Source organism: Mycobacterium sp. NGS66 (assembly GCF_059812225.1).
Map to the genome: position 1 here is coordinate 57,672 of NZ_JCALCG010000004.1, position 230,686 is coordinate 288,357.

Consider the following 230,686-nt stretch of genomic DNA (forward strand, 5'->3'; position numbering starts at 1 on the left):
CATCAGCCCCATCACGCCGTGCTTGGCGGCGATGTAGTGGCCGGTGTAGGCCAGGGCCTTGTGCGACCCGACCGATCCGGTGAGCACGACGGATCCGCCTCGCTCGCCGGCGATCAGGTGCGGCACACCGGCTTTCACCGTCTTCCACACACCCGACAGGTTGACGTCGATCATGTCCTGCCAGATGTTTTCCGGGATCTTGTGCAGTTTCTTGCCGATAGTCCCGATGCCCGCGTTCGCGACGATGATGTCGAGTCGGCCCAGCTGCTCCACCCCGCTGTCCACCACGGCCTTGAGCGAATCGTAGTCGCGCACGTCGACCTCCGCGGTCACGATGCGCCGGTCTTGGGCCTTGACCAACTCGGCGGTCTCGGCGAGGTCAGCCGGTGTTGAAGGCGGGTAGCTCAGGTTCTCGATCGGCGCACAGATGTCGATCGCGATGATGTCGGCGCCCTCTTGAGCCAGCCGCACCGCGTGACTGCGGCCCTGTCCCCGGGCGGCACCGGTGATGAACGCAACCTTGCCCTCGACCCGGCCGGTCATGACGCCACCAACGCGGGCATGCTTTCCCAGCCCCGCACGGTCGACGTCGGGCTCAGCTTGGCCCGAGACAGATCGACCTCCCATTCGGGGAACCGTTTGAGGATTTCCTCCAGCGCGACCCGGCCTTCCAGGCGGGCGAGCGCCGAGCCCAGACAGAAGTGCGTTCCGACGCTGAAGGTCAGGTGTGGCCGAGGGACGCGATGGATGTCGAACTCGCCGGCGTCGGGACCGAACTGGCGCTCGTCGCGGCACGCCGAGCCGATGAGATTGATCATCACGCTGCCCTCGGGGACGGTCTGGTCGTAAAAGGTGACATCGCGCGTGACATAGCGCGCCGTGTGCGGTGCGGGCGGCTCGTAGCGCAGCAGCTCTTCGATCGCCTGCGGGATGAGGCCGGGATTCGCGACGAGCTCGCGACGCTGATCGGGGTGCTCGGCGAGAACCTTTCCGGCCCAACCGATCAGCCGCGTCGTCGTCTCGTTGCCCGCTCCGGCGACGACGTTGACGTAGACCAGGATCTCGTCGCGGGTCAGCTGTCGGGTGGTGCCGGTTTCGTCGACGAACTCCACGTTGAGCAACTCGGTCATGATGTCGTCGGACGGATTCTCCGCCCGCCAATCGATGTACGCGGCGAACTGTTCGCCCACCGAAAGGCCTTTTTCGGCCGCCTGCATGGGCTTACCCGCCTCGGTGCGCAACTGTGCATTGGCGCGATCGCGGATGTACTCCTGATCATCTTCGGGGATGCCGAGCAGCGCACTGATGACTTTCATCGGCATCTGCGCGCCCAGGTCGGTGACGAAGTCGAACCGTCCCGATCCCACCAGTGGATCCAGCGCCTGCGCACAGAACTGCCGGATCATCGGCTCCAGCGCGCTGATCTTGCGTGGTGTGAACATGCGGGACAGCAGCTTGCGGTGCACGTCGTGGATCGGCGGGTCTTCGAAGATGAGCATCCCCGACGGGATCTCCAGGTTGGCCTTGATCAACTCCAGGATCGCGCCGCGAGCGGAGCTGAAGGTGGCATGGTCGACCAGCGCCTTGTTGACGTCGACGAATCTGCTCACCGCGAAAAAGTCGTATTCGGCGTTGTAATACAGCGGCGCCTCGTCGCGCAGCCGTGCGAACATCGGATACGGGTCGGCAATGAGCTCGACATCGTATGGATCGAACCGAACGTGGCTCTCGGTGCTTGTCGACACGAAATCTCTCCTACCGCTGGTATTTTCCGCTACCGGTTCGCTCCGGCTCGCTGACGGTTCTTCTCTATGTGCGTAGAGAACCATACCGCCGACGCGCTGGCAATAGGCCCGTGAAACCCGTATCCCTGTGCGGACCGAGCATTTCAGGTCCGCCGGCGCCTGGCCGTGCGGCGCCCGCGGGCTCCGGTAAGTCGTCCCTTGTCCGGGCTCTTCAGGATGCCGGTGGCAATCGCGGCCAAGATTCCGTCGAGTTGTTCGGCACTCTGGACAATCCGGTCGCCGTGGGCGACCCGCTGCAACAGGCCGTTGATGAATGTCAGCGTGACGTTGCTCAGATCCTCGATCACGGCCGATTCCAACTGGGCGCCGTCAGGCATCAGCTGTACCAGAATCTCGCGATGCAGCTTGGTGAAACCATCGGTGGCCTGTTGCAAGATCGCGGCGAGCGCCGGGTCGCGAGTCGCCTGCATCGTCAGCTCGTATCGGGCTTTGGTGCGGGACAACTGCGGCTCGCTGCCGGCTTGGATTACCACCTGCGACAACCGCGACGGTGAGGGATTGTCGCCCCGGCCGTCGGTGCTGTCGACCACCGAGTGCAGGCTGGCGAGGTCCAACTCGGCCAGCCGCTCCGCGACCGCGCGCAGCAGCGCCGATCGGGTGCGGAAGTAGAACGAGGTGGTGCCGTCGGGAACCCCCGCCTTGCGGTCCACCTTCAGGTGGCTCAACCCCTTGGCACCGTCGTCGGCCAAGAGCTGAATCGCCGCATCGCAAAGATCCCGCCGGCGCTCCGCGGGATTGGGCTTTCGCCGCTGCGATGCGGGATCGGCACGTTGAGCCATGGCGCGGGAGCTTTCCTCAGGCAGGAGACCGGTATCTGGATCGGAAGCGTACTCTATGTTCGTAGTGTGGGCAAAGGGCTGTTCGATGCTGCGTGTTTCAGTGACACGCCGCTTGGCGCCTCTTGATCGACAGCAACGGTCGTCTACCTTGCTGAGTGTGACGACGCAAGGCACGGCTCACCGTGCGGGCATAGCAGCGGTCGTCATCCTGCTGGGCGCGCTGTTGTGCGGCTGTCACTCGGGGCACCACGCCGCCTCGTCGAACACCCCTAAGACCACCGCGCCACCACAGCCGATGTCAACGACGATAGTGACCCCATCGATGGCGCCGGCGCCGCGGATTCGGCCATTGCCGGTTCGGCCGGTGCAGGGGTCGAAGATGACGACGGCCGACAAGTGCCCCGCGACAAATCCGGACGCTCCCGTCGCACCGGCGGACGTCCTGGTCACCTGCGACCTCGCCCGGACCAACGTCTACACGCTGGGCCCGGAGACGATGCAACTGGTGCTGACCAGGGTGGACCCACCGAGGCCATTGACCGCGGACTACTTCGAGGTGAACCTGACCCTGGATCCGTCCTCGGCGGCCGCGTGGGCGTCGTTCACCGCCGGCCACACGCACGCCCATATCGCCTTCGTCCGTGACGATCTCGTGCTGGAGGCGCCGACCATCCAAGAACAGGTGACATCTGGACAGATTGCGCTGACCACCCAAACGGCACCGGCCGCCGACGAATTGGCCCGATTGGCGGGCCAGCCGGAATGAGCGTTGTGCGCTGATTCAGCTGGGCTCGCGCAGCGGGAGGCCGGCCGCGCGATAGATCGCGTCGATCACGGTCATGTTCTCGACCGCGTCCTGCGGCGCCGTCCGCACCGGCTCGCCGCGCAGGACGGCGGCGACAAACGCGTCGAGTTGATAGGCATACGACGGGCGACGCCCGAAATGCGCCACCCGCTTGCCATTTGGCGATCGAACTGCGAGCCGATGGTAGACCTGCGGCAAAACGGGGTTGAAGACGCGTAGCTCACCGCGTTCGCCAACGACTTTCGCGCTGACCTGCAGCAGGTGCTTGGACCACATCGAGCAACGGACCCGGCCGGTGTGCCCGTCGGCGAACCTCAACTCGGCCGTCATCGCCCGGTCGACCTGGGCATCGCGCAACTTCGCCTGCGCGGAAACGACTTCCGGTGTGGAACCGCCGAACGTGCGGGCCATGTGGACCGCATAGCAGCCCGCATCCATCGTCGCGCCACCGGCGAGCGAATAGTTGTAGCGGATGTCGGAAAAACGCGGAAGCGGAAAGCATAAGGCCGCCTCCACGCGGCGCAGCTTACCCAGCTCGCCCGAGGCAATGATCTCCTCGACGCGCAGGGCCAGCGGATGGTAGCGGTAGTGGAAAGCCTCCATCACAACGCGACCCGAAGCCGTGGCCAGGTCTGCGATCTCGCGTGCTTCGGCAGCATTTGCGGTGAACGGTTTTTCACACAGCACGTGTTTCCCGGCGGCCAGTGCGGCTCGAGTCCACTTGCCGTGCAAGCCATTCGGCAGCGGGATGTACACCGCATCCAGTTCGGGATCGGCGATCAGGGCGTCGTAGCTGTCATGCACCCGGGCAATGCCGTGTTTTGCGGCGAAGGCTCGGGCGCGTGCCACATCGCGGGCAGCGACCGCGGCCACGACGGTTTCGGCATTTGCTTTGGCCGGGTTGACGAGGGCCATCGGCGCAATGCGTGCGGCACCCAGGATGCCGATCCGCAGCGGGGTCGCTTCTCCTGACACGACGTGAACGCTAGCAGCCGCGGGGTCAGCGACGCGCAAACGTGGGGGCGCGCTCCGGCCGAACGCCGACGCCGATGAAATAGGCCGGCACAAAGGACAGCCAGGGCAGCCGTTGCACCAGGCCGAGGAGGGCTGTCGGAGGAGTCGGGTCCGCTCCCTGCAACAGCGGGCCGACCAGCGTTCGCTGCAGCATTCGCTGCACCGTTTGGGTTACCGCGGTCGGAAATAGCCGGCGGCGGCGGACCGCCGCCAGATCGCGTTCCGTGACGTGGTGCCGGCGCAGCGGTTCGGCCAGTACGGTTGCCGCGGCGACGGCATCCTGGACGGCCAGGTTGATGCCGACGCCGCCGAGCGGAGACATCGCATGCGCGGCGTCGCCGATGCACAGCAGCCCGTCGGTGTGCCAGCGATGCAGCCGATCGACCCGGACATCGAGATGCTTGACTTCGTCCATGGACGTCAGCGCGGCCACCGAGTGGGTCATATCCGGTAGCAACGCGTTGACGTCGCGCCGGAACGCCTCGATGCCCCGGGCGCGCAGTTCGCCGTCCGTCCCTTTCGGGCCGATATAGGCGATCTGGTAATAGCCTTCGCGCGGAATCACGCCCAGCGCCTTGCCGGGGCCGACCCGCGGCAGGAAGGAGAACTCGGTATCTTCCTCGTGCGGCAGCCTGAACCACCACACGTCGAAGTTGACCGGGTATTCGTGTCTCTTCAAACCGGCTTCGTCAGGAGCGATCGACGACCGGCCGTCGCACGCAACGGTCAGTTCGGCTTTCAATTCGCCGGGGCCGTCGGGTCCCGTGTAGCGCACCCCGGCGACCCGGCCGGCGTCCCACAACAGGCTGGTGGCTTCGGTGTTCATCCGCAACGTGAAAGTGGGCTCGGCTCCGGCGGCCGCGGCCAGTAGCTTGAGCAAGTCCCATTGCGGCACCATCGCGACATACGGATGAGGTTGGCCGAACCGGCCGAGCCGTCCGAAATCGACGTAGGTCACCGAGCGGCCGTCGGCCTCAAATGTCGCCTTGTGCACCTGGGTGTGCGGTAGCGCCGCGAAACGCTCCCACAGGCCGAGTTCGTCGAGCAGGCGCATCGTCGTCGGGTGCACCGTGTCGCCGCGGAAGTCGCGCAGGAAGTCGCCGTGCTTCTCCAGCAGGGTGACGTCGACACCTGCCCGGGCCAACAACAACCCGAGGACCATTCCGGCCGGGCCGCCGCCGATTATCGCGCATGTCGTCGTGTCAACCATCAGCGCCCAAGCATACGGGGCGGCGAGGTCAGGAAAATTCCGGCAGCTCGACCTCGAAAACCGAGATGGGATCCAGGATCACGCCGGTGTCCGCCACGTAGCGCTCCCACAGCGCGAGCAGCTCGGCCAGCTTGTCGGGTTGCGCGTCCGCCAGATCGTGGATCTCGCCCGGGTCGCGGGCGAGGTCGTAGAGCTGCCAGGTGCCCGGGCCATACGGGGGCGGCAGGCACAGCGCCTTCCATTCGCCTTGCCGGATGGCGCGCCGCCCGAACAACTCCCAACCCGTGCCGGTGTCGGCGTCGTGGACCGTATCGGCGGTTCCGGACAGGTAGGGCAGCAATGAGCGGCCGCGCATGGGCACCACTTCCCGGCCGCCGTAGGTCGTGGGGTGTGCGGTGCCCGCAAGTTCCAGCACGGTAGGGGCGATGTCCATGACGGTCGTGAACGCGGTGCCGATCTGACGCTGCCGGGCGAAGCCGGGCCAGGTGACGAAGCCGACCACCCGGATCCCGCCTTCGCTGGTGAACGCCTTGTGCAGGCGTGACGGTGCGGTGGCGGCTTGGGCCCAGCGCGGGCCGTACCAGATGTACGACGTGGGCCCGCCGAGGTTGTCGAGGCTGTTGTCACAATACTTTTCGATCTGCGCGGCGATCTGTGGGCCGCGCAACGGCATCGCCTCGACGATCGCGCCTTCAGCGCCGTTGTCGGACAAGAAGATTACGACCGTGTCGGACAGTTCACCCGTCTCGGCCAGGTAGTCGACCACCCGCCCGACATTCCAGTCCATCCGCTCGACCATGGCCGCGTAGACCTCCATGCTTCGTGCCGAACGTGCGCGCTCGTCGGCCGTCATGTCGGCCCATTCGGGAGCACCGTCGGCGACGACGGGATGCGGAATGACATCGGGCTCACACAGGCCCAGCCGTTTGAGTGCGGCCAAGCGTGCGTCGCGTAAGGCGTCCGGCCCGGTGTCGTAGCGGCCGCGATACTTCGCGATGTAATCCCGGGGTGCTTGCAGGGGCCAGTGCGGCGCCTGGAAGGGCAAGTAGGCGAAGAATGGTCGGTCGTCCTCGCGTTCCCGCAAGTAGCGCAGCAATGTGTCGGTGTAGGAGTCCGACGAGTAGAAGTTGTCACCGACCGTGACGAACCGGTCGTCTTCGGTGTAAAGCGTTGGCGCCGGGGAAAATCCGGCGCCCTTGGCACCGCCGTAGTGGCTGGCGCCGGCTGGCAGCAGGGCAAACGATCGCTCGAATCCCCTTGCCCATGGCGAGGTCTCGATCGTGTCGCCGAGGTGCCATTTGCCCGACATCAACGTCAGGTAGCCGGCGTCGCGCAACAATTCGGGCAACGTCACCACTCGGTCGTTCAAATAGCCTTCATATCCTGGCGCACCGGCGAATTCGGGGATGGCGACCTCGAGCATGGTACCGATGCCGGCGATGTGATGGTCGGTTCCGGTCAGCAGCATCGCCCGCGTAGGAGAACACGCCGGCGCTGAATGAAAATCGGTGAAGCGGCATCCCGCATGGGCCAGCCGGTCCAGGTTCGGTGTATTGATCTCGCCGCCGAACGCGCCGATGTCGGAAAACCCGAGATCGTCTGCGACTATCACCAGGAAGTTCGGACGCTTCATGTCGACGACAATAACCAGCGCCTGCTTGGTAGCATGAGCTACCATCCGCGTCTCGGACAGCCCTGATCAGGATCGTTCAATGCCGCTAGCTGTGGGAACGGTGATCGCCGGCTACCGGATCGAGGGTGTGCTGGGTTCCGGGGGCATGGGCACGGTTTATCTGGCGCGCCATCCGACACTGCCGCGCAACGATGCCCTGAAGATCCTGTCCACCGAACTGTCACTGGACGACAAGTTCCGCGCCCGATTCGTCCGCGAAGCCGACCTGGCCGCCACGTTGAGCCATCCCAATATCGTCACCGTGTTCGACCGCGGAGAAACCGCAGACGGTCAGCTGTGGATAGCCATGGAATACGTCAAAGGCACTGCGGCCAATGGCCTTTCGAGGTCAGACCTGACGCTGCAGCGGATTATTCGCATCACCACCGACGTCGCCAAAGCGCTCGATTACGCCCATTCCCGACGGGTGCTGCACCGCGACGTCAAACCCGGCAATTTCTTGGTCTCGGGTCCCGGGGCCGATCAGGAACGAGTTCTGCTCGCCGACTTCGGGATCGCCCGCGCGCTTGACGACGCGACATCGCTTACCGCGACCGGCTCGCTGGTTTTCACCGCGGCGTATGCGGCTCCGGAGGCGATCGAAGGGGAAGCCGTCGACCATCGGGCAGACATCTATTCGCTGGGCTGCTCGCTGTTTCGGCTGCTGACCGGGCGAACGCCGTATGGCGAAACCGGTTCGCTTGCTGCGATGTTGATGGCCCATTTGATGCGGCCGATCCCTCGCCCAAGCGAGGTGTCCCCGGGACTGCCACCCGCGATCGACGCCGTGATCGCCCGCGCAATGGCCAAGGATCCCGACGATCGGTTCAGCACCGCGGGCGAGCTGGCCGGCGCGACCGCGGAGGCGTTGACCCGTCGTCCCGCGATGCCGTCATCTGCGACCGAAACACGGACGTGGAGCACCCGGCCGGTGTCGCATCCCAGTGCGCCGCCGGCGCCCAGCAGGGTTGCGCGACCCACGCCGATGCCCCCGCCGTCCACGCCGCCTTACCCGCCCGAAGGCGTCAGGCAGCCACCACCGCGGCGGCGTGGGCGGCGCGGCCTGGCCCTGACTGCTCTGACACTTTTTGTGGTCGCGGTGGCTACCGCCGTGACGGTGCTTCTGGTCGGCCACCACCGTCCCGGCGGATCGGCGCAGTACCAGGCGCAGACGCTCACCGGAGTGTATGGAGCCGTTCACCTCGATAAGCGACCGCTGGCCATCGCGGCACTGGGACCAGGTGATCCCGATGCGGTGCTGTCCTTGGGGGTCCAACCTGTGGTGATCGGCGGCATGGCCGGAAACTTGCCCAATTGGCTTCAGGCCCTGATACATTCGTCTCCCGCAGTGGTCGCCACCGGCTATCCGGCAGCGGTGGCCGCAACGAAGCCCGACCTGATCATCGACACCGGCGAAATCGACAAATCCACCTACGACAAGCTGGCCGCCATCGCGCCGACGTTGACCCGTCCGGCCGACAGCACACAAGATTGGACCTGGCAGGCGCAGCTGACGTGGATCGCCCAAGCGGTTGGCCGATCCGATACCGCGAAAACACTGATCGGCGATGCGGCGTCGCGACTCGGCACGATCAAATCGCAGCATCCGGGTTTCGGCGGCAAGTCGATCACCGTGGTCAACTACTCCGGTGCCGCCACCACCGCCGCAGCGCGCGTATCACGTCCGACGAGCTACCTGGAAGCCTTGGGATTCACCTACAATGCCCGGTTTCGACGCGGGGCCACCGATCCTCCCGAGGTGCCGCTGGACACCGAGAGCGCATTCTCCGAAGCCCGGTCGACCGCCGTCATGGTGCTGTGCCGAACCGACCCGGCCGCCGGCGGCGGCGGATACAACGGGCTGCCAGCAGGTTTCACCGCCTACACCGGTATCTTGGTCATCGTCGACGACCCGGCCACCATCGCCGCGCTCAGCACCGGCGGCCCGGCCGCCAATGCCTATCTCGACCAAGCGCTGGTCAACAAACTGGCCAACCAGATCCATTGAGCTGCGTCGGCTCGCCGAACGTGTTCTGAGGGCGGCAATTTGGCGATTTTTTCGCCATGAGAGCACGCTCGGTGCAAAAGGTGGCGGAACGGTCAGAAAGCGTCCGGATCCTGTTGGATTTCCACCGGCACCGGATGGCGATACAACCGGGAGGCGTTCTCCCACGTGAACTTGCGGATCACGTCCGGCGGCAGGCCGCCGATCTGTTCGTGGATCGTTTCCTGGGTGTGCGGCCAGGTCGAATCGCAGTGCGGGTAGTCAGCTTCCAGCATGATGTTGTCCACGCCGATCCGGTCGTGCTGGACAAACGACGACTTGTCCTCCACCGCGCAGAACCAGAAGTTACGTGTGAAAACCTCTGCGGGAGTCAAGCTCTCACCCAGCGCCCGCCAGGTGCCATACATCTCGTGATAGCTCAGCATGTGGTCGAGCCGGTCCAGCAGCCCGGCGACCCAGCCGATTCCGCCTTCCGACAGGCAGATCTTCAGATCGGGGAATCTGCTGGGCAGACCGGAGTACAACCAGTCGACCGCCGCCGAAATGGCGTAGGCGAAAAACAGCACGCCCTGCACATCGGGCGGCGCATCCTCGGTGGTCGACGGCGACGAACCCGAAGACCCGATGTGCAGATTCACCACGGTGCCGGTCTCCGCGCACGCTGCCATCATTGGATCCCAATGACCTGAATGAATACTCGGCAGGCCCAGCATTGCCGGGTTCTCACTGAAAGTGATTGCGTGGAAGCCCCTCTCGGCGTTTTCGTAGACCATGTTCGCGCCAACTTCGGGATCCAGCAGCCACGGCAACTGGCACGGAATGATCCGGTCCGGATAGGAACCTGCCCACACCTCGAGGTGCCAATCGTTCCACGCCCGTACCGAAGCCAGCGCCAGGTCGCGATCCTTGGTCACCTGCTGCAGCCGCTGGCCGGCGAAGCCCGGCAGAAACGACGGGAAGTTGAGGGAAGCGTAGATGCCGTTGAGGTCCATATCTTTGATGCGGGCATGGATATCCCAAGCGCCCCTGCGCATTTCGTTGAACCGAACCGGCTCGAATCCGTACTCCTCGACCGGTCGCCCGACCACGGCGTTGAAGCCGACGTTGGGCAATTCTTGGCCGTCGTAGACCCACGTTTGTCCGCCCCGCTCGGTGTCCACGACTTTGGGCGCGCGGTCGGCGAACCTGCGCGGCAGGCGTCCGGTGAAGGTGTCCGGAGGTTCGACGATGTGGTCGTCCACCGAGATCACCGTGTACCGGCGCCGCGCCCGGGGTGGATCGGGCAGAAAGGTGACCGAACGTTCCGCGCCGGTCTTGGCGGTGGTGAAGCTCAGGTCGGCGGCCAGTTCGTCAATGGATTTCACGGTGGGCAGTCTCCTCGGGGGCTATATCGGCGTGAGCGGCCGCAAATGCACGCGATTCATGCCGAAAAGGCGTACTTTTGCGGTCCCTCGTGAGCGCGAAGTCCCATGCTCGCGGTTCAGGTGAGCACATCGGGATCGGCTTTGATGGTGTTCCGCGCGGCCCCGGCCCAGTAGACGTCGGCGGCCCGTTCGATCAGCGATCGTTGCATGCCGGCCATATCTGACCAGTTCATCGCCACCGGCTCCTTACCGGTCAGCATGACGTCATAAGCGAGCTTGCAGACCCGTTCGATCGACGCCGCCCGGTAGACGGCTTCGGGCAGATTGCGTCCGGTCGCGATGACGCCGTGGTTGGCCAAGATCGTCAGGTTGGCACCACCGATCCGGGCGGCGAGTTCGGCTGCGCGAGAAGCGCTGTCGATTTCCCCGTCATAGGTGTCGACCAGGCACAGGTCGTCCAGGAACAGTGAACCGGTCTGATGCACCAGTTCGGGTAGCCGGCCCAGCGCGGCGAGCACGCAGACGTAGTACGGGTGGTTGTGAATGACCACGCGCGCGTCGTCGCGGACCCGGTGTAGTTCGGTGTGGATATGGATGGCCGGTGTCACGTCCCAACGACCGCGGACGACCCGCGCGTCGCCGTCCACCACGCAGATGTCCGATGCGGTCAGCTCGGCCCACCACAGTCCCCATGGATTGACGAACATGTCGGTTTGCCCGTCCGGTTGCCAGGTGATGTGCCCGGCCATGTTCTCCGCGAACCCGATCGCGGCGAGATGCCGGAAGGCCACGGCGAGCGCCTGTTCGTGTGACAGCTCGACTCCGATCGGGGGAACCACCGACGGCGCCCATACCTCGAGGCCGCCGCGCCGCGGGTCAGGACCGTTCATGATTGGCCTCCATCCTGTTTCGGATGTCTGCGCGCAGCGCGCTTTTGGCGATCTTGCCGCCGGACGAACGGGGTAGCTCGTCGACCACGATGAGTCGCTCGGGGAGCAGTTCCTTGGAAGTTCCCAACGCCAGCAGATGCTCGACGAGCCCGGGCAGGTCGAGCGGGTGCGAATCGACGAGTTCTGTATACACACAGACCTTTTCGCCGAACACCGGATCGGGCATCGCGACCGCGGCGGCCAGTGCGACCGCGGGATGGGTCATGACGGCGTCCTCCACCTGTGCCGCGCTGATGTTCTTGCCGCCGCGCAGAATGAAATCCGACGTTCGGCCGGTGACGGTCAGGTAGCCCTCGGCATCGATCTGGCAGATGTCGCCCATGCGCATCCACCCGTCTGAGGTGAACAGCTTGTCATGGTCGGTACCGCCGAGATACCCCAGGCTGGTCGCGGGGCCCCGGCACGCGGGCTGACCTCGCCCGGTCGCGGTGACGTCGCGGTCACCGTCGAAGAGCCGGACCGACATCTCGGGCACGATCCGGCCGCTCGTGCGCAGCCGGCGCTCGCGCGAGTCGTCCAGTGTGGTCGCGCTGAGCAATCCGGTCTCGTTCGAGCCATAGAACTGCAGGATCTTGGCGCCGGTGAGTTCTTCGAACTCGGCGGCCGGCCGGTACGGCAATGCCTCGCCACCGGCGAAGACCACGCGCAACGAACTGAGGTCGTGCTCGCGGGACGCATTGTCGGCCATCAGCATCGTCAACTGCGTACTGACGCAACATAATACGCTGACTCGATGCCGCGCGATCGCCTCGCAGGCCGCCCTGGTGGTGAACCGGTCCAGGATCACCGCGGTGGCGCCAAGGTAGATGGGCGTGGTGTGGCTGGTCCAGATTCCGAAGCCGAACGGCATGGGTATCACGGGCAAGAATGTGTCGTCGGCGGTCAATCGCCCGTTGGCGACAGCTTTCTGGTGGAAATAGAACCAACGGTTCTGGGTATGCACGACGCACTTGGGCAGGCCCGTCGTGCCCGAGGTGGAGTTGATCAGGAAGACGTCGTCGGCGTCCAGTCGGGACTCGAGCGCTGATACCCGGGGCTCCGCGTCGGTGTTCAGTCGCAGATCGCCCGCACCCAAGACGAGCGATGCCAATCCGTCGGCGACCTGGCTTGCGGACACCCTGCGCTGCTCGTCGCTGATCAGTATCTTGGGCTGCGAACTGCGCAGTATCGCCGCGGCCTCGCGGGTGCCGGCGCGAGCACCGATGCCTACGACGACAGCGCCGCAGCGTTCGACAGCAACGAAAAGCACATGGAGGGCAGCCGAGTCACCGTGCCAGACTGCTACCCGGTCACCGTGGGCGACGCCTAAACTGGCCAGCTGCTGTGCCAGATTTCCTGCGGCACAATCGAATTCACGCCATGTCAACGACATTTCGGGGTGGTCGATGTAGGCGGCCCGATCCGGTGAGCGCATCGCGTTGGCAGCTACCGCGTCGGACAGCGTCAGGTCGGACCACCAGCCCTGCGCTCGATACCGGGTCGCGTCCTCGGCGGTGAAAGCCGGCGATCCCAGCGTCACCGGCCCGCTCACGCTCATGAGCAAATGATAGGGCCACGGCGGCAAGGCGCCATCCGGGTTGTCACCGCATATTGTCGTTGTGTGCTAATCGGTTTCCTGCTGGCCCTGGGCTGCTCGGTGTGCTATGGCACGGCTTCGGTGTTGCAAGCCATCGCGACGCGGTCGGTCGAGAGCGACAGCAAATCGGGTGTGGACGCGATGTTGTTGTTGCGCGCGGCGCGGCAATGGCGCTATCTCGCCGGCATCGGCCTCGACGGCCTGGGCTTTCTGCTGCAGGTGATAGCGCTGCGCTTGGTGCCCATCTACGTCGTCGCCGCCGCGCTGGCCGCCTCGATCGCGGTCACCGGCATGGTGTCCGCGTGGGCGTTGTCGGCGAGATTGTCGACGGCAGAGTGGACAGCCGTGGGCGTTGTCTGCATTAGCCTCGCCGTGCTGGCTTGCGCCGCCGGGCCCGGACACTTTCGGCGCGCTCCGGCCGGCCTGGGCTGGGCTTTGTTGGGCGTGTTGGTCGCCATTTTGGTAGCCGGGGCGATTGCCGGCCGGCTCAGTGAGCGGGAGCGTGCGCTTGCCCTGGGCTTCGGCGCGGGTAGCGGCTTCGGTGTGGTGGAGGTCGGCGTGCGACTGATGGACGTGATCGATCCGACCAAAGGTGCCTTCTATGTCAACCCGGCCCTGTACGCCGTGATCGGAGGCGGCGCCGCTGGCATGTTGTTGTTCACGTCCGCGTTGCAACGCGGATCCGTGACCACAACCGTCGCCGCGATGGTTGTCGGTGAAACCATCGCGCCGGCACTCGTCGGGGCGGTGTGGCTGGGTGACCGCGCCCGCGAGGGGTTGGGCTGGCTGGTTGTGTTGGGCTTCGCGATAGCAGTCGCCGCCACACTCGCGCTGGCCAGATTCGGCGAGGTACCTGCACCTGCGGAATGAAATCGGGCGTGGCGGTAGAACGCTAATCGTTACCGCGTGGCGGCGGCTGGACCTCCACACCGCCCGACTCATGCTCCGGACCCGCGGCCGGATGTTCGGCAGGGACACGCTCGCGGAACCGAGTCGCTTCGCCGATATCCTTCGGCCCGGGACGGCGGTCGCCACTGTGGTAGGGACCGGGCTTCGGCCGGGGCTTCCCGCCCGGGAAGGCCAATCGAAATATGCTGCGGTGCACCGAGAACCATTGCTTGGAAAACCGTCCGGTGTTGTACGGGAGCTCGTAGCGTTCGCAGATGTCTTTGATCTTCGGCGCGATCTCGGCGTACCGACTGCTGGGCATGTCGGGATACAGGTGGTGCTCGACTTGGTAACCCAGATTGCCGCTGACGACGTGGAACAGCGGGCTGCCCTCGATGTTGGCCGCGCCGACCAGTTGGCGCAGATACCAATCGCCACGCGTCTCGTTCTCGACCTCTTGTTCGGTGAACGTGTAGGTCTGGTCGGGAAAATGACCGCAAAAGATGATGGCATGTGCCCACACGTTGCGGATGACGTTGGCCAGCGCGTCGGCGCTCAGGGTGCGCAGGTAGGTGCTTTCCACGCCGGGTAACACCCGGTCGAGGAAGGACGCCGTTGCGCCCAGCCGTCCGTTGCTCGAAATCCTCCGCAGCCGCCTGCCGATACGCGACTCCGCTGGTTGCTCGAGGCGGCCGCGCAACGCCAGCTGCACCAGCGCGAATGCGCCGGCACTGATCAGCGGCCAGCCCAGGTAGTCCTTGAAGAGCTGCGAACGTGCCTTGCCGCCAATGCCTTTCAGATCCTTACGCACTTCTGACCATGGCTTCTCGCCGGCTCGGATGGCCTCGATGTCCATATCGTGCACCGCCACGCCCCACTCGAAGAGCACCGTGAGAAGCAGGTTGTACAACGGCTGGAACAGGTAGCGCGGATGCCATTTCTGATTGGGATCGATCCGCATGATCTCGTAGCCGAGGTCTTTGTCCTTGCCCAAGATGTTCGTATAAGTGTGGTGAATGTAATTGTGGGAGTGCTTCCACGCCTCCTTGGTCGAGGCTGTGTCCCAATCCCACACCGACGAGTGAATGTCGGGATCATTCATCCAATCCCATTGGCCGTGCATCACGTTATGGCCGATCTCCATGTTCTCCAGGATCTTGGCCATACCCAGGCACGCCGTGCCCAGCACCCATGCCGTTTTGGATCGTGAGCCAAGCAGCAGCACACGACCGGCCACCACGATCTGCCGCTGTACCGAAATGACCGTCTTGATGTAGCGACGGTCCCGCTCGCCGAGATCGGCGAACACCTCGTCGTGAATCGCATCGAGTTCCTTAGCCAGCTTTTCCCGCTCTTGCTCACTCAAATGAGCGAACGGGGCTTGTGGGCGTTGCAATGTGGAGGTCACCCAAACTCCTTTCGTCACAGTTCTAGTTCGACGTCGCCTTCGGCGGTATTGATACAGATCCGCACGTCCTGCCCGGTGGGTTCGATGACGTCGCCGGAGCGCAAATCTCGCAGCTTGCCGGACTTCAGCGTGCCGACGCAGGTATGGCAGATTCCGATGCGGCACCCGAAGGCAAGGTTGAGACCGGCCTTTTCGCCGGCCTCCAAAATCGATGTGCCGCCGTCACATTCGGTGGTCTTCTCACTGTCGAGAAAGCAAACTTGACCACCCTCACCGGTGGCGCCGTCACCGCCGATCTTGGGCTGAAACCGTTCCATGTGCAGGCGATCGCAATCCCCGTTGTTCTTCCAGTGCTCGATCAGCGCGTCGAGCATCTCCCCCGGACCCGAACAAAAGGCCTCACGGTCGCGCCAATCTGGGCAGACCTCGTCGAGGTCGCCCGGCTCAAGTCGGCCACGCTCGGACGTCAAGCGCAGATCCAGCCGCATTCCGTCATGGCGCCGATCGAGGTCTTCGAGGACGGATAAAAACATGACCTGTTCACGGGTGCGCGCTGAATGAATGACCACGACGTCACCCAGTTGGTCACGGTGGTCGAGGCTGCGCAGCATGCTCATGATCGGCGTGATACCGCTCCCGGCGCTGATGAACAGCATCTTGGGCGGCAGCGGCTCCGGCAGCGTAAAGACGCCCTCTATCTCGCCGAGCCGCACCAAGTCACCGGGCTGAATCTTCTGCACGAGGTACGGCGAAACCACGCCGCCGTCCACCTTCTTGGGTGTAACGCTGATCAGACCGTCTTCCGGCGATGGATCCGATGTCAGCGAATACGCCCGCCAGTGATACACACCGTCGATAACGACGCCCAGGCGCACGTACTGACCCGGCTTGTGACCGGGCCATTCATACCCTGGCCGAATGAGAACGCTCGCCGCTTCCGAGCCTTGGGGCTCGACGCGGTCGACTTTGCCGCGCAGCTCCTTGGTGGTCCAGAGCGGGTTGATCATCTCCAGGTAGTCGTCGGGCTGCAACGGACTGAACAACCGCCGTACGGCCCGCAGGAATAACCTGCGACCGCGTGGGACTTCCGGCTGCGCACCTCGCTCCGCCATATCCACATAGTACACAGCTGTTCACTGAACTCAACTTCGACGACGAAGAATGTTGTCTTGCAACATATGTAAGGATGCCGTTGGCAAGTACTGCTAAACGCAGGCGTTCACTAAGTCAAGCTTGAGGGTGACCCCGTTGAGCATTGAGGTGAGCGCACCATCAACGCCAACAAGTTTCACCTGCCCACCAGCCGCGCAGCGCAAACATAAGCAGGGCGATTAAACCGCTGGTAGTCGCGCAGACCGAGGTGACCGGTGGTCACTGTTGACGGCTGTACGTCCGGCCGCGAGCCGGCCGTGTCCACAACTCGCCGCCATCGGCGCTCGCCCCGGCCTCGATCAGCCGACGTTTGAGGATCTTGTTGGTCGCGGTGACCGGCAGGTCGTCGTTGATGCGGACATAGCGCGGCCAGGCCTTCGGCGACAGGTCGGGCTGAGCAGCAAGAAAGTCGCCGAAGTCGGCCGGTTCCAGCCGCGTGCCCTCCCGCAGCACCAGCGCAGCCATCACCTGGTCTCCCACGGTGTCATCGGGCACGGCATACACGGCGACCTGGCTGACCTGCGGCAGCCGCTGCAGAATCCGCTCGACCGGGGCCGCCGCCAGGTTCTCGCCGTCGACTCGCATCCAGTCGGCGGTGCGACCCGCAAGGTAGATCCAGCCGTCCGCGTCGCGGTAGGCCAGGTCGCCGGACCAGTACATGCCATGCCGCATGCGCTGGGCCGTTGCCGAAGGATCGTTGTAGTAGCCGGTGAACGGTCCGGGCCCCGCAGTGTTGACGAGTTCGCCCACGGCTTCATCGAAATTCGTCAGGGCGCCATGTTCGTCGAACCGCGCGACCGCGCACTCGGTCACCGTGTCCGGGTTGTAGACGCTCACTCCCGGGTATGGCTTGCCGATCGAGCCCGGGGGCGCGCCGTCCTCCCGCACCACGATCACCGCGAACTCGCTGGAGCCGAAACTGTCCTCCACGCGGCAGCCGAAACGTCTTGCGAATTCGGCGATATCGCGATCGGTCGCCTCGTTGCCGAACGCAATCCGCAGCGTGGTGTCGGCGTCGTCGGGACGTTCGGGAGTGTCAAGGATCAACGCGAGCGGTTTGCCGACATAGTTCATGTAGGTGACGCGGTAGCGGCGCACGTCGTCGAGAAAACGCGACGGCGAAAAGCGAGCCGGGACCATCGTCGCGCCGCTGACCACGGCGACTGCCCAGCCCGCCGCAACGCCGTTGGAATGAAACAACGGCATCGACAGGTAGCACACGTCGTCGGCGGTGACGTCGTATTGATAGACCAGGCTGGCGCCGCACATGACGGCCATCCCGTGCGCGAAACGCACGGCCTTCGGGTCACCACTGGTGCCGGAGGTGAAGATCATCATCAACGTGTCGGGGCCGGCGACCTCGCGGTGCGCAACCAGCGGTGGTGCCGCGGCCAGCGCCTCGGCGTAACGCGTCCCGTCCACGTCGAGCACCTGAATCCCGTTGAGCTCCAAGCCGTTCAACAGCGCCCGGTGTTCGGTGTCGACGAGCAGCAGTTGGCAGTCGGAGCGCCGGATGTCGGTGAGCAGGGCCGCTCCGCGCCGGGTCGTGTTGATGCCGCACAGCACATAGCCGCCCAGCGCGGCTGCGGCCATGGCGCGAAGCATCGCCGGCGAATTGGAGAGCAGGGCACCGACGTGCAGCGGTCGGCTCGTGTCGGCGAGTCGGATCAGGGCAGCCGCTTCGGCTTCCGCCTCGGCCAGGTGCTCACGCCAAGTCCAGGTCCGGTCGCCGTAAAGGATTGCGGGCGTGTCGTCGTGCCTGCGCTGGCGCAGTAGCTGCTGAACTGTCTCCGGCACGGTCTGGCCCTCGTCACCGGGCCGTGAGCACCAAGCCGGCGTAGCCGCGCCGGGCGACGTCGTCGCAGTGCCGGCGGTAGGTGCCGAAGCCTCCGGCGTAGGGCATGAAGACCCGTTTCTTCCCTTCGATATTCGCGCCCAGGTACCACGACGACGCCGCTTTCGGAAACAGGGTGCGATCGGCGGCCGCGGCCACCTGGTCGGTCCATTCTTGGGCGGCATCCAGGCGTGGTTCGACTTGGCTCAGCCCGAGCCGGCCGGCGGTCAGAACGAGGTCCATGACCCAGTCCACCTGAACTTCGGCGTGTAGCACCATGTTCGCCAGCACCGAAGGGGCGCCGGGTCCGCTGATGCTGAACAGGTTCGGCAGCCCGGGCACCATCAGCCCCAGGAAGGTCAGCGGGCCGTCGGCCCAGATGTCGCGCAATCGTTTTCCGCCGGGGCCGCTCGGGTCGATGCGGGTCAGCGCACCGGTCATCGCGTCGAACCCGGTGGCGAAGATCAACACGTCGCACGGGTAGGTGGTGACGCTGGTTCTCACCCCCTCGGCGGTGATCGTGTCGATGGGCTCGCGGCGCAGGTTCACCAGTCGGACGTTGTCGCGGTTGAAAGTGGCGTAGTACCCGGCGTCCGTGCAGATCCGCTTGGTCCCGATGGGGTGGTCGACCGGGATCAGATCGGCCGCCACCGCGGGATCGTTGACGATCTCGCGGATCCGCTGCTCGGCGAACTCACGAGCGATGTCGTTGGCGGCCAGGTCGCTGGTCTGGTCGGGGAAGGTCTTGGCGAAGAGCACGCCGCCTTCGCGCCAGCGTCGCCACAACGCCGCCGCACGCTCGGCCGGTTCGGTGTCGACGGCGTTCTTGTGGTATGTGCCGTGCGGCGTGCCGGACGTAGCGTATGCCGAAATCCGCCGGCGCTCAGGGTATTCCGCCTGGATCTGCCGCTGCTCCTCGGCCGACCACGGTCGGTTGGGCATCGGAATGCTGTAGTTCGCCGACCGCTGGAACACCACCAGCGTATGGGCTTGTCCGGCGATGATCGGAATCGCTTGGATGCCAGACGAACCCGTGCCGATCACGCCGACGCGCTTGCCGCGCAGCTCGGGATCCTGGCGCGGCCACGCGGCGGTGAAGTACACGTCGCCGGTGAAATCGTCGACCCCTGGAATATCGGGGCGATTCAGGGCCGACAGGCAACCCGTCGCACACAACAGGAATTGTGCGTCATGTGTCTCACCAGCGGCGGTGCGAACATGCCAGCGCGCAGAGCCCCGGTTGAACTCGGCGGCCACCACGTCGCAACCGAACCGGTAGTGGCGGCGCAGGTCGTAGCGCTCGGCCACGTGGCGCAGATAGGCCAAGATCTCCGGTTGCGCGGCGAACCGCTCGCTCCACTGCCAACTCTGCTGCAGTGTTTCGTCGAATGAGTAAGAGTAGTCCACACTTTCGACGTCGCAGCGGGCGCCGGGATAGCGGTTCCAATACCAGGTGCCGCCCACGTCGGGAGCCGCTTCGAGGGCGGTCACCGAAAGGCCTGCCGACACCGCTCGGTGCACGGCGTACAGCCCGGCAAATCCCGCGCCGATCACGATCACGTCCGTCCCAGACTTGGCTGTCACTGTCGCTCGTATTTCAGTAGAGTTATCCCGGCTTCGGGCAGATCGTAGAACACCGGGCGCACCCGCATGCCGATCCGGATGGCGGCTAGGTCGCGGGGATCTTGAGTGTTGAAACCGACCAGTTCGGTGCTGATCTTCGGCCCGACGTCCCACTGCACGACCGCGAGCAACTGCGGCGTCGCGTCAGCCCACGGCGGCCCGGTGGGCCGGCGCGCGATGGTGAAGGTGTACAGCGTTCCGGCACCGTCGATTTCGCGCCACTCCAGGTCGTCGGCCAGCGTCCCCGGTGCCAGCGTGCGCGGGTAGAAAACATAGCGCTGCAACGAGGGCGAAAATTGCACGAGGATCCGGTGCTGCGCCAGGCCGTCCCAGAAAGGCCGCGACACCGGCGTCGGCTCGGGGATCGGACGAGGTGCCGTCACGGTTAATCCCCCCGCATCAATAGCGCCACCTGCTCGCTCATGATGCCGCCATTCCCGGTGACAAATGCAACGTGGCAGTCCGGCACCTGAGCATCGCCCGCTCGGCCCATGACCTGCCGCGCGCCGTCGACGACGTGGTGCATGCCGCCGGCCATCCCCGCCTGGCCGAACGACAGCTGCCCCCCGGCCGTGTTGAGCGGAAAGTCACCGCGATAGGTCAAATCGTGTTCGGTAACCCAAGACATGCCTTGGCCTTTGGCGCAGAAGCCGGCATCTTCAAGGCTCATCAGCACGGTGATCGTGTAGCAGTCGTAGACGGAGGCGACGTCGACGTCGGATCGGCTCAGCCCCGACATCGCGAACGCCCGGTCTGCGGCCCGTGCGATCGGGGTGCGCAGCAGATCGTCCGCGTAGGTTGGGGTCTTGAACGCGATGTGCTCGCCGAACCCGGTGATCCACACCGGCCGATGGCGGCCCCGACGGGCGACATCGGCGTTGGCGATCAGGACACCCACTCCCCCATGCACCCGCATCACCGTCTCCAGCAGGTGAATCGGGTCGGCGATCATCGGACTGGCCAGCACGTCGTCGACGGTGATCGGGGTGCCGTGGAAAACCGCGCCGGGATGCGCGCACGCGTTGGTGCGTTGGTCGACGGCGATCTTCGCGACCGCGGCCGGGTCGTAGCCGAACTCCGCGGCATAGCGCTGTGCGATCTGTGCGTACGGCGCGTTCTGGCCCACGTTGCCGTACGGTATTTCGAACTCCGCCTGTGGTGACCCGTAGTTGTTCGATGACGCCCCAAACCAATTCGGAGTCGTCGCTGGACGGGTTTTGGACTGTGGCACGGCCGAAGACCCGGGCACCACGGCCAGCGTCGCGTCGCAGATGCCGAGTTCGACGGCGACGGCGGCCCGCCACACCATGCCCGCCGACGTCGCTCCGCCCAGATCGACTCGCTCGCCGAAATCCAAAGGCAAGCCCAGGTATTCGCACAAGGTTGCCGGAGCGAACATCGTCGATTCGGCGACCCCGTGCGTCAGCAGGCCGTTGATGCATGCCGGGTCGACACCGGCGTCCTCGACAACCAGTCTTGCCAACAACGCGTACTGGTCGAGGGTGAACATCGGCGGTCGGCTCGGATGGCGTTCGGCCGGTAGCTCGGCGATGCCGATGATGGCCGCCTCGCCACGCAATCCGGTCATGACGGCGTTCCGCGTCGGGGCAGCTGGACCGTCGCGGTGCCGGGCATCAGCACGGTGGACTCGCGACGGCCGGCGAGATCGAGATCGAGCAGTCCGGCGCCCTCGTCGGAGATGCGCTTGGCGGTAACGGTGCCGCCGAACAGCAGCTGCTGGCCCGGATAGGCGACCGCGCGGTTCTGCACCGAGAACTTCACCAGGCGGCCGCGGCCGCCGATCCAGTCGCAGAGCGCACGGGCCAGCAGCGCCGCCTGCAGCGGGCCCTGGACCAACACGTCGTCGTACCCCTCGCGTTCCGCCCACGCTTTGTCGTAGTGAATCCGGTGACCGTTGTAGGTGGCGGCGCTGAAGAAAAACAGCTGTGCTTCGTCGACGGTCACGCTCAGGGTGGGAATCTGCTCGCCCACACTGACATCCTCGTAAAACACCTGCGTCATGGTGCGCCTCATGGCCGGGCGATCATCGACGTCGACGCTTCGGCCACCAGCTCGCGATGTTGATTGCGATACACCGTGCGCCAGGTGACCAGCACGAATCTGCCTGAGCGACCCTGCTTTTCGACGATCGACTCGATGGTGCGAACCATCTCGATCTGGTCGCGGTGATAGGCCGGCGAATGGAAGGCGAAACTCTCGCCTGCGGCCATCCGTTTGGGAGCCCGGGGAAACGCGAGGCTGCCCGAGGCGGCGCCGGAGGAACCGTCCGGCCGCAGCCCGTCCAGACGAGTGACACCGAGCACCGCATACTGCACGAACAGCGGCGGGCAGACGATGTCGCGAAAGCCATTGGCGCGGGCGTAATCCGGATCGAACCAGAGCGGGTTGTGGTCGCCGACCGCCGCGGCCCAACGCTGCCAGTCTCGTCGATTGACCTCGCCGGTCGCGGAGGCGGCGACGGTGCCCACACGTGCCGCCGATTCGGCGTCGATCAGGGACTGCTCGCTAATCACTGCCTTCCTCCAGCCATGCCGCGGCGACGTCGGCTCCGCCGCCGAAGGTCGAACCGATGCGCGCCCGTTCGGTCCACAAGTGCAGATCCGTCTCCGTCACATAGCCGATGCCGCCGTGCAATTGATGGGCATCCAGGGTTATCAGCCTGGCCGCGGCCGCCGCGTGCATGCGTGCGATGGCCGTCTCCCTGGTCGCCGTGCGGCCGCGCGCTATCCAAAAGACCGCCGAGTGCGCGGCCAATCGCGCCGCGGCCAAGGCGATGTGCATGTTGGCGACCAAATGCTGGGCCGCCTGAAACGACGCGATCGGCCGACTGAACTGGTGACGCATTTTGACGTAGTCGACGGTGCGCCCCAACACCGCCTGCCCGACCCCGACCAGGTCGAGTGACCCCAACGCCACCGCGGTGTTGGCCACCCGGCGCAGCGCCGACGGGGCAACACGGCAGTCGACAAGCGCGTCGGGACCGACCAGCACGCCATGGAACCGCACTGTGAATGCCCGATGCCCACCGGCCGTGGGCAGCGGCTCGATGCTCACCCCGGCCGTGCGGGTATCGACGACGACGACCAAGGCGCCTTCGGGGGCGGCGGCCGACACCACGATGAGGTCCGCGACGTCGGCGTCGGCGACGTAATCAGCGATTCCGCGCAGCCGCCATCCGCCACGCGAGACGGCTTCGGCGTCCAGCACGGCCGATACGACGGCCGCGTCGCGGGCACTCCACAGCGCCGTCGTCCCGCGAGCATCGCCGGCTGCCAGCGCCGGCAGCCACGCAGCGCGGGCATCGGCGGTGCCGAGTTGGTCGACGGCTAGCGCGGCCTGCACGGTGCTATAAACCGTCGACGGGCACAGCGCGCGACCGGCCTCGGTGTAGAAAACGGCGAGATCGTCCAGTGAGCCGCCGGAGCCGCCGTACTGCTCGGCGATCGCGAGCCCGAATACGCCCGCGTCGGCAAGCGCCTTCCACAGCGCCGGGGTGCTGCGGTCGGCGCCGGGCTCATTCAACGTCCGCACCAGGCGCACCGGATTCTCCGCCGCCAGCAGGGCACACAAACTCGCGCCGAACTCACGTTGCTCGGCGGTCGGTATGGCTCTCATCGGTCAACGTCCATACGCAGGCAGCCCGTGACCGCGCTGGGCGATGATGTCGCGCAACACCTCGTTGGTGCCGCCGCCGAACCGCATCAACGGCGCCGAGCGGTAGAGCCGTTCGAACTTGCCGGCCAGCGGCGCTTCGGCGCTGCGGTGTGCCAACAAGCCGTCCGGGCCGAGCAGATCGAGCGCCAAATCGGCGATGCGCTGGCGCAACTCACTGGTGAACACCTTCTCGACACTGACCTCTACCGTCGGGATGACGCCGGTGTCGAGGATCGACGCCGCCTCGTAGCCCAGCAGCGTGGCCACTTCCACGTCGGCCTCGGCCTGTGCCAGGCGCCGCCGAAGTACCGCGCTGTGCGCGGGCACCGTGCCGTCGCGCCGCGGGCGCCCGGCCAGCTCGCGCAAGTCGTCCACCGCCCGGCGCAGATCACCGGCGTTGGTCAACGCCCCACGCTCTAGGTCGAGCGCTGCGGTGATGTATGTCCAGCCTTGATTGACCTCGCCGATCAGGTTGGTCAGCGGCACCCGCACGTCGCGGAAATGCACCTCGTTGGTGCGATAGCCCGACCACGCGTACAACGGGCGCATTTCCACGCCCGGGCTGTCGACCGGGACGATGATCACCGAGATTCCGCGATGGCGTGCGCTGGCCGGATCGGTGCGCACACAAAGCCATTCATGGGTGGCACGCTGTGCCCCGCTGTTCCAGATCTTGGTGCCGCTGATCACCCATTCCTGGCCGTCGCGTGTCGCACGAGTGCGCAAATTGGCCAAGTCGGTGCCGGCTTCAGGCTCGGAATAGCCCACGGCGCAGATCATTTCGCCTTTGGCGATCAGGGGCAGCCATTCGGATTTGTTCTGCTCGGTGCCGTGCCGCATGATCATCGGCGCCACTGAAGTCACCGTCAGGTCCGGTCCGGGCACGCCCCAGTATTCGAATTCGCTCATCAGCAGGTGCTGATAGACAGCGCCGAGGCCCAAGCCGCCGTATTCGGGCGGCCAGTTCAGCCCGAACCAGCCTTTCTCGCCGATCTTGCGGCGAAATCGCGCGACTTCGCCGTCGGGACACTCCAGATCACGCTGGGCGAGTTCGGCCCGCAACTCCGCGGTGACGTTGGCCTGGAGGAACTCGCGGACCTCGTCCAGCCAGGCACGCTGGCCGGCGTCGAGTTCGAAATCCATTCCGGGCCCCTTTGCCGCATCCGCCGAACTTTTGGCGCAGAACGTTCGTAATAGTCGCAAACACTACTTCTCGATCGCGACGACGGTGCTTGATGAAATCCGGCGGTGAGGCGCACGATGACCGAATGACCGAATCCGGTGCGGACCGTGTTGCCGTCTATTTCGATTTCGACAACATCGTCATCTCGCACTACGACCGGGTGCACGGTCGCAACGCATTCCAACGGGACAAGGCCAAGGGCCTGGAAAACGAGCGGCTGGAAGCGGCGACGGTGGACCTGGGCGCCGTCATGGATTTCGCCTCGTCGTTCGGCACGCTGGTGCTCACCCGGGCGTACGCGGATTGGTCCAGCGATGTCAATGCCCGGTACCACGGCCAACTCGTCGGCCGCGCGGTGGACCTCGTGCAATTGTTTCCGGCGACCGTCTATGGCAAGAACGGCGCCGACATCCGCCTGGCGGTGGACGCGGTCGAGGACATGTTCCGGCTGCCCGACCTGACCCATGTGGTGATCGTCGGCGGCGACTCCGACTACATCGCCCTTGCCCAGCGCTGCAAACGCCTGGGCCGCTATGTCGTCGGCATCGGCGTGGCCGGTGCCAGCAGCCAGTCGCTGGCCGCGGCCTGCGACGAGTTCGTCACGTACGACACTCTGCCCGGGATACCGACCAAGAGCACGCCGGTGCGCCAACCCAAGAAGCGCGGCCGGCACGCCACCACCGAACCCGAGGACGAGCCGGCGCCGCCTGACCCGCAGGCCGCGGCCACCAGCCTGCTCGAACGCGCGCTTCGAATCGCTCAGGAGAAAGACGACGCTGACTGGCTGCACAATTCGGTGGTCAAGGCGCAGATGAAGCGGATGAACCCGTCGTTCAGCGAAAAGTCGTTGGGGTTCAAGTCATTCAGCGACTTCCTGCGCTCGCGCAGCGACATCGTCGACCTGGACGAGAGCAGCACCACGCGTCTGGTGCGGCTGCACAGTGATGGAGACAGCCCATGATGATCGATCTTCGCCGCCGCGCGTTCCGGCTGAGAGCGTCGTTGGCCGTGGTGACGACGACCTCGCTGGCGCTATTCGGCGGGCCCGTCCAGGTCGCGTCCGCCCAGGCCTGCCCGGACATCGAGGTGATCTTTGCTCGCGGCACCGGCGAGCCACCCGGTGTCGGAGGGGTCGGCGGAGCGTTCGTCAACGCAGTGCGGGGGCGGGCCGGCGGCAGGTCGGTCGGCGAGTATGGCGTCAACTACCCCGCCAGCGGGGACTTCGGCAACCCCGGTTTCCGCGGCACCTTCAACGCCGGGGTCGGCGACGAACGCGGGCACATCCAGTCCATGGCGGCCAGCTGCCCGAACACCAGAATGATCGTCGGCGGCTACTCGCAGGGCGCGGCCGTGACGGGCAACATGACGTCGGGCGGCGTATCGGGCGACGCGGCCAACCACGTCGCAGCCGTCGCGCTGTTCGGCAAACCGTCACCGAACTGGTTGCGCACGTTCGGCTCGCCGCCGATCGTCATCGGCCCGCAGTTCGCCGGCAAGACCATCGACCTGTGCGCTCCCGGCGACAACATCTGCGACGGTGCTCCCGGTGGGCCGCCGGACCGACAGCACGGCGCGTATCCGTTCAACGGCATGGTCGGTCAGGCCGCGGATTTCGCCGTCGGCCGCCTGTGAGCGTCGACGCAGGTGAGCTGCTGGCCGATCGGGTCGCGGTGGTGACGGGCGGCGGAGGCGGCATCGGCGCAGCGACCGCGCGGCTGTTCGCCCGGCACGGCGCCCGGGTGGTCGTCGCCGAGATCGACGCCGGGCGGGGCCAGGCGGTCGCCGATGAGATCGGCGGGCTGGCCCTGGCCGTCGACGTCCGCGAGCCCGATCAGGTCAGCGGCTTGGCGGGAGCCGTGCTGGACCGCTACGGCCGGGTCGACGTGCTGGTCAACAACGTGGGCCATTGGCTGCGGCATCCGGGCAACTTCGTCGACACCGACCCCCAGTTGTGGGACGAGCTCTACCGGATCAACCTGCAGCACGTCTTCCTGGTCACCCACGCGTTTCTGCCGGCGATGATCGACCGGCACGCGGGCGCGATCGTCAACGTCTCCTCGGTCGAAGGGCTGCGCGGCTATCCGGAGGATCCGGTCTACGCCGCGTTCAAAGCGGCCGTCGTCCACTTCACCCGCAGCCTCGCCGTCCAGGTGGGTCGTGACGGTGTGCGGGTCAACGCAATCGGCCCGGACGTCACCGAGTCGCTGCAGGTGCCCTACTCGCAGTGGCTGTCGCCGGACGAACAGGCGCAGTGGCCGCAATGGGTTCCGGTCGGCCGGATGGATTGCCGGAGGACCAGGCCCGGGTGATTCTCTTCTTGGCCTGCGAGCTGTCCGGATTCGTCACCGGCCACACCATCCCGACTGACGGCGGTACCGGGGCCGCCGGCGGCTGGTTCCGCTCGTCGCGTCGCGCCGGCCGGGAATGGACGAATCGGCCTCTCGCGCCATGAGCGTTCCATCAAGAATTTGCGGAGGATCCTTCAAGGGCGCGCCCGGACTGTGAAGTCGCCCGGCCAGAACCGGGAGAAACGACATTCACAGAGGGAGTCCAGCGCAGCCATGACTACCGTGCAATTGCCGGGACACGAGTACCCGCACGTGCCCTACCAGGAGCAACCCCACCGCCACCCCTGGGAGATCGGACTTCTCGTCCTGTTGATCGCGTCCAACGTCGTGCTCTATCTCCTCGCGATCGCCGTAGTGCTCTCGGGCCACGTCAGCGCGGTATGGCTTTCGCTTCTGTTCTTTCCGGTGTTGCTGTACCTTGGCCGCGGCCTGACCTTCGGCATGCAGCGGGTGAACGGCGTCAAGATGTCGCCCACCCAGTTCCCCGAGGGCTACTGGCTGGTGGTCGAGGCCGCCCAACGATTTGGGCTCGCCGAGGTGCCAGACGCCTACGTCGTGCTGGGCAACGGCAAAATCAATGCCTTCGCGAGCGGACATGGATTCCGCCGGTACGTGGTGGTCTACAGCGACCTGTTCGAGATCGGCGGCCAGGCCCGCGATCCCGAAGCGCTGGCATTCGTCATCGGCCACGAGGTCGGCCACATCGCTGCCGGCCACGCGTCCTACTGGCGCCAGCTGAGTCAGCTGGCGATGAAGATCCCATTCCTCGGCCATTCGTTGTCACGATCGATGGAATACACCGCCGACAATCACGGGTATGCGCTTCGGCCCACCGGAGCCGCCCGGGCCATCGGCGTAATGAGCGCCGGGAAATACCTGCTCAGGGCGGTTGATTTCGACGCGATGGCCGACCGGGCAAGCACCGAGACCGGATTCTTCGTCTGGCTGGCCAACATGTTGAACTCGCACCCGGTGCACACCTGGCGCGCGGCAGCGCTGCGCAACCGGGCGGTCGCGGGTTCGCTGTTCTTCCGGCCCAAGTTGCTGGCGTCGGCGCCGCCGGTTGATCACGGCACCTGGATGCGCTGACGACGCCGGGGGCGGGTCCGACGGGCAAGGCCAGCGCCTACCATCCCATGAGTGACGACCACACCGGAACTGTTCTCCACCTACGGCCCCGGCGGCGTCCGCATTGTCTGCGATCGCCTGGGTGATGCCGGCGCGCGCCCGGTGGTGTTCCTGCACGGTGGCGGTCAGACCCGTCGCTCGTGGGGCCGGGCGGCGACCGCGGTGGCCGAGCGCGGCTGGCAGGCGGTCACCGTCGACCTGCGGGGTCACGGCGAATCGGACTGGTCCACCGACGGGGACTACCGGGTGGTGAGTTTCGCCAACGACGTCCGCGAGGTGCTGCGCCGATTGCCGGCCAGACCGGTGCTGGTCGGTGCGTCCCTGGGCGGATTCACCTCGATGCTGCTCGCGGGCGAGCTGTCGCCCGGTATCGCCAGCGCGGTCGTCCTGGTCGACATCGTGCCCAACATGGACCCGTCCGGCGCGAACCGGATTCACGCGTTCATGGCCGACCGGGTGGCGTCGGGATTCGACTCGCTGGACGAAGTCGCCGACATGATCGCCGAATACAACCCGCATCGGCCCCGCCCCACCGATCTCGATGGTCTGCGCACCAACCTGCGCCGCCGCGGCGATCGCTGGTACTGGCACTGGGATCCCCAATTCATTAGCGGCAGTTCACCTTTCCCGCCGATCGAGGTGACCGACGCCGACCGCATGCACGCCGCCGTCGAAGCCATCCTGCGCGACGGTGTGCCGATGCTGCTGGTGCGCGGGCAGGTGAGTGACCTGGTCAGTCAAGAGCGGGCCGACGAATTCCTTTCGCGTTTCCCACAGGTCGAGTTCGTCGATGTCCGCGGCGCGGGCCATATGGTCGCCGGCGACCGCAACGACGTCTTCGCGCAGGCGGTTGTGGACTTCCTCTCCCGCCACGCGGACATCGGCTGACGGGCGCGGCATGGCAGGGTGGCATTCGTGACCAACATTCCTGAACGCGACGCCGTCGTCGCGCCGGACCCCGAGCGGGATCTTCGTGAAATCAGCACTCCGGCCGGCGTTTTGCGCTACTACGACTGCGGCCCCGACGCGGCAGAGCCTTCCGTACTGCTGTTCCTGCACGGCTCCGGCCCAGGTGTCACCGGCTGGCGCAACTTCCGCGGCATACTGCCGACATTCGCCGAGCATTTCCGGTGTTTGGTGTTGGAATTCCCCGGCTTTGGCGTCAGCGACGACTTCGGGGGGCATCCGATGGTCACCGCGCAACGCACGGTGGTTCCGTTTCTCGATGCACTCGGCGTGCAGCGGGTCAGCATCGTCGGCAACTCGATGGGCGGCGGCGTGGGAATCAACTTCGCGATCCGCAATCCCGATCGCATCGACCGATTGGTGACCATCGGCGGCGTCGGCACCAATATCTTCAGCCCCAGCCCCAGCGAGGGCATTCGGCTGCTACAGGAATTCACCGAGGATCCCACCCGGCAACGGCTCGTCGACTGGCTCAAATCGATGGTGTACGACCAGACGGTGATTACCGACGAATTGGTCGAGGAGCGTTGGCAATTGGCAACCGACCCGACGACGCTGGCCGCCGCGCGCCGCATGTACGGAAAGGCGGCGTTCGCGGCGATGACATCGGCGATGGAGGCCGCCGACACCCCGATGCCGTGGGCGGTGATGCACAAGGTGGCCGCTCCCACGTTGCTGACTTGGGGGCGCGACGACAGGGTGAGCCCGCCCGACATGGCGCTCATCCCGATGCGCACCATTCCCAACGCAGAACTCCACGTGTTCCCGAGGTGTGGGCACTGGGCGATGATCGAGGCCAGGGAGGCGTTCGAAAGCACGGTTTTGGGCTTCCTGTCACGCGGGTAGTGTGTCGACGCTCGCCATAGTGGGCCAGCGAAGTGTGCAGTTCGTGCAACTATGAAGGCATGGCGAATGAGATCGGCCTTCGCGAAAGGCGTCGCCGGCAGACCAGCGCCGACATCCGTGGGGCCGCGGTGCGGCTGGCGCAGGCGCGCGGCTGGGACAAGGTGACGATCGAGGAAATTTGCGGCCAGGCCGGCATCTCGACTCGGACGTTCTTCAATTACTTTCCCAACAAAGAGGCCGCCATCGCCTACGGCCCCTCCGACCTGCCGGCCGAGCTGGCTGACGAATTCGTGGCGGCTGGCCCCGCGCCCTATTCGGTTGTCTTGGCTGAACTGATCACCCTGGCCGCGCACCATCTCCGAGACATGCCCCCCGAACGCGAGCAGGCCGTATGCATGCTCGATCTGGCCAAAACCACGCCGGCGGTTTTGGCGGCATTTCTGGCCGAGCTGGAGCGCTTTCAGACGCAGCTGACCGATATCGTCGCCAAGCGCCAAGACATGCCGGCCGACAGCGAGATGCCCGCGCTGATCTCCGCGCTGGCGTTGACGGCGGTGCGTTCGGGCATCGAACGCTGGTCCAGCAGCGATCCGGGGGATGCCGACGACACGCCGATGCCCTACGTCGAGCACGCCGCCGCGCTGGTCAAGAGCATCTTCACGAAATGACGGCGTGACCGGAAACACATAAACTTGCATGGTCTGCAAAATATGCAGATCATGTATGCATGGTCCGGGCGGCGGTTTTCCACTGTGCCTCGGCGACGCGAAGCATGCTTGCCGCACCTACCGGGTCACCCGACGGCGCATTTGTTGTGCCCCAAAGCATCCCGAACCAGCAGTACATCACGACGACCGCGTGGGCAGTTCGTGGCCGGGAAAGGACCGCGTAGGTGGCGATGGCCAAAGTCTTGCGTAATGCCTGGCTGCCGCTGCTGATCGTGGCGGTGATGGTGATCGGCGGCTTCGCGGTGGTACGGGTCAAGTCCTTCTACGGCGCCGACAACGCCGACACCTTGACCAGCGCAAAGGTGGACGATTCCAAACCGTTCAAACCCAAGGTCGTCAAGTACGAGATCTTCGGTTCGGCGAGCCGCGCCAACGTCAACTACCTGGATCTCAGCGCCGAGCCGCGGCGGTTGGACGGCGCGCCGCTGCCCTGGACCTTGGTGCTGAGCACCACGGCCCCGTCGGTCTTCCCGAACATCTCGGCGCAAAGCGACGGTGACTACCTCGGCTGCCGCATCACCGTCGACGACGAAATCAAGGACGAGCAAACATCCACCGGCGTGCACGCCCTGACCTCCTGCTTGGTGAAATCCGCATGAGCGCTCCCACTCACGACGCGCCCACCGATCGCATCCCGGCCGCCAAGCACGCGGCGCGGCCGAAGATCGCACACTTCATCCGCACCTTCGCCGTGCCGATCATCCTGGGCTGGATCGCGCTCATCGCGGCGCTGAACGTCGTCGTCCCCCAGCTCGACGAGGTCGGGAAGCTGCGCTCGGTCTCGATGAGTCCCGACGACGCCCAGTCGGTGATCGCGACCAAGCGCGTCGGCGAGGTGTTCAACGAGTACAAGTCCAACAGCTCGGTGATGATCGTGCTCGAGGGCCAGAATGCCTTGGGTGCCGACGCACATGCCTTCTACGACCAGATGGTCAAGAAGCTCGAGGCAGACACCAAACACGTTGAGCACGTTCAAGACTTCTGGAGCGATCCGCTCACCGGGCCCGGCGCGCAGAGCAACGACGGCAAGGCCGCCTACGTCCAGGTCTATCTCGTCGGGAACATGGGCGAGACCAAGGCCAACGACTCGGTCGAGGCTGTCCAGAACATCGTGAAAGGCACCAAGGCCCCCAACGGTGTCAAGGCGTATGTCACCGGTCCGTCGGCGCTGGAAGCCGACCAGCATCTGGCCGGTGACCGCAGCCTACAGATGATCGAGGCCGTCACGTTCCTGGTGATCATCGCAATGCTGCTGATGGTCTACCGGTCCATCGTCACGGTGCTGCTCACGTTGGCGATGGTCGTATTTGAATTGGCCGCCGCCCGCGGTGCCGTCGCCTTCCTGGGCTTCTACAAGATCATCGGGCTCTCCACGTTCGCCTGCAACCTGTTGGTCACGTTGGCGATCGCGGCGGCCACGGACTATGCGATCTTCCTGATCGGGCGATATCAGGAAGCCAGGGCGGTCGGCGAATCGCGAGAAGACGCTTACTACACCATGTTTCACGGCACGGCGCATGTCGTGCTCGGGTCCGGTTTGACCATCGCCGGCGCGACGTTCTGCCTGCACTTCACCAACCTGCCGTATTTCCAGACGCTGGGCATCCCGCTTGCCATCGGCATGGTGGTGGTGGTGTTCGCGGCCTTGACCCTTGGCCCCGCGGTCATTTCGGTGGCATCGCGCTTCCGGCAGACCCTCGAACCCAAACGCGCCCAACGAATCCGGGGCTGGCGCAAGGTCGGCGCGCTCGTCGTCCGCTGGCCGGGCCCGGTTCTGGTGGTGACGATCGGAATCGCTCTGGTCGGCCTACTCACCCTGCCGGGCTACCGGACCAATTACAACGACCGCAATTACCTGCCCGCCGATCTGCCGGCGAACGCCGGCTACGCGGCCGCCGACCGGCACTTCTCCAAGGCCCGGATGAATCCCGAACTGCTGATGATCGAAAGCGACCACGATCTGCGCAATTCCGCGGATTTCCTGGTCATCGACAAGATCGCCAAGGCGATCTTCCGGGTTCCCGGGATCAGTCGCGTGCAGGCGATCACCCGGCCCCAGGGCACGCCGATCGAGCACACTTCGATCCCGTTCCAGATCAGCATGCAGGGCGTCAGCCAGCAGATGACGCAGAAGTACCAGGAAGATCAGATCGCCGACATGCAGCGTCAGGCCGACGAGATGCAGACGACCATCGACAGCATGCTGAAGATGCAGAGCATCACCAAGCAGATGGCCGACGACATGCACGTGATGGTCGGCAAGATGCACGCCATGACCCTCGACGTCGCCGAATTGCGGGACCACATGGCCGATTTCGAGGACTTCTTCCGGCCCATCCGGTCCTACTTCTACTGGGAGAAGCACTGCTTCGACATCCCGGTGTGCTGGTCACTGCGTTCGGTCTTCGATGCCCTCGACGGCGTCGACACCATGACCGACGACATCCAGAGCCTGATGCCGGTGATGGACCATCTCGACACGTTGATGCCCCAGATGGTGGCGCTGATGCCCGAGATGATCCAGAACATGCAGAACATGAAAACGATGATGCTGACCATGTATTCGACCCAGAAGGGTCTGCTGGAACAGCAACAGCGGGCACAGCGCGACTCCGCCGCCATGGGCAAGGCTTTCGACGCGTCCAAGAACGACGATTCGTTCTACCTGCCGCCGGAAACTTTTGACAATCCCGAATTCAAACGGGGCATGAAAAACTTCCTCTCCCCCGACGGGCACGCCGTGCGGATGATCATCAGCCACGATGGTGATCCGATGACGCCAGAAGGCATTTCGCACATCGATGCGATAAAGAAGGCCACCTACGAAGCCATGAAGGGCACCCCGTTGGAGGGCTCGAAGATCTACCTCGGCGGGACGGCGGCGACCTTCAAGGACATGCAGGACGGCAGCAACTACGACCTGCTGATCGCCGGAATCGCTTCGATGTGCTTGATTTTCATCATCATGCTGATCATCACACGAAGCGTGGTGGCGTCGGCGGTCATCGTCGGCACCGTATTGCTCTCGCTGGGTGCGTCTTTCGGGCTTTCCGTGCTGATCTGGCAACACCTCATCGGCATCGAACTGCACTGGATGGTCCTGGCGATGTCGGTCATCATCCTGCTGGCCGTCGGCGCTGACTACAACCTGCTGCTGGTGTCCAGGTTCAAGGAGGAGATCCACGCCGGCCTGAACACCGGGATCATCCGCTCGATGGGCGGCACGGGTTCGGTCGTCACTTCCGCGGGCCTGGTGTTCGCCTTCACGATGATGACGATGGCCGTGAGCGAGCTGACGGTCATCGGGCAGGTCGGCACCACCATCGGGCTGGGTCTGTTGTTCGACACCCTCATCGTGCGGTCACTGATGACACCGTCCATCGCCGCGTTGCTGGGCAAGTGGTTCTGGTGGCCGCAGCGGGTCCGGCAGCGGCCGGTTCCTTCCCCGTGGCCCGATCCCATTGATAAGCCGGTCGAGCAGGCCGAAGCGGTGACTACGGTTTCTTGACCACGTCGAATCCCTTGTAGCCGGCGTCGGCGACCTCGGCGCAGATGTCGTTGTACGTCGCGAACCCCCCGACGAACAACATGAAGCCCCGCGGCTTGCCCGGCACGTTGGCGCCCATGTACCAGGAGTTCGCCTTGGTGAACAGCGTCGCCTCGGCCCGCCGGGCGCATTCCTCGCCCCATTGGTCGACGCTCTGCGTGGTGGCTTCGATTGCGGCGTAACCGTGCTCGTCCAAGTATCTGATGGCGTCCGCGATCCAGTGCACCTGCGCTTCGGCGTGCAGCACCATGTTCGCCAGCACCGCCGGAGCTCCCGGTCCCGAAATCATGAACATGTTGGGGAATCCGTCGACACCCAGTCCCAGATAGGTGCGCGGTCCGTGCTGCCAGTGGTCCCGCAGGCTGGCACCGGCCCGTCCGACGATGTCGATCTTCGCCAATGCGCCCGTCATCGCGTCGAAACCGGTTGCGAGCACGATGGCGTCGAGGTCATAGTGTCTGTCGGTGGTGTTGATGCCACTGGCGTCAACGGATTCGATCGGAGTTCTGCGCACGCTCACCAGCGACACGTTGGGCTTGTTGAAAGTTTGAAAGTAGTTGCTGTCGGTGCAGATTCGCTTGGTTCCGATCGGATGATCGTTGGGAATCAGCAATTCTGCTACCGCGGGGTCGTCGATGACGGCGCGCACCTTTTCTTCGTAGAACTTTCTTGCCTCTTCGTTGGCCGCCGGGTCGATCATCTGGTCCGGAAAGGTCTTGGAGAACAGCACTCCACCCAATTGCCAACGCTTTTCGAACGCCGCGCGGCGCTCCTCGGGCGTGTACTCCAGCGTCGGCTTGGCGGCGGTGATGTGGGGTGAACCGCCGCCGCTGCGCCACGACAGTTCCCGTCGCCGGGCGTAGTTGGCCTTGATGTCGTCGAGTTCGTTGGTGGACAAGGGTTTGTTGCCGGCAGGGACGCTGTAGTTGGGTGTGCGCTGGAAGACGTATAGGTGTGCGGCCTGCTCGGCGATGATCGGAATCGATTGGATGCCGGAGGATCCGGTGCCGATGACGGCTACCCGTTTACCGGTGAAGTCCACTGGCTCGTGCGGCCAGGCGGCCGTGTGGTAAATCTTGCCGGCGAAGGTGTCCAGCCCAGGGAAGTCGGGCGTCAGGGCGGCCGACAGCGGGCCCGTCGCCATCAGACAGAAGCGTGCCGCAACCGCTTTTCCGTCGTCGGTGGTCAGCGTCCAGCGCAGGGTGTTCTCGTCGAACACCGCCGAGACCACGCGGGTGTTGAACTCGATGTCGTGGCGCAGGTCGAGCTTGTCGGCGACCCAGTTCAGATAGCTGAGGATCTCGGCTTGGGTGGCGTACTTCTCGGTCCAGTTCCACTCCTGCTGCAGTTCGTCGGAGAACGAGTAGCAGTAGTCGACGCTCTCGACGTCACACCGCGCGCCGGGATAACGGTTGTAGTACCACGTGCCGCCCACCTCGGGCGCGGCCTCGAACACCCGCACCGTGAGCCCTTGACTGCGCAGTTTGTGCAGGGCGTACAGGCCGGCGAACCCGGCGCCCACCACGACCACGTCCAGAGAGGCGTTCTTCACAAGCACTCACGGTAGGGCCTTCTGTCAACGCCCACCCGGCCCCCTCCCGATGACCGGACAATCTGGCCGACAATTCCCTGCCGTCGGGCGAGCGGGGATGTGGGCCTACCCGCGAGACGGCTTGATCCTCAGGCACGTCCTAACTGGATTTCGTCCACTCACCGGGAGTGCCGGCCGGGCCGCAGGCGGGCTGCGGTACACCATTAACAAGCCCACACACGTAAGGACGACACCATGACCGAGCGGGTACTTGACCAGGTTGCAGCGATGGCCGACCAGCTTCGCGAGCAAGCCGCGGAAGCTGAGCGGATCGGCCGGCTCACCGACGAGTCCGTGAAGATGATGAAAGGGGCCGGGCTGATCCGGCTGCTGCAGACCAAGCAGTACGGCGGCTTCGAGGCCCACCCCCGCGAGTGGGCCGAGACGGTGATGGCCACTGCGGCGCTGGACCCAGCCGCCGGCTGGATTGGCGGCGTGGTGGGCGTGCATCCCTACCAGTTGGCCTACGCCGACCCCAAGGTGCCCGCCGAGGTCTGGGCCGACGACGTCGACACCTGGATGGCATCGCCGTATGCGCCGCAAGGCGTGGCCAAGCCGGTCGACGGGGGCTATATCTTCAACGGCCGTTGGCAGTTCAGCTCGGGCACCGACCATTGCGACTGGATCATCCTGGGCGCGATGCTCGGTGATGCGAATGGTGTTCCACTGATGCCGCCGCAGATGCTGCACATGATCCTGCCGCGCAAGGACTACGAAATCGTCGAGGACTCGTGGAATGTGGTGGGGCTTCGCGGAACCGGCTCCAAGGACGTCGTCGTCAAGGACGCGTTCGTCCCGGCCTATCGGACGATGGACGCGACGAAGGTGATGGACGGCACCGCCCAACGGGAGGCCGGCATGACTGAACCGCTGTATCTGATGCCCTGGTCGACGATGTTTCCATTGGGCATCTCGGCGGCCACCATCGGCATCGCCGAGGGCGCGCTGGCCGCACACCTGGACTACCAGCGGGAGCGGGTCGGGGCTACCGGAACAGCGATCAAGGACGACCCCTACGTCATGTATGCCATCGGCGAGGCCGCGGCCGACATCAACGCCGCCCGACAAGAGCTGTTGGCCAACGTCGACCGCATCTACGACATCGTCGCGGCCGGCAAGGAGGTGTCCTTCGCCGACCGCGCGGCCGGCCGTCGTACCCAGGTTCGTGCGGTGTGGCGGGCGGTGTCGGCCGTCGACGAAATCTTCGCCCGCTCCGGCGGCAACGCAGCACGCATGGACAAGCCGCTGCAACGGTATTGGCGGGACGTGCATGTGGGCCACCTACATGCGATCCACGTCCCGGGCACCGTCTACCACGCATCGGCCTTGAGCTCGCTGGACATCGATCCGCCGCAGGGTCCGCTTCGGGCCTTGATCTAGGGGGACCTGGTGACTGACCTGAAAAGCCTTGGCTACATTACCATTTCGACCAACGACATCGACCGCTGGCGGCAGTTCGCATTCAATGTGTTGGGTTTCGCGAAGGGTAAAGGCCCCGATCCGTCCGCTCTGTACCTGCGGATGGACGAGCGGGCGGCCCGGATCATCGTCGTCCCCGGCGAGACCGACCGGGTGCGCACAGTGGGCTGGGAGGTGCGCGATCACGCTGCCCTGCAACGCGTCAAGGCAACGCTTGACGGCGCCGGAGTGGCCTTCAAGCAACTGTCCGTCGATGAGGCCGAGGCTCGCCGCGTCGAAGAGGTGATCACCTTCGAGGATCCGGCCGGCACCACCCTCGAGGTGTTTCACGGTGCGGTGCTCGACCACAGCCCGGTGATCACGCCGTTCGGGGCGAAGTTCGTCACCGGCGATCAAGGTCTGGGCCATGTGGTGCTGCCCGCCACCGATCCGAACGGGCTGTTCGACTTCTACACCGACGTATTGGGTTTCCGTTCTCGCGGTGCCTTCCGGGTTCCGCTGCCGAAAGAGTTCGGCCCGGTGCGGGTGCGCTTCCTCGGCATCAACCAGCGACACCACAGTTTGGCGATTGTCCCGGCCGCACACCAGCGCGACCCGCGCCTCGTGCACATCATGGTCGAGGTCGACACCCTCGACGCGGTGGGTCAGGCGCTGGACCGCGTCAACGCCGAAGGCTTCCAACTGTCGTCGACCCTGGGGCGCCACACCAACGACAAGATGGTGTCGTTCTACGTCCGGGCACCCGGCGACTGGGACATCGAGTTCGGCACCGACGGTATGCGAGTCGACGAAACCTATTACACCGCAGAGGAAATCACGGCCGACAGCTACTGGGGTCACCAGTGGGTCGGCGAGATGCCCGCGGCGATGCGGCTGTGACGGGCAGCTTCTACGTTCGCCGCGCCGGCCGGTCGGCGGCGCGAAATCAGCCCGAGCGCAAATAGCCGGCGAGCAGGTAGACGATTTCGTCTTCGAGCTGTTGCGGGTCCACCGGCGTGTCCGACGTGACCAGTCGGTGGACCAGCGACTCGATGGTGGCCACCACGATGCGGGCACGGAGCCTGCCGCCGGTGTGCACATCGGGATGCTGCTCGAGCAACTGCACCGTCGCATCCACGGCCCGGTGTTCCATTTCGTGCAGTCGCGCGAGCAGCGCCGGTGCCCGTGGAGCCTCTTCGAACAGCACTCGGTGCAGCCGGGGGTCGTCTCGGTGGTTGTCGATGGTCGCGCGCACGAACACCCGCAAGGTGTCGTCGAGTCCCTGCGGCAGTCCCTCAGCCAGCCGCTCGCCGAGCAGTCGAGTTCCGGCGTCGAGGTGGGCGTCCATGAGCGCGCGCAGGATGGCGTCCTTGTTCGGGAAGTACTGATACAGCGACCCGATCGAAACCCCGGCCTGCTCGGCGATGCGGTTGGTGGTCCCGGCGGCGTAGCCGTGCTCGGCGAAAATGTGAGCCGCCGCATCCAGGATCCGTCGCCTGGTCTTCTCGGCACGTTCCTGTTTGGGCTGCTTGCGCTGCCGGAATCGATCCGTCGGGGCGATGGCAGATCCCCTTCCCGAAAGCGAGTAGTCAACCAACGCGGTGACCAGCAAAATTAGGGTAACCTAACCGATGCCCCAGGAGTCGCCGTGCGAACCGTTCACCTCGAAACAATTTTGCCCACCAGCGCCGACCGGGTTTGGACGGCGATGTTGTCACCGGCCACGTTTCTCTATGTGTGCAAGGGCCTGTTCGGCTTTCCCGCTCTGTCCGGACGTTCCGAGCCGCTACGCGTCGGCGAGCGCGGTACCGGATGGCTGGTCGCTTTCCATCTGGTACCTGCCTACCGGCACACGATCGAAATCGTCGAGGTCAACGAGGCCACCAAGACGGTGCGCACCCACGAGCACGGCGGCATGCTGAAAACCTGGAACCACACCCTGCACGTCGAATCGCTCGGCGATAACTCGTGCCGCTACAGCGACACCCTCGAGATCGACGCCGGCCGGGCCACCGCCGTGGTGGCCGCGGCGGCAGCCGGGATATTCCGCTACCGGCAACGACGCTGGCGCAAGCTGGTACGGCGGCACCTGCTCGCCGAAGGGCCGGCCTACTCGAGCTGACGACTCGGGCCGAGGACTTTCGGTGAGATGCGTGACATCACGAGCCTAATGTGATACAAACTGATATATTCCTATTAGGAATATACAAGTCAGATAGTCGATCCTTTGGAGTACCGATGTCAGGGACCACCGCCGCGGCAGTCGAATCAGCCACCCCCAGCGCCGTCATCGATCGCATCTCGCTGGTCCTCGACGCGTTCGAAGGCCCGGGCCGGCTGACGTTGGCTCAGATCGTCCGACGCACCGGGTTGCCGCGCTCGTCGGCGCATCGAATGCTCGAGCGTCTGGTGCAGCTGCGCTGGCTGCGCCGCAACGGCCGCAACTACGAGCTCGGCATGCGCCTGGTGGAGCTGGGTTCGCTTGCCGTGCACCAGGACCGCCTGGTGCGGGCCGCCCGGCCGCTGCTCGGCGAATTGCACCGTGCCACCGGACTTGTGGTACACCTCGCGGTCCTGGACGGATCCGACGTGGTGTACCTCGACAAGGTCGGCGACCGGGTGGTGGGAGCGCTTCCCAGCCGAGTGGGCGGTCGTCAGCCCGCGCACTGCAGCGCCCTCGGCAAGGCGATATTGGCGTACAACGACGACGCCGAAGTGGACCTGCGGGTGCGCAAGACCAAGTACTCCATCTCCACCAACTCCCAACTCGCGATCGAATTGGCGAAGGTACGGGCGCACGGAGTGGCGTTCGAACGCGAGGAGTCCCTCCTCGGATTCGGTTGCGTCGCAGCCCCGATCGGAAGTCCGGGCGAGGCCGTCGCGGCGGTGTCGGTGTGCGGCCCGGTGAATCGGATGAAGTTCGATCAGCGTCTGACCGCCCCGGTTCGCATGACCGCGATGGGAATCTGGCGCACCGTGGAAGACGGCCCCCAGCGGGTCGCGCCGACCCTGCAACCGTTGCGCCCGCTGCTGCCCCACCGTCCGCGTCCTGCCCTGCAATACGCGTGAATCTCGGTCGCGGGGCCGGCGGCGAGGTGTTCGTGATCGACCGAGTGGTGACCCGGCCCGGCTGCGCGCGACGGTTCGTCGACGCCTACCTCGCCGAGTACACGCCAGGCGCGCGCGACCGCGGTATGACCCTGCGCGACATACTGGTCAGCCCGCCGATCTGGTTCGAGGATCAGGTCAATACCGTCACCATCACCTGGACACTGCCCTCTCCACAGGCGTGGTGGGAGATGACACGGATGGGTCGGCTGGACCCGAGCCTGGGCCAATGGTGGTCGCAGATAAGCGAATTGGTACAGGAGCGCTCCCGCTCCTTCGCCGCGGCCGCTCAGGACGTGGACGTTCTGTGTGATGTATAGCGTCACGAGATTGATCGACGTGGTCGACGCTGATCGCCATCGGATGATCGATATGTTGCGTTCCGCCGCGGCCGAAACCGAGGCACTGCGCTGGGTCGTGCGGCAGACATTGCCGGGCTCCCGGAACGGCGGTGACATCCTGGTGCACCTGCGCTTCAGCGGCGAGGACGGCTGGCGTTGCGCAGCAGACAGATTCGATGCACTGCTTTCTGGCCCGACCGTGACCCGCATCAACGGCGCGAACTATCGGGGTGAGCCACGAGACTGCAGCGACACTGCGGGAACGGTCTACCGAACGTTGTTATTGCGTGTCCAGCCAGACGCCGACGACGAAACGGTTGCCCGCTTCGAACGTGAGCTGTCCTCAATGCCGCGCTATATTTCGACAATTCGTGCCTGGCAGCTAAGCCGGGTAGTGGAGCACGTCGGGGGCACGTGCTGGACACATGTGTTCGAGCAAGAGTTCTCCGACGTCAAAGCTGTGCTGGGGCCCTACCTGATGCACCCGATCCACTGGGCCGTGGTCGACCGCTGGTTCGACCCCGAGACCACCGATGTGATCGTCCGCGACCGCATCTGCCACAGCTTCTGCGCCATCGACCATCCGGTGTTGAGCTGACGAGCAGACGCAAAAGCACCCGAAATCACGGGTTTTGGGGAGCTTTTGCGTCTGCTCGCCCACTACGGGATGTTGGGATTGGCGGAGGCCGGTGGGGCCAGCGGCGGCAGCAAGGTTGTGCCGTCCAGGCTGTGCACCGGCAACTGCTGCGACCACGGATAGTGCAGGCTAAACGCGACCAGTCCGGTGCGCTCAGCGGCGGGCCGGTGACACATCGCCAGCACGGTCTCGGCCAGGTATTCCACCGGCTCGGTCGGAAAGCCCTCGGGAATCAGCTGCGCTGCCCCGGGGGTGTGGACGGCCGTCGAAGGACCGACGCAGTTGACGGCGATGTTGGCGTCGAGCAACTCAGCGGCCACACCCTGGGTGAATCGGTGCAGCGCGGCCTTGATCGACGCGTAGACCACGTCACCCGCGGTCTTGTTGTACTGCCGGTATGGCCGGGCCGGCGCGACGCCGGTGACGGAGCCGATGTTCACGATCCACCCCGCACCCTGCTTACGCATCTGCGGCACAACGGCTTTCGTCAACACAAAGGGAGTTCGCAAATAGTGCGACACGGTGCGGTCGAAAGTTGCAAGGCTCATTTCCTCGACCAACGCGTAGTCGGCGAAACCGGCGTTGTTGACCAGGATGTCGAGACGGCCAGTGCGGTCCAGCACCTCGGCAACCAGCCCGTCGCGCTGCTCCGGGTCCTCGAGGTCGGCCGCCACCCCGAAGGCTCGACCGCCGGCAGCCTCGATCAACTTGACCGTCTCGCCAATGGTCCCCGGCAGGATCGACGTCGCGCCGGCTCGCACTGACGACGACGGAACGTGCGACCGAGCGGTGATCGCCACCGTGGCTCCCTCGGCCGCCAACCGTCGTGCGATGGCCCGCCCGATGCCCCGACTGCTGCCGGTGACCAAAGCTGTTTTGCCGCTGAGCATTCCGGTCATCGCAACTCGAAATGCTCTTCGATCGGTGCCCGGTGGCTGTGCCACACATCGACCAGGCGATACGGGAACGCGGTCACGATCCGGCCCCCGCCCGAGCGGTAGTACGTATGCGCCGTCGGAGTATGGCACCAGACGGTTCCGGCCATCGTTGCGTCGATGTCGGCGACGTATTCGTCGTAGGCGCGTCGCGTCACCTCCATCACGGTGGCCTTCCGCAGCGCCATCAACTGCAGGCATTCCATGACGTAGTGCACCATCACCTCGACGCCGAAGTTGTGACCCGCCCCGTGTCCGGGGCTGTAATTGGGTGCCGACGAAATGAACAGGTTCGGGAAACCAGGCACGGTCCCGCCGCGGTAGGCACGCGGACTGTCGCCCCACTCATCGGCCAGCTTCCTACCGTCACGGCCCCGAATGTCAACGGTCGAAAGGAAATCGAGGTAGTAGCCGGTCGCGTAGACGATGACGTCGAGGTCGATTTGGCGGCCATCGCCGGTCACGATGCCCCTTCGGTTGACCCGGGCCGGCTCGCTGACCTCAACATCGACGTGATCGCGCGCCAGCGCCGCGTAATACCCGCCGGGATCGCGGATGATCCGCTTGCCGTAGGGCGCGAAGTCGGGCGTGACTTTGCGGGCAAGCTCGCTGCCGGCCCCGAAAGCCCGGTCGATGTAGTCCAGGCATATCTGCAGCAAGACGTCGTTGGCGGGCGAGATCGACAGATGCTCAGCCGCCCAGGCCGCATCGCGCAGGATCACCGGGTAATTGTTGTCCGCCGTCCCCCAAAACGACTTGAGGCGAATCCAATTGGCGTAGTACGGCAGCCGGGTGCCCAGCCAGCGCTGATAGTCGGGGACGTCGTCGGAGAGCCGCCGCCGCGGCGCCACCCAGTGCGGCTGACGTTGGAACACGGTCAGGTGCGCCACTTGGTCGACGCACGCATCGACGATCTGTACCGCGGTACAGCCCGCGCCGATGATGCCGACCCGCTTGCCGGTCAGGTCCAGCCCGGGATCCCATTGCGCCGAATGGATTTCCACTCCGGAAAACGTGCCGCGGCCGGGCAGATCCGGCCAGCGCGGCCGGTTCAGGTAACCCGCGGCGGGGATCACCGCGTTGGCGTAACTCACATCTCGGGTGCCGCCCGGGCCGACGGCATGGATCTGCCACTGCCGGCGCCGGTCGTCCCACCACAACGCTTCAACCTCGGTGCCGAACCGGGTGCGCTCACGCAGCCCGTTCTTGGTGGCCACCGACACCAGGTACGCCTGGTACTCCGCCCCCAGCGGGTAGTAACTCGACCAGTCGCCCTTGATATCGCGGGACAGCGAGTAGTAGGCCGACGGGGTGTCCACGCCGATGCCTGGGTAGGTGGTGGTGTACCAGGTGCCGCCCACCTCGTCGTTGCGGTCGAAGACCTGGCACTCGATGCCGGCGTCGACCAATTCCAGCGCGGCGGTCAGCCCGGAGATGCCCGCGCCGATGATCGCGACGCGGAAATCGTCGGGAAGCTTCGCGGTGCGCGGCAGTACCGGCTGTGCTGGCTGAAATCCCCCCTGCTCCATCAGCAGCGGGAGATATTCGGTGCCGACGGGCCCCCCGAGCGCCACCGGCGCGATCCGGGCGAACAGGTCGGGGTCATCGCCGAACAACCGCGGCCGATCCTGGTGCAGCGCGCCGACTACGCCGTCGACCAGTGCTTCCGTTGTCTCGGGATCGGTGACGCCGGCCTGCTCCGGCGGATTGGGCACATGAGTGATTTTTCCTGCGAACCGGTCGACCACGGCATGGTCGCCGGTGAGTTGCGCCAATACCGCAACCAGGACGCCCGGATCGGCCTGGCGCAGATTGGCCCGCAGTTGGTCAGGATCCAGAGCTGCGCGGCTGCCCATGTCAGCGAGTATCGACGCCATTCCGCCGCGGTCAGCGCGTCGTGTCTACTCAGCGGGACACTCTCGAGGAGACGGCGCGACTTAACCGCCCAGACGGAGTCCCTACAGTTACCGGCATGAGCTTGCCCCTCGACATCACAACCAGCGGACCGACTCAGGTCTGGACCATCAACTTGCCCGAAGTCGGCAACGCTATCACCGGCAAAGACTTCATCGCCGCGTTCGAAACCGCCGTCGACGACGCGAACGCCGACACCAGCGTCCGCGCGGTGATCCTGACCGGGAAAGGCAAGATCTTCTCCGCCGGCGGAAACGTCAAGGAGATGGCCCAGCAGGCCGGCATGTTCGGCCTGAGCCCGCTAGACCAGCGTCACGCATACGTCGACGGAATCCAGCGCATCCCAAGGGCATTGGGACTGCTCGAGGTCCCGTTGATCGCAGCCGTCAACGGCGCCGCGATCGGCGCGGGCTGCGACCTGGCGATGATGTGCGACATCCGGATCGCATCCGAGCGCGCCTCGTTCGCGGAAAGCTTTGTCCAACTCGGCCTCATTCCCGGCGACGGCGGCACCTGGTTTTTGCAACGGGCCATCGGCTATGAACGCGCCGCGGAGATGACGTTCACCGGCGACCGCATCGATGCGGCAACCGCACTGGACTGGGGTCTCGTCAGCCGCGTGGTGCCGCACGACGAGCTATTGCCCCGGGCGCACGAACTCGCCGAGCGCATCGCCAAGAACCCGTCGCACGCATTGCGGATGGCCAAACGACTGCTGCAAGAGTCACGGACCGGTTCGCTCGAGTCGACGCTGGGCATGGCCGCGTCCATGCAATCGCTGGCCCACCGCGATCCCGAACACCAGCAACGCATCGCGAAGTGGCGAACGCAGTGACGCTGCCCCGGTTGGTGCCGCCGGCCAGCGTCGACGCTGCGTCGACGGAAGCCCTGCGAGTCGAGGTCCGGCAATTCCTCGCCGAGCAACTCGCTGCCGGTGCGTTCACGCCGACGGTCGATGCCTGGCTGTCGGGCTGGGACGAGAACTTCAGTGCCGCGCTAGCCGCGCGGGGCTGGCTGGGCATGACGGTGCCCGTCGAATACGGCGGTCACGGACGCTCATTCCTGGACCGGTTCGTCGTGACCGAGGAACTCCTGGCGGCTGGAGCGCCCGTGTCGGCGCACTGGATCGCCGACCGCCAGATCGTGCCGTCGCTGCTCAAATACGGCACCGAGGCGCAGAAGTCGGAGTTCCTGCCACGCATTGTCGGCGGGGAATGCTTCTTCGCCATCGGCATGAGCGAGCCGGACTCCGGTTCGGACTTGGCCAGTGTGCGCACCCGGGCGACACGTGCCGACGGCGGCTGGTCGTTGTCGGGCACCAAGGTCTGGACGTCCGGCGCGCACCTCGCGCACGCGTTCATCGTGCTGGCCCGCACCGCACCGGTGGACCCCGAGGACCGGCACGCCGGGCTCAGCCAGTTCATCGTGAACCTGCGCGGCCCCGGGGTCGAGATCCGCCCGATCTTCTCGATGAACGGTGCCCACCACTTCAACGAAGTGATCCTCGACCAGGCGTTCGTGCCCGACAGCATGGTGTTCGGCGAGATCGGCGAAGGCTGGCGGCAGGTGACGTCGGAGCTCAGCTTTGAGCGCAGCGGACCCGAGCGATTCCTGTCCACCTTCATGCTGCTCGCGGCGGCCACTGAAAGCATGGCCGCGCAACGTATTTCGCACAATGCCGACCTGGGGCGCCTGGTGGCGCGCGTCGCCGGACTACATCGGATGTCGTCAGCGGTGGCCAGCGCGCTGGAGCGGCACGACCCAGAGGTCGGGGTGCCCGCGGCGGTGGTCAAGGTGCTCGGCACGACCACGGAAGGCGACATCGCCGACTTCGCCGACCTCTACGGCCCGGTGGATCCCCGGTTCGCGGAGCTGGTGACGGCAGCGGTAGACCAGCGCCCCGGCTTTTCGCTGCGCGGTGGAACCAACGAGATACTGCGCGGTGTCATCGCCCGAGGACTGGGGCTGCGATGACGCTCGCTGCGCCGGCGGTCGACCCGGCCCTGGCCGACATGATGGACGCCGTGTTCGCCGAGTATCGCCAAACCCATTCGCCCGCACCGCCCTGCGAACGCGACAGCGAGCTTTGGCGACGGCTCGACGAGCTTGGGCTGGTCCGCCTGACCGGTGACGAGCGGGTTGGCGGCAGTGGGGCCGGCTGGTATGAGGCGGCCGAGCTGCTTGCCGCCGCCGTGCGGCATGGCGTACGAATCCCGTTGGCGGAGCACGACTTACTGGCCTGCTGGTTGCTGGATGCCAACGGTATGGATTGTGACGGCGCAATCCGCACGGTGTGCCTGCTCGACGACCGTGGCGTGGCGAGCGCGGTGCCCTGGGCGAGCGAAGCAGACCGCATTGTGGTGGTCTGGCAACGGGATGACCAACATCGTGTCGCCGATGTCGAGGCTGCGGCTCTCGGAATTACCCGGGGAACCAACCTGATCGGCGAACCGCGTGACTCCGTTGCCGCCGAAATCGCCGCCCTGGACGGCGTACCCGTGGCGGCGCCCCTGGTCGCCCGGTTGCGCCTGAAGTCGGCGCTGGTGCGGTCGATTCAGGTCTGCGCCGCCCTCGACCGGATCCTGCAGCTTTCCATCGAGCATGCGGTGTCACGCAGTCAGTTTGGTCGTCCGCTCGCGAAGTTCCAGGCGATACAGCACCTGATCGCCGATATCGCCGCCGAAGCGGCGCTCGGGCGCGCAGCGACGGAGGCCGCGCTGACCGCGGCGGTCACCAGCGACTGGACGGCGTCGAACCTCGATTTCCTTGTGGCCGTTGCGCGTTCGTGCACGGGACACGCCGGCTCGGTCGTGGTGCGCAACGCCCATCAGGTGCACGGCGCGATGGGCACCACTCGGGAGCATCGGTTGCACGAGTTCACCCGTGCGGCACTCGCCTGGCGTTCGGAGTTCGGGACGGTCCGGTATTGGGACGATCGGGTCACCAGCGCCGCCGTGCACGCCGGGTCGGCTGGGCTGTGGAGCCTTATCACCGGCTGACCAAAGCGGATGTTCCACTGACCGGACAGTCCCGGTGTGCGACCGCCCGCAGCGGCGTTGACTCACGATCATGATCACGCTGCCGGATCTTCAGGAGTTCATCGCCGGCTTCTGGTACCACTACGACGAGGCACACTACGACGAGCTGGCGGCGCGATGTGCACCCGACGTGCGCTACGTCAGTCGCAGTGATTCCGGAGCGAGTCCGTTCGAGGAACTGATGTCGCCCGAACTGCATGGCCGCGCCGCCGTGCTGGAGTGGCTCGCCGAGCACCGCAGGCAGAGCCCGTATCCGTTGCGCCACCATGCCACCAACGTGCATCGCGCCGGGGCCGACGGTGACGTCACGCTTGTGCGCTTCTACCTCTTCGTCAACCAGATCGCCAATTTCGTGCCGTTCGCCGTGTCCAGCGGGGTGGCGAACGTCGCTGTCCGGCGCGGCGTCAACGGTCTGGAGTTCACCCGGATGGAAGTCGTCCTCGACACCACCAACTCCGTCTTGCTGTCCGAGCTCAGCGCCGACAGCGCTGCCGGTCCGTCCGCGTGACTCACACGTTAGATCCGGACGCCGCCGCGCGGATCGCGTCGTTCGGAGAAATTCCGCCGATGCGCCAGCGCGGCCTTGCCGCGGTGCGCGCGGGGATCGAATCCGCGCCCCTGCCCGAATCGATGCCGGCAATGGCGGAAGTCACCGAAGACGTCGTTCCGACGCCGGCTGGATCGCTGGCAATCCGGACATACCGCCCCACAACAGATTTCGCGGATTCCGGGACTCCGGCGCTGGTGTACTTCCACGGCGGCGGACTCGTCATGGGGTCCAACCGCTCGTTTGAACCGCTTGCCCGCGAGCTGGCAGCGGCTTCAGGGGCCACCGTCGTGGCGGTGGACTACCGGCTGGCACCGGAAGCTTCGCCGCCCGCACAGTTCGACGACTGCTACTGCGCGACCGAGTGGGTATCGCGAAACGCGCCGCGGCTGGGGATCGACTCCGGACGTATCGCGGTAATCGGCGACAGCGCGGGCGGCTCGCTGGCGGCGGCGGTGGCGTTGGCTGCGCGCGACCGAGGCGGACCGGCAATCTGCGCGCAGGTGCTGCTCTATCCCGGGCTGGATCGCGATATGACCGTTGCGTCCATCGCCGCACTGTCCGATGCACCGGTGCTCGGCCGGGACGACATCGACTACCTGCACGCCCTGGTCGACGGTGAGTCGGGCGGCCCGCGGCACCCCTACCTCGTTCCGGCCTACGCCGCCGACCTTTCCGGGCTGCCGCCGGCGATCGTGGTGACCGCTGGCTGCGACCCGATCCGCGACTGGGGCGAGAGGTACGCGGCCAGATTACGGGAAGCCGGCGTGCAGACCACCAGTACCCGCTACCCAGGCGTGTACCACGGCTTTCTGATGCGTGCCGACGCGACCGCTCGCGGTCGGTTGGCCATCGCCGAGACCGGGGCGCTACTGCGGGCGAAGTTCGCCCATCCCTTGCACTTTCAGAAAGAAGGAGAGAACTGATGCTCACCGATGAGCGGCGGATGGAGCTTTCCGACGTGTTGCGCCCAGCCGCACCTCCTCGCGAGATCGACAACGTCTACACCGACGACCAACGCGAGCGCCTGCTCGACGTGGTACGGACCGAGGGCCCATGGAAGCTGATCATCGCACAACATTTCGCGTCCGCCGACGAACTGATCGCCACCATGAGCGGGCTGTTTCCCGAGGGATTCACCCCGTCGCTGGACCTTTTTCTGACTCCGACCTTCCGCGGCTACCTGGCCAACTACGGCGCCGTGCTTTACCCCCAACTGCATGACTGCTTCTACAACGCGCGGTTTCTGAAGATGGCCAAGAACTACTGGAACGCCGAGTACGCCAAACCTCAGTTGATGCTGTTCAATATCAACGGTCCGTGCGCCAATCGCGATCCAGGGCATCTGGATTCGCCGAGCTTCCGCGGCGTGCGCCACGAGAATGCGCCGACATGGCTGACCAGTGTGATGGGCAAGTCGGGCTTGTTCAGCGACTACCTGATCAAGATGGCTCAGGTGATCACCTGGTTCTCGCTGGACACCGGCAGCGGGTTCACCTACTGGCCCGACGGGCCGCTCAAGGCACCGAAGCGTGTCCTGCCGCCGATCAACAACCGCGGCGTGGTCGTGCAGAACGAGATGATGATGCATCGTGGTGAAGCCAATGGCCCACTGGAACAACAGATTCCGGCCGGACTGACGTTCGACACCGTGTTCACCGGTGACCCCGGCGCCCACGACTATTGGCTGCTGAAGAACGGCGATGAGGTAATCGCGCGCCACCACACCGACGAGTTGCGTTTCCTCGTGCACTGGTCGGCCGAGGTGTTCTCCGACTTCGACGAACTGAAGAAGACCATGAACGGCTCCGCCGACTTGACCGTCGAGAAGGCCATCGACATCATGGTCGACGACGTGCACGCCAGAGGAATCAAGCTGGACATTCCCAGTGAACCGCTACATGATCCGGCATTCATCAGTGCGCTCAATGCCGCCTACGACATCGGCGGGCCATCCAGCTACCCAGCGGAGGCGCCGATCAGCGCATTCCAGCTTGCCGAGTGAAAAGTTCTGGTGCAGTGCACCGGCCGCTCCTACGAGCCACCCGCACCTGCGGCACTTGCCGTTTCGTCGACAATGCGCAACTCCCCGCGCCGCACCGCGGCGGATATCGACTCGCTTAGCGCCGTGCACATCAGGAACACACCTCGGCCGCCGGGCATCGGCAATTCCCGCGCTTCCCGGCGCTCGGCGCAACGGGCCGTCGCCTCGGCGTTCCACTGCACACTGGTCTGGTTCCAGCTGCTCTTGCGGGCCAGCACCTGAGCTCCGCAGTTGCGGCAGACCACCGGCGCCATAGGCATCTCGTCGAGTCGGTTGTCTGCCCGGAGCGACGAGTCGGTCACACGGACCCCGCCCGAGCCGCCATGTTCGCCTCCACCTCTTTCATCCATGCCTCGTAGGGGCGCGTGGTATCCAGCTCAAATTCGAAGCGATCCACCATGTCTGGTTCCACGTCGGCGGCGTCGACGTAGAACTGCTGGTACCAGCGGCGCAGCTGGTAAACCGGACCGTCTTCCTCCACCAGCAGTGGGTTGTCGATGCGCGCCTTGTGCCGCCAGATTTGCACATCTTGCTCGAAACCCAGCTTGACGAAGTCACCGAGGCTGATCGCCGTCTTCATCGCCTCGTCATCAGGCAGTGTTTCCGACTTCTTGACGATGATCCCGTATTGCAGCACAAAGGAATTCGAGTCTATCGGGTAATGGCAGTTGATCAGAATGGTTTTGGCGTCACCCTGCTCGTAGTGATAGGTCAGGTCGTCGATCATGAAGGACGGCCCGTAGTAGGACGCCACGGATGTGGTACCGAGCATCTGCGACCCTTTCGGGCTGGCCAGGTCAGGCCGATTGCCGCCGTTCATGTATTGCGTGGCCACGTGCCCTTCGAAGATGTTCTTGAAATACGTCGGCATCGAACCGTGGATGTAGAAGAAGTGCGCCATGTCGACCACGTTGTCGATGATCTCGCGGCAGTTGGCGTGAACGACGGTGGTGTACCAATGCCAGTCGGTCCACTCGTCGCTGGTGGCGCCTTCGATGCGCGGGATGGTCACCTCTGGTGGCGGCGGATTGCGCTCCGGGTCATTCCAGACGAACAACATGCCGTCCTGCTCAAGGGTGACCCAGGTAGCGGTGCGGGCCAGCCGAGGCGTGCGCCGCGCGTAGGGCACTTGTTTGCATCGCCCGTCACCGCCCCAGCGCCAGTCGTGAAACGGGCAGGCGATCTCGTTGCCCTTGACCTCGCCTCGCGACAGGTCCCCGCCCATGTGCCGGCAATAGCTGTCGAGCACGTTGATATTGCCGTCCCCGCTGCGGAATACGACCAGCTTCTGGCCGAACGCGTTGACCGCGTGCGGTTTGCCGTCGCCGAAGTCTCGCACCAGACCCAGGCAGTGCCAACCGCGGGCGAACCGCGTCGGTGCCGCCTGCGCTTCTATCTGTCGAATTTCCTCATGCCCAACTTCGTCGGCGTCGGATCGCGACCTCATAGCGATCATTCAACTCCCACGGCCATACCGGCGCAGCCGAAGTGTTCCGCTCATTAGGACAACTCTTCCTCCCGCACGCGATCGGCAATACCGCGGCCAACGCATTCGGCACGACGTACCCGGGAGCGGGAGCGACCATCGCCTAGGGCCTGGTGTACGGCTACATCGCCGCCATTGAGTCCGCGGCGGGCTAGTCGACGGCGCGCTTGGCCTCCACTTGCTTCTCGACCTCTCGCCAATAGCCCGGCGTGGGGCGCGGTTGCCCGTAACCCCCTTTGGCCGCCTTCTTCAAGACGGCGTCGGCCTCGTCGATGTCCTTCATCAGCTCCAGCGCGAACTCACGCTCGGCGGCGTAATACTTGGCCGCCCAGCGCAGCGCGATCACCGAGTAGGCCCAAGCGGGTTCGGCCTCGGCGCCGTCGGCGTCCTCGACTGCTTTCCGGTGCCGCTCTTCGGCGTAAGCCACGTGCTCCTGCAGCAGTTCCTTGAGCCGGGTCGGATTACTCAGATGACCGAATGTCACCCGCAGCAACATGCTGTGCTTGAGCACCGGCGGATCCACGGGCGCTTCGTTGGTCCATTTGGTGACGGCGTCCATCCCGGCCGGGGTGATCTTGTAGAGCCGTCGGCTCCGGGTTCCCTCGTCGCGCTCGACCCGAGACGTGACCAGGCCCAGGCTCTCCAGTTTTTTCAGCTCGGTGTAGATCTGGCTGTACGACGGACTCCAGTAGTAGAGGTCGACGCTCCAGTCGATCCACTTCTTCAAGTCGTAGCCGGAGACTTCCTCTTCATAGGACATCATGCCCAGCAACGCCCAACTGGTGGCGGCAAGCGCCGACTTCGGTTTGGCTGGTACCGCTCTGGGGGCCATTTCGCCAGATTAACAACACCGCAGGCAAGTTGCGCATTTTCGACCGCTGGTCGGGACACCAGATTGCGGACAGCTTCGGTTCGCTGCACGCTGTTCCCAATGACCGCCGCGCCACCGACCCAACGCCGTCACTGATCTATGGTGGCGGACATGGTGGATCCGATTGCCGCAATGGCCGATTCGTCGCCGGAGTACGAGGCGTTGGCGATCTCGGTGCGGCGTTTGATCGACGCGACGATCCGCACGGAGGTCGGGCCGGAAACGGTCGCCTCGGCCGCCGCCACGATCGACAGCGTCACGAGCCAGCTCAGCGCGACGCTGATGCCCGGCTCGTTCGGCCAGCGTGTGGTCGACGACGGGCAGGGCCCGGCTGCGGGCAATGTCGTCATCGGCGTACGCAACCCGTCGGCTCCCCCGCTTGTCATCCACCATGAAAGCGACGGATTCGTGTGGACGGAGTTCATCCTCGGTGCCGCCTACGAAGGTCCGCCCGGTCATGTTCACGGCGGTGTCTCCGCCATGATCCTCGATCACGTCCTCGGGGCGACAGCTCACAAACCGGGACGGCCGGCCTACACCGGGACCCTGACGCTGCGTTATCACCGCCCCACACCCCTGCAGCGGCCGCTGCGCGCCGAAGCCTGGATCGAAAGTGTGGATGGGGTAAAGACTTTCGCGGCGGGAAAGGTAACCGACATCGGCGGCACGACGGTCTCGGCGGAAGGTGTGTTCATTCACTCGCGGGTTTGACCCCGCGCCGCCGGCGGTGTGGCACCAATCGCCACAACGCTGAGCCGGCACCCGTCCGGGCCAGCCCGCCAGCCGTGATCGATACCCGTGACTACAACGCTGTCACCGGGTGCGAGTAGGTGCACACCGTCGTCAAGGACGAGTTCAACCGAGCCTGAAAGCACTGTGTCGAAATCAAGGGTGTCCGTGTGGTGCATGGTGAGCGTGGTCCCCGGCGCGTACTCGATCGTCATCCAATTGATCGCACCAGGTGTGACACCGAGGTCGAGGAGGTCGGCCACTCGCCCGCCGTCGGCTATCGACGGGATGGATGGCGTCCCGTAGAGGACCGAATAGAGAACACCCGGCAGGCTGACATGGCCCTGCATGTCGACCGGGTCATCCTGCAGCACGCAGGACCGCCCGGATGAATCGACACCCGTGATCAACAACCGCCCACTCGTGCTGCCTGCCGCTTTTGTCACCCACACAATGTATTGCGCTGCACGACGCGGCGGAAGTCGCGATCCGGCCACGGTGCCACAAGCCGGCCTGCGGCATCTGGGAAACGTTGTGCCACACGGCTTTTGACGCCGGACGGCGACACCAAGACGGCCGAGCCCAGCTGGTGCCACAAAATTTGAATTTGATTAGTTGGCTGTACAAGTGCGCTGCGCCTGCCCTAGCGTCGAGTGCATACCATCGCCGATTCGTTTGGAGGAACCGGCCCGATGATCGATGACCAGCAGCCGGCCAGCATCGAGTACCTACGCTGTGAACTACTCGATCGGGTGGACGCACAACCCTTCGAGAACTGGTCCCCCGCGCTGTTGCGGGCCCTCATCGCCGTCTTCGACCTGAACGGAATCACACCCACGGCCCCACGCAGCTTCCGGCCCTACCTCGTCAAGTAACCGGCGCCACGCTCGTCACCGACTAACGTCCTACCCGGCTGCGGTCGAGTGAGGAGTCACGACGGTGGAGATGTGGGCATTGGTCGCGCGCGAGCAGATCCGAGACACGCTGGCGCGGTATAACTGGTCGGGCGATGCCGGCCGGCTCGACGACCTGGCCGCGACGTTCTGCGCAGACGGCGTCCTCGAGATCCGGGGACTCGAACCATTGCGGGGCAGGTCCGAAATCGCCGCATTCCTCGGCCGTGTCGCGGGAAACGTCGAGACCGTCGCCGACGCCCCCGTCGTCCGGCATAACGTCGCCAACGTACTGTTCACCGAACTGACGCCGAAGCGAGCCCAGGTGTCGTGCTACTTCACCGTCCTCACCCAGATCGGCCTCGACCATTTCGGGCGCTATCGCGACATCTTCGTTCCCGACCGCTCAACGTGGCTGATCAAACATCGCATGGTGTCGACCGACTGGTCGGCGCCTGCCTCGGTCATGACCCGGCGACCACCCGGCTGAGCGTTACCTCATCCGCAGCCCGCGCTTGCGCACCCACAGCTCCGCCACGACGGTACCTACCACCCACACCCCCAATGCGATACCCAGGTGCACAACGCTTTTGGTATCGCGGCCCAGCACCGGCCCGATTGCGGCGGGCAGCTGAGTCCACAAGATGCGATGTTCCACCCCGCCCATCGGATCGGCGATGTAGTAGACGGCGTACGGCAGCGCCAGGGCCACCAACCATCCGGCGGTGCGGCGAAAGTCGCGACGTTGCCGCCACCGCCGGATCAGCGGCTCTGCGCTCACCGGGTGCACCACCGAGATGACGTTGCCCACGCCCAGCCAGGACACGATCGGCACCGCAACGTCAGGGATCGTGATGCCCAGGCGCGCAGGCGTTTCCAGCCACAGCGTCAGCGCGACGGCGACCGTCAAGGTGGGCAGGCCGACCAAGACGAGCAAAGCCAGATTCTTTATCAGCAGCAACCGCCACACCGGTACGCCGTCGGACAGACCCTGTGCAACCCGGTAGTGATCGCCGCCGAGCGTGTTCGTGGTGGTGACGTCGGCGAGGATGAACGACGAGAAATAGCTACCCACCAGCACGACCCAGTCCAGATGGTGATGGTGAAAGTGGCGCGTCGAATGAGCGTGGGCGGAGGTCAACGGCTGCACCGCCAACCACGCCACGGCCAGGAACAAGTTTGCGACCACCCCCGACAGCCAGGTGCGCGGCGGGTGAAACGCCCAGCGGATCTCCGCCCACACCGCCGGCCCCAGCGGTTTGGTCAAGTCCTTGGCGGCGCGGGCGGCCGACGCGGGACGAGGTGCCGCTGCGCGCACCCCGGCGCGCATTGCGACGCGCAGTTGTCGGTGCATTGGCGTCTCGGATTGCGACATGTGCTCCCCGGCGATGTGATGGTGCGTGCGACCATACCTTGATGCCACATGTGATCCCTGCCGCTCGCCCGCTATAGGCGGGATCGCGACGTGAACCGCAGACGTGTCGTCATCGCGGGCCTGGGTGACGTCGGAATTCTGACCGCTATCCGCTTGGCCACCCACGCCGACGTCGTCGGCATCTCGGTCAAGCCGGCGTTGGTCAGCGGCCAAGAGCTCGGAATCCGGCTCTCCCGTCCGGCCGACTGGGCCCGCGACAACTGGATTCCGTTCGACAGGTTTCGTCGCTTGGATGGAGTCCGGACAGTTCAGGGCAGGCTGACCGGGCTGGACCTGAAGGAACGCAAGGTCTTCGGTACCCGCGACGACGGCTCGACATTCGCCGAGCCCTACGACGCACTGGTCATCTCGACGGGCGTCAGCAACGGCTTCTGGCGCCGGCCGACGTTACAATCTTCGAGCGAAATCCGCGCCGATCTGCACGCTGCCCACGAGCGGCTCGCCGCCGCGAAATCAGTGATCGTGGTGGGTGGCGGCGCGGCAGCCGTCAGCAGTGCCGCCAATTTGGCAATCACGTGGCCGGACAAGCGGATCGACCTTTACTTCCCGGGAGATCGCGCGCTCGTCGGGCATCACCCGCGCATTTGGCAACGCATCCAGGCCCGATTGACGGACCTGGGCGTGGGCCTGCACCCGGGGCACCGTGCCGTGCTGTCGAACGGCTTCGCCGGCGACGAGATCACCGACCGACCGGTCGAATGGAGCACCGGGCAACCCGCGGCGGCCGCGGAAGCCGTGCTGTGGGCGATAGGGCGGGTGCGACCCAACACCGATTGGTTGCCGCCGGAGCTGCTCGACGAGCGCGGGTTCGTCCGAGTGACACCTGAGCTGACGGTCCCGGGATATCGAGGCATCTTTGCGGTTGGCGACGTTGCGGCCACCGATCCGCTACGCAGCTCGGCGCGTAATCGCGGGGATGCGCTGCTGGCGCATAACATTCGCGCCGAGTTCGCCGGCCGAGAACTGCGCAGCTACCGGGCGCCCCGCCGGCGATGGGGATCGGTACTGGGCATTCAGGCCGACGGACTGGAGGTGTTTCTGCCCACCGGCCACGCGTTCCGCATTCCGCCCTGGTCGGTGGACCGGCTCGTGATGCCGGTCATCGTCCGCTGGGGCATGTATCGCGGTGTACGTAAAAACCATCCGCTGGTCGACCTCGGCTGAGGCCGCGCGATCGCCTGCACCAGCGCGCGCGGCGTGCGACCATCTGCTGGTGACCGAAGACGACGCGGAGAAGCGCATCGCCGAGCTGGAACGTCAGCTGGCCGAGGTGAAGGCGGCGCTTCGCGAGCAACGCCCTGCGGGCGGCGTGGATGGCGCCGACGACCGGGCCCGCCGACATGCGGAGGCGTTGTGGGAGGGGCTGCGCACCGGTGCGCCGACGGGTCCGGACGGACCGTCTCGTCCCGAGATAGCGCAGCTGCGCGAGGCCTTCCTGCGGGCCGCGGCCGACGCGGGTATGTCGGACTCTCAAATCAAGGACGTGCTGCAAAACGGCCGGGTGACCATCAAAACGGGCCGCTCCGTGGTGTATTCGGGCCAAGGCGGGCAACAGCGCTTCAACAATGCGGCCGCTGCCGGCTCCCCATCCGGCTACCGGCAGACGGTTGGCCAGCAGATCTGGGTTCGCCCGCAGCGGCCGCGCGGAAATCTCACCGGAGCCAATCGGTTCGGGGCCATCGTCGGAATGATGGCCGGAGCGATCGGGTTGTGTGCCGGCGGCACCGCTGCGGTGACCGCCATGTTCCCGTCGACGGCACTGTGGATGAGCGGAATCGTGTGCCGCAGTCCCTACCACTTGGTCGCCAGCACCTCGAGTTACAGCTACCAACCCGGCCAGTCGGGAACCAGCGTGCACTACCGATGTGTCAGTGACACCGGCTGGTACGACGTCAACGCGTTCGCGATCATCGTGTTGCAGTCCCTGCTGGCCGCAGTCATCCTGGGTGGCGTGGCAGTCGTCGTCCACCTGATCCGGCGTAAGTCGCGAAACCGCTGAAATGCCCTGTGAGTAAGGCGATTACATGGTCGAACGTATCGAAACCGAACGCACCATCGCGGCGCCCGCAGCCGAGATCTTCGCCGTGCTCTGCGATCCGCAAGGTCATGTCGCGATCGACTCGTCGGGCATGCTGCAGGACGCCGAAGGTGATCCGGTGCGAGCCGTCGGCGACAGCTTCGTCGTCCACATGGACCGCCAGTCGCTCAACGACTTCCCACAACTGGGCAAGTATGACGTGACCGTCGAGATCACCGAGTTCGAACCCGATCGGTTGATCGCGTGGACGATCCTGGGCCAGATCCGCCCACAGATCGGGCACGTCTACGGCTACCGGCTGCAGCCCACCGACGACGGTGCCGCCACCGTGGTCACCTCGTTCTACGACTGGTCGAACATCGATCAGAAGTGGCGAGACGCCAACATCTTTCCCGTCCTGTCCGAGGGTGCGCTGCGGGCCACCCTGGGCATCCTCGACCGTACGGTGCGACGCGGATATTCACGCTGACGCCGCACCCGTCGGCGGGCGAAATCCGGAGTGGGCGATCGAGATGGACACACCGGTGCCCACCGGGCCTTTGTGGTCCACCAGGACGGCCGAGCCGGTGGCGATCCCGTCGTGGCTGTAGTGGGTCAGCGCGGCCAGCCCGATATGGGCTCCCTCGGGCAGCCTGCTCAGGGTGAGCGTGTAGTCGGCATTGATGAACTGCAGGCCGTTGCTCCCCCAGTTGGCCAGTGCGGCGGTGACATCGCCGGCCATCGCCGCGCGGGTGAAGGCGGTGAGCGGTTCGGCATCGATCAACGGGCGGGTTTCCTGCAGCCAGGTGTATTTACGTCCCGACCCGTCCGGCCAGTCCTCATCGGGATTTTGGATGTCGACGCCCCAGCCGTAGGTCCGCATGAAGATCGACGGATAGGCCGGGTCGTGCTCCGCCGGTATCGGCGGCATCTGCACCGGCGCTGTCCACACGTCGCCGTCCGGCTGGGGTCCTGGGCGCAGGAACAACGCGCTTGCCTGCGCCACGGGGACATCGTGCTGGATGAGCACGGCCTCGACGAGCCTCAGTCGCCGTCGGTCGTGCCGGACGCGGGTGCGCACTTCGATCGGTTCCAGTGCGGTGGGCCGGGGCAGGTCGACGGTTAACCGGGCGGGTTGCAGTTGCGGGTCGTCGACCGCGCATTCGACCGCCCAGGCCAACATGCCTCCCACGACGTGCCCGCTGATCGACGGACCCCAGCCCCCACGCGCGATTGCGTTTGGCACATAACGGTTTTCGTCGCGCACAAAGTACGGCATCTGCGTCGCCGCGGATTGGTGGGCGTCTGCCGCAATGTCCGCCTCGGTCACCACGTACCCGCCGAGCCGTCGCAGCCGCAAGCGTGCGGGCCAGCCATCATGGCATGTCTCCTTTGAAGTGATCAACAGTAGACATTACAGTTTGCCCCTTGGCCGTGCGATCTCACCCGGTTGCGCCGCGAACGGCCTTGACGAGCGCGACCAGGTCCCGTTCCCGGCCCTCGGCAGGTAGCGGCCAATGCGTCAGCCTGAGGTCGGTGACGCCGGCGTTTGCCAATGACGTTGCGCTCGCGGCAATCTCAGCCAAATCAGGCCGTCCATCCGCGGCGGCCCGCACTCGCAGCGTGCCGCTGACACCGAAGCCCTGCGGGTCACCGCCCGCACGCTCGACGGCCGCACGCATCCGGGCGATCCCGCCGGCGACGTCGCGGGCATCGTCGCCCCACGGAATCCAGCCCGTTCCGAAGCGGGCCAGCCGTCGCGCGACCGGCCGGTTCACCGTCCCGCTCACCCAGATGGGCACTCCGCCCGGTTGTACGGGTTTGGGCATCTGGTGTATTCGCTCGAAGCTCAGTCCGGGTGAGGTGTAGCTGACCTCGTTCTCGCGCCAGAGCCGCTGGCACACCTCGAGCGTCTGGTCCAAGACAGCGCCGCGGTTGTCGAAGTCGACCCCGGCAGCGTCGTATTCCTCACGCTGCCAACCGACACCGACCCCGATGTCGACCCGCCCACCCGACAGCACATCCATCGTGGCCAGGGTTTTCGCCAGCACCGCTGCCGGACGCAGGGCAGCCAGCAGGATGTTCGTCCCCAACCGGATGCGTTCCGTCCTGGCCGCCAAGTAGCTCAGCGTGGTCAGCGGTTCCAGCCAGTGACCGTCGGGCCCGGTGGGCTGGCGACCGCCCTTGGTTCCCCCGGTCTTGGGGTCGGCATAGGCATCCATGTTCATCCCGAAGGCGATGTGCTCCGACACCAACAGACGATCGAAGCCGCAGCGTTCCAAGAGCTGCGCCCAGTCGGTCAGGTGGTCCCAATTGGGCGGCGCCTCGGCGGAATACGAGGCCAACCCCATCGAAAGCTGCATCTGGTCACCGGATCCTCTCGCTTACCGGACGGTCCTCGGTTGCATCGACGGCCACGGTGCGCTCGCTGATCCGCCAGTGGCCGTCGTCACCGAGGAGATACCGGTCAAGGTAACGGATATGCATCACGTGGTTGCGCCCCGGCGCTGGTTCGCTGTCACCGAAATGGTTTGCCGTGCAATATACTTCGCCGACGGCGGAGGTGCCCTCGACGACAAACAGGCCTTGCGCGACCAGATGCGCCGTGCGCGGCCAACGCGACACTATGGCGATGACCCGCCCGATTTCGTCGTGACCGGTCATCACCGCTGGTTGGCGCCCGAGGCGGTCCACTCGCAACGTGGCGTCCGGGGTGAACACGGCCAACAGCGCGGCACGGTCCCGGCGATCGACCGCGGCCGCGTAACGGCGGGATAGCGCCTCGAGTTCGGTGTGGGGAACTGCCGACGAAATATCCATGTGCTCCACTGTCAGCCGACGACGGACCCGTCGACCATACCGCTCGCCGCGCTAATCGCCGATGCGCGCGAATGTCACGTCGACATCGGTGCTGCCGCAGCCCGGTGCCCCGGTAATTTCCTCGTGACCATGCCCGTTGATCAGAGCCACCGGATCTTGGAGTGGATGCGGTAGCGGGAACGGTACGACGATTCTTGCATGCGCCGTGCCGCCCTTTGAGCAGGGAGCATCGAATTCGCGGTCGTAGAACCAGTTTCCGGCTCCGAAGACCATCGCCATGGCGGCGGCCGGCGGCCGGCGGAACAGGCTCATGCACCGGTCGCCGGCACGCAGGCAGTCCGTCCGGACGACATAGTCGTTCTGCTCGCGGAAGCCGTTCGGTTGAACGCTCGACTGGTGGTAGCGGCCGTGCAGGGCTTCGGCCGGTGACACCACCCGTGCGGGCAGCGTGCCCGGGTTGGGAAGGCTGGCGACATCCACATCCCCGGTGCGAGTAAAGGTCACCGTGCGCGTGTTGGCGCAGCCCTTCGTCATCGTCTGGGTCGCGTCGCCGACGAAGGTGCCGTCGGGACGTCGTTGGAGTCTGAACGCTTCCCAGACTTCGCCGGCGAGGGGGCCGCAGGTGCCGGACCCGACGCTGACGGCCAGCCAGTCTTCACCGACCTGGTCCAGTACCGTCGCCGCCACCTGCATGGTCTCGCCGGAAAGCCGGGATGCCGTCGCGACGCACCCGGAGTTGCCGCATGCCGAGCGGACCGCCCACGTTTCGGTCGTCGGCGGCGCACCTTGGGCCGGTTCACCTTCCACGTTGCTGACCCGGCCGAAGTCCACCCGATAGATCCCGGTGAAAGGACCGCTGTTGGGCGTGGGCGCGGGCGGCGCGGCGGAGGTGTCGAGAACGGCGACGGCGGGCGGGTGCTGTTGCCGGCTCAGCTGCGTCCCGACCAGCAGACCACCGGCGATGAGCACCGCGGCCGCGGTCAACGCTCCGATCAACGCGCCAGGGCGCCTTCCTCGTCGGCGCCGTGCCGGTTGCGCAGGCATGGTGGGTGCGGCCACGCCCATCCTGGGGTTCGTCGCTGTGGTCGCGACACTGGACGGAATCTGGTCGGCGTAGGCGAAATCGGGGTTCAGGTGTCGGGTCAGTTGTTCGGTGAATTCTCGGCAGCTGCCGAACCGGGCGCAGCGGTCTTTGGCCATCGCGGTGGCGAACACCGGGTCCAGGGCGGCCAGCTCGGGTCGGTAGGCGGCGACAGCAGGCACCGGCGCGCTGATGTGCCGGCTGATCACCGTGGCGGGATTGGCGTCACCATACGGCGGCGCACCGGTCAGCAAATGAAACGCCGTGCACGCCAACGCATATTGGTCGGCACGGCCGTCGATCGCCTCGCCGCGTAGCTGTTCGGGGGCGGCATAAGACACGGTACCCACCGTGATGTTGGTTTCGGTCAGGCCCGCGGCGTCGTCGATGGCTCGCGCGATACCGAAATCGGCCAGATACACTTGCCGGCCCTGCCCATCGGCCTCGGTCAATAAGATGTTGGCCGGCTTGACATCCCGGTGCAGCAGCCCGCGGTAATGCGCATAGTCGAGCGCCGATCCCACGGCGGTGATGATCGGCAGCGCCTCACCGGGCGGCATCCCGGTCGGGTATTGCTCCGCCAATAGCCGCGCGGCATCGGTGCCCGCCACGTAATCCATGGAAATCCAATACTGGCCGCCGGTTTCGCCGCGATCGTGTATCCCCACGATGTGCGGGTGCGACAGCCCAGCCGCCAGTTCGGCCTCCTGCACAAACCGGGCCCGAAACCCCGGATCGGTTGTCAACGCCAATGGCAATACCTTCAGCGCTTCCTCACGCGGCAACCGGGGGTGGGTAGCTAAATACACCACACCCATGGCGCCCGCGGCCAACACGCGCGAGATTCGGTAGCCCGCGAACACCTGACCCGCTCGTAACGACTCGGCTAAATGAGTGCCAGGCTCGGCGGTATCGGGCACCTCGAATCCTCTCTGCGGGCACGGACTCCGACAGTAGTGCGATGTGATTGCTCTGCGGCACAGCGGAATTGGTTGCGACGGGCTGTGACGCGGCGAATCCTGCTGGCGCTCAACGTCCTAACAGGCCGCAATAGTGGCCGACGGGACAGCCGCCGATGCCATACACGGTAGACGTTTGACCGGTTCCTGCGTGCAATCCGGCGGCCAGCACACCGCCTGACAGCAACGCTCCGGCAAGAATCTGCTTGAGGCTCTGCATGATGTAGAGGCTGCCGCACACCGCTTGCCGCAGGGTGGCGAAATTCATGCGAAATTCTTGCGATTCGGCCGGGCGAGCGCGTAGGAAAGGCAGTCGCCAAAGTATCTTCTAGGTTCATGACGCTGGCCTCGCGCTGGACAGGTTGGGGACGCTGATGCTCGTCGTCGACTACTACCGGCGGATCCTGCATTTCGATCGGCGGTTGCCGCTCAACGTCGACCTGGGCCCGGTGCACATCCACCTCTACTCGCGGTCGGTCTTCTTCATGTGGGTCACAGTGGCGGTGTTGGTGGTCGCCGGCATCGCGGTGGCGGCATCGCGCAAGCGCGAGTTGATCCAGCGGTGGACCAGCTGGTTGATGATCGCGCCGGCGGTCGGGATCCCGATCTGGCTGGGCCACGGCACCACTGCGGTGCTAGCTGCCGCGTTGGCCGTGGTCGCGGTGACCGAGTACGAACGCCTGGTGAAGCTCGGCAAGGTCGACCTCGGCCTGCTGCTGGGGCTGGCCGTGCTGTATCCGCTCGCGGCCTGGCTGCGGCCCTCCCTGCTGAGTCTGGCGCCGATCGTCGTGCTGGCCTGCGCGTTGCCCTCGGTGATCAGCGGCGACGTCGAACACGGTGGCCGGCGCACCACGTTCACCGCGTTCGGTTCGGTCTGGATCTGCTGGTCCTTGGCGCACCTGGTGGTGTTGTGGTCGGAGGCCTATCTGGTGTGTTTCGCGGCGGCCGCCGCCGACGTCGCCGCGTGGTGTGGCGGAAAAGGGTTGCGCCGCTTGGGTTGGGCTCGCCGGCCGCTGTCGCCGTTGAGCCCCAACAAGACTGTCGGAGGGTTGGTCGGCGCCATCATCGGGGCATTTCTGGTGCTGACATTGCTGGGCACGATATCGGTGGGTCTGCTCGTCGCGGTCGGGTTCGGCGGTGTGCTGGGCGACCTCGTCGAATCGATGGTGAAGCGGCAGGCGCAGGTCAAGGATGCCGGGTCGTGGCTACCGGGCTTCGGAGGTCTGCTCGACCGGATCGACTCGCTGCTGCTGGTCCTCCCGTTGGCGTATCTGCTCGGATGAGCGACATGCCCGACGAATCCGGTTCGCGGCCGCGCCCGTCGCGGGTCTGGTCGGCGATGGCCAGGCTGGTCGCCGGTCCATACGGCCTGCCGTTGGCGTTTCTTTGGGGCTATGCCGAGGCGCTGAGCTGGTTCATTGTCGCCGAGATGGCGTTGGCACTGTTCGCCGTCGCGGTGCCGCGGCGGGTGATGCCGTTGGCCGCGGCGGTGATCGCAGGCTCGGTGCTCGGTGTGCTGACCAATGCGTGGCTGACGTCCCGCGGGTTCTTGTTACCGGCACCCCTGACGACCCCGCGGATGGCGGCGACGGCCTTCGCCCAGTTCGCCGAAGGCCCGAGCGCGATCATGCACCAGGCGCTGTCGGGCATACCGGTGAAGGTGTACGCCCGGGCCGCCGGCCAGCACGGCGTAGAGCTGTTGCGGCTGGCCGGCTGGACGCTGGTTGAGCGCGGCTTGCGAATATCGACCGTCGGCCTGGTGCTGTGGCTGCTGTCCAGCCTGTTTCACCGCTGGTTACGCCGCTTCTACGGCGTCTACCTGATCCTCACGGGCATCGTTTTCACCGCCGCGCTTTCTGCGGTGATCGCCGCCTGGTCGTAGCGGATTTCACGCCGCCAGGGCGTATTGCAGCGAAGGCAGGTGATCACCGCGCAATGCCATGACGAGTTCCCGCAACTGTGGTCCCGAGACGCTGTCCGGGTCGACAGGGTCGCCGATGCGGACCTGCATGGGCGCCGGCGAGATGAAGGTGGCCCCCTTGGGCAGCACGTCGGCGGTACCCAGCACCGCGACCGGGACGATCGGCACCCTGCAATCGCGCGCCAATCTCACTGCGCCGGAACGAAATTCACCGATGTTGCCGTCCTTTGAGCGGGTGCCCTCCGGATAGATGACGACCGCGCGTCCGGCCATCAACGCCGGGCGGGCCGCAGCCAACAACTCGGCATAGGTACCGCGACCGGACCGCCGCACCGGGAGCACGCCGGCCACCATAGATGCCACGAAGCGGCGCACCGGCACGTCGAACCAGTAGTCCGCGGCCGCCGCGAACACCGGCTGAGCCGCGGGCGATAACGCGGCAAGCAGTGCCGCGGTGTCGGCGTGCGACGCATGGTTGGCCACCACCACGCAGCCGCCCGGCACACGCCACCGCCCCGTCACCGTCAGCCCGCCCGACACGGCGGCCACCGACCGCCACAGCCAATGCCGCAGCACACTCGAGATTCTGGTCGCGGTCATGATGCCGGCACCTCGCCCGTCGGCTGTGGCTTTCCGGCCAGCTCGCGGCGCGCGGCCCGCAGTCGCAGCACCGTGGTGATCAGCGAACCGTTCACCAGTTGCGTGCAAACCACCGGCAGGACGACCGGAAATGCGGTGGCCACCAACACGAAAAGGCAGCGTTCGGTCTTGCCCAGCGGGCCGCCGTTGCGTCGCTGTGCGCCCGCGCCGGCGGCGGCCAGGGACGCGAACGTGGGCAGCGTCGCGGCGAGTGCGGCCGCCATCACCATCAGCACCGGCCAGGACAAGAAATGCAGGCCCGGCCCGTCCTGGCGCGCCGCCCACACCGCCAGCCCCGCGAAGGTCAGCAGGTCCGAAGCGCGGTCACCGATTTCGTTGACCACGAAGCCCCATGGACGGCTGACCCCTCGCGCCCGAGCGACCGCGCCGTCGAGATTGGCGCCGGCCAGGCGCAGCGCAAGGAAAAGCGCCGCCAGCGGCCACCAGCCCAGCGAGACAGCCACACCGGCCGCCCCCGCGGCCGCCACCCCGGCCGCAGTGCACACATCCGGGGAGACTTGATGTGCCACAGCGGCATTCACGATCGGCGTCAGCCGGCGCGTGTACCACGGCTTGAGCGCGTACAGGCCCAACCACTTCCTTGGTGACGCGGTAGGCGCCGTCACGGCAGAGGCAGCCCCTACCCGGCGAAGCGAGGCGGTGTCGAGCGTGGCGAGCGCACGCGACCCCGTCGTGTAGCAGCCGCGGTGCACGCTGACGCCCGGCGTGTGCACGCTCGGCTTGTGCAGCGTCAGGACGCTGTCGCGGGTGGCGCTCACTTCTGATTTCCTTTCGATGCGTGGTCCCGGTCGGGGGTGTCTGTGGGCAAGTCGACCCCGGGCCTGCCGCTACCGGTCCCAACTTTCGGGCCGCTCAGCTGGTGGGCGAGTCGGTTGATGGGTGTGGGCGCAGATAGCTTGCGACACCCGGCTTGCTGCCTGCTCGTGAAACTCTTGCGACTTTCTTGCGGCATGCGATCAGCCTGCCGGGGTGAGCGCCGCTGCGGATGAGTAGGACTACGCGATTTGGGTCATGAGTTTCGGCATGTCCGGCGGCATGCCACTAAACTGATAGCGTTGATATCAGGAGGACTACTTGTGCCAGATGTACTGATCCGGGGTTTGTCCGATGCAGCCGTCGCTCGTATCGACGCCGAGGCCGCGTCCCAGGGACTTTCCCGCAATGAATACCTGCGCCGCAGGTTCGAATCCGAACGGTCCGCTACCGGCAAGCTGACGGTGCAAGATCTGCGGCGAGCCGCGGAGGCCGCAAAGGATCTGAACGATCCGCAGGTAATGGAATCGGCGTGGCGGTGACCTCGTGGCTCATCGACAAGTCGGCGTACACACATCTGGCGAGGTCCGCTGACGCCGACGTGTGGGTGGACCGCATCCAACGCGGCCTCGTTCGGATCAGCACCATCACCCGGCTGGAAATCGGCTACTCGTTCCGCAGCGCGGCGCAAGCTCGCCAGGAATCCGTTTCGCCGCCACTCGCGCTGATGCCGTTGGAGTATCTAACTCCGGCGGCCGAAAGTCGGGCAATCGAGGTGCAGTTGCTCCTCACCGACCGCGGCCAACATCGTGCACCGTCGATTCCTGATCTGCTGGTGGCAGCCACTGCCGAGAAAGCCCACCTGACGGTCTTGGCGCTGGACAAGGATTTCAACCTGATCGCAGAAGTCACCGGTCAACCCGTCGAATGCCTACATATCTGACTTTGATCTCTGCGCGACGTGCGCCGGGCAGCCTTACGCCGTTCCCTCCACGGTAGGCGCAGGGTCTGTGGAGAATTCCTTCCTCGGGGTCTCGTCGATTTCGGCGCCAGGTTCCGGCACCGCGCCGTGGTGTTCTTCCCCGAAATGGGCGGCTTCCTCCGCGTCCTCCGATATGGTGGCCGCCTCGCCGCGCGCCAGCATCACCGTCGAGACGATTACCAGCACCGTCAGCGCAATCAGCAACGCCCGCTCCGGGTTGCTTTCCAGTTGCAGCGACTCCTTGAGGACCGCGATGCCAAGTATCACAGCCACGACAGGCTTGGCGACGGTAATCGTGGGCAGGGAGGCCGTCAGCGAGCCGGCCCGGAATGCCGACTGCTGGAAGATCATCCCGGAGACCCCGGCGAGGATCCAGACCGGGAACTCCCAGGTATGCAGCAAATGGTGCCCGCCGTGATGAATCACTTGCGTAATGCCCTTGGTAAGTACGACGAACAACGCCAGTGACGAACCGGACACCGCCCCCAGCAGCACTGCCGAGGCCGGACGGCCTTTAAAAATCCGGGCCGCCAGCACACACAACACCAACGCCGGACCCATCACGGCAGCCACGACGAGCCAGTCCCCCACGGAGCCCCGCTTCTCGCCGGCCGTGGGGTCTCCCACCTTGATGAGCAGCGCCAACGCCGCCGCCAGTATTACTGCCCATACCCACTCCGAGCGGGTGATCGGATGGTTGGTTACCCGCGCATAGATGGGCATGGCGAACAGCAACACCGTCACCTGCAGGCAGGTGACCAGCATGACCGAGCCATAGTCCAGGGCTATGGCGATGAATATGTAGCTGGCAACGTCCCCGAGGCCCCCCAGCCACCAGCGTCGATTGCGCACCAGCATGCTGAACAGCGTCAGGTGGCCAACTTCGCCCTCGGTCACCGAATGAGCGGACCGCTGGCGGACCACGCTTCCGATCGCCGCCGACAGCGCGGCGAGCAGGGCCAAGATTCCAGGGATGATCTCCGCCTTCAACATGGTTGTCCTCCTCGCCGGAGCCCCGCACCTGACGCCGCGCAGTACACCCGCTGCTTACCAGCAGTTCTTTTGCGATGACTCTAGTCCGCGACAGACCATCCAGAGCGCTTCCGCCGAAAGTCTCGATATCTCAGAGCGGGAATTTCGTATCCGTGAGCTGTTCGGACAATTCCCACAGCGCCGCGGCGGTAGTTTCGCGCTTGGCCACCCACGTCCGCCAAACCGGCTGGGTGCGGCCCCGAAGGCCGTATCGCGGGCCAACGAACGTGTTACCCGGCAAATCCTGGGCAACCGCGTACAACGTCTGGCGGGCGCCGAAGTCGGCATCGGTGGACACCAGGCGGTCGAGCGCTAACACCAGGCCGTCGCGGAACCTGTTGCCGGAGCGGCCCTGCAGGTTCGTGTGTGACCATCCGGGGTGGGCGGCCAGCGCGCGCAGCGGTGAGCCGACGGCATCCAGGCGACGTTGCAACTCGCTGGTGAACAGCAGGTTGGCCAGCTTGGACTGGCCATAAGCCAGAAAGCCCGAATAGGGCCGCGACTGCCAGTGCAAATCCTTGAAGCTGATGTAGCCAATGACGTGCTGCAGCGAGGACAGCGTGACCACCCGGTCGGTCAGCTTGGGCAACAGCAGATTGGTCAAGGCGAAGTGACCGAGGTGATTGGTGCCGATGTGGCTTTCGAAGCCGTCGACGGTCAGGGCGTGCGGGACGGCCATGATGCCCGCGTTGTTGACCAGAACGTCGACCTTGTCAATGCCTTCGGCGAAGCGCCGAACCGACGACAGGTCTTGCAGGTCAAGATGACGCACCTCGACGTCCCCGGTCATGCGTGCCGCGGCGGCCTCGCCCTTCGCGGTGTCACGTACGGCAAGGACGACGTGGGCGCCGACCCTGGCCAACTCGCGTGCGGTCACCTCGCCGAGTCCGGCGTTGGCGCCGGTGACGACGGCCGTCCGTCCGGCGAACGAGGGCAGGTCTGCCGCGGTCCAATCAGGCATGGCAGTCACAGTAATGCGAAGCGACGGATGTCACTGCGCGCGGATCGCAGAGTTGCCCAATATCCAGAGGACGTCGCGGTATGGTGCTGGAATACTGCGCGGAACTCTTGCCTGAATGCCCGGTCTTTCCCGAGGAGAACTCAATTGGGACGCGATTTAGCCCGCCCTGTCAGCCCTCCTGGGCGTTGGTGACCGCAGATGTACATAGGCGTCATCTTCAATCCACACGCGCGCAGAAACATTGCTGCGCCGGGCCGCAGCCGCGAACTGCGCAACATCCTCGGCAAGTGGGGCGAGGTGCATGAAACGCACTCTGCCGACGATGTCCGCAAGGTCTTGGAGGAGCTCTTACCGCGGATCACCCACTTGGTGAGCGACGGCGGCGACGGATCGCTGAATTGGCTGGTCAACGACACCGAACAGTGCATCCCGGATCCGCACGACTGGCCGACCTTCGTGCCCAGCATGGGCGGCAGCGTCAACGCCGTCGGACGCAAGGCGGGAGTAAAGGGGCGTCCCAAGGAGATTCTGCGGGAGCTGGCGATCGCCGCGCAGGCCGATCGGCCGCCGCCGGAGATGCGCCTCGACACCCTGGCGCTCGACGGTGAGACGAAGGACGGTGAGAAGTTTCATCGTCTGTGCTTCGGCCTGGCGGCCGGAGGCGTCGGCAACCGTTTCTACGACAGGTATTACGACAACCACACCCACGGTCGCGCCGACGTCGTCAAAGTGATCGCCCGCTCGGCCCGCGACTACGTGCAAAACAAGATTCAGCCCAGCCACGCGATCAGGCCCAACTACGCGAGCAAACTCTTCATTCCGACGCAGGCCCGCGTGGTGATCGACGGTGACGAGGTGCCCACCCGGGAACACCGGTTTCTGCATGCCGGTGCGATCGACCTGGTGATCGGTGGCGGGTTCCGGCTGTTCCCGAAGGCGTCCGAACCCGGCCTGCTGCACTTCCAGGCCGGGAATCTCAGGCCGTCGAGGATCATCGTGCAGATGCCCCGGGCACTGCGCACCGGCAAGATCCGTGGTGGCTTCGAGCTGGTCGACCGCAACGGCCGGGAAATGATTATCGAGGCCGAGGACGAGCCGCTGTCGCCGATCGTCGACGGCGAGCGCTACTTCGACATCGTGAAGCTGGTGGCCCGGGCCGGACCGCTCATCCGCGTCGCCCGGGTAGAACCCTCAGCTGCCGCTATGGCCTGACAGCCGCGACCCGAGAAGACCTACCGCAGCTCAGCACCGCTGAGCCCGCCGCATCCCGTCGTCAGTACGTCAGTACGTCAGTACCGCAAGGATCTCTGCCTGCTGAGCGCTGCGCGGTGCCGGGTGACGCCGTGGACCTCGTTGCTAGAGGACCCTCATCCGGCTGGCCAGGAAGCGTCTACACGCCCCTGTTCCTGTTTGCCCGGCGTCCTGTGCCGCAAGCGCCAGAATTGCCGGACATCGATTCTGTGACCTACCCTCGTCGGTCGTCATTAAATACTGAGATACGGAGCTTTGTATCTCAGTATCTACGTAATGGGCCCTTTGAACAGGCAAAACTTGGTTGAGATCGAGTACTGAGATACTGAGAAGCGGGTGTACTGAAAAACCGATTCATGATTCGGCAACACTGGCCGCCGTGAAAAAAATAGCGAGTGATTACTCGTTTAGTTGGGTTAGCTGTGAAATTCATATGTGGCGCAAAAAAATCCTTCCGATATCTTTGCTTGAAGTGCCTCGGGGGCTAGTATCGGTCAGCAACAGCACTTGCGACGGGGGAAGTGCTCAGTGATCGCGGCCGAGAGCCGACCACCGACTTGAAACGGAGAGTGCTCCCAATGGAGACGCTTATCGACTACCTGCACACGTGGGAAGAGCAGCAACCAGACAAAGTCCTCTACCGGTTCGTCGATGTCGACGGCCGAGAGCTCGAGCAATACACCTACCAGAGCTTCGCTGAGCGGACCCGTGAGCTGGCGGCGTATCTGTCGACCGAGGTCGGCCTCAAGCCCGGAGAGCGCGCGCTGCTCGTCTACCCGCCAGGCCTGGAAATGGTGGCGGCGTTGCTCGCGTGCGCCCGCATCGGGGTGGTCGCGGTACCGGTCAGCCCGCCCCTGCCCATGGCGTTTGAAGCGGGACTGGCCAAGCTGAGTTTCATCGCGCGGGACAGTCAGGCCAAGGCCGTGCTGTCGACCAAGGAGCTCGAATACAACTACCGGCTGATGGTGGGCCACCTCGATGGTGTGCAGGCTTGGTCGGACGCCCAGCGACTCCCGGAGCTCCCCTGGTTCGCGACGGACGCCACCCGGGAGTTCGGCGGACCACTCGTGGCGGACACCCCTGGCCCAATCCTGTTCCTGCAGTACACATCTGGCTCCACCAGCGACCCCAAGGGGGTGATGGTGAGCCACGCAAACATCATCGCCAACGCCGCTGCCTTCGGCGGCGGCAGCGAAGTGCTGGTCAGCTGGCTCCCGCAACACCACGACATGGGCTTGATCTCCGCCTATTTGTTCATCTTGCTGCGGGGCGGGACCACCCACGGGATGTCGCCGGAGGACTTCTTGAAGAAGCCCGCGACGTGGCTCCGGCTTATCAGCGAGGAGCGCGCCACCCACACGCCGTGCCCGAACTTCGCCCTCGAGTACTGCCTGCGCGAGGACAAGCTCCCCACGTCCGAGCTGGCCGGCCTGGACCTGAGCAGCCTGGACTCCATCGTCACCGGGGCAGAACCGCTCCGCGCCAAGACCTTCATCCGCTTCCGTGAGCGCTTTGCTCCGTACGGCCTGAAGCCCGAGGCGGTGACCGGCGCCTACGGCCTGGCGGAAAACACGCTGATCGTGAGCCTGCGGGGACGCCAGATTCTGGCCGTCAACAAGCGCGCGCTGCAACAGAACGTCGCGCGGGTCGAGAAGACGCTGCCGGAGAACAACAACCAGGCCCTGCTGGTGAGCTCCGGCAAGCCACTGCCGGAGAACGTGGTCCGCATCGTCGATCCCGAATCGCGGCAAGCGCTGCACGAGGGCCAGATCGGTGAGGTCTGGGTGGACGGACCGTCCAAGGCAGACGGCTACTGGCAGCGCCCGGATGCCACCGCCGACTTGTTCGGTGCCCACATCGCCGGCGACGACGAGCACACCTATCTGCGGACCGGCGACCTCGGTTTCATGTACGAGGGCGAGCTGTTCGTCTGCGGCCGGACCAAGGACCTGATCATCGTCCGCGGCGTCAACTGCTATCCCGCCGACATCGAGGCCGTCGTCGAGCGCGCGGCGCCGGAAATCCGCCACGGCTGCGTCGCCGCGTTCTCGATCGACGACGAGGACCAAGAGGCGCTGGTGGTGGTCGCCGAGGTACGGGACGAGAACGCGCTTCCGGACACCAAGGCTCTGGCCCGGGCGGTGCGCAAGCACTGCCACATCGAACCGCACACCATCGCGTTGCTGCCGGCGCGCAGCATCCCCAAGACCACCTCGGGGAAGATCAGGCGCCGGGAGACCCGGCAGCTCTGGATTGACGGCAAGCTGTCCGCGGTCGCTACCTGGGTTGGTCAACGGGTGACCAACGAGGCGCTGGATGCCAACGCCGGCCCGATGGAACGGTTCCGCCATCTGATCGACAGCTACGACCTGACCGGCGAGGAGGACTGCTCCTTCGCGGATCTCGGCATCGACTCGCTGAGCCTGGCCGAGCTGCGCAACGACCTGCAGGCCCTGCTCGAAGAGCACGGCGCGGCAGAGCTGGCCGAAGAGGTCAACACGCGGCTGCTGCAGCGGCTGACGGTCGCCGAATTCTTCCGGCTGGTAAGCCAATTCGGCGATCAGGACGGCAAGCCGCTCGACACTGTGCGCCAGGCACTGGCGCAGATTTCCGCTGAGTACGAGGCCTACGAGACCCGGCAGATGCGCGCCGACGCACAGCTGCCGCTACCGGCGCTGCCTGAAGCGCGCCCGGAGGTGGTCAGCGACGTGCTGGTCACCGGCGTCACCGGGTTCCTCGGGCCGTTCCTGCTGAGCAGCCTGCTCGCGCAGACTTCCTACACCCTGCATGCGCTGATGCGCGCCACCGATCCGGACCACGGCCTGGACCGCATCGTCGCCTCCCTGCGCCGGGCGCAGCTCTGGTCCCCGGAGCTGGAAGCCGAGGTTCGGGCTCGGGTACGGGTGATTTGCGGCGACCTGGCCGAGCCTCACCTGGGCATTGGCGCAGCAGCTTTCCAGCAGCTGTCGGAGAGCATCGACGCCATCGTCCACAACGGCGCGCTGGTCAACTACGTGCGGACCTACGACGCCCTGCGGCCCGCCAACGTGGGTGGCACCTGGGAGCTCCTGCGCCTGGCGATGACGTCGCACCGCAAGGCCTTCCACCTGGTCTCCAGCACCTTCATCTACGGGTGGAGCACCCTGCCGGTGGTCGGTGAGTGGGATGCCAACGAGGCGATGAGCGGGCTGGACTTCGGCTACTCGCAGACCAAGTGGGTCGCCGAGCAGTTGGTGCTGGAAGCTCAGCGCCAAGGACTCGAGGTGCGCATCTACCGGCCCTCGCTGATCTCCCCCACCAGTGCGGGCTTCGGCAGCAGCGAGGACATCCTGGTTCGCCTGACGGCGTTCATGATCCAGCACGGCGTGGCCGTGGAGGCATTCAACCAGGTCAGCCTGCTGCCGGCGGATCTGGTGGCCGATCACATCATCGAGCTGATGGAAACGGACCTGCCGGACGAGGTGGGCACCGTCTTCAACATCACCGCCGACGACTACTACGGCCTGATGGATGTCACTCGCCTGCTGTCCGAGCGGCACGGCTACCAGTTCCAGTACTACGACATCCCGTCCTTCACCGAGGTGATAAACCGGTTGGCCGGACCTGGTGATCCGCTGTATCCGTTGGTCGATTTCCTTACCCGTTCGGCCAACAAGATCATGGCAATGCGAGACAAGCGCTACGACAACACGCAGTATCGGCGCGCGCGCTCGCTGGCCAAGGTCCGTCTGCACGAGCCGCCCTTGGGACAAACCGTCGACGACCTGCTTCGGTTCGTGCGGAGCGAAGGTCTGATCAGCGAGTCGGAGCCCGAGACCCGATGCAGTGCTTAGGCACGCTCCGGTGTGGTAAAGCGCTATCCTGCGAAGGGGTTCACCATGTTCACCGTCGATGACCAGGCGACTGGCCGGCATGACGAGTCGCTCGATCACGAGCGACTTGTCCTGCAGGCGCGCGACGTCGAATTCGATTGGGCCAAGCTACCTTTCCACTATGTGCCCAACGAGGTCATGGCCACGCATTTCTGCAATGTCCTGCACCTGCTGCTGCCGGCGGGTGAAGAGTTCATCGCAGCGATATTCAAGGAGGCGCTGCCGCTGATCAAGGACGATCAGCTGCGGCTCGACGTCCAGGGTTTCATCGCCCAGGAAGCCATGCACTCCCAAGCGCACTCGGGGGTGCTCGACCACTTCGCCGCTCGGGGAATCGACCTGACACCGTTCGTCGACCAGGTCACCTGGATGTTCCAGAAGCTGCTCGGCGACCGGCCCCGCTGGAGCCGGCGTCGACGGCAGAGCTGGTTGCTCGAGCGGGTGTCGATGGTGGCCGCGCTCGAGCACTACACCGCCATCCTGGGCGAGTGGATTCTCGACACGCCGCAACTCGACGCCGCCGGCGCCGACCCGGTGATGCTGGACCTGCTGCGCTGGCACGGCGCGGAAGAGGTCGAACATAAGGCCGTCGCCTTCGACACCATGAAGCATCTGCGCGCCGGGTACTGGCGCCAGGTGCGCACGCAGCTGCTGATCACGCCGGCGCTGGCATTGTTGTGGATCCGCGGCGTGCGCTACATGTATTCGGTCGACCCGCATTTGCCGCCGGGAACCAAAGCCCGCTGGCGCGACTATTTGTCGGCGGCCCGGCGGGGCTTGCTGCCGGGCCCGACCCAGTTCCTGCCGGTCATCAGCGCCTACTACAAGCCCGGTTTTCATCCGTCCCAGCTGGGTGGGGTCGGACGCGCGGTGGACTACCTGGCTCGGTCGCCCGCAGCGCGCGCGTCGCACTGAGCTTGGGCGGAGACCCGGAGAACTCATGACCACCATCCAGGCGGTTTCTACCGACGTGTCCGCGTCGGACGGCGTGAACCTCGCGGTTCACGCCTACACCGAAATCGACACGCGGCGCCCGACAATCCTTGCCGTGCACGGCTATCCGGACAACCACCATGTCTGGGACGCGGTTGCCGCCGAACTCAACCGGCGTTACCCCGGCAAATACAACTTCGTTGCCTTTGACGTGCGCGGGGCGGGCGAATCGTCAACGCCGGCCGACCGATCCGGCTATCGGCTGACCCAGTTGGTCGCCGATATCGGCGCGGTGATCGACAGCCTCGGCGTGGACGCGGTGCACTTGCTGGCCCATGACTGGGGCTCGATTCAGGCGTGGGCGGCGGTCACCGACGACGCCGTGATGGGCAAGGTCGCCTCCTTCACGTCCATCTCCGGGCCGCACCTGAACTACGCCGGAAAGTTTCTGCGGTCAGCGCGGACCCCGCGCGCCGTCGCCGATGTGGTGAAACAGTTTTTCGCCTCGTCATACATCTGGTTCATCCTGAGCCCGGTGCTGCCCGAGCTGGCGGCCCGCTCCGGGCTGGGCGCGAAAATCTTTGAGACAGTTGAACATATCGGCCAGACCAGCACCCGCACTCAGCGCCGCGCCGACTACCGGTCCACCCGCGACTATCTCAATGGGCTCAACCTGTACCGCGCCAATATGCCTGCGCCGATGCTGAATCCGCCGGCTCGGTTACCGCAGACCACGGTCCCCGTGCAGGTGCTGGCAGCGCGCCAGGATTATTTCGTCTCGCCGGCCCTGCAACGGTTCACCGGTTCGATCCCGCCCCGCAACCGGGTCCTCCCGATCGAAGGCGGGCACTGGGTGGTGGCCTCGCGTCCCGACGTCATCGCCCGGCTCACCGCCGAGTGGGTCGACCTGGTCATCGAGGGCGGCGCGTCGGTGGCCGAGTCAGTCGTCGTCACCGGCCCTCGTGACGTGCACGGCAAAGTCGCCCTCGTCACCGGATCAGGCGCGGGGATCGGCCGGGCCACCGCGGTTGAGTTGGCCCGCCAGGGTGCCGCCACCGTCCTGGTGGTCGACCGCGACCAGGCCGCAGCCGAAGACACCGCAGATGCCGTCCGGGCCGCCGGGGCCGAGGCTGCCGTCTACCAGGTCGAGGTCGGCGATGAAGCGGGGGTGAATACGCTTGCGGCACAAGTGCTTCAGAAGCACGGTGTGGTCGACATCCTGGTGAACAACGCCGGAATGGGGTTGGCGGGCCGGTTCTTCGAGACGACGCCGGAGCAGTGGGACGCCATCATGGACGTCAATGTTCGCGGCGTCATCTATGCGAGCCGAGCATTCGGCGCGCAGATGGTCGAGCGGGGCCAAGGCGGAACGATCGTCAACCTGTCGTCGGGCGCGGCCTATGTGCCGTTCAAATCCGCCGTCGCGTACGTCACGACGAAGGCCGCGGTGCTCGCGTTCAGCGAGTCGTTGCGTGCCGATCTCGCCGACGAGGGCATCACCGTCACGGCGGTGTGCCCCGGTTTCGTCAACACGAACTACCCACCCGAAGCCGCCGCCAAGGCGATTGTCAAGGCAATCCGGACCGGGCCGGCGGTGTTGCCGGTGACGCCCGAGTCCCGGGTCGGTTATGCGGCGCGCCGCATCAGTCCGTCGTCCGTTCGCCTCTTCGCGCGATTAGACATTAGACAGAGATAGCGAGAACTTCTGTGGCAGAGACACTTTGGGGCAGCAGACCGGCCGACTTGTATGGCCGGCGGTCGCGCGACCGGTTCTTCACGGCATTGACCGGCGCCGGCGCCTTGTTCGGCAGCTTTGCGTCGTTGTCGCGGTGGAACCCGTCGCGAATAGTGCCGGTGCGGCGGAGCATGACCGCCGTCGTCACCAAACGAGAGTTGGTCGCGCCCGACGTCGTCGCCTTGACGTTGGCCGATCCCGATGGCGCATTGCTGCCGTCCTGGACGCCGGGCGCGCACATCGATGTTCAACTGCCCTCGGGCCGTCGTCGGCAGTACTCGTTGTGCGGTCCGCCGGGGCGACGCACCGACTATCGCATCGGCGTACGGCGGATCGCCGATGGCGGCGGCGGCTCGATCGAGATGCACGAGAACTTCGATGTGGGTGACACCTTGGTGTTCGAAGGTCCGCGCAACGCGTTTTATCTCGTCACCGACGAGCAAGAGGTGTTGTTCGTGATCGGCGGCATCGGCGTGACGCCGATACTGCCCATGATCCGGCTGGCTCAGCAGCGTGGAATGCGTTGGCGCGCAGTGTATGCCGGGCGGAGTCGCCAGTACATGCCGTTCCTGGACGAGGTGGTCGCGGTGGCGCCGGACCGGGTCACCGTGTGGGCCGACGACGAGCGCGGCCGGATGCCGACGGCAGCGGATCTGCTCGCCGATGCCGGGCCGACGACGGCGGTGTACGTCTGCGGCCCCACCGCCATGCTCGAATCGGTGCGGATCGCCCGCGATGCGCACGCCGACGCGCCGCTGCATTACGAACGGTTCGGTCCGCCACCGGTTGTCGACGGTGTGCCGTTCGAGCTGGAGCTCGCGCGCTCACGGCGGGTGCTCAGCGTGCCGGCGAACCGGTCGGCACTCGGTGTCATGCTCGACGGCGACCCGGCGACACCGTATTCGTGCCAGCAGGGTTTCTGCGGGACCTGCAAGGTCAAAGTGCTGGCCGGGGATGTCGATCGCCGCGGCCGCGCCGCAGAGGGGCACGACGAAATGCTGGTCTGCGTGTCGCGCGCGAAAAGCGGTCGCGTGGTGATCGACGCCTGATTCGTCAAGCCGTGCGTCTGATCCCGGGTATCATCAGCCGTCGCCGAGCACTCCAGCTGGCGGGCGGCGCCGGCCTGGCGGCGGTCGTCGGGGGCTGCGCCACAACGAAACCCGGCGCCACGCCGGCGACTCCCACCTCCGGAACCACTGCGCCGGGGAGCGCCGGCACCAGCTCGGCGCCAAGCCCACCTCATGCGCCCACCGTCTCCCCCACCACCAGAAGCGCGGGCGTGCTGCTCTGCCGCGATTCCTGGGGGGCCCGTCCCGCCCGGTCCGGCGGCAAGCCGCACACCCTCACCCGGATGACCCTGCACCATTCGGGGGTTGTCCTCGGCGACAACCGCAAAGCGCCGGGCCGGCTGCGGCAGCACCAGCGTTACCACCAAGATCAGCTCGGCTGGATCGACATCGCCTACCACTTCAGCGTCGATCGCAACGGCAACATCTACGAGTTGCGCACGCCCACGTTGGCCGGTGACACCGCGACGGACTACGACACGACCGGCCACTTCCTCGTGCTCTGCGAAGGGGATTTCGACGTCGAGGAGATGACCGACGCCCAACTCAACGGAGCCGCCTTGGTATTCGCCTGGGCCGCACAAACATTCGGCCTGTCGAGCAACACTCTCGCGGGCCACCGCGACGTCGCACCGACCACCTCCTGCCCCGGCGCGAACCTCTACTCCCATCTCACGTCGGGGAATCTCAAACGCCGCATCGACGACCTGCTGGCCAGCGGCGGTGTCAGCCTGCAAAAAATGTGTGGTCCCGACGCCGCCGCCGTCGTCGCTGATATCGAAGCCGGCCGGGCTACCCTGATGCGGTGACCGAGCGAATTCCCGGCGGGGTGGTACACAAGCTGCCCGCGGACCTGCGCGAAGCGCTGATCGCCAACACCACGGCACTTGCCGCCTGGAAGGACATCACGCCGTTGGCGCGCAACGAGTTCATCTGCTGGGTCGAAGACGCCAAGCAAGAGACGACCAGAGCGCGCCGCATCCGCCGGACCCGTGAGGAGCTGGAAGAAGGCAAGCGCCGGCCGTGTTGCTGGCCCGGGTGTAAGCACCGCGAGCGCACCGGCCGCTGAAGCAACCAAGAGATAACAAACAGGCCCCACCCGCCCCACCGGACACTAAAGTGCTCTTCGTGCGCAGAGACTTGTTGGCCAACGGGCGGGGTAGATGGCTGGCGGTCGCGGTGTCGCTCGTCGTCTCCGCCGGCATCATCTACGCCCAGGGCGTAAAGCCCGCTCGCGGCGCTCAGGCTCCAGTGGCGGCACCGGCAAGCCAGGCCAGCGCGGCGGCCGGGCCGGCCGGCGCCCCGGCGGGTGCGCCGCACACCGCCAGCCCCGAGGAGGTGCAAGCGCTGGCGGCGTTGGCGGCAACCGCACCCACCAGCGCTACCGACTTCCAGTTCCCCTTGCCCGCCGGCCGCGCGCCGGAGGGAGGGTTGCAGATCCACACCATCTGGGCGGCGCGGGTGATCAGCGTGCTGTTCCCACAGATCACTACCATCGGCGGCTTCCGGCAAGACCCCCTGCCGTGGCATCCCAACGGGCTGGCGATCGACGTGATGATCCCGAATCACGGCAGCCCCGAGGGCATCGAACTCGGCAACCAGATCGCCGGATACGCGCTGGCGAATGCCAAGCGCTGGGGGGTCAACCACGTCATCTGGCGCCAGAAGATCTACCCGGGTGTCGGGGCTGGGAGTTGGACGGCCGATTACGGCAACGAAACCGCCAACCACTACGACCACGTCCATATCGCCACCGACGGCGGTGGTTACCCGTCCGGACACGAGGTGTACTACATCAATTCGATGCGGCTTGGGCCACCGAGCTGACCGAATACGCGACGCCGCCCCACCCGGTACCGCAGGCCTATAGGCTGGTGCTTTCGCAGCTTGTGCTTCTTGGGGAGGTAACAACATGCCTGCGCCCTCAGCCGAAGTTTTCGACCGCTTGCGTCAGTTGTGCGCGATCAAGGACATCAGCGCACGCCCGGCCAAGACGATCGACGAGGTCTTCACCGGCAAGCCGCTGACGACGATCCCGGTCGGCACCGCCGACGATGTCGAAGCTGCGTTCGCCGAAGCCCGTGCCGCGCAGATCGACTGGGCCAATCGCCCGGTCGCCCAGCGGATCGAGGTGATCAGCCGCTATCGCGACCTGGTCATCCAGCATCGCGAATTCCTGATGGACCTGCTGCAGGCCGAGGCGGGCAAGGCCCGATGGGCCGCGCAGGAGGAAATCGTCGACCTGATGGCCAACGCGAACTACTACGTGCGCGTCGCCGCCGACCTGCTCAAGCCGCGTAGGGTGCAGCCACTGCTGCCGGCGATCGGCAAGACCACGGTGGGCTATCAGCCCAAGGGCGTGGTCGGGGTGATTTCGCCGTGGAACTACCCGATGACGCTCACCGCCTCGGACTCAGTGCCTGCCCTTCTCGCGGGTAATGCGGTGGTGCTCAAACCCGACAGTCAGACGCCGTACTGTGCGCTCGCGTGCGCCGAGCTGCTGTACCGGGCCGGGCTGCCGCGAGCGCTGTACGCCATCGTGCCCGGGCCGGGTTCGGTGGTCGGCACCGCGATCACCGACAACTGCGACTACTTGATGTTCACCGGTTCGTCGGCCACCGGCAGCCGGCTCGCGGAGCATTGTGGTCGCCGGCTGGTCGGGTTCTCCGCCGAACTCGGCGGCAAGAACGCGATGATCGTGACGCGCGGCGCCAACCTCGACAAGGTCGCCAAAGCGGCCACCCGCGCGTGCTTTTCGAATGCGGGACAGCTGTGTATATCCATCGAACGGATTTACGTCGAAAAGGACGTCGCCGACGACTTCACCCGCAGATTCGGCGATGCGGTCCGAAACATGAAGCTGGGCACCGCTTATGACTTCTCGGTCGACATGGGCAGTTTGATCTCCGCCGATCAGCTCAAAGCCGTGTCGGAACATGCCGACGACGCAATAGCCAAGGGCGCCAAGGTGATTGCAGGCGGCAAAGCCCGACCGGACATCGGACCGCTGTTCTACGAGCCGACCGTGCTGACCGATGTCACACCCGAGATGGAGTGCGCCGCCAAGGAAACGTTCGGACCGCTGGTCTCGATCTACCCGGTCGCCGACGTGGATGAGGCCGTCGAGAAGGCCAACGACACCGAATACGGGCTGAACGCCAGCGTGTGGGCCGGCTCCACCGCGGAGGGCGAGACGATCGCCGCCCGGTTGCGGTCGGGAACGGTGAACGTCAACGAGGGTTATGCGTTCGCCTGGGGCAGCCTCAGCGCGCCGATGGGTGGCATGGGCATATCGGGCGTCGGCCGCCGGCACGGCCCGGAGGGTCTGCTCAAATACTGTGAGTCCCAGACGATCGCTACCGCTCGGGTGTTCAATCTCGATGCGCCCTTTGGGATTCCGACGACTCTTTGGCAGAAGTCGCTGCTGCCCATCGTCCGCACGGTGATGAAGCTTCCCGGCCGGACGTGAGATTCCGCGCCGCCGCGCGCAGCTCAGCCCGCGGCTGGGCTAGCCGCGGGTGAAGTCGCGCCCGGTTTCTATTCCGACGACTTGTCGGACTTATCGGACTTCTCGTCCGACGACTTGTCGGACTTGTCCTCGTTGTCGGACTTGTCGGCGTCCTCGGAGTCTTCCGACTTGGCGGATTCTTTGGACTCGTCGAGCTTGTCGGCAAACTTCGTCAAGAGACCAGCAAGTTGACGAGCCTCCTCGGGAGCTAACAGATCGTCGAACACCTGCTTGTCGCCGTCAGAAATCCGCTCCACGTGCACCGCATTGTCCTTGAGACCGACGTCCCACCGGCCCCCTTCGTTACCAGCCATTCACTGCCGCCTTTCGCCTAGTGACCTGATCCAGACTGAACCGCGCCGCTGCGCTTCCGAGTTGTTTACCCACTTCCGCCGTAGCGCATCCGGGCACCTGAGCGGACTGGTCCGTAGCACCCGCAATAGAAGTGGGACACTGGGTCGTATTACGGCAAATGCGCAGCACTCGGTGGTCGCAGCTCCCCCAGCAAGTGCGGTTCCCGAAAGGTCATGAGATGAAAGCACTCGGGATCGTGGCGGCAGCCGCCTTGGCGTTCGCGCCGGTGGCAGCCACCACGACCGGTGTTGCTCAGGCGGCTCCGTGTGCGGGCGCCGGAGAAAGCCCCGCGGCCTGCCAGGACTGTCTCAAATACATTGCGATATATGGGATTCCGACGCCCCGCTCCTGCTACGAAGGCGCGCCGTCCCGCCCGCCACAGGCGTCCCCGAGCAGCGTGCCGCTGCCGGCTCCGTTGATTCCGCCCGACCTCCCGTCGCCGAACCTGACGCCGGTGCACACCCCACAGGTCGTTCCGACAAGTCCCCCGCCGCCGAGCACGACTCCGGTCCGGGGGCCGACGATCGAGCCGTTGCCCACGGGGACGCCGCGGAACGCCTCAGTGGTGACACCGCCGAAGGGGCTGGATGCGTCACAGGAAGCAATCGCGGCCGCCAAGGCTGCACCCGTGACGCGGTTCAATCCCGCGATTCAAAAGATGCTTCAGCTGGTGGACTTCAAACATCGGGTGGACGATGCAGTCAATGCCCACAACGGCAACGTTGAGGTCTTGAAGGTCGACAATCAGGCGCTGCCGCGCCCTCGGCACTGGGACTACGTCGACTACGACGGCTACCACCGCCCGGTCCTGTACAACCCCCTCAATCAAGCGATGACCATCCGCTTCTTCTACAACGGCGCCTACCGGGAGGCGTACGTGCCGGCCGGTGGCCGGGTGGTGCTCGACGTCGCCACGGTTGGCCTGTTCCCGTTCACCGCGGTCGGCGACAGCTATATCGCGTCGGGCAGCTTCCACGGCGGTGCCTGGATTCCACCACCGGACGGGGATGGCCCACCGCCGCCCGACTACACACCGCCTCCGCCCCCGCAGGTGTACCAGGACGTCTTGGCATATGTATCCGCCCACGACCAGGTCGTGCAAGTCGGCCACGTGGAGTTGGTGGGCCACGACGACAGCCAACCCGCGGGTAGCCAAGACACTTTCCTGCTGGACGACTCCACCTTGGCCTGGGGTCAGATCGGCGATCCCAGCGGCCGAAGCCAGATTCGAGTGACCAAAACTCAGTCGTTACCGGGCGTCGGGCCGACCGACAACGGCAGCTACCTGGTGACGTTGGCCGGTTACAAGGAGCCCGCGCCATCCCGCCCCTGGTGGCCGTCGGTGCTGGGATACGGGGGGTTGGCAGTCGCAGTCTGCCTGGTTGCCTGGGCAATCAGTCGTCGAAAAGAAGACGAGATCTCCGGCTAGTCGGCGAATCCTGGGGGTCGACGGATACGCCACTGGTGCATCAGACTGTCCCTCGGGAGGACGCCATGACCCATGAGAACGACGAGGCCAAAGAAGCCCAGCAGGAGAAGTACAAGCACCTGCCGCCGCCGGTCCGTATCGAGGACACAATCACCCGCCAGGAGACCGTACCGGCACGCGATCCCAAGGGCGGGCGCGACGACGAGAGTTTCGTAATCCAGCACTGGTGGGGGTCCTAGGCCGCTCGCCAGCGGGTATCGCCGGACTCTCAGCAGCGAACCTGCACGCCTCCTGACTAGTCAGGGCAAATATTGCGGTATCGTTCCCTCGCGTCTGCCGAATTGTTGCGGCGGACTTGCGGGCTGTGGCGCAGTTTGGTAGCGCACTACACTGGGGGTGTAGGGGTCGCAGGTTCAAATCCTGTCAGCCCGACCGTGTGGTTCGCTCGTCGACATCGAAATCCTCTAAGCGGCTGCAGGATCCGATAACTGAATTGGGACCACAACCCTCTCTCGACTGCCCGTCGAATGGCGCAACATAGGGTTGGACACAGTAATATCGCGGTCATGCGGCGCTACTCGGACTCCCAACTGATCGAGGCGGTCCGGGTTTCCCGTTCCTGGCGCGGCACCCTGCGTGCGTTGGGCCTCTCTGCCACCTCTGCAGCTGCCATGCGCTCCGTACGCGCACACGCCAACCGGCTTGGCCTCGACTACAGCCATTTCACCGGCCAGCGACGTTGGACCGACCAACAGCTCGTCGCTGCCATCGCCTCCGCCACGAGCTGGGCTCAGGTCGCACAGGAGCTCGGACTGGCCGGCGGATCGAGTACGACGACGATACGCGGACACGCGTTACGGCTCGGCCTCGACACCACACACCTTGCCTCGCCGCGAACACCGCACACGCCAATCACCGTGATGCGCCCGCAACGCGCCAACCTGGCGAGGGCCGGCGCGCTCATGGCAGCGGCATGGTTCGAGCTGTGTGGCCAATCCGTCTGCTGGCCGCTAGAGCCGTGCCGCTATGACCTCCTGGTTTGGATTGGCGCCGCAGCCCGGCGCATCCAAGTCAAGACGACCACGGTCAAGCAAGGGGATGCGTGGACCGCATGGATCTCAACCGACGAGGTCGACTACTTCTTCGTCATCGACGGTGACTGCCGCTACTACCTAATCCCCGTAGCGGCCGTCGGCGGTCTGACGGCGATCCGGCTCGCGGCGTATTCGGAGTACCGGCTCACCCCCGACCAGGACTGCGCTAACGCCGCTTGGCCGACCGCTTCTCCCGGACCCGCACGTTGATCCGGATCGGGCTGCCGTCGAAGCCGAACGACTCCCGCAGCCGCCGTTCCAGAAACCGGCGATAACCCGCCTCCAAGAACCCGGTGGTGAACAGCACAAACGTCGGCGGGCGGGCGGTGGCCTGGGTGGCGAACAGCACGCGTGGCTGCCTGCCGCCGCGCACCGGTGGCGGCGTGGCCGCCACGACTTCTTTGAGCCAGCTGTTCAGCGGGCCGGTCGCGATCCTGGTGTCCCACGACGCAAGCGCACTCTCCATGGCGGGCACCAGCTTCTGCACCGCTCGCCCAGTCTTGGCGGAGATGTTGACCCGCTGCGCCCAACGCACCTGGACCAGTTCGCGGTCGATCTCTCGTTCCAGCAGCTCGCGCCGGTCCTCGTCGACCAGATCCCACTTGTTGTAGGCCAGCACCAGCGCACGTCCGGCCTCGATGACCATGGACAGCACCCGCAGATCCTGCTCGGTGATGGGCTGCGACGCGTCGATCAACACGATCACCACCTCGGCGAGGTCGATCGCCCCGTGCGTACGCACCGATGCGTAGAACTCGTGCCCGCTGGCCTGGCCCACCTTGCGGCGCAGGCCCGCGGTATCGACGAATCGCCAAACCTGACCGCCCAATTCGATCAGCGAGTCCACCGGATCGACGGTGGTGCCCGCAACTTCGTGCACCACCGAACGCTGGTCACCGGCGAGCTTGTTCAGCAGCGAACTCTTGCCCACGTTTGGTTTGCCGACCAGTGCCACCCGCCGGGGCCCACCGCCACGCGATGCCGAATCGGCCACCTCGGGTAACGCGGCCAGCACCTTGTCGAGCAGGTCCGCCACACCGCGACCGTGCATCGCGCTGATCGCATGCGGCTCGCCCAATCCCAGCGACCACAATGCCGCCGCGTCGGCTTCGCCCTTTTCGCTGTCAACCTTGTTGGCGGCCAGGAAGACTGGCTTTCCCGCGCGAAGCAGGATGCGGGCCGCGTCCTCGTCGGCGGCGGTGGCCCCGACGGTCGCATCGACCACCAGGATTACCGCGTCGGCGGTACGCATGGCCACCGACGCCTGTTCGGCCACCAGCTGTTGCAGCCCCTTGGCGTCGGGCTCCCATCCGCCGGTGTCCTGGACGACGAAACGGCGGCCGGTCCACAACGCGTCGTAGGAGACCCGGTCTCGGGTCACGCCGGGCACGTCCTGCACCACCGCCTCGCGCCGGCCCAGGATCCGGTTCACCAGCGTCGATTTGCCGACGTTTGGCCTGCCCACCACCGCCACCACCGGCGCCGGACCGACTTCGGACTTTTCGAAATCGCTTAGCTCCCAGTCATTTTCGTCGACCCAGGTGCCGTCCTGGCTCACCGCACCGCTCCACTGCGTTGTCTGACCAACTCCAGCAGATGAGCGATCACTTCAGCCTCGGTCATGTCGCTGGTGTCGACGATCACCGCATCGGAAGCCGCTCGCAGCGGCGACACCGCTCGGGTGGAATCCAGATGGTCGCGACGGCGGACGTCAGCCAGCACGCCGTCGTAGTCGTCCGCAAGCCCCGCGGCGATGTTCTGGTCGTTGCGGCGCCGGGCCCGTGTTTCGGCCGACGCGGTCAAAAAGATCTTCACCGGCGCATCCGGCAACACCACGGTGCCGATATCGCGGCCCTCGACCACCACGCTGCCGGGACCCTCGGCCAGTTGGCGCTGCAACCCGACCAGCCGCGTGCGCACAGCGGGAACAGAGGACACCGCCGACACGGACCTCGTGACGTCGTCCCCGCGGATTTCTATCGAAACATCCTCTCCGGCAAGGTAACACCGGTCTTGGTCGGGATCGCGGTCGACTGACAGCGGCACATCTGCAACACACTCCGCGACCGCGTGAGCGTCGGCAGGGTCAACGCCGGCGCGCAGCACCGCCAGCGTCACGATTCGGTACATCGCCCCGGTGTCCAGGTAGCGCGCTCCCAGTGCACGCGCCAATCCCCTTGCCACTGAAGACTTTCCGGTTCCCGCCGGACCGTCGATCGCAACGACTACATCGCTCACAGGCCGACCGCTTTGTAGAGTTGCCCGATCTCGTCATGACGCAGCGCCCGAATGCTGCCGGGACGCTGCTTCCCCAACGACACCGCGCCGATTTCGGTGCGCACCAGTGACTCCACCGGAAATCCCGCCGCTGCCAGCAGCCGGCGCACAATGCGATTACGTCCCTCGTGTAATGTCAAGCGCACCATAGTCTTTCCCGGGATGGCGTCGACCACGGCGAAATCGTCGACACGCGCCGGGCCGTCGTCCAACTCGATGCCCTCCCGCAACCTTTTGCCCAGCCCACGCGGCACCGATCCCGCCACGGTTGCCAGATACGTCTTGGGCACCTGATGAGACGGATGCATCAATCGGTGCGCCAGCTCACCGTCATTGGTCAGCAGGATCAGTCCCTCGGTGTCGGCGTCCAGCCGCCCGACGTGGAACAACTTCTTGGTGCCCCGCACGCGACGCTCGACCAAATCGCCGATGCACGGCCGGCCACGATCGTCGCACATGGTCGAATGCATGCCGCGCGGCTTGTTCAGCGCCAGGTACACCAGCGAGTCGTCCACCACCACCCTGGCCCCGTCGACGCGGATCACCGAAACATCCGGGTCGACGCGGGTGCCCAGCTCGGTCACCAGCTGACCGTCCACCTCCACGCGCCCATCGACGATAAGTTTCTCGGCCGCCCGTCGTGACGCAATCCCGGCCTGGGACAACACTTTTTGCAGCCGGACTCCTTGCACGATCATCATTCCTGGTCCACGTCGAACGCCATTGTTTGCTCTGTCTCGTTCCCGCCGTTGAGTTTGAGGAAGCGTGGCTCGCTGTGCAGCGATTCGCTCAGATCCTCGATGGTGTCGACGTCGGGCAGCAGCGGGGCGATGTCGGGCAGCTCGGTCAGTGACGACAGCCCCAGGCGTTCCAGAAACAGCTCGGTGGTGACGAACGTCGCCGCCCCGGTATCGGGGTCAGCGCCCGCTTCGGTGATCAGCCCGCGGGCCAACAGGGTCCGCATCACGGCGTCCACGTTGACGCCCCGAACCGCGCTCACCCGCGCCCGCGTCACCGGCTGGCGGTAGGCGATTACGGCCAGCGTCTCCAGCGCGGCCCGGGTCAGCTTGGATCGCGCCCCGTCCAGTAACAGTTTCTCGACGTAGGGGGCGAACCGGGCGCGCGTGTACATTCGCCAGCCATCTCCTGTTTTCCGCAGGTCGATACCGCTATCGCGTTCGGTCAGCTGCTCGGCCATCTGCTGCAGCTTGGCCGCGATCCGGTAGACGGGTTGCTCGGTGGCCGCAGCCAACGCCTCAGCGGTCACCGGGGTGTCCACCACCAGCAACAACGCTTCCAGCACCGAGCCGAGCTCGTCGGGATCGAGCTGCGCGGGTTCAGCGATGTCCGGGATGCCCAGATCCAAATCGGGTGGCTCGTCGGCGCCTGTCATGATTCGTCTCGCACTTCGCTGGTCGGCCGTTCCCCGGTCCATGAAACCTGGAGCAAGCCAAGCGGCTCGGACTGCTCGAATGCTACCGCCCCGGATCGATACAACTCGAGCAGCGCCAGGAAACGCCCGACCACCTCGATCGGCGCCCCGCAGTCGGCGACCAACTCGGAAAACGGCGCCCAGCCACCGCTGCCGCGTGTTTCCAACATCCCCAACAAGAGCTGGGCCTGCTCGGCAACCGAGATCTTCACCTCGTGCAGATGTTCGGTATCCACCGTCGGAACCGGACGCGGGACGAATGCGATCGCCGCGATCTGGGCGAACCGATCGGCGTCGACGCCGAGCATCACCTCGGGTAATAGGCCGGCGAACCGATCTTCCAGCGATACCGCGCGCGGGTAGCTGCGCAGCGCGGCGGCCTCCAGCTCGGCGAACATCTGCGCGACGTCCTTGAACGCCCGGTACTGCAGCAGCCGAGCGAAAAGCAGATCGCGTACCTCCAACAGCGCCAGATCCTCTTCGTCGTCGACCTGTCCCGCGGGCAGCAGGCGAGCGGCTTTGAGGTCAAGCAGGGTGGCAGCGACCACCAGGAATGCGGTGGTCTCCTCCAGGCCGAGCTCGGAGCCGATCTGGCGGGTGTAGGCGATGAAGTCGTCGGTCACTTGGTGCAGCGCGACCTCGGTGACGTCGAGGCGGTGGGCGAAGATCAACTGCAGCAGCAGGTCGAATGGCCCCTCGAAGTTGGTCAGCCGGACCTGAAAGCCGCTCTGCTGTGCCGCCTCGCCGTTCTCGACGGCGTTCACGCGCCGAATCGGTGGATGACTTCGCGGGCCAGCGATCGGTAGGCGATGGCCCCGCCCGACTTCGGCGCCCAGGTCGTGATGGGTTCGCCGGCGACGCTGGTCTCGGGGAAACGGACCGTGCGGGTGATCACCGTGTCGAACACCAGGTCACCGAACCGCTCCACGACGCGGGCCATGACCTCGCGGGAATTCACCGTGCGCGGGTCGTAACGGGTGATCAGGATGCCGCTGATGTCCAGCTTCGGGTTGAGGCGGTCGCGCACCTTGTCCACGGTGTCGGTGAGCAGCGCCAGACCGCGCAGCGAGAAGAACTCGCACTCGGTGGGGATGACGACGCCGTCGGAGCAGGCCAGCCCGTTGACCGTGAGCAGACCCAGGGACGGTTGGCAGTCGATCAGGACATAGTCGTAGCGGTCCAGCACCGGGTGCAGCGCGCGGGCCAGCGTCTGCTCGCGGCCGACTTCGTTGACCAGCTGGATTTCGGCGGCCGACAGGTCGATATTGCTGGGCACCAGATCCATGTTCTTGACCCGGGTGTGGATCAGCACGTCGTCGATAGACACCCTGGGCTCCACTAGCAGGTTGTGGATGGTGTGGTCCAGTTCGTAGTGCGGCACACCCAGTCCCGCCGAGAGCGCACCCTGCGGGTCCAGATCCACCAGCAGCACCCGGCGGCCGTACTCCGCGATCGCGGCGCCCAGGTTGATCGTCGAGGTGGTCTTCCCGACGCCGCCCTTCTGGTTACACATCGCCACGACCTTGGCCGGGCCGTGCGACGTGCGCGGCCCGGGCTCCGGGATCGCCCGCGGTGGCCGTCCGGTGAGGCCGATCTCGGGAGCGCTGTCGGGGTGGTCCGTCATGCCCGGGGACGTGTTCGGGAGGTGAACATCGCAGGAAAGTCTAACGGGTCCGCTTGCCTACGCCGGGCGACCCGCAGGCAAATCAACCAGCGAATACTCTCGAGGAGTGGAGTCGGCGCCGACCCGCAGCAGCCTGGTACCGATGACGGCGACCAGATACATGACCAGCAGCCGAAATACCTGCATGGTCACCACGATCGGTCCGGCTTCCGAGTCCGTCGCGGCGGCCAGAACGGCATAGATGCCACCGGGCGTGGTCGCCAGATATGCCTGCGCAAACGACAGCCCGGTCCAGGACGACAACACCACCGCCAAGCCCAGACATGCCCCGATCGTCGTGGTGATGAACGTGCAGGTCAGCGGCATCAGCCGGACAAACCGCCGAACCGCCGCCCGGGTGAACGCGCCGCCGGCTTGCCAGCCGATCACCACGTACGCGACGGTGTTGACCAGCGGTGGCAACCCGAGGGCCAGGTGGCCTTGAGCCGCGATCGGCAGCCCGGCCAGCATGGGGCCCAGCAGAAACGGTGCCGGCCATCTCAGTTTCAGCGCCGCATACCCGGCGCCGGCGATGACGGCGGCTGCCGACGCCGATGAGAACACCGAGACACCACCCTCGGCGGTTGGCGGCTCCACGGGCGGCGTTCCGGCAAGCGCGAGCACGACGGGAAGCGTGGACGTGACCACCACCAGCCGCAAGTATTGCGAGAGCGCCACATAGCGGTGGTCCACTGCCAACTCGGGTGCCATGGTCGAGATGCCGCTGGCACCGCCGGCCAGAGTGGACAATAGTGCGGTCGCCGGCGATAGCGTCTTTGCTACCCGAAGCAAAACCAGCGTGCACAACAAGCACACGATCAGCGTGGCGCCCGAACACGCCGCGGAGATTCCCAAGTGACGAACCATCGTCGGGACGGCTTCCTGCGCTAGCGGCGCGGTGGCCAGCAAACCAAGGCAGCCTTGCGCAGGCCGCAGCAGGCTGCGGCTTGGGATCAGCTGGCGGCCGGTCAGCACTGCCACCCCGCCCGCGCTCGCCAACGCGGCGATCAGCCATCCCGACGGCACGCTCAGCGCCGCGAGCAGCCACCCCAGCGCGGCCGTCAGCAACAAGCACAGCCCCGCCCGCATTCAACCCGCCTTCCGGCTCATATCGGCGAACACGTAGCCGTCGAACAACTTTCGTGCGGTGCTGCGAGCCGCCGCCTGAATCCCGCGACCTCCACCGGGACGTCGGATTTCGATGCTCATCAAGCCCGCGGGATGTTCGATCGCGAATGCGCCTGCCTGGAACGGCTTTTCGAGCAGCCTGGCGACAACCGTCTGGTCGACGGTGGCTGCCGTCGCCAAACAGATGGCCCCGGAAATCGCGTGTGCGGGGTGGCAGCTGTCAGGCACGAAATACCGTGAGCGGATATGCCCGCGAACCGATTTCGACACCAGGATAACCTTCGGCGAGACGCAGCCGCGCGCGTCGCCCAAGCCCATCGCCAACGCCGCGTGCAACCGCACATAGTCCAGCCGATCCAGCAAGGCTCGATTGCTGTCGAGCTGCTGCGGTGGTTCGTCACCGCCGAGCCCGAAGTCGCCGGCCTCGGCGATCACCGCGCACACCGCAGCGTCGATGGCCGTAATCCGCACTCCCCCAATGTGATCGACCGGGCTTCCGGTGGGGAACAACGCTCCGGTCCGGCCGCCACAGAAGCCGCCGAACACCGCGTCGATCGGCGCGGCCCGCCCGGGCACGCCACTGATCTCCCAGTCGCCCTGGTAGCCAATCCGTCCGCCGGGGGTGGGAACCGAAATATCAACCGTCGCACCAGTATTGACCAGATGTACCCGCATCGTGGTGTGCCCGTGCACGGTCGGGACGAGATTGCGTTCGATCGCGAACGGCCCGACCCCGTTCAGTAGGTTCCCACACGTCGGCGTCCAGTCCACCCGCGATGTCGCGATATCAACCTGAGCGAACAGATAGTCGACATCGCAATCTGGGCGGCTCGACGGGCCGACGATTGCCACCTTGCTCGTGGTCGAGCTGCCGCCGCCGAGTCCATCGATCTGACGGCGATCCGGCGACCCCATGATCGCGGGCAGCAACACATCCGGATGCCAGCCGGTTTCCCTTAGGTCCGACGTGAGCAGATAGATCCCTTTGGACGTACCGCCACGCATCATCATGGCGCGCAACGAAATCACCACACCTCTTTACGGGTCGACGCGTCGCGCATGTATTCGCCGATCCACAGGACTTGACAAACGCCGGAACGCCTATCGTTGGTGTCCATGAACCTGAAACGACGAATCCCCCTGCTCCGCTGGTCGGTATGGCGGATGGCGCCCGGAGTCCGCAATATCAATGTCACGGGTCAGATCGGTGACGGACGTGAAGCAGCGGCGGTCGACTATGTCCTGCAGAACGCCACGGCCGGCGACGTCGACGACGTCTTGGCCACCCTGGACAAGTTCGCCTACGAAGAATCGATGCTCATCAATGTCGGCGACGAAAAGGGGCTATTGCTCGACGCCGCGGTACGCAAGGCAGACCCCAGGCTTGCGCTCGAGTTGGGCACCTACTGCGGCTATGGCGCCCTTCGGATCGCCCGCGCCGCGCCGAATGCCAAGGTGTTTTCGGTCGAACTTGCCGAGGCCAACGCGGCCAATGCCCGCCGGATCTGGGAACATGCCGGGGTTGCGGACCGGGTGACATGTGTGGTCGGCACCATCGGGGACGGCGGGCGAACCTTGGACGTGCTGGCCAACGAGTACGGATTCTCTGCTGGCGCACTGGATTTCGTGTTTCTCGACCACGACAAAGACGCTTATCTGGCCGATTTGCTCAGCATTGTCGACCGCGGGTGGTTGCATGCAGGGTCGATTGTGGTGGCGGACAATGTCCGGGTGCCCGGTGCGCCCAAGTACCGCGAGTACATGCGTCAGCAGCAGGGCAAGCAGTGGCAGACCATCGAGCACAAGACGCATATCGAGTACCAGAGCCTGGTCTCCGACCTAGTCCTCGAGTCGAAGTACCTAGGCTGAATCCCGTCGAGCGCCCGGCGAGCAGACGCCATGACTACCGAGCCCGCGGGTGGGCGCCGGCCCATACTTCGCGCAGCGCGTGCACAGTCACCAGGGTGTAGATCTGCGTGGTCGTCACCGACGCATGTCCGAGTAGCTCCTGCACCACGCGCACGTCCGCGCCGCCCTCCAGCAGGTGGGTGGCAAAGGAGTGACGCAGCATGTGCGGCGAGACCCCCGCGGTGATCCCCGCATGCTCAGCGGCGTCCTGCAGAACCTGCCAGGCGCTCTGCCGCGACAACCGGCCCCCGCGCGCATTGAGGAAGATCGCCGGCGTCCCACGTCCGCGGCGCGCCAAGTCCGGGCGTCCCCGAACCAGATACGCGTCGAGCGCTTGCACGGCCGGACGGCCCACCGGCACCAACCGCTGTTTGCCGCCCTTACCGTGCAGCAGCACCGATCTGGCCTCGGTGTCGATGTCGTCGACGTCGAGTCCGACGGCTTCGGATATCCGCGCTCCGGTGGAATACAGCAGCTCGAGCAGCGCTCTGTTGCGCAACGTCAGCGGGCCGTCGGCCGGGCTGTCCCCGCCCGCGGCTTCCAGCAGGGCCAGCACTTCATCGATGGTCAGGCTCTTGGGTAGCCGGCGGCCCGGGGTCGGCGGCCGGACTTCGCGCGCCACGTCCAGTTCGGCCAGTCCTTCGGCGGCGGCGAACCGATGCAGCCCCCGCACCGCGACCAGGGCCCGCGCCGCCGACACTGCCGACAGCGCCGCCGTCCCGGATTCGGGATCGCCACGGCGCAAAGCCACCAAGAATTCGCTGACGTCGGTTTCGCCCACCCTGGCCAGGTCGTGAATCCCGCGGTCCGCCAAGTGTTTCGAGTAGCGACGCAGGTCCCGGCGATACGAGCTCAGCGTGTTGTCCGCCACACCTCGCTCGATCGCCAAGTGGTCGAGGTAACCCTGCACCTGCGATTCGAGCGCCGGCGCGGTGCCTGTCGTCACCGCGCGGCCTGTCGGGCCGCGAACGTGGTCGGCTTGTCGGTCCAGGGGCTGTCCAGCGGGCGCGCCTCGGCGAACCCGGTCGTCACCGCATGCGCCGCCAAAATCCCCGCAACCGCAATGGCATTGACGATTTCGCCGGCGAGCACCTTACGCGCGGCCTCGGCAAGCGGATACCACTGCAACGTCATGTCGGCTTCTTCGTCGTGCGCTTCGGGCTGGTCGACTTGGGTGAGCCCGGTGGCCAAGTAGACCCGCACCGACTCGTCGCTGAACCCGGGCGTCGAGTCGAGATCGACAAGCACCCGCCAGTCGCCGGCCGCTAAGCCCGCTTCCTCCTGGAGCTCGCGGGCTGCGGTGAGATGCGGCGCCTCGCCGTGTACGTCGAGCAACCCGGCCGGCAGCTCCCACAGCCGGCGACCGAACGCGTGGCGGTACTGGTAGATCATCGGGATGTTGCCGTCGTCGTCCAGTGCCACCACGGCCACCGCACCGAAGTGCTCGACGACTTCCCTGGTGACGATTTTTCCGCCAGGCATCCGAACCTGGTCCCGCCGTAGCGCGAAAATCTTTCCGGTGTGCAGGGTTTCGGACGACGTCGTCTCGAAGACGTGCTCAGCCACGGGTCGCGGGTACCGGCTGTGCGACGCCGTCTCGTTGCTGGTTGCCGTTCGACGCTTGCTCGGGGACCTCGGGAATATCGACGGGTAGTAGTTCGGCGTTCTTGTAGTCGATGGCCGCCGCGACGAACGCGACGAACAGCGGGTGTGGCCGGGTGGGCCGGCTCTTGAGCTCCGGGTGCGCCTGGGTGCCGACGATGAACGGATGCACGTCCGGCGAGTATTCGACGAACTCGACCAGATGCCCGTCGGGTGAGGTGCCCGAAATCCTCAGGCCGCCTTCGGCGATCCGGTCGCGGTAGGCATTGTTGACCTCGTAGCGATGCCGGTGCCGCTCGGACACCTGGGTTGTCCCATATGCTTGCGCCACAATCGAATCCGGCTCCAGCACCGCCGGATAGGAGCCCAGCCGCATGGTGCCGCCCAGATCCGCCTCGCCTGCCACGATCTGCGTCTGGTCGGCCATCGTCGAGATCACGGGATCCGGTGTGGCCGGCTCGAATTCGGCCGAGTTGGCTTGGGTGAGACCGATCGAGCGGGCCGCCTCGATGACGATGCACTGCAGGCCCAGGCACAGGCCCAGCACGGGCAGCCCATGGGTTCGGGCGTACTGGATGGCGCCGATCTTGCCCTCGATGCCCCGGATTCCGAATCCACCGGGGATGAGCACGCCGTGTACGTCGGCGAGCGCCGCCGCGGCACCGTTGGCGGTCTGGCAGTCGTCGGAGGCCACCCAGCGCATCTCCACTTTCGCGTGGTGTTTGAACCCGCCGGCACGCAACGCTTCGGTGACCGACAGGTACGCATCGGAAAGCTCGACGTATTTGCCTACCAACGCAATTCGCACGCTGTCGTGCGGCTCGTGAACTCGTCGCAGCAGGTCGTCCCACTCGGTCCAGTCAACGTCACGGAATGGCAGGTTGAGTCGACGCACCACATATGCGTCCAGTTCTTCGCGGTGCAGCACCTTGGGGATGTCGTAGATCGACGGTGCGTCCGGGGTAGAGATGACGCCGTCGATGTCGACATCGCACATGAGCGCAATCTTGTCCTTCAGCGCTTCTGGAACGTTTCGGTCGCTGCGCAGGATGAGCGCATCCGGGGTGATACCGATGCTGCGCAGCGCCGCCACCGAGTGCTGGGTCGGCTTGGTCTTTAACTCCCCGGACGGAGCCAGGTAGGGCACCAGCGAGACATGCAGGAAAAAGACGTTCTCCCGGCCAAGGTCGTGCCGCACCTGGCGGGCCGCCTCCAGAAACGGCTGCGACTCGATATCGCCCACGGTGCCACCGATTTCGGTGATCACAACGTCGGGCCGGTTGCCGTCGGCATCGGGTTCGGCCATCGCCAGGATGCGTCGCTTGATCTCGTCGGTGATGTGCGGGATGACCTGCACGGTGTCGCCGAGGTACTCGCCGCGCCGCTCCTTGGCGATCACCGTCGAATACACTTGTCCGGTAGTGACATTCGCCGAGCCGGACAGATCGCGATCGAGGAACCGCTCGTAGTGACCGACGTCGAGGTCGGTCTCCGCGCCGTCCTCGGTGACGAACACCTCTCCGTGCTGGAACGGGTTCATGGTGCCCGGGTCGACATTGAGGTACGGGTCGAGCTTTTGCATCGTCACATGCAAACCGCGGGCAGTCAGCAACTGACCGAGGCTGCTGGCCGTCAGGCCCTTGCCGAGCGAGGAGGCTACCCCACCGCTGACGAAGAGGTGCTTGGTGGCGGTTTGCGGGTGCTTTCGCACAGGCGACCTCCGTGAAGACGGGCAGGGCTTGGGTTAGCTGGGGACATACCAGCCGGGCCTGCCGACCACGGAATCCCACCCTAACATCCGCCGCGCCGCGCCGCGGCGAACACGCCCGGCGACGGCCCTAGCTCGGCACGGTGATCGAGGTGGCCGCACGACCGGTGCCGTACTGCCCGCTGTGCCCACCATTGATCAGCTCGTGCAGGCCCAGGATCGCGGTGATCCGCCCGGCCTCGGAGTCGACGTCGTCGACGGTGCTTACCGTCCCGGCCATGGCGCCGTCAGCGCGGGTCACCGCGACCGCGGCAGTCCCGCTCGCCGATCCGTCCCGCCCGGCGAGCAGGGTGCCGGAGCCGTGTGGCGCCAGTGCTGCGGCGAACCGGGCCACGCTGGCTCCCTGATTGCCGGCATCCGGCGGAAGGCCGCCTCCGGTGATGACGATTGCCGCATGTGCCGCCCCGAAGTGGTCGCTGGGCTGGTATGTGATGAAACCGGTGTCACGCAGCGCGGCCAGCACCGTCGCCCGCTGCGTCTCGTCCACACCGGGTGCACCCGGGTTGGCATTGAGCAGTAGCGCGATGCCCAGCAGGTCTCCGGCCTGCGAACCCTGGTCCACCAGCTTCGTACTCAGCTGGGTACCGGCCGGCAGGATCGCCGAGTTCACCACGGTGAGCAGTTTTTCCGCCGAGTTCGCTTCGACGAATTCTTGGGTCAGCGACACCGTGCCGACCACCGTACCGCCCGCCGTGGCAATGTTCCTCGACACCGCAGCGACGTCGTCGTCTTTGGCGTCCGGCGTGCGAAATAGGACTACCGACTTGCCCGCCAGGGCGTCGCGCATAATCCGGCTGGCCACCTGGCGATCGAAATTGTTTGCCGCACTGAGTTTTTGAGTTAAGGCGTTCTTTTGGTCGTTGAGTCCGTTGATTTGGGTGTGCAGGTCGCGCTTCTCGTCACGCAGGCTGGACAACAGGGTGTCCGACAGGAAGCCTGAGCCCAGCACCACCCCGACGGCCAGCGCCAGGAAAACCGCGGCCAGCGAGATCGCATGTTGGCGTAACGAGATCATGAACGCACCGTCCTGACTAAGACACCAAGTGCTGCACCCAGAAGGAGAAGCGGTTCCAGTAGTCGACCAGCCAATGCAGCACGGTGGCGTCGGTACGCGACACCCACAGGGCGACGATGACCGCGATCAGCATCGTCAGCGCCAGCAGTGCGATCGCTCCGCCCGACATGTGGTTGCGGTATAGGGTGGCGACGGCCCTGGCATCCACCAGCTTCTCGCCCACCCGCAGTCTGGTCAGGAAGGTCGACGGGTTGCTCTGGGTGCGGGTGCGGTCGAAGAACGTCTCGATGTTGGCGGTGTGACCCGCGGTGACGAGCAGCGCGGCGCCGTGATGGTCGGCCAGCAGTAACGCCAGGTCAACTGCCGAGCCCGCGGCGGGGAAAGTCATCGCACCGACACCGAGGTCCTGGATTCGCTCGAGGCCGGGGGCGTGCCCGTCGGCGTCGGCGGGCAGCACCACCTGCGCGCCGGATTTCAGTGCGTCGGTGCTGATCTGATCGGGGTCGCCGACGATGATCTGCGGGCGATAACCGGCCTTGCGCAACACGTCCGCACCGGTTCCCACGCCGAGCAGCACCGGTTGGTATTCCTTGATGAACGGCTTGAGGGCTCGCAGGTCGTCGGCGGCGGTGGGCTCGTCGCCGACGATCACCACGTGCCGGCGGCGCAGATCGACATCGATGTCCGGGATGCCGATACCGTCGATCAGCAACGGGCTCTCGCTCTTGATGAACTCAATCGTGTTGCCGGCGAACGCCTCCAGATGCGCGGCCAGTCCGCTCTTGGCCTCCCGCATCAGGTCGGCGATGTCGTGGTCGGTGCGCTCGGTACCGCGGACCAGGCGGCGGTCACCGGCGTACACCCCGCCCTCGTGCAGGCGGATCTTGGCGCCGTCCTTGACCTTCTTGAAGACGTCCGGCCCGGTTTCGTCGATCAGGGTGACCCCGTTGTTGACCAGCACCTCCGGCCCCATGTTGGGGTAGCGGCCGGAAACGGACGGCGATGCGTTGACGACGGCCGCGATGTCGGCCTCGACGAGCGCATCGGCGGTAATGCGGTCTAGGTCCAGGATGTCGAGGACCACGATGTCACCGGGGCAGACCCTACGCAGCAATCGGTCGATGTTCTTATCCACCCGCGCGGTACCGACGATACCTGGACGAGTGGGGTTGCGAGTCAGAAGCGTGGACATCCTCATGGGGTGCGATTCTGTCCGTGAAGCGGGGCGCTGGCCGGGAGGCGCGCCGTAACATCTGCCTCATAAGTTATCTAGTGTCACATCTGTCACAATTCGATTGCGACGAGGGTGCGCAAATGTACACGTTTTGGCGGTATTTGGCGTACATTTGCGCGCGCTCGCGGGAAGGGCTCTAAGCGAGATCGCTCTGGGCGGTGTCGAGCAGCTCGCGGGCGTGTGCGCGGCCGCTGTCGGACTCGCCGAGCCCGGCCATCATCCGGGCCAGCTCAGCCACCCGCTCGTCGTCGGTCACCCGCTGCACGCCGCTGGCGCCCTTGGGCCCCGCATGCACCACCAGGTGCACGTCGGCGTATGCGGCGACCTGAGGCAGGTGCGTAACCACGATGACCTGGTGGGTGCGGGCCAGCCGCGCCAGCCGCCGCCCGATCTGCACCGCCGCCCGGCCGCCCACGCCGGCGTCGACCTCGTCGAACACCATCGTGGTACCGGTCGCCGACGCAGCCAGCACCACTTCCAACGCGAGCATCACCCGCGACAGCTCGCCGCCGGACGCGCTCTTGGCCAGTGGCAGCACCGTCATGCCGCGGTGTGCGGCGAAGCCGAACTCGACCTGGTCCACCCCGTCGCCGCCGGCCCGCGCCACTTCGCCGGCGGGCAGCGCAAGCGCGGCCGCGTCGTCGTGGCCGCAGGTATCGGTGGTGATGGCGATGGTGAACTCGGCGTCGCCCATCGCCAACGCGGATAGCTCTGCGGTCACCTCTTTGGCCAGCCGCCTGGCGGCCTTGCGGCGCATCTTGCTGAGATCGTCTGCGGCTCGGGCTAATTCACCTGACAGCTCGTCGACGCGACGTTCCAGGGCCGCCAACCCCTCCTCGGTGACGTCGAGTTTCGCCAGCCGTTCCCGCGCTTCGGCCGCCCACCGCAGCACCCCGTCGGCGTCGGCGGCGTATTTGCGGGTCAATGAGCGCAATTCGGCTTGACGGGCCAGCTTTGACTCGAGCGCGCTGGCGTCGGCTGGCAGCGCTTCCAGATAGTCGCCGAGTTCGCGGTTCGCCTCGACGACCACCGTGAGCGCCTCGCCGATTTGATCGGCCAGCGCACGCAACGCCGAGTCATCGGTCGATTCGAGTGCTGCCCTTGCGCGCCCCAGCCTGTCGGTCGCCCCGAACTCGTCGTCGGAGAGCGCGGCGCGCGCAACATTTGCGGCCTCGCGCAGCGTGTCCAGTTCGGAGAGCCGGATGATGTCGGCGACCAACGCCTCGTCTTCACCGGCCTGCGGGTCGACGGTGTCGATCTCGTTGAGCGCAAACTTCAGCCGGTCCGCCTCTTGGGCGAGTTCCCTTGCGCGGCTACGACGGTCGCTGAGGTCGCGTCGCGCCGTCAGCCATGCCTCACGCACCTTGCGGTAGCGCTCCACCGCCGCGCCGGCGCCGGCGAAACGGTCCAACGCACCGCGTTGCTCCTCGGGCCGCATCAACCGCAGCTGGTCGTTCTGTCCGTGCAGCGTCAGCAGCTCGGTGGTGAAACCGCTCAACGACTTGGCCGGCACACTACGGCCGCCCAGATACGCCCGGGAAGGCCCGTCGCGGCTGACCGAGCGCAGCGCGATCACGCTGCCGTCCTCGTCTCGCTCGCCGCCCGACGAGTCCAGAATCGCATCCAGTCGTGCCGTCACGGCGTCGTCGAGATCGGTTGTGGTGAAACGACCTTCGACGACAGCCCGGTCTGCGCCGGAGCGCACCCGGGTGGCGTCCGCGCGCGCACCGCCGAGCAGGTGCAGCCCGGTCACCACCATGGTCTTGCCGGTGCCCGTCTCGCCGGTCAGCACGGTCAGACCGCGATCGAACTCGGCCGTCGCGACGCTGATCGCGCCCAGCGACTCGATGCGGATCTCGGTCAGCATTTACTTCCCGCGCCAGCCGGTCACCGGCAACCGGAACTTGCGCACCAGGCGGTCGGTGAACGGCGCGCTGTCCAGGCGCGCCCATTTGACCGGGGTGGCGCAGCGGGTCACCTCGAGCCGCCCGCCGGCCGGTATCACCATTTCCCGCCGGCCGTCGCAGAACACCAGGGCGTCGTGGCCGCTCGCCTCGGTCTCGATCGCGATGCAGGCGTCGGGGCTGGTGACCATCGGCCGGCCGAACAGCGCGTGAGCGTTGTTGGGTACCACCAGAATCGCTTCCAGGTCGGGCCACAGCACCGGTCCGCCCGCGGAGAACGCGTAGGCGGTCGATCCGGTCGGCGTGGATATCAGCACCCCGTCGCAGCCGAACGTCGACACCGGACGGCCGTCGATCTCCACGACCACTCCGAGCACGCCCCACCGTGGACCCTTTTCCAGGCTGGCCTCGTTGAGCGCCCAGCCCTGCTCGATGACCCGGCCCTCGTGGCGCACCACGACATCGAGCGTCAGCCGCTCTTCGACCCGGTAGTCGCGGGCGACGACGTGCTCGAGCACCTGATCGATGGCCTCGGCCTCGGCCTCGGCCAAAAAGCCGATCCGGCCCAAATTAACGCCCAGCACCGGTATGCCCGCATTGCGGGCGAGCTCGGCCGCGCGCAAGAAGGTGCCGTCGCCGCCAAGCACGATCACCAGCTCGCAGCCCTCGGCGGCGTGCGAATCGGCGTCGACCACCTGGATGTCGACGCCCAGTGCGCGCATATCGTCGGGAGCCAGGTGCAACGATCCCCGGTCGACCGCCTCGGCGGATAGCAAGCGCAAGCCAATTCCCTTGTCGCCCAACACTTTCTCGACGCGTCGTGCGGTGTCGGTGGCTTCGTCGCGTCCGGTGTGCACGATCAGCAGGACGGTGCGGTCGCTCATCGCGGGCCCTCCTCGACAGCCAGCCGAACGGCGTCCGCGAGCCCGTCGCCAACCAGCGCGCGATCGGTTTGGGCGCGCAGCCACAGGAAGTATTCGACATTGCCCGACGGACCCGGTAGCGGACTGGCCGTCGCACCGACGGTGTGCCAACCCAGCTCGCCGGCGCGGCGCGCCACGGCCAGCATCGAGCCGGCTCGCAATTGCGCGTCGTAGACCACCCCGCCGGAACCGACTTGGCCCTTGCCCACCTCAAACTGCGGCTTCACCATGGGAACGATATCGGCGGTAGGCAAAGCGCATCCAGCCAGCGCGGGCAACACCGTGGCCAGGGAGATGAACGACAGGTCCGCCACCACCAGGTCAACCTGCCCGCCGATCGTCTCAGGCGTCAGGTCGCGGACGTTGGTGCGCTCGACCACGGTCACCCGCGGATCGCTGCGCAGCGACCACGCCAGCTGCCCGTACCCGACGTCGACGGCGACGACCTCGGTGGCACCGCGGTCCAGCAGCACCTCGGTGAATCCGCCAGTGGACGCGCCGGCGTCCAGACAGCGCCGACCGTCGACGGCAATGCCGAAAGCGTCCAACGCGCCGATAAGCTTGTGCGCTCCGCGCGACACCCAGACACGTTCGCCATCGTCCGCGACCGTCAACGTCGCCGTGACGGCGACGGCGGTGGCCGGCTTGACCGCTGGCAGGCCGTCGATGCTCACCTTGCCGGCGCCGATCAGTTCCGCGGCCTGTTGGCGGGATCGCGCCAGGCCGCGCCGGACCAATTCGGCATCGACGCGGGCACGCCGAGGCATTTGCCCACTCAGCCCTTCTCCGCCGACTCCAGCGCCCGCAGCAGCACGTCGTGCGCCTCGGAAAGCCGGCGCGCTATCTCCTCGAGCTGTTCGAGAGTCGGCTTATTCTCGTCGTCGGCCGGATGGCCGGGATCGGGTAGCTGAGCCATCAGCGCCTCGATTTCGGCGCGGATTTGATCGGGATCGATAGTCATTGCGTTAATACGCTAGTCATCGGCTAGTCGGCGCGCACCAGGGACCAACGGCGCAGCGCGTCGCGGGCGCGATCATCGCCAGCCTCGATCTGCACCGATCGGTCCGCTTCCCACACCGCGTGGGCGACGGCACGCACAATCGACAAGCCGTCACCGTCCTGGTCGCCGCCGGTGCTGACGGTGACCGCGTGGTCGCCGACGTCGACGTGCCAGTCCTGCTGCGGTCCGATCGCCAGCAGCTCGGCGTCCTGGTGCAGGCAACGCAGGTCGTGACCGATATAGGTGGGCCGGTGCACGGGTTCGGCGAAGACGGCGTCGCGCGCATTGTTGACCCCGGTCAGCACCATCAGGCTGGGCAGGCCGGCGGCGTTGGCCCCCTCGATGTCGGTGTCCAGTCTGTCCCCGATCACCAACGGCGCGCGGAAATCGCCGCGGCTCACCGCATCGGTCATCAGTTGCGGCCCAGGCTTGCCCGCCACCTGCGGCTCCGAACCGGTGGCGGTGCGCAGGGCGGCCACCAAGGACCCGTTCCCGGGCAGCAGTCCACGTTCGGTGGGCAGGGTCGGGTCGACGTTGGCGGCTACCCACGTGGCACCACCGCGGATCGCCAGCGCCGCCTCGGCCAGCTCCGGCCAGCCGATGCTGGTGGACAGGCCCTGCACGACGGCGACCGGCTCGTCGTCCCATCGGCGCACCGGGCACAGACCGACGGCGGTGATCTCGTCGGCCAATGCCTCGGTGCCCACCACCAGCACCCGCGAACCCGGTGCCAGCTGCCCCGCCAGCAGGTGGGCGGCGCTTTGCGCACTGGTGACGACGTCGTCGCCGGAGGCAGTGAACCCGAGTTCACCCAGGTGCGCGGCGACCTCTTCGGCACTGCGCGACGCGTTGTTGGTGACAAACAGCTTGCGGCTGTGCACCTCGGCCAACGACTGCACCGCGCCATCGGTGGGCCGACGGCCGCGAAACACCGTGCCGTCGAGGTCGATCAGCAGGCAATCGTATTGCTGCGCAAGGCTTGTCACCCGAGCTCGCTGACCCGTAGTTCGGCGTCGGTGACGCCATCGATATCGGCGCTGGCCGCGCGCAGAAACCATTGCAGCGCTTCGTCTTTGCGGTCAAGCGCCAGCAGCGTGTCGGCGTACGCGTAGAACAGCCGCGCAGCCGTCGAGCCGGTGCGGGCCGGATCCAGCTGCGGCGTGGACAACACTGTCAGCGCCTGCTCGAGCTGCCCCAGGTCCGCGCGGGCGCCGGCGGCGACGATGCGCAACTCGTCGGCGTCGTCCCCATCGAGTTCGGCCGCCTCGGGTCCACGGGCCAGTTCGATGGCGCGTTGCGGACGCCCGAGCCCGCGTTCACAATCGGCGATCAGCGCCAGCAATGACGACTTGCTGCCCATTCTTCGGGCGGCGCGCAATTCGGCCAGCGCCTGTGCCCAGTCGCCGCAGTGGTAGGCCGCGATCCCGACGGCTTCGCGGACCGCCGCGATCCTGGTGGCCCTGGCCCGCGCCGCCCGTGCGTGGCTCAGGGCGGCGTGCGGGTCCTCGTCGATCAGCTCACCGGCAGCGACGAGATGGCAGGCCACCACTTCGGCGGTGGCACGGCCCAAGGTGCTCAGTTCGCGCCTGATTTCGGGTGCCAGTTGCCTGGCATCCACCCCCGGCGGTAACGGCGGCCCCTCCTCGACGGAGCGATCGCCGTCGGCTGGGCCGCTTTGGGGCTGGACCGGCCGCGCCCGACCGGGACCAGACCAGCCTCCCGCCCGCGGCCGTCGCTCACCACGCCTGTCGTCACCCACTTCGTCAAGGTTACGGGCAGCTCAGTCGACCCGTTCTACCCCGGCGATATTGCGCTTGCCGCGCCGCAACACCAACCAGCGGCCGTGCAGGAAGTCCGACGGTTGCGGGGCCCAATCGTCGCTTTGGACCCGGACATTGTTGACCGAGACACCGCCTTCGCCGATGGTGCGTCGCGCCGCTTTCCGGCTTTCGGACAGGCCGCTGGCCACCAGGAGGTCGACGATTCCGTCGGGACTGCCGGGCTTGAGTTCGGCGACCGGCGTCTCGCGCAGTGCCGCGCTCAATGTCGCCTCGTCGAGGCGCGCCAGCTCGCCCTGGCCGAACAGGGCCCGGCTGGCGTGCTCGACGGCTGCGGTGGCGGCCTCCCCGTGCACCAGCGCGGTGAGCTCGGCCGCGAGCCGGCGCTGGGCCGCACGCTGCTGCGGGCGTTCGGCGGTGGCCTGCTCCAGCTCGGCCACCTCGTCGGCGGACAGAAACGTGAACCAGCGCAGAAAGCGGATCACGTCGGCGTCGGCGGTGTTGACGAAGTACTGGTACCAGGCGTACGGGCTGGTCATCTGCGGGTCCAGCCACATGCTGCCGCCGCCGGTCGATTTACCCAACTTGGTGCCGTCGGCTGCGGTCACCAGCGGAACGGTGAGTGCATGCACGGTCGCGCCGAGTTTCTGGCGGACCAGGCGCACACCGGCGATGATGTTGCCCCACTGGTCCGAACCGCCGATCTGTAGCGTGCAGCCGTGCCGCCGGTGCAATTCCACGTAGTCATTGGCCTGCAGCAGCATGTAGCTGAATTCGGTGTAGGAGATTCCCTCGCCGTCCAGGCGCCGCCGGATGGTGTCGCGATCCAGCATCACATTGACCGAGAAGTGCTTACCGACGTCGCGCAGGAAGTCGATGGTGGACATGGCGCGGGTCCACTCGACGTTGTTGACGACGACCGCTCCGGTCGGTGAGTCGTCGAAGTCGAAGAAGCGTTCCATCTGTCCACGGATCCGCTCGGTCCATTCGGCGACAATGTCCGCCTCGTTGAGGCTGCGCTCGCCGACCTCGCGCGGGTCACCGATCAGGCCGGTGGCACCGCCCGCAAGCACGATGGGACGGTGACCGGCGCGTTGAAACCGCCGCAGCGACAGCAGGGCCAGCAGATTCCCGACGTGCAGACTCGGCCCGCTGGGATCGAAGCCGGCGTAGACCGTCATCGGCCCCCGCTGCGCTTGCTCGGCCAGCGCCTCGAGGTCGGTGGACTGCGCGATCAAGCCGCGCCAGCTCAGCTCGTCGACGATCCCGGTTGACTCAGACATCGCGCAGAACTCTAGTCGCTGGCGCCCGGGGCGGGCGCTCGCGGACTTCGCCGGTACGCCGACACCTCGGGCCGACCCGCGAGCCATAACCGCCACGGCCGGTCCGCGGCCTGGCTGACCCCGACGCGCGGGCCCGCCACCGCGGCAACCGGCTCGTTGAGCTCGAGCGTTACCGGGCTGTCGGGGTCGAACAGGTCAATCCCGTTGTCCGCCATGGTGATTCCCAAGGCCGAGCAGAGGTTGCCCGGGCCCCGGGCCAGCCCTGCGGTACGAATCAGCTCTCCGCGGCGGGAACGGGCAATGTCCAGGCCGTCCTCGATGGCGCACGCCCGCAGCAGCACCGCGGCTGCGGTGCCGTCGGGCCCGCAGGCGACGTTGGCGCAGACATGGATGCCGTGGCTGCGGTAGGTGTACAACCGCCCGGGCGGCCCGAACATCACGGCGTTGCGGCCGTTGGGACCGCGGTACGAGTGAGCCGCGCGGTCCGGCCAGGGACCGTCGGGAACCCCGCCATAGGCCTCGACTTCGACGACGGTGGCGCGTACGCCTCGCCCGATGAGGGTGGCGCCCAGCAGTCGATGCGCGGCGGCCACCGGGTCGACGTCGAGTTGCGCGGCGTTCACCGGTCAGATTCTGCCCGCCCCTTGACAACGCTCGGCCAAGGGGCAATTATTCATCGCATGATGACTTCATCATCTGATGAATTATTTACGAATGGCAATGGTCCGGCCGTCAGCATCGAGCACCTGAGGGTGATCCGCGGGAAACGCCCCGCGCTGCACGACTTCTCGGTCGACATCGCCCGTGGCACCATCACCGGTCTGCTCGGGCCTTCTGGCTGCGGCAAGAGCACCCTGATCCGCAGCATCGTCGGCACTCAGATCATCGCCTCCGGCACGGTCACCGTGCTCGGTCGCCCGGCCGGGACCGCGGAGCTGCGCCACCGGGTCGGCTACCTTCCGCAGGACCCGACCATCTACCCCGACCTGCGGATCGTCGACAACGTCCGCTACTTCGCATCGCTGTACGGGTTCAACGCCGACGCCGCCGACGCGGCCATCGATCGGGTGGGCCTGACCGACCATCGAACGGCGTTGTGCCGCAATCTGTCCGGCGGTCAGCGCACCCGGGTGTCGCTGGCCTGCGCCCTGGTCTGCCAGCCCGAGCTGCTGGTGCTGGACGAACCCACCGTGGGCCTGGATCCCGTGCTGCGCGTAGACCTTTGGAAGCAGTTCCGCGACCTCGCCGAGGGCGGCACCACCCTGCTGGTGTCCAGCCACGTGATGGACGAAGCCGACCACTGCGGCGACCTGCTGCTGATGCGCGAGGGCCACCTCGTCGCCCACACCACCCCGACCCAGCTACGAGAGGACACAGGATGCACGTCACTGGAGGAAGCGTTTCTATCCATCATCCGACGCAGCACCGAGCTCCAAGCCGGGTAGGGCTTGCGGCGCAACTGAAGCCGTATACGGCCACCACGACGCGGATCCTGCGTCAGCTGGCCGGCGATCACCGCAGCGTCGCGATGATCCTGCTGGTGCCTGTCCTGGTCATCACGCTGATGTACTTCATGTTCGAGAACGCCCCGCACCGGCCCGGCGCGCCGACGCCGTTCAACAATGCCTGCCTGATCCTGCTGGGTCTCTTCCCGCTGTTCGTGATGTTCATCATCACGTCGATAACCATGCAGCGCGAACGGGCCTCGGGAACCTTGGAGCGCATTCTGACCACGCCGTTGCGCAGGCCTGACCTGCTGCTGGCCTACGGCACCGCGTTCTCGATTGCTGCGGCCGCACAAGCCACGGTGGCTTGCCTCGTCTCCTTCTGGCTGCTGGGCTTCACCACCGCGGGGAGCCCCCTGTGGGTTTTCGTGATAGCGATCGTGAACGCGATCCTTGGCGTGGGGCTCGGGCTGCTGTGCAGCGCCTTCGCCCGCACCGAGTTTCAGGCCGTGCAATTCATCCCGCTGGTGATGGTGCCGCAACTGCTGCTGGCCGGCATCATCGTCCCGCGCGCGCTGATGCCACACTGGCTGGAATGGATCAGCAACGCTATGCCGGCCAGCTACGCGCTGGAGGCTCTGCAACAGGTCGGCGCACACCCCGAACTGACCTACACCGCCGTGCGCGACATCGTCGTGGTGCTGGCGTTTGCCCTCGCAGCGCTGTGCCTGGCGGCCGCGACGCTACGCAGACGGACCCCGTAACGCGTTGACTACCAAAGCAACTCGTCGACGCCCGGGGCGCCCGGCCGGTAACTCCGACACCCGCGAACGTATCCTCGTCAGCGCGCGGGAACTGTTCGCGCACAACGGCATCGACCGAACCTCGATACGAGCCGTGGCCGCCAAGGCCGGTGTCGACGCCGCGCTGGTGCACCACTACTTCGGGACCAAGCAGCAGCTTTTCGCGGCCGCGATCCACCTTCCGATCGATCCGATGGAAGTGATCCTGCCGATGCGGGAAACCCCGGTCGACGAACTCGGCTACAAGCTGCCGTCGTTGTTGCTGCCGCTGTGGGACTCCGAACTGGGCGCCGGGCTGATCGCGACGTTGCGCTCGCTGATCTCGGGCTCCGACGTCGGTCTGGCGCGTTCCTTCCTGCAGGAGGTCATCAGCGTGGAAGTGGGCTCACGCGTTGACAATCCGCCCGGGACCGGCAAGATCCGCACGCAGTTCGTCGCATCCCAGTTGATGGGCGTGGTGATGGCGCGCTACATCGTGAAGATCGAGCCGTTTGCGTCGCTGCCGGCCGAGCAGATCGTGCACACCATCGCGCCGAACTTGCAGCGCTATCTCACCGGGGATCTACCGGACGGCCTCGCGCCATGAGCCGGGCATGCTCGTCGTCGTCGACGTCGCGGGCCTCGTCGATGAGCAGCACCGGAATGCCGTCCTCGATGCGGTAGGCGCGCCGCAGCCGCGGGTTGTACAGAAGTTCGTCGTCGATCAACACGAGCGGACCCCGGTCGGCGGGGCACACCAGGATGCTCAGCAGCGAATCGTCAAGCATCGCTTCGCCGATGCTCCCCCAACAGCTCTGAGCGCGCCGCCGGAGTCAACCGCCGGAACTCTTTGCCGCCTGCGTCGAAGTACCACGTCTGGCGTCCCGGTTTGGGAATTCCGGCCGCCCGCAGCGCACTGACGTCGGGACGGTAGGTGGTCAGGCTCAGCGGCAGTTCCGGCACGACGTGGACGATGTCGGGCCCGAGCCCGACGGGCATGTTGGCGACGGCTTCGGTCAATCCGGCGGCCGTGATGGTCGCCCCCGGCAGCAGCGCCACCGCCGCAACCGCCACCTGTTGGGTCCGCACCACCACGCTGTAGGTCGCCGCGAGGTCGACGCCATTGATGCAGCCCAGCGCGTCGGTGACCAGCTCGGGATAGACAATCCCGCGCTTGCTGTGGATCACCGAACCGCGCCTGCCCGCCAGCCAGTAGTCGCCGTCCTCGTCCCGGCGGAACAGGTACTCGGTGGATATCCAGGTGTCTGCGGGTGCGAACACGCCGCGTTTCACCGATGCGGTCGGGTCGATCGGCCCGTTGGATTGGGCAAGTAGGACACCGACCTGGTTGACGTCGGCGACCTGAACGAAGCCGCGGTCATCCTCCAGGATCAGGTCATGTTCGGCGTCGTATGCGGCGAGCTCGACGCGGCCTGCACCCGGCAGTGGGCGCCCCTTGCTGCCGACCTTGGCGCCGGAAACGTTGGCCAGCACCGCCTGTCCGTCTGTGGTGGCGAAGAATTCGACGACGTGAGCGGGCGCGAACGCCTCGACCACCCGCTCCCATAGGCCGGTCGGCATCCCCGAGCCGATGAACAGGCGCACCGGATGATTGCCCTGCAAGACGAACGCCGGATCGTCGACGACCTCTCGCAGCATGGCCCACGTGTACGAGACGACCGTGACGCCGTACTGCCGTACTTCCTGGACGAACCGGTCCGGCTGCAGGCCCCGCGACAGGGCGATGCGGGTACCGCCGACGACGGCGCCACCCAGGTTGACCAACAGCGCCGATTCGTGGTGCAGCGGTGTGAGGCAGTACACAGTGTCCTTGCGGTCCAGCGAGGCGGTCGAAGCCGTTCCGAAGGCAGACACTGCCCAGCGGTAGTTGGTGATCTGCTTGGCGACCAGCTCGCCGCTGGCCGAGGTGAAGGCGATGGCCGCCAGGTCACGAGCCAGCCCCGGGTTTGGCCGATACCACGCGGGAAGTTCGACGGCGTCGGGGTCGATCTTTTCCATGTCGATGACGTCCGCGTCCTTGGGAAGGTCCAGATCGCGCGACTCTCCACCACCCAGCACCAGCACCTGCCCGGGTTGTTGACGGGCGGCGTCGAGGTTGGTGGGGTCGGTCATGACCTCGGTGACTCCCCCCAGCCGGATCATTGCGGCGAGGTCGGCGTCGGGCCGCATCACCACCGCGACGGCTCCCAGCCGCGACAGCGCGGCGATCGCGACCAGCGCACTGGGCCGAGTCTCCATCAGCACGCCGACCCGGTCGCCCTGCCGCACCCCGACCTCGATCAGGCCGCGAACCACGTTGTTGATCCGCCGGTTGACCGCCTCGTAGGTGTGCACGCGCCCGTCGAACAACAGGAATTCGCCCTGCGGGGCGTCGTGTGCCTGCTCGTCGATGATGCGTCCCAGTGAGACACGGGTGTGGTCGTTGAGCTGTCCCAGCCGGGCCAGCCGCGGCAACGTCCGGGCCGTCTCCACCGCCAGGGTTCGCATCGACTTGTTGGCCGCGACGACCGCCTCGGCCGTACCACGCGCCAACGCCAGAGCGGCCTCGGAAACCTCACCCAAGCCGTGTGCGAGCCGGGAGCTGAATGCCACCCCGCTCTCGTTGTTGTGCTCCTGCGGCTGGTCGGCCATCAGGTCGATGTTTGCCGGCTTGTCGCCGCCGCCGGAGACCCACCGCACCCACTGTGCAACCGTCGGCCAGCTTTCCTTGGCCGCCTTGGTTCCCACGACGAGACCGAAATGTCCTGTGCGGATTGAGTATTCGAACACTTCAGCGTTGGGGGCGGCGCGCCGGATGCCGCGCACTGACGCCGGCTGACCGATGTCGTCGACCTCGCCGACGAAGGCCAGTACCGGGCAGGTGATGTCGGTGAGCGTCACCATCTGCCCGTTGATGGCGAAGCCACCCGTCATCATCCGGTTGTGGGCGATGAACTGCTTGAGCAGCTCGGAGATCGCCGGTCCAGACCAGGCGATCCAGCCTTCGCGCTCCAAGAACCTGCGCTGCTGTTCGCGCGGCAGCAGCGCCTCGCGATCGTGCAGTTGACGAACGAAGTCGACCCTGGCCTTGGCCGTCTTGAGCGGGTCCAACATCTGAAAACCGGTGCGCGCCATCCAGCTTGGGATGCTCAAGCGGTTGAAAACATGATCGGCCATGAAATCTGCAATGGCGGGAGCCATGTTCGCTGGCAATCCCATGGGCAACGCGGCCAGCGTGTCCACCGGCGAGCCAAACGTGACGATGCTGGCGATGTGTTTGGAACGGCGATACGCCGCGACCTGATAGCACCACATTCCGCCTTGCGAATATCCGACCAAGTGAATGTCTTGGCCGGTGGCGTCCCGGACCGTGCCAATCGCCTGGCTGAGCGCCACGATGTGGTCGGCCAGATTGCGGCGCATGCCGCCCTCGACCTTGTCGGGTGAGCCGAAGTCTATGACCCAGGGATCCAGCCCGTTGGCGTGCAGAATCCCGACTGCGCCGTCCTGACGGGTGACGTCCCACATGTCGGCCGACATCATCATCGGGTGCACCATGAGCACCGGTGGGCCTACTTTTTGTTGCCCGGGCCGGCTGTCCGGCGGGAAGTACCGTCTGAGCTTGTACATGGGTACGCTCTCGACGATCTGGCATGGCGACGGGACGCTGCCAGTTTCCAAGCCGCCCAACCGCAGGACTTCCAAACCGTTCTGTGCCGTAGCAACCAGACGCTCGACGGGTCGTGTGACCACCGACAAATTGAGATCCACTACTGCTCCTGGTGCTCTCCGCAGTCCTTGACAGCGTGGTCATCATGGCACATCTGCGCGACCCGCGGTTTTGCTCTCAGGGCATTTCCGAGGCTGCCCGGCTGAGACTTCCGCAATGTTCTCCGAGACGCGCTATGCGATGAACGGCGGTTTGCGCGTCGCGGTGGCCTCGGCGTAATTGCCCGCCCGTTAGAAGGGTGGTGGTTCCTCGGGTGGGGCGGGTCCGGCGGCTTCAGCTTCGGCTTGCCGGGCGGCGTGGTTGTGGGCGCGTTCGGTGGCGATGCGGTAGGCGCGTTCTTTGGCGCGGGTGCGGCGGCGTTTGGGCATCATCGCGGAGCGGTCGGGGCAGGGCTCAGGCGGCGCGGCGTCGGTTTCGACGGCGGGCATCCCACCCACGGCGTGGCACAGGCTGGGGAACAGCAACGCACTACCCGGGGTGGTGACATGGGTCTGCCCCGAGGGCGAGGTCAGGATGAGCGTGCCGTCGGGCAGTTGTTTTTCGGTCCAGCCCCAAAAAGTTTTCACCAAATGGTGGGTGCGGCAGTAGCACTTGAGGTTGCCCGCGTGGGTGGGCCCGCCCGCGGCGTGCGGAATGGTGTGGTCGATATCGCAGCGCATGGCCGGCACATCACAGCCCGGCCAGCGACAGGTCAGATCCCGGCACCGCACGAAATCGGCCAACGCCGCCGAGGGCACATACCCGGGTTCGGGTGGGGCGTCCCCGGGATGGATCAGTGGCACCAGCTTGGCGGTGGCGGCCAATTCCTGGAGGAGTTCGGGGGTGATCAGCCCGTCGGCACCGACCTCCCACCCCGAGGTGGTGGTGGCAGTGCCGCCGTCGGGGGTGGGTGGTGGGGCGATGAGGTGGATGGTCACCGGGGAAGCCGGGCGGCGCCCTCCGGCGGCGCAGTCCGGGCGCCGGCAGCGACAGCCCAGCCGATCCGCCCCGGCCGCCAACGCCCCCAGCGCATCGGCGCGGCGCTGGGCGTGGGTGCGCGGATCGTGGGCACACACCGTGGTCGCCAACGCGCTCAAGCGCTGATCCAGGGCGTGGGCATCGGTGCTGTACAGGCTGCCCTCGAGGCGCGAGATCCCGTCGTGGTCGTCGCCGATCCACACCTGCCGATCGGCCTGCTCGTCTTTGCGGCGGCGCACCGCATCGGCATCCACGGCGGCCACGATGGCATCCACCTTGCCCGACAACCGCGCATTAGTCATCGACGGCCACTTCGTGACGTTGGCGGCCACCAGCGCATCCACCCGGGCCAGCACGTCGGGGTCGGTGATCAGATCGGTGCGATACACAATGGTCTGAAACGCCCGAAAACCAATATCCCCGGCGATGAACACCTCGGCCACCTTGGGCAGTTGCTCACGCATCGCCCGCGCATAGCGCAGCCGGCTGGCCGCCAACCCTTGGCTGATCCGCAACCCCGCCCCCACCTCGGCGGCCACCGCCTCCATGGTGTCGATCGCCCAATCGTCGGTCTCCGAGGACTGCGCCAACCGGTAAGCGAACAACTCCCCGATCGCCACCAACTGCGCCGCAGCGGCCCGATTCTCCGCGCGCACCGCCGCGCTCGCCCGCTGCACCCACGCTGTCGATTCCGGCGTCGGGGTGCGCAGCGTCGCGCCCTCAAAGATCTCATCAAAGACCGCGAACAGCTCCGCCTGCGACCGACCAGAACCCGACTCATCGAACATGTGTTCGAGTATAGCAGCCTCTACCGACTCAAACTTTTCGGCAGGGTCGCGGAGTTGTGGGTCCGGGCATCATGCGGCCACGGCGGGCAACGTGTTCCGGCAGAATGACCGACGGCGGGCGACCTCTTCAGTGTCGACCTTGGGGTCTGGCTTAATAGCGTTCGAGGCGCCCGCCCCAACGACCGTCCCCCTCGGCGGCCGGTAATTTGGGTGCGATGGCACACCTGCTCGGAGCCGAAGCCGTACACCTGGAATATCCGACGCAGGTGGTATTCGAATCGGTCACGCTCGGCGTCAACGACGGCGCCCGCGTCGGCATCGTGGGACGCAACGGCGACGGGAAATCCAGCCTGCTGCGGCTGCTCACCGGCCAGCTGCGGCCGGACTCCGGCCGGGTCACCCGGCGCAGCGGCTTAAGGGTCAGCGCCCTGAGCCAGGCGGACACGCTGGATCCCGGCCACACCGTCGGCTGGACGCTGGTCGGCGATCGGCCTGAGCACCGCTGGGCCGGCGAGGCCCGCGTCCGCGATGTGGTCAATGGCCTGGTGTCCGACATCGGCTGGGACGCAATGATTTCAACGCTCAGCGGTGGTCAGCGACGACGAGTCCAGCTGGCTCAACTGCTCATCGGGGAATGGGATGTGATCGCGCTCGACGAGCCCACCAACCACCTCGATATCGAAGGCATCACCTGGCTCGCGGGCCATCTGAACCAACGCTGGGCCCGCAACGCCGGCGGGCTACTGCTGGTCACCCACGATCGCTGGTTCCTCGACGAAGTCGCCACCACGACCTGGGAAGTGCACGACGGGATCGTCGAACCGTTCGAGGGCGGATACGCCGCGTATGTGCTGCAGCGCGTCGAGCGGGACCGGCTGGCCGCCGCAGCTGAAGCCAAGCGGCAGAACCTGATGCGCAAGGAGCTGGCGTGGTTACGCCGTGGCCCGCCGGCGCGCACCTCGAAGCCCAAGTTCCGAATCGAGGCCGCCAATCAGTTGATCGCCGACGTGCCGCCGCTGCGCAACACCGTGGAGCTGGCCAAGCTGGCTACCGCCCGGTTGGGAAAGGACGTCATCGATCTGCTCGACGTGACGGTCTCCTTCGACGGCCGACCGGTGTTGCGGGATGTGGAATGGCGGATCGCCCCGGGTGAACGCACCGGCATCGTCGGGGCCAACGGCGCGGGCAAGTCCACCCTGCTCGGGTTGATTGCCGGAACCGTCCAACCCGACACCGGCCGGGTCAAGCGAGGCAAGACCGTTCGGTTGGCGGTACTCGACCAGCAAGGCGACGACCTGGCCGCGCTCGCCGGCGACCGCATCGCCGACGTGCTGGGCCGGCTGCGCAGCGACTACCAGGTCGACGGCCGCGAGGTCACCCCGACACAATTGCTGGAACGTCTCGGCTTTGCCCGCGGCCAGTTGTCGGCTCGCGTCGGTGACCTTTCCGGCGGTCAAAAGCGCCGGCTGCAGCTGATGCTCACGCTATTGTCGGAACCGAATGTGCTGTTGCTTGACGAGCCGACCAACGATGTGGACACCGACATGCTCACCGCCACAGAGGATTTGCTCGACTCCTGGGCGGGCACCCTGATCGTCGTATCTCACGACCGGTATCTGCTCGAACGCGTCACCGACCAGCAGTACGCGATTCTGGACGGCCGATTGCGGCACCTGCCGGGTGGCATCGACGAATACCTGCGACTGGCGGCCACCACCGGCCGCACGACAGAGCCGGCACCTTCGGCGGCCGAGCCGCAGGTTATGACCGGTGCGCAGCGACGCGCCGCGGAAAAGGAACTGACGTCAATCGACCGCCAATTGGCTCGGCTCGCCGACCGGATTGCCGCCAAGCACAGTGAATTGGCCGAGCATGACCAGGCCGACCATCTCGGCATCAGCAAGCTGACCCAAGAGTTGCGCGCCCTGGAAGACGAGGTCGCCGCGACGGAGGGCCGCTGGCTAGAGCTTTCGGAATCGCTCGAGTGATGGGCTTAGCACGTTACCCTGCCAGCAGCGTCGAGCTACGGCCGTCGTCGAAGTTTCCAACCGCGCGAGGAGGAGCCATGGCGGAACAACCGTATAGGACGGTGCGCTATTGGCCCGGCGAGGCGTTGCTGGCGCTGCACCGGCGCCGTGGTCCGGTGATCAATTCCGGAGTCGGACGCCATGGCTACACCTATCTGCTGGGCGCAGAGGCGAACAAGTTCGTGTTCGCCAATGCCGATGCATTCAGCTGGCGGGAGACGTTTGAGAGCCTGGCGATCGTCGACGGTCCGACCGCGCTGATCGTCAGTGATGGGGACGACCATCGGCGGCGTCGCAGCGTGGTGGCGCCTGGGTTGCGGCACCGCGAAATTCAGCACTACGTGCAGACCATGGTGTCCAATATCGACGCCGTCATCGATACATGGCGACACGGGCAGCAGTTGGACCTCTACCAACAGTTCCGTTCCGCGGTGCGGCGCAGCACCGCCGAATCGCTGTTCGGCCAGCGGCTGGCCGCCCACTCGGATTTTCTGGGGCAACAGCTTCAGCCGCTGCTGGACATGACTCATCAACTACCCCAAGTGATGCACGTGCAGCGGCGGCTCAACGCGCCGGCATGGCGGCGGGCCATGGCCGCCCGCGCGCGCATCAACGATTTCGTCGACGCCCAGATCGCCGACGCCCGATCAGCGCCCCGGCCCGACGACCACATGTTGACCATGTTGATCAACGGCCGTGGCGAAGAAGGCTATGCCCTGGGCGACAACGAGATTCGCGATCAAATCATTTCGATGATCACCGCCGGATACGAGACCACCAGTGCCGCGCTGGCCTGGGCGGCCTATACCCTGTTGACTCTGCCAGGCGCCTGGGACGCCGCGGCCGCCGAATTGCACCGTGTCCTCGGTGACAGAGCACCGACTGCCGCGGACCTCGATGCGCTGACCTACCTCAATGGCGTTGTGCATGAGACTCTTCGGTTGTACTCCCCCGGTGTTATCTCGGCTCGCCGGGTGATGCGTGACCTGTCTTACGACGGGCATCGCATCCCTGCCGGCCGGTTGCTGGTGTTCAGCGCATACGTCACTCATCGGCTCCCCGAAGTATGGCCGGCGCCAACGGAATTCCGCCCCCAGCGGTGGGATCCGGATTCCCCGGAGTATCGCAAGCCGGCGCCACACGAGTTCATCCCGTTCAGCGGGGGCATGCATCGGTGCATCGGATCGCTCATGGCCACGACCGAGATGACCGTGATGTTGGCCCGGTTGGTTGCCCGGACCAAGCTGACGCTGCCAGCTCAGCGCATCCGGGCGGTCAACTTCGCCGCGCTGTCGCCGCATCCGGGCATGACCGTGGAGATCAGCGACTCAGTGCCAGTTCACTGAGCGCGGCTGGTCACCGATCGTCGGCTTTGTCGTCGTCCGAGTTGAGAGCCATTGCTATCAAGTCATCAGGTGTCAGTGAGTCGATGACGGCGTCGGTGACGGTGAGATCGGGATCGGACGCCTCGGTGCGTCGGGCCAGGTGTAGCAGCTTGTCGAGTAACCCCGTCCTGCGCAGCTCGCTGAGCGGAATCGTTCTCAGAGACAACCAGATCTTCTCTTCATCGGATTCTGGGCGACCGTGCAGCAGTAATTGGCCGAGATGTTCCGCCAAGTCCGTCGGGGTGGGATAGTCGAAAATCAAGGTGCGCGGCAATGCCACACCGGTATCGGCGATGAGGCGGTTGCGCAGCTCGACACCGGTCATCGAGTCGAATCCCAGGTCCTGGAAGGCTCGTTCGGCGTCGATGTCCTGACCGCTCGGGTGCGCCAACACAATTGCCGAGTGCGAGCACACCAGCTCCACCAGCTGACGATGCTGCTGTTTGGGATCCAACCCCTGCAATCGCATCGACAGGTCCGCCGACGGACTCGCCACCGTGAGAGCTTCGCCGTCGGACCTACCCAGCCAAAACCGTTGCCGGGCAAATCCATACGTCGGCAGACCGACGACCTGAGCGCCGAGACCGGCCAAGATCGCCTGCCAATCCACGGCCAGGCCGCTGGTAAACGATCGCCCCAGTGCGATCAGCAATGAATCAATCTCTGGGCGGTCCTTGGCCATGGTCGCCACCAGCACCGGCTGCTCGGCGGTCAACGATTGCTCTATCGCAGCGGGCAGCCCGGCCCCCGGACCGACCTCGACAAATACCCCGGCACCCAGCGATTCGGCGACCCGCACACCGTCGGCGAAGCGCACGGGCCGGCGCACGTGCTCAACCCAATACTCGGGAGACCCGTATCCCGCGCCGGCCAGCCGCCCAGACACGTTGGCCACCAAATTGATCCGCGGCTCGGCAGCAGACACCTCGGCCGCGACCCGACCGAATTTCTCGAGCATGGGTTCCATCAAGGGTGAGTGAAACGCGTGCGACACGGCCAATCGATGCGTGCGCCGGCCCATCCCGGCCAACCGCTCCGCGACCGCGTTCACCGCGGTCTCCTCACCCGAAAGCACCACCGCATCAGGGCCATTGACCGCCGCGATACTTACGCCCGCACCGAGCAGCGGCGCCACCTCCTCCTCACCGGCGGCCGCCGCGACCATCACCCCACCCTCCGGCAGCTCGGCCATCAACCGGCCCCGCGCCGCGACCAGCATCGCCGCATCGGCCAGCGACAGCACTTCGGCGACACAGGCCGCGCTGATCTCGCCGACCGAGTGGCCCATCACGACGTCAGGCTCGACACCGCAGTGCCGCAACAATGCGGCCAACGCCACTTCCACCGCAAACAATGCCGGTTGGGCAAACTCCGTGCTCTGCAGCAGCGTGGCGTCGTTGCCCCACATCACTTGCCGCAGCGGCAACCGCAGGTGACCGTCCAGCGCCTCTGCGGCCTCGTCGAAAGCCTTGGCGAACACCGGAAACCGGCCATACAACGCCGATCCCATGCCCAACCATTGGGAGCCCTGCCCGGGAAACACGAACGCCGTCTTGCCGGCCGAGTGGACGCGGCCCACCACCACACCCGCAGCGGGCTCACCGGCCGCCAAACCTGCTAGTCCGCCCGGCAACGCCGTGCGTCCGGCGCCCACCACGACGGCCCGATGCTCGAACACCGACCGCGTCGTCACCAACGACCATGCGACATCGGCCGGATGCAGTGCCTCATCAGCACCAACCCACCCCAGCAACCGCTCCGCCTGATTCGCCAGGGCCTGCCGCGAACGCGCAGACAGCACCCACGGAACCACAATGTCACCGTCGTCGCGCTGCACCGCAACGCTTTCCAACACCGGCGCTTGCTCCAAGATCACGTGCGCATTGGTCCCGCCCATTCCGAACGACGACACCCCTGCACGTCTGGGTTCGTCGCCCACCGGCCAGGGCGTCAGCGTCGTGTTGATCTGCAGTCCAAGGTCTTCGAGATCGACGTCGGGGCTTGGCCTGGCAAAGTTGAGACTTGCTGGTACCGAAGCATTTTCGAGTGCCAGCACCGTCTTGATGAGGCCTGCGATTCCCGATGCACTTCCGGCGTGTCCGATGTTGGTCTTGACCGACCCGACACTGACTGGACGGTGGCGACGCCGGCCGAAAACGTCTCCGAGTGCCTTGGCCTCGATGGGGTCGCCGACTTCGGTGCCGGTTCCGTGCGCCTCGACGTAGTGGATCTGGCTGGGTTCTAGACCGGCGGTCGACAGGGCGCGGGTTATGACGTCGACTTGCGCCGAGGCGGACGGCACCGTCAGCCCGGCCGTGCTGCGCCCGGCGTTGCCGACGGCACTGCCGCGGATGACTGCGTGGACCCGGTTGCCGTCGTCAAGGGCGGCGCGTAACGGCTTCAGCAGTACCAGACCACCGCCTTCGCTGCGCACGTATCCGTCCGCGCGTGCGTCGAACGCATACGTGTGGCCCGAACTGGACACCGCCCCGAATTCCGTTTCCAGCAGTGCCGTTTCGTCAGCCAGGTTGAGATTGACCCCACCGGCTATCGCCAACGGAGACTCGCCGGCGCGCAGGCTTTCGCACGCGAGGTGCACGGCGACCAGGGACGACGACTGGCCGGAGTCAACGGTCATGCTGTTGCCGCGTAAACCAAAGGTATACGAGATTCGGTTGGCGATCATTCCGCGGCTGATGCCGGCATACGAGTGGTGATCGAGGTTGTCCGGCGCGTCGCGAACTGTGAGGTAGGAGTAGTCGTCATTGGTCGCGCCGACGTACACGGCGACGCGTTCGCCGGACAGGGTGTCCGGCACTACGCACGCGTCTTCGAATAATTCCCAAGACAATTCGAGCGCAAGCCGCTGGCGCGGGTCCAGTGCGCAGGCCTCGCGGGGCGAGATATTGAAGAAGTCGGCATCGAATCCGGCGACGTCGTCGAGCGCCCTGTCGGACACTTCGAGCCCGTCACGCAGCAGGCACCAGAAGTCGTGCGGGTTGGCGGCGCCGGGGAACCTGCACGCGAGTCCGATGATCGCTATGTCATTCGGTGGCAAGACAACTCACTGCGGTCATACGGGGAAATCTTCGTCGAGCATGGCCAAGAGTTCGGTCTCGGCGGCTTTGGTCTCTGCGGTGGTCAGGTCAGCCAGGATGGTTTTCATCCGTGCGGCCACACGTGCCTTGTCGTCCTCGGTCCAGTCGGCTTGGTTGACAAGCGCGTGCAGCTCCTGGGCGATGTCGTTGAAACGAGCCAAGTTATCCGTTTCGTCGGTGGCAAGACCCGTGGTGATCTGCACGGAGCCCAGCTCTTGGTCCACGTGTTCGGCAAGGCCACTCAGCGTCGGGTGGTCGAAGATCGCGGTGGGGGAAAGGGTCAGTCCCGTCGCGCTTTTGAGCCGGTTCCGCAGTTCGACGGCAGTCAATGAGTCGAAGCCCAAATCTTGGAACGCCATGTCGGCACCAACCTCGGCAGCGGAACGACCCAAAACCGTTGCCGCGTTGGTACATATCAGCTCCACCAAATGTTGATGACGCTGCTCGGGAGTCAACCCTTGCAGCCGTTCGGCCAACCCGAAGTGGGATGTCGCGCTCTGATTATCGGAGATCAGTCGCCGCCTCGGACGGGTAACCATGTCACGCAGTATCGGCGGCACTGCGCCGCCGGCGCCGAGGGCCGCCCCGTCCAGGTGGGCGGCTACCAGCATCGGGCGGTCGGCCAGTATCGCTTCGTCGAACAGTTGCAGTGCATCGGGCGTCGACAACGGCGCGAGTCCCGATCGGCTCATTCTGGCCTTGTCATGGTCGGCCAAGTGCCCGGTCATGGCGCTGGCCTGTTCCCATAGCCCCCAGGCCACCGACAAGCCTGCCAGGCCTTGCGTTCGCCGGTGGGCGGCCAGCGCGTCGAGGAAGCTGTTGGCCGCCGCGTAGTTGCCCTGCCCCGGCGCGCCTACGATGCCCGCTATGGACGAAAACAGGACAAACGCCGACAAATCGCGATCTCGGGTCAGCTCATGCAGATTCCAGGCCCCATCGACCTTGGCCCGCAACACCATGTCCACCCGCTGCGGCGTCAGCGTGGATATCATCCCGTCATCGAGGACCCCGGCAGCGTGAAAGACGCCCTTGAGCGGGTATTGCGGGTCGAGTTCGTCCAAAAGTTTTGCTACCGCATCGCGGTCGGCCACATCACAAGCCACCACCGACACTTGCGCGCCGGCAGCCTGCAAGCGGTCGGTCAGCTCCGCGACACCCTCGGCTTCGGCGCCACTGCGGCTGGCCAGCACCACATGGGCCACACCGTAACGGGCCACCAGATGCGCCGCCACCGCCGAGCCGGCCATCCCGGTACCCCCGGTGATGACCACGCTGGCTCCGGCCAGACCGCCGCCCGACCCCGCCAGCATTGCATCCCCGGGACCGTCGGGAATGGTCAGCACCACCTTGCCGATCTGGCGCGCCTGGGAGACATAGCGGTATGCGGCCGCCGCGCTGCGCACGTCAAAAGCCTTCACCGGCAACGGCTCCAGCACGCCTTCGGCGAACAAGCCCATCAGCTCGGCGAGCATAGTTGCGATGCGATCCGCGCCGGCCTCCATCAGATCGAACGCCCGGTACCGCACGCCCGGATGCTCGGCCGCAACCGTCTGCGGGTCACGCAGATCGGTCTTACCCATTTCGATGAAATGGCCGCCCCGCGTCAGCAACCGCAATGACGCGTCCAAGAACTCACCGGCCAGCGAGTTGAGCACCACGTCTACCCCGGCCCCATCGGTGGCGGCCAAGAACCGCTGCTCAAACTCCAACGACCGGGAATCGCCGATATGGGCGTCGTCAAAGCCCATCGCCCGCAACGTATCCCACTTACCGCGACTGGCGGTGACAAACACCTCGGCACCCCAATGCCGAGCCAACTGCACCGCGGCCATCCCGACCCCGCCGGTGCCGGCATGGATCAACACCCGCTGCCCGGCCGATACTCCGGCCAGCACCGACAGCCCGTACCACGCGGTCAAGAACACCACCGGCACGCCGGCCGCCTGCACCCACGACCATCCAGTCGGCACAGCGGTCACCAACCGTGCGTCGACCACCGCCTCTGAACCCACCACCCCCAACAGGCCCATCACCGCATCGCCGACCGCCAGGCCCCGCACCTCGGGTCCAACCTCGACGACCACCCCGGCGCCTTCCGCGCCGACGTCGCCGCCGCCGGGGTACATGCCCAAGGCCACCAACACATCGCGAAAGTTGACTCCGGCGGCGGCCACCGACACCCGCACGTGCCCCGCACGCAGCTCCACCCGTGCGTCTGACCGCACCACCAGGTCCTCCAAGGTGCCACGGCCACCGGGCGTCAGCCGCCACGCACCTGTCGGCAATTCCAGCACCGCATCCGCGCCGGCTGGGGTCAGCCGGGCTGCATGCGCCACACCGGAACGAATCAGCAATTGCGGCTCGTCACAATCGATTACGGCGCCGACATCCGCCGAGCCGTCGGAGTCCACCAACACCATTCGGCCCGGATGCTCGGCTTGCGCCGAACGCACCAATCCCCACACCGCCGCGCCCGCCAAATCGGTGATGTCTTCACCGGGCAACCCCACCGCTCCGTGCGTCAGCACGACCAATGGTCCGTCGGCCTCCTCGGCAAGGCACGACTGCAACTTTTGTAGCGCTTCATGTGTGGCCGCGTGCACCCCGCCGACCACATCGCCGTTATGGACGCTTGGCTGCCACACCCGTGCGCCGTTGTCGTTGCTGCTCAGAGCAATCGGCTGCCACGCGACCTCGAACAACCCGCCGCCGCGGCCACCGGCGGCAGCCGCCGCAGCGGCCGACAGGGCGCCCGCCGGAATGGGACGAATCACCAGCTCCCGCACCGACAACACCGGTAGACCGGTGCCGTCGGCCAACTCCAGCGATACCGCGCCGGTTGCGACGGGCGTGATGCGAGCTCGAACGTGCGAGGCGCCGGCAGCGTGCAGGCTCACCCCACGCCACGTAAACGGGAGCATGGTTTGGCGCTGCTCCTCGCCCAACCCCATCGCGTGCAATGCCGCGTCCAGCACCGCGGGATGGACCCCGAATTCCCCGACTGGCACGCCTTCACCGACCCTGACTTCGGCGAAAAGTTCCGAACCGCGACGCCACAGCGAGTGCAGGCCCTGGAAGGTGGGCCCGTATTCGTAGCCGCGTGCCGCCAGCCGCTCATAAGCGTCGGAGACCTGCACCGCGGTCGCGCCGACCGGCGGCCAGACGGACAGATCCTGGGCCGGCTCCGGCAACCCGGCTCGCAGGGCGCCTTGCGCGTTCAGCGACCACACGGACTGGGCGCGCCCGCCGCGCGAATACACGCGTACCTCTTGAGAACCCACCTCATCGGGGGCGTCCACGATGACCTGGACCTGCACCTCGCCTTCGGTCGGCAATACCAACGGAGCCAGCAGCGTCAGCTCGTCGATTACCGACCCACCGACCTCGTCGCCGGCTCGCAGCACCAGCTCTATGAATCCGGCCCCGGGAAAAAGCACCATGCCGTCGACGGCGTGATCGGCCAGCCACGGCTGAGCGATCACCGACAACGAGCCGGTCAGCACCACCCCGCCGGAATCCGGCCGCTCCACCACCGCGCTCAACAACGGATGACCCGTGTGAGCCAAGCCGGCGGCACTGACATCCGTCGACCACACGGACCGGTAGGGCAGCCAAAAACGCTGCCGCTGAAAGGCGTACGTCGGCAGATCGACCCGCCGCCCGCCGCCGAGCACCATCCGCCAGTCGACGTCCACCCCGCCGACAAACAACTGCCCGAGGGCGGCCAGCAACGACTCAGCTTCCGGGCGCCGTTTGGCCAGCGTCGCCAGAGACACTGCCCCTTCGACGGTCAATGACTGGTCCACCGCGGCGGTCAGGCCGCTCGGGCCTACCTCGATGAAAAGTTCGGCTCCGAACGATTCGGCGGTCTGTACGCCGTCGGCAAAGCGCACCGGCTGGCGAACATGCTCAACCCAGTATTCGGGCGACCCGTACCCGGGACCGGCCAGCTTCCCAGTCAGGTTGGATACCAGATCAATTCGCGGTGGTGCGGCCGAAATGCCTTGGAGCAGTTGGGTGAACTGGTCCAGCATGGGCTCCATCAATTCCGAATGAAACGCATGCGAGACAGCCAACCGATGCACCCGCCGACCGCGCTGCATCAGTTGGTCTGCTACCGCGGTCACCGCCGCATCAGTACCCGAAATAACCACCGCGTCCGGGCCGTTCACCGCTGCCAGGCTGACCCCATCGGTCAGCAGCGGCACCACTTCCGCCTCGCCGGCGGCGACCGCGGCCATCACTCCGCCAGCAGGCAACGCCCCCATCAACCGACCGCGACCGACCACCACTTCGGCGGCATCCGCAAGAGACAACACACCGGCGACATGCGCCGCGGCGATCTCGCCCACGGAATGACCCGTCACCGCGTCCGGTACCACACCCCAGTCCTGCAACAATGCCGCCAACGCCACCTCGACGGCGAACAACGCGGGCTGCGCGAACTCCGTGCTTTCCAGGAGCGCGGCGTCGCTACCCCACATCACTTCCCGAAGCGGCAGCCGCAGATGCGCATCCAACGCCGCGACCGCCTCGTCAAAGGCCTTGGCGAACATCGGAAAACGCTCATAAAGTTGTTGACCCATGCCCAGTCGCTGACAACCCTGGCCGGGAAATACGAATGCTGTCTTGACAGCCGAGCGAGCACGGCCCGCTACCACCCCGGCATCAGGTCCGCCGGCGGCCAGCCAGGCCAACTCCGTCATCAGCTGCTCGCGGTCGGCGCCAACCACCACGGCCCGGTGCTCAAAGGTCGACCGGGTGGTCACCAGCGACCAACCCACATCGACCGGATTGAGATCTGGGGCGGCGGTCACATGTGCCAGCAATCGTCGGGCTTGGCCGGTCAACGCCGCGGCCGAGCGGGCCGACAATACCCAGGCCGTCAGTGTGTCGGCGCTATCACGTTCGGCCGCAGTGCTTTCGGAACTTTCTGCCGCGGGTGTCGGGATCGGAGGTTGCTCCAGAATGACATGTGCGTTGGTTCCGCTGATGCCGAATGACGACACCCCGGCCCGGCGCGGTCCATCCTCGTTAGGCCAAGGTCGCGGCTCGGTCAACAGCGACACCGCTCCCGCTGTCCAATCCACATGCGGCGTAGGCACATCCACGTGCAGCGTCTGCGGCATCACCTCGTGCCGCATCGCCTGCACCAGCTTGATCACCCCGGCCACTCCAGCCGCGGCCGAGGTATGGCCGATGTTGGACTTGATGGACCCCAACCACAGCGGGCGATCCGCCGGCCGGTCCTGCCCGTAGGTCGCCAGCAGAGCCTGCGCCTCAATCGGATCGCCCAACGTGGTACCGGTCCCGTGCCCTTCGACCACATCGACGTCGCCCGGTGTCAGCCCGGCGCTGCTCAGCGCCGCCCGGATCACCCGCTGCTGGGATGGCCCATTCGGCGCGGTCAGTCCATTGGAGGCGCCATCCTGATTCACCGCAGAACCCCGTACCAGTGCCAACACCGGGCGGCCAGATCGTCGTGCGTCGGCCAGCCGCTCCACTGCCAGGACTCCCGCACCTTCCGACCATGCGGTGCCGTCGGCGCTGCCCGAGTACACCTTGCACCGACCGTCGGCGGCCAGCGCCCGCTGCCTACTGAACTCGACAAATGCGGCGGGAGTTGCCATTACCGTCACTCCGCCGACCAAAGCCAGGTCACATTCCCCGGACCGCAACGATTGTGCCGCCAGATGCAGTGCCACCAACGACGACGAGCAGGCGGTGTCCACCGACACCGCGGGACCTTCCAGTCCGAGCACGTAGGACACCCGACCGGAGGCGACGCTCAACGTCGAACCGGTGAGCCCATAACCCTCCAGCTCGCCTTTGACCTCACCCCCGTATCCGGCGTGGATCACACCGGTGAACACGCCCGTCGCCGACCCCCGCAAGCGCAACGGGTCAATCCCGGCGCGCTCCAAGGCTTCCCACGACAACTCGAGCATCAACCGTTGCTGAGGATCCATCGCCAGCGCCTCGCTGGGACCGATCCCGAAGAATCCAGCGTCGAAATCGCCTGCGTCAGAGAGAAACGATCCTTGCCGCACGTACATCTTGCCCGGAACGTCGGGGTCCGGGTCGAATAGCCCCGCCACATCCCACCCACGGTCCGACGGGAAGTCCGAGACGGCATCGCGACCCGCAACCACCATGTCCCACAGCGCTTCTGGCGAATCCACGCCGCCCGGGTAGCGACATGCCATTCCCACCACCGCCACCGGCTCGGCCTGCTTGGCCTCCAATTCCGACAAACGCCGCCGGGTGCGCCGCAGGTCGGCCGCGAGGCGCTTCAGGTAGTCGACATGCTTGCTGGTGCCCGACACTGTTACTCCTTGCCGTCAGTCTTCAGGAGCCGAGTTCTTCGTCGAGAATGGCGAAAAGCTGGCTTTCCGTAGCGCTGTTGATGTCATCGTCCATGTCTAAGCCGGAGGGGTCCAGGTGGGCACTGAGCATTGACAGCAAGGTTTGCATGCGGGTGGTGAGGTGGGTTCTGTCTTCGGATTTCCAGTCGGGATGGTTGAGCAGCGTTTGTAGTTGGCCGGTGATGTCGTTGAAGCGGGTCATCAGATCCGGCGCGCCGCCGGTGGTGACCGATAGCCTCGGGTCGAGGTGTTCGGCGAGGGCGCTTGGAGTGGGGTAGTCGAAGATGAGCGTGGGTGACAGGGTCAGCCCGGTGGCGTTTTTGAGCCGGTTGCGTAGTTCCACGGCCGTCAGAGAGTCGAACCCGAGATCCTGAAACACGCTGTCCGCGTTGACGTCTGCAGCGTCGCGGCGACCCAGCACCATCGCTGCGTTGCTTCGGACCAGGTCGACGAGTTCGCGGTGTCGTTGCTCAGCCGTCAGGCCGACGAGCCGTGCCGCAAGGCTGGTCGTCGACGCCACCGTAGCGTGGGTCTCGTCGACCACCCGTCGGGTGGGTCGGGTGACCAACTGGCTCCAAAGTGGCGGCAGCGCTGTGTTTTCGGTGAGGGCGGTGGTGTTGAGCTGGGTGGCGATGACGACGGGGTGCTCGGTGAGCACGGCGTCGTCGAATAGTTGCAGCGCTGTTGTGGTGGATAGCGGTGCTAGTCCGGCCCGGCTGATGCGGGCCTTGTCGTGCTCACCGAGGTGGCGCGTCATGGCGCTGGCTTGTTCCCACAGACCCCAGGCCACCGACAAGCCGGGCAGGCCCTGGGCCCGCCGGTGGGTAGCGAGCGCATCCAGGAAGCTATTCGCCGCCGCATAATTACCCTGCCCGGCAGTGCCCACGATGCCGGCCATCGAGGAAAACAACACAAACGCCGACAACTCGTGATCCCGGGTCAGCTCATGCAAATTCCAGGCGCCATCGACCTTGGCCCGCAACACCGTATCCACCCGCTGCGGGGTCAAGGACGCGATCAGCCCGTCATCGAGCACACCGGCGGCATGAAAGACCCCCTTGAGCGGATACTGCGGATCGAGCTCATCCAAAAGCCTTGCTAGCGCGTCGCGGTCGGCCACATCGCAGTCCACCACCGAGACGCGAGCGCCGAAGCCCTGCAAGCGGTCGGTCAACTCCGCCGCCCCGGGAGCATCGACGCCGCTGCGGCTGACCAACACCACGTGGCCCACCCCGTAACGGGTGACCACATGCTCGGCGATCGCCGAGCCGGCCATCCCCGTGCCGCCGGTGATAACCACCGTGCCTCCCGCCAGATCTCCACCCGAACCCGCCAGCACCGTGCCGGCGGGCCCACCGGGAACCGTGAGCACCACCTTGCCGATCTGACGCGCTTGAGACACATATCGGTAGGCCGACGCGGCGCAGCGCACGTCAAAAGTCTTGACCGGCAACGGCTCCAATACACCCGCTTCGAACAGATCCATCAGCTGCGCCAACATCTGCGCCGTCCCGTCCGGGCCCGCTTCCATCAGGTCGAAAGCCCGATACCACACACCGGGATGCTGCGCGGCCACCGCCTGCGGGTCGCGCAGATCGGTCTTGCCCATCTCGATGAACCGCCCACCCCGAGGCAACAACCGCAGCGAGGCATCCAAGAACTCACCGGCCAGCGAGTTGAGCACCACATCCATCCCGGCGCCTTCGGTGACCGACAAAAACTTCTGTTCGAAGTCCACCGTGCGCGAATCACCGATATGAGCATCGTCAAAACCCATCGCCCGCAACGTGTCCCACTTGCCACGACTGGCGGTGACAAACACCTCCGCGCCCCAATGCCGAGCCAACTGCACCGCGGCCATCCCCACCCCACCGGTACCGGCATGAATCAACACCCGCTGCCCAGCACGCAATCCAGCCAACACCGACAACCCATACCAAGCCGTCAAAAACACCACCGGCACCCCAGCGGCCCGCACCAACGACCACGCCGACGGCACCACCGTCACCAACCGCGCGTCGACCACCGCCTCTGAGCCCACCACCCCCAACAAACCCATCACCGCATCCCCCGCAGCCAGCCCAGAAACCCCCGGTCCAACCTCCACCACTACCCCAGCGCCTTCGACGCCCAGCTCGCCGCCACCGGGATACATGCCCAACGCCACCAACACATCCCGGAAATTGACCCCCACAGCAGCCACCGATACCCGCACCTGCCCAGGCGCCAGCCGATCCCGCGCCAGCGAGGCCACCACCAGATCCGTCAACGTGCCTCCGCCACCGGCAACGACCCGCCAGCCGCCAGCGGGCAGCTCCAACACCGAACCCGCCGCCGCCCGAGCCAACCGTGCCCCATACACCACACCCGAACGCACCACCAATTGCGGCTCACCACAGGCCAACACCGATGCGATATCGACCGAGCCATCCGAGTCCACCAACACCACCCGACCCGGATGCTCGGCCTGCGCGGAACGCGTCAACCCCCACACCGCGGCACCCGCCAAGTCCGCAACACCCTCGCCGGTCAACCCCACCGCGCCGTGAGTTACGACCGCCAGCACGCCCGACTCGTCACCGCCCAGCCACGACTGCAGCACTCCCAACGCCTCATGGGTGGCCCCATAGACGGACGCCAGGGTCTCCTGTGCCCGAGACGACGACTCCCACACCACCACAGGCCCGATACCGTTGTCGCCCAACGACACCGGCGACCACAGCACCTCGAACAACCCACCACCGGTATGAGCGTTCGCGGCCGATAACAGATCCGCCGAAACCGGACGAACCACCAATTCGCGCACCGACAACACCGGCAACCCGGATCCGTCGGCCAACTCCATCGTCACCGCACCAGTGGCCACCGGCGCTATACGCACCCGCAGCCGAGTCGCTCCGGAAGCATGCAAACACACTCCCTGCCAGGAGAACGGCAACATCGTCCGCTGCTGCTCGCCGGCCACACCCATGGCGTGCAACGCCGCATCGAGGAGCACCGGATGAATCCCGAAGCCGCCGGCGTCTCCGGCGAGCTCCGGTACGGCGACTTCGGCGAAGACCGCTGTTCCCAGCCGCCAAATGGACTGCAACCCTTGAAACGCCGGGCCGTACTGATAACCTCGCCCAGCCAGCAGCCCATAGCAGTCTGTCGCGTCCATCGCGGTGGCACCCACCGGCGGCCACACCGACAAATCGGCGGCCGGCCGCATCACTCCGATGCCCAACGCACCCTCGGCGTGCAACACCCAGTCCGAACCAGGCTGCGCTGCACGCGAATACACCGCGATGCCATGGCGGCCAGAAGCGTCAGACCCTTCCGGGGCCCCCACTATCACCTGCACCTGAACAGCGTCCGTCGACGGCAACAGCAGCGGCGTGGACAGCGTCAGCTCCTCCACGACCGAACAGCCGACCTCATCGCCGGCCCGCAAGGCCAGCTCCACGAACCCCGCGCCAGGGAACAACACCACCCCGGCCACCGCGTGATCCGCCAACCAGGGCTGCGCGGCGACCGACAGCCGGCCGGTCAGCACCACGCCGCCCGTATCGGGCCGCTGCACCACCGCGCCCAGCAGGCCGTGGCGGGCACCCGACATCCCCAAGCCGGCCAGATCGCTGCCATCGACGCCCATGGCCGGTAGCCAGAATCGCTGCCGCTGAAACGCATACGTCGGCAAATCCACCTGCCTCGGACTGCTGTCGGCGAAAGCCGCCCGCCACTCCACGGGCACACCCGCGACATGTGCCTGGCCCGCCGACAGCCAAAAGCGTTCCAGTCCACCGTCATCACGGCCCAGCGACGGCACGGTCGTAGCTTCATCCGCGGGAAGCGTTTCTTCTATGCCGGTGACCAGCACTGGATGGGGGCTGGATTCGATGAACACCCGATATCCCGCTTCGTGCGCCCCGCGCACCGCCCGCTCGAATTGCACGGTGCGCCGGATGCTTTGGTACCAATACTCGGCGGTCAAGCCGACGGTGTCCATGAGCTCTCCGGTGACCGTCGAGAAGAATGCGATTGCGCACGAGCGCGGTTCGATGCCGCTCAGCGCCGCCACGAGGGGCTCATGTATCGCGTCCACGTGCTGCGAATGTGACGCGTAGTCGACATCGATCCTGCGGGCGCGAACATTCGCGGCCTCGCAACTTCGGATCAGCTCGCCCAGCGCGTCCACCGCCCCGGAAACCACGACAGACGAAACACCGTTGACCGCAGCAATACTCAGTCGATCGCCGCCCTGTGCCACCAGGCTCTGGGCTCTGGGAAGCCCGCAGGCCAACGACACCATGCCACCGGCTCCGGCCAACTGCACCAACAATCGGCTGCGCAGCGCCACCACGCGAGCGGCGTCCTCCAATGACAACGCGCCTGCGACGTACGCTGCCGCGATCTCGCCCTGGGAGTGGCCGATCACCGCGTCCGGAACCACTCCCACCGAGCGCCACAACTCGGCCAGCGACACCATCACCGCCCACAGGACGGGCTGCACGACATCCACCCGATCCAACTCCGGCGCGCCGGCGGTTCCTTGGATGACTTCGATCAGGGACCAGTCGACGTGCTCACTGAGTGCCTTATCGCACCGCTGCAGCTGGTCTGCGAATACTTTTGAAGTATCGAGTAATTCGGCTCCCATCCCGACCCATTGCGAGCCCTGGCCGGGGAAGACGAACACCGTTTTGCCTACCGGGCGGGCACGACCCACAACCACACCGGGACCCGGATCGCCGGCAGCCAAGCCGGTCAGCCTCGTCGTCAGCTGGTCACGGTCAGCGCCGACCACCACGGCGCGATGGTCAAACTTCGACCGTGCCGAAACCAACGACCACCCGACGTCGACCGCAGCCAGATCGGGCTGCGCCGCTAGGTGCGCCAGCAGCCGTGTGACTTGGCCCGCCAGCGCCTCCTCCGAGCGGGCTGACAACAGCCACGGGATGGCGCTGCGCGGATCACGTTTCTGCACAGGTGATTCCAGTGCCGGATCCGGTACGGGTGCTTGCTCCACGATCACGTGCGCGTTCGTCCCGCTGATTCCGAACGACGACACCCCGGCCCGGCGCGGCCGATTCAGCTCCGGCCAGGGCTGCGACGCGGTCAACAACGACACCGCTCCCGCCGACCAATCCACGTGCGGTGTAGGCACATCCACGTGCAGTGTCTGTGGCAGCACCCCGTGGCGCATCGCCTGCACCACTTTGATGACTCCCCCCACGCCCGCCGCGGCCGACGTGTGGCCCATGTTTGACTTGATCGACCCCAGCCACAACGGGCGATCAGCCGGCCGCTCCTGCCCATAAGTGGCCAACAGCGCCTGCGCCTCAATCGGATCGCCGAGGGTGGTGCCGGTGCCGTGCCCCTCGACCAGGTCCACATCGACGGTGCTCAGTCGCGCGTTGGCCAGCGCCGCCCGGATAACGCGTTGCTGCGAGGGCCCGTTGGGTGTTGCCAGGCCGTTGGAAGCGCCGTCCTGATTGACCGCCGATCCGCGGATCACCGCCAATACTCGATGTCCTGACCGCTGTGCGTCGGCTAGCCGCTCCAGCACCAAAACGCCGACGCCCTCTGAGAATCCGGTGCCGTCGGCCGCGCCGGCGTACGCCTTGCAGCGCCCGTCGGGGGCCAGTGCTCGTTGCCGGCTGAACTCGATGAACATCGCCGGGGCGGCCATCACCGTCACCCCACCGGTCAGCGCCAGGTCACATTCGCCCGATCGCAAGGATTGCGCCGCCAAATGCAATGCCACCAACGACGACGAACATGCCGTATCCACCGACACCGCCGGACCTTCGAGACCCAACGTGTAAGCCACCCGTCCCGACGCCACGCTCAACGTCGAACCGCGCAATCCGTACCGCTCGAGATTGCCGGGAACCCGCCCCTGGCCGCCATACGAGCCGTGGAACACCCCGGCGAACACGCCGGTGGCCGAACCTCGCAGCGTGAACGGATCAATTCCCGCGCGCTCCAACGCTTCCCATGAAACTTCGAGCAACAATCGCTGCTGCGGATCCATCGCCAGCGCCTCACTGGGCGCGACACCGAAGAACGTGGCGTCGAAGTCGGCGACGTTGGACAGGAATCCGCCGCCGCGGCAGTACGACTTGCCCGTCGCGTCCGGATCCGGGTCGAATAATCCGGTCAGGTCCCAGCCACGGTCCGCGGGAAAGCCCGACACGACATCGCGGCCCGCAGCCACCATGTCCCACAATGCCTCCGGCGAATCCACCCCACCCGGATACCGGCACGCCATCCCCACCACTGCAACGGGTTCGGTGGGTCCTCCGGCCAATGACGCCAGATATTCGCGGTTCTCCCGCTTCAGCCGCTCGTTTTCCTTGAGGGACTTACGCAGCGCCCGGATGAGGTCTTCTTGACGGACCACGCCTTCCGCAAACCCCCCAGAATTCTCGAGTCGCCCCATTGCCGTTACCTGTTTCAAATGCACGGTTACGGAACGCGGGAGAGCTCACCGGCGCGCATCAGTGCCAGCGCAGCAACACGAGTTCCGAACAGAATCCGGGCCCCATCGCAATCATCAATCCTGGGCTTTCGCTCGGGGGTGGTTTGGCGAGGGTGTCACGCAGCACGTGCAACACCGAAGCCGACGACAGGTTGCCGATTTCGCCCAGCGAGCGCCAGGTCAGCTCCAGGGCCTGCGGGGGCAGCTCGAGGCTCTCGTTGATCGCCTCAATGATCTTGGGTCCGCCCGGATGGCTTACCCATGCGCCGATGTCGGTGGTGCTCAGGCCGTGCGCGGCCAGAAAAGTATCGACGTCATCGCGGATGTATTGCCGCACGACAGTTGCCACGTCTTTCGACAGCACCAGCTCGAACCCGGTGGTGCCGATGTCGTAACCCATGGTGCGGAGCGAGTCCGGGTAGAGGTGGCTACACGAATCGAGCACCTCCGGACCGCCGGCGTCCACCTGCTCGGCGCGACGGTCCCCGACGGCGATCACCGCGGCCGCCCCGTCGGCGAACAGAGCGCTGCCGACCAGACCCGCCAACGACGGCTTGTACCCCGGGTAGGTGAGCGAGCAGAGCTCGACCGAGATCAGGGCGGCGACGCCGTCGGGCGCACCGCGCAGATAGTCGTGCATGCGCGCCACACCCGCCGCACCGGCCACGCAGCCCAGGCCGAACAGCGGGAGCCGCCGCACGTCGGGGCGCAGCCCAAGCCGTCCGGCGATGCGGGCATCCAGCGACGGGACCGCCACGCCGGTGACGGTCGTGGTGATGAGCACGTCGAGGTCCTGCGGTCGCAGGCCCGCATCGTCAAGCGCGCCGGTCAGCGCCTCGCAGCCGAGATCGACCGCCTTTTCGATGAAAATCCGGTTGGCCTCGCCGAAGTCGGTCAGTCGCGGATACCGCTCCAGCGGCAGGACCAGGTGGCGAGCGTTGACTTTGGCGCTTGCGTGCAGCTGCCGGACGATGTCTTCGTAGCCCTCGAAATCCGGGATGGCGGCGAAGAAGTCGGTGAGCTCTTTCTGGGAATAGCGATTCGGTGGCAAGGCTCCGAACACGCCTGCGATCACGCTCATTGGTCCCACCCCTTGGTCACGAACATTTAGGCATGAAGGTTCACCCGATCGCTGAAGCTTGAAGTTTAGTCGGCTGGCAACCACCCGGCAAAGTTCGGCAAACGCTAGCGGCGTAGCCGCTCCCTGAGCGCCGCACACCTGGTCCGGACCACCTCCAGCTGGTCAGCAACTCGACTCGGCGCGGTGCCACCGCGGGCGTCGCGGGACGACACCGAGCCCTCGACCGTCAGCACGTCACGGACCTGCGCCGTCAGTTCGGGGCTGATGGCCGCCAATTCGTCGTCGGTCAGCTCCTCGAGTCCGACGCCGCGCTGCTCGGCGGCGCGCACGGCCGCGCCAGCGGCCTCATGCGCGGCCCGAAACGGAACACCTTGGCGGACAAGCCATTCAGCGATATCGGTGGCCAGCGTATAGCCGGCTGGTGCCAGCTCCGCCATCCGCTCGACGTTGAACGTCAGGCTGGCCACCAGCCCAGCCATCGCCGGCAACAGCAACTCCAGCTGGGTTACCGCATCGAATACCGGTTCCTTGTCCTCCTGCAGGTCGCGGTTGTAGGCCAGGGGCTGGGCCTTCAGCGTCGCCAGCAACCCGGCCAGGTTTCCGATCAGCCGGCCGGATTTGCCGCGCGCCAGCTCAGCGATGTCGGGATTCTTCTTCTGCGGCATTATCGAGCTACCGGTCGACCACGAATCGTGCAACGTCACATATCCGAACTCCGTAGAGCTCCACAGGATGATGTCCTCGGCGAGTCGCGACAGGTCGACGCCGGTCATGGCGAACACGAACGAGGCCTCGGCGGCGAAGTCCCGCGCGGCCGTTGCGTCGATGGAATTGTCGGCGGCACTGGCAAAACCCAGATCGGCGGCGATCGCGTCAGGATCCAAACCCAGCGACGAACCGGCCAGTGCCCCCGAGCCGTACGGTGACACCGCCGCTCGGCTGTCGAAGTCGACGATCCTGTCGACGTCGCGCAGCAACGGGTGGGCGTGGGCAAGCAGATGGTGAGCCAGCAGGACGGGCTGAGCGGACTGCAGATGGGTTTTGCCGGGCATGATGGCGGTCGGGTGTGCGGCGGCCTGAGCGGTCAGCGCGTTCACCACGTCCAGCACACCGGCCGCTACCCGGCGCACCGCGTCGCGCAGCCACATCCGGAACAGCGTGGCCACCTGGTCGTTTCGCGACCGGCCGGCCCGCAAACGGCCGCCCAGGTCCGGTCCCACCCGGTCGATCAGCCCACGCTCCAGCGCGGCGTGCACGTCCTCGTCGCTGACCAGCGGGCCGAAGCTGCCGTCAGCGACGTCCTCCGCGAGGCTGTCCAGGCCGGCCAAGAGCCCGTCGCGCTGTTCTTCGGTGAGCAACCCGGCCCGGTAGAGCACCACGGTGTGCGCCCGGGACGCGGTGATGTCGTAGGGCGCCAGCACCCAGTCGAAGTGAGTGGATTTGCTCAGCGCGGCCAGCGCGTCGGCCGGGCCGTCGGCGAACCGCCCGCCCCACAGCGACCCCTCCCGAGTGCTCACCTTTTCCCCGTGAGCAGACACAAAAGCTCCTCTTCGCCCGGCGTGTCGGGTGCTTTTGCGTCTGTTCGCCGGATCACCGCAGGTCCCGTCGGGCGGCGATCTTCGAAGACAGGCCGTGCACGTACACGAAGCCCTTCGACATCGACTGGTCGAAGCTGTCGCCCTCGTCGTAGGTGGCCAGGTTGAAGTCGTACAGTGACTCGGCGCTGCGCCGGCCGTTGACCGCGATGTGGCCGCCATGCAACACCAGCCGGACCTCGCCGGAGACGTGCTCCTGCGTCTTGGCGACGAAGCTCTCCAGCGCGGCCTTCAGCGGCGAGTACCACAAGCCGTCGTACACCAGCTCGGCCCAGCGCTGGTCGGTCTGCCGTTTGAACCGGCCCAGCTCGCGCTCCAGGGTGACGTGTTCGAGCTCGGTATGGGCGGTGATGAGCACCATCGCCCCGGGCGCCTCGTAGATCTCGCGGCTCTTGATGCCGACCAGCCGGTCCTCGACGACGTCGAGGCGCCCGACACCCTGGGCTCCGGCGCGGCGATTGAGCTCCTCGATGGCCTGCAACACCGACACCCGCGTGCCGTCGATCGATACCGGAACGCCCTGTTCGAACCCGACGATCACCTCGTCGGGCGTGCTCCAATTCAGCGTGGGGTCTTCGGTGTAGGCGTAGATGTCCTTGGTCGGCGCATTCCACAGGTGCTCGAGGAAGCCGGTTTCCACCGCGCGGCCCCAGACGTTCTGGTCGATCGAGAACGGCGAGCGCTTCGTGACATTGATCGGAATCGCGTTCTCCTCGGCGAATGCGATGGCCTTCTCCCGGGTCCAGGCGTAGTCGCGGACCGGCGCCAGCACCTCGAGATCCGGTGCCAGCGAGGCGAATCCGACCTCGAACCGGACCTGGTCGTTACCTTTGCCGGTGCAGCCGTGCGCGACGATGCCGCCGCCGTGCTCGCGGGCGGCCGCGACCAGGTGCTTGACGATCAGCGGCCGGCTGATCGCCGACACCAGCGGGTAGCGGTCCATGTAGAGCGCGTTGTTGAGGATGGTCGGCAGGCAGTATCCCTCGGCGAACTCGTCGCGGGCATCGACGACGACGGCCTCGACGGCGCCGCAGTCCAGGGCCCGCTGACGTATCACCTCCATATCCTCACCGCCCTGGCCGAGGTCGATCGCCACCGCCACGACCTCGCGGCCGGTCTCCTTGCCTATCCAGCTGATTGCCACCGAGGTGTCCAGACCGCCGGAGTACGCCAGGATGACTCGCTCTGACATGACCGATCTCCTTACCGAATGTCCTCGAACATGCCAGCGAGTTCCGCACCGGTCATCGGCTCTCGGGCAATCACAAGGATGGTGTCATCACCGGCGACGGTGCCGACGACTTGGGGCAGGGCCGCGCGGTCGATGGCGCTGGCCAGGTAGTGCGCGGCACCCGGCGGGGTGCGCAACACCGCCAGATTGCCGCTGGCGTCGGTGGATACCAGTAACTCGCTGAGCAGCCGCGACATCCGATCGGTGCCCCCGGAAACGCCGCGGACCGGGCTGCCGTCCTCGGGCACGATGTACACGCCACTGCCGCCGTCGGCGCCGCGCAATTTCACCGCGCCCAGCTCCTCGAGGTCGCGCGACAGCGTCGCCTGGGTGACCTCGATGCCTTCGTCGGCGAGCAGCGTCGCCAGTTCGTTCTGGCTGCGCACCGGCACCGACGACAGGATGGCCACGATGCGCGCCTGCCGACCCGCGCGGGTCGGCTCGGGTGCGGCCTTCGACCGGGTCATCGGGACCGCTCCAACAGCCATACCAGCAGCGCCTTTTGGGCGTGCAGCCGGTTTTCCGCCTCGTCCCACACCGCGCTGGCCGGCCCGTCCATCACCTCGTCGGTGATCTCGTCGCCGCGGTGGGCCGGAAGGCAGTGCAGCACAATGGCTTCCGGGTCGGCCAGCCCGAGCAGCCGGCTATTGACCTGAAACGGCCGGAACGGCTTGACGCGGTCCAGGCCGTCGTTCTCCTGTCCCATCGATGTCCAGGTGTCCGTGACGAGCACGTCAGCGCCCGCGGCGGCAGCGTCGGCGTCGGCGGTGAGCGTGACCGAGCCTCCGGTCGTCTTTGCCAATTGCTCGGCCGCGCCGAGCACGCCGGCGTCGGGCAGGAAGCCGTCCGGAGCGGCAACGGTGACATGCAGGCCGGCGGTGGCGCCGCCCAGCATCAGCGAGTGGGCCATGTTATTGGCGCCGTCGCCGAAGTAGGACAACCGCAGCCCGGGCAGCGCACCCTTGCGTTCGGCAATGGTCTGCAGGTCGGCCAGCACCTGGCAGGGATGGAATTCGTCGGAGAGCGCATTGACCACGGGCACGGTCGCGGCCGACGCCATCGCCGTCAACCGGTCCTGCCCGAAGGTTCGCCAGACGATGGCTTCGACGTAGCGGGACAACACTTTTGCGGTGTCCTGCAGCGTCTCGTCACGACCGAGTTGGGTGCTGCGGCCGTCGACCACGACGGCGTGCCCACCGAGTTGCGCGATGCCCACCTCGAACGAAAACCGAGTTCGGGTGGAGTTCTTGTCGAAGATCACCGCGACACCGCGCGGGCCCTCCAGCGGACGACGGCTGAGTGGGTCCTTCTTGAGTTCGGCGGCGAGCTCGAGGACTTCGGCCTGTTCTTCCGGCGCGAGGTCGTCGTCGCGAAGAAAATGCCTAGTCATGAGGGTGCTCCGGCGCGGTCGAGGATGCCTGGCAGGGCGCCGAGGAAGGCCTCGACGTGGGCCTCGGTGATGACCAGCGGCGGCGCCAACCTGATCACGTCGGGAGCGGCCGCGTTGACCAGGAACCCGGCATCGCGGGCAGCGGCCTCGGCGTCCTTGGCCTGCGGCGCGGTCAGCACCACCCCGATCAGCAGCCCCCGGCCGCGCACGTGGTCGATCAGCGGGTGCCCAAGGGACTCGATACCGTCTCTGAGCAGTTTGCCCAGCACCTCGGCGCGCCGGACCAGGTCTTCGGCAGCCAGCACCCGCAGCACGGCCAGGGCAGCGGCGGCGCACACCGGGTTGCCGCCGAAGGTGCTGCCGTGCAGGCCGGGCGTGAGCAAGTCGGCGGCCGGCCCGACCGCCAGGCACGCCCCGATGGGCAGCCCGCCGCCGAGCCCTTTGGCCAGCGTCACCACATCCGGGACGATGCCGTCGTGCTGGTGGGCGAAAAACGCTCCGGTGCGGCCCATTCCGGTTTGCACCTCGTCGAGGATCAGCAAGGCGCCGTGGCGTGCGGTGATCTCGCGGGCGGCGGCGAGATAGCCGTCGGGCGGCACGATCACACCGCTTTCCCCCATGATCGGCTCGAGGAACACCGCGGCGGTGTCATCCCCGACCGCCGCCGCCAGCGCGTCAACGTCGCCGTAGCCGACGTGCGTGACGTCCCCGGGTAGGGGTTCGAACGGCGCTTGCTTGCTGGGCTGACCGGTCAGTGCCAGCGAGCCCATGGTGCGGCCATGGAAAGCTTCTTGTGCCGCAACGAGTTTCGTTCGTCCGGTGAGCCGCGACAGCTTGAACGCCACCTCGTTTGCCTCGGTGCCGGAGTTGCAGAAGAACACCCGGGCTTGCGAGCCGGCGCCCAGCAACGCGACCAGCTCCTCGGCCAGCGCGATACCGGGTTCGGTGGCGTACAGGTTGGAAGTGTGGCCCAGCGTGGAGAGCTGTTGCGTCACCGCCTCGATCACCGCTGGGTGGCGGTGCCCCAGGACGTTGACCGCTATGCCGCCGAGCAAGTCGAGGTAGGTCTTGCCGTCCACATCGGTGACCACCGCGCCCTCGCCACTGGCCAGTGCGACCGGCGGGGTGCCGTAGTTGTTCATCATCACGGCCTGCCAGCGCTGTTGAACGCTTTGCGTATGGGTCATGTGCTTACCACCTTGGTGCCGGTGCCGGCGTCGGTGAACAGTTCCACCAGCACGCAGTGTTTTACTCGACCGTCGATGACGTGGGCGCTGGGAACGCCGCCGTTGACGGCTCGCAGACACGCTTCGATTTTCGGGATCATGCCCGTCTCCAGTGTGGGCAGCAGTTGCGCCAGTGTGGCCGTGTCGATTTCGCTGACCAGCGATTCCCGGTCCGGCCAGTTGGTGTAGAGACCTTCGATATCGGTGAGCATCAACAGTTTTTCGGCTCCCAGGGCTTCGGCCAGCGCCGCCGCGGCGGTGTCCGCGTTGATGTTGTGCACCACGCCGTCGGCGTCCGGCGCCAGGGTCGATACCACCGGAATACGGCGCGCGGCAATCAAATCCAGCACCGCGGCGGCGTTCACCTGGGCCACGTCGCCGACCAGTCCGATGTCGGTGTCCACCCCGTCGACGGTCACGCTGCGCCGCACCGCGGTGAACAGCTGCGCGTCCTCGCCGGTGATCCCGACGGCGTAGGGTCCGTGGGCGTTGATCAGGTTGACCAACTCGCGGCCCACCTGACCGAACAACACCATTCGGGCTACGTCGAGCACTTCCGGTGTGGTGACCCGGAATCCGCCCTTGAAGTCACCTTCGATGCCGAGCCGGCGCAGCATTGAGGTGATCTGCGGCCCGCCGCCGTGTACGACGACGGGATGGATGCCGCAGTTGCGCAAAAACGCCATGTCGGCGGCGAACGCCGCGCGCAGGGTGTCATCGGTCATCGCGTTGCCGCCGTATTTGACCACCACGATCTTGCCGTGCAACTGCTTCAGCCACGGCAGGGCCTCTGCCAGCACCTGGGCTTTGATCTGGGTTGGCACAGCGCGGGTCATGTGCTGTAGGCCGAATTCTCTTCGACGTAGCCATGCGACAGGTCGGTGGTCCGGATGGCGGCTTGACCGTCACCGACATGCAGGTCGACGACGATGTCGATATCCGGGCCGGACAGATCCACCTCGCGCGCGCCGGGAACGCCGACGCCGTCGATGCACACGGCGGAGCCGTTGAACGACACCGTGATTCGATCGGGGTCGAGAGTGACCGGTGCCATGCCGACGGCCGCCAGGACGCGACCCCAGTTCGGATCGGACCCGAATGCAGCGGTCTTGACCAGGTTGTCGCGGGCGACCAGGCGGGCGGCGGTCAGTGCGTCGTCGTCGCTGGCGGCTCCGGTCACCGTCACGGTGATGCGCTTGGTGACGCCTTCGGCGTCGGCTTGCAGTTGCGCGCACAGATCGTCGCAGACGCGCAGCACCGCCGCGTCCAAATCGGCTTGGGGCGGGGCGATTTCGCTGGCACCCGAGGCGAGCAGCAGCACGGTGTCGTTGGTGGAGCAGCTGCCGTCGATGTCGAGCCGGTCGAACGTGCGAGCGGTGGCGCGACGCAACGCTTGGTCGAGTGCCGCATGATCAGCGACCACATCGGTGGTGAGGACGCACAACATGGTGGCCAACGACGGCGCCAGCATGCCGGCCCCCTTGGCCATGCCGCCGACCGTCCAGTTGTCCGGATGGTGCAGCGCAACCTGTTTGGCCACCGTGTCGGTGGTCATGATGGCGTGGGCAGCGTCGTCACCCCCGCCCAGCCCGCCGGCCATCTCGTGCACGATCTCACCGACGCCGGCGAGCACTTTGTCCATCGGCAGCCGGTCGCCGATCAGCCCGGTTGAGCAGACCGCGACCTCGACGGCACCGGTTTCCGTTCCCCAGTCCGACAGCGCGGCGGCTAGTGCCTCCGCAGTGGCATGCGTGTCCTGGAAACCGGCGGGCCCGGTACACGCGTTTGCGCCCCCGGAGTTGAGGATCACCGCGCGCAGCCGACCGGTGCTGAGCACCTGCTGGCTCCACAGCACCGGCGCGGCTTTGACCTTGTTGCGGGTGAACACGCCGGCGGCCGCATAGTCGGGCCCCTCGTTGAACACCAGCGCCAGGTCGCGGGCCCCCGATGCCTTGATCCCGGCGGCGATGCCGGCGGCCCGGAAACCCGCCGGGGCGGTCACACCTTGCGTGCGCACCAGCCTTGCGGCACCTAACGTTTCGGTCACGGCGCCACACCGACAGTTGTGAGGCCCTCGGTCTCCGGCCAGCCCACGGCCAGGTTCATCGACTGGATCGCGGCGCCGGCCGTGCCTTTGACCAGGTTGTCTATCGCCGCGATCGCCACGAAAGTCTCGGCGGCTTCGTCCACCGCGACGGCGATGTGCGCGGCATTGCTGCCGATCACGGCCCCGGTCCGGGGCAGCTGGCCATCCGGCATCAGATAGATGAAAGGCTCAGCGTCATAGGCCTTTTCGTATGCCGCCCGCAACTGTGACAGCGGCGAGGAGGTGCGTGCGGTGCAGGTGGCCAGAATTCCGCGAGAGGCGGGGATGAGCACCGGGGTGAACGACACCGTGACGTCGCGGTCGGTGACGACCCGTAGTCCCTGCGCGATCTCGGGGGTGTGCCGATGTGCGCCCGCGATGTTGTAGGCCCGCGCCGAGCCGATCACCTCCGATCCGAGCAGGTCGGTCTTGGCCGCGCGACCGGCGCCGGAGGTTCCGCTGACCGCGACCACCGTAACCGCGGGTTCGACGAGACCCTCGGCCACCGCGGGCAGCAGCGCCAGCAGTGCCGCGGTGGGATAGCAGCCGGGCACCGCGATGCGCCGCGCGCCGCGCAGCCGCTCACGCGCGCCGGGTAGCTCGGGTAGTCCGTAGGGCCAGCTGCCGGCGTGCGGCGATCCGTAGAACCGCTCCCAGGCGTTCGCATCGGTGAGCCGAAAGTCCGCGCCGCAGTCGATGATCAGCGTTTCCGGGCTCAACTGCTCGGCGAGGGCGGCCGAATGCCCATGCGGTAGGCCCAGGAAAACAACGTCATGCCCATCGAGTGCCGCCAGCTCGGTGGGGTCGACGACGCGCTGCGCCAGCGGCGTCAGGTGTGGATGGTGCTCACCAAGGGTGCTGCCGGCACTGGTCGCGGCCGTCAGCCCACCGATTGTCAGCCGACCACCGGCATATGCCGGGTGTCCGAGCAGTAAGCGCAGGATTTCGCCCCCGGCGTATCCGGTGGCACCGGCAACTGCCACTCGTATCGCGTCGGCCATTCGCCCGATTCTGCATGATTATGCATATATTTGCAAATTCATTCCGATACCGCTCCCGGGACGGGGAACCGGCATTCGCCGAACGTGCTCTCAGGGCGGGAACACGGCCGATTTTCCGCCGTCATTGCACGCTCGGCGCAATGTCACCGGGCCGACGGACCCGCAGAGCAACGCTAGGTCCGCAGCACCGCACCGGCCCGCTCGGCGGCGCAGCGCACGGCGGCATCGCGCGCCGCGCTGGCGTCGTCTTCGGTGAGCGTGCGGTCCGGCGCCCGGAACCGCAGCGCGAACGTCAGCGACTTGCGATCCTCGCCGATCTGCGGCCCGGTGAAGACGTCGAACAACTGAATGTCTTCCAGCAGTTCGCCGGCGCCTTCGCGCACCGCGTCTGCGACGGTCTGGGCTGGCACATCCGACGCCACGACCAGGCTGAGGTCTTGGAACACCGCGGGGAACGGTGACACCGTGGGCGCCGGCAGCGCCTCCACAATGGGGATCGCATCCAGGTCCAGCTCCACCGCGCAGGTGCCCTTCGGCAGACCGGACCGCTCGATCACCGCGGGATGCAACTGCCCCGCATGGCCGACCAACAGTTCGCCTACCAGCACTTCGGCGCACCGGCCGGGGTGCCAGGGCAGGTGTTGTGCCGGCCGAAGGTTCACCTGGACCCCACTGGCGCGCGCGATGATTCGCACCGCCTCGAAAGCATCGGCGGCTTCGACGCGGCGACCGGCGCCCCAGGGACCCCGGGGTTCACGCAATCCGGTCAACACGGCGGCGACGTGCTGCGGCTGGCGGGGTAACGAGGCATCCAACATGGCGATCTCGGCGTCGGTGGGACGGCGGTCCACTGGGACGAGCTCGACGCCGCGAGTCTGCTCGGTGCGCCGGACCACCTGCGCGATGCTGAACAGCGCGACGTCGACGATGCCGCGAGATACGTTGCGCCCCAACGCTTCCAGCAGGGCCGGCAGCAGCGTGGTGGCCAGCTGCGGACGGTCGGCCTCGAGCGGATTGACCACGTTGACCGTGTTGCGTCGTGGGTCGTCGGCGGGCAGACCCCACTGATCGAACACGCCGGCCGGCAAAAACGGTGTCGGCAGGATCTCCACGTAGCCGGACAACGCCAGCGACTTGCCGATCGCTCGTCGGCGTTTCTGCACCGCCGTGAGTCCGCGGCCCGCGGGTGCCTGCGGCAGCACCGACGGGACGACTTCCAGGCCCTCCAGCCGCAGCACCTCTTCGACCAGGTCGGCGGGCTGTCGCAAGTCGGGACGCCAGCTTGGCGGCGTCACCGTCAAAAAGCCACGGGCAGAGGCGCTTTCGGCCACTTCGGCGCCGATCTGGGTGAGTCGGCGTGCCACAGTGCCCACCGGATACGCCACACCGGCGATGCGGTCCGGCAGGTCCGCGGCCATCCTGATAGCCGGCCCGGCCCACTCGGACCGCGGGGGCTCGCCGCGCCAATCAGTCAACGTCGGCGAAATTGTGCCCCCGGCGATCTCGGCGAGCAATCTCGCACACCGGTCCAGAACGGCCACCGAGATGGCCGGGTCCACCGCGCGCTCGTACCGGCGGGCGGCCTCGCTGGGTAGATGCAGCCGCCGCTGGGTGCGCGACACCGCCGCCGGATCCCAGACCGCGGCCTCCAGCAGGACATCGGTGGAGTCGGCGCGCACCTCGGTGCTGGCCGCACCCATCACGCCGCCGATCGCCGCGGTCGCGACGTCGTCGACGATCAGGACGTCGGCCGGATCGAGCTTGCGTTCGATGTCGTCGAGGGTGACGACGGTCTCGCCGGGCCGGGCGAACCGCACGCCGAGACTCCCGGTGATGCGCTTGCTGTCGTGCGCGTGCATGGGATGGCCCAGCTCGAGCATCACGTAGTTGGTGACATCTACCGCAGGAGACGCCGCGCGGATGCCGCACAGCAGCAGCCGGCGCTGCAGCCACCACGGCGTGACGGCGGCGGGGTCGATTCCGGTGACCGGGCGCAGTGCGAAGCGGTGGACACCAGTCTCGGGCTGCACCGTCAACGGCCACGCCTCCCCCTCGACCGGCAACGGCTCCACCACGGCGGGGTCGACGAAATCCAGGTCATAGGCGCATGCGATCTCGCGGGCCAGGCCGCGCACCGACATGCAGTAGCCGCGGTCGGGCGTGATGGCCAGGTGAAAGACGACATCGTCGAGTCCGAGCACCGCCGCACCGTCTGCTCCGGGCACCGCGGTCCCGGCCGGCAGCACCAAGATTCCGGAATGATCGGCGCCCAAACCGAGTTCGGCGGCTGAACAGATCATCCCGTCGGAGTTGCGGCCGTAGGTCCTGCGCGCCGCGATGGCAAATCCCCCGGGCAGGGTGGTACCGGGTAATGCCACCACAACCAGATCGTCGACGGCAAAATTCGTTGCACCGCAGACGATTTCGCGGTCAGCTTGCTCGCCCACGTCGACCCGGCAGGCCCGGATCGGCTTTTTGAACTCGGTGAGTTCCTCGATGGCGGTGACCCGGCCCACGGTCAACGGGCCGTCGACCGGGCCGAGGCTGATCACCTCCTCCACTTCGTGGCCGATACGCACCAGCGTCTCCTCGAGATCGCCGGGGGCCACATCCCAGTCCGGCGCTCCGACGCAGACCACCTCGCGCAGCCAGCTGTACGGGACGCGCATCAGGCGCCCACCCCGAACGGCAACGAGAACCGGACGTCGCCCTCGACCATGTCGCGCATGTCGGGAATGCCGTTGCGGAACTGCAGGGTGCGTTCCAGGCCCATCCCGAACGCGAACCCGGAATAAGCCTCCGGGTCGATTCCCGCGGCCCGCAACACGTTTGGATGGACCATCCCGCAGCCGCCCCACTCGACCCAGTCGGCGCCGCCCTTCTTGTTGGCGAACCACACGTCGACCTCGGCGGACGGTTCGGTGAACGGGAAGAAGTGCGGGCGGATCCGGGTGCGCGCCAACGGCCCGAACTCGGCCCGGGCCAGCGCGTCCAGCGTGCCGCGCAGATGCGCCATGGACAGGCCGCGGTCCACCGCCAAACCTTCGACTTGATGGAAGACCGGGGTGTGAGTGGCATCAAGTTCGTCGGTACGGAAGGTGCGGCCGATCGAGACAATGTAGACCGGCAGCTCGCGTTCGAGCAGGGTGCGCACCTGCACTGGCGAGGTATGGGTGCGCAGCACCTGCCGAGAGCCCTCGGGTGCGATGTAGAAGGTGTCCTGTTCGCTGCGTGCCGGGTGGTCGGGAGGAAAGTTCAGCGCGTCGAAGTTGAACTGCTCGGTCTCGACCTCCGGCCCCTCGGCCAGTTCCCATCCCATGGCGACGAAGGTGTCGGCGATGTGCTCGGCCAAGATGGTGATCGGATGCCGGGCGCCGGCCGGTTGCCGCGTCGACGGCAGCGTGACGTCGATACCTTCGGCGATCAGTACCGCCGCGTCACGTTCCGCCCGCAGGGCAGCCAGCCGTTCGTCATAACTGTGCTGGGCCTCGGCGCGGGCGATGTTGACACGCTTGCCGGCGTCGGCGCGCTGCTCCTTCGGCAGGGTCGCCAGTGCCTGCCGCGCCAGCGCCAACCGCGAGCGGTCACCAAGATGGTCGGTCTTGACCCGGGCCAGCGCGTCCAGGTCGCCGGCGCGCGCGATCGCCAGCTGCGCGGCGTTGACCGCCTCGGCCAACGCCTCGGGCGACAAATCGACGGGTTGATCCCACACGCGGCGGACTTCTCCTTGGCTGACGAGGCTGTTCCGGACGACCCGCATCGACATTGACGGGGCAAAGATGTGCCGGTTGGATTCGCCCGATCATAGGCGATTCGGTGTTGCCGTTCGGCGCGCTGCTACGGACCGGTCAGCGCGGCGGGCACCGGCGCAGCCAGCGCCGGGCGACGGAGCCTGGCCCGTCGGGCGATCGTGTACGCCACCAGCGAGCCCGCCACGCCGCATCCCAGCACGGCAGCCATCGACCCCCAGTGGTGGGCCAGCATCAAGAAGCCGAACCCCGAGGCGTTGGCCAGCATCAGCAGCCGCATCCACGTCCAATGCCCTGGACGACGGAACCGCGATGCCACCAGCACGCCCAAGATCAGTGCGACCGCATGGCCGGCGTTGGTGAATTCACCGCCGACGACCCCGGCGGTCAAGGCCGCCGCGATCCACCAGCCCACCCACGCCGGCCGCCAGCGCGGCGAAATCGCGGCCGTCAGCGCGCCCAGCACCGCCAGTGCGCCGTAGCTCATTCCGACATCGCTGGTGCGGGTGATGGACCACGGCACCCAGCCAAGCTCCACCGCCGCCGCCAGAGCTGCGAGCACCACGAGCGTCGCGCCGATATGGCCGACGACGAACGCCACCATCAGCCGGATGGTGTGCAGATGCAGTTCGGCCAGCGCAAGCAGACACGCCAGAAATGGCATCCAGAAGTACAGCGGACCAGCCTCGACGACAAGCGCGCTGTTCAGCAACGTACTGAGGTGTCCGTGCGACAGATTGTGCAAGTTGGTGCTGGCCCGCTGAATGATGCGGTCATGCGTCGCCGGGTCGACCATGAGGATTACGGTGCTGACCGCGACCAGAATTGCCATATAACCGACGGTGAACCGCACCCGGGCAAGCCTGGTGAAGATGCCGTAGATCATCGCGTACAACTATGCCTCTGCGTTTGTTTCGGCAGGATCATCTGAGGTTAAGAACTCCCTACGAGTTTTGAGGCGGTATATCGCCAGGTCCGCCGGAACACCGGCGGCTTTGTGTGCGAACGGCGGCTTACGCGCGCGCTTGGCGACGATGCCCAGCTCGTCCAATTCGCTTTGGGGTATCAGGTCCAGGGTCGCGCTGGAGACCATGATGCCACCTTTGGTGGCCCGTTCCATGACGCGGGCGGCGATGTTCACGTCAATACCGAGCCAGTCCGAACCGAGCCGTTGCGGCCGGCCGGTGTGGATTCCTACCCGCATTCGGGGTGTGTAGCCGTTCACTTCCACCGACTTCAACGCCTCGTTGGCGGCACATACGGCCCGCACGGCGACCAGCGGATCCCGGAATACCGCCATCAGGCCGTCGCCCAGCCGTTTGACGATATGTCCGCCCGCGTCCAGCAGTGGCGTCTCGACGGCCCGGGCAACTTGACGCAACAGCGTGAGCGCGGCGTCGTCGCCGGCCTCCAACGACCACGTCGAGAACCCGACCAAGTCGGTGAAAACCAACGTGACTTCCGGATTCGCCGGCTTGCGAGACACCGCCTCGGTCAGCGCCTGCCACAACTGCAGCACGCCCAGGCTCACCTCCCGCGATGCGGCATCGCGATCGCCCAGTAGCCGATCCGCTGCGCGTGCCGCGGCTCGCGGGCCTCCTTCACCCGCGGTGGACAGTGGGTCGCCGAAGTCCGGATCACCGGGCAACAGCCGTCGCGCCCGCCGGACGAACGCCACGACCCCGGGACTGTGATTGGTGGCGCGCAACCAGCCCGCCCGAGAGCGTCGTTGCGGCGTCGGTGACGCCAGCGCAGTGCCCACCTTTTCAGACCCGCCGGAATCCGTATCCTCAGGTCCGACTCCCACGACCGCCAAGGGTAGGCGGTTGCCGCTGAACCAGGCAACGACGACCGGCACGGCCGCGTCGCAACTCGCTGCGTATAGCCTGCTCAGGCCGCGATCTGAGCCTCGTCACACCCGTCGCCGGGCGGTGGTCAACACGAGCGTCCGCCACGCGCCGAAATCATAGACAACGCACGTTGTCAAAGTTATCGTGAGCGGCATCGGGAGTAGGAGGCCAGCGATGACAACGACGTCGATCTCACCCCAGGCCACATCCGCGCTGTCGGCGCAACCACTCGGACCGGATTCGCTCACCTGGAAGTACTTCGGTGACCTGCGCACCGGAATGATGGGCATGTGGATCGGCGCCATCCAGAACATGTATCCCGAGCTGGGCGCGGGCGTCGAAGAGCATTCGATCCTGCTGCGTGAGCCGCTGCAGCGGGTGGCCCGCTCGGTGTACCCGATCATGGGCGTGGTCTACGACGGCGACCGCGCGGCCGAGACCGGTCAGCAGATCAAGGGCTACCACCGCACCATCAAGGGCGTCGACGCCGCGGGTCGCCGGTATCACGCGCTGAACCCGGAGACGTTCTATTGGGCTCACGCCACCTTTTTCATGCTGGTCATCAAGGTGGCCGAGTATTTCTGCGGCGGCCTGACCGAGGCCGAGAAGCGCCAACTGTTCGACGAGCACGTGCAGTGGTACCGGATGTACGGGATGAGCATGCGGCCGGTGCCCAAGTCGTGGGAAGAGTTCCAGGACTACTGGGAGCGGGTGGGCCGCGAGCAGCTGGAGATCAACCAGGCGACGCTGGACATCTTCAATATGCGCATTCCCAAGCCGAAGTTCGTGCTGCTGCCCACGCCGCTATGGGACCAGCTGTTCAAGCCGATGTTCGCCGGACAGCGCTGGATCGCGGCGGGCCTGTTCGAACCGGCGGTGCGGGAGAAGGCGGGAATGCGCTGGACGCCGGGCGACGAAATCCTGCTGCGGCTGTTCGGCAAGGTGGTCGAACTGGCGTTCCTGGCGGTTCCCGACGAGATCCGGCTGCACCCGCGCGCGCTGGCCGCATACCGCCGCGCCGAGGGACGAATCCGTAGCGACGCGCCGTTGATCGAGGCGCCCGGGTTCGTGGCGCCGCCACCCGACCGCCGCGGATTGCCGATGCACTACGTGCCCCCGGGTTCGCACCCGTTGGCCAATCCAGCCAAGTTCCTCATCGAGCGTGCCGGATCACTCGTACACGGCACGCTGTCGATTACCGGCCTGCGATCAGCGCGAGGGCGCAGAAGGGCCGCGTAGCGCCCGCGCGCTCTGATACAGACAGATGGCCGCGGCCGCGGCCACGTTCAGGCTCTCCGCGCCGCCGAACATCGGGATGCGTACCCGGTGGTCTGCTTGCTCGGCAATTTCGGCCGACAACCCGTGTGCTTCGGGCCCGAACAGCCATGCCGTCGGCTTGGCCAGTAGCGGCTGGGCGTCGTCGAGGCACGTTTCGCCGTCTACCGTGCTGGCCAGCACCTGCAGGCCCGCCGCGCGCAACTCGGTGAGCGCGGCGAGTGGGTCCGGCTCGACTACGACGGGGACCGAGAAGATGCTGCCGGCCGACGCGCGCAAGCACTTGCCGTTATAAGGGTCGACGGCGTGGCCGCCGAGCACCACCGCCCCGGCGCCCATGGCGTCGGCGACGCGGATGAGGGTGCCGGCGTTGCCGGGTTCGCCGATCTCGACGGCGACCGCGACCAGCCGAGGTGGGCCGGCCAGCACGTCCGCGAACCGGGTCGGCGGTTTGTCGCAAACGGCCACCAACCCGGTCGGGGTAACGGTGTCGGACAGCGCTTTCGCCGCCCGCTCGGTCACCAGATGCACCGGCGAATCCTGGCCCGCCAACACCGACGCGTGCCGCTGGGCCGCGGACTCGGTGACGAAAATGTCGCGGACCAACCCGCGCGCCGCCGCGGCGCGAACCAGGTTGGGGCCCTCGGCGAGAAACCGTCCGGCACGTCGCCGACCGACATGGCGATGCAGTTTGGCCGCCGCGACCACCCTGGCCGAGCGTTCGGTGAGCACTACACGGCCGGTACTAGGCGGCCTCTCCGGACGGTGCATTGACGTCGTCGGGAAGCGCCGCGCGGGCAACATCCACCAGCGCGGTGAACGCCGCAGGATCGCTGATGGCGATGTCGGCGAGGTTCTTGCGGTCCACCTCGACGCCCGCGGCCTTGAGGCCCTGGATCAGCCGGTTGTAGGTGATGTCGTTGGCGCGCGCGGCCGCGTTGATCCGCGAGATCCATAGCTTGCGGAACTCACCCTTGCGCGCACGACGGTCGCGGTAGGAGTAGTTCAGCGAATGCAGTTGCTGCTCTTTGGCTTTGCGGTAGAGCCGGGATCGCTGGCCGCGATAGCCTTTGGACGCCTTGAGGATGCTGCGCCTCTTCTTGTGGGCGTTGACTGCCCGCTTCACGCGTGCCATGGATGTTCCTACTCTCGGTCGAACGTCCGGACCTGTTCGGACGTGATGGGCAAGGTATGACGCTGTGCGCAGCGCCGGTCAGCTGGTCAGCCGTTCAGCAGGGCGTTGACCCGCTTGGTGTCGTTGGCCGAGACGGCGGTGCGGCCGTCAAGCCGCCGGGTGCGCGTGGTCGGCTTGTGCTCGAGCAGGTGCCGGCGGTTGGCTTTCTGGCGAACGATCTTTCCGGTGCCGGTGCGCCGAAACCGCTTCGACGCCCCGCTGTGGGTCTTGGCCTTGGGCATGTTTCCTCTGCTTGTCAGGTTCTGGAATGGTTGTCGGTTTTCGCTGCGGTACTCAGTTCGGTGACGGTGTCGTCTCACCGGCGCCGGGTCCGGCCACCGGTCCCTCGGGGTGCCGCGCCCGGGCGCGGGTCTTGGCGCCCCGGTGCGGTGCCAGCACCATCGTCATGTTGCGTCCATCCTGCTTGGCCGAGGTCTCCACGAAGCCGTAGTCGGCCACGTCGGCCCCCAGCCGCTGCAGCAGTCGATAGCCCAGCTCGGGCCGGGACTGCTCGCGTCCGCGGAACATGATGGTGACCTTGACCTTCGACCCGGCCTCGAGGAAGCGGACCACGTGGCCCTTTTTGGTCTCGTAGTCGTGGTCGTCGATCTTCGGCCGCAGCTTCTGTTCCTTGACGACGGTCTGCTGCTGGTTCCTGCGGGATTCGCGCGCCTTCTGCGCCGCCTCGTACTTGTACTTGCCGTAATCCATGATCTTGCAGACCGGCGGTCTGGCGTTGGGGGCAACTTCGACAAGGTCGAGGTCGGCGTCCGCGGCGACGCGGAGTGCGTCTTCGATACGCACGATGCCTACCTGCTCCCCTCCCGGGCCAATCAATCGGACTTCAGGTACGCGGATGCGCTCGTTGACGCGGGTCTCAGTGCTGATGGGGCCTCCCCTGCTCGGGTTCTTCTGGTCTTTTGTCGTGACCAGAGCCAGGGATCGGCCAGAAACGCATCGGGAGCCAGTGGCGGAAATACCACACCATCAGCAAAAAAGCCCTGCACAAGCAGGGCCCAATGCCGACCGGTCGCGGCTTGAACGCTCAAGCCGCCTGCGCAACGCGCAGGACGGGCGCCACAGCTGCCCGTGACCGGACCGCATGGCCGTGCCGAAGCCTCTCAACCTCAGAATCTTCTCTTGGCATGCGGTGGGAGTGGGACTCCACTTAACTTCCCTGGCCTTTGCCGGGATGGTCGCGCAGGACAGTCTAGCAGCACAGGCCCCGACAGCGTTGCTGACGACGGGTCCGCGAGCCCACCGAACCGGTGCTCGACACAGGATGCCGGTGCGCAGGTTGGTACGCTTGGCCAGTCTTGGCCGTTCGCCAGCGATTTCACGGTTTGAAGGAATATTCTCGCGGTCTGTGACACTCGCATCGACCCGCACGAGGGCTAGTCAGCCGACCTCCCGGCTCCATTGGGTGCCGGCGGCGGCCGGCTGGACCGTCGGCGTCATTGCCACCGTGTCACTGATCGCCAGCGTGTCCCCCCTGCTGCGGTGGCTCATCCATCGTCCGCGGGAGTTCATCAACGCCTACTTGTTCAACTTCCCGGACACCAGCATTGCCTGGTCATTCGTGCTGGCGCTGCTGGCCGCCGCGCTGACCGCCCGCAAACGGATCGCCTGGTTGCTGCTGCTCGGCAACATGGTCTTCTCCGCCGCCTTGAACATCATCGATCTAGCCCAGGGCGGCAACACGCCTGCCGAGAACTTCGGCGAATCCCTGGGCTGCGCTTTCCACGTCGTCGCGGCCGTTTTGCTGGTCCTGAGCTATCGCGAGTTTTGGGCCAAGGTCCGCAGGGGCGCGCTGTTCAAGGCCGGGGCGGTGCTGGTCGCCGGATGGATGATCGGGATCCTGTTGTCCTGGGGCCTGGTCGAGATGTTTCCCCGGACGCTCGCGCCGGAGGATCGGTTCCTCTATGTGGTCAACCGGGTGGTCGGCTTCGCCGCCGTACCGCACGACCAGTTCACCGGCAAGCCACCGGTGTTCCTCAACGCGATCTTCGGGTTGTTCGGCGCATTGGCGCTGATCGTGGCGGCAATCGTGCTGTTTCAGTCCCAGCGCGCCGAAAACGCGCTCACCGGTGAGGACGAATCCGCCATCCGCGGGCTGCTCGAATTGTGGGGCCAGAACGACTCACTGGGGTACTTCGCGACCCGTCGGGACAAGTCGGTGGTGTTCGCGCAAAGCGGCCGCGCCGCCGTCACCTATCGCGTCGAGGTGGGTGTCTGCCTGGCCAGCGGCGACCCGATCGGCGATCCGAGGGCCTGGCCGCAAGCCATCGACGCCTTCCTCGGCCTATGCCAGACCTACGGCTGGGCCCCGGGCGTCATGGGCGCCAGCTCGGAAGGCGCCAAGGCTTACCGCGAGGCCGGTCTGAACGCGCTGGAGTTGGGTGACGAGGCGATCTTGCGGACCTCGGACTACAAGCTGTCCGGGCCGGAGATGCGCGGGGTGCGCCAGGCCGTGACGCGGGCGCGCCGGGCCGGCCTGACGGTCCGCTTCCGGCGGCACCGCGACATCCCGCCCGACGAGATGGCGGACACCATCGCCCGCGCGGACGCCTGGCGCGACACCCAAACCGAGCGGGGCTTTTCGATGGCGCTGGGCCGCCTCGGCGATCCGGCCGATTCGGACTGCCTGCTGGTGGAAGCGGTGGATCGCGACGACCACGTGGTCGCGATGCTGTCACTGGTGCCCTGGGGACATACCGGCGTCTCCCTGGACTTGATGCGTCGCTCACCCCAGTCCCCCAACGGCACCATCGAACTGATGGTCAGCGAGCTGGCCCTGAACGCGGAAAAGCTTGGCCTCACCCGTATTTCACTCAACTTTGCGGTGTTTCGATCCGCGTTCGAGCAGGGTGCCCAACTCGGTGCCGGCCCGGTGGCGCGACTATGGCGGGGCTTGCTGCTGTTCTTCTCGCGGTTCTGGCAGCTGGAAGCGCTGTACCGCTCGAACATGAAATACCAGCCCGAGTGGGTACCGCGGTACGCCTGCTACGACGATGCCCGGCTGATGCCGCGGGTAGGGGTGGCCTCGGTGATCGCCGAGGGTTATTTGGTGTTGCCGTTCAGCCGGCGCAACAAGGAGCACACCGGTCACCACCCGGCGGTGCCGGCGCGGCTGGCCGAATCCGGCCTGCTGCATCACGACGGATCCGCTCCCGACGTGAGCGGGCTGCAGGAACAACGCGGCGTGGTCACCGAGGAAGAGCCGAAATCACGGTTGCCCGAACAGGTTCGGGTGCGCCTCACCAAGCTGAAGACGTTGCAGCGCACCGGCATTGACGCCTACCCGGTGGGAAGTCCGCCGAGTCACACCATCGCCCAGGCGATCGACGCGGACGACAAGGACGACGTCTCGGTGGCCGGACGCATATTGCGGATCCGCGACTACGGCGGCGTGCTGTTCGCCGACTTGCGTGACTGGTCCGGTGAAATGCAGGTGCTGCTGGACAATTCACGCTTGGAGCACGGCCGCACACGCGATTTCACCGCGGCCATCGACCTGGGAGACCTGGTCGAGATGACCGGCCACATGGGCTTCAGCAAGAACGGCAACCGCTCGTTGATCGTGCGACGTTGGCGGATGATCGGTAAATGCCTGCGGCCCTTGCCGAACAAATGGAAGGGGCTCACCGACCCGGAGGCCCGGGTACGCAGCCGATACGTCGACTTGGCGGTCAATCCCGAATCCCGCGAACTGGTCACGGCCCGCAGCAGCGTGTTGCGTTCGATCCGAGAAACGTTGTTCGCCAAGGGTTTCATCGAAGTCGAGACGCCGATCCTGCAACAGATTCACGGCGGTGCCGCGGCTCGGCCGTTCGTGACACACATCAACACCTACGACATGAACCTGTTCTTGCGCATCGCGCCGGAGCTCTACCTCAAGCGGCTCTGCGTTGGCGGTGTGGAGCGGGTGTTCGAGCTGGGCCGGGCCTTCCGCAATGAGGGCGTGGACTTCAGCCACAACCCCGAATTCACCTTGCTTGAGGCCTACCAGGCGCACGCCGACTACATGGTGTGGGTCGACGGCTGTCGCGAACTCATTCAGAACGCCGCCGAAGCCGCCAATGGCTCGCAGACGGTGATGCGGTTGCGCACTGACGGGTCGGAGCGCGCCGAGCCCGTGGACATTTCCGGTGTCTGGCCGGTGAAGAGCGTGCACGAAGCGGTATCGGAGGCGCTCGGCGAGGAAATCGACGCCGAAACCAGCCTGACCACCCTGCGCAAGCTGTCCGACGCCGCGCACATTCCCTACCGCAGACAGTGGGACGCCGGCGCGGTGGTCCTCGAGCTCTACGAGCACCTGGTCGAGGACCGGACCGAGCACCCGACGTTCTACATCGACTTTCCGGCTTCGGTGTCGCCGCTGACCCGGCCGCACCGCAGCAAGCCCGGCCTGGCCGAGCGATGGGATCTGGTGGCCTGGGGCGTCGAACTCGGCACCGCCTACAGCGAACTCACCGACCCGGTCGAGCAGCGGCGCCGGCTGCACGAACAATCCCTGCTGGCCGCCGGCGGCGATCCGGAGGCCATGGAGCTCGACGAGGACTTCCTGCAGGCCATGGAGTACGCGATGGCGCCCACCGGCGGGCTGGGGATGGGCGTCGACAGGCTGGTGATGCTCATCACGGGTCGCAGCATCCGCGAGACGCTGCCCTTCCCGCTGGCGAAGCCGCACTAGACGTCACATGCCCTCATTGCCGGTCGCCGCGCTTCGCCGGGCGATTTTCGCTCGGCACTGCAACCCGTGGAGCGCCTGGACGCGCTGGGCCAGCACACCGCTGGTGCTGGTGCCGATCTGGACGCGGCGGTGGAGTCATGGTGCGCTGGTCGCGTTCTGGCTGGCAGTTAATCCGGTCATCTTCGGGCCGCCGCGGGACGAACGCGCCTGGTCCACCCGGGCGATGCTGGGTGAGGAACTCTGGATCACCCGTCGGCCCCGGGACGCGGCCATGGCCCTTAGCTTGCTGACGTCCGCGGTGGCGCTGGGCGCGATGGTCGCCGCCCGCCGCCGACGGCTGATTCCGGCGGTCGTCGCCACGGCGGTGCAGATGGCGCTGACCCTGGTGTACTGGCAGCAGATGGTGCGGTACTTCGATCTGGAGCCCAAGTAACCTGGTCTGCATGCCTGACGAAGCGACGACGTCGGACGGGTACGACGACTCGGGAGTGCCGAGCTTCGATGCCGTCCGCGAGAAGATCGAAACCCGGTACGGAACCGCGCTGGGCGCAACGGAACTCGACGCGCAGAGCCCGGAGGGCCGCAACATCGAAGACGAGTATGAGAAGCGGCAGCGAGCCGCGGCCGAACGACTGGCGCAGATCCGGGAGTCGATGCGGGGCAATGACTGACACCGGGCCGATTTCACGGGTAGGCACCCAGTTCGGCCCGTATCGCCTGCAGCGGCTGCTGGGCCGCGGCGGGATGGGTGAGGTCTACGAAGCCTACGACACGGTCAAAGACCGAACCGTCGCGCTGAAGCTGATGTCGCAGCATGTCAGCTCCGACGACGTGTTTCGCCGACGCATGCAACGCGAAGCCCATACCGCCGGTCGTCTGCAAGAACCGCACATCGTGCCGATCCACGACTACGGCGAAATCGACGGCCAGCTGTTCATCGACATGCGCTACGTCGAGGGCCATGACGTCGCGGCGCTGATCCGTCGGGAAGGACCACTGGCGCCGCCTCGCGCGGTGGCCATCGTCGAACAGGTTGCCGCGGCACTGGACGCCGCGCACCGCGCCGGGGTGATCCACCGCGACATCAAACCCGAGAACATCCTGCTCACCGGCGAAGACTTCGCGTACCTGGCGGACTTCGGCATCGCGGCGGCGTTCACCGACCAGAACATGACCAAGACCGGCACCGCCGTGGGCAGCTGGTGCTACATGGCGCCCGAAAGGTTCGGCGACGGCGAAATCACCTACCGCGCCGACATTTACGCGCTGACGTGCGTGCTCTACGAATGCCTGACCGGCGTTCCGCCCTATTCCTCCGAAAACCTACCCGCGCTGATGGCGGCGCACCTGACCCGGCCCGTCCCCCGGCCCAGCCAGCAAAACCCTTCGGTGCCAACGGGTTTCGACCATGTGATCGCCCGTGGGATGGCCAAAGATCCTACCCAGCGTTACGAAAGCGCCGGCGCCCTGGCAAAGGCCGCCCACGACGCCTTGAGCGCCTCCGACCAGCAACGGGCGGACACGCTGCTCCAACACACCTGGCAATCGGCTCCCCCGCCCACCGGACCGACGCCGATGATGCCGCCGCAATTGCCGCTGCCGCCGCAGGTTTGGGCGCCGCCCCGCCCAGCGCAACGCAAACCGTGGCTGATCGTCGGCGCCGTGGCGGCGGTCGTCGCCGTGCTGGCCGGCACGGCCGTCTGGCTGGCAGTCCGCAATACCGGAGGCGAGCAACCGAACAGCCAGCCAACCACGGCTCCGGCCCTGTCCACCACGACCGCGGCCACAACCATCACCACCACCACCACCAGGACCGTTCCGACAGTTGCTCCTGCGCAGCTGGATTCGCTGCTGCTCAGCCCCGCGCAACTCGACGCATATTTCTCGACGTCCGGCATCGGAGTCCTCAAGAGCCGAACGGACCTGCCCGATCCCGACCCCGGGGACAAGGTATCGGAGCCACAATGCCTCGGGGCGCTGATCGGTCTCCAGCTCCCCACCTACAAGAGCAGCGGCTACACCGCCACGGCGATCCAGCTGTTGGAAAAGCCCGGCAAGCCCGGCATCACCATCGTCCAAGGCGTCGTGCACTTTGCCTCCGCAGAGCAGGCGACCCAATTCGTCTACGGTCAGCAGAGCCAATGGAATGGGTGCGCCGGCAAGACCATCACCCAGACGACCCGCGACGGCCAAACGCTCTCATGGCGATTCCACGAGGTCACCGGCGCTCCGCCGAAGATCGCGCTCACACACGACTCGACCGACAATCGCGGCGCGACCTGCCAGCGCGTGCTAAGCGCGGTGTCCAACCTGGTCATCGACGTCAACGCCTGCGCTTCCCAGTTGACCAACCAGGCCAGCCAGATCGCCACCGACATCGCCGCCAAAGTGCCAAAGTGACGTGCCGGCGGCACCCCTGATGGCGCCCCCCACACTGTGGATAATCGGTCCCGAGATCTGCACATCGCCAGACCAGTCGAACGGAGGTATATGAACGCGCAGGCAGAGCAGCTGGAGTTCCAGGCGGAGGCGCGCCAGCTGCTGGATTTGATGGTGCACTCGGTGTATTCCAACAAGGACTCGTTTCTGCGGGAGTTGATCTCGAACGCCTCCGACGCGCTGGACAAGCTGCGACTGGAAGCGTTCCGCAACAAGGACCTGGATGTCGACACCAGCGATCTGCACATCGAGATCGATGTCGACAAAAACGCGAGAACGCTCACCGTGCGCGACAACGGGATCGGGATGACCCGCGACGAGGTCGTCGACCTGATCGGCACGCTGGCCAAATCCGGGACCGCCGAACTGCGGCAGAAGCTTCGGGACGCTAAAAACGAGGCCGCGTCGGAAGAGCTCATCGGCCAGTTCGGGATCGGGTTCTACTCGACGTTCATGGTGGCCGACAAGGTCGAGCTGCTCACCCGCAAGGCCGGCGAGAGCACGGCCACCAGGTGGGAGTCGACCGGCGAAGGCACCTACACCATCGAGTCCGTCGACGACGCGCCCCAGGGAACGTCGGTCACGCTGCACCTCAAGCCCGAGGACACCGAGGACGAACTGCACGACTACACCTCGGAGTGGAAGATCCGCGAGCTGGTCAAGAAGTACTCCGACTTCATCGCCTGGCCCATCCGGATGGACGTGGAGCGCAGGACGCCTCCGAAGGAGGAGGGCGGCGAAGAGCAGGTCACCATCGAGACGCAGACCCTCAACTCGATGAAGGCGTTGTGGGCCAAGTCCAAAGACGAAGTGTCCGAGGAAGAGTACAAGGAGTTCTACAAGCACATCGCGCACGCCTGGGACGACCCCCTCGAGGTCATCCCGATGAAGGCCGAGGGCACCTTCGAGTACCAGGCCCTGCTGTTCATCCCGTCGCACGCCCCGTTCGATCTGTTCAGCCAGGACAACAAGATCGGGATCCAGCTGTACGTCAAGCGGGTCTTCATCATGAGCGACTGCGAGGAGCTCATGCCGATCTACCTGCGCTTCGTCAAGGGCGTGGTCGACGCTCAGGACATGTCGCTCAACGTTTCTCGCGAAATCTTGCAGCAGGACCGGCAGATCAAGGCGATCCGTCGGCGGCTGACCAAGAAGGTGCTTTCCACGATCAAGGAGATTCAGTCCGATCGGCCGGAGGACTACCGCACATTCTGGTCGCAGTTCGGCAGAGTCCTCAAAGAAGGCCTGATGTCCGACGTCGACAACCGTGACACCCTGCTGCGCGTCTCGTCGTTCGCCTCGACGCACAGCGACGAGGAACTGACCACGCTGGCCGAATACGTGGAGCGGATGAAGGAAGGACAGGAGCAGATCTTCTACGCCACCGGCGAGTCACGGCAGCAACTGCTCAACTCCCCGCACCTGGAAGCCTTCAAGGCCAAGGGCTACGAGGTGCTGTTGCTGACCGACCCGGTCGACGAGGTCTGGACCGGTATGGTGCCCGATTTCGACGGCAAGCCGCTGCAGTCGGTGGCGAAGGGCGAGGTGGACCTGGATTCCGAAGAGGACAAGTCCGAGACCGAACGCGAGGAGCAGGCAAAGGAATTCGCCGACCTGCTGGCGTGGCTGCAGGAAACCCTGGACGAACACGTCAAAGAGGTTCGGTTGTCGAACCGGCTGACCGAGTCGCCGGCCTGCCTGATCACCGACGCGTTCGGCATCACGCCCGCACTGGCGCGTATCTACCGGGCCTCCGGACAGCAGCTTCCGGTCGGCAAGCGGATTCTCGAGCTCAACCCGAACCATCCGCTCGTCACCGGCCTGCAACGGGCACACAAGAAGGCTGGTGACGAAGCCGAACGGCAGCGTCTCGCCGAGACAGCCGAATTACTGTACGGCACAGCACTTCTCGCTGAGGGCGGCGCGCTCGACGACCCGGCCAAGTTCGCCGGGCTGCTCGCGGACCGGCTGGTTCGTACGCTCTAGGTGCGCAAATTCGGTGTCGACGAGCGGCGAAACCGGCTGGCGCGCAGGCATTTTCTGGCGCCGGTCGGCTCGGCGCCGATCAGCACCGTCATTGCCGGGCTGGTCGGGCTGCATGCCACCGACCCGGCCACCCCGTATCTGTCGCTGTGGGCGCGCTCGGCGGGGTTCGGTACCGGCGAGCTGGACAGCGCGCTGTACCAGCAGCGCTCTGCCGTCAAGCAGCTGGCGATGCGACGGACGCTGTGGTTGGTGAACACCGCTGACCTGGGACCCGTGCTGGCGGCGGCCAGCGACCGGGTGGCCGCCAACGAGAGTCGCCGACTGGCCGCCGACGTCCGCAAGGCCGGGGTGGCGGTGGACGGCGAACGTTGGCTCGAGCTTGCCTGCGCCGCGGTGCTCGGCCACCTCGCGGAGAATGGACCCGCCAGCAGCACCGAGCTGCGGGCCGCGCTGCCTGAACTGGCTGGGACTTACGATCCGGCGCCCGGAAAGCGTTGGGGCGGTGAGGTTCCCATCGCGCCACGGGTCTTGACGGTGCTTTCGGCACGCGGCCACATCGTGCGCGGGCCCAATGACGGGACATGGACCACGTCCCGGCCGCGGTGGGCCATCGCCGCAGAATGGCTGGGCCAGGTGCACCGGCCGACGGCGGCATCGGCTGCCCAAGCGGAACTGACCCGCCGTTGGTTGCGGACGTTCGGCCCGGCCACCGTCGAAGATGTGAAGTGGTGGTTCGGCACCACCCTGACCGCCGCCCGAAAGGCGTTGAGCGACATCGGCGCAGTGCAGGTAGACCTGGACGGCGGACTCGGCTACGCGCTGCCCGACGATCTCGAAGCCGCGCCGGACGTTGAGCCGTGGTGCGCGCTGCTGCCGGGGCTCGACGCGACGACAATGGGCTGGTCCGACCGTGACTGGTATCTCGGTGCGCACCGGGACCAGGTTTTCGACCGCAACGGCAATGCCGGCCCTACCGCCTGGTGGAACGGCCGCGTGGTGGGCGGCTGGTATCAGGGTGGCGACGCCCGCGTCCAGCTGCAACTGCTCGAAGAGCCCGGCCGTGACGCGCGACGCGCCCTGCAGCGACGCGCCGACGAGCTCACTGAGTGGCTGGACGGCGTGCGGGTCAGTCCGCGCTTCCCGTCGCCGCTGTCCAAGTCGGGGGTCACGGCCTGATCGAAACTGCAACCAGGGCGCCGGAATTCGCGAAAACTACGCCCTCGGCGCAGTCTCGTTGCCATGAATGCAGACTCGACGCGGCCGACATTCACTCTGCGCTCAGGGCGGACTTTTGCGAGAGGAGTGCGCCCTCTCCGCAGAATCAATTCACGCGCTGACTTTGCGCCGCTTGGACGACCGTCGCGTCGCCTCCCCGTTACGCCCGACCACCTCGGCGAGAAACTTCCCGGTGTAGCTTTCCGGCACCGCGGCGATGTCTTCCGGTGTGCCTTGAGCGACGACGGTCCCGCCCTCGGCTCCGCCCTCCGGCCCCATGTCGACGATCCAGTCCGACGTCTTGATCACGTCCAGGTTGTGTTCGATGACGATCACCGTATTGCCTTTGTCGACAAGGCCGTTGATGACGTTCAGCAGCTTGCGGATGTCGTCGAAATGCAGGCCGGTGGTGGGCTCGTCGAGGATGTAGATGGTGCGCCCGGTGGAACGCTTCTGCAACTCGGCAGCCAGCTTCACCCGCTGCGCCTCGCCGCCGGACAGCGTGGGCGCGGGCTGGCCGAGCCGCACATAACCGAGACCGACGTCGACCAGGGTGCGCAGGTAGCGGTGTATGCCGGTGATCGGCTCGAAGAACTCGGAGGCTTCCTCGATCGACATGTCCAGCACGTCCGAGATGGTCTTGCCCTTGTAGTGCACTTCCAGAGTTTCCCGGTTGTAGCGGGCGCCGTGACAGACCTCGCAGGGCACGTACACGTCGGGCAGGAAGTTCATCTCGATCTTGATGGTGCCGTCACCGGTACACGCCTCGCAGCGCCCGCCCTTGACGTTGAACGAGAACCGACCCGGTTGGTAGCCACGGACTTTGGCCTCGGTGGTGGCGGCGAACAGAGTGCGGATCTTGTCGAAAACCCCGGTGTAGGTGGCCGGGTTGGACCGCGGCGTGCGACCGATCGGCGACTGGTCCACCCGCACCAGCTTGTCCAGGTGGTCCAGCCCGGTGACCCTGGTGTGCCGGCCGGGGACTTGCCTGGCGCCGTTGAGGCGGTTGGCCAGCACCGCCGCCAGGATGTCGTTGACCAGGGTGGACTTTCCGGAACCGGACACACCGGTCACCGCGGTCAGCACACCGAGCGGAAAGGACACGTCGATTCCGCGCAGGTTGTGCTCGCGGGCACCGACGACGGTCAGTTGGCGCCGCCGGTCGGCGGGACGCCGGATCGCGGGTATCTCGATGCGTTCCTTGCCCGACAGGTAGGCACCGGTGATGGACTCCGCATTTGCCAGCAGCTCGCTGTAGGTTCCGCTGTGCACGATGGCGCCGCCGTGCTCGCCGGCTCCCGGACCGATGTCGACGACCCAGTCGGCGTGTGCGATGGTGTCCTCGTCGTGCTCGACCACGATCAGCGTGTTACCCAAATCCCTTAAGCGCGTGAGGGTTTCGATGAGCCGACGATTGTCTCGCTGGTGCAGCCCGATGGACGGCTCGTCGAGCACGTAGAGCACCCCGACCAGGCCGGACCCGATCTGAGTCGCCAGCCGGATACGTTGGGCCTCACCGCCGGACAGCGTGGCCGCGGCGCGGGACAGCGACAGATACTCCAGCCCGACGTCGAGCAAAAAGCCGAGTCGCGACTGGATTTCCTTGAGTACCTGCCCGGCGATCGCCTGCTCGCGCGGACCGAGGGTGAGCGCGTTCAGAAAATCGGCGCAGTCCGAGATCGACAGCTCACAGACTTCGGCGATTGATTTGGCGCCGCGCTCGCCGGCCGCCAACGTCACCGCCAAGATCTCCGGCTTGAGCCGTGTGCCCTCGCAGACCGGGCAGGGCACGTCGCGCATGAAGCCCTCGTAGCGCTCCTTCATCTGCTCGGACTCGGTCTGCTCCATCTTGCGCTGCAGGAACGCCAGCACGCCCTCGAAATCGGCGTAGTACGAACGCGTCCGGCCATAGCGGTTGCGGTAGCGCACATGCACCTGATGGTCGGAGCCCTCGAGAATTGCCTTGCGCGCCTTGGCCGGAAGCTTGCGCCACGGGGTGTTGACATCGAAGCCAAGTTCCTCACCGAGCCCGGCCATCATCCGGGTGAAGTACTCGGCGGTGTGGCCGTTGGACCACGGCGCCACCGCGCCGTCGGCCAGCGTGCGTTCCGGGTCGGGCACCACCAGGTCGGGGTCGACCTCCTTGCGGATCCCCAGCCCGGTGCACTCCGGGCAGGCGCCGTAGGGTGAGTTGAACGAGAACGACCGCGGTTCCAGGTCGTCGACCGCCAGGGGGTGCCCGTTGGGGCAGGCGAGTTTCTCGGAGAACCGCTGTTCGCGCGGGTGGCCGTGCTCGTCGTGATCGTCGGGAAACTCCAGCACCAGGATGCCGTCGGCCAGGCGCAGCGCCGTCTCTACCGAGTCGGTGAGCCGTTGCTTGGCGGTGGCCTTGACCGTGAGACGATCCACCACCACCTCGATGTCGTGCTTCTCCTGCTTCTTGAGCTTGGGCGGATCGGTCAGCGGATGTACCACGCCGTCGACCCGGACCCGGCTGTAGCCCTGGGCGTTCAGCTTGTCGAACAGGTCGGCGAACTCGCCCTTGCGGGTGCGCACCACCGGCGCCAACACCAGGAACCGGGTGCCCTCCTGCATCGCCAGGACCTGGTCGACGATTTGCTGGGGCGTCTGCCGGGCGATCCGCTCACCACACACCGGGCAGTGCGGCGAACCCGCCCGCGCATAGAGCAGACGCAGGTAGTCGTAGACCTCGGTGATGGTGCCGACCGTCGACCGCGGGTTGCGGTTGGTGGACTTCTGGTCGATGGACACCGCTGGGGAAAGACCTTCGATGAAGTCGACGTCCGGCTTGTCCATCTGGCCCAGGAATTGGCGGGCGTACGCCGACAGCGACTCGACATAGCGTCGCTGACCCTCGGCAAAGATGGTGTCGAAGGCCAGCGATGACTTGCCGGAGCCGGACAAGCCGGTGAAGACGATCAGCGCGTCACGAGGCAGGTCCAGGTCGACACTGCGTAGGTTGTGCTCTCGTGCACCCTTGACGATGAGGCGATCAGCCACGCACTCCCTTTCAACCCATTTGGCTTTCAGACAGAACTCGTCCCCCATGCTATGTGGCCGTACCGACAAGTATCCGCGGACCAGTAACCTGGCCGGTATGACTGCCGCGGACAACCTCAGCGACAACTACACCGGACACGTCGACCCTGGTACCGCGGCGCGCCGGACGCTACCCGGCGCAACGATCCTGAAGGCGTCGGTGGGCACGATGGACAACAACGCCTACCTGGTGACGTGTTCCGAGACCGGCGAAACGCTGCTGATCGACGCCGCCAACGACGCCGACGTCCTGCTCGACCTGATCCGGCAGTACGCGCCGAAACTGTCGCTGATCGTGACCAGCCATCAGCATTTCGATCACTGGCAGGCGCTGGAGGCGGTGGCCGCGGCCACCGGTGCGCCGACGGCAGCGCACGAGATCGACGCCGAGCCACTGCCGGTCAAGCCCGACCGTTTGCTGGCCAACGGCGACACGGTGCAGATCGGCAAGCTGAACTTCGACGTCATCCACTTGCGCGGGCACACGCCCGGATCGATCGCGCTGGCCCTGGACGGGCCCGCGACCGGCGGGGTCACGCAGCTGTTCACCGGCGATTGCCTGTTTCCAGGAGGTCCTGGACGGACAACACGTCCAGACGAGTTTGAATCACTCATGGGAGACCTCGAGGCCAGAGTTTTCGCCCGATACGGGGACGAGACCATCATCTATCCCGGCCATGGCGACGACACCAATCTCGGCAATGAGCGACCGCATCTTGCGGAGTGGCGCGAACGCGGCTGGTAATTGCGGAGTTTCGCCGCCGGACCCTGCCCGGCGGTTGCCGAGCGTTGAGACGAGGCGCTACTGCACCGGCAGCTTCAGCACCCGGTTGTCGCCGGAGTCGGCGACGTAGACGTTGCCTGCGTCGTCCACCGCTAGACCCATGGGACGAAACCAAGTGAAGGGCAGCACGGTCGATGTGGACGACCCCGCCGCCAGTTTCAACACTTTGGACATGTCGGCCACGTAGACGTTTCCGGTTTTGTCCACCGCCATACCTCTGGGGGTGTCGATGCCGGTGAACGGCAGCACTTCTTGGGTGGACGAGCCCTCCGCCAGCTTCAACACTCGGTGGGCGGTCTGGTCGGCGACGTAGACGCTTCCCTTGTTGTCCACCGCCACGCTCGTGGGAACTTCGAGGCCGGTGAACGCCAGCACTTCCTGGCTGGACGAGCCGGCCGGCAGCATCAGCACCGCCTTATAGTCCGCATCGGCGACGTAGACGTTGCCGACGGAATCCACCGCCACCCCCATGGGGTCTTTGAGGCCGGTAAACGGCAGCACAATTTGATCCCTGCCCCCACCCGGCAACTTCCGCAGCTCCAGCACCCGCTTGGTACCCGAATCTATGACATAGACGTTGCCGGCGCTGTCAACCGCCACAATGCCAGGCTCTTTAAGGCCAGTGAACGGCAGCACTTCTTGACCGGACGAACCGTTCGGCAGCATCACCACCCGGTTGCCCCGAACATCGGAAACGTAGACGTTGCCAGCGGAATCCACCGCCACACCGAAGGGTTCCTCCAGGCCCGTGAACGGCACCTCGACCGGCGGATGAGGATTTCGCGACGAAGTGGCCAGCTGGGATGTGGGGACTGTCTGCGATGTCGGACTCGGCTCCGGCGTCGAACCTGTTGGGTGCTTGAGGATGGCGGGAATGCCGACGCCGGCAGCGACAAAAACGACCGCGGCAGCGACGCCGACGATGACCCAGGGTGTGCGGTTGCGCCTTGCGCGGGCCTGCTGCGGCGGCACCGGCTGTTGGGACGCCCGCACCGGTGGCGCGGCGGGACCGTCTTCGGCAGTGCGGTCGCGGGGCGAAGGCGGGGGCTTGGGTGGTGGCTGTGGGGGCGGCCCCGTTGAGGCCAGCCGCGTCGGGTACTGACTTACGTCGTCGACGTCCTGACCGACGGCGGGCGCTGGGCCCTGCAGCTCTGGGTCACTTGTGGTGACCTGAAACGGTGGTTGGGATGCCAGGTCGTCCCGCGTCGTGGGGTCGGTGGGTTGCGCGGGCGCGGGAGGCGGATCGGGTGCTTGGGGGATGGGCTCGGTGATCGCATCGCGGGCGTCGTTTGCTAATTCGACGGTGGTCGCGTAGCGCTTGCCGGGGTCTTTGGCCATCCCCTTGGCAATCACCTCGTCGAACCGCATAGGCACCGTCGGTCGTGTGGTCGATGGTTGCGGCGGAGGGTCGGTCAAGTGCGCCGCGACTTGGCTTTCCAACGAATCGCCAGGAAACGGGGGGCTTCCGGTCAGGCACTCATACAACACACATGCCAACGCATAGATGTCGGCGCGGGCATCGGCCTCGCGGTCCCGCAACCGCTCCGGCGCCATGTAGTGCCAGCTACCGATCATGGCGCCGGTGCCCGTCAATCTGCTGTCACCCGCGCCACGGGCGATGCCGAAGTCGATCAGGTAAGCGAAATCGTCTTCGTCAAGCAAGACGTTGGACGGCTTAACGTCGCGGTGCACCAGGCCGATCCGGTGCGCGGCCTGCAACGCCTTGGCCACCTGCTCGACAATCCGCACCGCCCGCGCGGGGTCCATCGGCCCGTCGGCCAGAACCTGTTGTAGGTCCCGACCGTCGATAAGCCGCATGTTGACAAAAAGCCTGCCGTCGATCTCCCCGTAATCGTGGATCGGAATGATGTGCGGGCTGCTCAGCCGCGCCGCCGCTTCTGCTTCGCGACGAAAGCGTTGCACGAACGTGGTGTCGCCCGCCAAGTGTGGCGCCAGCAATTTGATTGCCACCGTCCGGTTTGTGACCGTGTCGTGGGCGCGCCACACCTCGCCCATACCGCCGCGACCCAACAACTCCACCAGCCGGTAGCGACCGAACGGCGTCCCGTCCGCAGCGTCCTGCCCCGCCACAGTCAGGATGCTAGTGATTCACGCCAACCCCCACAGTCGATTCGGAAGGCCGCCGCGTGAAGAACGGGCGCGTCAAAAAGCGTTCACTCGGGTGTTCGACGTGTACGACGACTCCACCGTCATCTATCCCGGCCACGGCGACGATGCGGTGCTGGTAGCCGAACGTCGCAACCTCGGCGAATGCCGCGAGCGAGGCTGGTAGACGCTAGTTCGTGGTGTGGACGATCAGCACGTCGACCTTGGCCCGGCGTGAGACGTTGGCCGGCACCGATCCCAGCAGCCGGCCGGCGATGGTGCTCAGCCCGACGTTACCGACGACCAGCAGGTCGGCCTTCTCCTCCTCGGCGAGGTGCACCAGCGCGTCGACCGGAGCCCCGACGACGGGTCGCTCCTCCACGTTCTTCGCGCCCGCGTTGTGAGCCCGCTCCCGCGCGTCGTGCAGGATGTCGTAGATCGGGGCGGTGCCCGAAATCTTGTAGCTCTCTTGCTTGAGTACGTCGGCGGCTCGCCCGTCCTCATGCTGGGGTAGATACGCCGACGCGATGATCAACTTCGCGTCCGCCCCGGCGATAGTGGCTGCCCGATCCACCGCACGCATCGATGAATCCGAGCCGTCGGTTCCTACCACCACGGTCTTGTAGGCGCCCATTTACCCTCCCAATGTCGGTTGCTACGCCAAGCCAAGACATTATCGCCTGCCGCACGCAGTTGGTGAGATTAAACCGTGTCGAATACCTCAGCGTCACGCACGCGTCGCGGGTCTGCAGGTGCCCGCGGCCCTGGCCAGCGCACCGCGACCGACCGCTGACCAGGTTCATTACAGTGACAAGCATCATGTCTGCACCGACTCTGGAGGAACCTGCGGCGGATGTCGCGGCCGAGCCCGGGCGCGCACCCGCTCGCGGCAGACTGCTGGATCCCGTGGCGATTGCCCTGCTGGCCGTGGCGATCAGCGCAGGCTGGGCGGGCAGGCCGTCGCTGTGGTACGACGAGGGCGCGACGATCTCGGCCTCGGCGAGCCGGACACTGCCCGAGCTTTGGAAGCTTCTTGGTCATATCGACGCGGTGCATGGCCTCTACTACCTGCTGATGCACGGCTGGTTCGCGATCTTCCCGCCGACGGAATTCTGGTCGCGGTTTCCCAGCTGCCTGGCGATCGGGGTCGCAGCGGCAGGCGTGGTGGTCTTCGCCAAGCAGTTTCCGCCGCACAGTCGCCTCATCGCCTTGTGCGCGGGCGTCGTCTTCGCCATCTTGCCGCGGGTGACGTGGGCCGGTATCGAGGCCCGCTCCTCCGCCCTGTCGGTGGCCGCCGCCGCCTGGTTGACCGTGCTGTTTGTCGCGGCGGCGCGCCGCAACCGGCCACGGCTGTGGCTCGTTTACGGGCTGATATTGATGCTGTCGATACTGGTCAGCGTTTATCTGGTGCTGCTGGTGCCGGTATACGCCGCGATGCTAGTGGTGTTCGTACCGAGAGGCGCGCGCAAGTCTGTCCTAATCGGATGGGTGGCCAGCTCAGCGGTGGCGCTCGGTGCGATGACACCGTTCCTGCTGTTCGCCCATGGCCAGGCGTTTCAAGTGAGATGGATCGCCGGCCTGCAACGCAACCTTTTCCTCGACGTGGTCCATCGGCAGTACTTCGACCACAGCGTTCCCTTCGCCATCCTGGCCGGAGTGATCGTCGTCGCCGCCGTCGCGGTGCGGCTGGCCGGCGCACCTGGGCCCGCCGCCGACACCCGTCGGCTGCTACTGGCCTGCGCGGCCTGGATCGTCATTCCCAACGCCATCGTGCTGATCTACTCGGCCACGGTCGAACCGATGTACTACCCGCGCTACCTGATTTTCACCGCGCCTGCGGCGGCCGTGGTGCTGGCGGTCTGCATCGTCACCGTTGCCCGCAAGCGATGGCTCATCGCCTGCCTGGTAGCGCTATTCGCGATTGCCGCGCTGCCGAATTACCTTGTCACCCAACGTGGCCCCTACGCGAAAGAGGGCTGGGACTACAGCGAGGTCGCCGATCTCATCAGTTCCCATGCGGCACCTGGCGACTGCCTCCTGGTGGACAACACGGTCCCCTGGCGACCCGGGCCGGTCCGCGCGCTGCTGGCCGCCCGCCCCGCCGCGTATCGATCGCTGATCGACGTGGAGCGCGGGTACTACGGGCCGAAGGTCGGCGCCCTGTGGGACGGCCATGTCGCGGTGTGGCTGACGACGGCCAAGATCAACAAGTGTTCGACGGTGTGGACCATCACCAACCGGGACAAGTCGTTGCCCGATCATCAAACCGGCGCTTCGCTGCCCCCAGGTAAGGCGTTCGGGCGTGCGCCGGCGTACCAATTCCCCAGCTACCTGGGGTTCCGCATCGTCGAGCGGTGGCAATTCCACTACTCGCAGGTGGTCAAGTCAACGCGGTGAGCGCCGGTCGGCGCGAGTCGCCCGGTAGGAGGCGATGAAGCCGACCGCCGCCAACAGGGTGAAGGCCGTGAACAACCACCGGGCGGCCAGCAGGTCTGCGCCGTCGGCCCGGTTGACCACCACACCGGCCAGCCCGGCGCCGAAGGCCGCGGAAATCAGCTGCACGGTGTTGATCGCGGCCGCCGCTGCGCCGCCTTCGGCCGGGTCGTCGACGCACTCCATGGCTCGCGCCGCCAGATGCGGCCAGGCCATCCCGATGCCTATCCCGGCCACCAGCAATGCCAGCGCCCAGACCACGACAACTCCGATCGACGCGTCGGCACGCTGAGTGACGGCACCTACCCCAAGACCGGACGCCATCACCAGCGGCGCAGCCAAGACCACATACCCGATGAGTCGCGAGTTGTTCAGCGAGGCGCTGACGATCTCGCTGACCGTCCAGCCGACCGCCAGCGCTGCGCCCAAGAATCCGGCCAGAACCGCGTTCAGGTGTCCGAGCCGCTGGCCGAACAGGGGCACGTAGGTATCGATCATCACCGCCATCATCTGCACGGCCATCGTCAGGTAGACCCATTTCAACGGGCCGGTACCAAACACGCTGGGCGGCAACACCGCTGCGTCGCTGCGCCAGTCCAATATCACGAAAACTCCGACCAGCAGCACACCGGCGGCCAGCAATCCGGTGGAAGCCAGGACGCCATGGGGCAGCTGTGCGACGCTGACGGCCAGCGCGGCGGCACCCATCAGCAGCAATGACCACACCGGCACCTTGGCCGGCGTCGCGGGCGCGTCGTCCTCGGGGCCGTTTCGGCTCGCCGCCAGCACGGTCGGCACCAGGATCGACATCAACGCGGTCAGAATCGCCATTGCGCCAAACGCCCAGCGCCACAGCCCGAACTGCGCGAACACCCCGCCGATCGCTGGGCCGGCTACGGTCGCGACGCCCCACATCGCCGAAACCAGCGCCGAGCCGCGGGTCCACAACGATCGGGGCAGGGCGGAGTTGATCAGCGCATAGCCGAGGCCGGCCAGCAGGCCGCCGGCGACTCCCTGCAGGGTCCGCCCGGCTATCAGGACCTCCATGGTCGGGGCCGCCGCGCACACCACGCTGGCGACGCCGAAAACGGCCAGCCCCAGCAGAAACGACATCCGGGCGCCGAATCTGACCAGCATCGACTTGACCATGGTCGCCGCGACCACCGAGCCGACCAGGTACAAGGTGACCACCCAGGCGTACAGGCGGCTGCCGCCGATTTCACGGATGGCGCTGGGCAGCAGGCTGATGGTCAGGAACTCGTTGGTGGCATAAAGCCCGACGCCGCCGGCCAGCACGACGGACGTCCCCAAATAACGGCCCAACAGCTCACGCCAGCTGCCCGTCTCGGTTGTCGTATCGGTCACTTGAGCCCGGCGGCGTCCATCCCGCGCAGTTCTTTCTTGAGGTCCGCGATCTCGTCGCGGAACCGCGCGGCCAGCTCGAACTGCAGATCCCGGGCGGCGGCCATCATCTGCGCGGTGAGGTCCTTGATCAGGTCGGCCAGCTCGGCGCGCGGCATGGCCGAAGTGTCGCGGCCCTCGAACACGCCGGCGCTGACGGCGCGGCCAGGCTCGCCCTGGGCGCGACGGCCGCGCGACATGCTGCGGCCGGAGCCGATCTCGACCGTTTCCGTGTCGTCCGCCTCGCGATAGACCTGGTCGAGGATGTCGGCGATCTTCTTGCGCAGCGGCTGCGGGTCGATGCCGTTGGCCTCGTTGTAGGCGATCTGCTTGGCGCGGCGGCGCTCGGTCTCGTCGATGGCTTCCTTCATCGAGTCGGTGATGGTGTCGGCGTACATGTGCACCTCGCCGGACACGTTGCGGGCCGCGCGGCCGATGGTCTGGATCAGGCTGCGGGTGGACCGCAGAAAACCCTCCTTGTCGGCGTCGAGGATCGCGACCAGTGACACCTCGGGCAGGTCCAGGCCTTCGCGCAGCAGATTGATGCCGACCAGCACGTCGTACTCGCCCAGCCGCAGCTGCCTGAGCAACTCGACCCGGCGCAGCGTGTCCACCTCCGAGTGCAGGTAGCGCACCCGAATGCCCATCTCGAGGAGGTAGTCGGTGAGGTCCTCGGCCATCTTCTTGGTCAGCGTGGTCACCAGCACCCGCTGGTCGGCGTCGGCGCGTTTCCGAATCTCGCCGATGAGGTCGTCGATCTGCCCCTTGGTCGGCTTGACCACGACTTTCGGGTCGACCAGACCGGTAGGCCGAATGACCTGCTCGACGAACTCGCCACCGGTCTGGCTGAGCTCGTACGGGCCCGGGGTGGCCGACAGGTACACCGTCTGCCCGATCCGGGCAGCGAACTCCTCCCAGGTCAGCGGGCGGTTGTCGCAGGCCGACGGCAGGCGGAAGCCGTACTCGACGAGGTTGCGTTTCCGGGACATGTCGCCCTCGTACATGCCGCCGATCTGAGGCACGGTGACGTGCGACTCGTCGATGACGAGCAGGAAATCCTCCGGGAAGTAGTCGAGCAACGTGGCCGGCGGCGAGCCGGGCCCGCGGCCGTCGATGTGGCGGGAGTAGTTCTCGATGCCCGAGCAGAACCCGACCTGCCGCATCATCTCGATGTCGTAGTTGGTGCGCATCCGTAGCCGCTGCGCCTCCAACAGCTTGCCTTGGCTCTCCAGTTCGGCGAGCCGTTCGGCCAGTTCCTCCTCGATGGTGGAGATCGCTTGGGCCATTCGCTCCGGCCCGGCGACGTAGTGGGTGGCCGGGAAAATCCGCAGCGTATCGACCTGTCGGATCACCTCACCGGTCAGCGGGTGCAGGTAGTACAGCGCCTCGATCTCGTCGCCGAAGAACTCGATGCGAACCGCCAGCTCTTCGTAGGACGGGATGATCTCCACGGTGTCTCCGCGGACTCGGAACGAGCCGCGGGTAAACGACAGGTCGTTGCGGGTGTATTGCACGTCCACCAACAGCCGGAGCAGCCCGTCGCGCGGCACCTCGGTGCCGACCTTCAGCTCCACCGAGCGGTCCAGATAGGACTGCGGGGTGCCCAGGCCGTAGATGCACGACACCGAGGCCACCACGACCACGTCGCGCCGAGACAGCAGGGCCGACGTCGCCGAGTGCCGCAGCCGCTCCACGTCGTCGTTGATCGAGCTGTCCTTCTCGATGTAGGTGTCGGTCTGCGCGATGTACGCCTCCGGCTGGTAGTAGTCGTAGTAAGAGACGAAGTACTCGACCGCGTTGTGCGGCAACATTTCTCGCAGTTCGTTGGCCAGCTGCGCGGCCAGCGTCTTGTTGGGCGCCATCACCAGCGTGGGCCGTTGCAGGCGTTCGATCAGCCACGCGGTGGTCGCGGACTTGCCGGTGCCGGTGGCGCCCAGCAGTACCACGTCACGCTCGCCGGCTTTGATCCGCCGCTCCAGCTCGTCGATGGCCGTCGGCTGGTCGCCGGCCGGGGCGTGCTGGCTGACGACCTGGAAGCGTGCGCCAGTGCGCACCAACCCTTCCACGGCCTGCGCAGGTGGGCGGTATTCCGAATGTGCGATTACCGGATGTTCGGTGGCGAAAGCCATGTCACCAGAGTAGAGGCGGGCACCGACAAGCCGGGCGCTGCGAGGGCGCGCAATGCCGCCGGAGGGACATAGTCACCGGCATCGGGGGTGAATCCTGGGCTTTGAGTGTGAATCCGAGGCGTCGCGGGTGAATCTAGGGCGGGGAAATCGCCGAGATCCCGCCCTCAGTTCACGTTGAAAGCCGTCACTGCACACTCAACGCCGTGGTTGCACACTCACGCCGCCACGTCAGCCGTGCCGGGTCCACATCCGCGTCACCGGGTCGCATTGCAGCAGGTAGCCGTCGTTGGACGTGGACAAGGCGAACACCGGGACATCGGGCAGATCGCACGACGTCCCGGCCGCGTGGACACCGGTGGTGATCGGGGCTTTGTCCCAGGTGTTGCCTTCGCACACCACCTGCTGGTTGGTGGTCTGGTCGTAGCCCAGCTTGTCGACCTCGCTGCACAGGCCGCCGAGAACTGGCGGCGCGGGCTTGCCGGGAGGTGTAGCGGGCGCACTGAGCACCGCCGCGGGATCGGCCAGGGCGACACCCGGCGGGACGTCACCGACCCGCGTGGCCACCACCGGAATCCGGATCACCGCACCCTGTGCCCCGCACTCAGCGGACAGCACGGTTTCGGTTTCGGTGCCCCGCAGCGTGCCATCCGGCTGCGGCGCCAGCGACCACGCGACCGTCTCCTGCTGAGTCGCGCTGCCCGAAGCGTTGGGCTGACGGCAGCCGACCCGCACCTGCTGTGGCACGCCCTGCCAGTAGCCGGCCACGAAGCGCAGCATCTCGGCTTGGCCGGCCTCGCCCAGCTGCGACCCGGTGGCCGCGCAGCCGTTGGCGGTACACGCCGAGCGGAAGGCCCACCAGCCGGTGGCTGCTGTGTCGTGACGAATCGGCAGCCCGTTCGTTGACTTCTTCGACTTGTCGTAGTCCAACCGGTAGGTGCCGTTGAGCACGCGGGCCGCACTCGTTGGGCCGGCGGCCGGGACAGCCGGTTTCGACACGAGCGCGGGGGCGGGCTGCGGACCGTCCTGCTGAAAGGTGTACAGAATCGACCAGGTCGCCGCGACGGCGATCAGCACCGCACAGAGCATTGCCGCCGACCACCGGATGCGGGACGAAAACCGGCGGCCGGCCGGGCCTCGAGTACGCTGCCCGGACTTGGGCCCGCCGGCATCGTGCCCGCTGAGCGCCGCGGAGAACGCGCGGCAACGCTCGAATCTTTCGTCGGGATTCTTGGCCAGCGCCTGGAAGAACACGTCGTCGAGGTGTGCGAGGTCCGGCCGGTAATCGCTGAGCCGCGGCGGATCGACGTGCAGATGCTGGCTGATCACCGTTATGGGATTGCCGTGCTGGAACGGCGGCGCACCCGCGAGCAGGTGGAAAGCCGTTGCGGCCAAGGCATATTGGTCGGCACGTCCGTCGATGTTGGAGCCGGTGAGCTGCTCGGGCGCCGCGTAGGCGACAGTTCCGACCGCGACGTTGGTTTCGGTAATTCCGCTGATATGGCCGAGATGACGAGCTACCCCGAAGTCTGCCAACAGGATTCGGCGTTCCTCGGTATCCGGGTGAGCGAGCAGGATGTTGGCGGGTTTGACGTCGCGATGCAGCAGGCCGCGGGAGTGCGCATAGTCGAGGGCGCCGGCAACGGCCTGGACGATGTCGCGGACGACATCGACCGGCATGCCGTCTGGGTAGCGCTCCTTCAGCAGCCGGGCGGCGTCGGTGCCCTCGACGTAGTCCATGGAAATCCAGAGCTGACCGTCGAATTCGCCACGATCGTGGACTCCGACGATGTGAGGGTGCCACAGCGTGGCGGCGAGATCGGCTTCCCGGTTGAACCTTTCCCGAAACTCGCTGTCCGCGGTGACGGCCGGGGCAAGGACTTTGATCACGTCACGACGCGGCAACCTGGGATGCAACGCCAGGTACACCTCGGCCATCGCGCCGGCGCCCAGCGGCCGCAGGATGGTGTACCCGGCGAACGGCACACCGCTCGCAATGCACGGACCGCTGACCTCGTCACCGACCCGGACCGGAGACTGCGCGTTCGGTGCCGAGCTGACCGGCGGCACCCGACGAAACAGGTGCGCCACGGTTGCCGACGGCAGCGACTGGAAGCCCGCTCGAACGGCCAGGCGCGGATTGGACAACAGCCGTCGCCCGACGCTCAGCCGCCGCGTATCTGTCGGCGACTTATCGGCCTCTTCCACCAACCGTCCTCCCCTTGTTTACCGGCAAGCCGAACCGTCCGAACTGGCAATCCGGAGGCGGTATCCCGTTGGAATGGTGCCGAACGTAGGTGGGCATCTGACCAATGCGAGCTATGAACCAGCTGTGAGTGCCGAATGCCCAAACAAAGCCAGTTCACAGGCCAGTCCAAGGCTGGCCTCACACGTCTCCAAAAATACTGAATAGGTGAATCGACCCGTCCCGCCCACATTGACCATCCGGCACAACGGATCTCGACAGTCGTTTGCGGCAGGCCAGGAGGTGATCATCGGACGCGACCCGCAGGCCCATTTTCGGATCGCCGACCCGCGAATCTCCCGCGAGCACCTGATTGTGCGCTTTGATCAGGGCCGATGGCTGGCAATCGACAACGGCTCGCTGAACGGGACCTATGTCAACGGCTACCGGATGCCGGTGTTCGACGTGCACGACGGACAGAGCGTCAACGTCGGCAACCCGGAAGGACCGCGGCTGACCTTCGAGCTCGGTTCCCGGCCGGGAACCCCCCGGCGGCCGGCGCAGTCCAGGTCAACGACCCACTCCGGGCCGCCGACCCTGGCCTGGACGGTGACACCCGAACCTCCGCCCGGGGGCCGGCCACCCCAGCGCCGGCATCCGGCGCCCGGGTTACGCAAGGAGGCGCCGCGGCGGTCTGCACCGCCCGTAGAGCGCACGGTGGTCGACGCCGGACGCAAGGCTCCGCCGAAGTCGGCGCCGGCGGTCGAGTCGACCCTGATCGACGTCAGGGCCGGCGACTCGTCGAACCTGGCAACGCGGATGGTCAAGTTTCTTTCCCAGCGATCGGCCGGCAATCCTGGACACCCGAGAACGGCCGGCGCCGTCACGGTTGGTCGTGCGGCCGAGAGCGACATCGTCGTCTCGGACGTCTTGGCCTCGCGTGAGCACGCGACGTTGGCGCTGACGCCGCTGGGCACCGAGATCCGGGACTGCAGCGTCAACGGGACGTTCGTCAACGGCACCCGCGTCGGATCGGCGATCTTGTCCGAGGGCGACGTGGTGACGGTCGGCAACGTCGACCTGGTCTTCACCAACAGCACCTTGGTCCCGCGCGCTGAGGCCGCGACCCGCACCGGCGGTCTGGAGGTGCGCGGCGTCAGGTACAGCGTCGACAGCAAACAGCTGCTGGACGACATCTCACTGACCGCCAGACCCGGGACGCTGACGGCGATCATCGGCGGGTCGGGCGCGGGCAAGACCACGCTCGCGCGGCTGATCGCCGGATATGCCCGCCCCACGGGCGGGTGGGTCACTTTCGCGGGACACGACATCCATGCCGAATATGCGTCGCTGCGCAGCAGGATCGGCATGGTCCCACAAGACGACGTCGTGCATCGACAGCTCACCATCAACCAGGCGCTGGGCTACGCGGCGGAACTGCGTTTACCGCCCGACACCGGCAAAGCCGACCGCGCCAGGGTCGTCGCACAGGTACTCGACGAACTCGACCTGACCAAGCACGCCGACACCCGGGTGGACAAGCTGTCCGGCGGGCAGCGCAAGCGCGCCTCGGTAGCGCTCGAACTGCTCACCGGGCCATCGCTGCTGATCCTGGACGAGCCGACGTCGGGCCTGGACCCCGCGCTGGACCACCAGGTGATGATGATGCTGCGCCAACTGGCCGATGCCGGCCGGGTGGTGATCGTGGTGACGCACATGCTGTCCTACCTCGACATCTGTGACCAGCTGTTGCTGGTGGCACCCGGCGGCAAGACCGCCTACTGCGGCCCGCCCGATCGCATCGGCGACGCAATGGGCACCACCAACTGGGCCAAGATCTTTACCAATGTGGGCGCCGACCCCGAGGAAGCCAACCGCCGCTTCCGGGCCCGGGACCAGGCCACGAACCAGGCACCGAAGCGGCCGGAGACAGAGCCCGCCGAACTGGGCCAGCCGGTGCATACCAGCCTGCGGCGTCAGGTCTCGACGATCGCTCGCCGGCAGGTGCGCCTGGTGGTGGCCGACCGGGCCTACTTCTTGTTCCTGGCGCTGCTGCCGTTCATCCTTGGCGCGCTGGCGCTGACGGTTCCGGGCTCGGGTGGATTCCATATCGCCTCCGAGCACGCCAGCCCGCCCGACGAATCCGCACAGATACTCAACCTGCTGGTCAACGCCGCCGCCTTCATGGGCACAGCGCTGACGATCCGTGACCTGGTCGGCGAGCGCGCCATCTTTCAGCGAGAGCAGGCGGTCGGTTTGTCGACGAGTGCCTACCTGCTGGCCAAGACCGGGGTTTTCTGCGTCTTCGCCGTCCTGCAGGCGGCGATTGCCACGGCGATCGTGGTCGTCGGCAAGGGCGCGCCGACGCGTGGCGCCGTGGTGCTGGGCCACACTGCGCTGGCCGCCGGCATCGAGCTGTTTGCGGCGGTGGCCGCGACGTGTGTGGCCTCGGCAATGCTGGGTCTGGTCATCTCTTCGCTGGTCCGCTCCACCGAACAGATCATGCCGTTGTTCGTGGTGTCGATCATGGTGCAGCTGGTGCTGTGCGGCGGGATGGTCCCGGTGACCAACCGCATTGGGCTGGAACAGGTCTCGGCGCTGGTGCCGGCGCGATGGGGCTACGCCGCCGCGGCCGCCACGGCCGACCTGCGGACCCTGGTTCCGGGTTCGCTGCTGCCGCAGGATCGGCTGTGGCAACACGTGCCGAAGATCTGGCTGATCGACATGGGCGTGCTGGCCGGGCTCTCCCTGTTCTATACCTGCTTTGTGCGCTGGAAGATTCGGCTGAGACGGTAGGTAGGCTGAGAGCCATCCATCCACCGAAGCACGAAACGTTCGACCTCCGCGCCCGCACCAACACCGATCCCAAGGGCATCGTGCGGGCCGTCGACGAGTACGTCGTACAACCCTGGGGGCTGTACCTGGCGCGGCCCACTCCGGGCCGGGCGCAATTCCACTACCTCGAATCGTGGCTCTTGCCGTCATTGGGCCTGCGCGCCACCGTGTTTCACTTCAACCCTGGTCACGAGCGGGATCAGGACTACTACCTCGACATCGGCGAATACACGCCCGGCCCAAACATCTGGCGTTCCGAGGACCACTACCTCGACATCGCCGTCCGCACCGGCCGAGGGGCGAACCTGGCCGACATCGACGAGCTGCTGGACGCCGTCCGGCATGGGCTGCTGACCCCGGAAGCCGCCGAACAGGCGGTGCGGCGGGCCGTAACCGCGATCGACGGGCTGGCCCGCAACGGCTATGACCTCGGCCGGTGGTTGGCGGGCAGCGGGATGGAACTCACCTGGCGCTAGCGAGCGAAACCAGTGCCGCACAGCCTGGTTCGCCGAGTCAAACCGCGAGTAGCCGCTCGAAGAATTCGCGATAACGCATCAACGCCAAACGAAGGTCTTCCGTAGAAGCTTCCTGGCCCTGAGCCCATTGCTCTTCGAGACGCGAGCGCGCTCGGGCGAAACCGTTGGTGAGCTGCTCCACGAGATCGGAGACCAGGACGTCCGCCTTCTGGACGCATTCCTTCGGATCGTCGACGAATGCCGCTTGCACACCGGCCCACCGCGCACGCAACTCCGCGAGCTCATCGTCGGCGAAAAGCGTATCGGCTGTTGGTGCTTCGCGTTCTGCGCCGGCGAGTTCCGGGGATGCGGGCGCGGTCTCGGCCGCGGGTGCTGTTCCGTCATAACCGGCCGCGTAATCCGACGCTTGGCTCTGGTTCTGCTCTTGTCCGGCAACTGGTGGCGGTTGCGACTGGTACTCGTCCTGCGAGCCGGTCAACGTTTGATGTTCATGCGTAGTCATGCGCTTGCCTCCTTGGACCTGGCCCTTTCTGTATCGGTCTCGAGCAGCTTTTCGAACAGCGCCCGAAAATGCACGAACGCCTCGCGTTGCTGCTCGGTGCTGACATTGCCCTGCTGCTGCAGCAGGTGAATGCGGTGCGCGGCCCGATAGTCATCGACGATCTGCGGATGCTCTACCGAGATGTCAGCTGCCCGCTGCTCGAAATCATCGACCGGGTAACCCCGTTCGCGCATTACCTCGGTGACCAGACGATCAGCGACGCCGACGGCCGTCGCCGGGTCGTCGACGAACTTCGTCTGTACCTCATGCCAGCGCGTCGTGAAATCCGAGAGAGCCGAGGGTGTCAACGGGACGATGTCGAGACTTTTCCGCTTGCGTTCCCGCGCGATCAGTTCATTCTCTGCGCTCTTCTGGCTCCCGGTGTCGGACACCAAGCGGTCGTATTCACGGCCGTAGTGCTGCTTGAGACGTTCGGTTTTTCTGCGGCTGCTGACCAAGGCCGCGGCGACGACCACCAGCGCGACCACGACGACGACGCCGGCCACGATCAGAACCCATTCCCATAAGGGCATCTCGTCCTCCTCTCATACACGTGTCGAATACCCGGCGCGCAACTGAACCAACCGCGCTTTTGTGAGCTGCAGCACAACGCCGCAGGGTCGACTATTGCGGGAGTTAGAAGTAGTGCCGACGGCCGCCCACGGCTCGTCCGGTGCTGCCCAGAATCGCCAGGATCACGCCAACCACAAGTGCGATAATCCCGAGGGTCCACAGGATGTGCATCTTGAGCACGAGCCCTGCGACCAGCAGGATGATGCCGAGAATAATCATGACGAGCCTTCCTCGTTGATGGTGACCGGCCGGGTCGGTCGACCCGACTTCTGCTCTCAGTCGACCACCCTTAAGGGGGGTAGAAATACACCCTTAAGGAGGTAATCTCGCCGACATGCCGGCTTCGCCTCGGCGGCCGATCACGGTGGCGCTCGTCGACGACTATGACGTTGTCGTCAAGGGCGTGGCCAACATGCTCGAGCCATACCGGGACCGCATCGTAATCGCGGAACTCGACTCCACCATGCCCGTCAAAGACACGGTCGACATCGTCTTGTACGACTCATTCGCCCAACCCGAATCTGATCACGAAGAGATCGGGGTACTGGTTGCCAACCCCCGTGCGCGCCGAGTTGTGGTCTACACCTGGAACTTTCACCCAGATCTCGTCGAAAGTGCACGGCAACACGGAGCACACGGGTATCTGTCGAAGACTCTCCCGGCACGGGAGTTGGTCGCCGCATTGGAGGCGGTACACGCCGGCGAGGTGGTCATCAGCGACGTCGAAGGGCGCGCGCGCAGCGTTCCGGGGCTGGACTGGCCCGGCCGCGGCGAAGGGCTGAGTGACCGCGAGTCAGAGGTCCTGGCCTTGATCACGCAGGGCATGAGCAATGCCGACGTCGCGCGGCTGACCTACTTGAGTCCGAACACGGTGAAGTCCTACATCCGCACGATCTACCGCAAAATCGGCGTTGCCAGCCGCACTCAGGCGGTGCTGTGGGGTGTGGACCACGGCTTCACCCCGGACCATCACCGCATCGAACACTGGCGCGGCGGACCCTGAGTTTCTGCACCGGCACGCCGGGAACTCTCCGGTATGGCATCGCGCAACTACCGCCCGCCCACGCTGACTATCCGTGATGTCCCTAAACATCCTGCGCAACAACCTGATCCAAGGCCCGCTATGCCGCGGTACTCGCAATCGTTGGTGCGGCGCCTGGCGAGGCTTCGTGCCTGAGTTGCCCGATGTGGAAGGGTTTCGGCGCGAATTGGCCGACGCCTTGCCGGGCCGGCAGATCACGCATGTGGAGGTGCGCGATCCCGGCGTTCTGCGCAACATCACCGCTGCGGCTTTCCGACGTCAGCTGAGCGGGCATTGCTTCAAATCTCCACGCCGGCATGGCAAATGGCTAATCCTGCCGACCGACGGCCCGACGCTGTTGGTGCACAGTGGCATGACCGGCCATCCGTACTACGCCCCCGAGCGCGCTGCCGAAAAGGGGTACGAGCGGCTGGTGCTATCGCTGGACGTGGGCGAACTGCGCTACGCCGACCTCCGCAAGCTGCGCGGCATCTGGCTGGCGTGGGACGAGGACGACATCGGGCACATCACCGGACCGCAGGGTCCCGACGCGCTGGGCATCGGCCTGCGCGCGTTCCGCGAGGCGTTGTCGGGTAGACGTGGTCGGTTGAAAACGACGCTCATGGACCAATCGGTGATCGCCGGCCTCGGCAACCTGTTGGTCGACGAGATCTGCTGGCGGGCACGCATACCGCCAACCCGTCCGGTCCCCGACCTGACCGCCGGCGACGTGAAACGCCTGCATTCCGCGATGGCTGCGGTGTTGCGCACCGCGGTGCGGCACGGGCGCGTCCCCGGCCTGCCGCGCTGGCTTACCGCAGCGCGCGACGACCCCGAACCGCACTGCCCACGTTGCGGCGCAGCGTTGAGTCATACCCGGATAAACGGACGCACGTCGTGGTGGTGCCCAAGCTGTCAGAACCAATAGGTGCGGCAGGCCCCCCATATCGTCGGGCGTAATCTCAGCGACTATGAGTCCATACCTGCGTAGCTGGCTCCCGATGACCGCCGTGACGCTGATAGCGGCTGGCTCTCAGCTGTTTCCGGCGACGGCACGGGCCGAACTGCACAACATCACCTACATCGCCAGGGTCGACGGCGTGACGACCGGCAGTCAGGCGACCTTCGTCATCACCGGCGGACAGACCAACACGGCACCGTTAGGCACGTTGCCGGGCCGCGGGTTTGAGGCCAACACCGTGCTCGACGACCCGCAAAAGGCCGGCCTGCGGATCGTGGTGCGCTGGCCCTACTCGGCCAACGTGCACTGCGAGATCGACGTGGACGACAACGTTTTCGTGCAAGTCGACCAGCGCGTCGCGCCGGTGCCCGGTAATGCCGATCCGAACAACGGCGTGCTGCAGTGCGGCGCGCCGATCTAAGGCCGCCAACCGGTGGAATCGGCCCACTCCCAGGCTCTGCGGTAGGCGTCGGCAAACCACGGCTCCTTGGCTTCGGCGTAGTGGGTCGTGTCCGCGCCATGCAGTGCCGCGCTCCGTTCGGCCGCGCGCTTGACTTCCAGATAGTCCTCGCGCGCAGCACGATTAGCCTTCAGCCAGTCGACGAACAGCAATGCAAACTGTTGATCCGGCCAGCCGTCGACCCGGATATGCACGTTGGTGGGCCGGCCGGGGTCCGCCGATCCGTGAAACCGCTTGTGCCACAGCGCCGGATCGTCGCTGTGGTCGTAGCGGCCGACGGTGCTGCGGGCATCAACCTTTCCCCAGTCCGCGGTGATGCGCTCGACGCGTGGATACCCGGCGGCCAGCAGCGGCTCGACGAGTTCATCTGCGACAGCGAGTGATTCGACGGTGACCTGGACGTCGATGACGTCCTTGGCCGGGAAGTCCGGCACCGCCGTCGACCCGATGTGGTCCACCCGCAACGCCCGATGACCACACGCGGTCTTCAAGCGATTGAGGATGCGCTGCGCCTGAGCGGGCCACGTGGGATCGGCTGGGACCAATCGGGCAGGTGCTCGGAAGATCTCGCGTTCACTCAAGTTGTGTGCGAACGGCAATATCCGGTTGTTCCATACGTCTCGGCCGCGCTGCTCCAAAGCATCTGGGCTGCCGGAGTTGTCCAGCCAGATGTCGGCGACGGCACGACGCTGCTCGTCGGTGGCCTGCGCGGCGATCCTCGCGCGGGCGTCGTCTTCGGACATGCCACGTTGCTCGACCAGCCGTCGCACCCGCAGTTCCACGTCGGCGTGCACGATCACCACCAGCGGGAACAGCGGCGCCATTCCCGACTCCACCAGCAACGGAATGTCTTCCACCACAACGGCGTCGTCGGACACAGACGCGATGATCTCCGCCCGACGCTTACCAACGAGTGGGTGCACGATGCCGTTGAGCTTCTTGCGTTCCTCGTCGTCGGCAAATGCCTTGGCGGCCAACGCCGGCCGATCCAGCGCCCCGTCGGGCCGCAGGATGTCCTCACCGAACGCGTCGACCAGTGCTGCCAGTCCCTCGGTGCCCGGCTCGACCACCTCGCGGGCGATGACATCGCCGTCGACGATGATCCCACCGCATTCCGCGAAGGTCGCGGACAGCGCCGACTTACCGGCGCCGATACCGCCGGTCAACCCGATGCGCAGCATCCGTGCCGGATTAGGCGCTGCCGGCGAGCTTTTCCCGCAGGGCGGCCAGCTGGGCGTCGCTGGCCAGCGAACCACCGGCCGCCTTTTCGGGAGCGCCGCTGCTGGATGGTGCCTGCTCGCCACCGCCATGTCCGGCGGCCTCGGCGGCGGCGAACTTCTCCATCTGCGCGGTGTGCATCTTGTGCCGGCGCTCGGCCTCGGCGTAGCGGGCTTCCCATTCGTTGCGCTGGGCGTCGAAACCCTCGAGCCATTCGTTGGTTTCGGGGTCGAAGCCCTCGGGGAAGATGTAGTTGCCCTGCTCGTCGTAGCTGTCGGCCATGCCGTACTTGGCCGGGTCGAACTCTTCGGTGTAGTCCTCGTTGGCCTGCTTGAGCGACAACGAGATTCGGCGGCGCTCCAGGTCGATGTCGATGACCTTGACCATGGCGTCGTCGCCGACGGCGACCACCTGGTCGGGTACCTCGACGTGCCGCTCGGCCAGCTCGGAGATGTGCACCAGGCCCTCGATGCCCTCCTCGACGCGGACGAACGCACCGAACGGGACCAGCTTGGTGACCTTGCCCGGCACGATCTGCCCGATGGCGTGGGTGCGGGCGAAATGCCGCCATGGGTCTTCCTGGGTTGCCTTGAGCGACAACGAGACCCGCTCGCGGTCCATGTCGACGTCGAGCACCTCGACGGTGACCTCGTCGCCCACCTGGACCACCTCGGAGGGATGGTCGATGTGCTTCCAGGACAGCTCGGAGACGTGCACCAGACCGTCCACACCGCCGAGGTCGACGAACGCGCCGAAGTTGACGATCGACGAGACCACACCCTTGCGGATGGTGCCCTTCTGCAGCTGGTTGAGGAACTCGCTGCGCACCTCGGACTGGGTCTGCTCCAGCCAGGCCCGGCGGCTCAGCACCACGTTGTTGCGGTTCTTGTCCAGCTCGATGATCTTGGCTTCGATCTCCTTGCCGATGTAGGGCTGCAGATCGCGCACCCGGCGCATCTCGACCAGCGATGCGGGCAGGAAGCCGCGCAGCCCGATGTCGAGGATCAAGCCACCTTTGACCACCTCGATGACGGTGCCCTTGACGGCCTCGTCCTTGGCTTTGAGCGCCTCGATGGTCCCCCAGGCGCGCTCGTACTGGGCGCGCTTCTTGGACAGGATCAGCCGGCCCTCTTTGTCCTCCTTGGTGAGAACCAGGGCTTCGACCTCATCGCCGACGGAAACGACCTCGTTGGGGTCGACGTCGTGCTTGATGGAGAGCTCTCGGGCGGGGATGACCCCTTCGGTCTTGTAGCCGATGTCGAGGAGCACCTCGTCCCGGTCCACTTTGACGATCGTGCCTTCGACGATGTCGCCGTCGTTGAAGTATTTGATCGTTTTGTCGATTGCTGCGAGAAAGTCCTCGCTGGTGCCTATGTCGTTGACGGCTACTTGCGGCGAGGTGACGGTGGGACTCGGCATATTGTTGGTTTGCTCCGGACAGGGTCAGGTCGTAGGGACTAAGTGACAGTTGTTGTTGGTGTGACCCGCCATAGCGCACCAACGGGCACCTGTCGAGGCTACTCGACTGCGTACATGCTGGACAAACCCGGTCTTCCCAGCTGGTAATTCGTGGTCGGAGTCCCGTCCGGGTCAGCGCCTAATGAGCCGCCGCGTCCCAGCTGCGGCCGTAGCCCACTGACACCTCCAGTGGGACGTCGAGCGGATATGCACCGCCCATCTTCTCGCGGACCAGGGCCTCGACCTGCTCCCGCTCGCCGGGCGCGATTTCGAACAAAAGTTCGTCGTGTACCTGCAGCAACATGCGCGACGCCAGCCCGGCCGCTTTGAGCGCCTTGTCGACTTCGATCATCGCCACCTTGATGATGTCGGCCGCGCTGCCCTGAATCGGCGCGTTGAGCGCCGCCCGCTCGGCGGCCTCGCGGACCTGACGATTGCTGCTGTCCAGCTCGGGCAGGTACCGCCGGCGACCCAGCACCGTCGAGGTATAGCCGTCCTTGCGGGCCTGCTCGACCACGTCCAACAGATAGTCGCGCACCCCGCCGAAGCGGGCGAAGTACTGATCCATCTGGACCTTCGCCTCTTCGGTGGAAATCTTCAGCTGGGCGGCCAACCCGTACGCACTCAGCCCGTAGGCCAGCCCGTACGACATGGCCTTGACTCGGCGCCGCAACTCCGCGGTGACCTTCTCGATCGGCACCCCGAATGCACGCGACGCGACGAACGAGTGCAGGTCCTCCCCCGTCCGGAAGGCTTCGATGAGGCCCTCATCGCAGGACAGGTGCGCCATGATCCGCATCTCGATCTGGCTGTAGTCGGCGGTCATCAGCTCGGTGTAGCCGTTCCCCACCACGAACGCGTCGCGGATCTGACGTCCGGCGTCGGTACGGATCGGGATGTTTTGCAGGTTGGGCTCGGTCGACGACAGCCTGCCCGTCGCCGCGATCGTCTGGTTGAACGTGGTGTGGATGCGGCCGTCGGCGGCCACCGAATTGAGCAATCCGTCGACGGTGACCTTGAGCCGGGTGACATCGCGGTGGGCCAGCAGATGCTGCAGGAACGGGTGCCCGGTCTTGTCAAACAACGACTGCAGCGCGTCCGCGTCGGTGGTGTAGCCGGTTTTGGTGCGCTTGGTCTTTGGCATGCCCAGTTCGTCGAAGAGCACGACCTGCAGCTGCTTGGGTGAGCCCAGGTTTATCTGTTTGCCGATCACGGCGTATGCGGCCTCGGCGGCGTCGCGGATCTGATCACCGAACTGGCTTTGCAGCTCGGTCAGCATCTTCAGGTCGACGGCAATGCCCGCGGCCTCCATGTCGGCCAGCACCTGCTGAACCGGGAGCTCCATCTCGCCCAGCAGGGCGGTGGAGTCGATGCGGGCGAGCTCTTCGTCGAGCGCGTCGGCGAGATCCAGCACCGCCCGGGCCCGCAGGATGACCGTTTGGACGGCTTGCGCGTCCACCCCGTCCATGTCGTCGAGGAGCGAAAGCTGTTGCTGTTCAGGCGTTTCCGCGCGCAGCTCGCGGCGTAGGTAGCGCAACGACAAGTCGTCGAGGGTGAAGCTGCGCTGACCCGGGCGCACCAGATAGGCCGCCAGCGCGGTGTCGGAGGTGACCCCGTTGAGCGTCCACCCACGTCCGGCGAGGTCGTGCATGGCCAGCTTCGCTTCGTGCAGGGCTTTCGGCTGCCCGGGATCGGCCAGCCAGGCCGACAGCGCGGCGTCGTCGTCGGTTGTCAATGTCGCGGTGTCGATGTAGCCGCCTTCGCCGTCGGCCGCGGCGATGGCCAGCGCGGTGGCATCCCCGTCGTAGGGCAGATGGGTGCCCACGACGGCCAGCCCAGACCGACGTCCGTCACCGGCGTGCTCGGCCAGCCACTGCCGGACCGTGCCCGGCTCCAGTGCATCGCCGCGCACGTCGAAACCCTCGTCGACCTCGGGCTCGACCGCCGCCAGCGTCTCGAACAGCCGGTCGCGCAGCACCCGGAACTCGAGGTCGTCGAAAAGCCGGTGGATCTGGTCGCGGTCCCAGGGCAGCAGCCGCAGAGTGTCGGGCGTCTGCGCCAACGGCACATCGCGCACCAACTCGGTGAGGTCCCGGTTCAGCACGACGTTGGCCACGTGCGCGCGCAACGCGTCTCCCACCTTGCCGCGCACCGAGTCGACGTTGTCGACCAGCGATTGCAGCGTGCCGTACTCGGCGATCCACTTGGACGCGGTCTTCTCCCCGACACCGGGAATGCCGGGCAGGTTGTCGCTGGGATCACCGCGCAGGGCGGCGAAGTCCGGATATTGCTTGGGGGTGAGTCCGTACTTCTCGACGACGGCTTCCGGGGTGAAGCGGGTGAGCTCGCTGACGCCCTTGCGCGGGTACAGCACGGTCACGTCGTCGCTTACGAGTTGCAGCGAGTCACGATCGCCGGTGACCACCAGCACCCGGTAGCCCTGGCTCTCGGCCTGCGTGGCCAGCGTCGCGATGATGTCGTCGGCCTCGAAGCCGGGCTCCGCGAGCACGGTAATGCCCAGTGCCGCAAGGACTTCCTTGGTGATGTCGATTTGGCCGTGGAACTCGTCTGGGGTCGATGACCGGTTGGCTTTGTATTCCGGGTAGCGCTCGGAACGGAAGGTCTGCCGTGATACGTCGAATGCGGCCGCGATGTGCGTCGGCGACTCGTCGCGCAGCAGGTTGATCAGCATGGCGGTGAAGCCGTAGACCGCGTTGGTGGTCAGCCCGCCGCGCGTTTTGAAGTTCTCCGCCGGCAACGCGTAGAAGGCGCGAAACGCCAACGAATTGCCGTCCAGCAACATCAGTGTCGGCTTGCCGTCCTCGGTCACGGCTTTCACTCTAGGCAGTCGGTCCGACGGGCCATGCGCCCCTCGAACTGGAACACGTTTCAGTTTTGGGCTGGCGCTCGGTAGGCTGGCCCGATGCCCGAGGTCACCAGCCAAGAACCGGCGATCGATGGATGGTTCGCCACCGATGACGCCGGCAATCCGCATCTGATCGGCAGCAAGTGCCCGCAGTGTGGCACGTACGTCTTCCCGCCACGCGAGAACAACTGCCCCAACCCGGCCTGCGACAGCGACACCCTGGAGTCGGTCGCCTTGTCCCGCCGGGGAAAGCTGTGGAGCTACACCGAAAACCGTTATCCCCCACCGCCGCCCTACCCCGCGCCCGATCCCTTCGAGCCGTTTGCCATCGCGGCGGTGGAGCTTGCCGACGAGGGACTCATCGTGCTGGGAAAGGTGGTTGCGGGCACGCTGGCGGCCGACTTGAAAGTCGGGATGCAGATGGAGTTGACCACGATGCCGCTGTTCACCGATGACGACGGCATCGAGCGCATCGTGTACGCGTGGAGGATCTCGTCCGCCGGCGACGATGTAGAGGGCAGCGATGAGGAGGAGCGGCGCTGATGACACCGAGCACTCCCGAACCGCTGTACATCCTGGGCGCCGGAATGCACCCGTGGGGCAAATGGGGCCGGGACTTCACCGAATACGGCGTCGTCGCCGCGCGGGCGGCGCTGCGCGAGGCCGGGCTGGACTGGCGCCAGATCCAGCTGGTCGCCGGGGCCGACACCATTCGCAACGGCTACCCGGGCTTTATTGCCGGGTCGACGTTCGCGCAGAAGCTGGGGTGGAACGGCGTGCCGGTCAGCTCCAGCTACGCCGCATGCGCCAGCGGGTCGCAGGCGTTGCAGAGCGCGCGGGCGCAGATCCTGGCGGGCTTCTGCGACGTCGCGCTGGTGATCGGCGCCGACACCACTCCCAAGGGGGCTTTTGCTCCGGTTGGCGGGGAACGCAAGAACGACCCCGACTGGCAACGGTTCCACCTGATCGGCGCGATGAACCCGGTGTACTTCGCGCTGCTTGCGCGGCGCCGGATGGACCTCTACGGCGCTACACCAGAGGATTTCGCCCAGGTGAAGGTCAAAAACTCCCGGCATGGCCTGCAGAACCCCAATGCTCGCTACCGCAAGGAGTCCTCGGTCGAGGACGTGCTGGCCAGCCCGGTGGTGGCCGAGCCGTTGCGGCAGCTCGACATCTGTGCCACCTCCGACGGGGCCGCGGCGCTGATCGTGGCAAGCGCGGATTTCGCCCGCAAGCATCTGGGCTCGCTCGACGGTGTGCCGTCGGTCCGCGCGGTCAGCACCGTCACTCCGCGCTACCCCCAGCACCTGCCCGAATTACCGGATATCGCAACGGATTCCACCGCTGTGGTGCCTGCACCGGATCGGGTGTTCAAAGACCAGATCCTCGACGCCGCGTATGCCGAGGCGGGTATCGGGCCGGAAGACGTGAGCCTGGCCGAGGTCTACGACCTGTCCACCGCGCTGGAACTCGACTGGTACGAACACTTGGGGCTGTGCGCCAAAGGTGAGGCCGAGGCGTTGCTGCGCAGCGGCGCGACCACCATTGGCGGCAAGGTTCCGGTCAACCCGTCGGGCGGACTGGCGTGCTTCGGGGAGGCCATTCCCGCGCAGGCGATTGCTCAGGTCTGCGAACTCACTTGGCAGCTGCGCGGTCAGGCCACCGGCCGCCAAGTGGAGAACGCGACCGTCGGCGTCACCGCGAACCAGGGGCTGTTCGGTCACGGCTCATCGGTGATCGTGGCTCGGTAAGGACTTTTCCCCGGCGAGGGACCGCAAATGTACGCCCAACATGGCGTATCGGCGTACATACGCGGACGCTCGCGCTACGCGTCGGTGGGGTCGGACAGGGTTTCCAGCACGATTTCGGCGACCCGCTTCATGGTGGTCCGCCGGTCCATGGCGGCCCGTTGAATCCACTTGAACGCTTCCGGCTCGGTCATGTTCTGCTTTGCCTGTAATAGGCCTTTGGCCCGTTCGACGAGCTTGCGGGTCTCCAGCCGCTCGGTCAACGTCGCCACTTCCTGCTCCAGCGCGCTGAGCTCGCCGAACCTGCTGACGGCCAACTCGATGGCGGGGATCAGGTCGCTGATGGTGAACGGCTTCACCAAGTAGGCCATCGCTCCCGCGTCGCGGGCGCGCTCGACGAGGTCCCGCTGGCTGAACGCGGTCAGCACGACAATCGGTGCGATGCGCTTGCTGGCGATTTCCGATGCGGCGTCGATACCGTCGCGGCGCGGCATCTTGACGTCCATGATCACCAGGTCCGGCTTGTGCAGCTCGGCCAGCTCGACGGCTTCCTGGCCGTCACCGGCTTCTCCGACGATGTCGTACCCCTCCTCCCGCAGCATCTCGGCAAGGTCCAATCGGATGAGCGCTTCGTCTTCAGCGATCAGGACCCGGCGCGGCGTGGCGGCGTCGGCGTCGGTCATGGAGCCCGTCATGACGGACATTGTGTCGTGGGCGGCAATGACCAGCGACGTCGGGTCTCATCTAAGCTGGCTGCCGAGCACAGACCAGCCCTCGTATCCCAACTGGCAGAGGAAACGGACTCAAAACCCGTACAGTGTGGGTTCGAATCCCACCGAGGGCACGCATAACGCCTGCTCATGGCATATTTTCGCCGGATGCCACAGCGGGCAGCGGTCGGCCAGTACGCAGTCGGTCAGCAGCTTCGAACGCGTCCGCGATCCGGCCCCAATCGTCAGGAACTAGGTGCCCCTGCCGGTCCAAGGTGAGCGCGGCCGTCTGGTGACCTAGCAGGGTCTTGAACCGCAGACAGCGAACACCCGGCAATCGACGTGGGGCGTCGGCTAGCAGGGGTCGCCGTCTGGCGTGTAGTACGGCACGCCTTCGACTGTGTAGCACGGCGGCTGGCCAGCGGCGGCCTGCCCCGCCGCCTCGGCGTCGGCGGCGGTCGCTACCCTCGCCCCCGGGTCAGCGCACACGCCCACCGAGACGTGGCGACCACCAACGTCGCCGCATATATCGGCATGCGCAGCGGGTGTCGGCGACAACACCACAGCGGATGCCAGCAAAACCCCCGCGACCACAATCTTGACCATTGCCTGAGTCTATGCTCGGCTGACCATCCCGGAGGTGCATTAGCCGAGTGCGCCGATCATCGCAGGCCAGCTCGACGCCGAACGTGTACTGGCTGCGAGATTTTCGCTTGATTCTCGCAGTGAGTACACGCTCGGCGAGCGCAAGAGCACTTCCGGAATATCAATCCGCTGAATTCGCACAATTGCCCTCAGCTAAATCCCCTGAGGGGAGACCGCGATGAATCTGTGGGTGCGGTCTCGGGCAGCCGACGGAATCGCGGTTTTGGCTTTGACCTCAATTCCTGAGATATATGCCGTCGTGCAACCCACCGGTGTGGCCAACGCCGACGTCTGCGTGGGCGCGGGCAGGCGTATTTCCGTCAGCGGGTGTACCAACGTTGCCGATACGGTCGACGCCTACGCACCGCCGCCGGCTGCCTATGCGCCGCTGCCGCAGGACTTTCCGCCACCACCGCCACCTCCGCCGGTAAGTGTGTGCGTGGGAGCCGGGCGGCGGATCCATGTCAGTGGATGCACCTAGCCGAGCGGATCCCGCTATACCGGCTGCTGTCGTGGGCACTCCGAGAGCATGCTGTACACGATCGGGCATGGCGCGAAGACCGCCGAGCAACTGACCGCCGCACTTCGCCGGCACGGCATCGAATTGCTGGTCGACGTCCGCAGCTTCCCGGGCTCGCGCCGCAACCCTGACGTGTCCAAGCAAGCAATGCCGGGGTGGTTGGCCCGCGCCGGCATCGCCTATCGGCACGTGCCGGACCTGGGTGGACGACGCAAGCCACCCGCCCGCGCGTCAGCGCGCGATCAGTGGTGGGAGAACGCGGCATTCGCCAATTACGCCGCACATACCCGCACGCCGGGCTTTCAAGCCGCCTACCAAAAACTGCTCAGGGATGCCGAAACCCGCAATGTCGCCATCATGTGTGGCGAGCCGACCTGGTGGCGTTGCCATCGACGCATGATCGCCGATTTGGCCACCCGCGACGGACACCCGGTGCACCACATCATGCCCAACGAGTCGTTGTCACTGCACCGCATTTCCGAGTGGCTCACCCATGAGGTGCCTAGCGGTGCTGATGAGAGGGCCGACAATGGTGAATTCAACCGTTAGTCTCTTAACGTGGGCGCAAAAGCATGTCGTGCCTCATCAGCAGGAGTGGACGGCTCGTCGCGCCGCCCGGACTGTGTCGCGGCGGTGCGGGCGCAAACTCGTGACCGCGACCAGCACTACGCAGAGCGTGTGGCGCGTCGCGCTCGGGTACTCAACATCGCCGCGTGGCTGGCCGTGGTGGTCAGTATCGCCTTTGTCGCGATGCAACTGCTGATCGGCGCGTGGCTCTGGCAGGTCGTCCTGGTCAACGTCGCCGGCGCGGTGATCTTCGCGATCGTCCCGATGCTGCACCGCTTCGGAGAATTGGTGGCGCCGCTGACGTTCGTCAGCGCGGCTTACGCCACCGTCTTCGCCAGCGTCTGGGACGTGGGCACCGGTTCGGGCGCCCATTTCTTCTTCCTGGTCGGCGCCTGTCTGGGGGTGCTGGTGCTCGGCATCGAACACATCGTGCTGGCGGGCTGTCTGGCGGCGGTCGCCGCCGGCCTGATCATCGCGACCGAGTTCCTGGTGCCGAGCAACACCGGGCTGCAACCGGCCTGGGCCCAGTCGCTGGGCTTTGTCATCACCACTCTGTCGGCCATCGGCGTAGCGGTGGTGACGGTGTGGTTCGCCCTGCGCGACACCGCGCGGGCCGAGGCGGTCATGGAATCGGAGTACGACCGCTCGGAAGCGCTGCTGGTCAACATGCTGCCGGCCAGCATCGCGGAGCGGCTCAAGGATCCGGAGCGAGACGTCATCGCCGACAAGTACGACGATGCTTCGGTCCTGTTCGCCGACATTGCCGGGTTCACCGAGCGAGCCAGCGGCACCGCCCCGGCCGAGCTGCTGCGATTTCTGGATCGCCTGTACAGCGCATTCGACGCGCTGGTGGACAAGCACGGGCTGGAGAAGATCAAGGTCAGCGGCGATTCCTACATGGTGGTCAGCGGGGTGCCGCGACCCCGGCCCGATCACGTCGAGGCGCTGGCCGACTTCGCCCTCGACATGGCCGATGCGGCAGCCGCACTCAAGGATCCTTACGGCAAGGCGGTACCCATCCGGATCGGGATGGCCAACGGCCCGGTGGTCGCCGGTGTCGTCGGGTCGCGCCGGTTCTTCTACGACGTGTGGGGCGACGCCGTAAATGTCGCGTCGCGGATGGAAACCACCGACTCCGTGGGCCGGATTCAAGTTCCCGAGACGGTCTACGAGCGCCTCAAGGACCGCTATGTGCTACAGGCGCGCGGCAGCATCGACGTCAAGGGCAAGGGCGTCATGCGCACGTGGTATCTGATCGGACGCAAGCCGGTCGAAGACTCCGGTGACCTGGTCGTGCAGGAAGCGGATACCGCGACCGTTTAGCAGCTCCGTACGTCTATGCCGCGACGGGCGCATGTGACACACTGCGGCCATGGAACCAACCCCTGCAACCCCCGCTGTTCCAACCCTGTTGCCCCACTTGTGGAAATCCACCCTGATATCGGGTCTTCTGACGCTGGCCCTCGGCATCGTGGTGCTGGCATGGCCGGGCCGAACGGTCCTGGTCGCCGCGGTCATTTTCGGCGTCTACCTACTGGTCACCGGCATCTGGCAAGTTGTGTTCGCGTTCAGCTTGCACATCTCGGCGGGCGGCCGCGTGCTGTTGTTCATCAGCGGGGCCGCCGCATTGGTCTTGGCATTCCTGGCATTTCGTCATTTCGGCACGGGCAACGAGGCGACCGCCGTGTACCTGTTGGCGATTTGGATCGGCATCGGGTTCATCTTCCGTGGTGTGGCGACGACGGTTTCGGCCATCCACGACCCCACCCTGCCGGGCCGCGGGTGGGAGATCTTCCTAGGCGTGATGAGCCTGCTGGCCGGCATGATCATGCTCGGATCACCGTTCGACACCATCGTGATCCTGGCGTGGGTGGTGGGCGTATGGCTCGTGGTAATCGGCGTCTCCGAGATCGTGTCGTCGTTCGCGATCCGCAAGGCGTCGAAAACGCTCGGTGAGGCGGTGTCCCGCATTAGCCGCCCTGAGCAGCTGCCGTAGCGGAATCGACGGTGGCGTCTCCCCCGGCGTCCTACTACACTGCGTCGTAGCAGACTACGTCCCTGCAGCCCCGGAGATGACGAGATGAATGTCGTCGACATTTCGCGGTGGCAGTTCGGCATCACGACCGTCTACCACTTCATCTTTGTCCCGCTGACGATCGGGCTGGCTCCCCTGCTGGCCGTGATGCAGACCGTGTGGGTGGTCACCGACAACGTCGCCTGGTACCGCCTCACCAAGTTCTTCGGGAAGTTGTTCCTGATCAACTTCGCCATCGGCGTGGCGACCGGAATCGTGCAGGAATTCCAGTTCGGCATGAACTGGAGCGAGTACTCGCGGTTCGTCGGCGACATCTTCGGCGCACCGCTGGCCATGGAGGGCCTGGCCGCCTTCTTCTTCGAATCCACCTTCATCGGCCTGTGGATCTTCGGCTGGACCCGACTGCCCCGACTGGTCCACCTGGCCTGCATCTGGATTGTGGCGATCGGGGTCAACGTCTCCGCATTTTTCATCATCGCGGCGAACTCCTTCATGCAGCACCCGGTGGGGGCGCACTACAACCCGGGGACTCACCGAGCCGAACTGAACAGCATCGGGGCCCTGCTGACCAATAACACTGCGCAAGCGGCGTTCACCCACACGGTCCTCGGCGCCCTGCTGACCGCCGCGACCTTCGTCGCCGCGGTGAGCGGGTGGTGGCTGGTGCGCTCGCACCGTGCCGAAGCACCAACCGACACGGCCGACGAGCCTGAACCAACCGCACGAACCATGTTCCGTCCCGCCACGATCCTGGGATGCGGTGTTGCGTTGGCCGCCACGGCCGGGTTGTTCTTCACCGGCGACCATCAGGGCAAGCTGATGTTCCAGCAGCAGCCGATGAAGATGGCATCCGCGGAATCGTTGTGCGACACCGAAACCGACCCGGACTTCTCCATCCTGACCGTCGGCAGGCAGAACAACTGCGACCACCTGAGCCGCGTCATCCAGGTGCCCTACGTGCTGCCGATCCTGGCCGAAGGCAAGGCGAAGGACGTCACGCTCAAAGGCGTTCGTAATCTGCAGCAGGAATACCAACAGCGATTCGGGCCAAATGACTACCGGCCCAACCTGTTTGTCACCTACTGGTCGTTTCGCGCCATGATTGGACTCCTGGCGATTCCGGTGCTGTTCGCCTTGTGTGCCCTGTGGCTCACCCGCGGCGGGCGGGTCCCGAATCAGCGCTGGTTCGCCTGGTTCGCGCTGTTGACCATTCCGACCCCGTTCCTGGCCAACAGCGCCGGCTGGGTCTTCACCGAGATGGGCCGCCAACCCTGGATCGTCGTGCCGAATCCGACGGGCGATCAGCAGGTGCGGCTCACCGTCGCCGAAGGCGTCTCCAACCACGGTTCCGGCGTCGTCGTCATCTCGCTGACGTTGTTCACCCTGGTCTACGGCGTGCTCGCGGTCGTGTGGTTCTTCCTGCTCAAGCGCTACATCGTCGAAGGACCGCTGGAACACGACGCCGAGCCGGCCCCGGCCCGCGCACCGGACGAGGACGAGGTGGCGCCGCTGTCGTTCGCGTATTGACACCGTGTGAGCCGTTGGGGAAAGGAGCTGAGTGATGGGACTGCAGGAGTTGTGGTTCGGTCTCATCGCGTTGCTGTTCCTCGGCTTCTTCTTCCTCGAGGGCTTCGACTTCGGCGTCGGCATGTTGATGGAACCGCTGGCCCGCTGGGGACACGGCGATCCGGAAACCCATCGGCGCACCGCGCTCAACACCATCGGCCCGATCTGGGACGCCAACGAGGTCTGGCTGATCACCGCCGGCGCAGCCATGTTCGCCGCATTTCCCGGCTGGTACGCCACCGTCTTCTCCACGCTCTACCTGCCGCTGCTGGCGATCCTGTTCGGCATGATCCTGCGTGTCGTTTCCATCGAATGGCGCGGCAAAATCGACGACACGAAATGGCGCGGCTGGGCGGACTTCGGCATTGCGGCCGGCTCTTGGCTGCCCGCACTGCTGTGGGGGGTGGCGTTCGCAATCCTGGTGCGCGGGTTGCCCGTTGACGCCAAAGGCCAGATTCACCCGTCGATCGGCGACGTGCTCAATGTCTATACGCTACTGGGCGGGCTGGCGACGGCCGGGCTGTTCGCACTCTATGGCGCGGTGTTTCTGGCGTTGAAGACGTCTGGCGCCATCCGCGACGACGCCTACCGGATCGCCGTGTGGCTGACGCTTCCGGTGACGGGATTGGTTGCGGGGTTTGGGATTTGGACCCAACTGGCACATGGCAAGGGCTGGACCTGGGCGGTGCTGGCGGTTGCCGTGGTGGCGCAGCTGGCCGCGGTGATCCTGGTGTGGCGGCGCGCGGCCGACGGCTGGGCGTTTGTCTGCACCGCCCTGGTGGTGGTTGCCGTCGTGGTGTTGTTGTTCGGTTCGCTGTATCCCGATCTGGTGCCCTCGACGCTGAATGACGAATGGGGCGTGACGATCTACAACGCGTCGTCGACGCCGTACACGCTCAAGATCATGACCTGGGTGACGGCCGTCATGGCCCCGCTGACGGTGGTCTACCAGGGCTGGACGTATTGGGTTTTCCGGCAACGCATCTCGGCCGAGCGGATTCCCGCGTCGATCGGCCTGACGAGGCGTCCGTCCTGAGCACGAACGAATCGCCGTCCACTGCGAGCCACCGGGGCCCGGTGGACCCGCGACTGTGGCGGGCGTCGGCAGCATTGCGGCGCTACCTCGTCGCCGCGGTGGCCTGCGGAGTGGTGATCTCCGGATGCGCGATCGGCTCGGCGGCTGTGCTGGCCAGCATCGTCGCGCGCGTCGTCAGCGATCCGGCCGGAAGCAGCGTGCACGCGCTGCTGGGGGCGCTGTCCATGCTGTTGGCGCTGTGGGCTTTTCGCGCTACGACGGCCTGGCTTCAGGCCCGGCTGGGCCAGCGGGGCGCCAGCGCGGTGATCGCCGAGCTCAACGGCCAGGTGCTGGCGGCGGTGACCGCCCGCGAGCCCAGACAATTGCCAGCCGAGCGTGACGCGGCCGCGGTCGTGGTCACCCGCGGCCTGGACGGTTTACGTCCATACTTCACCGGCTACCTGCCCACGTTGCTGCTGGCCGCGATCCTGACCCCGGCGACCGTCGGAGTGATCGCGATCTACGACTTGAAATCGGCGGCCATCGTGGCGATCACGCTGCCGCTGATCCCGGTGTTCATGGTGCTGATCGGGTTGGCCACGGCCGAGCGATCGGCCGCCGCGCTGGCGGCCATGACGACGCTGCAGGCACGACTGCTCGACCTCGTCGCGGGCATCCCGACCTTGCGGGCGCTGGGACGCACGTCCGGGCCGGAACACCGGATCACCGAACTCGCTGCCGCGCACCGGCGCTCGGCGATGGCGACGCTGCGCATCGCGTTCCTTTCGGCGCTGGTGCTCGAATTGCTGGCCACGCTGGGAGTGGCCCTGGTTGCGGTGAGTATCGGCCTTCGCTTGGTGTTCGGCGAGATGAGCTTGACCACCGGTCTGACCGTCCTGCTACTGGCGCCGGACGTGTACTGGCCGCTGCGGCGCATCGGCGCGGAATTTCATGCGGCCCAAGACGGTCGGACCGCGGCCGACAAGGCGTTCGCACTCATCGGGGAGCCGGCCGCGTCGGCGCCCGCACCGCACGCCGTCGCGGCCCGCGGAGCGGTGATCCGCGTCGAAAACCTCAGCGTCACAGGCCGCGACGGCCGCGCGCCGGCGAACCTGACCGCGGTGATCGAACCCGGCGGGGTAACGGTGCTGACGGGGCGCAACGGCGCCGGGAAGAGCACCACGCTGCAGGTGATCGCCGGACTCGTCACGCCGTCGTCGGGCCGGGTCACAGTCGGCGGCGTCGACGTCGCCGACCTCGCACGCGAAGTGTGGTGGCGACAGTTGTCCTGGCTGCCCCAACGTCCCGTCCTGATTCCCGGAACCGTCCGCGAGAATCTGCATCTTTTCGGGGATCTCGATGATCTGGAAATCGCCTGTGCTGCAGCGGGATTCGACAGCGTACTGGCCGACCTGCCCGACGGGTTGGACACCAGGCTCGGCCGCGGCGGCGTGGGCCTGTCCTTGGGTCAGCGCCAACGCCTGGGTCTGGCCAGGGCCCTCGGATCGCCGGCCCCGGTGCTGTTGTTGGACGAACCCACCGCGCACCTGGATGCCGACGCCGAGGACCGGGTGCTGCGGGCCATCGCTGAGCGTGCCCGCGCCGGTGCCACCGTGGTGGTGGTCGGCCATCGGGAGCGAGTCGTAGCGATCGGCGATCAGGTCATAGCCGTCGGGGTGCGCCATGCTTCGGTCTGACCCGCTCCGCGCGGCAGCGGGCCTGTTGCGGCCGCGCGTCCCGCGGGTGCTGGCAGCCGTCGTCCTGGGCGTGGCGTCGCTGGGCAGTGCACTGGCGCTGGCGGGGGTATCGGCGTGGCTGATCACCCGGGCCTGGCAGATGCCGCCCGTGCTGGATCTGTCCGTCGCAGTCGTGGCAGTGCGAGCATTCGCGATTTCGCGTGGCGTGCTGCACTATTGCGAGCGGTTGGCCACTCATGACACCGCCCTGCGCGCCGCCGGGGCCGCGCGTGCACAGGTCTATCGCCGGTTGGCGCACGGTCCCGCCGCGGCCGCGGTCCGTCTACACAGCGGTGAGCTGGTGGCCCGGGTCGGTGCTGACGTCGACGAACTTTCCGACGTGCTGGTGCGTGCCTTGGTGCCCATCGGCGTCGCCGTCGTTCTGGCGGCGGCGGCGACGGCGGTGGTCGCGGCCATTTCGCTGCCGGCCGCGGCGGTGCTGGCGATCTGCCTCCTGATCGCCGGCGGTGTTGCCCCCTGGCTTGCCGGCCGGGCCGCGGTGTCTCAGGAGGCCGTTGCCCGGCAACGGCATTCAGATCGCGACACGTCGGCGATGATCGCACTCGAGCATGCGCCCGAACTGCGAGTCGCCGGTGTGCTGCCGGAGGTCATCGCGGAATCGCAACGGCGCCAACGGGCTTGGGGTGCCGCTCTCGACGCGGCGGCCCGACCGGCCGCGATCGCCGAGGCGATGCCGACCGCGGCTATCGGCGCCAGCGTGCTCGGGGCGGTGATCGCCGCGATCGGTATGGCGACCGCAGTCGCCCCGACCACCCTTGCGGTGTTGATGTTGTTGCCGCTGTCGGCATTCGAGGCGACGGCTGCCCTGCCCGGGGCCGCGGTCCAGCTGACGAGGTCGCGAATCGCGGCCGCTCGCCTGCTTGATCTAGCGCCGTCGTCCGATGTGGCAGCCACGAAGCCGGCTGCTCCTTTGCCGATCGGCACCGGTCAGCTGACCGCCGACGTAACGTCCGGACACCCAGCCGCCGAAGGATCTGCACGGGTGACGCTCGATCTGCCGCCGGGGACGCGGATGGCCGTCACCGGCCCCAGTGGCGTCGGCAAGACCACGCTGCTGATGACACTCGCCGGCCTGCTGCCGCCCCTGGCCGGGCAGGTGACTCTGGACGGAAGCGCGTTGAGCGACTACGACGATGCTGAATTACCCAGGGCAGTAGGGTTTTTCGCGGAAGATGCGCACATCTTCGCCACCACAGTCCGAGACAATCTCTTGGTCGTCCGCGGGGATTGTCGAGACGACGAACTTGTGACTGCATTGGCAGCGGTCGGCCTCGGAGAATGGCTCGCCGGCCTGCCTGAGGGCCTGTCGACGGTGTTGATCGGTGGTGCACAAGCGGTCTCGGCCGGTCAGCGCAGACGATTGCTGCTGGCCCGAGCGGTGATCTCACCCGCCCATATCGTCCTGCTCGACGAGCCGACCGAGCACCTCGACCCGGCCGACGCCGAACGGCTCCTGCGTGATCTGCTGAGTCCCGATCCCGGGCTGATGTCCGCGGAGCGAACCGTGGTGGTGGCGACCCACCACTTGCCCAATGGGATTGGCTGTCGCGAACTACGCCTCGATCACCTGGACCTCACAACGACGCGGTAAGCCGCCATAGCGCCTCCCGGTCAACCGATTCCTCCAACGAGCTGATCACCAGGTCCGTCGCTCCCGCATCCAGGTAACGGCGCAACTGCTTGACGACGTCCTTCTCGGGCCCGACCGCGGCAAGCTCGGTCACGTTATCGACGTCCTCGCGAGCGATGACCTTCTGATACGACGGAATGGTCTGGTAGAAGCTCAGCTGTTCGGCGGCAACGGAGCGCGCGGTGTCCGCGTCTTCCGACAACACCACCGGCACCGCGGCGATGATCCGCGGCGCGGGGCGCCCGGCGTCGGCGGCCGCTTTCGTGATCGCCGGCGCGATGAACTCGCCGATGGTGCGGGGGCCGGCCAAATAGGGCAGTGTGCCGTCGGCGAGCTCGCCGGTGACACGTAACGCCTTGGGCCCCATCGCAGCGACGTACACGGGCACAGGTGTACCGCCTGGGACGTGCACCGGCCATGCGGAGCTCGCGCTCAGCTGGGCACCGTGAAAGTCGACGCCGGCGGTGTCGAAAACGGAGCGCAGGATGGTCAGGTGCTCGCGCAGGCGCTCGATCGGCTTGGACCAGTCGACACCGAAAGTCTGGCGCTCGATGATGTGGCTGCCCAACCCGAGTCCGAGGCTGAAGTGGCCGTGTGCGGCGGCCTGCGCCGTCTGCGCCAGCGAGGCGACGATCAGCGGGTGGCGCGGGTTGATCGGCACCACCGAGGTGCCGACGCCGAGCCCCGGCACGGCGGCTCCGATCAATCCCGCCAATGTGATCGCGTCGTAGTCCGACCGCTGCGCCAGCCATATCTGGCCGACGCCGAGTTCGTATGCGCGCCTGGCCTGCCCGATCACGTCATCGACGAGGTTGGGGACGTCTGGACGCGCCGTGATGATGATTCCAGTAGTCATGACGCGACCAACACACTTGGGGCCGTGGGCATTCCTCTCGAATCTCGACGATCCGAACGGCAGCCCGTCAGAGGTGTCGCCGACGCGGCATGAACTCGAGCGACAACAGAACCAGCAACAAGGGAACCAGCTGAGTCAGCGTCACCAGCGCGTACCGTCGGGCATCCAGCGCGTGGAATTTGCGCACATAGCGGTACAGCGACTCGAGTGCGATCAGCGGGTCCAGAAAGTGGATCAATCGGTAAAAGATGCGTTGCGGCCTGCCGCGGTTCTTGTCCTCGAAGATTTCCGGGAACGCCGCGAAGGCAAGCGATACCCGTTGCGCCCCTTCGTCTTTGGCGGCATTGATCATGTCGACGCTGAGCCGCTCGTCGATTCCGTTGGGAGCCCCACGACGACGCCACGGTACGTCGAGGCTGATTTCGCTGCCACCGCCCGCGGTCGCGTATCGGTGGAATCCCTGCACCCGACCGGAGGCGTCCCTGGCAATGATCAGCCGTATTCCAGGAAAGCGGCCCTCCAGTACGCCATCGAGGTTCATATAGAACCCGCGGTCGGTGTGGGCGCCGCTGGGTGAGGCTCGCACCACGTCGATCAACTCGGCGAGTTGCGCATCGTCGAGCTCCTGCTCTGACACGATCTCGGTCGTGATGCCGGCGTTGTGGGTGCGCTTCACCGCCTGACGCAGATTGCGGAACTTGCGGCCGACCATCTCGAAATTGGCGACGTCGACCACGACGTCGCAGCCAATCGGTATGGGCCGCAACGACTGTCCGATCACGGCGGGGTCGGTCCACAGCTGGAGCCGTCGCTCACTGCATCCCACTACGGCGATCCGCCAACCGCGGGTATGGCACATTGCGGCGAAGTCCGCGACCAGCTCGGGGAATTGGGCTTCGTCGCCGACCGGGTCACCACCGACCACCGCAAACCCCATCCGCGTCCGGTACGCCAGCGCGGCGGTCCCGGTTGCGTTGAAGTGATAGCTCTTGCCGGTTTGCATCGCGAACGGCGCCAACGGATCGGCGGTGGTGGCGTCGATCAATCTCCACACTCGCGGTAAGTCCGCGGGCTGGGGACGCGAGGACGTCGCCCACATGAGCACCACGCCGGATCCGGCGATCAGCACGTCGCCGAGCAGATCGAACGCCAGCACGTGCGCACCCAGGCCTGCCAGCAGAACCAGCCCGGCCGCCGTGGCGTGCAGCGCGGTCACCGGACGCCCCAGGAAGATGCCACGCGCGATGAAGGCCACCGCGGCCAGCACCGTCAGTGACCAGCCCAGCCGTCCCGCATAGTGCCATTCCGGGTGGTCGTAATGGTGGGCAAGAATCACCACCAGCCAACAGGTTGCGCACAGCAGCGCCAATGCACCGGTCCAGCGGGCGATTCGGGAGTCGACGTGAACGACGATCCGTTCGCCCGCGCGAACCCTCGGCACCACATCTGCCGCCGGCCCGTTCACCCTTACCTCCCGATGCGCTGTCGGTCAGCTGAGCGGCATCCCGCCGCCTGTGCCATCGACTACCCGGCTACCAATAAATTACGCTGATCGCCGGCGTCACTGAGCCCATTCCGAACGGTTGCCCGGCATGGTTCGTTCTGCTTATCGGCGCGCGGCCGGAAAATATTTCAGGACGCCTTCCTGCACCACGGTGGCGAGGAGCTGGCCGGAGCGATCGAAGAAATGGCCGGTGCCCAGGCCGCGTGAATCTGCGGCCACCGGCGACGACGTCGAATACAGCACCCAGTCGCCGAAATTGACGGGTCGGTGAAACCACACCGAGTGATTGGCCGACGCCGCGAAGATGCGATCGAATCCCCACGACAGCCCGTGCCTGGTGATGACCGAATCCAGCACTGTGGTGTCCGACGAATACAGCATGGTCGCGGTGTGCAGCACGGGGTCGTCGGGCAGCGCGCCCAAGGCTTTGAGCCAAACCCGGTTGTGCGCGAGCCGCTCGCCCTTCTCCCGCATCACCCAGGCCGGGTCATTCGTGTAGCGCCATTCGATCGGCTGCAGGGCGTTGACGAAATGCGGAACGGTTTGCTCGTAGCCGCGCAGCAGCTCGCCGATCGGCGGCAGGGTGTGCGGCTCGGGCACGTCCGGCGGACTGACAGCGTGCTCGAGCCCGCGGCCGCCGGACATGTAGGAGATCATCGCCGACGAGAGCAATGTGCCGTCCTGCACCGCGTCGACCCGGCGGTTGGCGAAGCGCCGCTCGTCACGTAGCCGGACCACCTGGAATTCGATGTCCTTTGACGTGTCACCGCCGTTGATGAAATGCACCGACACGGCACTCGGCGGCAAGTCGTCGCGGGTGAGGCTACGAGTACTGGCGACGAACGACTGCGCCACCAGCAACCCGCCGAATGTGCGCATCGGGTTCTTGCTCGGGTGAGATCCGATGAACCGGTCGTCGGCGACGCGCTTGAGGTCCAGTACCGTCAGCAGTTCCTCGAAGTCCGACACTGATGCAGCCTAATTGCCCGGTCTCAAGCGGCCACTTCGCCTAGTGCGGGATTTTGTCGAGGATGGCGTGGGCGAGGTCGACGGCTTGGTTGTTGATGCCCACCCGACACGCCCATATGTCGGCGACCACGTTGTTGCGGACCTCTAGCGCGCGCTGACATCCGCCGGTCTGCGGCTGCTCGGAGGGACCGTTCCAGCGTTGCGGCAAAGATATGCCGGACTCGGTTTTGCTGACCGTCCCGAACTTCCACTGCGTCGGGGCGCTGTTTGGGTAGGTGATCGTGAAATCACTGCCGGCGCATCCCGACCACCGGGTCGTCTGGTCGGCGAGCGATTTTTGCGCGGCCGCAGCGGTGGGAAACTCGATCACGGCCTGCAAGATCTCGAACGCGATGGGAACTGGGCCGGGTTCGTGGACAGCTTGCACGCGTGCGGCACTCCATCCGGCATCGGCATACACCGAAACCTGCGCCGGGGCATAGGCGCCGACGCAGTCTTTCTGCGCGATGACCCTGCTTTCGTCGATTAAGGTGTCGGCCGACTTGAACACCGCGAGCTGGGAGGCGCCCATGATCTGGGCGACTTCTTCCGGTGTGAGCAGCAACCCGTCGAGCACCTTGGGCGGCAGCGGTGCGATGGGCGTTGACGGGGGACTCGACGTGACGGGCGCAGACGTCGGCCCGGCAGATTTGCGACCCCCATCCGAGCGGTGGCTGAGGGCGATGGCGCCGACCGCGGCAGCGGCCAGCACCACGACGGCCAGCGCTGCCAGCATCAGCTTGCCCCGCCGCCGGCGTGGCGGGACGGGAGCGGGGATGGGACCAAAACCCGGCGCGCCCCAGTGCGTGGGTGCCGCGCCGAAACCCGGCTTGGTATGGGGACCACCGCCCTGCCACCAAGGCGGGTTGCTTCCCGCGGCGGTGGGATAGGACGTGACCTGGGCAGCCGGGATCGGTTGCCAGGGCGCAGTGACCGCGATGTTGCGCTCGCGCAGCAAGCCGCGGGCGGCGTCGGCGAGCTCGCGCGCGGAGGCGAACCGCTGTGCGGGATCTTTGGCCATCGCCTTGGCGATCACCGCATCCATCCCGGGCGGTAGGCCCGCCACGTGATCGCTGACCCGCGGTGGCGGTGCCTGCAGGTGGGCCGCTATCACCGCCGGCATCCCGGACGCGGTCGAGTAGGGAGTCTTGCCGGTCAGCATTCGAAACAGCGTGCAGCCCAACGAGTACAGGTCGGCGCGCCCGTCGATCACGCCCCCGGCCAGCACCTCGGGGGCCGCATAGGCGATGGTGGCCACCAACGACCCGGTCGCGGTCAAACCGGCATCGTCATAGGCGCGGGCGATCCCGAAGTCACCTAATAAGACGCGTTCATCGGCACCGATCGGCCCCGAGAGCAAGAAGTTGGCGGGTTTGACGTCCCGGTGCACTACGTGGTGGGCGTGCGCGTAATCCAGCGCCTTGGCGACCTCGCCGACGATGTGAACCGCCCGCGCCGGGGTCATGGCTCCGGCCCGCAGCGCCGCCTCGGCGTCGGTGCCGTCGACGAATTGCATTGCGATCCACAGCAGCCCGTCGTCGGTCTGGCCGCGCCGATAGATGGAGACGATGTTGGGATGATCCAGCCTTGACGCCACGTCGGCTTCGCGAATAAACCGAGTCCGAAACTCGTCGTTGTGGGATAACTCGGCGCTGAGCACCTTCAGTGCGTCGCGGCGTGGCAACTCCGGGTTGGCGACCAGATACACCGCGCCCATGCCGCCGGCACCCAACACGCGCTCAACCCGGTAGCCGGCCACCACCGAGCCGACGCTCAGCATATGCACCGGATCGCCGGGCCGGACGGGTTGCGCGCAGTGATCCGGTCAGCCCGTACCGCTGTCTTCACCCTTGCCGAGAAAGCGACTCGGGGGACGGAGAACAACCCGGTCATCACCGTGCCTCGGTACCACGTTCGGCGGCCATGCGACAAAATTACCGGGCACGGCGCATCGACGGTGAGACGCGGCAGCCCATCGATCCTGTGCGCTCGGCTGTGCGTCACGCCGTAGGCGCCCGAAGTCATGCGGCTGATGGCTGGTACTGATCTACTACGCCATGTAGTATTTAGTCTCGGTATTGGATCGAGGTGCCGAGGTGTGTCTGGTGAGATGGAGCATCGCGCAATGGGGGCTGTTGATCATCTCAGCGCTGCACGTGATCCAGGCAGTGGTCGGGTTCATTGCCGAACCAAGCTTCGCCACGGGTCCTGGGGCGCCGACGGTGCAGGTACTTGGGATGGATTACAACGGCTGGCATGCCGTCGCCGGCTTGGCCCTATTCGCGCCCGGACTAGTATTCGCACTGCGCAAATCGTGGTCAGTGCTCTATTTGGTGGCCGCCGCCGCAGCAGGAGTCCTGCCGGGCATTTGGGCCCTGTTCTCCCACCAGGTCGCGTACGTTTTCACGTTTCCCCACAACCTGACTGACGCTGTGGTGCACGTCGTGACCGCAGCAGTAATGCTGACCGTGGCCGTTGTCCAAATCCGCATCGACGGCGGCGTTAGACACTCACTCGCCGATCTGAGACGAGCTCCCTAGACGTCATCCTCGCCGATCCGGTGCACATGGATCAGGTTGGTCGAACCAACCGTTCCCGGTGGGGCGCCGGCGACGATGACCACCAGATCGCCTTTCTTGTAGCGGCCCAGTTCCAGCAACGATTTGTCGACCTGGCGGATCATGCCGTCGGTGGAGCTCATCTTCGGCACGATGAATGTCTCGGTACCCCAGGTCATGGCGAGCTGGCTGCGCACCTCCGGCCATGCGGTGAACGCCAGCAGCGGCAACGGCGTGTGCAGGCGGGCGAGCCGGCGCACGGTGTCGCCGGACTGGGTGAACGCAACCAGCGCCTTGGCGTCGAGCCGCTCTCCGATGTCGCGGGCGGCATACGAAATCACTCCCCGCTTGGTGCGCGGCACATGCGTCAAAGGTGGTGCGGCCGTTGAGTTTTCCTCGACCGCGCAGACGATCCGCGACATAGTCCGGACAGCGGCCAGCGGGTACTTGCCCACCGAGGTCTCCCCGGACAGCATCAGCGCGTCGGCGCCGTCGAGCACCGCGTTGGCAACGTCGGAGGCCTCGGCTCGGGTGGGCCGCGAATTCTCGATCATCGAGTCGAGCATCTGCGTCGCGACGATCACAGGTTTCGCGTTCTCCCTGGCCATCTGGATGGCCCGCTTCTGCACCAACGGCACCTCTTCGAGCGGCAACTCGACGCCCAGGTCGCCGCGGGCCACCATGATGGCGTCGAAAGCCAGCACGATGGCTTCCAGATTGTCGATGGCTTCCGGCTTTTCCAGCTTGGCGATCACCGGTACCCGGCGCCCTACGCGATCCATCACCTCATGGACCAGCTCGACATCGGACGGTGAGCGCACGAAGGACAATGCGACCAGGTCGACGCCGAGTTCCAGCGCGAAGGTGAGATCCTCGATGTCCTTGTCGGACAGCGCTGGAGCGGTCACGTTCATCCCTGGTAGTGACAACCCCTTGTTGTTGCTGACCGGACCACCTTCGGTGACGGTGCAGATGACGTCGTCGCCGTCGATGCCGGATACCACCAGGCCGACCTTGCCGTCGTCGACGAGAACCCGGTCGCCGACCACCGCGTCCTGGGCGAGCTTCTTGTAGGTGGTCGACACCCGGTCGTGGCTGCCTTCGCAGTCCGCGACGGTAATCCGAACCGATTCACCGTCCGCCCAGTAGGTGGGCCCGGTGGCGAAGCGTCCCAGCCTGATCTTGGGACCCTGCAAATCGGCGAGGACGCCGACCGCGCGGCCGGTGGCATCCGAGGCGGCCCGCACCCGCTCGTAGACGACCTTGTGGTCGGCGTAGTCGCCGTGGCTGAAGTTCATTCGGGCGACGTCCATTCCGGCCTCGACCAGCGCCTGGATTGCCTCCTCCGATTGGGAGGCAGGGCCGAGGGTGCAGACGATTTTCCCGCGTCGCGTCACGCCGAATCAGCATAGTCGCGCTCTTCGGCCATTGGGGTCACTCGAAAAGCGCGCCGGGGCGACCGATCGATGGACTCAAGCACGGCGCACGTGGCGGCTAGGCGGCGTGTAGGTCGATGAGGGTGATGGTGATGGCGGTTTCGACTTCGCTGAGGTCGATTCGTGGGCTGGGTAGTGGTGGGGCGGTGGACCGGTAGTGTGCGCCGGTGGGGGTGATGAATTCGGCGGTGTGCGTATGGTTTTCGTCGATGCTCGTGTTGACCTGCCAGCCGGGGGCTTCTTTGGCGTAGTTGCAACGTTCGCACAACCCGAGCCCGTTGCCGGCGCTGGTGGGTCCACCTTGGGCCCAGGGGTCGGCGTGGTCGGTGTGGCGGATGGGCGCATCGCAGTGGGGGGTGCGGCAGCGTTGATCGCGTAGGGCGATGAAGCGGGCCAGGCCGCGCGGGAAGCGCCGGGCCCGGCTTTCCATGGCCACCAGTGCTCCGCTGCGCGGGTGGACATAGAGCCGGCGCAGGGTGGCGCGGGTGCGCCGGTCGGTGGCCGCGCCGGCCACCATGGCCCGTGCCACCGCGGCGGGGATGGGCCCATAGCCACTGAGCTGGGCCGGCGTGGTGTCGCCGGCGAGCAAGGTGGCATCGGAGAGCACCAGGTTCACCGCGATCGGGGTAGGTACCGCTGCGGCGCGCCCGGTGAGGCGTTCGATCAGGGTGTCAGCCATCACCTGCCCGCGGGTGCGCCCGTCGAAGGTGGTGTCGGCGGCGCGGCGCAACGCGGCGTAGGCGGCCACCCCCTGGGCGACCGGTAGCAGGGCGGTCAAATAGGTCATGGTGTCGGGGGCGGGCCGGATGCTGACCGTGCGCTCGGCGTCGGCCTTGGCGGCCCGTTCCACCACGGCGTGCGGGTCCAGCCGGTAGGCAATCGCCTGGGCCGCCGCGGCGATGCGGGCATCGCCCATCCCGTCCAGATTGGCCACATCGGCGCACAACTCGGCATCCAGCGCCCGGCGGTCATCGACGTCCAGGCAGGCTGATTCGCGCACGATCAAGGTGGCCCGCCATTCCGAGAGCGCCCCGGATTCCAGCGCGGCCAAGGTGTGCGGCATCTCGTGCACCAACGCCTTGGCAAAACCCAGATGCCGATTGCCCCGCGCCGGAGAGTCGCGGCGGGCCAAGGCGATCTCACTGGCCACCCCCCGCCCGCGCCGCGCGGCCGGCACCCCGGCGCCGGCCTCGGCGGACCGGCGCGATGCGTCCAGCGCCGCGGCCGCACGCGCCTGTCCGGCGGCGGCGGCGGCCTTGATCCGCTCGAGTTCACCGATGCGCGCGATCAACGCCGCTTCATCAGACGCCGGATCCACCACCGCCAAGGAATCGCACATGTGTTCGACTATACCCGAGGGCGACGACAAGTCGCCCGCCCAACCACGAGCGGGTGCACGATCCGCGGCATGCCGCGCCACACGGCGTCGTCGGCCACGACATCTAGGCCGCAGGCGCGTATCAGCTCGATGGTTGCGCGGTTGCAGCGACAGCCGCCCGCGAAGTGGCGCCACGGCTGTTCCAGTTTGTCCTGCCAGGAGGCAAGGGACCGCGAGTTCGCGCGCACGTGTTCGATGAACAGCAACTGCCCGTCCGGCCGAAGCACGCGCGCGATCTCGCGCAGCGCGCCTTCCGGGTCATCGACGGTGCACAGGACGAGCGTGGAGACGACGGTGTCCACTGACGCATCGGGCAGCGGTAAGCGCTCAGCCGGCGCGTCGATGATCCGTGCGACGCGGCCATGCCGTTGCAGGCGACGAGTGAGTCTTCGGCGCATCGCGGCAACGGGCTCGGCAACCACGAGTTCGGCGGTCCCGGCGGGATAATGCGCCACGTTCAGCCCCGTGCCGGCGCCGATCTCGACAACACGCCCGCGGGCGCTGCCGAGGAGCGCGCGTCGCCGGCTCCGCATGCCCGCGATCTCGCCCAGCCAGCAAAACGGGTCATACAGAATCGCGAGAATCCGCAGCCATGCCGCAGAAGGAGGGGTCGTCCGAACGTCGGTGGTTGCAATATCGGTCACGGCGCGAACGTATCGTTGGCCGCATCCCGCGGGCATCGCTCAGCGGGGCCATCTTTCGCGGCTGGCCCGTTCCGGCTATCTCAAAGCAATCCGAGACGCGCGGCCTCGGCGACTGCGGCGGTTCGTGAGGTGCGACCCAGCTTGCTGCGGATGTTCGCGACGTGACGGTGAACGGTATGCGGGCTCAGCACCAGCTGCACCGCGATCTCGCGATCGCTCAGACCCCGCGCGACGCAGGCAAGGATCTCGCGCTCGCGAGTGGAGAGCAGATCGGCCTCGGGCTCGCTCGCATGTTGTGGCGGGGCAGGCGTCAGCGACTCGCGGCACGCGCGGACGACGGAATCGACGTCGCCGTGCCAGGGGAAGTGCGCGCTCCCCTGCAGTGGGACGAACGTCGCGCCCGGAATCGCGGCCGCGACCTCGCGGCCCAGCCGGTACGGCACGGCGCGGTCGTCGCGGCGATGCACGACCCACGCCGGCCGGCGGATAAGCGGAAGATGCGCGCGAACGTCGAGGCGATAGACCAGACCCAGCAACGCCGCGGCGGTCTCGGCGGTCGCGGCCTCCCGCTGGAACCGCGCGAAGCGCTCGTGCTCGGCAGAGTCCGCGCCACCGAGGAAGATGTTGCTGAGCAGGCGCGAGCCGAGTCCCCAATGCGCGCGCACCGCCGCCAGGATCGCGGTCGCCACGCCGGGAGCAGTAATCGCCGCGCCATCCGCGTATGACCCGTAAAGCACGAGATGTTCGACGCGCTCGGGATACATTGCGGCAAAAGCGATTGCGGTACAGCTTCCGCATGAGCCGCCGAAGAGCGACACGCGATCCAGCTCAAGTTCGTCGACGAGCGCACGCAGCATCGCTACTTCCCCGTCGATGGTCAGATCCGACTCTCGCAGGGTGCGGTCGGACATGCCCACACCCGGCCGGTCATAGCGGATCAGTGTGTATTTGTCGGCGACGCCTTCCCAGAACCGCCGAAATCCCGTGCTCTGCCAGTCAAGTTCGAGGTGGCTCACCCACCACGCCGGAGCCACAAGTGGCGGACCGTCGCCACGGATCTCGTACGCCACGCGGCGACCGTCGAGCGGAAGGAACCGGATCTCGGACATCTCGACCATCGCCACGAGCCTCACCCGGCGAGAATTGTCGGGACCAACGGGAAACCGGGCAGGTTACGGAGCACCGTCCAGGCGATCGCCAACACCATGATCGTCACCGATACCGGTGCCGGCATCAGCGACCGGCCTTGGCGATACCGCAGGACGAGCCATCCGGCCAGCAGCGGGATGCCGACCAGCGCGAAGATGTTGTCGTTGATGGCGGCGACAAAATCGCCGTGCAGCAGGTCATGCACCATCCGAAGGCCGCCGCAGAATGGACAATTCCAGCCGGTGAGCAACTTGAACGGGCACAGCGGATAGACCGAATGCGGATTGTGCGGGTCGACCAGCCCGATGTACCCCAGCGCGCCGGTCAGCAGCGCCCCCGAAGCAATCGCGGTGTAGTGAAGACCGCGACGCCGATGCCCTGAGCACACGGGAGTCGACGGCTGGGGTGGGCCGAACTCTGCGGGACCGCGCTGCGACGGATTGGTCACCGCTTCAGGATGCCAGATTAGCTACGGCCTTGGACGACGGTAACTGTCCCCAGGGTGCTACCGCCCCAGCCGCGATCTCAGGCTTCTCATCCGCTGCCGCCAGCGCTCTCGGGGTGAGCCAGCTGTGTCCGGCACGCCCGGGGTGGAGGGTGGCGTCGCCTTGTCGTCATCGGCCTGCTCGAGATCGGGGGCTTGGGCGTCGACTTCGGCGTCCGTCGTCTCGTCTGAATCCTGTTCGTCGACCACATCCGCCGACTGCTCGGTGGGTTCTTCCTCTGCCTCCGATTCGACGGGTTCGGGCTCGCTGGCATCGGGCTCGACGGCGTCCGGCTCGGGGGTTTTCGGCTCGTCGGCAACCTCTACTTCCGGGGTTTCCGATTCGCCGACCTCGGCCTCCGGTTCCGCGGCTTCGGCTGCAGTGACTTCCGGCGCCGCGACTTCCGGCGCCGTCTGCTCAGCCTCGACGATCTCTGCGGCGTCAACTTCGTCGGCCTGAGGCTCCCCGACCTCAGGTTCCTCGACCTCAGCCCCTGCGGGCTCGGTCTCGCCTTCAGTCTCCGACGCTGCAACCTCGGCCGTTTCCGGCTCTGCCACTTCGGGTTCGGCAAGCTCCGGCTCTGCGGCTTCCGGCTCGGCGGCCTGAGCCTCCTCGACCTCCGGCTCCTCGACCTCAGCCTCTGCAGGCTCGGTCTCGTCTTCAGTCTCCGACGCTGCAACCTCGGCCGTTTCCGGCTCTGCCACTTCGGGTTCGGCAGGCCGCGACTCGTCGGCTTCTGCCGCCGCGGCCTCAGGCGCCGCAACTTCGAGGCTCGCTGCCTTCTGCCTCCTGGACCGAAGCCTTCGCAGCCATCCGCCGGACTGCGGTTCGGCGACGCCAGGCGAAGCGGCTTCTGGCGCTGCGACTTCCGGCGCCGTCTCCTCGGCTTCGACGACTTCTGCGGCCTCGGGCTCGACGACGTCCGGCTCTGCAGCCTCGGCCTCTGCCACTTCTGGCTCCGCGCCCTCCTCTGTCGCACTCTCCTCGTGCTGCGCCACTTCGGAAAAATCAACCAGCTTGTCGTCTTCTCTCGGACCCGCCGGCGCTTCGATGGTCGTCGGCGCGTCCGCCGCAACAGGCGCCAGCTCGGCCTCGGGTTCAGGTTCTGACACCTGCTTGGCGACCGGCTCAGTGCCACGCAAGGTCGCGGGTTCTTCACGACCCTTCGTCGCCAGAATGATGTAGACGACAGCCCCGATGAACACGAATGTCGATGTGAACGAATTGATCCGAATGCCGGCGATGTGTGTGGCGGCATCGTCGCGAAGCAGCTCGATCCAGAATCGGCCGACGCAGTACAGGGCGACATAGAGTGCGAACAGTCGCCCATGGCTGAGCTTGAAGCGCCGGTCCAGGTAAATCAATGCGGCGAATACAACGACATCCCAAATCAATTCGTAGAGAAAGGTCGGGTGTACGACGGCGGCCTGGACGCCGGTGGACACACCGTCAAGCGAATGAACACTTGAGGGAATCTTCGAATCTTGGCATAACTTGTCGAATCCGGATGGATCCGTGCGGCAGAAGATCTTCAATCCCCACGGCAACGTGGTTTCCCGGCCATAGAGCTCTTGGTTGAAGTAATTCCCGAGCCGACCGATGGCCTGCGCCAAAATAATTCCCGGGGCAATCGCGTCCCCGAACGCGGGCAACGGAATTCCGCGACGCCGGCAGCCGATCCAAGCACCGAAGCCGCCGAGGGCTACTGCGCCCCAGATGCCCAAGCCGCCGTCCCAGATTCGCAGCGCCGCCCAAAACCCGGCACCGTCCGGCCCGAAATATGTTTTCCAATCTGTGGCCAGGTGGTACAGGCGGCCGCCGATCAGGCCGAAAGGCACCGCCCACAGCGCGATGTCGTAGACCACCCCGCGTCGCCCGCCACGGGCTTCCCAGCGCCGGTCGCTGATCAGCAGAGCGACCACGATGCCGACGATGATGCACAGCGCATACGCGCGAATGGGTATCGGCCCGAGGTGCCAGACCCCGCGCGAGGGGCTGGGGAAGGACGCAAGCCAGATCATCGTCATGCGGACAACCTTTGTCGCACACCGGCAGCGAGTTCACCGGTCAGTGCACGCAACCTCGGCAAACCATCGGTCAGCGCCGACACCAACGCGGAACCGACGATGACGCCGTCGGCGTAGCCGCCGATCTGCGCGGCTTGCCGTCCCGAGCGCACCCCCAAGCCGACGCCAACAGGTATGTCAGACACTGCTTTTACCCTCCCCACCAGCTCGGGTGCGGCGTCCGACACCGCATCACGCGCCCCGGTTACCCCCATTGTCGATGCGGCATAGACGAATCCGCGCGACGCCTCGACGGTGCTGGCCAGACGCTGTGATGTTGACGACGGCGCCACCAGGAAGATCCGATCCAGGCGATGTTCGTCGGATGCCGCCAGCCACTGTTCCGCCTCGTCGGGAATGAGATCGGGAGTGATGATTCCGTGCCCGCCTGCCGCTGCGAGATCGCGGGCGAACGCGTCAACGCCGTAACGCAGCACCGGATTCCAGTAGGTCATCACGACCGCTCGTCCACCGGCATTGCTTATCGCCTCGACCGCAGCCAGCGTGTCCCGAACCCGGACCCCGCCACGCAGCGCGGCCTCGGTGGCTCGCTGGATGGTGGGCCCGTCCATGCCGGGGTCCGAATACGGAACTCCGACTTCGACTATGTCACAACCAGATTCGACAAGGGCAGTCATCGCATCCAGCGACGTCGGCACATCTGGAAACCCGGTGGGCAGGTAGCCGATCAATGCCGCGCGGTTGTCCTGACGGCATGACCGGAAAACCGTTCCGAGCCTGCTTGTTTCGTTCTGTCCGACAATCATCGTCAGCTCGAATCCGATTGCTTGCCCAGCAACCCGAACCACTTGGCGGCCGTCTCGACGTCCTTGTCCCCGCGACCCGACAGGTTCACCACAATGACCGCCCCCTTACCCAGCTCGGGGCCCAGCTGCAACGCACCGGCCACCGCATGCGCGGATTCGATGGCCGGGATGATGCCTTCCGCACGGCACAACAGCCGGAACGCGTCCATTGCCTCGGCATCGGTGATCGGCCGATACTCGGCACGTCCGGTTTCCCTGAGCCAGGCGTGTTCGGGGCCCACCCCCGGGTAGTCCAAACCCGCTGAGATGGAATGGGATTCGATGGTTTGGCCATCGTCGTCCTGCAGCAGATAAGAAAAGGACCCTTGGAACGCTCCCGGGGAGCCGCCGGTGAACGTCGCGGCGTGCCGACCAGTCTCGACGCCGTCGCCCGCGGCTTCGAATCCGACCAGGCGCACGCCCGGGTCGTCGAGGAAAGCGTGAAAGATACCGATGGCGTTGGAACCTCCGCCGACGCACGCGGTCACCGCGTCCGGCAACCGGCCGGTCTGATCCTGGATCTGCGCGCGTGTCTCCAGTCCGATGATGCGCTGGAAATCACGCACCATGGTCGGGAACGGGTGCGGCCCCGCGGCGGTGCCGAAGCAGTAATAGGTGTTGTGGGCGTTGGTAACCCAATCCCGGAACGCCTCGTTGATAGCGTCTTTCAGTGTTTGCGACCCAGTCTCGACCGACACCACCTCGGCACCGAGCAGTCGCATCCGCGCCACATTGAGCGCCTGCCGAGCGGTGTCAACCGCGCCCATATAGACGATGCAGTCCAGGCCGAGCAGCGCGCACGCGGTGGCCGTCGCCACCCCGTGTTGGCCCGCCCCGGTCTCGGCGATCACCCGAGTCTTACCCATTCTGCGCGCCAGCAAGGCCTGCCCGAGAACGTTGTTGATTTTGTGAGAACCGGTGTGGTTCAAGTCTTCTCGCTTGAGGAAGATTCGTGCCGAGCCGGCGTGCTGGCCCAGGCGCTCGGCCTCATACAGCGGCGACGGCCTACCGGCATAGTTCGCCTGCAACTTGTCCAGGCTATCGAGGAAGTCCTGATTGACCCGTTCCTTGTCGTAGGCGGCGGTGACCTCCTCGATGACCGCCATCAGCGCCTCGGGGACGTAGCGACCGCCGTAAACGCCGAAATGCCCGCCGGAATCCGGGTCGTGGCGAGTGGGTTCGGCGATTGCAGCGCTGGTGCGTGGAAGGCCTGGGCGGGATAGATCTGACATCACCGATGCTCGAAGCGCACGCGGCTCATCAACGGCTAGCGAGCCGGTTTCGGACAGGATGGATGGGTACCGGCGGTGACCAAATCGGCAACGGCCGCACGGGGATCACCACTTTTGACCAGACCTTCACCGACCAACACGGCGTCGGCGCCGGCACCGGCGTAGGCCAACAGATCGCCCGTGTGGCGCACACCCGATTCGGCGATCCGGATCACGTTGCTGGGCAGCCCAGGTGCGATGCGGGCGAAGCAATCCCGATCGACCTCGAGGGTCGCGAGGTCCCGCGCATTGACGCCGATCACCTTGGCGCCGGCCTTCAATGCCCGGTCGGCTTCCTGCTCGGTGTGCACCTCGACAAGGGCGGTCATGCCGAGTGATTCGGTGCGGTCCAGCATCGACACCAACGCCGACTGGTCCAGCGCGGCGACGATGAGCAACAACATGTCGGCGCCGTGGGCTCGGGCCTCGTGAATCTGATAAGGCTGCACCACAAAGTCTTTGCGCAATATCGGAATCGACACCGCGGCACGCACCGCGTCAAGGTCGTCGAGCGAACCCTGAAACCGTCGCTCCTCGGTCAGCACGCTGATGATGCGCGCACCGCCGTCCTCGTAAGCCCGTGCCAGCTTTGCCGGATCGGCGATGGTGGCCAGTGTCCCCGCCGACGGGCTGGCGCGCTTCACCTCGGCGATGACACCGATGCCGGGCTCGCGCAGCGCGGCCATCACGTCCAGCGGTGGTGGTGCTGCGGCGGCGGCAGCCTTGATCTCCGAGAGGCTCACGACGGCTTCGCGCGCGGCAACATCGGCCCGGACTCCCTCGAGGATGGAGTCAAGGACGGTTGCCGGACTCATGCCTGCGTTTCCTCTCCACTGCAGTCCCACTGCCATTGCACTGCCCTCGCACTGTCGCTGCGGCCTGCCAGCCGAATTCCGCGACGTTCATGAAGGGTAGCGGCCGTCGGCGCGCGGTTCGTCACCGACCCTCGGTGTCCGGCTCGCGGGACGAATCGGTCGGGTCGTGTCCCTCGTCGAGGGCGTCCCAGATCATCCGCTCCGACATGCCGCCGTCCGATGCGGGGGTGTCGCCCTGGTTAGCGTCGTCGCCGCGGGCCATGGATCGGCGCGTCGCAGGTGCCGCATATTTCGCGGTGGTCTGTGGGTCGGCCCCGAAGATCACCGCAGAGCGCATCAACAGCACAGCGGCACCTAAGGCGCACACGGCTGAGGCGACGGCGATCCCTGCTCCCCAGTAATGCCGCTCGCTACCCACCAACGACGCCATCGAGATATGCGCCAAATCGGCGCCGCGCGCCGCCACGTCCGGAATCACCCACAGACTGATGCCCAGATACCCGACGGCGAAGCTGATCGCCGCCAGCAGCCCGGCCACCAGCCGCATCGGCCAGCCACGCACCGCGACGGCAGCCACGGCGGTGGCGAGCAACACCAACGCCAGCGGTACCAAAGCCGTCGACCATGACGCGCCGGACAACGTCACCGATTTAGGCGGGCCGAGCCCGTCGAACGACCGGACGACCACCCACGGCAATCGCGATGCCGTCCACAGCAGACCCGCCGCGACCACCAGCAACGCCTGCGCGATCCGGATCATCGAGCGGCTGGTCAGCCGACTCGTGGGTTCAGCGGCCACGGCCACCCGCCTCCGGACTGGCCAGCGTCTCGGCCGCGGCGACGGCAGCCAGCACGGCGCGGGCCTTGTTGGTCGCCTCGTTGTATTCGTAAGGTCCGTTGGAGTCGGCGACCACCCCGCCGCCGGCCTGCACATATGCGGTGCCATTGCGCATCAGCGCGGTGCGGATGGCGATCGCGAAGTCGGCGTTCCCCGCGAAGTCGAGATAGCCGACCACGCCGCCGTACAGACCGCGACGGGTCTTCTCCACCTCTTCGATCAGCTCCATAGCGCGGACTTTCGGCGCCCCCGACAGGGTGCCGGCCGGGAAGCAGGCGGTCACCGCGTCCAACGCGGTGCGGCCCTGGTCCAGTAACCCGGTCACCGTGGACACCAGATGCATGACGTGGCTGTAGCGCTCGATGTGGCTGTAATCCTCGACGCGCACAGTGCCGGGTCTGCAGACCCGGCCCAGGTCGTTTCGTCCCAGGTCCACCAGCATCAAATGTTCGGCGAGTTCCTTCTCGTCGGTCAGCAGCTCCTTCTCGAGCAGCTGATCCTCTTCCTCGTTCTGCCCGCGCCAGCGGGTCCCGGCAATCGGATGTGTCGTTGCCCGGCCGTCGCTGACGGTGACCAACGCCTCCGGGCTAGAGCCGACGATCGAAAAGTCTATTCCCCCATCATTATTCGGCACCTGCAGCAGATACATGTAGGGGCTTGGATTAGTGACCCGCAGAATCCGGTACACGTCGATCGGATCGACATCGGTGTCCACCTCGAAGCGCTGCGACGGCACCACCTGAAAGGCTTCGCCCGCGGCTATCTGCTCCACCAGGTACTCGACGATCTTGCCGTATTCCTCGACGGTGCGCTGCGCTCGATGCCGTGGTTCGGGTCTGCTGAAGGTGGCGACGGTCGACGGCAGCGGCTGACCCAGCGCCGCGGTCATCACGTCCAGGCGTGCGACCGCGTCGTCGTAGGCCCAGTCGACCCGCTCGTCGGTTCCGTTCCAGTTGACAGCGTTGGCGATCAGCGTGATGGTGCCCTCGTGGTGATCGACTGCGGCCAGGTCGGTGGCCAGTAGCAGCAGCATGTCGGGCAATCGCAGGTCGTCGACGGCCAGCTCGGGTAGGCGTTCCAGACGCCGTACCAAGTCGTAGGCGAAGAAGCCGACCATGCCGCCCGACAGCGGCGGAAGCCCCGGCAGCGGCCCGGTGGCCAGCAGTTCCAGCGTGGCGCGCAACGCCTGCAACGGATCGCCGCCGGTGGGGGCGTCCTGCGGCACCGCGCCCAGCCATACCGCTTCACCGTCGCGCACCGTCAAGGCCGACGGCGATCCGGCACCGATGAATGACCAGCGCGACCAGGACCGGCCGTTCTCGGCGGATTCCAGCAGGAAGGTTCCGGGGCGATTGGCGGCGAGTTTGCGGTACGCCGACAGCGGGGTCTCGCTGTCGGCCAACACCTTACGGGTCACCGGAACCACGCGGTGTTCGGCCGCGAGCTGACGGAAGTCCTCGCGTGAGGTGGTGGCGGCGAGGTGGGCGTGCACCGGACCATCTTCCCAGATCCGGTGAGGCGGGCCGCGAGCGTAACCTGACGCCCATGAAAACTGGTGACATCGTGGCCGACTTCGAACTCCCCGATCAGACCGGAACGCCACGCAAGCTCAGCGACCTGCTTTCCGACGGGCCCGTCGTGCTGTTCTTCTATCCGGCGGCGATGACTGCGGGCTGCACCAAGGAGGCTTGCCACTTTCGGGATCTGGCTTCGGAATTCGCCACCTTGGGAGCCACCAGGGTGGGCATCAGCGTCGATCCCGTCGAGAAGCAGGCCAGGTTCGCCGAGACGCAGAACTTCGACTACCCGCTGTTGTCGGACAGCGACGGCAAGGTGGCGGCTCAGTTCGGCGTGAAGCGCGGTTTGCTCGGCAAGCTGATCCCGGTCAAACGCACCACCTTCGTCATCGACACCGACCGCCGCGTACTCGACGTGATCTCGAGCGAGCTCAGCATGGACACCCACGCCGACAAGGCGCTGGAGACGTTGCGCGCGAGGTAACCCAGCTGGCGCGAACAGACGCAAAATCCCCAATTTCGGCGGGCGAAATTGGGGATTTTGCGTCTGTTCGCCACACACTCAGGGGTTGGCGGCCAAGAACACGTAGGCCGCCAGCAGCACGATGTGCAATTCGCCCTGCAGCCGGGTGGCCCGGCCCGGCACCACGGTTAGCACGCTGATCACGACGGTCACCAGCAACAGCACCAATTGGATAGCACCCAGGCCCAGCAACAGCGGTCCCTTGATCCAGATTGAGGCAAGCGCGATAACCGGGATAGTGAGCCCAATGCTGGCCATCGCCGAGCCGTAGGCCAGGTTCAGGCTCGTCTGGATACGGCCCTGCCGCGCCGCTCGCGCCGCCGCAAGCGTCTCCGGCAACAACACCAACGCCGCGATCACCACGCCGACGAACGACCGCGGGAACCCGGCGGCCGCGACCGCATGGGCGATCGCCGGCGATTCCTGTTCGGCCAGACCCACCACCGCAACCAGCGCGACCAGCAGCAGCACCAGGCTGATCAGCGCGTCGCTGATGCTCGGCGGCTCCGCATGACTTTCGTCCTCGAAGAGGCTTTTTTGACCGCGCTGCGCGACGGGCAGGAAAAAGTCCCGGTGGCGCACCGTTTGGGTGAACACGAACAGTAGATAGAGCACCAGCGAAGCGATCGCGGCGAACGCAAGCTGCCCCGGTGTGAATTCTGGACCCCGCTGACCGGTGGTGAACGACGGCAACACCAGGCTCAACGTCGCCACCGAGGTCACCGTCGCCAGCGCCGCGCCACTGCCATGCGCGTTGAACAATGTCACGCCATAGCGGTGCGAACCGAGTAGCAGCGACAACCCCGCGATTCCGTTGGTGGTGATCATCAGAGCTGCGAAGGCGGTGTCTCTGGCCAGGGTGGCCGCCTCGTTTCCGCCCTCTGCCATGAACGTCACGATCAAGGCCACCTCGATGGTCGTCACCGCGACAGCGAGCACCAGCGATCCGAATGGCTCGCCGACGCGGTGTGCGACCACCTCGGCGTGGTGGACCGCTGCCAGCACGGCGCCACCGAGCAACACCGCCGCCACCACCGCGGCTACCGGCCCAAGGTGCTCGCCCCACGTCACCGCAAGCACGATGAGAGCAAGCAGCGGGACCACCACGGTCCACGACGCAAGTTTCAACATTGACCGCCATTCTTCTTCAGCCATCCGCCAGCCGAACGGCCACGTCTGCCGGACGCTGCTCGGTAGCATGCTCACATGCCGCAACCCGATGGCCTCAGCGAAGGCCAGGTGTTCGCCGGATACACCATCATTCGACCGCTGGGGGCGGGCGGAATGGGACAGGTGTATTTGGCCCAGCATCCACGGCTGCCCCGGCGCTATGCCCTCAAAATTCTGCCCGCCGACGTCAGCGCGGATCTCGAATTCCGTCAACGCTTTAACCGTGAGGCCGAGCTGGCCGCCGGCCTCTACCACGAGCACATCGTCGGCATCCATGATCGCGGCGAATACGAAGGGCAATTGTGGATCTCGATGGACTACGTCGAGGGGACCGACGCGGCGAGACTGCTGAGCAGCCAGTACCCGTCCGGGATGCCGCGCACCGACGTCGTCGAAATCATTTCGGCTGTCGCCGAGGCACTCGACCACGCCCATTCCCGCGGACTACTGCATCGTGACATCAAACCGGCCAACATACTGCTCGGCGATGCCAGTCCGCGGCGACGCATTCTGCTCGCGGACTTCGGTATCGCGCGTGAGCTGGGTGAGATCAGCGGCTTGACCGCGACGAATATGGCGATGGGTACCACCGCCTACTGCGCACCCGAGCAACTCCAGGGCGCAGACATCGACGGCCGAGCCGACCAATACGCACTCGGATGCACCGCGTTTCACTTGCTGACCGGCAGCGCGCCGTTCCAGCATTCCAACCCCGCCGTGGTCATCACCCACCACTTGTCGGCGCCGCCACCGCTGGTCAGTGAGCGCCGCCCGGAGCTTGCAGACCTTGATGCCGTAATCGCCAAGGCAATGACCAAGAATCCTGGCGAGCGTTTTGCGACGTGCTCGGAGTTCGCGGCGGCACTGGCCGGCGGACGGGTCGCAGCGTCGGGATCGGACACCGGGCCGACACAAGCAGTCGCGGCGCCGGGCAGCCCGTCGGCGAAAGCGGGACGCGCTGGCCGGCCTGCGGCCCTGATCGCGGCGGGGGTCACCGTCGTGCTGGTCGCGGTGGCCGTCGTGGTCGGCGTGCGGATGCTCGGCAACCATCCGCACCGGCAGGCCGCCGGCGCCCCTTCAGCGGCAGCGCAACCGTCGAGCGCAAATGCCGCGCCGATCAAGCTGGGCAATCGAATTACCGACGACTCCAACGTCCTTACGCCCGCAGAGCACTTTGCGGTGAACCTGGCCATCACCCGGCTTGACAGCCGACGCGGCACCCATCTCTGGGTGGTGTATGTCAAGAACTTCGGCGGCGTCGCAGCGCCGCGGTGGGCGGAGAACGCAATGCGCGCAAACAATTTCGGCAACACCGACGTCATGCTGGCGATCGCCACCGGCGAGTCGGCGTTCTCGTTCCGGGTGCCCGAGGCGGTTGCCCGGGGAAAGTTCATCGAAGTCGAGCGGATCCGGGAGGAACGGATCAAGCCGGCGGTGAACAACCAAGAGTGGGCGCGCGCGGCGCGCGCGGCAGCAGAAGGACTGGAGGCGCTGCCCGGGTGATTCAGCGGGCCGACCCGGGGTCCTCCGGCTCGAGCAGCACCGTCGCGTCAAAGCAGCTGTGGTCGCCGGTATGACAGGCGCCGCCCACCTGGTCGACAGTGAGCAACACGGTGTCACCGTCGCAGTCTAGCCGCACCGAGTGCACGTGCTGCGTGTGCCCGGAAGTCGCGCCCTTGACCCACTGTTCGCCGCGGGAACGCGAATAATAAGTCGCCTCACGGGTTTCCAGGGTGCGGGCCAATGCCGCGTCGTCCATCCAGGCGACCATCAGCACGTCGCCGCTGCCGCGTTCCTGGACGACGGCGGTGAATAGGCCGTCGGCGTTGCGCTTCAGCCGGGCGGCGATGTCCGGGTCGAGCGTCATCGCACGGTGATCCCTTCCGCGGCCATGGCGGCCTTCACCTGCCCGATCGTCAGTTCCCCGAAGTGAAAGACGCTGGCCGCCAACACCGCATCGGCGCCGGCGGCAACCGCCGGTGCGAAGTGTTCGACCGCGCCCGCCCCCCCGCTGGCGATTACCGGAACCGTCACCGCCGCGCGCACCGCCCGCAGCATCGGCAGGTCGAAACCCGCCTTCGTGCCGTCGGCGTCCATCGAGTTGAGCAGAATCTCCCCCACCCCGAGCTCGGCACCGCGCGCGGCCCACTCGATGGCGTCGATGCCAGTGCCGCGGCGACCGCCATGGGTGGTGACCTCCCAGCCCGACGGTGTCGGCGTCGAACCGGGCGGCACCGTTCGCGCGTCGACGGACAGCACAATGCACTGCGACCCGAACTGATTTGCCATGTCCGCCAATAGATCCGGGCGGGCGATGGCGGCAGTGTTGACCGAAACCTTGTCGGCACCGGCCCGCAGCAAGATATCCACGTCGGCAACCGTACGTACCCCCCCGCCCACGGTCAGCGGGATGAACACCTGCTCGGCGGTGCGGCGAACAACTTCCAGCATGGTGGCCCGGCCCGCCGATGATGCGGTCACGTCGAGAAAGGTCAGCTCGTCGGCGCCCTGCGCGTCATAGACAGCGGCGAGTTCGACGGGATCCCCAGCATCCCTGAGGTTTTCGAAGTTGACCCCCTTGACCACCCGTCCGTCGTCGACGTCCAGGCAGGGGATCACCCGCACCGCAAGGCCGTTACTGCCGTACACCTTCAGTAATCCTCCGGATTGCCCGTGCTGCGGATGATCTCGAGGATCTCGTCGTGCGCGCCGGGGGCCGCGGCCAGCGCGGACCGCGATTCCGGGGTCCACGGCTCGCCACCCAAGTCGGTCACGATACCGCCGGCGGCCCGCACCTGCGCCACCCCGGCCGCATGGTCCCACACGTGACCGCCGAAAACTATTGTTCCGCCGAGTATTCCGTCGGCGACGTAGACCAGGTCGATACCGGTCGAGCCGTGCATCCGCAGCCGAGACGACACCCGGCTGAGATTTTCCAGCAGCGCCAATCGATAGCGCCCGGGGAAGCGGCCCCGCGAATCGGCGCTGAAGCTGCCGACAGCGACCAACGCGTCGGACAGCTCGGTGCGTTCCAGCGGCGGTTGCGGCACACCGTTTTTCAGCAATGGGCCGCCGACGACCGCGGTGTAGCGCTCGTCGGTGAACGGCAGCCAGGTCAAACCGGCCACCGGTTCGCCGTCGTGCAACAGCCCCAACAAGATCGCGGCCATCGGTGAACCGGCGGCGTAGTTGAACGTGCCGTCCACCGGGTCCAGCACCCACACCCACGGTGAGTCGACGGCCGAGCCGCCGAATTCCTCACCGTGCACACCGATTCCGGTGGCCTCTTGCAATGCGGCGACGACCTGCCGCTCGATGGCGAGATCCACCTCCGTGGCGAAGTCGTTGCCCTTCTTCCGCACCGCCGAGTCAGCGCGGTGGCCGTCCAAGAATCTTGGTACCGCCGCATCCAAGATCACCGAGGCCGTTTCGACAAGCGAATTCAAGTCCATCGCCGGTTTACTCCCGCACCGCCGCGAGCGCCTGCGGCAGGGTGAATCGTCCGGCGTAGAGCGCCTTGCCGACAATGGCACCCTCGACACCACGATCGGTAAGCGTTGCAATGGCGCGCAAGTCATCGAGGCTGGACACGCCGCCGGAGGCGATCACCGGCGCCTCGGTGCGTTCCGCGACGCCGGCCAGCAGCTCCAGGTTGGGACCACCGAGCGTGCCGTCCTTGGTGACGTCGGTGACCACGAACCGCGAACAGCCTTGCCCGTCAAGACGTTCCAGCACCTCCCACAGGTCGCCGCCGTCGGTTTCCCAGCCCCGGCCGCGCAACCGGTGCCCGCCGTGGCGGTCGATCTGCACATCCAGCCCGACGGCCACCTTGTCGCCGTGCGCGGCGATCGCCTGCGCGCACCACTGCGGGTTCTCCAGGGCCGCCGTGCCAAGGTTGACCCGAGCGCAACCGGTGGCCAGTGCGGCAGTAAGCGATTCGTCGTCGCGAATGCCGCCGGAGAGTTCGACACGAACGTCGAGTTTGCCCACCACCTCGGCCAGCAGTTCCCGGTTGGAGCCGCGACCGAAGGCGGCGTCCAGATCGACCAGGTGGATCCACTCGGCGCCGTCGCGTTGCCAGCCCAGGGCGGCGTCCAGCGCTGAGCCGTACTCGGTTTCGCTGCCGGCCTTGCCCTGGACCAGCCGCACGGCGCGGCCCTCGACCACGTCGACGGCGGGTAACAAGATCAGTGTCACAATCCCTCCGGTGTCGCGAGAGTGCAACTGGCGACGCCTCTTCCCGACGTTTGCGTCGCCAGTTGCACTTTCGCGGCGTCGTTCATAGTCCGCCGACCCAGTTGCTCAGCACCGCCGCTCCGGCGTCCCCGCTCTTCTCCGGGTGGAACTGGGTGGCCGCCAATGGCCCGTCCTCTACCGCCGCCAAGAACGGCACCCCGTGAGTGGCCCACGTCAGCAGCGCCTCGGACGAGCCTTCCCAGCGCTGCGCGGCATAGGAATGCACGAAGTAGAACCGGGAGTCGGCATCCAGCCCCTTGAACAACGCACTGCCGGGGGCCGCGTTCACCACGTTCCAGCCCATGTGCGGGATCACCGGGGCGTCCAGCCGGGTGACCGCTCCGGGCCACTGGCCGCAGCCTTTCGTCTCCACGCCGAACTCGACGCCGCGGGAAAACAGGATCTGCATGCCGACACAGACCCCGAGCACCGGCCGGCCGGCCGCGACCCGCTCGGCGATGATCCGCTCCCCTCCGATCTTGCGCAGACCGGTCATGCACGCCTCGAACGCGCCCACCCCCGGCACCACCAACCCGTCGGCGGCCGCCGCGACGGCGGCGTCGGCGGTGACTTCGACGTCGGCGCCGACGCGCTGCAGCGCCCGCTGCGCCGACCGCAGGTTACCCGAGCCGTAGTCCAAAACGACCACGGATTTGGCGCTCACAGAACGCCTTTGGTGGACGGCACACCTGACACTCGAGGGTCCGGCTCGACGGCCTGGCGCAGCGCCCGGGCAACCGCCTTGTACTGCGCCTCGGTGATGTGGTGCGGGTCGCGCCCATACAGCACACGAACGTGCAGAGCGATGCGGGCGTTGGCGGCAAGCGTTTCGAAGACATGCCGGTTGACGACGGTGTGGTATGGCACCGAGCTGCCTGCAATGGTGGTGTGCTGCAGGTGATCCGGCTCCCCGGTGTGCACGCAGTAGGCCCGGCCGGAGACGTCCACGGCCGCATGGGCCAGCGTCTCGTCCATCGGGATGAAGGCATCCCCGAACCGGCGAATGCCCTTCTTGTCTCCCAGGGCCTGCCCGAGGGCCTGACCCAGCGCGATCGCGGTGTCTTCGATGGTGTGATGGCCTTCGATCTCGACATCGCCCTTGGTTCGCACCGTCAGGTCGAAGCTGGCGTGGCTGCCCAGGGCGGTCAGCATGTGATCGTAGAAGGGGACGCCGGTGTCGACCTCCACCTGCCCGGTGCCGTCCAGGTCGAGTTCGACGACGATGTCGGATTCTTTCGTGCGGCGTTCGATCCGGGCGCGGCGCGTCCGGGCTTCAGTGGCGGTCACGGTGCTCCTAACTCATGGTCGCGACCCGCTTCGCCCGGCTCCGCCGCGCTCGCGATCGCTCCGGAAACATGGTCGCGACCCGCTTCGCCCGGCTCCGCCGCGCTCGCGATCGCTCCGAACACGCTAGAAGTCAGTTCGCTGGCGGCGACCTGGGCGCTCACCCGCAAAAACGCGTCGTTCTCCTCAGCCAGTCCTGTGGTGGCGCGCAGATAGCCCGGAATGCCCACGTCGCGAATCAGAACTCCGGCGTCCAGGTAGCGCTGCCACGCCGCCGGCGCGTCGGCGAATTCGCCGAACAGCACAAAATTAGCGTCGCTGGGGATTACCTGAAACCCCATGCCGGACAACACTGTTGTCACTCTCTCGCGTTCGGCGATCAACGTGGCAACGCTGCCCAGAGTGTCATCTGCGTGCCGCAGCGCGGCACGGGCTGCGGCCTGGGTGACCGCCGACAGGTGATAAGGCAACCGCACCAACAGCATCGCGTCGATCACCGCCGGTGTTGCGACCAAGTACCCGAGCCGGCCGCCGGCGAAGGCAAACGCCTTGCTCATCGTGCGCGTGACGACGAGTCGCGTGGGATATTCCTCCACCAACACCACTGCGCTTGGCTGTGAAGAGAACTCACCGTAGGCTTCGTCGACGATCAGGATCCCAGGCACCACGTCCAGCAGCTTGCGTAGGTCCGGCAGCGAAACACTCTGTCCGGACGGGTTATTGGGGCTGGCGATGAACACCACATCGGGCTTGCGCTCGATGATGGCGGCGACGGCGGCGTCGACGTCGAGGCTGAAGTCGTCGGCGCGGGCGGTCACGATCCACTCGGTGTGAGTCCCCCCGGCGATGATCGGATGCATCGAGTAGGAGGGCACAAAACCTATCGCGGTACGCCCCGGCCCACCGAAGGCCTGCAACAGCTGCTGCAGAATTTCATTGGAACCATTGGCGGCCCAAAGGTTTTCGACGCTCAGCGGGGTACCGGTCTGGGCGGTAAGGTACGCGGCGAGGTCGGCACGCAGGGCTACCGCATCACGGTCGGGATAGCGGTGCAGCTCCGGTGCCACCTGTTGCACCGACCGCACCACATCGTCGATCAGCGCCTGGGTGGGCGGATGCGGGTTCTCGTTGGTGTTCAGCCGCACCGGGACCGCCAATTGCGGTGCGCCGTAGGGTGATTTGCCACGAAGGTCGTCGCGCAGTGGGAGGTCGTCCAGCGTGGGGTCAGGCGCGCTCATCGTTCGAACCTCCGCCGTACCGCCTCGCCGTGTGACGGCAGGTCTTCGGCCTTGGCCAGCGTGATCACATGTCCGGAAACATCTTTGAGCGCCGCCTCCGTGTAGTCCACGACGTGGATTCCGCGCAGGAATGTCTGCACCGACAGTCCGCTGGAGTGCCGGGCGCTGCCGACCGTAGGCAGCACATGGTTGGACCCGGCACAGTAGTCACCGAGGCTGACCGGCGACCAGGGCCCGACGAAGATGGCACCCGCCGAACGTATCCGCCCGGCTACCCGCGGGGCCTCTGCGGTCTGGATCTCCAAATGCTCAGCGGCATAGGCGTTTACCACCGCAATACCGGCATCCAGGTCGTCGACCAGGATGATCGCCGATTGGCGTCCCGTCAGCGCGGCGGTGACGCGGTCGCGGTGCACCGTGGTCTGCAGCTGGGCGTCCAGTTCGGTGTCGGTGGCGTCGGCCAGCTCCGGGCTGGGGGTCACCAGCACGCTGGCCGCCAACTCGTCGTGTTCGGCCTGGCTGATCAGGTCGGCGGCCACGTGTGCGGGATCGGCGGTGTGATCCGCCAGGATGGCGATCTCGGTGGGCCCGGCCTCGGCGTCGATGCCGACCTGGGATCGGCACAGCCGCTTGGCGGCGGTGACGTAGACGTTGCCGGGACCGGTGACCATGTCGACCGGCGCCAGTTGGACGCCGTCGACGTCGGTGCCGCCATAGGCCAGCAGGGCCACCGCCTGCGCGCCGCCCACCGCCCAGACCTCGTCGACTCCCAGCAGGCGCGCTGCGGCCAACACCGTCGGGTGCGGCAACCCCTCGAACGCCGCCTGCGGCGGGCTGGTCACCACCAGCGAATCGACGCCGGCCACCTGGGCCGGTATCACGTTCATCACCACGCTGGACGGGTACACCGCTTGACCGCCGGGCACGTACAGCCCAACCCGCTCCACCGGAACCCACCGCTCGCTGACCGTCGCACCGGGACCGAGTGTGGTCGTGACGTCTGCGCGGCGCTGATCGGCGTGCACTGCCCGGGTGCGCTCGATCATTACCTGCAGGGCGTCGCGCACGTCGCCGTCCAGGCCGGCAAGCGCGGCGTCGAGCGCCGCGTCCGAAACGCGAACGGTCGGCGGCCGCACGCCGTCGAACGACTCCCCGAATTCCAGCGCCGCCTCAACCCCACGCTCGGCCACGGCCTGCACAATCGGGCGCACCTTGGGCAGCACGCTTTCCACGTCGGCGCCGCCGCGCGGCAAGGCGGCCCGCAGCCGGGCGGCCGTCAACTGCGCGCCCCGCAGGTCGATGCGGGCCATCAGTGGGGTGGTCACGTCGACCATTGTCCCAGAGCAGCTCAAGTTGTTATCCGAACAGGTGGTGGAGCGGATCAAAGCTGCCGGCGGACATCGAGCAGGTGGTGCTGCGCCTCATGCATGGTGTGCACCGCGACCCAGCGCAACGACCGTTCGCAGGTTTGCGGATAGTGGTACACAACCCCGCGATCCCAGTCGTCGGGAGACAGCCGGGAAAGGACGTTGGCGAACAACCAGGCGGCATCCGCGAGCTGGCGGGCCACATCCTCGGGCTCCTGGTCGGCATATCCGTCGTGCAGAACCCGTTCGTCCCGCCCCAGCGGGGTGCAGTCCGGCCGATCCATCCGGCGGGCGGCAAGCACCCGTTCGCGCTGCACCAGCAGCATGTCCCGCAGATGGCAGCCATATTCCAATGGCGACCACACGTCGGGCCGGCGTCGCGATCGCAGGTCGACCTGGCGGCCGCGGAGAATCGCCACCACCTCGGCGATTCGCTCAGGGATCTCCCGGACAGCGGCCGCCGACTGGCCCAGGTCGTAGGTGAAGCCGCATTCCGCGCAGCAATCCAGCACGCCGTCATTGTTCCGGTGACCGGTACAGTGCCGGTTCAGGGGCCCGGTTCCGGGCCGGCGATCAGGCGCCTAGAAGGGAGCAGCATGTCCGCCAAGGATCACCCCAACAACGCCCCCGGCGTCCCGATGGTCTACCCGACCTGGTTCGAGAACATCCAGGTCAAATACCTCAACCCGGCGCTCAAACCCATCGCCCGCTACCTGCCGGGCACCGCAACCATTGAGCACCGCGGTCGCAAGTCGGGAAGACCGTACAAGACGATCGTCACCACGTACCGCAAAGGCGCTGTCCTGGCCATCGCACTTGGCCACGGCAAGACGGACTGGGTCAAAAACGTGTTGGCCGCCGGCGAGGCCGACGTGCATTACGCGCGCCGGACCGTGCACATCACCAACCCGCGGATTCTGCCCGCCGGCTCCGACGGTTCGGAGTTGCCGTGGTTGGTGCGCCTCCAGCTGCGCCGCATGGCCGTGTTTCTCGCCGATATCGCCTGATTGTCGGCTGACGGCCGGGCGGTGCGAAACCACGGCATTCAGCGTGAAACTACGGCTTTCAGGGTGAAACTACGGCGTTCAGCGTGTAAGCAGGGCGGCGAATTCGCGATTTCTCCGCCGAGGATTCACGGGCGAAGCCCGGGATTCACGCACGACGCGGGACCTAGACCCTGGTGAAGACGGTCTTGCCGGTCATCGTCGCCCAGGCCGACGGAGCATCCTCCCACGCCACGACGCGATCGACGGCGGGCGACAGGTCCAGTCCACCGGCGAGCAACTCGAGCACTCGCGGGATTACCGCCCGCGCGTTGACGCGCCCGGTGACGAACCGCACGCCGCGGGTGTACATCGCTAGCAATGGCATCTCGACCGTGGGCTGGAAATAAGCTCCGGTGTCGGTGCACACCCCGTCTGGCCAGGTCGCGCGCAGCGTCGCGGCCAGCAGCGCCGGATCGGTGGAGGTATGCACGGTGACCGGGTAGCGGTCCCAGGACTTGTCGGGTTTGGCGACATCGTGGGCCACCGCGCCGAGCTTCTCGGCCGCCGCCAGCCGCTGCGCGTCGGTGTCGACGTAGTCGACGTGCGCTCCCAAGGCGGCCGCGAAGGCGGCTGCGTACAACCCGATCGACAATCGCCCGACAACCAGGACGCGACGATCCGCCTGATCCAGGCCGGCCAACTCGTCGACGGAGGGTCCGATCGTGCGCCAGCCATCGGGAATGTTGTCTGACAAGGAAGCGATGGCGACCGGATCGAGGGTCTCGGCGATCGGGAGCAACATGGCGTCGGCGTAGGGCACCAGCACCAGATCCGACAGAAATCCACCACCATCCAGGCCGGAGATCGGCGCCATGCCGTAGGTGGACATCAGAGGCAGTGAGCCGCAGGAACCGGTCACGCCGCGGCGGCATGCGGCGCACGTACCGCAATTGATCTGAAACGGCACCACCACCCTGTCGCCGACCCGGACGGTGTCCACGCCGTCACCGACGGCGACAACTTCGGCTAGGCCCTCGTGCCCGACGGCGTGTCCGGGCGGCACCGGTAGCCAGCCCTGGCTGACACCGACGTCCAGATCACAACAGGCCACCACCAGCGGTCGAACCAGCGCTTGCTGAGGCGCGGTGATCGTCGGCTCGGGCACCTCACGCCAGTCATATCGCCCGGCTTCTTCAAACGTCAGCTGCCTCATCTCAGCATTCTTGAGTAGTCACTCAAGTATTGTCAAGACCATGCCGAGACCAGATCGCAGCCGTGCGGCTCTGCTGGACAAAGCCGCCACCCTGTTCCGACGGCAGGGCTACGCGGCCACCGGACTCAACCAGATCCTCGCCGAGGCCGGCGTCCAGCCCGGCTCGCTGTATCACCACTTCCCGCAGGGCAAGCAGCAATTGGCCGCCGCGGTGGTCGACGCCGCCGGTGCGGGCATCGAGAAATTACTGCGCAGATTCCTGGCCACCGACCGTTCGGTGGCCGACATCATCGATCGGTGGATCGACCTGCTGGCGGCCGGGCTGGCTAGTGACCACCGTGACGGCTGTCCTATCGAGCCGATCGCCACCGAGTCCGTCAACGCAAGTCAACAGGTACGCACCGCCTCGGCGCGCGTCTTCCAGGGATGGTGCGCCGCGATCGGGGAACGCTTGCAGTCCGACGGCTGGGCCACTGACGACGCGGAAAGTGTTGCGCTGGCGGTGATTTCGCTGATCGAGGGGGCGCTGATGCTGTCCCGGGTAGCCGGCGATACGGCCGCCCTGGACGCCGCCAAGCCCGCGGCTCGGACGTTGCTGCGCGGTTAAGGCAGGTCCAGGCCGATATCGAGCGCGCGCGCCGAGTGGGTCAGCGCACCCACCGCCAGATAGTCCACACCGGTCGCTGCGTAAGTCCCGACGGTCTCGAGGCTGAGCCCGCCGGAGGACTCGAGCAGAACGGTGGGCGCGCGAGCGTCCCGCCGCTGTGCGGCAATCTGCGTCTGCCACACCGGGAAGTTGTCCAGCAGCACCAACTCCGGCTTCTCGGCCAACACCTCGTCGAGCTGCTCAAGTGAATCGACTTCGACCTCGCACGGCAGATCAGGAGCGGCGTCCCGCACCGCCCGCAGCGCTTCGACGACCGAGCCGGCGGCGGCCACATGATTGTCCTTGATCAGGGCCGCATCTCCCAGGCCCAGCCGGTGGTTGACGCCGCCGCCTACCCGCACCGCGTATTTCTGCAGGGCACGCAACCCGGGCAGGGTCTTACGGGTGTCCCGGATCTTGGCCTTGGTGCCCTCGACGGCGTCGACCCAGGCCGCCGTGACGGTGGCGATTCCGGACAAGTGGCAGACCAGGTTGAGCATGGTCCGCTCGGCTGTCAACAGGCCGCGGGTCGGTGCCCGCACCGTCAACAGCGGCTCGCCGGGTTGTAACCGCGCGCCGTCGGCGACGCGATGCAGCACCTGGTAACCGTCGGCCCCGATCACCTCGTCGAGCACCAGCAATGCGATATCAATCCCGGCGATCACGCCGGCCTCGCGCGGCACCATCGACGCGGTGGTTACCGCACCGGAGGGCACCGTCGCCATGGTGGTGACGTCGGGCCCATAGCGCAGGTCCTCGTCCAGACCGCGCCGAATAACGTCTCGAGCGGTCGACAATTCGCCGTCGGACAGCATCATGAGCACACCACCGCGAACGCCTCCGCGTACACCTTGTGGTCGTCGGCCAGCCGGATCACGATGCTGCGTGCCTGGTCCGGGTCGGCAGAGCCGTACTCGGCGCGGTGATGACAACCCCGGCTTTCGTTACGTGCCAACGCGCCGGCGGCCACGGCCCGAGCGGTCAGGGTCAACGCCACGTCCTCGAAGTCGCGTCGGGTGGTGATGTTGCAGGGCTGCGCCGCCGACAACCTGCTGGACAACCGCTGCAGTCCTGCAGCGGTGCGCATTACCGAGGCGTCCCGGCTCATCGCGCCTTGCAGATCAGCGCGTCTCAGCGCGGTGTGATT

General features: G+C 66.3%; 202 protein-coding genes, 2 tRNA genes and 6 pseudogenes (2 of these 210 only partly in view). 86 read left to right on the top strand and 124 right to left on the bottom strand.

The window, feature by feature from the left end; all coding sequences use genetic code 11:
* The 3 genes from AC5Y2L_RS10235 to AC5Y2L_RS10245 form a co-directional block, all read right to left on the bottom strand.
* Positions 1 to 543: the 5' portion of a mycofactocin-coupled SDR family oxidoreductase gene (locus AC5Y2L_RS10235; RefSeq protein ID WP_499935542.1), read on the bottom strand. Its footprint begins 294 nt before the window's first position; only the first 543 of its 837 coding nucleotides appear in the window; it begins with the start codon at positions 541 to 543; its stop codon lies beyond the left edge, outside the window.
* A complete protein-coding gene (locus AC5Y2L_RS10240; protein WP_499935543.1) occupies positions 540 to 1,745 on the bottom strand; it encodes a cytochrome P450 in 1,206 nt (401 codons plus the stop codon). The genes AC5Y2L_RS10235 and AC5Y2L_RS10240 overlap by 4 nt, the downstream gene beginning before the upstream one ends.
* 143 nt (positions 1,746 to 1,888) lie before the next feature.
* On the bottom strand, positions 1,889 to 2,584 hold the full coding sequence (locus AC5Y2L_RS10245) for a TetR/AcrR family transcriptional regulator (protein WP_499935545.1): 696 nt from the start codon (positions 2,582 to 2,584) through the stop codon (positions 1,889 to 1,891).
* Positions 2,585 to 2,741: 157 nt separating this feature from the next.
* Between AC5Y2L_RS10245 and AC5Y2L_RS10250 the strand changes: the two genes are divergently transcribed.
* Positions 2,742 to 3,350: a SecDF P1 head subdomain-containing protein gene (locus AC5Y2L_RS10250; RefSeq protein WP_499935546.1), complete on the top strand. Its 609-nt coding sequence runs from the start codon at positions 2,742 to 2,744 to the stop codon at positions 3,348 to 3,350.
* Between the two features lie 15 nt (positions 3,351 to 3,365).
* Here AC5Y2L_RS10250 and AC5Y2L_RS10255 read toward each other — a convergent pair whose 3' ends face one another.
* From AC5Y2L_RS10255 to AC5Y2L_RS10265, 3 genes are read right to left on the bottom strand one after another with little or no spacing between them, the layout of a single operon-like run.
* Positions 3,366 to 4,364 carry a Gfo/Idh/MocA family protein gene (locus AC5Y2L_RS10255; RefSeq protein ID WP_499935547.1) on the bottom strand — a complete coding sequence of 333 codons (999 nt, stop codon included), beginning with the start codon at positions 4,362 to 4,364 and terminating at the stop codon, positions 3,366 to 3,368.
* Positions 4,365 to 4,389: 25 nt separating this feature from the next.
* Positions 4,390 to 5,613, bottom strand: coding sequence for an FAD-dependent oxidoreductase (locus AC5Y2L_RS10260; RefSeq protein ID WP_499935548.1), 1,224 nt, complete (start codon positions 5,611 to 5,613; stop codon positions 4,390 to 4,392).
* Between the two features lie 28 nt (positions 5,614 to 5,641).
* On the bottom strand, positions 5,642 to 7,246 hold the full coding sequence (locus AC5Y2L_RS10265; protein WP_499935549.1) for an arylsulfatase: 1,605 nt from the start codon (positions 7,244 to 7,246) through the stop codon (positions 5,642 to 5,644).
* A 79-nt stretch (positions 7,247 to 7,325) separates the two neighbouring features.
* Here AC5Y2L_RS10265 and AC5Y2L_RS10270 point away from each other — a divergent pair, with 79 nt between their 5' ends.
* Entirely contained in the window at positions 7,326 to 9,293 is a 1,968-nt protein-coding gene (locus tag AC5Y2L_RS10270; protein WP_499935551.1) for a serine/threonine-protein kinase, read from the top strand.
* 92 nt (positions 9,294 to 9,385) lie between these two features.
* Here AC5Y2L_RS10270 and AC5Y2L_RS10275 read toward each other — a convergent pair whose 3' ends face one another.
* The 3 genes from AC5Y2L_RS10275 to AC5Y2L_RS10285 form a co-directional block, all read right to left on the bottom strand.
* Positions 9,386 to 10,654 (bottom strand): amidohydrolase family protein, encoded by a 1,269-nt coding sequence (locus AC5Y2L_RS10275; protein ID WP_499935552.1) that lies wholly within the window; start codon positions 10,652 to 10,654, stop codon positions 9,386 to 9,388.
* 116 nt (positions 10,655 to 10,770) lie between these two features.
* A complete protein-coding gene (locus AC5Y2L_RS10280; RefSeq protein WP_499935553.1) occupies positions 10,771 to 11,544 on the bottom strand; it encodes a class II aldolase/adducin family protein in 774 nt (257 codons plus the stop codon).
* Positions 11,531 to 13,141: a class I adenylate-forming enzyme family protein gene (locus AC5Y2L_RS10285; protein WP_499935555.1), complete on the bottom strand. Its 1,611-nt coding sequence runs from the start codon at positions 13,139 to 13,141 to the stop codon at positions 11,531 to 11,533. The genes AC5Y2L_RS10280 and AC5Y2L_RS10285 overlap by 14 nt, the downstream gene beginning before the upstream one ends.
* 6 nt (positions 13,142 to 13,147) lie before the next feature.
* Between AC5Y2L_RS10285 and AC5Y2L_RS10290 the strand changes: the two genes are divergently transcribed.
* A complete protein-coding gene (locus tag AC5Y2L_RS10290; RefSeq protein ID WP_499935556.1) occupies positions 13,148 to 14,050 on the top strand; it encodes a DMT family transporter in 903 nt (300 codons plus the stop codon).
* Between the two features lie 22 nt (positions 14,051 to 14,072).
* Here the strand turns inward: AC5Y2L_RS10290 and AC5Y2L_RS10295 are convergent, their stop codons facing one another.
* From AC5Y2L_RS10295 to AC5Y2L_RS10340, 10 genes are all read right to left on the bottom strand, one after another.
* Positions 14,073 to 15,476 carry a fatty acid desaturase family protein gene (locus AC5Y2L_RS10295; RefSeq protein ID WP_499935557.1) on the bottom strand — a complete coding sequence of 468 codons (1,404 nt, stop codon included), beginning with the start codon at positions 15,474 to 15,476 and terminating at the stop codon, positions 14,073 to 14,075.
* Positions 15,477 to 15,490: 14 nt separating this feature from the next.
* On the bottom strand, positions 15,491 to 16,588 hold the full coding sequence (locus AC5Y2L_RS10300) for a ferredoxin reductase (protein WP_499935559.1): 1,098 nt from the start codon (positions 16,586 to 16,588) through the stop codon (positions 15,491 to 15,493).
* 259 nt (positions 16,589 to 16,847) lie between these two features.
* The gene (fadD1, locus tag AC5Y2L_RS10305; RefSeq protein ID WP_499935560.1) at positions 16,848 to 18,425 is read right to left on the bottom strand and encodes a fatty-acid--CoA ligase FadD1; all 1,578 of its coding nucleotides are present in this window, start codon (positions 18,423 to 18,425) and stop codon (positions 16,848 to 16,850) included.
* A gap of 13 nt (positions 18,426 to 18,438) precedes the next feature.
* Positions 18,439 to 20,046 (bottom strand): flavin-containing monooxygenase, encoded by a 1,608-nt coding sequence (locus AC5Y2L_RS10310; protein WP_499935562.1) that lies wholly within the window; start codon positions 20,044 to 20,046, stop codon positions 18,439 to 18,441.
* Positions 20,043 to 20,468, bottom strand: a complete 426-nt coding sequence (locus AC5Y2L_RS10315; protein WP_499935563.1) for a Zn-ribbon domain-containing OB-fold protein — start codon at positions 20,466 to 20,468, stop codon at positions 20,043 to 20,045. Before AC5Y2L_RS10315 ends, AC5Y2L_RS10310 begins: the two co-directional genes overlap by 4 nt.
* Before the next feature lie 2 nt (positions 20,469 to 20,470).
* Positions 20,471 to 21,673 (bottom strand): thiolase family protein, encoded by a 1,203-nt coding sequence (locus tag AC5Y2L_RS10320; protein ID WP_499935564.1) that lies wholly within the window; start codon positions 21,671 to 21,673, stop codon positions 20,471 to 20,473.
* Entirely contained in the window at positions 21,670 to 22,107 is a 438-nt protein-coding gene (locus tag AC5Y2L_RS10325; protein ID WP_499935566.1) for a MaoC/PaaZ C-terminal domain-containing protein, read from the bottom strand. Before AC5Y2L_RS10325 ends, AC5Y2L_RS10320 begins: the two co-directional genes overlap by 4 nt.
* 8 nt (positions 22,108 to 22,115) lie before the next feature.
* The gene (locus AC5Y2L_RS10330) at positions 22,116 to 22,616 is read right to left on the bottom strand and encodes a MaoC family dehydratase (protein ID WP_499935785.1); all 501 of its coding nucleotides are present in this window, start codon (positions 22,614 to 22,616) and stop codon (positions 22,116 to 22,118) included.
* Positions 22,612 to 23,721: an acyl-CoA dehydrogenase family protein gene (locus tag AC5Y2L_RS10335; protein WP_499935567.1), complete on the bottom strand. Its 1,110-nt coding sequence runs from the start codon at positions 23,719 to 23,721 to the stop codon at positions 22,612 to 22,614. The genes AC5Y2L_RS10330 and AC5Y2L_RS10335 overlap by 5 nt, the downstream gene beginning before the upstream one ends.
* A gap of 3 nt (positions 23,722 to 23,724) precedes the next feature.
* Positions 23,725 to 24,903: an acyl-CoA dehydrogenase family protein gene (locus tag AC5Y2L_RS10340; protein ID WP_499935568.1), complete on the bottom strand. Its 1,179-nt coding sequence runs from the start codon at positions 24,901 to 24,903 to the stop codon at positions 23,725 to 23,727.
* Between the two features lie 125 nt (positions 24,904 to 25,028).
* On the opposite strand from AC5Y2L_RS10340, the gene AC5Y2L_RS10345 reads away from it, so the two are divergent.
* From AC5Y2L_RS10345 to AC5Y2L_RS10385, 9 genes and pseudogenes are all read left to right on the top strand, one after another.
* Positions 25,029 to 25,904 carry an NYN domain-containing protein gene (locus AC5Y2L_RS10345; protein WP_499935570.1) on the top strand — a complete coding sequence of 292 codons (876 nt, stop codon included), beginning with the start codon at positions 25,029 to 25,031 and terminating at the stop codon, positions 25,902 to 25,904.
* Entirely contained in the window at positions 25,901 to 26,575 is a 675-nt protein-coding gene (locus AC5Y2L_RS10350) for a cutinase family protein (protein ID WP_499935571.1), read from the top strand. The genes AC5Y2L_RS10345 and AC5Y2L_RS10350 overlap by 4 nt, the downstream gene beginning before the upstream one ends.
* Positions 26,572 to 27,395 (top strand): annotated as a pseudogene (locus tag AC5Y2L_RS10355) (SDR family NAD(P)-dependent oxidoreductase). Before AC5Y2L_RS10350 ends, AC5Y2L_RS10355 begins: the two are co-directional and overlap by 4 nt.
* A gap of 109 nt (positions 27,396 to 27,504) precedes the next feature.
* Complete coding sequence (locus tag AC5Y2L_RS10360; protein WP_499935573.1) at positions 27,505 to 28,380, top strand: M48 family metallopeptidase; 876 nt, start codon at positions 27,505 to 27,507, stop codon at positions 28,378 to 28,380.
* Positions 28,381 to 28,431: 51 nt separating this feature from the next.
* Entirely contained in the window at positions 28,432 to 29,307 is an 876-nt protein-coding gene (locus AC5Y2L_RS10365; RefSeq protein ID WP_499935575.1) for an alpha/beta fold hydrolase, read from the top strand.
* 36 nt (positions 29,308 to 29,343) lie between these two features.
* A complete protein-coding gene (locus AC5Y2L_RS10370) occupies positions 29,344 to 30,231 on the top strand; it encodes an alpha/beta fold hydrolase (RefSeq protein WP_499935787.1) in 888 nt (295 codons plus the stop codon).
* Positions 30,232 to 30,290: 59 nt separating this feature from the next.
* Positions 30,291 to 30,899, top strand: coding sequence for a TetR family transcriptional regulator (locus AC5Y2L_RS10375; protein ID WP_499935577.1), 609 nt, complete (start codon positions 30,291 to 30,293; stop codon positions 30,897 to 30,899).
* Positions 30,900 to 31,129: 230 nt separating this feature from the next.
* Complete coding sequence (locus AC5Y2L_RS10380; RefSeq protein WP_499935578.1) at positions 31,130 to 31,558, top strand: MmpS family transport accessory protein; 429 nt, start codon at positions 31,130 to 31,132, stop codon at positions 31,556 to 31,558.
* Positions 31,555 to 34,467 carry an MMPL/RND family transporter gene (locus AC5Y2L_RS10385; protein WP_499935580.1) on the top strand — a complete coding sequence of 971 codons (2,913 nt, stop codon included), beginning with the start codon at positions 31,555 to 31,557 and terminating at the stop codon, positions 34,465 to 34,467. Before AC5Y2L_RS10380 ends, AC5Y2L_RS10385 begins: the two co-directional genes overlap by 4 nt.
* Here AC5Y2L_RS10385 and AC5Y2L_RS10390 read toward each other — a convergent pair.
* Positions 34,454 to 36,064, bottom strand: coding sequence for a flavin-containing monooxygenase (locus AC5Y2L_RS10390; RefSeq protein ID WP_499935581.1), 1,611 nt, complete (start codon positions 36,062 to 36,064; stop codon positions 34,454 to 34,456). The two genes, AC5Y2L_RS10385 and AC5Y2L_RS10390, sit on opposite strands and share 14 nt — an antisense overlap.
* A 228-nt stretch (positions 36,065 to 36,292) precedes the next feature.
* On the opposite strand from AC5Y2L_RS10390, the gene AC5Y2L_RS10395 reads away from it, so the two are divergent.
* Positions 36,293 to 37,477 (top strand): acyl-CoA dehydrogenase family protein, encoded by a 1,185-nt coding sequence (locus AC5Y2L_RS10395; RefSeq protein WP_499935582.1) that lies wholly within the window; start codon positions 36,293 to 36,295, stop codon positions 37,475 to 37,477.
* Between the two features lie 9 nt (positions 37,478 to 37,486).
* Positions 37,487 to 38,395, top strand: a complete 909-nt coding sequence (gene bphC / locus AC5Y2L_RS10400) for a biphenyl-2,3-diol 1,2-dioxygenase (protein WP_499935584.1) — start codon at positions 37,487 to 37,489, stop codon at positions 38,393 to 38,395.
* Between the two features lie 46 nt (positions 38,396 to 38,441).
* On the opposite strand, the gene AC5Y2L_RS10405 is transcribed toward bphC, so the two are convergent.
* Positions 38,442 to 39,104 (bottom strand): TetR/AcrR family transcriptional regulator, encoded by a 663-nt coding sequence (locus AC5Y2L_RS10405; protein WP_499935789.1) that lies wholly within the window; start codon positions 39,102 to 39,104, stop codon positions 38,442 to 38,444.
* Positions 39,105 to 39,143: 39 nt separating this feature from the next.
* Here AC5Y2L_RS10405 and AC5Y2L_RS10410 point away from each other — a divergent pair, with 39 nt between their 5' ends.
* The 4 genes from AC5Y2L_RS10410 to AC5Y2L_RS10425 all read left to right on the top strand — a co-directional run bounded on the left by AC5Y2L_RS10410 (position 39,144) and on the right by AC5Y2L_RS10425 (position 41,542).
* Entirely contained in the window at positions 39,144 to 39,617 is a 474-nt protein-coding gene (locus tag AC5Y2L_RS10410) for an Rv1443c family protein (RefSeq protein WP_499935585.1), read from the top strand.
* A gap of 116 nt (positions 39,618 to 39,733) precedes the next feature.
* Positions 39,734 to 40,564, top strand: a complete 831-nt coding sequence (locus AC5Y2L_RS10415) for an IclR family transcriptional regulator (protein WP_499935587.1) — start codon at positions 39,734 to 39,736, stop codon at positions 40,562 to 40,564.
* Positions 40,561 to 40,923, top strand: coding sequence for a hypothetical protein (locus tag AC5Y2L_RS10420; RefSeq protein ID WP_499935588.1), 363 nt, complete (start codon positions 40,561 to 40,563; stop codon positions 40,921 to 40,923). Before AC5Y2L_RS10415 ends, AC5Y2L_RS10420 begins: the two co-directional genes overlap by 4 nt.
* Positions 40,916 to 41,542, top strand: coding sequence for a Dabb family protein (locus AC5Y2L_RS10425; RefSeq protein WP_499935590.1), 627 nt, complete (start codon positions 40,916 to 40,918; stop codon positions 41,540 to 41,542). Before AC5Y2L_RS10420 ends, AC5Y2L_RS10425 begins: the two co-directional genes overlap by 8 nt.
* A 62-nt stretch (positions 41,543 to 41,604) precedes the next feature.
* Here AC5Y2L_RS10425 and AC5Y2L_RS10430 read toward each other — a convergent pair whose 3' ends face one another.
* Both AC5Y2L_RS10430 and AC5Y2L_RS10435 read right to left on the bottom strand, forming a co-directional pair.
* Entirely contained in the window at positions 41,605 to 42,480 is an 876-nt protein-coding gene (locus AC5Y2L_RS10430) for an SDR family NAD(P)-dependent oxidoreductase (protein WP_499935591.1), read from the bottom strand.
* Positions 42,477 to 44,372 (bottom strand): flavin-containing monooxygenase, encoded by a 1,896-nt coding sequence (locus AC5Y2L_RS10435; RefSeq protein ID WP_499935592.1) that lies wholly within the window; start codon positions 44,370 to 44,372, stop codon positions 42,477 to 42,479. Before AC5Y2L_RS10435 ends, AC5Y2L_RS10430 begins: the two co-directional genes overlap by 4 nt.
* 116 nt (positions 44,373 to 44,488) lie before the next feature.
* Here AC5Y2L_RS10435 and AC5Y2L_RS10440 point away from each other — a divergent pair, with 116 nt between their 5' ends.
* The 6 genes from AC5Y2L_RS10440 to AC5Y2L_RS10465 all read left to right on the top strand — a co-directional run bounded on the left by AC5Y2L_RS10440 (position 44,489) and on the right by AC5Y2L_RS10465 (position 50,020).
* A complete protein-coding gene (locus AC5Y2L_RS10440; RefSeq protein ID WP_499935594.1) occupies positions 44,489 to 45,265 on the top strand; it encodes a crotonase/enoyl-CoA hydratase family protein in 777 nt (258 codons plus the stop codon).
* Complete coding sequence (locus tag AC5Y2L_RS10445; protein ID WP_499935791.1) at positions 45,262 to 46,404, top strand: acyl-CoA dehydrogenase family protein; 1,143 nt, start codon at positions 45,262 to 45,264, stop codon at positions 46,402 to 46,404. Before AC5Y2L_RS10440 ends, AC5Y2L_RS10445 begins: the two co-directional genes overlap by 4 nt.
* Positions 46,401 to 47,429 (top strand): acyl-CoA dehydrogenase family protein, encoded by a 1,029-nt coding sequence (locus AC5Y2L_RS10450; RefSeq protein WP_499935595.1) that lies wholly within the window; start codon positions 46,401 to 46,403, stop codon positions 47,427 to 47,429. The genes AC5Y2L_RS10445 and AC5Y2L_RS10450 overlap by 4 nt, the downstream gene beginning before the upstream one ends.
* A 70-nt stretch (positions 47,430 to 47,499) precedes the next feature.
* A complete protein-coding gene (locus AC5Y2L_RS10455; RefSeq protein ID WP_499935596.1) occupies positions 47,500 to 47,976 on the top strand; it encodes a nuclear transport factor 2 family protein in 477 nt (158 codons plus the stop codon).
* The gene (locus AC5Y2L_RS10460; protein WP_499935598.1) at positions 47,973 to 48,941 is read left to right on the top strand and encodes an alpha/beta hydrolase; all 969 of its coding nucleotides are present in this window, start codon (positions 47,973 to 47,975) and stop codon (positions 48,939 to 48,941) included. Before AC5Y2L_RS10455 ends, AC5Y2L_RS10460 begins: the two co-directional genes overlap by 4 nt.
* Positions 48,941 to 50,020, top strand: a complete 1,080-nt coding sequence (locus AC5Y2L_RS10465; RefSeq protein WP_499935599.1) for a hypothetical protein — start codon at positions 48,941 to 48,943, stop codon at positions 50,018 to 50,020. Before AC5Y2L_RS10460 ends, AC5Y2L_RS10465 begins: the two co-directional genes overlap by 1 nt.
* A 29-nt stretch (positions 50,021 to 50,049) precedes the next feature.
* Here the strand turns inward: AC5Y2L_RS10465 and AC5Y2L_RS10470 are convergent, their stop codons facing one another.
* The 3 genes from AC5Y2L_RS10470 to AC5Y2L_RS10480 all read right to left on the bottom strand — a co-directional run bounded on the left by AC5Y2L_RS10470 (position 50,050) and on the right by AC5Y2L_RS10480 (position 52,377).
* Complete coding sequence (locus AC5Y2L_RS10470; protein ID WP_499935793.1) at positions 50,050 to 50,319, bottom strand: ferredoxin; 270 nt, start codon at positions 50,317 to 50,319, stop codon at positions 50,050 to 50,052.
* A gap of 38 nt (positions 50,320 to 50,357) precedes the next feature.
* The gene (locus tag AC5Y2L_RS10475) at positions 50,358 to 51,506 is read right to left on the bottom strand and encodes a 3-ketosteroid-9-alpha-monooxygenase, oxygenase component (RefSeq protein ID WP_499935601.1); all 1,149 of its coding nucleotides are present in this window, start codon (positions 51,504 to 51,506) and stop codon (positions 50,358 to 50,360) included.
* A gap of 190 nt (positions 51,507 to 51,696) precedes the next feature.
* Positions 51,697 to 52,377: a PadR family transcriptional regulator gene (locus tag AC5Y2L_RS10480; protein WP_499935602.1), complete on the bottom strand. Its 681-nt coding sequence runs from the start codon at positions 52,375 to 52,377 to the stop codon at positions 51,697 to 51,699.
* A 150-nt stretch (positions 52,378 to 52,527) separates the two neighbouring features.
* Here AC5Y2L_RS10480 and AC5Y2L_RS10485 point away from each other — a divergent pair, with 150 nt between their 5' ends.
* Complete coding sequence (locus tag AC5Y2L_RS10485; protein WP_499935604.1) at positions 52,528 to 53,127, top strand: PaaI family thioesterase; 600 nt, start codon at positions 52,528 to 52,530, stop codon at positions 53,125 to 53,127.
* Here the strand turns inward: AC5Y2L_RS10485 and AC5Y2L_RS10490 are convergent.
* Positions 53,112 to 53,591, bottom strand: coding sequence for a cupin domain-containing protein (locus tag AC5Y2L_RS10490; RefSeq protein WP_499935605.1), 480 nt, complete (start codon positions 53,589 to 53,591; stop codon positions 53,112 to 53,114). The two genes, AC5Y2L_RS10485 and AC5Y2L_RS10490, sit on opposite strands and share 16 nt — an antisense overlap.
* A gap of 246 nt (positions 53,592 to 53,837) precedes the next feature.
* Here AC5Y2L_RS10490 and AC5Y2L_RS10495 point away from each other — a divergent pair, with 246 nt between their 5' ends.
* Both AC5Y2L_RS10495 and AC5Y2L_RS10500 read left to right on the top strand, forming a co-directional pair.
* Positions 53,838 to 54,020, top strand: coding sequence for a hypothetical protein (locus tag AC5Y2L_RS10495; protein WP_499935607.1), 183 nt, complete (start codon positions 53,838 to 53,840; stop codon positions 54,018 to 54,020).
* 64 nt (positions 54,021 to 54,084) lie between these two features.
* Complete coding sequence (locus tag AC5Y2L_RS10500; RefSeq protein ID WP_499935608.1) at positions 54,085 to 54,528, top strand: nuclear transport factor 2 family protein; 444 nt, start codon at positions 54,085 to 54,087, stop codon at positions 54,526 to 54,528.
* A 3-nt stretch (positions 54,529 to 54,531) separates the two neighbouring features.
* Here the strand turns inward: AC5Y2L_RS10500 and AC5Y2L_RS10505 are convergent, their stop codons facing one another.
* Entirely contained in the window at positions 54,532 to 55,413 is an 882-nt protein-coding gene (locus AC5Y2L_RS10505) for a hypothetical protein (RefSeq protein ID WP_499935609.1), read from the bottom strand.
* Positions 55,414 to 55,503: 90 nt separating this feature from the next.
* On the opposite strand from AC5Y2L_RS10505, the gene AC5Y2L_RS10510 reads away from it, so the two are divergent.
* Genes AC5Y2L_RS10510 through AC5Y2L_RS10520 form a run of 3 tightly spaced genes read left to right on the top strand, consistent with a single transcriptional unit; the run spans position 55,504 to position 57,980 of the window.
* Positions 55,504 to 56,637 carry an FAD-dependent oxidoreductase gene (locus tag AC5Y2L_RS10510; protein WP_499935611.1) on the top strand — a complete coding sequence of 378 codons (1,134 nt, stop codon included), beginning with the start codon at positions 55,504 to 55,506 and terminating at the stop codon, positions 56,635 to 56,637.
* Positions 56,638 to 56,686: 49 nt separating this feature from the next.
* Complete coding sequence (locus tag AC5Y2L_RS10515) at positions 56,687 to 57,472, top strand: hypothetical protein (protein ID WP_499935613.1); 786 nt, start codon at positions 56,687 to 56,689, stop codon at positions 57,470 to 57,472.
* A 25-nt stretch (positions 57,473 to 57,497) separates the two neighbouring features.
* Positions 57,498 to 57,980, top strand: a complete 483-nt coding sequence (locus tag AC5Y2L_RS10520) for an SRPBCC family protein (RefSeq protein ID WP_499935614.1) — start codon at positions 57,498 to 57,500, stop codon at positions 57,978 to 57,980.
* On the opposite strand, the gene AC5Y2L_RS10525 is transcribed toward AC5Y2L_RS10520, so the two are convergent.
* The 5 genes from AC5Y2L_RS10525 to AC5Y2L_RS10545 all read right to left on the bottom strand — a co-directional run bounded on the left by AC5Y2L_RS10525 (position 57,972) and on the right by AC5Y2L_RS10545 (position 62,618).
* Positions 57,972 to 58,757: an acyl-CoA thioesterase domain-containing protein gene (locus AC5Y2L_RS10525; RefSeq protein ID WP_499935795.1), complete on the bottom strand. Its 786-nt coding sequence runs from the start codon at positions 58,755 to 58,757 to the stop codon at positions 57,972 to 57,974. The genes AC5Y2L_RS10520 and AC5Y2L_RS10525 overlap by 9 nt on opposite strands.
* Positions 58,758 to 58,932: 175 nt before the next feature.
* The gene (locus tag AC5Y2L_RS10530) at positions 58,933 to 59,853 is read right to left on the bottom strand and encodes a TIGR03619 family F420-dependent LLM class oxidoreductase (protein ID WP_499935615.1); all 921 of its coding nucleotides are present in this window, start codon (positions 59,851 to 59,853) and stop codon (positions 58,933 to 58,935) included.
* 4 nt (positions 59,854 to 59,857) lie between these two features.
* Positions 59,858 to 60,310, bottom strand: a complete 453-nt coding sequence (locus tag AC5Y2L_RS10535; RefSeq protein WP_499935617.1) for a nuclear transport factor 2 family protein — start codon at positions 60,308 to 60,310, stop codon at positions 59,858 to 59,860.
* 51 nt (positions 60,311 to 60,361) lie between these two features.
* On the bottom strand, positions 60,362 to 62,311 hold the full coding sequence (locus tag AC5Y2L_RS10540) for a serine/threonine-protein kinase (RefSeq protein ID WP_499935618.1): 1,950 nt from the start codon (positions 62,309 to 62,311) through the stop codon (positions 60,362 to 60,364).
* Between the two features lie 109 nt (positions 62,312 to 62,420).
* Positions 62,421 to 62,618 carry a hypothetical protein gene (locus tag AC5Y2L_RS10545; protein ID WP_499935620.1) on the bottom strand — a complete coding sequence of 66 codons (198 nt, stop codon included), beginning with the start codon at positions 62,616 to 62,618 and terminating at the stop codon, positions 62,421 to 62,423.
* A 106-nt stretch (positions 62,619 to 62,724) separates the two neighbouring features.
* Here AC5Y2L_RS10545 and AC5Y2L_RS10550 point away from each other — a divergent pair, with 106 nt between their 5' ends.
* Positions 62,725 to 63,633, top strand: coding sequence for a phosphatidate cytidylyltransferase (locus AC5Y2L_RS10550; RefSeq protein WP_499935621.1), 909 nt, complete (start codon positions 62,725 to 62,727; stop codon positions 63,631 to 63,633).
* 5 nt (positions 63,634 to 63,638) lie between these two features.
* Entirely contained in the window at positions 63,639 to 64,232 is a 594-nt protein-coding gene (locus AC5Y2L_RS10555) for a hypothetical protein (RefSeq protein WP_499935622.1), read from the top strand.
* 6 nt (positions 64,233 to 64,238) lie between these two features.
* On the opposite strand, the gene AC5Y2L_RS10560 is transcribed toward AC5Y2L_RS10555, so the two are convergent.
* The gene (locus AC5Y2L_RS10560; RefSeq protein ID WP_499935624.1) at positions 64,239 to 64,871 is read right to left on the bottom strand and encodes a lysophospholipid acyltransferase family protein; all 633 of its coding nucleotides are present in this window, start codon (positions 64,869 to 64,871) and stop codon (positions 64,239 to 64,241) included.
* A complete protein-coding gene (locus tag AC5Y2L_RS10565; RefSeq protein WP_499935625.1) occupies positions 64,868 to 65,689 on the bottom strand; it encodes a CDP-alcohol phosphatidyltransferase family protein in 822 nt (273 codons plus the stop codon). The genes AC5Y2L_RS10560 and AC5Y2L_RS10565 overlap by 4 nt, the downstream gene beginning before the upstream one ends.
* A 318-nt stretch (positions 65,690 to 66,007) precedes the next feature.
* On the opposite strand from AC5Y2L_RS10565, the gene vapB reads away from it, so the two are divergent.
* Together vapB and AC5Y2L_RS10575 are read left to right on the top strand one after the other, a co-directional pair.
* The gene (gene vapB / locus AC5Y2L_RS10570; protein WP_499935626.1) at positions 66,008 to 66,226 is read left to right on the top strand and encodes a type II toxin-antitoxin system VapB family antitoxin; all 219 of its coding nucleotides are present in this window, start codon (positions 66,008 to 66,010) and stop codon (positions 66,224 to 66,226) included.
* Complete coding sequence (locus AC5Y2L_RS10575; RefSeq protein WP_499935628.1) at positions 66,217 to 66,627, top strand: PIN domain nuclease; 411 nt, start codon at positions 66,217 to 66,219, stop codon at positions 66,625 to 66,627. The genes vapB and AC5Y2L_RS10575 overlap by 10 nt, the downstream gene beginning before the upstream one ends.
* Before the next feature lie 33 nt (positions 66,628 to 66,660).
* On the opposite strand, the gene AC5Y2L_RS10580 is transcribed toward AC5Y2L_RS10575, so the two are convergent.
* Both AC5Y2L_RS10580 and AC5Y2L_RS10585 read right to left on the bottom strand, forming a co-directional pair.
* Positions 66,661 to 67,659, bottom strand: a complete 999-nt coding sequence (locus tag AC5Y2L_RS10580; RefSeq protein ID WP_499935629.1) for a DMT family transporter — start codon at positions 67,657 to 67,659, stop codon at positions 66,661 to 66,663.
* Between the two features lie 130 nt (positions 67,660 to 67,789).
* Positions 67,790 to 68,659: an oxidoreductase gene (locus tag AC5Y2L_RS10585; protein ID WP_499935630.1), complete on the bottom strand. Its 870-nt coding sequence runs from the start codon at positions 68,657 to 68,659 to the stop codon at positions 67,790 to 67,792.
* Positions 68,660 to 68,857: 198 nt separating this feature from the next.
* Here AC5Y2L_RS10585 and AC5Y2L_RS10590 point away from each other — a divergent pair, with 198 nt between their 5' ends.
* From AC5Y2L_RS10590 to AC5Y2L_RS10630, 9 genes are all read left to right on the top strand, one after another.
* Positions 68,858 to 69,871 carry a diacylglycerol kinase family protein gene (locus AC5Y2L_RS10590; protein WP_499935632.1) on the top strand — a complete coding sequence of 338 codons (1,014 nt, stop codon included), beginning with the start codon at positions 68,858 to 68,860 and terminating at the stop codon, positions 69,869 to 69,871.
* A 617-nt stretch (positions 69,872 to 70,488) separates the two neighbouring features.
* Positions 70,489 to 73,743, top strand: a complete 3,255-nt coding sequence (locus tag AC5Y2L_RS10595; protein WP_499935633.1) for a thioester reductase domain-containing protein — start codon at positions 70,489 to 70,491, stop codon at positions 73,741 to 73,743.
* A 45-nt stretch (positions 73,744 to 73,788) separates the two neighbouring features.
* Complete coding sequence (locus tag AC5Y2L_RS10600) at positions 73,789 to 74,697, top strand: metal-dependent hydrolase (protein ID WP_499935635.1); 909 nt, start codon at positions 73,789 to 73,791, stop codon at positions 74,695 to 74,697.
* 25 nt (positions 74,698 to 74,722) lie between these two features.
* Positions 74,723 to 76,411 carry an SDR family oxidoreductase gene (locus AC5Y2L_RS10605; protein WP_499935637.1) on the top strand — a complete coding sequence of 563 codons (1,689 nt, stop codon included), beginning with the start codon at positions 74,723 to 74,725 and terminating at the stop codon, positions 76,409 to 76,411.
* An 11-nt stretch (positions 76,412 to 76,422) separates the two neighbouring features.
* Complete coding sequence (locus tag AC5Y2L_RS10610) at positions 76,423 to 77,499, top strand: PDR/VanB family oxidoreductase (protein ID WP_499935638.1); 1,077 nt, start codon at positions 76,423 to 76,425, stop codon at positions 77,497 to 77,499.
* An 11-nt stretch (positions 77,500 to 77,510) separates the two neighbouring features.
* On the top strand, positions 77,511 to 78,326 hold the full coding sequence (locus AC5Y2L_RS10615) for a peptidoglycan recognition protein family protein (protein WP_499935640.1): 816 nt from the start codon (positions 77,511 to 77,513) through the stop codon (positions 78,324 to 78,326).
* A gap of 8 nt (positions 78,327 to 78,334) precedes the next feature.
* Positions 78,335 to 78,586: a YdeI/OmpD-associated family protein gene (locus tag AC5Y2L_RS10620; protein WP_499935797.1), complete on the top strand. Its 252-nt coding sequence runs from the start codon at positions 78,335 to 78,337 to the stop codon at positions 78,584 to 78,586.
* A 71-nt stretch (positions 78,587 to 78,657) separates the two neighbouring features.
* Positions 78,658 to 79,344, top strand: a complete 687-nt coding sequence (locus tag AC5Y2L_RS10625) for a VldE C-terminal domain-containing protein (protein WP_499935798.1) — start codon at positions 78,658 to 78,660, stop codon at positions 79,342 to 79,344.
* Between the two features lie 85 nt (positions 79,345 to 79,429).
* The gene (locus tag AC5Y2L_RS10630; protein ID WP_499935641.1) at positions 79,430 to 80,986 is read left to right on the top strand and encodes a succinic semialdehyde dehydrogenase; all 1,557 of its coding nucleotides are present in this window, start codon (positions 79,430 to 79,432) and stop codon (positions 80,984 to 80,986) included.
* A gap of 68 nt (positions 80,987 to 81,054) precedes the next feature.
* Here AC5Y2L_RS10630 and AC5Y2L_RS10635 read toward each other — a convergent pair whose 3' ends face one another.
* The gene (locus AC5Y2L_RS10635; RefSeq protein ID WP_499935642.1) at positions 81,055 to 81,339 is read right to left on the bottom strand and encodes a hypothetical protein; all 285 of its coding nucleotides are present in this window, start codon (positions 81,337 to 81,339) and stop codon (positions 81,055 to 81,057) included.
* A 218-nt stretch (positions 81,340 to 81,557) separates the two neighbouring features.
* On the opposite strand from AC5Y2L_RS10635, the gene AC5Y2L_RS10640 reads away from it, so the two are divergent.
* The 4 genes from AC5Y2L_RS10640 (at position 81,558) to AC5Y2L_RS10655 (ending at position 84,112) form a co-directional block, all read left to right on the top strand.
* On the top strand, positions 81,558 to 82,808 hold the full coding sequence (locus AC5Y2L_RS10640) for a hypothetical protein (protein WP_499935644.1): 1,251 nt from the start codon (positions 81,558 to 81,560) through the stop codon (positions 82,806 to 82,808).
* A 65-nt stretch (positions 82,809 to 82,873) separates the two neighbouring features.
* On the top strand, positions 82,874 to 83,047 hold the full coding sequence (locus tag AC5Y2L_RS10645; RefSeq protein ID WP_499935645.1) for a hypothetical protein: 174 nt from the start codon (positions 82,874 to 82,876) through the stop codon (positions 83,045 to 83,047).
* 119 nt (positions 83,048 to 83,166) lie between these two features.
* Positions 83,167 to 83,240, top strand: a tRNA-Pro gene (locus AC5Y2L_RS10650).
* A gap of 134 nt (positions 83,241 to 83,374) precedes the next feature.
* Positions 83,375 to 84,112, top strand: coding sequence for a hypothetical protein (locus tag AC5Y2L_RS10655; protein ID WP_499935646.1), 738 nt, complete (start codon positions 83,375 to 83,377; stop codon positions 84,110 to 84,112).
* On the opposite strand, the gene der is transcribed toward AC5Y2L_RS10655, so the two are convergent.
* Genes der through AC5Y2L_RS10695 form a run of 8 tightly spaced genes read right to left on the bottom strand, consistent with a single transcriptional unit; the run spans position 84,069 to position 91,431 of the window.
* Positions 84,069 to 85,460, bottom strand: coding sequence for a ribosome biogenesis GTPase Der (der, locus tag AC5Y2L_RS10660; RefSeq protein WP_499935648.1), 1,392 nt, complete (start codon positions 85,458 to 85,460; stop codon positions 84,069 to 84,071). The genes AC5Y2L_RS10655 and der overlap by 44 nt on opposite strands.
* Positions 85,457 to 86,140 carry a (d)CMP kinase gene (gene cmk, locus AC5Y2L_RS10665; protein WP_499935649.1) on the bottom strand — a complete coding sequence of 228 codons (684 nt, stop codon included), beginning with the start codon at positions 86,138 to 86,140 and terminating at the stop codon, positions 85,457 to 85,459. The genes der and cmk overlap by 4 nt, the downstream gene beginning before the upstream one ends.
* Positions 86,137 to 86,880 carry a pseudouridine synthase gene (locus tag AC5Y2L_RS10670; RefSeq protein ID WP_499935650.1) on the bottom strand — a complete coding sequence of 248 codons (744 nt, stop codon included), beginning with the start codon at positions 86,878 to 86,880 and terminating at the stop codon, positions 86,137 to 86,139. The genes cmk and AC5Y2L_RS10670 overlap by 4 nt, the downstream gene beginning before the upstream one ends.
* Complete coding sequence (gene scpB, locus AC5Y2L_RS10675) at positions 86,877 to 87,572, bottom strand: SMC-Scp complex subunit ScpB (protein WP_499935652.1); 696 nt, start codon at positions 87,570 to 87,572, stop codon at positions 86,877 to 86,879. Before scpB ends, AC5Y2L_RS10670 begins: the two co-directional genes overlap by 4 nt.
* Complete coding sequence (locus tag AC5Y2L_RS10680) at positions 87,569 to 88,375, bottom strand: segregation/condensation protein A (protein ID WP_499935653.1); 807 nt, start codon at positions 88,373 to 88,375, stop codon at positions 87,569 to 87,571. Before AC5Y2L_RS10680 ends, scpB begins: the two co-directional genes overlap by 4 nt.
* Positions 88,372 to 89,235 (bottom strand): ParA family protein, encoded by an 864-nt coding sequence (locus AC5Y2L_RS10685; RefSeq protein ID WP_499935654.1) that lies wholly within the window; start codon positions 89,233 to 89,235, stop codon positions 88,372 to 88,374. Before AC5Y2L_RS10685 ends, AC5Y2L_RS10680 begins: the two co-directional genes overlap by 4 nt.
* Positions 89,236 to 89,292: 57 nt before the next feature.
* Positions 89,293 to 90,363, bottom strand: coding sequence for an AbrB family transcriptional regulator (locus AC5Y2L_RS10690; RefSeq protein WP_499935655.1), 1,071 nt, complete (start codon positions 90,361 to 90,363; stop codon positions 89,293 to 89,295).
* On the bottom strand, positions 90,364 to 91,431 hold the full coding sequence (locus AC5Y2L_RS10695; RefSeq protein ID WP_499935657.1) for a PrpF domain-containing protein: 1,068 nt from the start codon (positions 91,429 to 91,431) through the stop codon (positions 90,364 to 90,366).
* An 87-nt stretch (positions 91,432 to 91,518) separates the two neighbouring features.
* Between AC5Y2L_RS10695 and AC5Y2L_RS10700 the strand changes: the two genes are divergently transcribed.
* Positions 91,519 to 92,271 (top strand): O-methyltransferase, encoded by a 753-nt coding sequence (locus AC5Y2L_RS10700; protein WP_499935658.1) that lies wholly within the window; start codon positions 91,519 to 91,521, stop codon positions 92,269 to 92,271.
* Positions 92,272 to 92,305: 34 nt separating this feature from the next.
* Here the strand turns inward: AC5Y2L_RS10700 and xerD are convergent, their stop codons facing one another.
* From xerD to AC5Y2L_RS10765, 13 genes are all read right to left on the bottom strand, one after another.
* Positions 92,306 to 93,256: a site-specific tyrosine recombinase XerD gene (gene xerD, locus AC5Y2L_RS10705; protein WP_499935660.1), complete on the bottom strand. Its 951-nt coding sequence runs from the start codon at positions 93,254 to 93,256 to the stop codon at positions 92,306 to 92,308.
* Positions 93,253 to 93,876, bottom strand: coding sequence for an NUDIX domain-containing protein (locus tag AC5Y2L_RS10710; protein WP_499935661.1), 624 nt, complete (start codon positions 93,874 to 93,876; stop codon positions 93,253 to 93,255). Before AC5Y2L_RS10710 ends, xerD begins: the two co-directional genes overlap by 4 nt.
* Positions 93,869 to 95,623 carry a CTP synthase gene (pyrG, locus tag AC5Y2L_RS10715; RefSeq protein ID WP_499935663.1) on the bottom strand — a complete coding sequence of 585 codons (1,755 nt, stop codon included), beginning with the start codon at positions 95,621 to 95,623 and terminating at the stop codon, positions 93,869 to 93,871. The genes AC5Y2L_RS10710 and pyrG overlap by 8 nt, the downstream gene beginning before the upstream one ends.
* 127 nt (positions 95,624 to 95,750) lie before the next feature.
* Complete coding sequence (locus AC5Y2L_RS10720; RefSeq protein WP_499935664.1) at positions 95,751 to 96,695, bottom strand: copper transporter; 945 nt, start codon at positions 96,693 to 96,695, stop codon at positions 95,751 to 95,753.
* A 16-nt stretch (positions 96,696 to 96,711) separates the two neighbouring features.
* The gene (steA, locus tag AC5Y2L_RS10725) at positions 96,712 to 97,893 is read right to left on the bottom strand and encodes a putative cytokinetic ring protein SteA (RefSeq protein ID WP_499935666.1); all 1,182 of its coding nucleotides are present in this window, start codon (positions 97,891 to 97,893) and stop codon (positions 96,712 to 96,714) included.
* A gap of 172 nt (positions 97,894 to 98,065) precedes the next feature.
* On the bottom strand, positions 98,066 to 99,796 hold the full coding sequence (gene recN, locus AC5Y2L_RS10730; protein WP_499935667.1) for a DNA repair protein RecN: 1,731 nt from the start codon (positions 99,794 to 99,796) through the stop codon (positions 98,066 to 98,068).
* Positions 99,797 to 100,717, bottom strand: coding sequence for an NAD kinase (locus tag AC5Y2L_RS10735; RefSeq protein WP_499935668.1), 921 nt, complete (start codon positions 100,715 to 100,717; stop codon positions 99,797 to 99,799). It lies immediately after the preceding gene.
* Positions 100,714 to 101,523, bottom strand: coding sequence for a TlyA family RNA methyltransferase (locus AC5Y2L_RS10740; protein ID WP_499935670.1), 810 nt, complete (start codon positions 101,521 to 101,523; stop codon positions 100,714 to 100,716). The genes AC5Y2L_RS10735 and AC5Y2L_RS10740 overlap by 4 nt, the downstream gene beginning before the upstream one ends.
* Before the next feature lie 8 nt (positions 101,524 to 101,531).
* The gene (locus AC5Y2L_RS10745) at positions 101,532 to 101,717 is read right to left on the bottom strand and encodes a hypothetical protein (protein WP_499935671.1); all 186 of its coding nucleotides are present in this window, start codon (positions 101,715 to 101,717) and stop codon (positions 101,532 to 101,534) included.
* A 23-nt stretch (positions 101,718 to 101,740) separates the two neighbouring features.
* The gene (locus AC5Y2L_RS10750) at positions 101,741 to 102,742 is read right to left on the bottom strand and encodes an HAD-IIA family hydrolase (protein WP_499935672.1); all 1,002 of its coding nucleotides are present in this window, start codon (positions 102,740 to 102,742) and stop codon (positions 101,741 to 101,743) included.
* On the bottom strand, positions 102,739 to 103,515 hold the full coding sequence (locus AC5Y2L_RS10755) for a tetratricopeptide repeat protein (protein WP_499935674.1): 777 nt from the start codon (positions 103,513 to 103,515) through the stop codon (positions 102,739 to 102,741). The genes AC5Y2L_RS10750 and AC5Y2L_RS10755 overlap by 4 nt, the downstream gene beginning before the upstream one ends.
* Before the next feature lie 21 nt (positions 103,516 to 103,536).
* Entirely contained in the window at positions 103,537 to 104,817 is a 1,281-nt protein-coding gene (tyrS, locus tag AC5Y2L_RS10760) for a tyrosine--tRNA ligase (protein ID WP_499935675.1), read from the bottom strand.
* Positions 104,818 to 104,828: 11 nt separating this feature from the next.
* Complete coding sequence (locus AC5Y2L_RS10765; protein ID WP_499935676.1) at positions 104,829 to 105,440, bottom strand: DNA-3-methyladenine glycosylase; 612 nt, start codon at positions 105,438 to 105,440, stop codon at positions 104,829 to 104,831.
* Between the two features lie 57 nt (positions 105,441 to 105,497).
* Here AC5Y2L_RS10765 and AC5Y2L_RS10770 point away from each other — a divergent pair, with 57 nt between their 5' ends.
* From AC5Y2L_RS10770 to AC5Y2L_RS10780, 3 genes are read left to right on the top strand one after another with little or no spacing between them, the layout of a single operon-like run.
* Complete coding sequence (locus AC5Y2L_RS10770; protein WP_499935678.1) at positions 105,498 to 106,262, top strand: ABC transporter ATP-binding protein; 765 nt, start codon at positions 105,498 to 105,500, stop codon at positions 106,260 to 106,262.
* 14 nt (positions 106,263 to 106,276) lie between these two features.
* Positions 106,277 to 107,026: an ABC transporter permease gene (locus AC5Y2L_RS10775; protein ID WP_499935799.1), complete on the top strand. Its 750-nt coding sequence runs from the start codon at positions 106,277 to 106,279 to the stop codon at positions 107,024 to 107,026.
* A gap of 4 nt (positions 107,027 to 107,030) precedes the next feature.
* The gene (locus AC5Y2L_RS10780) at positions 107,031 to 107,651 is read left to right on the top strand and encodes a TetR/AcrR family transcriptional regulator (RefSeq protein ID WP_499935679.1); all 621 of its coding nucleotides are present in this window, start codon (positions 107,031 to 107,033) and stop codon (positions 107,649 to 107,651) included.
* Here the strand turns inward: AC5Y2L_RS10780 and AC5Y2L_RS10785 are convergent.
* From AC5Y2L_RS10785 to AC5Y2L_RS10795, 3 genes are all read right to left on the bottom strand, one after another.
* The gene (locus tag AC5Y2L_RS10785; RefSeq protein WP_499935681.1) at positions 107,617 to 107,832 is read right to left on the bottom strand and encodes a Trm112 family protein; all 216 of its coding nucleotides are present in this window, start codon (positions 107,830 to 107,832) and stop codon (positions 107,617 to 107,619) included. The two genes, AC5Y2L_RS10780 and AC5Y2L_RS10785, sit on opposite strands and share 35 nt — an antisense overlap.
* Complete coding sequence (locus AC5Y2L_RS10790; protein ID WP_499935801.1) at positions 107,825 to 110,839, bottom strand: acyl-CoA synthetase; 3,015 nt, start codon at positions 110,837 to 110,839, stop codon at positions 107,825 to 107,827. Before AC5Y2L_RS10790 ends, AC5Y2L_RS10785 begins: the two co-directional genes overlap by 8 nt.
* 165 nt (positions 110,840 to 111,004) lie before the next feature.
* Positions 111,005 to 112,519, bottom strand: coding sequence for an HNH endonuclease signature motif containing protein (locus AC5Y2L_RS10795; protein WP_499935683.1), 1,515 nt, complete (start codon positions 112,517 to 112,519; stop codon positions 111,005 to 111,007).
* Between the two features lie 215 nt (positions 112,520 to 112,734).
* Here AC5Y2L_RS10795 and AC5Y2L_RS10800 point away from each other — a divergent pair, with 215 nt between their 5' ends.
* Both AC5Y2L_RS10800 and AC5Y2L_RS10805 read left to right on the top strand, forming a co-directional pair.
* The gene (locus tag AC5Y2L_RS10800) at positions 112,735 to 114,507 is read left to right on the top strand and encodes an ABC-F family ATP-binding cassette domain-containing protein (protein ID WP_499935685.1); all 1,773 of its coding nucleotides are present in this window, start codon (positions 112,735 to 112,737) and stop codon (positions 114,505 to 114,507) included.
* A gap of 101 nt (positions 114,508 to 114,608) precedes the next feature.
* Positions 114,609 to 115,892: a cytochrome P450 gene (locus AC5Y2L_RS10805; RefSeq protein ID WP_499935802.1), complete on the top strand. Its 1,284-nt coding sequence runs from the start codon at positions 114,609 to 114,611 to the stop codon at positions 115,890 to 115,892.
* A gap of 10 nt (positions 115,893 to 115,902) precedes the next feature.
* Here AC5Y2L_RS10805 and AC5Y2L_RS10810 read toward each other — a convergent pair whose 3' ends face one another.
* From AC5Y2L_RS10810 to AC5Y2L_RS10885, 16 genes and pseudogenes are all read right to left on the bottom strand, one after another.
* A complete protein-coding gene (locus tag AC5Y2L_RS10810) occupies positions 115,903 to 118,989 on the bottom strand; it encodes a type I polyketide synthase (protein ID WP_499935686.1) in 3,087 nt (1,028 codons plus the stop codon).
* A 15-nt stretch (positions 118,990 to 119,004) separates the two neighbouring features.
* A complete protein-coding gene (locus AC5Y2L_RS10815) occupies positions 119,005 to 125,355 on the bottom strand; it encodes an SDR family NAD(P)-dependent oxidoreductase (protein ID WP_499935688.1) in 6,351 nt (2,116 codons plus the stop codon).
* A gap of 22 nt (positions 125,356 to 125,377) precedes the next feature.
* Complete coding sequence (locus AC5Y2L_RS10820; protein WP_499935689.1) at positions 125,378 to 131,818, bottom strand: SDR family NAD(P)-dependent oxidoreductase; 6,441 nt, start codon at positions 131,816 to 131,818, stop codon at positions 125,378 to 125,380.
* A 58-nt stretch (positions 131,819 to 131,876) separates the two neighbouring features.
* Complete coding sequence (locus AC5Y2L_RS10825; protein WP_499935690.1) at positions 131,877 to 132,938, bottom strand: type III polyketide synthase; 1,062 nt, start codon at positions 132,936 to 132,938, stop codon at positions 131,877 to 131,879.
* Between the two features lie 104 nt (positions 132,939 to 133,042).
* A complete protein-coding gene (gene argH, locus AC5Y2L_RS10830) occupies positions 133,043 to 134,455 on the bottom strand; it encodes an argininosuccinate lyase (protein ID WP_499935803.1) in 1,413 nt (470 codons plus the stop codon).
* A gap of 73 nt (positions 134,456 to 134,528) precedes the next feature.
* Entirely contained in the window at positions 134,529 to 135,725 is a 1,197-nt protein-coding gene (locus tag AC5Y2L_RS10835) for an argininosuccinate synthase (protein WP_499935692.1), read from the bottom strand.
* Between the two features lie 11 nt (positions 135,726 to 135,736).
* Positions 135,737 to 136,231, bottom strand: a complete 495-nt coding sequence (locus AC5Y2L_RS10840) for an arginine repressor (RefSeq protein ID WP_499935805.1) — start codon at positions 136,229 to 136,231, stop codon at positions 135,737 to 135,739.
* The gene (argF, locus tag AC5Y2L_RS10845; RefSeq protein WP_499935693.1) at positions 136,228 to 137,154 is read right to left on the bottom strand and encodes an ornithine carbamoyltransferase; all 927 of its coding nucleotides are present in this window, start codon (positions 137,152 to 137,154) and stop codon (positions 136,228 to 136,230) included. Before argF ends, AC5Y2L_RS10840 begins: the two co-directional genes overlap by 4 nt.
* A complete protein-coding gene (locus tag AC5Y2L_RS10850) occupies positions 137,151 to 138,341 on the bottom strand; it encodes an acetylornithine transaminase (RefSeq protein ID WP_499935695.1) in 1,191 nt (396 codons plus the stop codon). The genes argF and AC5Y2L_RS10850 overlap by 4 nt, the downstream gene beginning before the upstream one ends.
* On the bottom strand, positions 138,338 to 139,216 hold the full coding sequence (gene argB, locus AC5Y2L_RS10855) for an acetylglutamate kinase (protein ID WP_499935696.1): 879 nt from the start codon (positions 139,214 to 139,216) through the stop codon (positions 138,338 to 138,340). Before argB ends, AC5Y2L_RS10850 begins: the two co-directional genes overlap by 4 nt.
* Positions 139,213 to 140,427, bottom strand: coding sequence for a bifunctional glutamate N-acetyltransferase/amino-acid acetyltransferase ArgJ (gene argJ / locus AC5Y2L_RS10860; protein ID WP_499935698.1), 1,215 nt, complete (start codon positions 140,425 to 140,427; stop codon positions 139,213 to 139,215). Before argJ ends, argB begins: the two co-directional genes overlap by 4 nt.
* Positions 140,424 to 141,483 (bottom strand): annotated as a pseudogene (gene argC, locus AC5Y2L_RS10865) (N-acetyl-gamma-glutamyl-phosphate reductase). The gene argJ and the pseudogene argC overlap by 4 nt, the downstream one beginning before the upstream one ends.
* Positions 141,484 to 141,640: 157 nt before the next feature.
* Positions 141,641 to 144,136, bottom strand: coding sequence for a phenylalanine--tRNA ligase subunit beta (gene pheT, locus AC5Y2L_RS10870; RefSeq protein WP_499935699.1), 2,496 nt, complete (start codon positions 144,134 to 144,136; stop codon positions 141,641 to 141,643).
* Positions 144,136 to 145,179 (bottom strand): phenylalanine--tRNA ligase subunit alpha, encoded by a 1,044-nt coding sequence (gene pheS, locus AC5Y2L_RS10875; RefSeq protein ID WP_499935700.1) that lies wholly within the window; start codon positions 145,177 to 145,179, stop codon positions 144,136 to 144,138. Before pheS ends, pheT begins: the two co-directional genes overlap by 1 nt.
* 125 nt (positions 145,180 to 145,304) lie before the next feature.
* The gene (locus AC5Y2L_RS10880) at positions 145,305 to 146,102 is read right to left on the bottom strand and encodes a rhomboid-like protein (RefSeq protein WP_499935702.1); all 798 of its coding nucleotides are present in this window, start codon (positions 146,100 to 146,102) and stop codon (positions 145,305 to 145,307) included.
* 9 nt (positions 146,103 to 146,111) lie between these two features.
* Positions 146,112 to 146,978, bottom strand: coding sequence for an adenylate/guanylate cyclase domain-containing protein (locus tag AC5Y2L_RS10885; RefSeq protein WP_499935806.1), 867 nt, complete (start codon positions 146,976 to 146,978; stop codon positions 146,112 to 146,114).
* Between the two features lie 262 nt (positions 146,979 to 147,240).
* Between AC5Y2L_RS10885 and AC5Y2L_RS10890 the strand changes: the two genes are divergently transcribed.
* Positions 147,241 to 148,305 (top strand): oxygenase MpaB family protein, encoded by a 1,065-nt coding sequence (locus tag AC5Y2L_RS10890; protein WP_499935703.1) that lies wholly within the window; start codon positions 147,241 to 147,243, stop codon positions 148,303 to 148,305.
* On the opposite strand, the gene AC5Y2L_RS10895 is transcribed toward AC5Y2L_RS10890, so the two are convergent.
* The 4 genes from AC5Y2L_RS10895 to infC all read right to left on the bottom strand — a co-directional run bounded on the left by AC5Y2L_RS10895 (position 148,276) and on the right by infC (position 150,403).
* Positions 148,276 to 149,073 (bottom strand): TrmH family RNA methyltransferase, encoded by a 798-nt coding sequence (locus AC5Y2L_RS10895; RefSeq protein ID WP_499935704.1) that lies wholly within the window; start codon positions 149,071 to 149,073, stop codon positions 148,276 to 148,278. The genes AC5Y2L_RS10890 and AC5Y2L_RS10895 overlap by 30 nt on opposite strands.
* Positions 149,074 to 149,086: 13 nt before the next feature.
* Entirely contained in the window at positions 149,087 to 149,476 is a 390-nt protein-coding gene (gene rplT, locus AC5Y2L_RS10900) for a 50S ribosomal protein L20 (RefSeq protein WP_499935706.1), read from the bottom strand.
* An 86-nt stretch (positions 149,477 to 149,562) separates the two neighbouring features.
* Entirely contained in the window at positions 149,563 to 149,757 is a 195-nt protein-coding gene (gene rpmI, locus AC5Y2L_RS10905; RefSeq protein ID WP_499935707.1) for a 50S ribosomal protein L35, read from the bottom strand.
* Between the two features lie 52 nt (positions 149,758 to 149,809).
* Positions 149,810 to 150,403: a translation initiation factor IF-3 gene (gene infC, locus AC5Y2L_RS10910; protein WP_499935808.1), complete on the bottom strand. Its 594-nt coding sequence runs from the start codon at positions 150,401 to 150,403 to the stop codon at positions 149,810 to 149,812.
* 394 nt (positions 150,404 to 150,797) lie between these two features.
* Between infC and lysX the strand changes: the two genes are divergently transcribed.
* From lysX to AC5Y2L_RS10940, 6 genes are all read left to right on the top strand, one after another.
* Complete coding sequence (gene lysX / locus AC5Y2L_RS10915) at positions 150,798 to 154,208, top strand: bifunctional lysylphosphatidylglycerol synthetase/lysine--tRNA ligase LysX (protein ID WP_499935708.1); 3,411 nt, start codon at positions 150,798 to 150,800, stop codon at positions 154,206 to 154,208.
* Positions 154,209 to 154,215: 7 nt separating this feature from the next.
* Positions 154,216 to 154,641, top strand: a complete 426-nt coding sequence (locus AC5Y2L_RS10920) for a DUF6653 family protein (RefSeq protein WP_499935709.1) — start codon at positions 154,216 to 154,218, stop codon at positions 154,639 to 154,641.
* A 10-nt stretch (positions 154,642 to 154,651) separates the two neighbouring features.
* Complete coding sequence (locus AC5Y2L_RS10925; protein ID WP_499935711.1) at positions 154,652 to 154,879, top strand: hypothetical protein; 228 nt, start codon at positions 154,652 to 154,654, stop codon at positions 154,877 to 154,879.
* On the top strand, positions 154,872 to 156,608 hold the full coding sequence (locus AC5Y2L_RS10930; protein WP_499935713.1) for a serine/threonine-protein kinase PknH/PknJ: 1,737 nt from the start codon (positions 154,872 to 154,874) through the stop codon (positions 156,606 to 156,608). Before AC5Y2L_RS10925 ends, AC5Y2L_RS10930 begins: the two co-directional genes overlap by 8 nt.
* A 90-nt stretch (positions 156,609 to 156,698) precedes the next feature.
* Entirely contained in the window at positions 156,699 to 158,633 is a 1,935-nt protein-coding gene (gene htpG / locus AC5Y2L_RS10935) for a molecular chaperone HtpG (protein ID WP_499935714.1), read from the top strand.
* Entirely contained in the window at positions 158,634 to 159,809 is a 1,176-nt protein-coding gene (locus tag AC5Y2L_RS10940) for a winged helix DNA-binding domain-containing protein (RefSeq protein ID WP_499935716.1), read from the top strand.
* A 150-nt stretch (positions 159,810 to 159,959) separates the two neighbouring features.
* Here the strand turns inward: AC5Y2L_RS10940 and uvrA are convergent, their stop codons facing one another.
* A complete protein-coding gene (gene uvrA, locus AC5Y2L_RS10945) occupies positions 159,960 to 162,869 on the bottom strand; it encodes an excinuclease ABC subunit UvrA (protein ID WP_499935717.1) in 2,910 nt (969 codons plus the stop codon).
* Between the two features lie 97 nt (positions 162,870 to 162,966).
* Here uvrA and AC5Y2L_RS10950 point away from each other — a divergent pair, with 97 nt between their 5' ends.
* A complete protein-coding gene (locus AC5Y2L_RS10950) occupies positions 162,967 to 163,653 on the top strand; it encodes an MBL fold metallo-hydrolase (protein WP_499935719.1) in 687 nt (228 codons plus the stop codon).
* A 57-nt stretch (positions 163,654 to 163,710) separates the two neighbouring features.
* Here the strand turns inward: AC5Y2L_RS10950 and AC5Y2L_RS10955 are convergent, their stop codons facing one another.
* Complete coding sequence (locus AC5Y2L_RS10955) at positions 163,711 to 165,783, bottom strand: serine/threonine-protein kinase PknD (RefSeq protein WP_499943865.1); 2,073 nt, start codon at positions 165,781 to 165,783, stop codon at positions 163,711 to 163,713.
* An 85-nt stretch (positions 165,784 to 165,868) separates the two neighbouring features.
* Between AC5Y2L_RS10955 and AC5Y2L_RS10960 the strand changes: the two are divergent.
* Positions 165,869 to 165,985: pseudogene (locus AC5Y2L_RS10960) on the top strand (MBL fold metallo-hydrolase); the annotation flags it as partial.
* A 3-nt stretch (positions 165,986 to 165,988) separates the two neighbouring features.
* Here the strand turns inward: AC5Y2L_RS10960 and AC5Y2L_RS10965 are convergent.
* Positions 165,989 to 166,432: a universal stress protein gene (locus tag AC5Y2L_RS10965; RefSeq protein WP_499935720.1), complete on the bottom strand. Its 444-nt coding sequence runs from the start codon at positions 166,430 to 166,432 to the stop codon at positions 165,989 to 165,991.
* Between the two features lie 185 nt (positions 166,433 to 166,617).
* Between AC5Y2L_RS10965 and AC5Y2L_RS10970 the strand changes: the two genes are divergently transcribed.
* Positions 166,618 to 168,195 (top strand): mannosyltransferase, encoded by a 1,578-nt coding sequence (locus AC5Y2L_RS10970; protein WP_499935722.1) that lies wholly within the window; start codon positions 166,618 to 166,620, stop codon positions 168,193 to 168,195.
* Here the strand turns inward: AC5Y2L_RS10970 and AC5Y2L_RS10975 are convergent.
* The 3 genes from AC5Y2L_RS10975 to AC5Y2L_RS10985 form a co-directional block, all read right to left on the bottom strand.
* Positions 168,184 to 169,596 (bottom strand): MFS transporter, encoded by a 1,413-nt coding sequence (locus AC5Y2L_RS10975; RefSeq protein ID WP_499935724.1) that lies wholly within the window; start codon positions 169,594 to 169,596, stop codon positions 168,184 to 168,186. The genes AC5Y2L_RS10970 and AC5Y2L_RS10975 overlap by 12 nt on opposite strands.
* Positions 169,593 to 171,761 (bottom strand): excinuclease ABC subunit UvrB, encoded by a 2,169-nt coding sequence (gene uvrB / locus AC5Y2L_RS10980; RefSeq protein WP_499935725.1) that lies wholly within the window; start codon positions 171,759 to 171,761, stop codon positions 169,593 to 169,595. The genes AC5Y2L_RS10975 and uvrB overlap by 4 nt, the downstream gene beginning before the upstream one ends.
* A gap of 228 nt (positions 171,762 to 171,989) precedes the next feature.
* Positions 171,990 to 173,966 carry a serine/threonine-protein kinase gene (locus AC5Y2L_RS10985; protein ID WP_499935727.1) on the bottom strand — a complete coding sequence of 659 codons (1,977 nt, stop codon included), beginning with the start codon at positions 173,964 to 173,966 and terminating at the stop codon, positions 171,990 to 171,992.
* Between the two features lie 280 nt (positions 173,967 to 174,246).
* On the opposite strand from AC5Y2L_RS10985, the pseudogene AC5Y2L_RS10990 reads away from it, so the two are divergent.
* The 4 genes and pseudogenes from AC5Y2L_RS10990 to AC5Y2L_RS11005 all read left to right on the top strand — a co-directional run.
* Positions 174,247 to 175,023: pseudogene (locus AC5Y2L_RS10990) on the top strand (FHA domain-containing protein); the annotation flags it as partial.
* A gap of 117 nt (positions 175,024 to 175,140) precedes the next feature.
* Positions 175,141 to 175,560: pseudogene (locus tag AC5Y2L_RS10995) on the top strand (ATP-binding cassette domain-containing protein); the annotation flags it as partial.
* 369 nt (positions 175,561 to 175,929) lie between these two features.
* A pseudogene (locus tag AC5Y2L_RS11000) lies at positions 175,930 to 176,739 on the top strand (ABC transporter permease); the annotation flags it as partial.
* An 80-nt stretch (positions 176,740 to 176,819) separates the two neighbouring features.
* Positions 176,820 to 177,254 (top strand): ribonuclease FAU-1 family protein, encoded by a 435-nt coding sequence (locus AC5Y2L_RS11005; RefSeq protein WP_499935728.1) that lies wholly within the window; start codon positions 176,820 to 176,822, stop codon positions 177,252 to 177,254.
* A 37-nt stretch (positions 177,255 to 177,291) separates the two neighbouring features.
* Here AC5Y2L_RS11005 and AC5Y2L_RS11010 read toward each other — a convergent pair whose 3' ends face one another.
* The 3 genes from AC5Y2L_RS11010 to AC5Y2L_RS11020 form a co-directional block, all read right to left on the bottom strand.
* The gene (locus tag AC5Y2L_RS11010) at positions 177,292 to 177,756 is read right to left on the bottom strand and encodes a hypothetical protein (protein WP_499935730.1); all 465 of its coding nucleotides are present in this window, start codon (positions 177,754 to 177,756) and stop codon (positions 177,292 to 177,294) included.
* On the bottom strand, positions 177,753 to 178,328 hold the full coding sequence (locus AC5Y2L_RS11015) for a hypothetical protein (RefSeq protein ID WP_499935731.1): 576 nt from the start codon (positions 178,326 to 178,328) through the stop codon (positions 177,753 to 177,755). The genes AC5Y2L_RS11010 and AC5Y2L_RS11015 overlap by 4 nt, the downstream gene beginning before the upstream one ends.
* A gap of 103 nt (positions 178,329 to 178,431) precedes the next feature.
* The gene (locus tag AC5Y2L_RS11020) at positions 178,432 to 178,587 is read right to left on the bottom strand and encodes a DUF6131 family protein (protein WP_499935732.1); all 156 of its coding nucleotides are present in this window, start codon (positions 178,585 to 178,587) and stop codon (positions 178,432 to 178,434) included.
* A 115-nt stretch (positions 178,588 to 178,702) separates the two neighbouring features.
* Here AC5Y2L_RS11020 and AC5Y2L_RS11025 point away from each other — a divergent pair, with 115 nt between their 5' ends.
* The 3 genes from AC5Y2L_RS11025 (at position 178,703) to AC5Y2L_RS11035 (ending at position 180,771) form a co-directional block, all read left to right on the top strand.
* The gene (locus AC5Y2L_RS11025; protein ID WP_499935734.1) at positions 178,703 to 179,371 is read left to right on the top strand and encodes a LuxR C-terminal-related transcriptional regulator; all 669 of its coding nucleotides are present in this window, start codon (positions 178,703 to 178,705) and stop codon (positions 179,369 to 179,371) included.
* A 166-nt stretch (positions 179,372 to 179,537) separates the two neighbouring features.
* Positions 179,538 to 180,317: an Fpg/Nei family DNA glycosylase gene (locus tag AC5Y2L_RS11030; protein ID WP_499935735.1), complete on the top strand. Its 780-nt coding sequence runs from the start codon at positions 179,538 to 179,540 to the stop codon at positions 180,315 to 180,317.
* 43 nt (positions 180,318 to 180,360) lie between these two features.
* Positions 180,361 to 180,771 (top strand): hypothetical protein, encoded by a 411-nt coding sequence (locus tag AC5Y2L_RS11035; RefSeq protein WP_499935737.1) that lies wholly within the window; start codon positions 180,361 to 180,363, stop codon positions 180,769 to 180,771.
* Here AC5Y2L_RS11035 and coaE read toward each other — a convergent pair.
* The 3 genes from coaE to polA all read right to left on the bottom strand — a co-directional run bounded on the left by coaE (position 180,768) and on the right by polA (position 186,289).
* A complete protein-coding gene (gene coaE / locus AC5Y2L_RS11040) occupies positions 180,768 to 181,991 on the bottom strand; it encodes a dephospho-CoA kinase (protein ID WP_499935738.1) in 1,224 nt (407 codons plus the stop codon). The two genes, AC5Y2L_RS11035 and coaE, sit on opposite strands and share 4 nt — an antisense overlap.
* A 10-nt stretch (positions 181,992 to 182,001) precedes the next feature.
* Entirely contained in the window at positions 182,002 to 183,447 is a 1,446-nt protein-coding gene (gene rpsA, locus AC5Y2L_RS11045) for a 30S ribosomal protein S1 (RefSeq protein ID WP_499935739.1), read from the bottom strand.
* Positions 183,448 to 183,625: 178 nt separating this feature from the next.
* Positions 183,626 to 186,289, bottom strand: coding sequence for a DNA polymerase I (polA, locus tag AC5Y2L_RS11050; protein ID WP_499935812.1), 2,664 nt, complete (start codon positions 186,287 to 186,289; stop codon positions 183,626 to 183,628).
* 120 nt (positions 186,290 to 186,409) lie between these two features.
* Here polA and AC5Y2L_RS11055 point away from each other — a divergent pair, with 120 nt between their 5' ends.
* Both AC5Y2L_RS11055 and AC5Y2L_RS11060 read left to right on the top strand, forming a co-directional pair.
* A complete protein-coding gene (locus AC5Y2L_RS11055) occupies positions 186,410 to 186,895 on the top strand; it encodes a Zn-ribbon domain-containing OB-fold protein (protein ID WP_499935741.1) in 486 nt (161 codons plus the stop codon).
* Positions 186,895 to 188,103 (top strand): lipid-transfer protein, encoded by a 1,209-nt coding sequence (locus tag AC5Y2L_RS11060; RefSeq protein ID WP_499935742.1) that lies wholly within the window; start codon positions 186,895 to 186,897, stop codon positions 188,101 to 188,103. The genes AC5Y2L_RS11055 and AC5Y2L_RS11060 overlap by 1 nt, the downstream gene beginning before the upstream one ends.
* Before the next feature lie 74 nt (positions 188,104 to 188,177).
* Here AC5Y2L_RS11060 and AC5Y2L_RS11065 read toward each other — a convergent pair whose 3' ends face one another.
* Entirely contained in the window at positions 188,178 to 188,795 is a 618-nt protein-coding gene (locus tag AC5Y2L_RS11065) for an ANTAR domain-containing response regulator (protein WP_499935744.1), read from the bottom strand.
* 75 nt (positions 188,796 to 188,870) lie between these two features.
* Here AC5Y2L_RS11065 and AC5Y2L_RS11070 point away from each other — a divergent pair.
* Positions 188,871 to 188,944: transfer RNA gene (locus tag AC5Y2L_RS11070), tRNA-Leu, on the top strand.
* A gap of 220 nt (positions 188,945 to 189,164) precedes the next feature.
* Here the strand turns inward: AC5Y2L_RS11070 and AC5Y2L_RS11075 are convergent.
* On the bottom strand, positions 189,165 to 189,416 hold the full coding sequence (locus tag AC5Y2L_RS11075; protein WP_499935746.1) for a hypothetical protein: 252 nt from the start codon (positions 189,414 to 189,416) through the stop codon (positions 189,165 to 189,167).
* 229 nt (positions 189,417 to 189,645) lie between these two features.
* On the opposite strand from AC5Y2L_RS11075, the gene AC5Y2L_RS11080 reads away from it, so the two are divergent.
* The 8 genes from AC5Y2L_RS11080 to cydC all read left to right on the top strand — a co-directional run bounded on the left by AC5Y2L_RS11080 (position 189,646) and on the right by cydC (position 198,506).
* Complete coding sequence (locus AC5Y2L_RS11080) at positions 189,646 to 189,936, top strand: hypothetical protein (RefSeq protein ID WP_499935813.1); 291 nt, start codon at positions 189,646 to 189,648, stop codon at positions 189,934 to 189,936.
* A gap of 48 nt (positions 189,937 to 189,984) precedes the next feature.
* Entirely contained in the window at positions 189,985 to 190,524 is a 540-nt protein-coding gene (locus AC5Y2L_RS11085; RefSeq protein WP_499935747.1) for a DUF488 domain-containing protein, read from the top strand.
* 9 nt (positions 190,525 to 190,533) lie between these two features.
* Positions 190,534 to 191,865 carry an adenylate/guanylate cyclase domain-containing protein gene (locus AC5Y2L_RS11090; protein ID WP_499935749.1) on the top strand — a complete coding sequence of 444 codons (1,332 nt, stop codon included), beginning with the start codon at positions 190,534 to 190,536 and terminating at the stop codon, positions 191,863 to 191,865.
* Positions 191,866 to 191,914: 49 nt separating this feature from the next.
* The gene (locus tag AC5Y2L_RS11095) at positions 191,915 to 192,538 is read left to right on the top strand and encodes an HdeD family acid-resistance protein (RefSeq protein WP_499935751.1); all 624 of its coding nucleotides are present in this window, start codon (positions 191,915 to 191,917) and stop codon (positions 192,536 to 192,538) included.
* Positions 192,539 to 192,622: 84 nt separating this feature from the next.
* Entirely contained in the window at positions 192,623 to 194,104 is a 1,482-nt protein-coding gene (locus AC5Y2L_RS11100; RefSeq protein ID WP_499935752.1) for a cytochrome ubiquinol oxidase subunit I, read from the top strand.
* Between the two features lie 34 nt (positions 194,105 to 194,138).
* Positions 194,139 to 195,179 (top strand): cytochrome d ubiquinol oxidase subunit II, encoded by a 1,041-nt coding sequence (gene cydB, locus AC5Y2L_RS11105; protein ID WP_499935754.1) that lies wholly within the window; start codon positions 194,139 to 194,141, stop codon positions 195,177 to 195,179.
* A 98-nt stretch (positions 195,180 to 195,277) separates the two neighbouring features.
* Positions 195,278 to 196,855: a thiol reductant ABC exporter subunit CydD gene (gene cydD, locus AC5Y2L_RS11110; RefSeq protein ID WP_499935815.1), complete on the top strand. Its 1,578-nt coding sequence runs from the start codon at positions 195,278 to 195,280 to the stop codon at positions 196,853 to 196,855.
* Complete coding sequence (gene cydC, locus AC5Y2L_RS11115; RefSeq protein ID WP_499935756.1) at positions 196,842 to 198,506, top strand: thiol reductant ABC exporter subunit CydC; 1,665 nt, start codon at positions 196,842 to 196,844, stop codon at positions 198,504 to 198,506. Before cydD ends, cydC begins: the two co-directional genes overlap by 14 nt.
* Here the strand turns inward: cydC and AC5Y2L_RS11120 are convergent.
* The 4 genes from AC5Y2L_RS11120 to AC5Y2L_RS11135 form a co-directional block, all read right to left on the bottom strand.
* Positions 198,490 to 199,401 carry an LLM class F420-dependent oxidoreductase gene (locus tag AC5Y2L_RS11120; protein WP_499935758.1) on the bottom strand — a complete coding sequence of 304 codons (912 nt, stop codon included), beginning with the start codon at positions 199,399 to 199,401 and terminating at the stop codon, positions 198,490 to 198,492. The genes cydC and AC5Y2L_RS11120 overlap by 17 nt on opposite strands.
* Positions 199,402 to 199,468: 67 nt before the next feature.
* Positions 199,469 to 200,866 (bottom strand): bifunctional lysylphosphatidylglycerol flippase/synthetase MprF, encoded by a 1,398-nt coding sequence (locus AC5Y2L_RS11125; RefSeq protein ID WP_499935760.1) that lies wholly within the window; start codon positions 200,864 to 200,866, stop codon positions 199,469 to 199,471.
* 141 nt (positions 200,867 to 201,007) lie between these two features.
* A complete protein-coding gene (locus AC5Y2L_RS11130) occupies positions 201,008 to 201,874 on the bottom strand; it encodes an acyl-CoA thioesterase II (protein ID WP_499935762.1) in 867 nt (288 codons plus the stop codon).
* 40 nt (positions 201,875 to 201,914) lie between these two features.
* Positions 201,915 to 203,693: a serine/threonine-protein kinase PknH/PknJ gene (locus tag AC5Y2L_RS11135; protein ID WP_499935817.1), complete on the bottom strand. Its 1,779-nt coding sequence runs from the start codon at positions 203,691 to 203,693 to the stop codon at positions 201,915 to 201,917.
* Positions 203,694 to 204,018: 325 nt separating this feature from the next.
* Here AC5Y2L_RS11135 and AC5Y2L_RS11140 point away from each other — a divergent pair, with 325 nt between their 5' ends.
* Positions 204,019 to 204,453, top strand: coding sequence for a DUF4383 domain-containing protein (locus AC5Y2L_RS11140; RefSeq protein ID WP_499935764.1), 435 nt, complete (start codon positions 204,019 to 204,021; stop codon positions 204,451 to 204,453).
* Here AC5Y2L_RS11140 and pyk read toward each other — a convergent pair.
* The 11 genes from pyk to AC5Y2L_RS11195 form a co-directional block, all read right to left on the bottom strand.
* Positions 204,450 to 205,868 (bottom strand): pyruvate kinase, encoded by a 1,419-nt coding sequence (pyk, locus tag AC5Y2L_RS11145; RefSeq protein ID WP_499935766.1) that lies wholly within the window; start codon positions 205,866 to 205,868, stop codon positions 204,450 to 204,452. The two genes, AC5Y2L_RS11140 and pyk, sit on opposite strands and share 4 nt — an antisense overlap.
* A 97-nt stretch (positions 205,869 to 205,965) precedes the next feature.
* Positions 205,966 to 207,246, bottom strand: a complete 1,281-nt coding sequence (locus AC5Y2L_RS11150; RefSeq protein ID WP_499943874.1) for an HNH endonuclease — start codon at positions 207,244 to 207,246, stop codon at positions 205,966 to 205,968.
* 8 nt (positions 207,247 to 207,254) lie between these two features.
* A complete protein-coding gene (locus AC5Y2L_RS11155) occupies positions 207,255 to 207,929 on the bottom strand; it encodes a class I SAM-dependent methyltransferase (RefSeq protein WP_499943875.1) in 675 nt (224 codons plus the stop codon).
* An 80-nt stretch (positions 207,930 to 208,009) separates the two neighbouring features.
* The gene (locus AC5Y2L_RS11160) at positions 208,010 to 209,047 is read right to left on the bottom strand and encodes an alpha/beta fold hydrolase (RefSeq protein WP_499938779.1); all 1,038 of its coding nucleotides are present in this window, start codon (positions 209,045 to 209,047) and stop codon (positions 208,010 to 208,012) included.
* Positions 209,048 to 209,058: 11 nt separating this feature from the next.
* Positions 209,059 to 209,466 (bottom strand): DUF2752 domain-containing protein, encoded by a 408-nt coding sequence (locus AC5Y2L_RS11165; RefSeq protein ID WP_499938778.1) that lies wholly within the window; start codon positions 209,464 to 209,466, stop codon positions 209,059 to 209,061.
* A 117-nt stretch (positions 209,467 to 209,583) separates the two neighbouring features.
* A complete protein-coding gene (lgt, locus tag AC5Y2L_RS11170; protein WP_499938763.1) occupies positions 209,584 to 211,590 on the bottom strand; it encodes a prolipoprotein diacylglyceryl transferase in 2,007 nt (668 codons plus the stop codon).
* Positions 211,587 to 212,396 carry a tryptophan synthase subunit alpha gene (trpA, locus tag AC5Y2L_RS11175; protein ID WP_499938762.1) on the bottom strand — a complete coding sequence of 270 codons (810 nt, stop codon included), beginning with the start codon at positions 212,394 to 212,396 and terminating at the stop codon, positions 211,587 to 211,589. Before trpA ends, lgt begins: the two co-directional genes overlap by 4 nt.
* 2 nt (positions 212,397 to 212,398) lie before the next feature.
* Positions 212,399 to 213,667 (bottom strand): tryptophan synthase subunit beta, encoded by a 1,269-nt coding sequence (gene trpB / locus AC5Y2L_RS11180; protein ID WP_499938760.1) that lies wholly within the window; start codon positions 213,665 to 213,667, stop codon positions 212,399 to 212,401.
* Positions 213,668 to 213,702: 35 nt separating this feature from the next.
* Positions 213,703 to 214,521 (bottom strand): indole-3-glycerol phosphate synthase TrpC, encoded by an 819-nt coding sequence (trpC, locus tag AC5Y2L_RS11185; RefSeq protein WP_499938758.1) that lies wholly within the window; start codon positions 214,519 to 214,521, stop codon positions 213,703 to 213,705.
* 121 nt (positions 214,522 to 214,642) lie between these two features.
* A complete protein-coding gene (locus tag AC5Y2L_RS11190) occupies positions 214,643 to 215,281 on the bottom strand; it encodes a TIGR02234 family membrane protein (protein ID WP_499938777.1) in 639 nt (212 codons plus the stop codon).
* A 28-nt stretch (positions 215,282 to 215,309) separates the two neighbouring features.
* On the bottom strand, positions 215,310 to 216,851 hold the full coding sequence (locus tag AC5Y2L_RS11195) for an anthranilate synthase component I (protein WP_499938756.1): 1,542 nt from the start codon (positions 216,849 to 216,851) through the stop codon (positions 215,310 to 215,312).
* A gap of 53 nt (positions 216,852 to 216,904) precedes the next feature.
* On the opposite strand from AC5Y2L_RS11195, the gene AC5Y2L_RS11200 reads away from it, so the two are divergent.
* Positions 216,905 to 217,360, top strand: a complete 456-nt coding sequence (locus AC5Y2L_RS11200; protein WP_499938754.1) for a peroxiredoxin — start codon at positions 216,905 to 216,907, stop codon at positions 217,358 to 217,360.
* 78 nt (positions 217,361 to 217,438) lie between these two features.
* Here AC5Y2L_RS11200 and AC5Y2L_RS11205 read toward each other — a convergent pair whose 3' ends face one another.
* Positions 217,439 to 218,530: a calcium:cation antiporter gene (locus AC5Y2L_RS11205; RefSeq protein WP_499938752.1), complete on the bottom strand. Its 1,092-nt coding sequence runs from the start codon at positions 218,528 to 218,530 to the stop codon at positions 217,439 to 217,441.
* A gap of 75 nt (positions 218,531 to 218,605) precedes the next feature.
* On the opposite strand from AC5Y2L_RS11205, the gene AC5Y2L_RS11210 reads away from it, so the two are divergent.
* Positions 218,606 to 220,072 carry a serine/threonine-protein kinase gene (locus tag AC5Y2L_RS11210; protein WP_499938750.1) on the top strand — a complete coding sequence of 489 codons (1,467 nt, stop codon included), beginning with the start codon at positions 218,606 to 218,608 and terminating at the stop codon, positions 220,070 to 220,072.
* A gap of 1 nt (position 220,073) precedes the next feature.
* Here the strand turns inward: AC5Y2L_RS11210 and hisI are convergent, their stop codons facing one another.
* The 9 genes from hisI to AC5Y2L_RS11255 form a co-directional block, all read right to left on the bottom strand.
* Complete coding sequence (gene hisI, locus AC5Y2L_RS11215; RefSeq protein WP_499938749.1) at positions 220,074 to 220,436, bottom strand: phosphoribosyl-AMP cyclohydrolase; 363 nt, start codon at positions 220,434 to 220,436, stop codon at positions 220,074 to 220,076.
* Positions 220,433 to 221,218, bottom strand: coding sequence for an imidazole glycerol phosphate synthase subunit HisF (gene hisF, locus AC5Y2L_RS11220; protein ID WP_499938747.1), 786 nt, complete (start codon positions 221,216 to 221,218; stop codon positions 220,433 to 220,435). Before hisF ends, hisI begins: the two co-directional genes overlap by 4 nt.
* Positions 221,219 to 221,220: 2 nt before the next feature.
* Positions 221,221 to 222,021: an inositol monophosphatase family protein gene (locus AC5Y2L_RS11225; RefSeq protein ID WP_499938746.1), complete on the bottom strand. Its 801-nt coding sequence runs from the start codon at positions 222,019 to 222,021 to the stop codon at positions 221,221 to 221,223.
* A 7-nt stretch (positions 222,022 to 222,028) separates the two neighbouring features.
* Positions 222,029 to 222,769 (bottom strand): bifunctional 1-(5-phosphoribosyl)-5-((5-phosphoribosylamino)methylideneamino)imidazole-4-carboxamide isomerase/phosphoribosylanthranilate isomerase PriA, encoded by a 741-nt coding sequence (gene priA, locus AC5Y2L_RS11230; protein WP_499938775.1) that lies wholly within the window; start codon positions 222,767 to 222,769, stop codon positions 222,029 to 222,031.
* Positions 222,770 to 222,848: 79 nt separating this feature from the next.
* A complete protein-coding gene (gene hisH, locus AC5Y2L_RS11235; RefSeq protein WP_499938744.1) occupies positions 222,849 to 223,469 on the bottom strand; it encodes an imidazole glycerol phosphate synthase subunit HisH in 621 nt (206 codons plus the stop codon).
* Positions 223,466 to 224,092: an imidazoleglycerol-phosphate dehydratase HisB gene (hisB, locus tag AC5Y2L_RS11240; RefSeq protein WP_499938743.1), complete on the bottom strand. Its 627-nt coding sequence runs from the start codon at positions 224,090 to 224,092 to the stop codon at positions 223,466 to 223,468. The genes hisH and hisB overlap by 4 nt, the downstream gene beginning before the upstream one ends.
* Complete coding sequence (locus AC5Y2L_RS11245) at positions 224,089 to 225,327, bottom strand: histidinol-phosphate transaminase (RefSeq protein WP_499938741.1); 1,239 nt, start codon at positions 225,325 to 225,327, stop codon at positions 224,089 to 224,091. Before AC5Y2L_RS11245 ends, hisB begins: the two co-directional genes overlap by 4 nt.
* The gene (gene hisD, locus AC5Y2L_RS11250; RefSeq protein WP_499938774.1) at positions 225,324 to 226,640 is read right to left on the bottom strand and encodes a histidinol dehydrogenase; all 1,317 of its coding nucleotides are present in this window, start codon (positions 226,638 to 226,640) and stop codon (positions 225,324 to 225,326) included. Before hisD ends, AC5Y2L_RS11245 begins: the two co-directional genes overlap by 4 nt.
* Positions 226,641 to 226,708: 68 nt before the next feature.
* Complete coding sequence (locus AC5Y2L_RS11255; RefSeq protein ID WP_499938739.1) at positions 226,709 to 227,206, bottom strand: DinB family protein; 498 nt, start codon at positions 227,204 to 227,206, stop codon at positions 226,709 to 226,711.
* An 84-nt stretch (positions 227,207 to 227,290) separates the two neighbouring features.
* Between AC5Y2L_RS11255 and AC5Y2L_RS11260 the strand changes: the two genes are divergently transcribed.
* Complete coding sequence (locus AC5Y2L_RS11260) at positions 227,291 to 227,701, top strand: nitroreductase family deazaflavin-dependent oxidoreductase (RefSeq protein WP_499938737.1); 411 nt, start codon at positions 227,291 to 227,293, stop codon at positions 227,699 to 227,701.
* A gap of 163 nt (positions 227,702 to 227,864) precedes the next feature.
* Here AC5Y2L_RS11260 and AC5Y2L_RS11265 read toward each other — a convergent pair whose 3' ends face one another.
* On the bottom strand, positions 227,865 to 228,893 hold the full coding sequence (locus AC5Y2L_RS11265) for a zinc-dependent alcohol dehydrogenase (RefSeq protein ID WP_499938736.1): 1,029 nt from the start codon (positions 228,891 to 228,893) through the stop codon (positions 227,865 to 227,867).
* Between the two features lie 40 nt (positions 228,894 to 228,933).
* Between AC5Y2L_RS11265 and AC5Y2L_RS11270 the strand changes: the two genes are divergently transcribed.
* Positions 228,934 to 229,500 (top strand): TetR/AcrR family transcriptional regulator, encoded by a 567-nt coding sequence (locus tag AC5Y2L_RS11270; RefSeq protein WP_499938734.1) that lies wholly within the window; start codon positions 228,934 to 228,936, stop codon positions 229,498 to 229,500.
* Here AC5Y2L_RS11270 and nadC read toward each other — a convergent pair.
* Both nadC and AC5Y2L_RS11280 read right to left on the bottom strand, forming a co-directional pair.
* Positions 229,497 to 230,357, bottom strand: a complete 861-nt coding sequence (nadC, locus tag AC5Y2L_RS11275) for a carboxylating nicotinate-nucleotide diphosphorylase (protein ID WP_499938732.1) — start codon at positions 230,355 to 230,357, stop codon at positions 229,497 to 229,499. The genes AC5Y2L_RS11270 and nadC overlap by 4 nt on opposite strands.
* On the bottom strand, positions 230,354 to 230,686 hold the 3' end of the coding sequence (locus tag AC5Y2L_RS11280) for an L-aspartate oxidase (RefSeq protein ID WP_499938730.1). The gene runs 1,251 nt beyond the window's last position; the window shows 333 of its 1,584 coding nt (coding positions 1,252-1,584); its start codon lies off the right edge, out of view; it ends in the stop codon at positions 230,354 to 230,356. The genes nadC and AC5Y2L_RS11280 overlap by 4 nt, the downstream gene beginning before the upstream one ends.

What these genes read in the sequence shown, in the direction of transcription:
- rplT (WP_499935706.1), bottom strand. Translation starts at nt 149,476, where the DNA reads ATGGCACGCGTGAAGCGGGCAGTCAACGCCCACAAGAAGAGGCGCAGC.
- AC5Y2L_RS10970 (WP_499935722.1), top strand. Translation starts at nt 166,618, where the DNA reads ATGTCTGCACCGACTCTGGAGGAACCTGCGGCGGATGTCGCGGCCGAG.
- recN (WP_499935667.1), bottom strand. Translation starts at nt 99,796, where the DNA reads ATGCTGACCGAGATCCGCATCGAGTCGCTGGGCGCGATCAGCGTCGCG.
- AC5Y2L_RS10530 (WP_499935615.1), bottom strand. Translation starts at nt 59,853, where the DNA reads ATGCAGCTTTCGATGGGGTTGGCCTCGTATTCCGCCGAGGCGCCGCCC.
- AC5Y2L_RS10290 (WP_499935556.1), top strand. Translation starts at nt 13,148, where the DNA reads ATGATAGGGCCACGGCGGCAAGGCGCCATCCGGGTTGTCACCGCATAT.
- AC5Y2L_RS11120 (WP_499935758.1), bottom strand. Translation starts at nt 199,401, where the DNA reads ATGACTACTGGAATCATCATCACGGCGCGTCCAGACGTCCCCAACCTC.
- AC5Y2L_RS10635 (WP_499935642.1), bottom strand. Translation starts at nt 81,339, where the DNA reads ATGGCTGGTAACGAAGGGGGCCGGTGGGACGTCGGTCTCAAGGACAAT.
- AC5Y2L_RS11025 (WP_499935734.1), top strand. Translation starts at nt 178,703, where the DNA reads ATGCCGGCTTCGCCTCGGCGGCCGATCACGGTGGCGCTCGTCGACGAC.
- AC5Y2L_RS10770 (WP_499935678.1), top strand. Translation starts at nt 105,498, where the DNA reads ATGATGACTTCATCATCTGATGAATTATTTACGAATGGCAATGGTCCG.
- AC5Y2L_RS10850 (WP_499935695.1), bottom strand. Translation starts at nt 138,341, where the DNA reads ATGACCCATACGCAAAGCGTTCAACAGCGCTGGCAGGCCGTGATGATG.
- AC5Y2L_RS11095 (WP_499935751.1), top strand. Translation starts at nt 191,915, where the DNA reads ATGGAACCAACCCCTGCAACCCCCGCTGTTCCAACCCTGTTGCCCCAC.
- AC5Y2L_RS10395 (WP_499935582.1), top strand. Translation starts at nt 36,293, where the DNA reads ATGACCGAGCGGGTACTTGACCAGGTTGCAGCGATGGCCGACCAGCTT.
- hisI (WP_499938749.1), bottom strand. Translation starts at nt 220,436, where the DNA reads ATGACGCTCGACCCGGACATCGCCGCCCGGCTGAAGCGCAACGCCGAC.
- polA (WP_499935812.1), bottom strand. Translation starts at nt 186,289, where the DNA reads ATGTTGCTGGACGGCAATTCGTTGGCGTTTCGCGCCTTCTACGCGTTG.
- AC5Y2L_RS11210 (WP_499938750.1), top strand. Translation starts at nt 218,606, where the DNA reads ATGCCGCAACCCGATGGCCTCAGCGAAGGCCAGGTGTTCGCCGGATAC.
- AC5Y2L_RS10340 (WP_499935568.1), bottom strand. Translation starts at nt 24,903, where the DNA reads ATGGATTTCGAACTCGACGCCGGCCAGCGTGCCTGGCTGGACGAGGTC.
- AC5Y2L_RS10440 (WP_499935594.1), top strand. Translation starts at nt 44,489, where the DNA reads ATGAGCTTGCCCCTCGACATCACAACCAGCGGACCGACTCAGGTCTGG.
- AC5Y2L_RS10835 (WP_499935692.1), bottom strand. Translation starts at nt 135,725, where the DNA reads ATGTCAGAGCGAGTCATCCTGGCGTACTCCGGCGGTCTGGACACCTCG.
- AC5Y2L_RS10590 (WP_499935632.1), top strand. Translation starts at nt 68,858, where the DNA reads ATGTACATAGGCGTCATCTTCAATCCACACGCGCGCAGAAACATTGCT.
- rpmI (WP_499935707.1), bottom strand. Translation starts at nt 149,757, where the DNA reads ATGCCCAAGGCCAAGACCCACAGCGGGGCGTCGAAGCGGTTTCGGCGC.
- AC5Y2L_RS11265 (WP_499938736.1), bottom strand. Translation starts at nt 228,893, where the DNA reads ATGAGGCAGCTGACGTTTGAAGAAGCCGGGCGATATGACTGGCGTGAG.
- AC5Y2L_RS11020 (WP_499935732.1), bottom strand. Translation starts at nt 178,587, where the DNA reads ATGATTATTCTCGGCATCATCCTGCTGGTCGCAGGGCTCGTGCTCAAG.
- cydB (WP_499935754.1), top strand. Translation starts at nt 194,139, where the DNA reads ATGGGACTGCAGGAGTTGTGGTTCGGTCTCATCGCGTTGCTGTTCCTC.
- AC5Y2L_RS10745 (WP_499935671.1), bottom strand. Translation starts at nt 101,717, where the DNA reads ATGACTATCGATCCCGATCAAATCCGCGCCGAAATCGAGGCGCTGATG.
- lysX (WP_499935708.1), top strand. Translation starts at nt 150,798, where the DNA reads ATGCCGGTGCGCAGGTTGGTACGCTTGGCCAGTCTTGGCCGTTCGCCA.
- AC5Y2L_RS10645 (WP_499935645.1), top strand. Translation starts at nt 82,874, where the DNA reads ATGACCCATGAGAACGACGAGGCCAAAGAAGCCCAGCAGGAGAAGTAC.
- AC5Y2L_RS10380 (WP_499935578.1), top strand. Translation starts at nt 31,130, where the DNA reads ATGGCCAAAGTCTTGCGTAATGCCTGGCTGCCGCTGCTGATCGTGGCG.
- AC5Y2L_RS11060 (WP_499935742.1), top strand. Translation starts at nt 186,895, where the DNA reads ATGACACCGAGCACTCCCGAACCGCTGTACATCCTGGGCGCCGGAATG.
- AC5Y2L_RS10360 (WP_499935573.1), top strand. Translation starts at nt 27,505, where the DNA reads ATGACTACCGTGCAATTGCCGGGACACGAGTACCCGCACGTGCCCTAC.
- AC5Y2L_RS10720 (WP_499935664.1), bottom strand. Translation starts at nt 96,695, where the DNA reads ATGATCTCGTTACGCCAACATGCGATCTCGCTGGCCGCGGTTTTCCTG.
- AC5Y2L_RS10825 (WP_499935690.1), bottom strand. Translation starts at nt 132,938, where the DNA reads ATGAGCGTGATCGCAGGCGTGTTCGGAGCCTTGCCACCGAATCGCTAT.
- AC5Y2L_RS10640 (WP_499935644.1), top strand. Translation starts at nt 81,558, where the DNA reads ATGAAAGCACTCGGGATCGTGGCGGCAGCCGCCTTGGCGTTCGCGCCG.
- tyrS (WP_499935675.1), bottom strand. Translation starts at nt 104,817, where the DNA reads ATGTCTGAGTCAACCGGGATCGTCGACGAGCTGAGCTGGCGCGGCTTG.
- AC5Y2L_RS10335 (WP_499935567.1), bottom strand. Translation starts at nt 23,721, where the DNA reads ATGAGAGCCATACCGACCGCCGAGCAACGTGAGTTCGGCGCGAGTTTG.
- rpsA (WP_499935739.1), bottom strand. Translation starts at nt 183,447, where the DNA reads ATGCCGAGTCCCACCGTCACCTCGCCGCAAGTAGCCGTCAACGACATA.
- argF (WP_499935693.1), bottom strand. Translation starts at nt 137,154, where the DNA reads ATGACTAGGCATTTTCTTCGCGACGACGACCTCGCGCCGGAAGAACAG.
- AC5Y2L_RS10795 (WP_499935683.1), bottom strand. Translation starts at nt 112,519, where the DNA reads ATGTTCGATGAGTCGGGTTCTGGTCGGTCGCAGGCGGAGCTGTTCGCG.
- AC5Y2L_RS10455 (WP_499935596.1), top strand. Translation starts at nt 47,500, where the DNA reads ATGATCACGCTGCCGGATCTTCAGGAGTTCATCGCCGGCTTCTGGTAC.
- AC5Y2L_RS11065 (WP_499935744.1), bottom strand. Translation starts at nt 188,795, where the DNA reads ATGACGGGCTCCATGACCGACGCCGACGCCGCCACGCCGCGCCGGGTC.
- AC5Y2L_RS11260 (WP_499938737.1), top strand. Translation starts at nt 227,291, where the DNA reads ATGTCCGCCAAGGATCACCCCAACAACGCCCCCGGCGTCCCGATGGTC.
- AC5Y2L_RS10880 (WP_499935702.1), bottom strand. Translation starts at nt 146,102, where the DNA reads ATGATCTACGGCATCTTCACCAGGCTTGCCCGGGTGCGGTTCACCGTC.
- AC5Y2L_RS10670 (WP_499935650.1), bottom strand. Translation starts at nt 86,880, where the DNA reads ATGATGATCGTGCAAGGAGTCCGGCTGCAAAAAGTGTTGTCCCAGGCC.
- AC5Y2L_RS10260 (WP_499935548.1), bottom strand. Translation starts at nt 5,613, where the DNA reads ATGGTTGACACGACGACATGCGCGATAATCGGCGGCGGCCCGGCCGGA.
- AC5Y2L_RS10270 (WP_499935551.1), top strand. Translation starts at nt 7,326, where the DNA reads ATGCCGCTAGCTGTGGGAACGGTGATCGCCGGCTACCGGATCGAGGGT.
- AC5Y2L_RS10890 (WP_499935703.1), top strand. Translation starts at nt 147,241, where the DNA reads ATGACAACGACGTCGATCTCACCCCAGGCCACATCCGCGCTGTCGGCG.
- AC5Y2L_RS10300 (WP_499935559.1), bottom strand. Translation starts at nt 16,588, where the DNA reads ATGGCGGAGCGAGGTGCGCAGCCGGAAGTCCCACGCGGTCGCAGGTTA.
- AC5Y2L_RS10920 (WP_499935709.1), top strand. Translation starts at nt 154,216, where the DNA reads ATGCCCTCATTGCCGGTCGCCGCGCTTCGCCGGGCGATTTTCGCTCGG.
- AC5Y2L_RS10820 (WP_499935689.1), bottom strand. Translation starts at nt 131,818, where the DNA reads ATGGGGCGACTCGAGAATTCTGGGGGGTTTGCGGAAGGCGTGGTCCGT.
- AC5Y2L_RS10425 (WP_499935590.1), top strand. Translation starts at nt 40,916, where the DNA reads ATGTATAGCGTCACGAGATTGATCGACGTGGTCGACGCTGATCGCCAT.
- AC5Y2L_RS10930 (WP_499935713.1), top strand. Translation starts at nt 154,872, where the DNA reads ATGACTGACACCGGGCCGATTTCACGGGTAGGCACCCAGTTCGGCCCG.
- AC5Y2L_RS11010 (WP_499935730.1), bottom strand. Translation starts at nt 177,756, where the DNA reads ATGACTACGCATGAACATCAAACGTTGACCGGCTCGCAGGACGAGTAC.
- AC5Y2L_RS10415 (WP_499935587.1), top strand. Translation starts at nt 39,734, where the DNA reads ATGTCAGGGACCACCGCCGCGGCAGTCGAATCAGCCACCCCCAGCGCC.
- AC5Y2L_RS10325 (WP_499935566.1), bottom strand. Translation starts at nt 22,107, where the DNA reads ATGACGCAGGTGTTTTACGAGGATGTCAGTGTGGGCGAGCAGATTCCC.
- AC5Y2L_RS10545 (WP_499935620.1), bottom strand. Translation starts at nt 62,618, where the DNA reads ATGAATTTCGCCACCCTGCGGCAAGCGGTGTGCGGCAGCCTCTACATC.
- scpB (WP_499935652.1), bottom strand. Translation starts at nt 87,572, where the DNA reads ATGACAGGCGCCGACGAGCCACCCGATTTGGATCTGGGCATCCCGGAC.
- AC5Y2L_RS10735 (WP_499935668.1), bottom strand. Translation starts at nt 100,717, where the DNA reads ATGAGCGACCGCACCGTCCTGCTGATCGTGCACACCGGACGCGACGAA.
- AC5Y2L_RS10605 (WP_499935637.1), top strand. Translation starts at nt 74,723, where the DNA reads ATGACCACCATCCAGGCGGTTTCTACCGACGTGTCCGCGTCGGACGGC.
- trpA (WP_499938762.1), bottom strand. Translation starts at nt 212,396, where the DNA reads ATGATTGTCGGACAGAACGAAACAAGCAGGCTCGGAACGGTTTTCCGG.
- AC5Y2L_RS10520 (WP_499935614.1), top strand. Translation starts at nt 57,498, where the DNA reads ATGGTCGAACGTATCGAAACCGAACGCACCATCGCGGCGCCCGCAGCC.
- AC5Y2L_RS11055 (WP_499935741.1), top strand. Translation starts at nt 186,410, where the DNA reads ATGCCCGAGGTCACCAGCCAAGAACCGGCGATCGATGGATGGTTCGCC.
- AC5Y2L_RS10475 (WP_499935601.1), bottom strand. Translation starts at nt 51,506, where the DNA reads ATGAGGTCGCGATCCGACGCCGACGAAGTTGGGCATGAGGAAATTCGA.
- AC5Y2L_RS10495 (WP_499935607.1), top strand. Translation starts at nt 53,838, where the DNA reads ATGATCGATGACCAGCAGCCGGCCAGCATCGAGTACCTACGCTGTGAA.
- AC5Y2L_RS10965 (WP_499935720.1), bottom strand. Translation starts at nt 166,432, where the DNA reads ATGGGCGCCTACAAGACCGTGGTGGTAGGAACCGACGGCTCGGATTCA.
- AC5Y2L_RS10950 (WP_499935719.1), top strand. Translation starts at nt 162,967, where the DNA reads ATGACTGCCGCGGACAACCTCAGCGACAACTACACCGGACACGTCGAC.
- AC5Y2L_RS11160 (WP_499938779.1), bottom strand. Translation starts at nt 209,047, where the DNA reads ATGGTCGAGATGTCCGAGATCCGGTTCCTTCCGCTCGACGGTCGCCGC.
- AC5Y2L_RS10655 (WP_499935646.1), top strand. Translation starts at nt 83,375, where the DNA reads ATGCGGCGCTACTCGGACTCCCAACTGATCGAGGCGGTCCGGGTTTCC.
- AC5Y2L_RS10505 (WP_499935609.1), bottom strand. Translation starts at nt 55,413, where the DNA reads ATGTCGCAATCCGAGACGCCAATGCACCGACAACTGCGCGTCGCAATG.
- AC5Y2L_RS11015 (WP_499935731.1), bottom strand. Translation starts at nt 178,328, where the DNA reads ATGCCCTTATGGGAATGGGTTCTGATCGTGGCCGGCGTCGTCGTCGTG.
- AC5Y2L_RS10800 (WP_499935685.1), top strand. Translation starts at nt 112,735, where the DNA reads ATGGCACACCTGCTCGGAGCCGAAGCCGTACACCTGGAATATCCGACG.
- argB (WP_499935696.1), bottom strand. Translation starts at nt 139,216, where the DNA reads ATGACCCGCGCTGTGCCAACCCAGATCAAAGCCCAGGTGCTGGCAGAG.
- AC5Y2L_RS10280 (WP_499935553.1), bottom strand. Translation starts at nt 11,544, where the DNA reads ATGAACGGTCCTGACCCGCGGCGCGGCGGCCTCGAGGTATGGGCGCCG.
- AC5Y2L_RS10690 (WP_499935655.1), bottom strand. Translation starts at nt 90,363, where the DNA reads ATGCGGGCGGGGCTGTGCTTGTTGCTGACGGCCGCGCTGGGGTGGCTG.
- AC5Y2L_RS11035 (WP_499935737.1), top strand. Translation starts at nt 180,361, where the DNA reads ATGAGTCCATACCTGCGTAGCTGGCTCCCGATGACCGCCGTGACGCTG.
- coaE (WP_499935738.1), bottom strand. Translation starts at nt 181,991, where the DNA reads ATGCTGCGCATCGGGTTGACCGGCGGTATCGGCGCCGGTAAGTCGGCG.
- AC5Y2L_RS10630 (WP_499935641.1), top strand. Translation starts at nt 79,430, where the DNA reads ATGCCTGCGCCCTCAGCCGAAGTTTTCGACCGCTTGCGTCAGTTGTGC.
- AC5Y2L_RS10430 (WP_499935591.1), bottom strand. Translation starts at nt 42,480, where the DNA reads ATGACCGGAATGCTCAGCGGCAAAACAGCTTTGGTCACCGGCAGCAGT.
- trpC (WP_499938758.1), bottom strand. Translation starts at nt 214,521, where the DNA reads ATGAGTCCGGCAACCGTCCTTGACTCCATCCTCGAGGGAGTCCGGGCC.
- AC5Y2L_RS10785 (WP_499935681.1), bottom strand. Translation starts at nt 107,832, where the DNA reads ATGCTTGACGATTCGCTGCTGAGCATCCTGGTGTGCCCCGCCGACCGG.
- AC5Y2L_RS10245 (WP_499935545.1), bottom strand. Translation starts at nt 2,584, where the DNA reads ATGGCTCAACGTGCCGATCCCGCATCGCAGCGGCGAAAGCCCAATCCC.
- AC5Y2L_RS10320 (WP_499935564.1), bottom strand. Translation starts at nt 21,673, where the DNA reads ATGACCGGATTGCGTGGCGAGGCGGCCATCATCGGCATCGCCGAGCTA.
- AC5Y2L_RS10600 (WP_499935635.1), top strand. Translation starts at nt 73,789, where the DNA reads ATGTTCACCGTCGATGACCAGGCGACTGGCCGGCATGACGAGTCGCTC.
- AC5Y2L_RS11135 (WP_499935817.1), bottom strand. Translation starts at nt 203,693, where the DNA reads ATGCTGAGCGTCGGCTCGGTGGTGGCCGGCTACCGGGTTGAGCGCGTG.
- AC5Y2L_RS11270 (WP_499938734.1), top strand. Translation starts at nt 228,934, where the DNA reads ATGCCGAGACCAGATCGCAGCCGTGCGGCTCTGCTGGACAAAGCCGCC.
- AC5Y2L_RS11245 (WP_499938741.1), bottom strand. Translation starts at nt 225,327, where the DNA reads ATGAGCGCGCCTGACCCCACGCTGGACGACCTCCCACTGCGCGACGAC.
- AC5Y2L_RS11225 (WP_499938746.1), bottom strand. Translation starts at nt 222,021, where the DNA reads ATGGACTTGAATTCGCTTGTCGAAACGGCCTCGGTGATCTTGGATGCG.
- AC5Y2L_RS11150 (WP_499943874.1), bottom strand. Translation starts at nt 207,246, where the DNA reads ATGTGCGATTCCTTGGCGGTGGTGGATCCGGCGTCTGATGAAGCGGCG.
- AC5Y2L_RS10550 (WP_499935621.1), top strand. Translation starts at nt 62,725, where the DNA reads ATGCTCGTCGTCGACTACTACCGGCGGATCCTGCATTTCGATCGGCGG.
- AC5Y2L_RS10740 (WP_499935670.1), bottom strand. Translation starts at nt 101,523, where the DNA reads ATGCCTCGGCGTGCCCGCGTCGATGCCGAATTGGTCCGGCGCGGCCTG.
- AC5Y2L_RS11085 (WP_499935747.1), top strand. Translation starts at nt 189,985, where the DNA reads ATGCTGTACACGATCGGGCATGGCGCGAAGACCGCCGAGCAACTGACC.
- AC5Y2L_RS10555 (WP_499935622.1), top strand. Translation starts at nt 63,639, where the DNA reads ATGCCCGACGAATCCGGTTCGCGGCCGCGCCCGTCGCGGGTCTGGTCG.
- AC5Y2L_RS10265 (WP_499935549.1), bottom strand. Translation starts at nt 7,246, where the DNA reads ATGAAGCGTCCGAACTTCCTGGTGATAGTCGCAGACGATCTCGGGTTT.
- cydC (WP_499935756.1), top strand. Translation starts at nt 196,842, where the DNA reads ATGCTTCGGTCTGACCCGCTCCGCGCGGCAGCGGGCCTGTTGCGGCCG.
- AC5Y2L_RS10480 (WP_499935602.1), bottom strand. Translation starts at nt 52,377, where the DNA reads ATGGCCCCCAGAGCGGTACCAGCCAAACCGAAGTCGGCGCTTGCCGCC.
- AC5Y2L_RS11205 (WP_499938752.1), bottom strand. Translation starts at nt 218,530, where the DNA reads ATGTTGAAACTTGCGTCGTGGACCGTGGTGGTCCCGCTGCTTGCTCTC.
- AC5Y2L_RS10535 (WP_499935617.1), bottom strand. Translation starts at nt 60,310, where the DNA reads ATGGATATTTCGTCGGCAGTTCCCCACACCGAACTCGAGGCGCTATCC.
- AC5Y2L_RS10700 (WP_499935658.1), top strand. Translation starts at nt 91,519, where the DNA reads ATGAACCTGAAACGACGAATCCCCCTGCTCCGCTGGTCGGTATGGCGG.
- AC5Y2L_RS10450 (WP_499935595.1), top strand. Translation starts at nt 46,401, where the DNA reads ATGACGCTCGCTGCGCCGGCGGTCGACCCGGCCCTGGCCGACATGATG.
- AC5Y2L_RS10925 (WP_499935711.1), top strand. Translation starts at nt 154,652, where the DNA reads ATGCCTGACGAAGCGACGACGTCGGACGGGTACGACGACTCGGGAGTG.
- AC5Y2L_RS10435 (WP_499935592.1), bottom strand. Translation starts at nt 44,372, where the DNA reads ATGGGCAGCCGCGCAGCTCTGGATCCTGACCAACTGCGGGCCAATCTG.
- uvrB (WP_499935725.1), bottom strand. Translation starts at nt 171,761, where the DNA reads ATGGCTTTCGCCACCGAACATCCGGTAATCGCACATTCGGAATACCGC.
- htpG (WP_499935714.1), top strand. Translation starts at nt 156,699, where the DNA reads ATGAACGCGCAGGCAGAGCAGCTGGAGTTCCAGGCGGAGGCGCGCCAG.
- AC5Y2L_RS11200 (WP_499938754.1), top strand. Translation starts at nt 216,905, where the DNA reads ATGAAAACTGGTGACATCGTGGCCGACTTCGAACTCCCCGATCAGACC.
- lgt (WP_499938763.1), bottom strand. Translation starts at nt 211,590, where the DNA reads ATGACGATGATCTGGCTTGCGTCCTTCCCCAGCCCCTCGCGCGGGGTC.
- nadC (WP_499938732.1), bottom strand. Translation starts at nt 230,357, where the DNA reads ATGATGCTGTCCGACGGCGAATTGTCGACCGCTCGAGACGTTATTCGG.
- AC5Y2L_RS10485 (WP_499935604.1), top strand. Translation starts at nt 52,528, where the DNA reads ATGGTGGATCCGATTGCCGCAATGGCCGATTCGTCGCCGGAGTACGAG.
- AC5Y2L_RS10285 (WP_499935555.1), bottom strand. Translation starts at nt 13,141, where the DNA reads ATGAGCGTGAGCGGGCCGGTGACGCTGGGATCGCCGGCTTTCACCGCC.
- AC5Y2L_RS10585 (WP_499935630.1), bottom strand. Translation starts at nt 68,659, where the DNA reads ATGCCTGATTGGACCGCGGCAGACCTGCCCTCGTTCGCCGGACGGACG.
- pheT (WP_499935699.1), bottom strand. Translation starts at nt 144,136, where the DNA reads ATGCGCGTCCCGTACAGCTGGCTGCGCGAGGTGGTCTGCGTCGGAGCG.
- AC5Y2L_RS10465 (WP_499935599.1), top strand. Translation starts at nt 48,941, where the DNA reads ATGCTCACCGATGAGCGGCGGATGGAGCTTTCCGACGTGTTGCGCCCA.
- AC5Y2L_RS10580 (WP_499935629.1), bottom strand. Translation starts at nt 67,659, where the DNA reads ATGTTGAAGGCGGAGATCATCCCTGGAATCTTGGCCCTGCTCGCCGCG.
- AC5Y2L_RS11075 (WP_499935746.1), bottom strand. Translation starts at nt 189,416, where the DNA reads ATGGTCAAGATTGTGGTCGCGGGGGTTTTGCTGGCATCCGCTGTGGTG.
- AC5Y2L_RS10560 (WP_499935624.1), bottom strand. Translation starts at nt 64,871, where the DNA reads ATGACCGCGACCAGAATCTCGAGTGTGCTGCGGCATTGGCTGTGGCGG.
- AC5Y2L_RS10375 (WP_499935577.1), top strand. Translation starts at nt 30,291, where the DNA reads ATGGCGAATGAGATCGGCCTTCGCGAAAGGCGTCGCCGGCAGACCAGC.
- AC5Y2L_RS11190 (WP_499938777.1), bottom strand. Translation starts at nt 215,281, where the DNA reads ATGATCCGGATCGCGCAGGCGTTGCTGGTGGTCGCGGCGGGTCTGCTG.
- steA (WP_499935666.1), bottom strand. Translation starts at nt 97,893, where the DNA reads ATGAGGATGTCCACGCTTCTGACTCGCAACCCCACTCGTCCAGGTATC.
- AC5Y2L_RS10840 (WP_499935805.1), bottom strand. Translation starts at nt 136,231, where the DNA reads ATGACCCGGTCGAAGGCCGCACCCGAGCCGACCCGCGCGGGTCGGCAG.
- AC5Y2L_RS10345 (WP_499935570.1), top strand. Translation starts at nt 25,029, where the DNA reads ATGACCGAATCCGGTGCGGACCGTGTTGCCGTCTATTTCGATTTCGAC.
- AC5Y2L_RS10595 (WP_499935633.1), top strand. Translation starts at nt 70,489, where the DNA reads ATGGAGACGCTTATCGACTACCTGCACACGTGGGAAGAGCAGCAACCA.
- AC5Y2L_RS10350 (WP_499935571.1), top strand. Translation starts at nt 25,901, where the DNA reads ATGATGATCGATCTTCGCCGCCGCGCGTTCCGGCTGAGAGCGTCGTTG.
- AC5Y2L_RS10385 (WP_499935580.1), top strand. Translation starts at nt 31,555, where the DNA reads ATGAGCGCTCCCACTCACGACGCGCCCACCGATCGCATCCCGGCCGCC.
- AC5Y2L_RS10685 (WP_499935654.1), bottom strand. Translation starts at nt 89,235, where the DNA reads ATGACGGACCACCCCGACAGCGCTCCCGAGATCGGCCTCACCGGACGG.
- AC5Y2L_RS10470 (WP_499935793.1), bottom strand. Translation starts at nt 50,319, where the DNA reads ATGCCTATGGCGCCGGTGGTCTGCCGCAACTGCGGAGCTCAGGTGCTG.
- AC5Y2L_RS11100 (WP_499935752.1), top strand. Translation starts at nt 192,623, where the DNA reads ATGAATGTCGTCGACATTTCGCGGTGGCAGTTCGGCATCACGACCGTC.
- trpB (WP_499938760.1), bottom strand. Translation starts at nt 213,667, where the DNA reads ATGTCAGATCTATCCCGCCCAGGCCTTCCACGCACCAGCGCTGCAATC.